Consider the following 182926-nt stretch of genomic DNA (forward strand, 5'->3'; position numbering starts at 1 on the left):
GAGTCGTCGGACTCGTCGGGCGTTCGTCGTGCGGTGCGGAGAGCCGGCCCGCCGTGCCCGGACCGGAGTCGGGGGTGAACCACGGCAGGGTCGATGACATCGCGTGCCTGGCCCGCTCGCGGGGCCGCAACCCCGGCAGGCGCAGGGCGAGTTCGGGCAGCCGCGGCCCGCCGCGGCGGACGCGCGGACGGGGCCGTATCCGGTCCACCACCGCCATGCCGACGCGGAACAGCGCGGCGGGGACGACCAGGCAGACCAGGATCCAGAACAGGGTCACGCCCCAGGGGCGGCCCACGCCCCAGGGCTGTTCGGCCATCACCTTGCCGCCGTACTTCAGCGAGACGGTGTAGTCGCCGTGCGCCCCGGCGGAGAGTTCCACGGGCAGTTCGACGCGCGCCCTGCCGCCGGGCCGGATGGTGCCGCGCCACTGGTGTTCCTGCCATTCGGGGGCGAACACCCCGTGGGAGGTGCCGACTTGGAACAACGGGTTCTTCACCGGCGAGGTGCCCACGTTGCCGACGGTGAAGACCAGGGTGCGGGCGGGCGGGGCGCCGAACCAGGTCAGCAGCCCGCCGGAGCCGTCCAGGCGGGTGTCGGTGAGGAGGGCGAGGCGTCCCCCGGCCGCGTCCGCGGGCAGCGGTTCCACGGCGTGCCCGGCGACCTGGAAGGCGGCGTCGGCCTCCGCCTTGGCGCCCTGGACGGTGGCCACGTGCACCACGCAGGGGCAGGGCACGGGCGGTTCGGCCACCGGCAGCTTCCGGCTGAACCGGCCCTCGGCGTCCGTCGTCACGGCCCTGCCGTCGGCGTTGGCACAGGAGTTGGTGCCGCCGGTGACGCCGGAGGAGGGCACCGACTGCCCGCAGACCAGGATCATCAGCAGCGCCCGCGCCCGCCACCCCTCACCGCTGACGGTGATCGAGCCTCCCGTCCCCGCCTGCGAGGCGGACAGCTTCACGGTGGGCCGGTCGGCGGCCGACGCGACCGGTGCCACCGACAGCACCAGGAGCAGCAGGGCGAGCAGCGCCGGGATCCGCACCTTGCCGTTCACTTCGACGCTCCCGTCAACTCGGCCTCCTCATCGAGTGGTTCGGCGGCCCTGCGGGTACGGCGCCCGCGGTGCCGTACGGCGAACAGGGCCGCGGTGGCCGTCACGCCCGCGATCGGTTCCCAGGGGACGAACCGGGCCGACGTGTGTGCCGTGTCGTGGGCTCCTCCCCCGGCGGTCGCCGTGAGGCGGATGTCGAGGGCGTCCAGGGTCGGGCGGTCGGGCCAGGGCTCGGTGAGTTCGAGGCGTTCGCCCGGGTCGAGTCCGGCGGGCAGGGGGCGTGCGGGGCGGTCCAGGACCGGGCCGAAGAGACCGTCGGCGCGGACCGCCAGGCGGGGCTGGAGGGCGGTGGTGCCGCGGTTGACGATCTCGTACGTGATGCCGTCGCCGTCGACCCGTACGTGCTCGACCGTCAGGGCGGACAGCCTCGGGACCTCGGCGCGCAGGTGCAGGGCGACCGTGCGGGAGGCGCCGTCCGGGGCGCGGGCGACGAGGCGGGCCGAGCGGTCGGTGTCCGGGACGGTCGCCGTGAAGGGGATGTCGGCGCGGGTGCGGGCCGGGACGCGGACCTCGGAGCGGGCGAAGGCGACCCGGGCGCCGGTGGCGGTCAGGCGGACGGTGAGCGGCTGCCCGCCCCGGTTGGTCACCGACACCGTGTCCTCGACGGACGTGCCGGGCGCGCCCTCGGCGTAGAAGGAGGGCCGCCCGCCGCCCGCGGGCGCCACGGACCAGGCCCCGTCGGCGGCCATGGCGGGCGTGGCGCACGGCAGGAGCAGCAGGGCGGGCAGGAGGACACGGGCGGTCAGCGACATGGGCGGCTCCAACGCTGGTCCGGGGTGGTCGAGCGCGCCGGGCGCGCCGCCCTCAGTGCCGTACGGTCCGGTTCCGGCGGGTCAGCCACAGGGTGCCCGCCGCGCCCGTGAGCAGGACGGTGCCGCCGAGCGTGGCGAGGGCGATCGCCGAGTCCTCGGGGCCGGTCTGCGGGAGTTCGCCGCCGGTGCCGGTGCCGGAGCCGGACTGGGGGGTGCCGCCGCCCGCGGCCCTGACGTCGAGGGTGAGGGCGGGACCGGGGCTGTTGGAGGGGGTGCAGGTGGTCGTCGTACCGAGCGCCTTGATGGTGAGCACACCGGGTGTGAAGGTGACCTTGCCGGACTTCTTGGGGGTGTAGGTGCCCGTCAAGTCGTTGATTTTGATGGGGGTGTTGGCCGGGATGGCCTCCTGGTTGGCGGGGCCCGACACCTGCAGCGTGCCGCTGTCCGCGCCGCCGAGTTCGATGGTGGCGCTCGGGTTCATCGCGCCCTTGCCCAGCTCGACCGGGCTGGAGGAGACGCCCTTCTGCCAGGACATCGTGACCCTGTAGCCGTCGCCGCTCGGCACACCCTTGATGTCGATGGGCGAGACGGCGCTCTTGTCGCCGATCGGGGTCTTGCACTGGTAGTTGACGTCCACGACCTCTGCGCGGGCGGCGGGGGCGGCCATCAGCACCGCCGACCCGGCCAGGGCCGCGACGGACGCGAGCGCGGCGGTTCGTTTCCGGTACGACACGGTTCCGCTCCCTCTCGTTCCTGACGGCACATCAGATCGGCCGTCAAGGTACGCCCGGGGCCCGGAGGAAGGAAGACACAGTGCGTGTCGGAACTGTGGGGATGCGCGACGCCGGGGGGCGGCTCGGACCGAGCGGCCGCGCGGATCCGTCAGGCCGAGCGCCCGGCTCCGCCCGGACTCCGCGCGGATCCGCCACGCCGGGACGGCTCAGGCCGGAGCACCCAGCTCCGCCCAGACCGTCTTGCCGGCGACGCCCGGGGTCCGTACGACACCCCAGTCCAGACAGAGCCGCTGCACGATGAACATGCCGTGCCCGCCGGGGCGGCCCGCGCGGTGCGGGGTGCGGGGCGCGGGCTGGCCGGTGCCGCGGTCGGAGACCTCCAGCCGGATCACCTTGTTGTCGCAGGTGATCCGGAGCCGGTCCGGGCCCTCGGCGTGCAGACAGGCGTTGGTGACGAGCTCGGAGACGACGAGCAGGACGTCCTCGGCCGCCGCGCGCCGGTCGGCGGTGGCGGCGGGCAGCCAGCCCCAGGCGTACAGCGCCTGCCGGGTGAAGTCGCGGGCGAGCGGGACGACACCGCTCTGCCCGTCCAGGCTCAGGGTGCGGACCTGCGGTCCGGTCACCGGCTGGGCCACCGGTTCCGACGGCGGGGCCGCGGCCGGGTCCGCGTCGGGCGTCCCGGAAGCGCCGCTGGGCTCGGGGCCGCGGTCGCCCGGCGAGCAGGGCCGGGTGGTGCTCATCAGCGCTTCACCTCACCGATTCACCAGTTCACGATGGAAGATGTCCGTACAGGTCCGGTCACGTTCCCGTCGCTGTGACAGCGACATGTCCAGGATGACTCCTGCCCGGGCCGTCCGGTGGAACACCCCCGTATTCGGCACGAATCATGTGCGTACGGGGGCGGTGTTCCGGGTGCGGCGGCACGGGCCGGTGCCCGGACCGCCGTCGGCCCGCTCAGCCGTCCTCGTCGGCGAGGGCGGACGCGAGGCTGTCGTGGACGGTGAAGACCGCCTCGGCCCCGGTGATCTCGAAGACCCGCGCCACCACGGGCTGCATCGCGACGAGGTGCACACCACCCCCGGCGGCCTCCGCCTTCAGGCGCGCGCCGAGCAGCACATTGAGTCCGGTGGAGTCGCAGAAGTCCAGACGCCCGCAGTCGACGACCAGTCTGCTGAAGCCCTTGGCGAGGCATTCCTCAAGTGGCTCACGCAACAGATCGGCGGTGTGGTGATCCAACTCACCCACCGCGCTCACCACGGCGCTGGAGCCCTCTTCCCGCACCTCCACCAGAAGCCGGCCGGACTGTGCGTTGCCGACTCTCCCGCGGTCCATGCCGTCTCTCACTCCCGAGGTCGTGGCTGACTGACGCCCTCGCACACTACGCCCTCCACTCACCCTTCGGCACCCGAACATCCACCCAGAAACGGACATTTCACCACAGAACACACTTGCGGTGATCTCGGGAAAGCGGGTAGGGCTAGTAGGGACACACACCCGACACGGCCGGCTTTGGAGGCGCCGCACACCGCAGTGCACCTGATGGCTTCGGCAGCCGTATGCCGAGAACGATGGAGGACATCATGTCACCCCGGCTCGACGCCCCGCATACCGATCAGGCGACGTCGACAACCCACCCGGAACATCTGGCTCCCATCGAGCAGGACATCGAGCAGGACGACGTCCTCGCCGGACTCCCGGAGATACCGCCTTTCGACGAGGTGGGCCCGGTCGACGCACGAGCCCTGTCCAAAACCCTCTTCGAGCGGCTGGAGTCGCTGGAGGAAGGGACCCACGAATACTCCTACGTCCGCAACACGCTCGTAGAACTCAACCTCGCGCTGGTCAAGTTCGCCGCCTCCCGCTTCCGCTCGCGCAGCGAGCCCATGGAGGACATCATCCAGGTCGGCACCATCGGCCTGATCAAGGCGATCGACCGGTTCGAGCTCAGCCGCGGAGTGGAGTTCCCCACCTTCGCGATGCCCACCATCGTGGGCGAGATCAAGCGTTTCTTCCGGGACACCTCCTGGTCCGTGCGCGTCCCGCGCCGCCTCCAGGAACTCCGGCTCGACCTCGCCAAGGCAGGCGACGAACTGGCCCAGAAGCTCGACCGCGCCCCGACGGTGGCCGAGCTCGCCGAACGCCTCGGACTGACCAACGACGAGGTCGTCGAGGGCATGGCCGCCTCCAACGCCTACACCGCCTCCTCGCTGGACGCCCAGCCGGAGGAGGACGACGCCGAGGGCGCGCTCGCCGACCGGATCGGCTACGAGGACCACGGACTCGAAGGCATCGAGTACGTCGAGTCGTTGAAGCCCCTGATCGCCCAACTCCCGCCCCGGGACCGCAAGATCCTCTCCCTGCGGTTCGTCGCGGGCATGACCCAGTCGGAGATCGGCGAGGAACTGGGCATCTCACAGATGCATGTCTCCCGGCTGCTCTCCCGCACGCTGGTGCGTCTGCGCAAGGGACTGACCCTGGAGGAGTAGCCCCTCGGCGCCTCGTGGACCACCCACGGACCTTCTTGAGGACCTCGCGGGTTACCCACGGAAACTCTTTCCTCACGGCCTCCCTTCCTTCACTATGAGCCGTCGTACCCGCCGGTAGCACCGGATCACCGGCGAGTACGGCGGCTCATGAGGAGGCGGGTTCATGATGTGGGCCGACCATGGCGCGACCGACGCACGGCTGACCGAACTGCTGCGCGCCGACTCCGCCACCGCCTACCGCGCGCTCCAGGAGCTGCGCGCCCGCCACCGCCCCGCCGTACTGGCCTACGCCCGGCTCTGCACCACCGGCGACTCCGTGGCCCGGCAGCTCGCGGGCCAGGTCTTCGCCCTCGCGGCCCGGGAGACGGCCCGCGGTGTCGACCCCGGCGGGCCCTGGCGGCACCGGCTCCTGCTGATCACCGGGCAGCTCGCCGCCTCCTGGGCGGCGGACGAGCGGGCGGCGGGGCTGGACTCCGGGCTGCTGCTCGTGCTCAGCGCGGCAGGGCCGGACGGTCCGGTGCCGCCCCTGCTGGGCGCGTTCCGGTCGCTGCCCGAGAGCGCGCGGGGCCTGCTCTGGTACGCGGTCGTGGAACGCGAACCGGACGAGCGCACCGCCGCCTTCCTGGGCCTGACCCGCGAGGACGTCGCCCACGGCACCGCGGCGGCCCTCCAGCAGCTCGCCCGCGCGGCGCTGCGTGCCCGGCTGGCGGCCTCCCCCGACCCCGACTGCCGCGACTTCCAGCGGCTGATCGAGGAATCGGTGCACCCGGACAACCCGCGCGTCAGCGCCGATCTGCACGCCCACATGGCCCGCTGCGCCACCTGTACGGCCGCCCGCGAGGAGCAGAGCGCCCTGCGCGAGGACCCGCGGCGCACCCTCGGCGAGGGCCTGCTGCCGTGGGCGGGCGCGGTGTACGTCCTGGACGAACCGGCGCCTCTCGCCCCCCGCCCGCGCACCCGGCCCGCCCCCTGGCCGCCGTCCCGGCGGTCCGTGCTGGTGTCGGCGGCGCTGGGCATGGCCCTGGTACCCCTGCTGGTCCTCCTGGTGGCGCGGTCGGGGTCCCCCGACGACTCCCGGGAACCGGTGAGTTCGGCCGCGACGGACGCGCTGGTGATTCCGCCCCCGGTGACCGTGACGGCGACGGTCCCGGTGACCCCGTCGGCCACCCGCTCCCCGTCGAAATCGCCGTCCCCCACCCGGAGTTCGGCGTCCCCCTCCCCCACGCCGACGCCGTCCTTCCAGCCGCCCGGCGGCTCCTACGCGCGCGTGGTGAACCTCTCCAGCGGGCAGTGCCTGGACGTGCGCGACGGCGAGTTCGAGAAGGGCACGGACGTCATCATGGCGCCGTGCTCGTCCCTGCCCACCCAGCGCTGGCGGGTCGACTCCGAACGGGGCGTGGTGCAGTCGTACGCCGACCCCGACTACTGCCTGGACAGCCGCGGTTCGGTGGAGCGCGGGGTCGGCATCTGGACCTGCGACTCGGTCCACGGGGACAACGGCCAGAACCTGCGGTTCGCCGTCGACTCCCGCGGTTTCATCCGGCCCGGTATCGCCCCCGGCCACGCGGTGACGCCGGTCGGGGACGGGGCGGTGGCGGTGGCGGTGGCGCTGGTGACGGAGCGCGGGAGCGACGGGCAGCGGTGGCGGAGCGGGTGACCCGACGGGCGGGAACGGTGACCGGGCAATCGAGGGCGACCCGACGGCCGGTCAGACCACGCGCTCGCCGCGCCGCCACACCCCGGTGACCAGCGGTACGCCCGGCCGGTAGGCCAGGTGCACATGGCTCGGCGCGTCCAGGAGCGTGAGGTCGGCGCGGGCGCCCGGGGTGATCCGGCCGACGTCCGTGCGGCGCAGGGCCGCGGCGCCGCCCGCGGTGGCCGACCAGACCGCCTCGTCGGGGGTCATGCCCATGTCCCGCACGGCGAGCGCGATGCAGAAGGGCACGGACGAGGTGAAGGACGAGCCCGGGTTGCAGTCGGTGGACAGTGCCACAGTGACCCCCGCGTCCAGCAGCCGCCGGGCGTCCGGCCACTCGGCGCGGGTGGAGAACTCGGCGCCGGGCAGCAGGGTGGCGACGGTGTTCCCGCCGGCCAGGGCGTCGACGTCGGCGTCGGTGAGGTGGGTGCAGTGGTCGGCGCTGGCGGCGTCGAGCTCGACGGCGAGCTGGACACCGGGGCCGTAGGAGAGCTGGTTGGCGTGGATGCGCGGGTGCAGGCCCTTCGCCTTGCCGGCGGTGAGGATCGCGCGGGCCTGGTCGCCGTCGAAGGCGCCCTTCTCGCAGAACACGTCGATCCAACGGGCGTACGGCGCGCAGGCGTCCAGCATCTCGCCGGTGACCAGGGCGACATAGGCGGCCGGGTCACCGGCGTAGTCCGGGGAGACGATGTGGGCGCCGAGGTAGGTGACCTCGTCGGTGTGGGCGGCGGCGATGCGCAGGGCGCGGGCCTCGTCCTGGACGGTCAGTCCGTAGCCGGACTTGGTCTCGAAGGTCGTGGTGCCCTGGCGCAGTGCCTCGTCGAGGTAGCGGGTGAGGTTGGCCTCCAGCTCGGCGTCGGTGGCCGCGCGGGTCGCCGCGACCGTGGTGCGGATGCCGCCCGCGGTGTAGGAGCGGCCGGACATCCGGGCGTTGAACTCCTGGGTGCGGTCGCCCGCGAAGACCAGGTGGGAGTGGGAGTCCACGAAGCCCGGCAGGACCGCCCGGCCGCCCGCGTCGACCCGATTGTCAGTGGCGGGTGCTTTGCTTGACTCACCGGTCCACACGACCCGGTCGCCCTCGATGACGACGGCCGCGTCCTGGACCAGTCCGAGGGGGGAGTTGTCACCGAGGGAGGGGTCGTTGGTGACCAGCGTGGCGATGTTGCTGATGACGGTGCTGCTCATCGTGTCCTCGTGGGTCGTGGTCAGGCGCGCAGGGCTTCGACCGCACGCGACAGGGCCTGCGGCACATCGGGTACGAGCTGGTGGGCGCCGTCGCGCACGATGTGACGTCCCGCCACGACCGTGTGCCGTACGTCCGCCGCACTCGCCGCGAATACGGCCGTCTCGGCGCCGAGCCGCGGCAGCGGCCCCGCCGTTCTGACCGAGTCGAGCGCGATCGTCGTGAAGTCGGCGCGGGCGCCCGCCTCCAGAGTGCCCGTGTCGTCCCAGCCGAGGGCCTCGTGACCGTCGGCGGAGGCCGCCCGCAGCAGGGCCGCCGCCGTCCAGTGCCCCCGGGTGCGGGTGCGCAGGCGCTCGTTGAGCTCCATGGCGCGCGCCTCCTCCAGCAGGTCGATGACGGCGTGGCTGTCGGAGCCGAGGGAGAGCGGGGAGCCCTCGTTCTGCAGGGCCACGGCGGGGCCGATGCCGTCGGCGAGGTCCCGTTCGGTGGTCGGGCACATACAGGTGCCGGTGCCGCTGCCGCCGATCAGGGAGATGTCCTCGGCCGTCAGGTGGGTGTTGTGCACGCCGGTGGTGCGCGGGCCGAGGACGCCGTGCACGGCGAGGAGCTGGGTCGGGGTGCAGCCGTGGACCTCGTGGCACGCCTCGTTCTCGGCGGTCTGCTCCGACAGATGCACATGGAGCGGGGCGCGCCGCTCCTCGGCCCACCCGGCGACGGTCGCCAACTGCTCGGCGGGCACGGCCCGTACGGAGTGGATCGCCGCCCCGATCCGCGCGTGATCCCGTTCCTTGAGAACTGAACAGCGTTCCGCCCAGGCGTCCGCGGTGCCGTCGGAGAAGCGCAGCTGGTGCCGGTTGGGCGGCCGGCCGAAGCCGGAGGAGAGGTAGGCGGTGTCGAGGAGGGTGATGCGGATACCGGCGTCGGCGGCCGCCGCGATCAGCGCCTCGCCCATGGCGTTGGGGTCGGCGTAGGGGGTGCCGCCGGGGGCGTGGTGGACGTAGTGGAACTCGCCCACGGCCGTGATCCCGGCGAGCGCCATCTCCGCGTACACCGCCCGCGCGAGGGCGTGGTAGCTGTCCGGGGTGAGCCGGTCGGCGGTGGCGTACATGACCTCGCGCCAGGTCCAGAAGGTCCCGCTGCCGACCTGGACGGTGCCGCGCAGGGCGCGGTGGAAGGCGTGGGAGTGGGCGTTGGCCAGTCCAGGCAGGGTGAGTCCGCGGAGGATCTCGGCGCCGGGCGGCGGGGTCTCGGTACCGGTGCGGACGGCCGTGATGCGGCCGTCCGTCACGTCCAGTGCCACGCCCGGTTCGACATAGGTGCCGAGCCAGGCGTGCTCCAGCCAGTACGTCCGTGTCACGCGCGGGCCAGCCCTTCCAGTACGTCGGCGAGTGCGAGGACACCGGCCACGCAGTCGTCCTCGGCCGCGAATTCGGCCGGGGAGTGCGAGACGCCGGTGGGGTTGCGTACGAACAGCATGGCGGTCGGGATGCTCCCGGACAGGATTCCGGCGTCGTGTCCGGCGCCGGTGCCGAGGACGGGCACCTTGAGGTCGGTGTCCTTGCCGAGGATGCGGGCCAGTTCGTCGCGCAGGGCGTGGTCGAACTCGACGACGGGGGTGAAGGACTCCCGTACGACGTCCAGGGCGATGCCGTGGGCGGCGGCGTACTCCCGTGCGGCGCGCTCGATGCCGGTGACGACGGTGTCGAGGCTCGCCTGGTCCTCGGCACGGGAGTCGAGCCAGCCGCGCACCAGGGAGGGGATGGCGTTGACGCCGTTCGGCTCGACGGAGATCTTGCCGAAGGTGGCGACGGCGCCCGCGAGTTCGGCCTCCCGGCGGGCGGCGAGCACGGTCTCGGCGTACGACAGCATCGGGTCGCGGCGGTCCACCAGGCGGGTGGTGCCGGCGTGGTTGGCCTCGCCGCGGAAGTCGAACCGCCAGCGTCCGTGCGGCCAGATGGCGCTGGCGATGCCGACGGCGTCCCCGGAGAGGTCCAGCGCCCGGCCCTGCTCGACGTGCAGTTCGACGAAGGCGCCGATCCGGGACAGCCGCTCGGGGTCGGGGCCGATGGCCTCGGGGTCGTAGCCGGCCGCCTCCATGGCGCGGGGCAGGCTGATCCCGTCGCCGTCGGTGAGCTTGTGCGCGCCTTCGACGGTGAGCTGTCCGGCGGTGAGCCGGGACCCGACGCAGGCGAGCCCGAACCGGGCGCCCTCCTCGTCCCCGAAGTTGACGATGGCGAGCGGCTTGCCGAACTCCACGCCCCGGCCGCGCAGTTCGTCCAGCGCGGCGAAGGACGACACGACACCCAGGGGGCCGTCGAAGGCGCCCCCGTCCGGCACGGAGTCCAGATGGGACCCGGTGACGACGGCGTCCCCGGCGGCGGGATCCCCGAGCCAGGCCCACTGGTTCCCGTTCCGGTCCACCTCGTAGACCAGCCCCCGCGCCTCGGCCTGCGCCTTGAACCAGGCCCGGCAATCGAGATCGGCCCCGGTCCAGGCGTAACGCCGGTAACCGCGCGACTCGGGGTGCCGCCCGACGGGGTACAGCTCCCGCCACATCTCGTGGAACGAGCTGCCGTGAGCCGGCTGTGGGCAGTCGTTCCGCAGGGCGATGGGGGTCTCCCCGCTCGAACGAAGTGGAGAGTGGGGGCGGGTGGGCACAGCCGGACCCGCGGCCGGCGACGACCCGCTGGCCCCCACCGAGGAGTTGCCGCTACCCGTCACGCGGAGTCACCCTCACGCATAGGCACCCGCACACCCTTGGCGTCCGCCACCGACTCCGCGATGTCGTACCCGGCGTCCACATGCCGGATGACACCCATCCCCGGGTCGTTCGTCAGCACCCGCCGGATCTTCTCGCCGCCCAGCTTCGTACCGTCCGCCACGGTCACCTGCCCCGCGTGGATGGACCGCCCCATGCCCACCCCGCCACCGTGGTGCAGGGAGACCCAGGACGCGCCGGACGCCACGTTGACCATGGCGTTCAGCAGCGGCCAGTCGGCGATCGCGTCGGAGCCGTCGAGCATGGCCTCGGTCTCGCGGTACGGGGAAGCCACCGAGCCGCAGTCGAGGTGGTCGCGCCCGATGGCGAGCGGCGCCGCCAGCTCACCGGAGGCCACCATGTCGTTGAACCGCTCACCGGCCTTGTCGCGCTCGCCGTAGCCGAGCCAGCAGATGCGCGCGGGCAGGCCCTGGAAGTGGACCCGCTCACCGGCCATCTTGATCCAGCGGGCGAGGGACTCGTTCTCCGGGAAGAGGTCGAGGATCGCCTTGTCGGTCTTGGCGATGTCGGAGGCCTCGCCGGACAGCGCCGCCCACCGGAAGGGGCCCTTGCCCTCGCAGAAGAGGGGGCGGATGTAGGCGGGCACGAAACCGGGGAAGGCGAACGCCCGGTCGTACCCGGCGAGCTGGGCCTCGCCGCGGATGGAGTTGCCGTAGTCGAAGACCTCGGCACCGGCGTCCATGAAGCCGACCATGGCCTCGACGTGCTGGGCCATGGACTCCCGGGCCCGCGTGGTGAACCCGGCCGGGTCCTTCGCCGCGTAGGAGGCCATGTCGTCGAAGTCGACGCCGACCGGCAGGTACGACAGCGGGTCGTGGGCCGAGGTCTGGTCGGTGACGATGTCGATGGGCGCGCCCTCGGCGAGCATCCGCGGCAGCAGCTCGGCCGCGTTGCCGAGCAGGCCGATGGAGAGCGGGCGGCGGGCGTCGCGGGCCTCGACGGCGAGCTGGAGGGCGTGCTCCAGGGAGTCGGCGCGCACATCCAGGTACCGGTGCTCGATGCGGCGCTCGATGGCGCGCGGGTCGCAGTCGATGCAGATGGCGACGCCGTCGTTCATGGTGACCGCGAGCGGCTGGGCGCCGCCCATACCGCCGAGGCCCGCGGTGAGGGTGATGGTGCCCGCGAGCGTGCCGTCGAACTTCTTCGCGGCGACGGCGGCGAAGGTCTCGTAGGTGCCCTGGAGGATGCCCTGGGTGCCGATGTAGATCCAGGAGCCGGCGGTCATCTGGCCGTACATGGTCAGGCCGAGCTGCTCCAGCCGGCGGAACTCCTCCCAGTTGGCCCAGTCGCCGACCAGGTTGGAGTTGGCGATCAGGACGCGCGGCGCCCACTCGTGGGTCTGCATGACGCCGACCGGGCGGCCGGACTGGACCAGCATGGTCTCGTCCTGCTTGAGGGTCCTCAGCGTGCGGACCATGGCGTCGAAGGAGCGCCAGTCGCGGGCGGCCTTGCCGGTGCCGCCGTAGACGACGAGCTTGTCGGGGTGCTCGGCGACCTCGGGGTCGAGGTTGTTCTGCAGCATCCGCAGGGCGGCTTCCTGCTGCCATCCCAGGGCGCTCAGTTCCGTACCGCGCGGGGCTCGTACGGGGCGGGGTCCTGACATGGTCTGCCTCCTCGGATGGTGCTGCCGGATTGTTGCTGTTGTTATTCACATCCTGGCGCTCTGAATAGAGCTAGTCAATACGTCGGTGCGCCAGCGCGGGCGCGCCGCGGATGTTTGTCTGGATACGTGGTCTCGGGAACGACACAGCGGGGGACGCGGTGGACATCGTGAGTGACGGACGGACGGACGAGGAGCGGGTGGCGCGCCGGGACGAGGCGGTGCGGGCCGCCGTGGAGCAGGGGCTGCTGGGGCCGGACTCCCCCATCGTGGGCCTGCTGGACGTCACCGGCATCCGGGAGTCGGCGGCGGCGCTCAGGGCCGCGTTCGACGCGGTGACCGCGCCCGGCACCCCGGTGCTGCACACCTTCGCGGTGAAGGCGACCCCGCTGGTGCCGGTGCTGCGGCTGCTGCACGACGCGGGGATCGGCGCGGAGGTGGCGAGCCCCGGGGAGCTGGCGCTGGCGCGGGCGGCGGGGCTGCCGCCGGAGCGCACGGTGCTGGACTCGCCCGCCAAGACACCCGCCGAGCTGCGCGAGGCGCTGGCGCTCGGGATCGCCGTCAACATCGACAACCCGCGGGAGCTGGCCCGCGTCGCCACCCTGATGCGGTCCGCCCCGAGCCGCTCCCCGCTCGGCCTGCGGATCAATCCGCAGGTGGGCGCGGGCGCCATCGAGGCGCTGTCCACGGCGACCGCGACCTCGAAGTTCGGTGTGCCGCTGCGCGACGAGGGCGCGCGGGAGTGGGTGCTCACCATGTGCCGGGAGATGCCCTGGCTGACCCGCCTGCACGTGCACACCGGCTCCCAGGGCGTCCCGCTGTCGCTGATGGCGCGGGGCGTGGCGGAGACCTTCGCGCTGGCCGAGGAGATCAACGCGTACGTCGGGCGGCGGCAGATCGACACGATCGACATCGGCGGCGGGCTGCCGGTGAACTTCTCCTCCGACGCCACCACGCCGACGTACGCGCAGTACGCGCGGCTGCTGAGCGAGGCGGTGCCGGGGCTGTTCGAGGGGCGGTACGGGCTGGTCACCGAGTTCGGGCGGTCACTGCTGGCCAAGCACGGGACGCTGCTGGCGCGGGTGGAGTACACCAAGCGTGTGGGCGGGCGGCCGGTGGCGGTGACGCACGCGGGCGTGCAGGTGGCGACGCGGACGGTGTACGCGCCGGCGTCCTGGCCGCTGCGGCTGGCCGCCTACGACGCCAAGGGGCGGCCGAAGTCCGGGCCCGAGGTGGTGCAGGACGTGGCCGGGCCCGCCTGCTTCGCCGGCGACCTGCTGGCCGAGGCCCGGCCGCTGCCGCAGCTGGAGCAGGGTGACCTGGTGGCGGCGCTGGACACGGGCGCGTACTACTTCGCCCACCACTACGCCTACAACTCCCTGGCGCGGCCCGGCATTCACGGTTTCGTGCCGGACGGCACCGGCGGCGTCGCCTTCGCGACCGTGCGGGAGGCACAGGACCTCGACGCGATCGTGGCCGAATCCGGAGGGGCGCACGCGTCCGCGCTCACCACCCTGCGCACCCCCGGGCGCCCTTGACGCACCCCTGCCGAGCTGCTGTTCAACTGCCTTGAACCCGGGGCAAGTTGACCCACCCTAGCGGCCCGGCGCATGTTCCGCCGGAAAATGCCAGAACCCTCACCCCTCGCCCACACGTTGCGTAGCTTCGTGGTCACTCAGCCGAACCCAGAGGCGGGAGGGGAGTCACCGTGCCCGGAATCGACGAGTGTCTGCTGGAGGCCATGCAGCTGCCCGGCGCGCGCGGCGCGGCGCTGGTCGACTGGACCAGCGGACTGACCCTGGGCACGGTCGGCGAGGCCCCGGGCGACGACGCGGAGGCGAGCGCGGCCGAGGCCGCCGAGCTGGCCCGGCTGGCCGCCGAGCACCGCGTGTTCGCACCGGCGCGGGAACCCGGCGACGAGACCGAACCGCCCCTGGAGGACCTGATCCTCAGCAACCGGGACAGCTATCACGTGCTGCGGTTCGTGTGGACCTCGTTCGACAGCAGCGTCTTCCTGCATGTGTGGCTCGGCCGCGAGGAGGGCAATCTCGCCCTCGCCCGGATCCGCCTCGGGGAGCTGGCCGGACGGCTGGTGCTGGGATGACCGCGCTGCACGCCACCCCGGCCGGCCTGCCGCCCCGGCTGCCGGTGCGGGACCGCAGCACCGCCGCCGAGCGGGTGCCGCGGGGCCTGTCGCCGATGCTGAACCGGCTCGCCGCCGAGCGGGCCACCGGGGTACTGCTGCGCGAGCGCGGCACGCTCTACCTCGCCGACGGCCAGATCGTGCACGCCGAGAGCCCCGCCGCCCCCGGACTCGACGTCCTGCTCACCGCGCACGGCACGCTCTCCGCCGACGCCTGGAAGGACGCCGTCACCCGCGCCGACGAACGGCACGGCGCCGCCCGCCTGCTCCTCGACAGCGGCCGGATAGCCCCGGGCACCCTGGAGCTCTGCCACCTGGGCGCCCTCTACGACGCCGCCTACTTCGCGCTCGCGCCCAGCAGCACCCCGGGCCGCTTCCGCTACGGCACCGGCCACTGGCTCGGCCCCGTCCGCCCGGTACCGGTGCCCTCCCTGGAGCGCGAGACCCTGCGCCGTCGCCTCCTGCTGGACCGCATCTGGCCGGACCCCGACACCGACAGCGCCCCGCTCGCCCGCGCCGACCCGCCCCGGCCCCCCGCCCTCACCGGCCGCCAGCAGGCCGTACTGGCCCTCCTGGACGGTGTCCGCACCGCACCGGACATCGCCCGCGCACTGGGCCGCCCCACGTTCCACACCCTGGTGGACATACGGCGGCTGGCGGCGGCCGGAGTCCTCAGGCCACGCCCGCAGGAACCGGCCCCGCCCCCGCTCCCCACCCGAGCCGCTCCACGGCCGCCCGGGGAGCGGCCCGCACCCAACGACCCCGACGTCGCCCTGCTGAAGAGAGTCCGGGATGCGCTGGAGGCCCTTTGACCGACAGAGGAGAAACCTGATGGCCGCCCAGGCGCCGATACTCGACGAGCTCCACCGGCTCCGCGCCCGCATCCCCCAGCTGACCGGCTCCCTCGCGGCCAGCGTCGACGGCCTCGTCGTCGCCGCGGACGCGCCGGACACCGAACCGGACGGCGTGGCCGCCCTCACCGCCGCCGCGCTCGGCGTCGCCGTCCGCCTCGCCGACGCCACCGGCCGCGGTGACCTGCGCGAACTGCTGGTGCGCGGCCACGGCGGCTATGTGGCGACCTACGCGGCGGGACAGGCTGCCGTACTGACCCTGCTCGCCAAGGACGACGTCAGCGTCGGACGGCTGCACCTGGAGGGCCGCCGCGCCGCCGCCCGGATCGGGGAGCTGGTCGACGGGGCCGCCGAGGAGACCAAGAGCCGAACGCCCGCGCGGGCCCCGGCCGCCCGGGCGAAAGCCCCGCGCGACCGGCGCACCGCGTCCACCCAACCGCGCACCAGCGCGGAGAGTTGAGAGGAAATTCATCATGGCGAACACCGAGACCTCGCTGAAAGAGGCGCTGACCTCCATCGAGGGTGCGACCGGCGTCGCGCTCGTGGACTACACGAGCGGCATGGCGCTGGGCACCATGGGCGGCAGCAAGACCTTCGACCTGGGCGTCGCCGCCGCCGGCAACACCGATGTCGTACGGGCCAAGATGCGCACCATGGAGCACCTCGGGCTCAAGGGCGAGATCGAGGACATCCTGATCTCCCTGAGCGACCAGTACCACCTGATCCGTCTGCTCAGCGGCCGCGGCGGCAACGGCCTCTTCCTCTACCTGGTGCTCGACGCCAAGCGCTCCAACCTGGCGATGGCCCGGCACCAGTTGAAGAAGATCGAGCAGGATCTGGAGGTCTGACGCCGCCTCAGACGAGTGCCGCGGTGCGGCGGCGGGCCCCGCCGGGGGCCGCGTCGCCCGCCGCGATACCGGTGCCGCGGTAGGCCCTGACCGCCTTGCCCACGGGGCGTCCGCCCGCGCGGAGCCAGTCCACGCGCACCCACCACAGCGTCTCCTCGGCCCGCTCGCGGCGGCCGATCCAGGCTGACTTCAGCCACAGCCCGACCCCCGCCCCGGCCATCAGCATGCCGCCCGCCGCGGGCACCGCGAACGCGCTGCCGAACGCGGCGGCGAAAGCCAGCAGGATCCACCAGCGGTGGCCGCGCCGCCACCCTCGCAGGGTCACCGCGCGGTCCTGGAGGACGTCGTGCCGCCCGGCGCGCGCGGCCCCGCGCATGAGGGCGCCGTAACGGCCGCGCCGCAGGTACGCCACGACGGCCGCGGTGATGAGGAACAGGGCCGCCCCGGCCATCACCCCGATCCGGCGCCCGGTGATGCCGGGCACCAGGACGCCGAGCCCGGCTGCCAGGCCCCCGAGCCAGAACAGCGGTGCCACCCCGGCCCGTACGACGACGGCCACTCTCGCCAGTCCATGACCTCCGCGTGTCACGTTCCGCCTCCTCGAAACGTCGAGTACCAGTGGCGGGGAGGTTAGCGGACCTGTGTGAGACCTGTCTGAGAACGTCCGGGAAGCCCCCAGGGGGCTTTGGGAAACGCCGTCTCACTCCACGAACAGCCCGCGGGCCGCCGCCTTCGCGTCGAACTCCTCCAGCCACGCCTGCGCGTCGGGCAGGTCGTCGCACATGGCCTCCAGCAGCACCCGGCCCAGCAGCATCGGCGCGCAGGCGGTGTCGAAGGCGAGCCCGGTGCCGACGGCGGCGGGCAGCAGCAGGTCGGAGGCCTTGGCGACCGGTGCGAAGGCCGAGTCGGCGACCGTGACCACGGTCAGCCCGGCCTCCCTGGCGTAGCCGAGGGTGTCCAGCACCTCGCGCGGGTGCCGGGGCAGTGCGAAGCACAGCAGCGCCGAGGCGCCCGCTCGCACGCAGGCGTCGATCCGGTCGTGGATCATCGTCCCGCCCTCGTGCAGCAGCCGGACGTCCGGGTGGACCTTGGCCGCGAAGTAGGCGAAGCCGTACGCCTGGGCGGCCGCCGCGCGCAGGCCCAGTACCGGCAGCGGGCGGGAGGCGGCCAGCAGCCGGCCCGCCTTGCGCACCGGGCGCGGGTCGGCGAGCAGTTCGGCCAGGTGCCGCAGGTTCTCGATCTCGGCCTCGACGGCCTGCTGGTACTCGTTGGAGGTGCGCTCGGTGTCGGCGGGTTCGACGGGCGCCACCTCGCGCAGGTGGCGGCGCAGGGCCGGGTAGCCGTCGAAGCCGAGGGCGACGGCGAAGCGGGTCACCGACGGCTGGCTGACCCCGGCCAGTTCGGCGAGTTCGACGCTGGAGAGGAAGGGCACGTCGGCGGCCCGGCGCACCATGCTGTGCGCGATGCGCCGCTGGGTCGGGGTGAGCCGGTGCCCCTCGAAGAGCGCCTGCAGCCGCGCCGCCGGGGTGTCCGCGGCCCTCGTGTTGCCCTCCGCGCTCATGCGCCGTTCCCCCTCCAGATCTCCGTGAACCGGTCGAGCAGCCGGGCCGCCGCCGTCACGTCGTCGGTGAGCGGCCGGTCGGCCTGGTCCTCGTCGAGCACCGCCTCGGCGAGCTCCAACGCGCGGCCCACCGGGAGTCCCGGCTCGGGCCTGAGTTCGCGCTGGCGCAGCGCCCGTACGGCGGCGACGAGTTCGCAGCCGACGACGAGACGGTACGCGCCGCACGCGCGCAGCGTCTGCCGGGCGGCGAGCGAGGCGAAGCTGGCCTGTTCCTCGACGCCCCGGGAGAGTACAGCGTGGCCGAGGGAGGCGGGGGCGGAGAACGCGCGCAGGTCGCCGAGGGCGGCCGCAGCGGAGTACTCCAGGATCATCACCCCGGACGCGGCGGGCTCGTGGTCGGCGAGGAAGGGGCGCAGGCGGGTGTAGGCGGGCTCGTTGAGGGTGTGCAGGCGGGAGGTCGACAGCCGCGCGACCTGGGTGAGGGCGAGCCGGAAGTGGTCCAGGGCGAGGGCGAGTCCGGCCTGGTAGAAGCCGCCGTGGTGGTAGGCGGCGAGGTCGTCGGCCGAGATCAGCGGGTTCTCGGCGGCGGCGTTGAGCTCGACGGCGAGCAGTGCCTCCAGCGCGTCGGCGGCGTCGTGCGCGGGGCCGTGGATCTGCGGCAGACAGCGGAACCCGTACGGGTCCTGGATGCGGCCGAGGGGCGGGGTGGGGCGGTCCGCGGCGCCGGTCAGCTCCCGCATGCGGCGGGCGACCTCGGCGGTGCCGGGGTGCGGGCGGGCCTTGTGGACGGGGGCGGCGAAGGGCTCGTGGGAGCCGTCGACGGCTAGCAGGGAGAGCGCGGCGACGACCTGGGTGGCGCCGAGCAGCCCGCGCAGTTCGTGCAGGGCGAGGGCAGCCTGGCCGAGGGTGAGGGCGTTGCTGCTTATCAGGGCGAGCGCGTCGTTGTTGTCCAGCGGCTGCGGCGCGGGGGCGCCGGTCCCCCGCCACGGGTGCTCCCCGGCGAGCGCCAGCCCCATCTGCGCGAGCGGGGCGAGGTCCCCGGTGCCTACGGAGCCGAACTCGTGGACGACCGGATGGGCGCCGCCGATCAGCGCCTCGCACAGGGCGGTCACCACGGACGGCCGCAGCCCGGCGCCGCCCGCGAGGATCTGGTTGGCCCGTACGGCGAGCATGGCCCGCACCTGCCGGGCGGGCAGTTCCTCCCCGATGGCCCCGGCGTGGCTGCGCAGCAGGCGCAGGCCGTGCCCGGCGGCGGCCTCGGTGGGCACGTCCTCGGTGCGGTTGGCGCCGACGCCGGTGGAACGCCCGTAGACCCGCCCGGTCGCCGCGATCTGCCGCGCCGCGTCCCAGGAGCGGGCGGCCCGCTTCATCGCCTCGTCGTCCGGTACCGGCCGCGCGGCCCCGTCGGCCAGGCGCACCACGTCCGCGACGGTGAGTCCACGGCCGTCGAGCACGACCTGCCCGGCGCCCACGACCTGGGACGACATCACGCCCGCACTCCCCTCGACCCGCACGGTCCGCCCTTGCCTCCGACCCTATTCAGCGGCCGGAAAATCTGCATGACGTTATACAGCCTGGGCCACAATGCGTGCATGACACACGACGAGGTACCCGCCGCCCGCCCCATAGCCCTCGGACTGTCGCTGGGGACGAGTCTCGGAACCGCGGTCGGCCTTCTGCTCGGGCTGTTCGTCTTCGACAACATCGGTCTCGGCCTGGCCCTGGGCCTCGGCTTCGGCGTCGCCGTCGGCACCGCGGTCGGCGTCGCCGTCTCCCGGGGCGTACCCCCGGCCGAACACGGGGGCTAACCCCAGTGCGACCCCGGCCGGGGCTTTCTACCGTGGGTTGTATGACCGGAATGGATGCGCGGGACACCGAGCTGAAGAAGGAACTCGACGCCACCCTGCACGCCCGCAGGGAACTGGGCGACGAGTACGAGTCCGCGCTGGTCGACTCGTTCCTGGAGAAGGTCGACCAGCGCATCGACACGGCGGTCGAGCGCCGGGTGCGGCGGCAGATGGCCGAGCAGCAGATGGTGGCGGCCCGGGATGCCCGGTCACCGAAGCCGACGGACTCCTTCGGCGAGCGCTTCGGCTTCGGCATCGTCTCGCTGGTGCTGGCGATCCCGCTGTCCGGTATCGGCGGCGGGGTGGCCCACCTGCCGGGCCTGCTGGTCGCCTGGGCGGGCATCGTGGGCGTGAACGTGGTGCAGGCCGCCCGTACCCGTCCGGATCTGTTCCGCGGCCGGCGCAGGCGCCACGAGGACGACTGAGCGGAAGGAAGAATGCGCGGGGACCGCCGCACCCCCGTTGCCGGGGGGCGGGACGACGGCGGTCCCCGCGAGGGACGTGGACCGGGTCAGGACCCGTCTCACGTCCGGCGTCCAGGAGGTCCGGGAGCCGCTCCGGAGGTCCGTGGACGTTCGGCGCCGGCCGGGGCGGGGAGCCGCTCCCGCCCTGCCGACACCCACTAATGTGCCGGACGCGTGTTAAGCGAGTGCTGCGCGGACGTGACACGCTCGTACCACTTCCGCGAAGCGAAGGCGCCGGTCACCGCAAGTTCGCCGCCGCCACGGTCCGTTCACCGCAGGTTCGCCGCTACTTCCCGCCCTTGGCGAGGAAGGCGAGCAGGTCCTGACGGCCGATCACCCCGGTGGGCTTGCCCTCGACCAGCACGATCGCCGCGTCCGCCTTGCCGAGCACGGACATCAGGTCGCCGACCGGCTCACCGGAGCCGACCTGCGGCAGCGGGGCCGACATGTGCTTCTCCAGCGGGTCGTCCAGCGAGGCCTTCTTGGTGAACAGGGCGTCCAGCAGTTCGCGTTCGACGACCGAGCCGATGACCTCGGCGGCCATCACGTCCGGGTGGCCCGCGCCCGGCTTGACGATCGGCATCTGCGAGACGCCGTACTCGCGCAGCACCTCGATGGCCTGGCCCACGGTCTCGTCGGGGTGCATGTGGACGAGGGACGGGATCGCGCCGTGCTCCTTGTCGGCCAGCACGTCGGCGACGCGGGCGCTGGTGCCCTCGTCGTCCAGGAAGCCGTAGTCGGCCATCCACTCGTCGTTGAAGATCTTGCTGAGGTAGCCGCGTCCGCTGTCCGGCAGCAGTACGACGACCACGTCGTCCTCGCCGAGGCGCTCGGCGACCCGCAGCGCGGCGACCACGGCCATGCCGCAGGAACCGCCGACCAGCAGGCCCTCCTCCTTGGCCAGGCGACGGGTCATCTGGAAGGAGTCCTTGTCGGAGACCGGCACGATCTCGTCGGCGACCGTGCGGTCGTAGGCGGTGGGCCAGAAGTCCTCACCGACGCCCTCGACGAGGTACGGCCGCCCGGACCCGCCGGAGTAGACCGAGCCCTCCGGGTCGGCGCCGACGACCTTGACCTTGCCGTCGCTGACGTCCTTCAGGTAGCGGCCGGTGCCGGAGATGGTGCCGCCGGTGCCGACGCCCGCCACGAAGTGGGTGATCTTCCCCTCCGTCTGCTCCCACAGCTCCGGACCGGTGGAGTGGTAGTGGGAGAGCGGGTTGTTGGGGTTGGAGTACTGGTCGGGCTTCCACGCGCCCGGCGTCTCGCGCACCAGCCGGTCGGAGACGTTGTAGTACGAGTCCGGGTGCTCGGGGTCCACGGCCGTCGGGCAGACCACGACCTCGGCGCCGTAGGCGCGCAGCACGTTGATCTTGTCGGTGCTCACCTTGTCGGGGCAGACGAAGATGCACTTGTAGCCCTTCTGCTGGGCCACGATGGCAAGGCCGACGCCGGTGTTGCCGCTGGTCGGCTCCACGATGGTGCCGCCGGGCTTGAGCGCGCCGGACTCCTCGGCGGCCTCGATCATGCGCAGGGCGATCCGGTCCTTCACCGACCCGCCGGGGTTGAAGTACTCGACCTTGGCCAGGACGGTCGCCTTGATCCCCTTGGTCACGCTGTTGAGCCTCACCAGCGGGGTGTTGCCGACGAGGCTGATCATCGAGTCGTGGAATTGCACCGTTGTCTCCGGATGCTGCAAAAGATGTCGTCAGTGGTGCTGCCAGCCTATGGGCTCCGGAGCCTCCGTGACGGTCGTTCACTCCCCGTGGGGATTGGGCCACGGTCCGTGCGGGGCAAGGAGTGGGTGTACGGGTTCGAGGAGGTGGCGGCGAGGCATGACGAGCATGTCGAGGGCGAGAGTGGCCCGGCGCATCGCGGCCGGCGCCGCGTACGGCGGCGGCGGGATCGGCCTGGCCGGGGCGGCCGTGGTGGGTGTGCTGCTGGCCGAGGTCCAGCTGGCCAAGCGCGCCGTGGGCAACGGCACCCCGCACCCGCCGAGCGCGGACGGCCTGTACGGCAACGGCTTCACGGTCACCGGTGAGCCTCCGCTGCGGCTGGTGATGCTGGGCGACTCCACGGCCGCGGGCCAGGGTGTGCGGCGGGCCGGGCAGACGCCGGGCGCGCTGCTGGCGTCGGGTCTCGCGGCGGTGGCGGAGCGGCCGGTGCGGCTGCGCAATGTGGCGGTGCCCGGGGCCACCTCCGACGATCTGGACCGGCAGGTGTCGCTGACGCTGGCGGACTCCGATCGGGTGCCCGACATCTGCGTGATCATGATCGGCGCCAACGACGTCACCCACCGCATGCCCCCGACCCGCTCGGTGCGCTGTCTGGCCACGGCGGTACGGCGGCTGCGCACCGCGGGCGCCGAGGTGGTCGTCGGCACCTGCCCGGACCTCGGCACCATCGAGCCGGTGCAGCAGCCGCTGCGCTGGCTGGCCCGCCGCACCTCCCGCCAGCTCGCCGCCGCCCAGACCATCGGCGTGGTCGAGCAGGGCGGCCGTACGGTCTCGCTGGGCGATCTGCTGGGCCCGGAGTTCGAGGCGAACCCGCGGGAGCTGTTCGGGCCGGACAGCTACCACCCCTCGGCGGAGGGCTACGCCACCGCGGCGATGGCCGTGCTGCCCACGGTGTGCGCGGCACTGGGCCTGTGGCCCGCGGAGGAGGAGCGCCCGGACGTCTCCCGCCGCGAGGGCTTCCTGCCGGTGGCCCGGGCCGCGGCGGAGGCGGCGTCGGAGGCGGGCACCGAGGTCACCGCGGCGATGCCCACGGGTCCGCGGGGTCCGTGGGCACTGCTCAAGCGGCGGCGCAGGCGCCGGGTCCGGGAGGCGGAGCCGTCGCAGGCCAGCCCGTCCGGGGCACCCACAACGCCCTAAGCAAGCGCTTGGAAAAGAGGTCCGCATCACACCCCTCTGCCGGTGACCGCGCTCTTACGTACCGGTAACTTGCCCCCTGAACCCTCCTCAAGTCGTCGTCTGGAGCCGTGATGCCCGAAGCCGTGATCGTCTCGACCGCCCGCTCCCCCATCGGCCGCGCTTTCAAGGGCTCCCTGAAGGACCTGCGCCCGGATGACCTGACCGCCACGATCATCCAGGCCGCCCTCGCCAAGGTCCCCGAGCTCGACCCGCGGGACATCGACGACCTGATGCTCGGCTGCGGTCTGCCCGGCGGCGAGCAGGGCAACAACCTCGGCCGGATCGTGGCCGTGCAGATGGGCATGGACCACCTGCCCGGCTGCACGATCACCCGTTACTGTTCCTCGTCGCTCCAGACGAGCCGCATGGCCCTGCACGCCATCAAGGCCGGCGAGGGCGACGTGTTCATCTCGGCCGGTGTCGAGATGGTCTCCCGCTTCACCAAGGGCAACTCCGACTCGCTGCCCGACACGCACAACCCGTTCTTCGCCGAGGCCGAGGCCCGTACCGCCGAGGTCGCCCAGCAGGAGGGCACCACCTGGCACGACCCGCGCGAGGACGGCCTGGTGCCGGACGCCTACATCGCGATGGGCCAGACCGCCGAGAACCTCGCCCGCTGGAAGGGCGTCAGCCGCCGGGAGATGGACGAGTTCGGCGTCCGCTCGCAGAACCTCGCCGAGGAAGCCATCAAGAACGGCTTCTGGGAGCGGGAGATCACCCCGGTGACCCTCCCCGACGGCACCGTGGTGAGCAAGGACGACGGCCCGCGCGCGGGCGTCACCCTGGAGGGCGTCGAGGGCCTCAAGCCCGTCTTCCGCCCCGACGGCCTGGTCACCGCGGCCAACTGCTGCCCGCTCAACGACGGCGCCGCCGCGCTCGTCATCATGAGCGACACCAAGGCCCGCGAGCTGGGCCTGACCCCGCTCGCCCGGATCGTCTCCACCGGCGTCTCCGGCCTGTCCCCCGAGATCATGGGCCTCGGCCCGGTCGAGGCGTCCCAGCAGGCGCTGCGCCGCGCCGGTCTGACGATCGACGACATCGACCTGGTCGAGATCAACGAGGCGTTCGCCGCCCAGGTGATCCCCTCCTACCAGGACCTGGGCATCCCACTGGAGAAGCTGAACGTCAACGGCGGCGCCATCGCCGTCGGCCACCCCTTCGGCATGACCGGTGCCCGGATCACCGGCACGCTCATCAACTCCCTCCAGTTCCACGACAAGCAGTTCGGCCTGGAGACGATGTGCGTCGGCGGCGGCCAGGGCATGGCGATGGTCATCGAGCGCCTGAGCTGACCGTGACCACCGCACGACCCTGAGTGAGACTTCGGCCCGGAACCCGGCAACCGCCCGGGTTCCGGGCCGCTTTGTGATCCAATCTCCCCCAGGATGTGACCTATCTCCCTCGGTTGAGGGATTTCCGCAGGTCAGGGGTGTTCCACCAGTACCGCCAGAGGCAAGTTCCTGTCCGATTCGTGACGTTACGCACTGACAGCTGGTTAGTCCACCCTTCAAGCTGATGTAGGAAGTCGGGGGTCGACTTTGAACCGGGAGTACGTCAGTGAGCGCCATGCCCATCGCCCTGCTGCTCACCACGGCCGCCACCGGCGCCGTGGGCGTCGCCGTCCTGCGCACCCTGTGGGTGCTGCGTCGACAGGTCGCGGCCCTGCACACCGAGCTGGCCGCGAGCAACGCGGCCGCGGCCCGGGGGCGGGTCCCGGCCGCGCGTGCGGCCGCCGAGGCCGATGAGATACGCGCCGCCGTCGCCGCCGCCCTCGCCGAGGAGCGGGAGCGGGAGCTGGCCGAGGCGCGCGCGTTCTGGGCGGCCCAGGAGGCCCGTGACGCCTCCGACGCCCCGACCCTGCTGGGTCTGGGCGACAGTGAGCTGTTCCTGCCCCGGCAGGCCGATTTCGTCGGTCTGGAGCCGCTGGAGCCGGTCGCCGAGCCGAGCGGGGACGCCGACGAGTTCGCCGGGGAGTCCCCGGAGCTGGCCGCGGCCCGCCGCCGGCACCCCTCGCACCCGGACTTCGTACCGGTGCAGTCGCCGGTCGTGAACGACCATGAGCGCACCGTCGCCGCGCTGGAGGAGCTGGCCTCCTCCGCGACCGAGCTGACCGACGTCCGCCCGGGTCCGCTCGGCACCCTCGACGTCTACGTCTTCGCCGACGGCACCACGCTGTGCATGACCCCGGGCCACCGGGAGACGGCGGAGCGGCTGGCCGAGGCGCTGCGCGCGGGCGAGACCCCGGTGCTGCTGGGCGGCTCGGGCATCTCCGGCGCGTACACGCTGACCTTCGCCTGCGGCGAGGAGAACGTCTACATCCTGGCCGACCGGGTCATAGCGAGCCTGTAGGGCTCAGACCCCGGCCCGCTTCTGGGCCTCGGCGACCAACTCCACAGCCTCGTTCACCTGGGCCTCGTCCGTCAGGACGAGGCCCAAGTCGTGTCCGGCGACGGTGATTTGGTCCGCGGCGGCGAACATCCCCGCGTCCGGCATCTCCCGGGGCTCCGCGGCGGGGTCCTCCAGCAGCTGGGCGCGCCGGGCCAACTCCCTGGCCAGCGCCAGCGCCTCCGCGGCCGCGCCCCGCTGCAGCCTGCTCTGCGGCGCCCCCCGCAGCCGGTCGGCGAAGTGATCCACAGCCTCGGTCAGACGCGTCGTATCCACCACGGCGCAACCGTACGCGCTGGAACGGGACTGTTGCCAACGGGCGAAGCCTCAGGCACCGTGACCTGAAGGACCGGCTTACATCCCCTTTGCGTCCGGAGGCGCCGATGTCCCACGTCCTCTCCGAGGAGACCCACCGCAACATGCTCGCCCGCATCCCCCACTGCACCGGTCGTGAAGTCTCCGACTGGCTGCGCACGATGGAAGAAGGACCCGCCCTCGTCCGCTTCGAGGAGAAGGTCAGCTGGCTCCGCCACGAATACGACCTCGCGTACGGCCACGCGAAGGCCATCGTCCACGAGTACGACCTGAGGAGGGCGGCGCGCAAATTCCTCTAGGCGCGCGAAGACGACGAAGGGCCCCGGGTACGGAACCCGGGGCCCTTCCTACGATCCGTTGGTGGATCAGTCGCTGCTGTTGAGGATCGAGATGAGTCGCAGGAACTCCATGTAGATCCACACCAGGGTCATCGTCAGACCGAAGGCCGCCAGCCACGACTCCTCACGCGGGGCGCCGTAGGCGATGCCGTCCTCGACCTGCTTGAAGTCCAGGGCCAGGAAGGCCGCGCCGAGCAGGATGCCGACGATACCCATCACGATACCGAGCGGGCCGCTGCGGAAGCCGAGGCCGTCACCGCCGCCGAAGACGGCGAACAGCAGGTTGACCGCCATCAGCATGATGAAGCCGAGCGCGGCCGCCATCACGAAGCCGGCGAAGCGGCGGTTGACGCGGATCCAGCCCGCCTTGTAGGCGATCAGCACGCTCGCGAAGACACCCATCGTGCCGAGCACGGCCTGCATGGCCGCGCCGTCCGCGATGCGGTTGTCGACGACGTTGGAGACCACGCCGAGGAAGACACCCTCGAACGCGGCGTAGGTCAGGATCAGCGCGGGGGACGCCTTGCGCTTGAAGGACTGCACCAGCGCCAGGACCATGCCGATCAGACCGGCGCCGATGGCGATGCCGTACGACCGGTTGATGTTGGCGTCGTCGACCGGCAGCAGCGCCCAGGCGAGCGCGGCGGTGACGATCAGGACACCGAGGGTCGTGCCGGTGCGCAGGATGACATCGTCCATCGTCATCCGGCCGGTGGTGACCGGCGCCTGCGGCGGCGCGCCCTGCAGGCCCTGCTGGGCGTAAGGGTTCTGCGCGTACGGGTTCTGGGCGTACGGGTTACCGCCCTGCGGCTGGGCGTAGGGGTTGCCCTGCGTGCCCACAGCGGCGCCCCCGGCCTGCGGCTGGGCGTTGAAGCCCGCGTAGCCGTTGTCGCGGCTGAACCCCCGTCGCGAGAAGACCGGGTTGCTGCTCCTCATTTCACTCCTCCATGGCCACCTTGCGCAGCCTTGGCTCAAGAGTAATAGAAAGGCAAAGGAAAGACCCTACTGCTTGGGGAGGATCTTTCCCCTGCTGTGCTGCGCAACACGCTACGCGGCTGCGTGATTCCCCACACCGGAGGCCCTCATTCATGACCAACCCGCTACCTGGCCGGAACCCATCGGTGATCAGTCGAGCGGGAACCCCGTGTAGCACTCGGCCAGATCGGTCATCGCGGCCCGCGAGGAGGTGAGCCGGGCCAGCCTGGCGAGCTGGAGCCGGTCCTCGAACGGGGTGGCGTCCCCGGCCCGGTGGAGCAGGGTCGTCAGGTCGTAGGAGAACCGCTCGGCCTGCCACACGCGGCGCAGGCAGGTCGCCGAGTAGCTGTCGAGCCGTTCGTCCGATCCGGTGTCGCGCCGGTGGATCAGGGCCCGCGCGAGGGTGACGACGTCGCCCACGGCGAGGTTCAGGCCCTTGGCGCCGGTCGGCGGGACGATGTGCGCCGCGTCACCGGCGAGGAGGAGCCGGCCGTGGCGCATCGGCTCGTGGACGAAGGAACGCATCGGGGTGACCGACTTCTGGGTGACGGGGCCGCGTTCCAGGCGCCGGCCGTCATTGGTCTCGAAGCGGCGCTCCAGCTCGGTCCATATCCCGTCGTCGGACCAGTCGTCGGGATCGGTGCCCTCCGGTACCTGGAGGTAGAGGCGGGAGACCGAGGGGGAGCGCATCGACAGGAGGGCGAAACCGCGGTCGTGGCGGGCGTAGACGAGTTCGTCGTGCGAGGGCGGTACGTCGGCCAGGATGCCGAGCCAGGCGTACGGGTAGGAGCGCTCGAAGGTGCGGCCGAGCCGCTCGGGTATCGCGCGGCGGGCGATACCCCAGTAGCCGTCGCAGCCGGCCACGTAGTCGCACTCCAGGACCGACTCGCGGCCCTCGTGCCGGTAGCGGACGCGGGGGCGGTCGGTGGTGGCCTCCTCCACCGCGAGGGCCTCCGCCCCGAAGAGCAGAGGGTGACCCTCCTTCAGCTGGAGGGCGATGAGGTCCTTGCAGACCTCGGTCTGGGCGTACACCATCACCGAGCGGCCACCCGTGAGCGCGGGGAAGTCGATGCGGTGGCGGGTGCGGTCGAAGCGCAGTTCGATTCCGTCGTGGCGCAGCCCCTCGCGGTCCATGCGCTCGCCCGCGCCGGCCGCGCGCAGGACGTCGACGGTGCCCTGCTCCAGGATCCCGGCGCGCTGGCGGTGCTCGACGTAGGCGCGGTCCCGGCTCTCCAGGACGACCGAGTCGATACCGGCCGTGTGCAGGAGCCGGGCGAGGAGGAGGCCCGCGGGGCCGGCTCCGATGATGCCGACGGTGGTGCGCATCGGTCGTTCCCTTCATGTACGAAAGGCTGCGGTCGCGCTTGTGTTCGTCGGGTGAAGTTTGTTTCACCGAGTTGATGACGTGAGTCTCCGATCGCAACCAGCCGCTGTCAACGGTTCGTGCGGTGAAGTGTTCGATGGAGGATGCACGGAAAGAGACCGCGAATCGGGCGGCCGTGCAGGGGTCGGAAGTGCCCGGAACCGGACTTGAACCGGTACGCCCGCGAGGGGCAGCGAGGTTTAAGCTCGCCGTGTCTGCATTCCACCATCCGGGCAGGCCATGGGCTCCGCGTTGAGGTTCCGAGCCTATCGGGATACATCCCCCGAACAGCCGAAGGACGGCCCGATGTTGTCTTATTTTATTGACGTCTGAGGGGGCATCAGCCGACGGTACGGGCCATCCGCACTTGCCAATAGCCTTGCGGGCGACGCCCGGCCACGCATGCGGAATGACGGAATTTCACCTGCCGAACAAGGACGCTCCACCTGTTCTTGACGCGAGGTCTCTCAGGGGCCGCCGTCATCCCCAGGTATGACACCCCGGCTCCCGGTGCGACCCGAGTCTGCCTTCGGAACCGGAACAGCGGCTGACTACACGGCCGCCCCCGCAGCGGACGATGGAACACATCCCCCGAACACGTCCACGTCTGCCGAGGAGCGCCTTCACGTGACCACCACACCTATCGCCGGCCGGGCCACCGCCGTGGCCGCGCGCGCCACGGATCTTTCGAAGGTCTACGGACAGGGCGAGACCCAGGTGGTCGCCCTGGACCGGGTCTCCGTCGAGTTCCGGCAGGCCGAGTTCACCGCGATCATGGGCCCGTCCGGCTCCGGCAAGTCCACGCTGATGCACTGCGTGGCGGGCCTGGACACCTTCTCCTCCGGCTCGGTGCGCATCGGCGACACCGAGCTCGGCTCGCTGAAGGACCGTCAGCTCACCAAGCTGCGCCGGGACAAGATCGGCTTCATCTTCCAGGCGTTCAACCTGCTGCCGACGCTGACCGCGCTGGAGAACATCACGCTCCCGATGGACATCGCGGGCCGCAAGCCGGACCGGCAGTGGCTGGACTCGGTCATCGACATGGTGGGCCTGCGCGACCGGCTCGGCCACCGCCCCTCCCAGCTCTCCGGCGGCCAGCAGCAGCGCGTCGCCGTCGCCCGTGCCCTCGCCTCCCGGCCGGACATCATCTTCGGCGACGAGCCCACCGGAAACCTCGACTCCCGCTCCGGCGCCGAGGTGCTGGGCTTCCTGCGCAACTCCGTACGGGAGTTGGGGCAGACCGTGGTGATGGTGACCCACGACCCGGTCGCCGCCGCCTACGCGGACCGCGTGGTCTTCCTCGCCGACGGCAGGATCGTGGACGAGATGTACCGGCCCACCGCCGACGCCGTGCTCGACTTCATGAAGCAGTTCGACGCGAAGGGCCGCACCTCCTGATGTTCCGCACCGCCCTGCGCAACGTCCTCGCGCACAAGGCCCGCCTGATGATGACCGTGCTCGCCGTCATGCTCGGCGTCGCGTTCGTCGTCGGCACCCTGGTCTTCACCAACACCCTCTCCAACGCCCTGCAGAACAGCTCCGCCAAGGGCTTCGACCATGTCGACGTCGCCGTCACCGCCGAGGCCCAGGAGTCCGAGGGCAACAAGCTCGCCCGGACGCCCGAGCTGACCGACGAACTGCTGGAGCGCAGCGCCGAGGTCCCCGGTGCCGCCTCCGCGATCGGCGTCGTCCAGGGCTTCACCGCCGTCGCCGACAAGGACGGCGACCTCGTCGGCGACGGCTTCCAGTCCCAGGGCGGCAACTACTGGGGCACCAAGGACGAGCGGTACCCGCTGGTCAGCGGGCACGCCCCGAAGGGCGAGAACCAGGTCCTGATCGACTCCGAGACCGCCAAGCGCACCGGGTACAAGGTCGGCGACACCGTGCGGCTCTCCGTCGACGGACCGGTGCTCAAGCCCACCGTGGTCGGCATCTTCACCACCGACGACGGCAATGTCGCGGCCGGCGGCAGCCTCGCCCTGTTCGACACGGCGACGGCGCAGAAGCTGTTCGGCAAGGTGGGCACGTACGACGAGATCGACGTCCGGGCCGCGGCCGGGACCAGCGAGGACCGGCTGAAGGCGGCGCTGGACAAGGCGCTGCCGAAGGACAGGGTCGAGACGGTCACCGGCGCCGAACTCGCCGACGACCAGGCCGAGATGATCTCCTCGTCCATGAGCGGGCTGAAGCAGGGGATGCTGGTCTTCGCCGGGATCTCGCTGTTCGTCGGCACCTTCATCATCGCCAACACCTTCACCATGCTGGTCGCCCAGCGCACCAAGGAGCTGGCGCTGCTGCGCGCGGTCGGTGCCTCGCGCCGGCAGGTGACGCGGTCGGTGCTGATCGAGGCGTTCGTGGTCGGCGCGGTCGCCGGGGCGGCCGGTCTGCTCGCGGGCATCGGCATCGGCGCGGGCCTGCGCTCCCTGATGGGCGCGCTCGACGCGACCGTCCCCGACGGCCCCCTGGTCATCTCCTCCGGCACGATCGGCACCGCCCTCGGGGTCGGCGTGGTGATCACCATGCTGGCGGCGTGGCTGCCGGGCCGCCGGGCCGCGAAGATCCCGCCGGTGGCGGCGATGAGCAGCCTGCACGCCCAGGCGACCACCAAGTCGCTGGTGCTGCGCAACACGCTCGGCGCGCTGTTCTCCGCCGCGGGCATCGCGGTCGTCCTCGCCGCTACCGGCATGGACGGCTCCAGCGGCCAGGCCCCGATGGGCATCGGCGCGGTCCTGCTGATCATCGGTGTCTTCATCCTGACGCCGCTGCTGTCCCGCCCGCTGATCGCGGCGGCCACGCCGGTCATGCGGATCTTCGGGGTGTCCGGCAAGCTCGCCCGGCAGAACTCGGTGCGCAACCCGCGCCGTACCGCCGCGACCGCCTCCGCGCTGATGATCGGGCTCACCCTGATCACCGGGATGACGGTGATGGCGGGCAGCCTCCAGCAGGGCATCGACAAGATGGCCAGTTCGTCGCTGCGCGCGGACTACGTGGTCTCCATGGCCAACGGCAACTCCCTGTCCACGGACGTCGACCGGACGCTGCGCGGGCTGGACGGGGTCACCGCCACCAGCCCGCTGCGCAACGCGCCCTCGCGGATCGGCGGCGAGACCGAGTACCTCACCGGCGTCGACGGCTCCTCCATCGCGAAGCTGACCGAGCTGCCCGTGGACAGCGGCGCCTTCGAGGTCGGCGGCGGCAAGGTGGTCGTCGACGACGAGACGGCGAAGTCCAAGGGCTGGCGGGCCGGTTCCGCGTTCACCGTGCACTACGAGGACGGGAAGTCGGACCGGCTGACGGTCGCCGGGGTCTACGAGGGCAACGAGATGATCCGCGGGATCATGATCGACAACCGCATCCTCACCCCGCACCTCGAAGAGCCCGCGGACATGCAGGTCATGGTGAAGACGGCGGACGGCACCTCCCAGGCGACGAAGGACCGGCTGGAGAAGGCCCTCGGCAACAACCCGGCCATCGCGGTCCAGGACAAGAAGGACATCTCCAACGAGATCGCGCAGATGTTCACGCTGATCCTGAACATGGTCTACGGCCTGCTCGCCATGGCGGTGATCGTGGCGGTCCTCGGCGTCATCAACACCCTCGCGATGTCGGTGTTCGAGCGCTCGCAGGAGATCGGCATGCTGCGCGCGGTCGGCCTGGACCGCAAGGGCATCAAGCGGATGGTCCGGCTGGAGTCCCTGGTGATCTCCCTGTTCGGCGGGGTGCTGGGCATCGGTCTGGGCGTGTTCTTCGGCTGGGCGGCCGGTGAACTGCTGGCCGCGAAGATGCCGACGTACGAACTGATCCTGCCCTGGACCCGGATGGGCGTGTTCCTGCTGCTGGCGGCCGTGGTGGGCGTGCTGGCGGCCCTGTGGCCGGCCCGGCGGGCGGCGCGGCTGAACATGCTCGCGGCGATCAAGTCGGAGTAGCCGCGGACGTCGGGCGGCGCCGATTGGCGGGTTCGGGCGCGTGACAGGGCACCGCGTCGGCGCTGCCCGGCGCGCCGGCGGCCCGAATCGGCCGCGCGCCGGTTCCCGGCTCGGTGAAGGGCCCCGTCTCCCCTCGGAGGCGGGGCCCTTCGGTGTTCAGTTCCAGGTGCGGGCGCGCAGGGGCATCCCGGAGGCGCCGGAGTCGGGGGTGCGGACCGCCAGGATCTGGTTGACGCCGATGCGGTTGCGCTCGAAGGCGAGCGCGGAGGCGGCCATGTACAGGCGCCACACCCGGGCCCGGCCGGGGCTGGTGAGCCGTACCGCGCGCGGCCAGTCGGCCTCCAGGCGGGCCACCCAGTGGCGCAGGGTGCGGGCGTAGTGCTCGCGGATCGCCTCCACGTCCCGCACCTCGAACCCGGCGCGCTCCAGCTGGGCGACGGTGACGCCGACGGGCTGGAGCTCGCCGTCGGGGAAGACGTAGGCGTCGATGAACTCGTCGACGTGGTACGTGGACTCGTCGCGCTGCGGGCGGCGGGAGATCTGGTGGTTGAGCAGCCGTCCGCCCACGTCCAGCAGCCCGTGCAGATGGGTGGCGTACTCCAGGTAGCGCTGGGCGCCGACGTGTTCGGCCATGCCGATGGAGGAGATCGCGTCGTAGGGGCCGTCCTTGAGGTCGCGGTAGTCCTGGACGCGGATCTCGACGCGGTCGGTGAGCCCCTCGTCGGCGGCGCGCTTGCGGGCGTAGGCGGCCTGTTCCTGGGACAGGGTGATGCCGACGACGCTCACGCCGTAGTGCTGGGCGGCGTGCAGGGCCATCGAGCCCCAGCCGCAGCCGACGTCCAGCAGCCGCATGCCGGGCTGGAGGGCGAGCTTGCGGCAGACCAGGTCGAGCTTGTCGTACTGGGCCGCTTCGAGGGTGTCGTCCGGGCCCTGCCAGTAGGCGCAGGAGTACACCATGGACGGGCCGAGGACGATCTCGTAGAAGTCGTTGCCGACGTCGTAGTGGTGGCTGATGGCGCGGCGGTCGGTGCGTCTGGTGTGGAGGTGGCCGCGGCGGCGGACCTCCTCCTCGGGGGGCGCGGGCGGCAGCGGGATCCCGGTCATGGCGACCAGCCCCCGGACCGCGGCGCGGACCTCGGGGTCGCGCAGTGCCTGACCGGTCGAGCGGGCGTCCTCGCCGCGCTCCCAGATCAGGCCGGAGAGCAGGTCGAGGCAGGTGTAGAGGTCGCCCTCGATGTCGAGGTCACCGGCCACCCAGGCGCGGGCGAGACCGAGTTCGCCGGGTTTCCACAGCAGCCGGCGCACGGCCCGGCGGTTGCGGACGACCAGCGCCGGTGCCCCCGGCGGACCCGCCTGCGAACCGTCCCAGGCGCGGATACGCACCGGGAGCGGTCCTCCCAGCAACTGTTCGACGAGGCCCACCAGCCGCGGCGCGGCGTCTGCCATGGCGCACACCTCCATGCCCCAGGAGAACGGGATACCTGATGTCCAAGTACCCACGTAAACACCAACAGGGCGGCTGCGCAGTCCCCCGTCGGCGTTTTGGAGCACATGTGGCCCACGGGCCCGGGAACGCCGAAGGACCTCCCGCACCACGGATGGCGGAAGGTCCTTCGGGGATTTCAGCGACCCAGGGAGGTCAGGAGGCCTTGGCCTTCTCCTCGGTCTTCGGCGCGACGGCGGCCGGGGCCGGCTTGGCGGCCTCGTAGAACTCCTCGCGCGGGGACTCCAGCGCACCGAGCGCCACGACCTCGCGCTTGAGGAACATGCCGAGCGTCCAGTCGGCGAAGACCCGGATCTTGCGGTTCCAGGTCGGCATCGCCAGGCCGTGGTAGCCGCGGTGCATGTACCACGCCAGCCGGCCCTTGAGCTTGATCTTGAACTTGCCGACGACGATCATCGCGACGCCCTTGTGCAGGCCCAGACCCGCGACGGCGCCCTTGTTGGCGTGGCTGTACTCCTTCTGCGGGAAGCCCCGCATGCCGGACACCACGTTGTCGCCGAGGACCTTGGCCTGCCGCAGCGCGTGCTGCGCGTTCGGCGGGCACCAGGCGTTCTCGTTGCCGGCCTTGCGGCCGACCAGGTCCGGGACCTGGGCGTTGTCGCCGGCGGCCCAGATGTAGTCGGTGCCGGTGACCTGGAGCGTCGGCCGGCAGTCGACGTGGCCGCGCGGGCCGAGCGGCAGGCCGAAGCGGGCGAGCGCCGGGTTCGGCTTCACACCGGCGGTCCACACGATGGTGTTGGAGTCGACCTCAAGGCCGTTCTTCAACACGACGTGGCCGTCGACGCAGGACTCCATGGAGGTGGACAGGTACACCTCGACCCCGCGGGCCTCCAGGTGCTCCTTGCCGTACTTGCCGAGCTTCGGGCCGACCTCGGGCAGGATCTTGTCGGCGGCGTCGACGAGGATGAAGCGCATGTCCTCGCGGGAGACGCTGCTGTAGTACTTGGCCGCGTCGCGGGCCATGTCCTCGACCTCGCCGATGGTCTCCGCGCCGGCGAAGCCGCCGCCGACGAAGACGAAGGTGAGCGCCTTGCGGCGGATCTCCTCATCGGTGGTGGAGTCGGCCTTGTCGAGCTGCTCCAGCACGTGGTTGCGCAGGCCGATGGCCTCCTCGATGCCCTTCATGCCGATGCCCTGCTCGGCGAGGCCGGGGATCGGGAAGGTGCGGGAGACCGCGCCCATCGCGATGACCAGGTAGTCGAACGGCAGCTCGTACGCCTCGCCCACCAGCGGGGCGATCGTGGCGACCTTGCGGTCCTGGTCGATGGTGGTGACCCGGCCGGTGAGGACCTCCGCCTTGGGCAGCACGCGCCGCAGCGGGACGACGACGTGGCGCGGGGAGATGTTGCCGGCGGCGGTTTCGGGAAGGAAGGGCTGGTAGGTCATGTACGACCGGGGGTCGACGACCGTGACGGTCGCCTCGCCGTAGCGCATCTTCTTCAGGATGCGCCGAGCTGCGTACAGTCCTACGTACCCACCGCCTACTACGAGGATCCTGGGACGCTCCGTGGTGCTCATGCCATCGAGTATCCACCCGCCCCTGGGGGGTAGCTCGTGCGCCCCTTCACAAGCTCGGCCGGGGGGTGTGTTATCCTCCCCGGCCCGCGTGATCCACATCATGCCGATGAGAGGGAACCGGCGTCCGGCGCCGACCGTTGTCAAGGGCGCGTGAGCTGCCTCTCCTTGCATTCGAAGGCGCTGTGAGGGGTCCGAAACACTCCCGGAGGGCCGCTTCCGACAGGGGCTCCATACACCTCTTCTGAACATGTTCAAGGGGGTGTTGGCCCCCCGGAAGGGCCAACCGGCCCCTTTACGGGGCATCGCCGGACCCAATTCCTTGTGAAGAACTTCACGAACTTTCTCGCGGGAGTGCGAAGGAGGGGTCCTCAAGGACCCCTCGAACCCGCTCAGACGCTACATGACCTGCTCAAGCGAACGCTACCGAGCAGTAACAAGTGGGGGCTACGCCACCGACCAGGCGATGCCGTCGAGGATGTCGTGCTCACTCACGACGACCTCCTCGGCACCGATCCGCTCCATGATCGCCAGCAGGACGAGCGACCCCGCGCCGATCACGTCCACCCGCCCCGGGTGCATGGAGGGCACGGCGGCCCGCTCGGCGTGCGTGGAGCGCAGCAGCCACTCGGTGATCTCCCGGACCCGCTCGCGCGAGACCCGGGAGTGGTGGATGCGGGCGGAGTCGTACTCGGGCAGCTCCTGGGCGATGGCGGAGACCGTGGTCACCGAGCCGGCCAGGCCCACCAGGGTGCGCGCCTCGCGCAGCGGCACGGTCCGCTCGGCGAGGTCGAGGGCGGCCTCGATGTCCGCGCGCATCGCCGCGATCTGCTCGGCGGTCGGCGGGTCGCTGACGGCGCCCTCGCGCACCAGGTGCCGCTCGGTCATCCGTACGCAGCCCACGTCCACGGAGCGGGCGGCGCGCACATGGTCCTCGCCGACGACGAACTCCGTGGACCCGCCGCCGATGTCGACGACGAGATACGGCTTCGGCAGGTGGTCGTGCCCGGTGAGTTCCTTGGTCGCGCCGGTGAAGGAGAACTCCGCCTCCTGGTCGCCGCTGATGACCTCGGGCTCCACGCCCAGGATCTCCATGACGCCGCGCACGAAGTCGTCCCGGTTCTCCGCGTCCCGGGAGGCGGAGGTGGCCACGAAGCGCACCCGCTCGGCGCCGTGCTCCTTGATGGCGGCCGCGTACTCCCGGCAGGCGGCGAAGGTCCGCTCCAGCGCCTCCGGGGCGAGCCTGCCGGTCCGGTCGACGCCCTGGCCGAGCCGCACGATGGTCATCCGGCGGTCCAGGTCGACCAGGTCACCCGTGGCGGGGTCGCAGTCGGCGACCAGCAGGCGGATGGAGTTCGTACCGCAGTCGATGGCGGCGACACGCGTCACTGGGCGTCCTCCTGAGTTCCCGTCACACAGGCGCCCTTGCGCCACCACTCCGGCAGCATCGCCAGCGCCTCGTCGCCCAGCGGGTTCACGCCGGGCCCGGCGGCCAGCGAGTGCGCCACCAGGACGTGCAGGCACTTCACCCGGTCCGGCATACCGCCCGCGCTGGGGAAGCCCTTCAGCTCCTCGATCTCGTCCCGGCGCCGGATGTAGTCCTCGTGCGCGGCGCGGTAGGCGGCGGCCAGCTCGGGATCGGTGGCGAGCCGCTCCGTCATCTCCTTCATCACGCCCTCCGCCTCCAGCGTGCCGATGGCGGAGTTCGCCTTGGGGCACGTCAGGTAGTACAGCGTCGGGAAGGGCGTGCCGTCCGGCAGCCGGGGCGCCGTCTCCACCACGTCCGGCTGCCCGCAGGGGCACCGGTGCGCGATGGCGCGCAGCCCGCGCGGCGGGCGGCCGAGCTGCTGCTGGAAGGCCGCGACGTCCGCGTCGGTCGGCTGGGTGCGCGGCGTGGTGGGCGGGGGCGTTTCCATAACAGTGTTTACAGTCTTTCGTCTCTGTCTATCGGTCGGCGGCGTCGGACTTGTCGACCCCGTCCCAGACATTGGCGTACCAGGCACGGTCGGCGGCGCCCTGGTCGGCGCGGGTGCGCTTGACGGCGTCCGGGTCGATCACCACGTACCCGGTCTCGCCCGGCAGCACGTAGTGCAGCCGCTCCCGGATCCGCTGCTCCGCGTACGCGTCGTCCTTCCAGCGTGCCTTGAGGTCGCGCAGGTCCTCCACCCGCTGCCGGGCCTGCTCCCGCTGCTGTTCCAGCTCGGCGATCTCGGCGCGCTGGGCGACGTACTGCCTTATCGGGTAGGCGAGCGCGACGACCAGGGAGCAGACGACGAGGGCGAGCAGCGCGGCGCGGCCGGTCAGCCGGGAGCGGCGGGCCTGCCGTTTGGTCTGGGAGCGGTAGACCCGGGCCGCTGTCTGCTCCCCGAGCAGCCTGATCCTGGTCGCGGTGGAGAACCGGTCCCGGTCCTTCACGGCCATCTGCCCCGCCTCCCGTTCCACACGCGTACGTCCCCGCACACGGTACGGGACCGAGTACGGGGACGTACGTACGACTGGCTACCCCTGGGCGGTGATCAGCCCTTGAAGCGGGGGAACGCCGAGCGGCCGGCGTACACCGCGGCGTCGTCGAGGATCTCCTCGATGCGCAGCAGCTGGTTGTACTTGGCCACGCGCTCGGAGCGGGCCGGGGCGCCGGTCTTGATCTGGCCGCAGTTGGTGGCGACGGCCAGGTCGGCGATGGTGACGTCCTCGGTCTCGCCGGAGCGGTGGGACATCATGCACTTGAAGCCGTTGCGCTGGGCCAGCTCCACGGCGTCCAGGGTCTCGGTGAGCGAACCGATCTGGTTCACCTTGACCAGGAGGGCGTTGGCGGTGCCCTCCTCGATGCCGCGGGCGAGGCGCTCGGGGTTGGTGACGAACAGGTCGTCGCCGACCAGCTGGACCTTGTCGCCGAGCTTGTCGGTGATGACCTTCCAACCCGCCCAGTCGTCCTCGAACAGCGGGTCCTCGATGGAGACGAGCGGGTAGGCCGCCACGAGCTCCTCGTAGTACTCCGTCATCTCGGCGGCGGAGCGCTCCTTGCCCTCGAAGAGGTACTTGCCGTCCTTGTAGAACTCGGAGGCGGCGACGTCGAGGGCGAGGGCGATCTGCTCGCCGGGGGTGTAACCGGCCTCCTTGATGGCCTCAAGGATGAGGTCGAGGGCCTCGCGGTTGGAGCCGAGGTTCGGGGCGAAGCCGCCCTCGTCGCCGAGGCCGGTGGACAGGCCGCGGCCCTTCAGCACCTTCTTGAGGGTGTGGTAGACCTCGGTGCCCCAGCGCAGCGCCTCGGAGAAGGACTCCGCGCCGATCGGGGCGATCATGAACTCCTGGATGTCCACGTTGGAGTCGGCGTGCGAGCCGCCGTTCAGGATGTTCATCATCGGGACGGGCAGCAGGTGGGCGTTGGGGCCGCCCAGGTAACGGAAGAGCGGGAGGTCGCTGGCCTCGGAGGCGGCGTGGGCCACGGCGAGCGAGACGCCGAGGATGGCGTTCGCGCCGAGGGAGCCCTTGTTGTCGGTGGCGTCCAGGTCGAACATGGCCTGGTCGATCAGGCGCTGCTCGGTGGCGTCGTAGCCGACCAGCTCCGGGCCGATCTGCTCGATGACGGCGAGGACGGCCTTCTCGACACCCTTGCCCTGGTAGCGGTTCGGGTCGCCGTCGCGAAGCTCGATGGCCTCGAAGGCTCCGGTGGAGGCACCGGAGGGAACGGCGGCACGACCCGTGCTGCCGTCGTCGAGGCCGACCTCGACCTCGACCGTGGGGTTGCCTCGGGAGTCCAGGATTTCCCGGGCTACGACGACGTCGATGGACGGCACGAGCATCTCCTTCATGGGATGTGACGCTTGAAGTGCGGGGCACGTGAGCCTTGCGACTAGAGCCTAACCGCCTGAGGGACTTCGGCCAGCCGACCGACCGTCCCGTGGACAAGGACAGACGGTACCCATTGTTTCTTCGCGGAACAAAGGATCGGTGGTGTGCGCAACGAAGCGGGCCCGGTAGCGGGAGGGCTTCGGCCTTCGGCCGTGGGACGGCTTCGGCAGCGGGACGGCTTCGGCAGCGGGGGGCTTTCGGCAAAAGCCCCGCCCCGGTGCGTACGGGGGAACACGCACCGGGGCGGGGAGCCCGTGGGGACGGGGGTGGCCCTCACGGGGCCTCCAGTATGGAGGAGGCCGGTATGAGGGACCTGTCGTCCGGCTATGGGATTACTTGAGGTGCAGCTGCTGACCGGGGTAGATCAGGTCGGCGTCCGCGACGATGTCCTTGTTCAGCTTGTACAGCTTCTGCCAGCCGCCCTTGACGTCGTGCTCCTCGGCGATGGTGCTGAGGGTGTCGCCCTTGACGACCTTGTACTCGCCGTCACCCTTCTTGACCTTCTTGCCGGTCGGGGTGGTCACGGTCGTCTGGGCCTTCTTCTCGGCCTTCTGGGTCTTCTGCGCCGGACGCTCGGCGGTGCGGGAGGCCGGCTGCTCCTCGGTGGCACGCGGCGCGGGGGTGGTGGCGGCGGCGCCGGTGTACGGCGTGCTCGACAGGTTCACACCGCAGTGCGGCCAGGCACCCTTGCCCTGACCGGCGAGCACCTTCTCGGCGATCGCGATCTGCTGGGCCTTGCTGGCCTGGTCGGCGGTGGCGGCGTACTGCGTGCCGCCGTACGCGGCCCAGGTGGAGGCGGAGAACTGCAGACCGCCGTAGTAGCCGTTGCCGGTGTTGATGGACCAGTTGCCGCCGGACTCGCACTGGGCGACGGCGTCCCACTCGGAGGCGGTGGCGGCGGAGGCGTTGCCGGCCGCCATCAGCGGGGCGGCGACGGCGGCGCCGGTGACACCGGCGATGGCGATGGCGCGAGTGGCCTTGGACGGACGACGGTGCTTGCCCTTGCCGGAAAACAGCATGGATCGATCCCCTCACCGACGCCTGCGAGGTGAGCTGTCGGGTTCGGGCCGGTTGAGTTGCCCGGCCGCGCACTCGTGCGGTGCGCGGCTTCACCCCTAGCCGGTGCCGGCGGTCGAGTTGCCTCAACTGCCGGTCCCGGCACTTACCTTGGGTCCCCCGCTCCTGCCTACGGCGCTTGACGCGACGACTGTTCCCGTACGGCCGCTGGCAGGATTCGGCGTTGCGGCAGCCGGGGCTCGTGTTGGCGAGCGGTCCTGACCGTAGACACGCGATCCGCGGAATTTCAAAGACGATCAGGGCTTCTGAGACTCATCCCACACTGTCGCCAAAACGGGCATTCAGCACCAAACGTGACGTCAACTACTGCTGGTTTTCGACCGTTTCGCCCTCAAGATCAAGGGTCTGACCGGGGATGATGTGGTCGGGGTCGGCGCCGATGGTCTCCTTGTTGGCGGCGTAGAGCCCGCGCCATCCGCCGTCCACCGCAAAGGAGTCGGCGATACCCACGAGGCTGTCGCCGTCACGGACGACGTACGAGTCGTCGGCGGCGCTCTCGTCGGCGGGCTCGCCACGGTGGCGGCCGGTACCGGCGCCCGTTTCGGTCTCAATGAGGGCGGAATCACCATCGGTTAGACCGGAGCTGTCCGAGTTGTCACGACCTGGGGTGCCCGTGAGGTCGCCCTCGGCCCCCTGGGAGGGGTTGTTCTCGGACGTGTTCGAGGGGTCGCCAGACTCCGCCGAGTCTGATGATTCCGCATCTTCGGTGGACTTGTCCGACTTGGTGGAGTTGTCTGCACCCTGGGAGTCGGACTCGTTCGCGGAACCGCCGTCGACGGAATCCAGCACATCGGACGAGCCGGACGAGTTGGATGAGTTGGACGAACCATCTGATCTGGATGAATCGGAGTTACCGGGCGAAGCGGACTCACTCTCGTCGACACCCGTGTCGACATCGGCCGCATCCGAGTCGGCCTCAAGACCGGACAGCGGGCCACAGGTCGGCCAGGCGGCGAGACCCTGGTCGGCGAGGATGCGCTCGGCGACGGCTATCTGCTGGGAGCGGCTGGCCTGGTCGGCGCTGGGCGCGTACGTCGTACCGCCGTACTGCTCCCAGTTCTCCTGGGTGACCTGGAGGCCGCCGTAGTAGCCGTTTCCGCTGTCCTCGCTCCAGTAGCCACCGCTCTCGCACTCCGCCACCCGGTCCCAGGTGGTGCCGTCGGCGGCGCTCGCGCCGGATGCGCCGAGCAGCGGGATGGCGATGGCGGAGCCGGTCACTCCGGCCGCGACGAAGAGGGCCGGAGCCTGGCGGGGGCGACGGTGACGACCGTTCCCGGAGAGCATGCGGGGACCTTTCGGAGACAGCAAGGGACCTGCGCGGCGTCCGTCAGTTCGAGGTGCCGCGCTGACGAGTGAACGTATAGGCAGACGATCACTTGTCACAAGTTAATGCCGCACAGATCACGTGAAGATCACAAACTTGAGTGCGTGTCATGTTTGCGTACCGCCCGTATCGGCCTTCGCTTGCGGCGCGGGCGAGTTGTGGTCGAGCGGTCAGCGGCCGGGGGTGAACTCGACCGGCAGAGTGCGCAGTCCACGCATGATGAGGCCGCCGCGCCAGCGCAGATCGGCCGGTTCGGCGGCGAGCCGCAGGTCGGGCAGCCGAGTGAGGAGCGTGGCCAGCGCGGTCTGCCCCTCCAGCCGGGCGAGCGGGGCGCCCAGGCAGTAGTGGATGCCGTGGCCGTATCCCAGGTGCTGGTTGTCGCGCCGGGCGAGGTCGAGCGAATCGGGGTCGGCGAACCGCGACGGGTCCCGGTCGGCGGCGGCCAGGACGACCAGCACGGGGTCGCCGGGTGCGATGTCCTGGCCGCCGATGGTCAGGGGACGGGTGGCGAACCGCCAGGTGGCCAGCTCCACGGGGCCGTCGTAGCGCAGGAGTTCCTCGACTCCGGTCTCCAGGAGGTCCGTCTCCTTCTGGGCAAGGGAGGCCTGGAGCCGCGCGCGCTGGTCGGGGTGGGTGAGCAGGGCGTAGGTGCCGTTGCCGATGAGGTTGACGGTCGTCTCGAACCCGGCGAACAGCAGGATGAACGCCATGGCCGCGGCCTCGTTCTCGGTGAGGTGCTCGCCGTGGTCGGAGGCGCGGATGAGGCCCGAGATCAGATCCTCGCCGGGGGCGGGCTCGGCGGGCAGCGCGGCACGCTTGCGGTGGATCAGGTCGGCGAGGTAGCCGCGCATCTTCTTCACGGACCGGGCGACCCCACCGCGCGGTCCGCCCTGATGCCGGATCATCATGCCCGCCCAGTCCCGGAAGTCGTCCTGGTCCTCGCGCGGGACGCCGAGCAGGTCACAGATGGCGTAGATGGGGAGCGGGAAGGCGAACTCGTGGATGAGGTCGGCGCTGCCCTTCTCCGCGAACCCGTCGATGAGGTGGTCGGTCAGCTCCTGCACGCGCGGCGCGAACTCCGCGACCCGGCGGGGCGTGAACGCCTTGCTGACCAGCCGACGCAGCCGGGTGTGGTCCGGCGGGTCGATGTTCAGCAGATGCGTCATCAGCTCGGCCTTGCGCTCACCGGGGATACCGGTCTTGCCCTTGGCGTGCGCGGGCTCGTCGTGGTGCTCGGGGTTCTTGCTGAGCCGCTGGTCGGCCAGGGCCTGCTTGGCATCGGCGTAACGCGTGACCAGCCACGCCTCCACACCGCTGGGCAACGTGGTCCGGTGCACGGGGGCGTGCTCCCGCAGCCAGGCGTAGGCGGGGTAGGGGTTGGCGGCGAAATCCCAGGTGAAGAGGGTGGGGGGTGGGGGCGTGCCGGGGGTGGGGCGGGCGGGGGTGGTGGGGTGGGGCTGGTCGGGGGTGGATGCTCGGCGCTGGTCGCGGTCGGGGGTGTGGTGCTGGTCGGGGTCGGGGGTGTGGTGCTGGTCGGGGTCGGGGGTGTGGTGCTGGTCGGGGTCGGGGGTGTGGTGCTGGTCGCGGTCAGGGGTGTCGTGCTGGTCGGGGTCGGGGGTGTCGTGCTGGTCGCGGTCAGGGGTGTCGTGCTGGTCGGGGGTGGGGTGGTTGGTCACTCCTTGACGGTATCCGGAGGGGTGGTGGGGGCTCGGCCCAGGAGGACGTCGAGGGCAACGCCGATGGCACGCTCGGCCGACAAGGCCGGGCCGGGGACGGCGGGCGCCTCCGGGTCGGGGGCACCGTGGTGGGCCAGGGCGGCCTGGAGCTTCTCGTCCTGCAGTGCCGTCCGGAGCGCGGGGAGGAGTTCCGCCGCGGAGGCGTTGCCCTGCTCGGCCGCGACGCCGAGCCAGTGCAGGGCGCGCACCAGGAGGAGGAAACCCAGTTCCTTCGCCGGGTCGGGGTTCCCGGCCTCGGCCGCCGTCTGTATATAGGGGAGGGCTTTGCTCAACTCGCCTTTCTCCAGGAGGAGATAGCGGCCGAGCATATAGGCTTGCTGCTCATCCTCCTCCCCCACCTTGCGTAACCAGCGCTCCGCCTCGGGACCGTCACCGGCCCACGTCGCCAGCGTGGCGAGGATCGAGGGGGCGGCGGGATCCTCACCGGCCTCGGCCCAGCGCCGCACGGCGCTACGGGCCTGCCGTGACACCGTCTCGCGCTCGGGCAGGTTGTACAGCCCGGCCATCCAGGCCATGTCCCCCCAGAGGGAAGAAGTGAGGACCGGCACCTCCGGGTGACGTGCCGCGTCCGCGACGAGCGCCCCGGCCGCGCGCCAGGCCCCCTTCTCGCGCCCGGGCACAAGCAGCCCGCTGACGCCGAGCCGCGGTCTGGTCGCCCAGTCCAGGTCCTCCTGCCGGATGGGCAGCTTCAGCCGCACCTCGCTTCCGTAGATCTTCTGTTCGTTGATCAGGAAGTCCCAGGTCTCCGCCGAGAGCCCACTGGTGACCCCGCAACGGGCCGCGTCGATGGCCGCCCGCACCAGCAGGTGGGCGGTGGCCCGTCCGCCGGACCTACTCGCCCGGCGCCACTCCTCCCACAACTCCGGTCCCACGGACAGGAACTGGGTGACCCCCAGCTCGCCTCGCCGCCACGCCGCGGCGCTCAGCCGTGGGTCGTTCGACTCCGCGAGCCACGCGAGCTCCGCCGTACTCCACTCGCAGGTCAGATCCACGGTACGGGCGCCCCGCAGGGCGCGTGCCGTCTGGTCGTCGCCGAAGCGGTGCGCCTCGTACGCCGCGTCCCGCATCGTCGCCAGCACCAGTACGCCCTGATGGGGGAGCTGCGCCAACGGCCCCGCAACCAGCCCCGGTTCGCCGAAATGGTCCTCCAGGTCGTCGAGCCACACCACGTACGTTCCCGTGCGGTCCCGTCCGCGCAGAGCCGTCGGCAGCTCCCGCAGATCCGTACCCGGGTGGGCCGTGAACACCCTGGTGTCCGGGCCTGCGTTGCGCTCCAGCGCGGCCCAGGCGGTGGCCGTCTTCCCGGCCAGCGGCTCCCCGGTGACGACGACCAGCCCGCCCTCCCTCAGCCCCTTCGCCACCAGCCGGTCGAGTTCGGCGTCCCGGTCGCGCGGGACGTACGGCGGCAACTCGGGCTCGTCGTCGAAGCAGCTGACAGGGTGGATGCCCACGGCGCCGCGCCGTAACTCGCTGAGCCGGGGCCAGAAGTCCGCGAGCGCGGGTGGCGAGGAGCGGTAGTGGTTGTGCTGAACGCCGATCACTGGGGCATTGAGATGGGCGTGCCGGTAGTCGATGTGATCCTGGGCGTACGGGGGTTGGGCGGGCTCGGACGAGGCGGGCGCGGGGCCGGAGTCGGGGCCGGGAGCGGGGTCGGGGTCGGGGTCGGGGCCGGGTGCGGGGTCGGGGCCGCCAGGGTCGGGGTCAGGAGGTAATGGGCGGCGGAAAAGGTCGGCGAACACGTCGCCGAGCGAATGCGCTTGCCGGTTCTCGTCCGGGATGACGAAGCGGGCGCTCACCGGTGTCGGACCGGCGCCGAGGACGTCGCCGCACTCCCCGCAGTAGATATCGCGGTGCTCAACCCGGCTCTCACAGGTCGGACAGGAGGTGATGTCGCTCTGCCGGAAGTCCTTGATGAACCGGTTGACGTCTGTGGCGATGACCTCCTTCGTGAACGCCTCACGGATCCTGCCCTGCCAGATGCGGGCCACGTCCTGCGGCAGCAGCATCCCGTCGCACACGCCGCCCCGGTGTTCCTCCAGGTCCGCGCTCACGTCCTGCTTCATGGCCCGCTTGTAGAGGTGGACGAACGCCTGCTTCGCCCCGCTCTCCCAGCCCTCGGAGCACATCGACGACACCAGAACCCCGGCCGCCGCAGCCGCCAAATCGTCCAACACGCCCGACATGTATGCCCCCGTGCCCCAGAGCCAGCTCTGTGCGTAACCGTACTAACCTTCCAGCCCCTCGGCAGCCCGCACGGCGTCCCGGTAGGCCCGTCCCGCCGCTCTCAGTGCCGCCTCCGGGTCGATGCCCTCGGCCTCGGCGCGCACGGCGAGGGCGAGGAGTTCGTAGCCGATGCCGTCGGTGCTCGGCAGGGGGACGTCCAGGCCCGCGGTTCTGACCCGGGAGGCCAGCTTCGCGGCGAGGGCGAGGCCGGGCTGGCCGAGGGGGATGCCGTCGGTGACCGACTCCCTCTGCTTCTCCTGCGCCTTGGTGCGCAGCCAGTGCTCCTTGACCTCCTCGGCGGTACTGGCGGTCTCGTCGCCGAAGACATGCGGGTGACGGTGGATCAGCTTGGTGACGATCGTGCCCGCGACGTCGTCGATGGAGAAGGGGGCGTCGGGGTCCTCCTCGGCGATCCGGGCGTGGAAGACCACTTGGAGGAGCACGTCGCCCAGTTCCTCGCGCAGTTCGTCGCGGTCGCCCTCCTCGATCGCCTCGACGAGTTCGTAGGCCTCCTCGATGCCGTACTTGGCCAGCCCCTTGTGGGTCTGCTGCGAGGACCAGGGGCACTCGGCGCGGATGCGGTCCATGACCTGGACGAGGTCGAGGAGGCGGGCGCCGGGCAGGTCGTAGGAGGCGGGCAGCAGTTCCAGCTCCGGCATGGACACCCGGCCGGAACCGGCGAGCCGGGCGAGGCCGTCGGTCAGCGCCGGTTCGCCCTCTCCGGTCGCGACGACCACGACGGTGTGTCCGCCGGCGCAGGCGTCGACCAGTTCCTCGGCGGTCGGGGACGCCTCGGCCACCCGTATCCCGGCCTCGCGCAGGTACGGCAGCTGGGGGTGCGCGCCGTCCGCGCACAGCACGCTGTCGGCGGAGCGCAGCGCCTGCCAGGCGGGCCAGGAGAGCAGGCCGGGGGCGACGCGGTGGCTGGTGGTGAGCAGGACGATCCGGCCGGTGGCGGCCGGGGCGGCTTCGGGGCTGGTGGTGTTCACGGTTCGAAGCTAACGCACGGGGTGGACGGGGTCGGGGCGGTTGTCCACAGGCAGGGAAATGCATGTGATCGTATGACCACAGGGTGTGACGACGCCCTTCACCGCCAGCGGTGTGACGTCGCCGTCACCGCACCACCGCACCCGCCGCCTACGCCGGCTGCTGCTGCGAACCCGCCGCCGTCACCTCGCGCACCCACGGCGTCTTGGCGTCGACGCGGCTGCTCTTCTCCACGTCCCAGGTGCCGTAGCGCGGGTTGAGGTCGACGTCGAGCTTCTTGGACGCCACGGACAGGGCCTTCCAGAACTCCGGACGGCTGGGGTCGGTGCCGAGCTTGGCGGCGAGCTTCTGCGCCTCCAGCTGAAGTCGGAGGTTGTCGTCCAGGTGCTTCGGGGCGACCCCGTACTCCTGGAGCCAGGCCGTCTCCAGTGCCTCGGCGCCGCCGGTCTGCTGTTCGAGACCGCTGCGCATCCGCTGGATCTCCTTGCGGCTGACGGTGACGCCCTCGTCCTGGGCGGCCTGGTGCAGCACTCTCTCCAGCACCATGCCGTGCAGGGTGTCGCGGGTGAGGCTGCCGGTCCGGGCCACGACCTGGGCGTACTGCGCCTCGTCCGCCACGGCCGCGCGCTGGGCGGCGCGCACCTCGTTCACCCTGTTCTCCAGCTGGGAGACGGTGATCCGCTGGTCGCCGACGACGGCCGCCGCGCCCGGATGCGCATCGTTTCCGCAGGCGGTCAGGACGGGCGCCGCCGCGATGGCGGCGGAGAGGAGGAGCGCGGTGCGACGGCGGCGATTGCGGCGGTGCAAGGAAACCTCCCGAGGAGCTTGTGCGACGGTGCACAAAGTCTTGCGATGATCGATGGTAGGCAGTGGCCAAGCTCTGGCCAACCCATTCGACCAACGATTCACCAGGACTTCGGGCACCGGCACATCAGCCGTCGGCGTCGGCCCGGGCGCCCGGAGGGAATTCGTTGCCGTCGCGGTCGGCAACCGTGGCGAACCAGGAGGTGGCCCAGACGGTCAGCCGGCCCGGCTCGTGGACCGTCTCGAACGGGTGGTCGTTCCACACCCCGTACGAGGTGACGAACACCGCCTCCCCCGGCCGGAGCCAGTAGTCCTGCCCGAACGGCTCCAGCCAGAGCTCCAGCCATTCCTCGCCGTCGTTCTGCACGAGCATCGGCACGGGGTTGCCGAGCCGCTGGATCGCCTCGAAGCCGAAGTCCCCGGCGTCGGGCATGTTCGCCTCCAGCGGGGCGATGATCCGCTCGATCGCCGCCCTGCGCTCCGGATCCGGGCTCCCGTCCTCGCTAGCCACGCATCTGCCCCAGCCACTGAAGCGTCCGGCGGATCTCCGCCGCCATGGGGTGGGCGGGGCCCTTGATGCGCTCCACGTCGTGGAGCAGACGTACGAGGGTCTCGTGGGCGGCGCCCCGGTCGCCGAGGGCGAGCAGGAGGTGGCCGATGCGGCGGCGGACGTCGTGCGCCAGCTCGGGGTCCCCGGACACGTACTGGTTCTCGTAGTACGGCAGCAGGGAACGGTACTCGCTGAGCGCCGCCGCCGGGTCGCCGAGCTGCTCCAGGCACTGGGCCGCGTCGTAGCGGAAGCGCAGGGACTGGGGGTCGGCGTGGCCGACCTCGGCGGCGCGTTCGGCGGCCAGGGAGCGCAGGACGGGCAGCGCGCGCCGGTACTGGCCGTCGTCCATGAGCGTGGCCGCGTACTGCTTGCGCAGGGTGCGCACGACGGGCGAGTGCTCGCCGTGCTGTTCGGCGGCGACCGGGAGGATCGCGCCCAGGATGTCGACGGCCTGGGTGATGCGGCCCTCGCCAAGGAGGCGCTTGACCTCGTCCACCGCGCGGGCGACGTCCGGCTTCTCGGCGGCGGGCGTGACCGGGGTGGCGGGGGCGGGCTGGGGCGCGGGGGTGCGCGCACGGTCCGGCCAGGGGGCGTGCGGGCGCAGGAAGGGGCGCGTGGGGTCGAGGGGCGCCCCGGTGGGCGTCCCGCGCGCGGGCAGGAGCGCCGCCAGGTCCTCGTACACCTCCTGCGCGGACGCCGGGCGGTGCTGCGGGTCCTTGGCGAGCAGGCGCAGGACGAGCGCTTCGAGCGCCTCGGGCACCTCGGGGCGCAGTCGGCGCACCGGGAGCGGGGGCTCGTACAGGTGCCGGTGCAGCACCCCGAGCGCGGTGGAGCCGGAGAACGGCACGTCGCCGCTGAGCAGTTCGTGCATGAGCACGCCGAGGGCGTACAGGTCGGTGTACGGGCCGACCGCGCCGCCCATCGCCTGCTCGGGCGCCATGTACGCGGGCGAGCCGATGGGCGTGCCGGTGTGGGTGAGGCGGGTGGTGTCGGCGTCCATCACGGAGGCGACGCCGAGGTCGAGGACGGTGACGGTGCCGTCCTGCTTCACCATCACGTTGCGCGGCTTGAGGTCGCGGTGGACGATCGGCACGGCGTGCACGGCGCTCAGCACGGCGCACAGTTGCGCGGCGACCGCGACCGCCCACGGCCAGGGGTACGGGTCGTGCTCGGCGAGGTGGTCGGAGAGGTCCGCGCCGTCGACGTACTGCATGACGAGGAACAGCTCCTCGCCCTCGCTGCCCGCGTCGTGCACGGTGACCAGCCCGGGGTGGTCGACCTGTGCGGTCACCCGGCACTCGCGCATGAACCGGCGGCGCAGCTCCTCCGCCTCCTGGCCCGCGACCTTGTCGGGGCGCAGCAGCTTCACCGCCACGCGCCGGTCGAGCCGCCGGTCGTAGGCCGTCCAGACCTGGCCCATGCCGCCCTGTCCGATGAGCGTGGACAGTTCGTACCGGCCGGCGACGGTCCGTCCTGTCGCCACGCTCACCTTCCGCCCTCGGTGTCGCCGTTGCCGCTGCCGTCGTGGTGGCGCAGGTAGTCACTGAGCTCGTCCAGCTCGGCGCGCACCTGGTCGATGCGCGCGGGCGCGGGGCGCTGCGGCGGCGGAGGTGCCGGGACCGGGCCCGGGGGCACGGGGTCCTGCACCGGCGGGCGGGGTACCGGGGTGTGCGGCATCGGCGGGGGCGGCTGGTGGGCCAGGGGCGGCTGCGTGGGCGCGGTCGTGTACGGCGAGGCCTGCTGCGGGAAGCCGTAGCCCGCGGGGCCGTTCGGGGCGTGCACCGTGGTGGCGTGCGGCGCGTAGCCGCCGTACTGGCGCTGCTGCGCGCTGTGGAAGCGGATGTCCATCACCAGGAAGTACACGGAGCTGAACGCGCCGAGCAGCAGGACGATGGCCACCGCGACGTCGGAGCGCCGGTCGGACTCGGGCACCGAGCCGACCACCGCGAAGCACGCGATGGACACGGGCAGGCTCGCCCAGGCGAGCACCCAGTCCCCCACCCGCCCGCGCAGGAAGGCGATCCGGAACAGCGGCACGCACGCCAGGATCCCGCACGACAGGAAGCCGAGGGCGGCGAACAGCACGCGCAGGGAAATGACCGTTGCCGCGCTGCGGGTGGGCGGCGCCGCGCCGTGGCCGTACATGACTGCTCCTGGACCGGTGAGCGATGGGGACGAACAACAGAGTTCGAGCGTATAGGCCGACAGCGGTAACCGGTCCCGGGTTGTACCGAACCGTTGTTGTACTGATCACTTTCCCCTGCCGGTCCCCCGGTCCGCGCCCCCGACTCGCGCCGGACCGCGCTCCTCAGTCCGGAGCGACCGTCCCGTCGGTCAGACCGTCGTACATCCCGCGCACGAGCTGCTCCCCGAGCCGGCTCGCACGCCTGAGCGCCCGCTCGAACTCGTCGAGGGCGCGGAAGCGCGCGCCGTAGCGCCGTTGTTCGTCGAGCGGGAGCCGGGGCAGCTGGAGCCGGCGCACGTCCAGCCGCGTGGCCGTGGAGGCGTAGCTGCTGGCCTGGCGGTTGTTGGCGGTGCCGCGCAGGAACCCGGCGAGGAACCACGGGTCGAGCGCCGTGGGATCGGGGCGCAGGAGCACGAGGTTGCGCCCCAGGGCGGCGCCCCCCGTCGTGTCGTCGATCACACGCGCCACCGAGCCGCCGCCGAGCACCGGCACGACGACATCGCCCGGCTCGGTCAGCACCGGCTCCTCATCGCTCTCGGGCAGCGTCCCCGAGGGCGCCGTTCCCGCGAGGACGTCGTGGTCGGTGAGCACGGGCACGCGCGCGTGACCGCCGTTTCCGCCGGTGCGCATCACCAGGGCGCCCCCGCGCGCGAGTTCGCCGATGGTGGTGAGCGGCCAGCGCACGGGGGGCGTGTGCGCGGCCGGTGGGGGCGTGAGTTGCCCCGCGAGCCCCAGGGTCTCCCCCAGGCGCTCCCGGACGTCCGCGAGCGCCTCCGCGCCGTCGGCGGCCGTGGGCGGAGGCAGATGACGGGCCGGGGCCAGGTCGACGTCGTCGTCGAGCAGGTCGATGACGGGCAACGCGCGGGCGAGGCCCGGCCGCTCATCGAGCGTGCCGGTGCGGTCGAAGACACGCCAGGCGTCGAGCACCGCGTCCCGCACGGCCCGCCAGTCCGGCCCGCCGCGCCCCTCCGTCGCGAACTGCCCGGCGTCCGCGAGCAGCACCTCGGGCTGCGCGGGCGTCTTGTCGGGCCGGCGCAGCACCCACAGGTGGAGCGGGATGTTGTACGGCGGCGCCGCGCCCACCGGCAGCGCGACGACCGCCCGCAGCGCGCCCCGCCGCAGCAGGTCGGCACGGATGCGGCGGCCGGAGCGTCGGGAGGCGGCGGCGGGCGGCATGAGGAGCACGGCGGTGCCGCCGTCCTTCAGCCGGGCAAGCGCGTGCTGCACCCAGGCCAGCTCGGACTCGGTGCGCGCCGGGAAGCCGTACTCCCAGCGCGGGTCGTAGGCGAGTTCGTCGTGCCCCCAGTTGCGCTCGTTGAACGGCGGGTGGCACAGGACGGTGTCGGCGCGCAGGTCGGGGTGGGCGTCGGCGCGCAGGGTGTCGCCGACGGCGGCGCGCACGGTGGCGCGGGAGCGCAGGGCGAGCCGGAGCGCGGTGACGGCGGCCAGGTCGGGGGCGCTGTCCTGGGCGTACAGCTCCTGGTCGGGGCGGGGGTCGACGGCGCGCAGGAGGGCGCCGGTGCCGCAGGCCGGGTCGAGGGCGGTAAGGGCCGGGCCGGCGAGGTCGGCCATGAGACCGGCGAGTTCGGCGGGGGTGAGCGTGTACTGGCGCGGGTTGGCGTCGAGGTGCCGGCCGAGCAGGAACTCGAACGCCTGGCGGGCGCCGCCCAGTTCGGCGGCCAGCTCGGCGGCGCCGCGGAGGAGGGGGGCAGAGGGGAGGATCTCGGGGCCGGTGGGGGCGTGAACGGCGGGGGTGTGGGGGGCGGGGGTGTGGGGGGCGGGGGCGCCCGGGGCGCCCGGGATGCTCGGGGCGCCCGGCGTGTGTACGTCGGGTGCGGTGTTCACACCCGCGGCGGTGGGCGAAGTGTTCACACCCGAACCGGCCGGTGCGGTGTTCACAGCGCGGCCCTTCGCGCCCGTGTTCACAGAGCCCGACTCGTTCACATCGGCACGACCCTGCGCCCCGCCACGCGAGTTCACACCGTCCGAGCTGTTCACAGCATGTGCGGAGTCCACAGTCGGCCGCGGGTTCACACCCGCCGCCCGTCGTGACGCCGCCCTCCCCGCCGCCTCCCCGAACCGCGCCACGAGCACCTGCTCCAGCACCTCCGGAAGCATCGCCGCGAGCCGCTCGTCGGAACCCGCGCTCACCTCCAGCCAGCGGGTGGGCCGGTCATGGATGAGCAGCAGGACGCACCCGGCGTGGGTGAGCGCGGTGACCGGGCCCGCGGGATGTCCGGCCAGGTGCTGCCAGACCCGTTCACGCAGCGGGACTTCGGCGAGTTTCCCCTGGTTGCGCAGCCAGGCCTCGACCTCGGCGAGCGCGAAGGAGGGGCTGCTCTCGGTGCCGCCCACGGGCTTGGGGAAGTCCGCGTGCCTGCGCCGCCAATTGCTCACGGCGGCCCGCCCCACACCCGCGAGCCGCGCGATTCCGGCCGCGGTCACCTCTGTCGCGTTGTCCTGCACGCCCGACTCCCCTTTCCGCCCCGACCTGACCTGCCCGCGGCTGTGGCGTCGAAGCATACCGACGCATCCAAGATCCCGGCATTCACGGCCGTGTACACATCCAATCCCGTGAACCGTGTTGACTCGGTTCACAGCTAATGGTCTTATTGACCCGTCGAACGGGCGACCAGCCGAAGGGGCGGTCGCCCCTCTGGGAGGGGACACAGTCATGGGCATGAAGAGCAAGATCGCGCTGGGCGCCGTCGTGGGCATCGTCGTCATCGGCGCCGTCTCGGCGAACTCCGGGGACGGCGGCTCCAGCGACTCCTCCGACAAGGGCTCCTCGGCGTCCGCGGACCGCGGCACGTCCGGGAAGAAGAAGTCGGACACGGGGGACAAGGCCGAGGAGAAGAAGGTCGCCTTCGGGGGCGACGGGGACTTCGAGGTCGGCTCCGACGTCAAGCCCGGCACCTACCGCACCACCGGCAACACCGACGGCATGTGCTACTGGGAGCGCGCCAAGGACGCCTCCGGGGAGATGGACTCGCTGCTGGCCAACGACAACGTGACCGGCACGAGCTACGTCACCATCAAGGGCACCGACAAGCTCTTCAGCTCCAGCGACTGCAACGACTGGGAGGCCGTCGACGAGAAGGCCAAGGGCTCCCCGGCCTCGGAGATGTCCGGCGACGCCGGAATGCTCCGGGTCGGCGTCGACATCGCCCCCGGCACCTACAAGTCCAGCGGCAACGCCGACGACGCCTGCTACTGGGAGCGCACCAAGGACGCCGACCACTCCATCGACTCGATCATCGCGAACAACAACGTGAGCGGCACGGCCGTCGTCACCATCGCCGCCTCGGACGCCTACTTCAAGACGTCCGGCTGCCAGGACTGGAAGAAGTCCGCCTGACCGGCGCGCGCCGCTCGACCGGGGTGATCGGCCTCACCGGCCCCTGATCAGCCCGGCCGGCCCGACCCGGCCGGCCGTCTCCCCGGCCCAGCCGCCGTCGCCGCGCCGCCCGCTCCGAGGGCGGCCCACCGCATCAACCCACCACCCCCAGCGCGCCACGCGCTTGTCTTCACCGAGGAACACCCATGCGTCGCACCGCACTAGCCGCTCTCTGCCTCACCGCCGTCGCCACCATGGCCGTCACCGGCTGCCAGGGGGACGACAAGGCCGACGGAAAGGGCAAGGCAGGCGCCGGACAGTCCGAGCAGGCCGGCAAGAAGGAACCTTTCGCCGGACTGTCCGGCGGGGAGATCGCCGAACGGGCCATCGACGCCACCGTCGAGGCCGACTCGTTCCGCATGCAGGGTGACATCCCGGACGAGGCGTCCGGCGGCACCATCACCCTGGACATGGCCATCGACCGCAAGGGCGACTGCGCCGGCAACCTGAGCATCGGCGGCGAGGGCCGCGCCGACCTCATCAAGAGCGGCGACACCATCTACATGAAGTACGACGAGGACTTCCTGCGCGCCCAGAGCGAGGGTGAGCCGAAGGGCGAGGCCGACGCGGTGGTGGACATGCTGGCCGGGAAGTGGACCAAGATGTCCGCGAAGGGCCCGGACGCCGAGGAGTTCACCGACTTCTGCGACATCAACACGGTCCTCGGCGACGCCGACGACACCCGGTCCGACGCCACCCGCGGCAAGACCACCGATGTCGACGGCACGCCCGCCATCACCCTGCACGAGAAGGACGGCAAGGAGAGCTACACCCTCTACGTCGCCACCGAGGGCGAGCCGTATGTGCTGAAGCTGGTCAGCGACACCCCCTCGGACGAGGGCTCGCTCATCTTCAGCGACTACGACAAGCCCGTCCCGGCGGACAAGCCCTCCGGCGAGATCCTCGACCTGGACGAGCTGGGCTGAGCGGACACCGCGCAGCACCGCACCCGCTGACGCCGACGCTCGTGGTCGGCGTCAGCCGCGCGCACCGCACCAGAGCCGCCTGCCGGTCTGCCGATGAGGACGACGGGGCGGGCCGGTCTCCAGCGGGCGCCCGGGACACGGACGGCCCGGTCGACTCCATCGTGGGCGGCGAAACCTACCTCGCGCCCCGACGGCCTTGAAGAACGCCCGTCGCATGCAGCCCATCGGCGTGCGACGGCCCGGTGGCGGATCAATGCCCGTCGTGCCCCGTCGCCTGCTCGCGCAGGGTGTGAATGAGCGTCGTGACATGGGGCCGGTCACGGCCTCTGAGCGTGGCGACGCCGATGTACCGGATCGGGCCCGGCGACTTGATCGGGACGGTGCTCACCCCCGGGATCCCGGGGGTGAGTGCGATGGAGGGGATCAGGGAGATTCCCATGCCTGCGGCGACGAGGGAGCGGGCGAAGAAGTAGTCGGTGGTGGTCCCGCGGATTTCCGGATCGAAGCCGACGTGCTCGGCGAAGCGGCGCAGGTACGCCTCGGTCTTCAGGCAGCCGAGCACCCAGGGTTCGGCCGCCAGATCGGCAAGGTCGAGCGCGTCATGGTCGGCAAGTCGGTGCCCCTGCGGCAGGACGACGTGCAGGGGGTCCTCCAGGAGCGGCGTCCACTCCAGACCGGGACCGGGTCCGACCGGGAGCGGGCCGTCGAAGTGGTAGGCGAGGGCGAGGTCCACGGCGCCTTGCCGGACAAGCGGAAGGGTGTCCTCGGGTTCGCCCTCCCTGACGTGGAGCACGGTGCGGGGATGGGCCGCCATGAGCTGGGTGAGAGCGGCGGGCAGCAGGAGCCTGCCGCCGCTGGTGAAAGTGGCGACGGTGAGCCGGGTGCGGCCAGTGCTGAGCGCGGCGACCTGCTGTTGGGCGTGTTCGAGCTCCGCGGCGACGGATTCGGCGGCGCCGACCATGATCCGGCCGGCCCGGGTGAGGGTGACGCCTCGGGTGCTGCGCACGACGACCGGGGTGCCAAGACCGCGTTCCAGGGCTGCCACCTGCTGGGAGACGGCCGAGGGGGTGATGCGGAGGGCCACGGCCGCCTGGTTGAAGCTGCCGTGCTCCGCCACCGCCCGCAGGACCCGGAGCCGCTGCACATCGATCAACAGTTTTCCTTAATACTCATCCAGCAAGTCATGACTTCTGCTGTTGACGATAGGTCTCCAGGATGGAGGCATGCAAAGGATCTGCGTCATCGGCGGAAGCCGGTATATCGGAAAGCTCCTGGTAGAGCGCTCGCGAGCCGCGGGCCACCGGGTCACTGTGATCAACCGCGGCTCCACCCCGCAGCCTGCCGGCATCGAGCACCTTGTCGTCGACCGCAACGACGAGGCCGCCCTGACGGCCGCGCTCGCCGGCCGCACCTTCGACGTCGTGGTGGACCAGGTCTGCTACACCCCGGTACAGGCCGCCATCGCCGCCCGGGCGTTCGCCGGCCGCACCCGGCGCTACGTCATGACCTCCACGATCGAGGTCTACGACCCCGCGACCGCCGCCCTGCCTGCCGTGCCCTCGGGGACGCCCGTGCCGGAGGAGAGCGTGGACCCGACCACCTGGCAGGTGGACATGGACCTGCCCTGGCACGACGACACCTACCTGGAGGCGCACTACGCCGAGGGCAAGCGGCAGGCCGAGGGCGTCTTCGCCAACGCCGGCGGATTCACCTTCGCCACGGTGCGCAGCGCCCATGTGCTCGGCGGTGGCGCGCTGGAATTCACCGGCCGGCTGGCGCACTATGCCGGGCGCGTCACCCGGGGCGAGGAGATCACCGTGCACGCGAAGGCGCTGCCCACGGTCTTCATCCACTACGAGGAGCTGGCGGAGCTGCTGTTATGGGCGGCCGCAGCCGACTTCACCGGCCCGGTCAACGCCTGCTCCGACGGCCCGCTCGATGTGTACGACCTCGCCGGGATCGTCGTCACGCAGGCCGACTCGGACGCCGTCTACCGGATCGTCCCCGAGGGCGAGGAGGCGTCGCCGTTCTCCTTCGACCGCCACTACGCCATGAGCAACGCCCGCGCGAAGGCGCTGGGCTTCCTCTTCTCCCGCACCACCGACTGGCTGCCCGGCGCCGTCGCCGAGGCCCTCGCCGTACCCGCCGCTCCCACTGCATGAGGAACAAGGCCACCATGCGGTACCGCCCCCTCGCCCACACCGCCGTCAGCGCCATCGGCCTGGGCGCCATGCCGCTGTCCATCGAGCACCGCCCGGACCCGACGCGGGCTGTCGCCACCGTGCACGCCGCCCTCGACGCCGGCGTCACCCTCATCGACACCGCGGACAGCTACCACTGGCACGCCGACGAGGTGGGCCACAACGAGCTGCTGATCGCCCGTGCCCTGGCCCGCTACGGCAGCGACACCTCCCATGTCCTGGTGGCCACCAAGGGCGGCCGCGGCCGCCCCGGCGACGGCAGCTGGACCGTCAACGGCGCCCCCGCCCATCTCAAGGAGGCCGCCGAAGCCTCCGCCAAGCGCCTTGGCGTCGAGGCGATCGGCCTGTACCAGCTGCACAAGCCGGACCCGGCCGTACCCTGGGAGGAATCCGTCGGCGCGCTGCGCGAACTGCTCGACACCGGCACGATCCGCGCCGCCGGCATCTCCAATGTCACCACCGCCCAGATCCGCCAGGCACATCAGATCCTCGGCGCCGGGCTAGTCTCCGTGCAGAACCAGTACTCACCCGCCGTCCGCGGCAGTGAGCCCGAGCTGCGGCTGAGCGAACAGCTGGGCCTTGCCTTCCTGCCCTGGAGCCCGCTCGGCGGCATCTCCCGCAGTTCCCTCGACAAACCCTCCGGCCCCACCTCCACCGGCACAGTCTTCCACCGCATCGCGGCCGAACGCGGCGTCAGTCCCCAGCAGATCGTCCTGGCCTGGCTGCTGGCTCGCTCCCCGGCAGTGATCCCGGTTCCGGGAGCCAGCCGCCCGGCCTCCATCCTCGACTCCGCCAGGGCCGTGGAGTTCACGCTGACCACGCGGGAGTTGCTGGAACTTGAGGACGTTCTGCCGGGCTGAGCCGGGTTACGCCCCGCACTGCTGAAGCATCATGGCCTTGTCCGCCGAGGTAACGGCCAGTTCGTACTTCTGCGCCACCTGCGCGAACCGCACCGCGTACGAGCAGCGGATCGCCTTGTTCGGCGGCAGCCACGACGCCGGGCCGGAGTCGCGCTTGGCGGAGTTCGCGGAGCCCGAGACCGGCAGAAGATTCAGCACGTCGTTGGCCAGCCGCCGCCTCTTCTCCTCGCTCCAGCGTGCGGCTCCCATCTGCCAGGCGTACGACAACGGCACAACGTGGTCGATCTGCACCTCGGTGGCCTTCGCCTTCTTCCAGGCGATGTCCTTGCCGGTGTACGGGTCATACAGGTCCATGGACACGACCACACAGTCGGAGCCGGCGCGGAACTCGACATTGTGCCCGTGGAGTTTCAGCACGTCGTTCCGCGTGTCGCAACCGTTCCTCGCCAGCGGCACACCGTCCGCCGTGTCCATCCACGCGTACCCGAACTCGTCCCGGGCGTAGCCCGTCTTGGGCCCCCGCCCCTTCGTCCGCACACCGTCGATCAGCTTGCGGGCCGCGGCCTCGTCGTCCTCGCTCGTCACGAGCGCGAGGCCCGGCAGGGTGCCGTCGGGGTTGTCCAGGGGACTGACGGCGCGTCCGGATCCGGGCCCCCCTTGGGCGGAGCCGGAGGACTCGTCGTCCAGGGGCAGGTCGCCCAGGTCCTCGCAGCCCGTCAGTACGAGCGCCATTCCGAGTGCCGCGGCACAGGCCGCCGCCCCGCCCCTCAGACGCATCACGATGCGCCCCTCCCCTGTGTGCCGGTTTGCTGCTCTCACGGTAGCGGCCGAGAGGTCCAGACCATATCCATGGAAAATGCGCATTCCTCGCATCAGCGGCGTATCGTCGGTTCTGAGTCACCTCCGGAAGGAGCTCTGGATGGGCATCTTCGACAAGTTCAAGAGCAACCGCGGGATGCAGGACAAGGCCAAGGACATGTCCGACACCGCGGAGAAGAAGGTCAACGAGAAGACGGGCAACAAGTACGAGAGCCAGGTCGACGACGCGCAGCGCAGGGGCGAGAGCGCGCTCGGCATGGACCGCGACCGGCCCGAGCAGCCATAGCCCGTTGACCCACGGAGGTCCCGATACCCTCCCGGCGGTTCGTCCCCACCGCGGGGCAGACCGCTGCAGGGTGTCCTGAGCCATCGTGAAACAGAGGCCGTCCGCGGAGCCCCACCACCCCGCGGACGGCTTCGCCTTGTCCGGGGCCGACGGCCGGGGCTGTGCCGCCGGGGCTCAGACCTTGCCTATCCCCAGGGTCGACTCGGAAGGCAGCAGGCCCGAGGAGATCGCCGCGACCCAGAACTCGCCCAGCAGATCGGCGAGTCGGTCGATGTCCTGGAGCCCGAGAGCACGCCAGGGGTCGGCGGCGAGGCGGTCCGTGTGCTCCTCGATGTCGTGGCGCAGGGCGCGGCCGGCCTCGGTAGCGGTGCCGTCGGCGTTCAACAGACCGCGCGCCACGAGGCGTTCACGGGCCGCCGCCCACTCCTCGGCACTCCAGCCCCGGCTCTCGAAGCGCTCGACGGACGCGGCGCCTATCGCGGCGAAGGAGACGAGCGACTCGGCCGGGTCCAGGCCGGCCACGAGCAGAGCGGCGAGGTGCCCGTCGCCCCGGTGCTCGCGCAGGATCGTGGCGGCCTGCCAGAGCTGGAGGTGGGGCGGTTCGGGCCAGTCCAGTTCGGCGTTGGCCGCGGCGAGCGGGCGCCCGGCCGTGTTCGCCGCCTCGGCCACACGCCGGGCCAGGGCCGCGGCCTCCGCCAGCTCCGGGCTGTCGACGCGGTCGCCGAACAGCGCGCGGTAGGTGCGGTCCATACCGCGCAGCCTGGCCGCCAGCACGTCGTCCGGGCTCGCGGTCTTCCACGCCGTGTCCATGTGCTCGGCAACCGCGCGGGGGCTGAAGCTGTAGAAGGCGGAGGACACCCGCTCGCTGCCGACCCGGCCCAACGGGGCGGCCCGGAAGGGGAAGTAGCTCGGCCAGCGCTCGCCGGTGTCGTACCCGAGTGCGGCGGCCTCCTCGAAGACCTGGGGCGCGTAGTACACCACCGCGTGCAGCGGCTCCAGCAGGTGCCAGAGCTGACGGACGCGGGCCGGTTCGACTCCGCCGCCCACTTCCTCGTACGTCGACATGCTGATTCCCCCTTGCATCCGGCGGCCCGTCCGACTCCTCGGCCGGCAGCCCATGGGTCGGTTCACGGGAGGCCGGTCCGCCGCCCGCTCAACTTGACACCGACAAGATTGCCCGAGCGACCCTCAACTTGTCAATGGCTAGATTCCGCGTACTCTGCTGGACATGACCCCCGACGCACCGGCCAAGAAGTCCGCCGAACGCCCTTATCACCACGGTGACCTGCGGCGCGCCGTCCTCACCGCCGCGCTCGACGTCATCGCCGCCGACGGGCCCTCCCGGCTGAGCCTGCGCGATCTGGCCCGCCGCGCCGGGGTCTCGCACGCGGCGCCCGCGCACCACTTCAAGGACCGCACGGGCCTGCTGACGGCGATCGCGGCGGAAGGGTTCGGGCTGCTCGCGGCCGAACTCGGCAAGGCGAAGGACCTGAAGGACGCGGGCGTCCACTACGTGCGCTTCGCCCGCGAGCACCCCGCACACTTCCAGGTGATGTTCACACCCGAACTGCTGCGCGCCGACGACCTCGAACTCACCACCGCCCGCGCCCTCGCCGGGGACGCCCTGCGCGGCGCGGTGGCCTCCGTGCGCCCCGACGAACTCGGCATCGACCCCCGTCTCGCCGGGGTCGCCGCCTGGTCCCTCGCGCACGGCTTCGCCACGCTGCTGCTCGGCCACAACCTGGACGGCCCGGCCGGCGGCCAGGACCCGGAGGAGGTCTTCCGGACCCTGGCCGCGATGCTGTTCCGGCGCGGCTCCTGAACCGCCGTCACGAAGCGCCGTAGGGAAACTATGACCCCAGGATCGACGCCAGGAACTCCCCGACCCAGCCCAGCAGTTCCCGTCCGACCAGGGGCTTGCCGCCCACCTTCGCGGTCTTCGGGCGCGGTACCAGCACCTGGTGCACGGCCGGCTTGACCACCGAGCCCGGGTACAGGCGCTTGAGCCGCAGTTCCTGGGACTCGCGCAACTCCACCGGCGCGAAGCGGATGTTGTTGCCCTGCAGGACGATCTCGCCGACGCCGCACGCGCGCGCCAGCATGCGCAGGCCCGCCACGAGCAGGAGGTTCTCCACCGGCTCGGGCAACTTGCCGTAGCGGTCGACGAGTTCCTCGCGTACGGCCTTGATGTCCTCCTCGGTGTTGGCGGAGGCGATGGAGCGGTAGGCCTGGAGGCGGAGCCGCTCGCCGGGCGCGTAGTCGTGCGGGACGTGCGCGTCGACCGGGAGCTCGATCTTGACCTCCAGCGGCGGCTCCTCCTCCACACCGCCCTCCAGGGAGGCGCGGTAGTCCGCCACCGCCTCGCCGACCATGCGCACGTACAGGTCGAAGCCGACGCCCGCGATGTGGCCGGACTGCTCGCCGCCCAGGAGGTTGCCCGCGCCGCGGATCTCCAGGTCCTTCATCGCCACGTACATGCCCGCGCCCATCTCGGTGTGCTGCGCGATGGTCGCCAGGCGTTCGTGCGCGGTCTCGGTGAGCGGCTTCTCCGGCGGGTACAGGAAGTAGGCGTAACCGCGCTCCCGGCCGCGCCCGACCCGGCCGCGCAGCTGGTGCAGCTGGGAGAGGCCGAAGTTGTCGCCGCGCTCCACGATGAGGGTGTTGGCGTTGGAGATGTCGATGCCGGACTCGACGATCGTCGTGGAGACCAGGACGTCGAACTTCTTCTCCCAGAAGTCGACGACGACCTGTTCCAGCGCGGACTCCGACATCTGGCCGTGCGCGGTCGCGATCCGCGCCTCGGGGACGATCTCGCGGAGCTTGGCGGCCGCGCGGTCGATGGACTCGACGCGGTTGTGGATGTAGAAGACCTGACCCTCGCGCAGCAGTTCGCGGCGGATCGCGGCGCCGATCTGCTTCTCCTCGTAGGGGCCGACGAAGGTGAGGACCGGGTGGCGCTCCTCCGGGGGCGTGGTGATGGTGGACATCTCGCGGATGCCGGTGACCGCCATCTCCAGGGTCCTGGGGATCGGTGTCGCGGACATCGTCAGTACGTCCACATTGGCGCGCAGCTTCTTCAGCTGCTCCTTGTGCTCGACGCCGAAACGCTGCTCCTCGTCGACGATGACCAGGCCGAGGTCCTTGAACTTGGTCTCCGAGGAGAACAGCCGGTGGGTGCCGATGACGACGTCCACCGAACCGTCCTTCAGGCCCTCCAGGACCGCCTTGGCCTCGGTGTCGGTCTGGAAGCGGCTGAGGGCGCGGACGTTGACCGGGAACTGCGAGTACCGCTCGGAGAACGTCCCGAAGTGCTGCTGCACCAGCAGGGTCGTCGGCACCAGCACCGCCACCTGCTTGCCGTCCTGGACGGCCTTGAACGCGGCGCGCACCGCGATCTCCGTCTTGCCGTAGCCGACGTCGCCGCAGATGAGCCGGTCCATCGGGACCGACTTCTCCATGTCCTCCTTGACCTCGGCGATGGTGGTGAGCTGGTCCGGGGTCTCCGCGTAGGGGAAGGCGTCCTCCAGCTCGCGCTGCCAGGGGGTGTCGGAGCCGAAGGCGTGGCCGGGGGCGGCCATGCGCGCGCTGTACAGCTTGATCAGGTCGGCCGCGATCTCCTTGACGGCCTTCTTCGCGCGGGCCTTGGTCTTCGTCCAGTCCGCGCCGCCCAGGCGGTGCAGGGTGGGGGCCTCGCCGCCGACGTACTTGGTGATCTGTTCCAGCTGGTCGGTGGGGATGTAGAGCCGGTCGCCGGGCTGGCCGCGCTTGGCGGGCGCGTACTCCACGACCAAGTACTCGCGGGTGGCGCCCTGTACGGTGCGCTGGACCATCTCGATGTAGCGGCCGACGCCGTGCTGCTCGTGGACGATGTAGTCGCCCGCTTCCAGGGTGAGCGGGTCGATGGTCTTGCGGCGCCGCGCGGGCATGCGGGCGCCGTCCTTGCCGGCCGCCTTCTGCCCGGACAGGTCGGTCTCGGTGAGGACGGCGAGCTTGAGCGCCGGGTCGACGAAGCCGTAGTCGATGGAGCCGCACGCCACGTGCACGACGGACGGGCTGAGTTCGGCGAGGTCGGCGTCCAGGCGGGCGGCGATGCCCTCGCCGCCGAGCACCTCGACCGTGCGGGCCGCGGGGCCGTGGCCCTCGGTGACGTAGACCGCGCGCCAGCCGTCGGCGAGCCAGCCCTTGGTGTCGGCGAGTGCCTTGGCGGTGTCGCCGCGGTAGGTCTCGGGGGCGTGCATGCCGAGCTTGAGGGTGTCGGCCTCGTCCAAGGCGCCGTCCGCGGCGAACGGCGACACCGACCACCACATCATGTCCAGCTCGCGCGCCCGGTCGCGGACGTCCGCGATGGACCACAGGGAGGCGGCGCCGACGTCGATGGGGGCCTCGCCGCCGCCCGCGGTGGCCGCCCAGGAGGCCTGGAGGAACTCCTGGCTGGTGGCGACGAGATCGGCGGCACGCGTGCGTACCCGCTCCGGGTCGCAGACCAGGGCCATGGCGCCCTTGGGCAGGACGTCGAGCAGCAGCTCCATGTCGTCGACGAGGACCGGGGCGAGGGACTCCATGCCCTCCACGGCGATGCCCTCGGCGATCTTGCCGAGCAGTTCGCCGAGTTCCGGGTGGTCCTCGGCGAGGGCACGCGCGCGTGCGCGTACGTCGTCGGTGAGCAGCAGTTCGCGGCAGGGCGGCGCCCACAGGCCGTGCTCGGCGACCTCCAGGGAGCGCTGGTCGGCGACCTTGAAGTAGCGGATCTCCTCGACGTCGTCGCCCCAGAACTCGATGCGCAGGGGGTGTTCCTCGGTGGGCGGGAAGACGTCGAGGATGCCTCCGCGTACGGCGAACTCGCCGCGCTTCTCGACCAGCTCCACGCGCGCGTACGCGGCGGCGGCCAGGGCCTCCACGACGTCGTTCAGGTCCGCGGTCTGGCCGGTGCGCAGGGCCACCGGTTCCAGGTCGCCGAGGCCCTTGACCTGCGGCTGGAGGACGGAGCGCACGGGTGCGACGACGACGGAGACCGGGCCGGTCTCGGGGTCGTCGGGGCGGGGGTGGGCCAGGCGCCGCAGGACGGCGAGGCGGCGGCCGACGGTGTCGCTGCGGGGGCTGAGCCGCTCGTGCGGGAGGGTCTCCCAGGAGGGGTACTCCACGACGCCCTCGGGGGGCAGCAGGCTGCGCAGGGCCGCCGCGAGGTCCTCGGCCTCCCGGCCGGTCGCCGTCACCGCGAGCACCGGGCGGCCGGTCTCTCGGGCCAGGGCGGCGACGGCGAAGGGGCGGGCCGCCGGGGGGCCGACGAGGTCGACGTGCATGCGGTTGCCGTCAGTGGCCGCGCTGATCGCTTCCGCGAGGGCGGGGTCCTTGACGACGGCGTCGAGCAGACCGTGCAGGCTCATTCGGGGCGGCTTTCGTCGGGGGGTGGGCAACACGAACCGCCCGACACGCGCTGCGGGCCGGGGGTGCCTTCCAGCGTACGACGCCCCACCGACAGCCGCCGGACCTGTGGACAACCACGGGCTTGTGGACAGTGGACGGCCACGCCCCTGGGGACAACGGTGCCGACGCCGCCGATGGCGGGCCGGAAAAAGCCCGGTGCCGGGAAGCCCCCCAAGGCTTCCCGGCACCGGTCCCCGTTTCCCCCGTTTCCCCCGTTCCCCCGTCTCCCCCGTTCCCCCGCAACCCCCGTATGCGGTGGCTTTCCGTGCGCCGCCTACTCGGTGGCGATCGCGTTCAGGACGTTCATCCGCCCCGCCCGGAACGCCGGGATCAGTGCCGCGAACAGGCCCACGAAGGCCGAGCCGATGAAGACGCCGCCGATGGTGCCCCAGGGGATCTCCAGGACCTTCAGGCCTTCCAGGGCGAGGAGCTGCTGGGCGGTGGCGCCCCAGCCCATGCCGAGGCCGAGACCGAGCAGGGCGCCGAAGAGGGCGATCACCACCGACTCCAGGCGGATCATCCGCCGCAGCTGGCGCCGCGAGAGGCCGATGGCCCGCATCAGGCCGATCTCCCGGGTCCGCTCGACCACCGACAGGGCGAGGGTGTTCACCACACCCAGGATCGCCACGATGATCGCGAGGGCGAGCAGGCCGTAGATCATGTTCAGCAGCTGGCCGATCTGGTCCTTCAGCGCTTCCTTGTAGTCGGTCTGGTCGCGCACCTCGTACTGCGGGTAGCCGTCCAGCGCGGATTTCAGGGCCGTGTACGCGGCCTCCTGCTGCCCGTCCTTCGCCGAGGCGAAGACCAGCTGGTCGAGCGGCATCCTGTCGGCGGGCACGTACTTGGCGAGTGTGTCGATCGACATGTACTTGGAGCCCGCGTCGATGACGACCTCGCTGCTGGTGATCGCGCGGACCGTCAGCTCGGCGGTCTCGCCGTCCTTGAAGGCGAGCTCGATCTTCGAGCCGAGGCTGATGCCGTGGTCCTTGGCGAAGTCCTCGGGCACGGACATCGAGTCCGGCTTGTAGGCGTCGTCGAGGTTGCCGGCGACGACCTCGGTCCGCAGGTCCCGCGCGTAGGTCGGGTCCGCCGCGGTGACGTCGGTGTCCTTGAGCGTCTTGCCGTCGGGGGTGGTGTAGTCCGCCTCCGCGATCTTGTACTCGGTGACGTGTTCCAGACCCGGCGTCTTCCTGACCGCCTCGACGGCCTGCGGGGTGATCAGCTGGCCGCTGTCGGACTGGATGATGAAGTCCGTACCGACGGTCTTGTCGAGCTGGTCGGTGGCCGAGGCCACCATCGAGGAGCCGACGACCGAGAGGCAGGCGACCAGCGCCAGGCCGATCATCAGGGCGGCGCCGGTGGCGCCCGTACGGCGCGGGTTGCGCAGCGCGTTGCGCTCCGCCATGCGGCCGACGGGACCGAAGATCCGCAGGATCATCGCGCCCAGGACCCGCACCACACCGCTGGCCAGCAGCGGGCCGATGACGACGAAGCCGATCAGGGAGAGCACCACGCCCAGGCCCAGCCAGAGCGAGCCCTCCTTGGCCTTGTCGGCCGAGGCGGCCAGGTAGAGGCCGTAGCCGCCGCCCGCGGTGAGGAGCGTGCCGAGCACGGCGCGCACCACGCCCGCCTTGGCGTCCGCCGGGGCGCCCGCGTCACGCAGGGCGGCCATCGGGGAGACCTTGCCCGCGCGGCGGGCCGGCAGATAGGCGGCGAGGACGGTGACGACCACACCGAGCACCAGGCCGACGACCGGGGTGGTCCAGGCGATGGTCAGGTCGGCGGTGGACAGTTCCATGCCCATGGAGCCCATGAGCTCCATCAGGCCGATCGCCAGGCCTACGCCCGCACCGACACCGAGGACGGAACCGACGACACCCAGCAGCAGCGCCTCCACCAGCACCGACCGGTTGACCTGCTTGCGGCTGGAGCCGATGGCCCGCATCAGGCCGATCTCCCGGGTGCGCTGGGCGACCAGCATGGAGAAGGTGTTGATGATCAGGAAGATGCCGACGAGGAAGGCGATCCCGGCGAAGCCGAGCATCGCGTACTTCATGACGTTCATGAAGCCCGCGACGTCCTTCTGGTTGGCGTCGGCGGTCTCCTTGGCCGTCTGCACCTTGTAGGCGCCGTCGGTCGCGGCGAGCACGTTCTTCTTCAGCTGCTCGTCGCTGACGCCGGCCGCGGCCGTGACGTTGACGTTGGTGTAGACGTCCGGCTCGCCGACGAGCGCCTGCTGGGCCGTCTTCGTGTCCAGGTAGAAGATGGCCGCGCCAGGGTTGGTGACCTCGAAGTCGGCGATGCCGGAGATCCGCGCGTTGTGCGTGCCGACCGCGCTGATGACGCCGATCTCGTCACCGAGCTTCAGGTCGTGCTTGTCGGCGGTGTCCGCGTCCACCATCACCTGGTCGGGGCCCTTGGGCGCCGCACCGGAGGTGATCTTCATGGTGCGGGCCTCGTTGCTGTTCCAGCTGCCGACGATGGTCGGGGCGCCGCTGGAGGGCGAGAGGCTGTCCTTGTCGCCGTCGACGACGGTGACCGAGGTGGAGAAGACGGCGCCCTCGGCCGACTTCACGCCCTGCGCGCCGCGCACCTCCTCAAGCACCGAGGCCGGCATCACCGGCGGCTTACCGGTGTCGTCGGTGGTCTCACCGGTGTCGGAGGCCTGCTTCGAACTGACCGTCACATCGGAGGACGTGGCCTCGAACAGCTTGTCGAAGGTGGTGTTCATGGTGTCCGTGAACACCAGGGTCCCGCACACGAAGGCCACCGACAGCAGCACGGCGACGGCCGACAGCGCCATGCGTCCCTTGTGCGCGAAGAAGTTGCGCATCGATGTCTTGAGCACGGTCATGACGTACGCCCCCGGGCGTCGAAGTCCTTCATGCGGTCCAGCACGGCCTCGGCGGTCGGCTTGTGCATCTCGTCGACGATCCGGCCGTCGGCGAGGTACAGCACACGGTCCGCGTAGGAGGCGGCGACCGGGTCGTGGGTGACCATCACGATGGTCTGGCCGAGTTCGTCGACCGAACGGCGCAGGAAGCCCAGAACCTCCGCCCCCGCGCGGGAGTCGAGGTTTCCGGTCGGCTCGTCACCGAAGATGATCTCCGGCCGCGCCGCCAGCGCCCGCGCCACGGCGACACGCTGCTGCTGACCGCCGGAGAGCTGGGTGGGCCGGTGCTTGAGCCGGCCGGCCAGACCGACGGTCTCCACGACCCGGTTCAGCCAGTCGCGGTCGGGCTTGCGGCCCGCGATGTCCATGGGCAGCGTGATGTTCTCGATCGCGTTCAGCGTCGGCAGCAGGTTGAACGCCTGGAAGATGAAGCCGATCCGGTCCCGGCGAAGCTGGGTCAGCTTCTTGTCCTTCAGGCCGGTGATCTCGGTCTCGTCCAGGTAGATCTGACCGCTGGTGACGGTGTCCAGACCGGCGAGGCAGTGCATGAGGGTGGACTTGCCGGACCCCGAGGGGCCCATGATCGCGGTGAACTGTCCCCGCGCGATGTCCACGTCCACATGGTCCAGGGCGACGACACGGGTCTCGCCGGACCCGTACGCCTTGACGACCTGCCGCGCCCGGGCGGCAACGGCCGTACGCCCTCCAGTGCCCCCGTGCCTGGGAATGGTCACGGCCGAAGTCATGATGAATCTCCTATGTCGGTCAACAGATGTCGTACGAAGCGGTGCGTCGCAGTCGTGCGAAGCGGTACGTCGTGGTGTTCGGCGAAGCGGTGAGTCGTGGTCGTGCGCTGCGTTACGTCGAAGAGTCTGGCGCCGGGAGGGGCCGGTGCGCGCTGGTGCCCGGTCCACTCTTTTCCGGGGGAAAACCCCACCCCCGTGAGGCCTGCCAGCCGCCCCTCAGCGGCGTAAAGCCAGGTTAAGGACGGTGGGTGTGCCGTCTCGTCCTCCGCCGGTACGAACCCTCCCCGAGCCCTGGTACGGAGGAACCCCTAGGGGCCGTGCACCCTTCGACGGATCTTTCTCGGGGTTGTCTCCTCCTCCGGTCCCGTACACCCTCGTGCCTCCCGTCGCGTGAGGCGCAAGTGGGAAGCTGGTCCGCGGCACATAGGTGCAGGGGGAAAGGAATCCGGTGGGCGGCGATACGAGACCCGCGGTACGCGACACGGCACCGCCCGCCGGGACCGGGCGGCGCGGCGCGGTGGTGGCGGCGCTGATGCTGGCGATGGCCCTCGCGGCCCTGGACGCCACCGTCGTCTCCACCGCGGTCCCCCAGATCGTCGGCGACCTCGGCGGCTTCTCGTACTTCTCCTGGCTGTTCTCCGGCTACCTGCTGGCCGTCACCGTCACGCTGCCCGTCTACGGCAAGCTCTCCGACACCTTCGGCCGCAAACCGGTGCTGGTGGCGGGCGCGGCGCTGTTCCTGCTCGGTTCGCTGCTGTGCGCCCTCGCCTGGAACATGGCCGCGCTGATCGCGTTCCGGATCGTGCAGGGCCTCGGCGGCGGCGCGCTCCAGGGGACCGTGCAGACACTCGCCGCGGATCTGTACCCGCTCAAGGAGCGGCCCCGCATCCAGTCCAAGCTGTCCACGGTGTGGGCGCTGTCCGCGGTGGCCGGTCCGGGCGTGGGCGGGCTGCTGGCCGCGTACGCCGACTGGCGGTGGATCTTCCTGGTCAATCTGCCCGTCGGGGCGGTGGCACTGTGGCTGATCGTGCGTCATCTGCACGAGCCGGAGCGGAAATCGTCGGCACGCGCGCGTGACGGCAGAACGTCCGTACGCACGCGTGTCGACTGGGCGGGTGCGCTGGCCGTGTTCGCCTGCGGCGGCGTGCTGCTGACGGCGCTGGTGCAGGGCGGGGTGGCCTGGCCGTGGCTGTCGGCGCCCTCGCTCGCCCTGCTCTCCGCCGGGCTGGTGCTCGCGGCGGTCGTGGTGGTCGTGGAGCGCCGGGCCGCGGAGCCGATCATCCCGGGGTGGGTGTGGCGCCGCCGTACGATCGCCGCGGTCAACCTGGCGCTCGGCGCGCTGGGGCTGCTGATGGTCGCGCCGACCGTGTTCCTGCCCACCTACGCCCAGTCGGTGCTCGGTCTGGGCCCGGTCGCCGCCGGATTCGTACTGTCGGTGTGGACGCTCAGCTGGCCGGTGTCGGCGGCGTTCAGCCAGCACGTGTACCGCAGGATCGGCTTCCGCGACACCGCGGTACTCGGGATGGGGCTGGCGGCGCTGATCCTGTTCGCCTTCCCGTTCCTGCCCTATCCGGGCCAAGCCTGGCAGCCGGCCCTGCTGATGCTGCTGCTCGGCGGCGCGCTCGGGCTGTTCCAGCTCCCGCTGATCGTGGGCGTGCAGTCGACCGTGGGCTGGTCGGAGCGGGGCACCACCACGGCGTCGGTGCTGTTCTGCCGGCAGACCGGGCAGACGCTGGGCGCGGCGGTGTTCGGCGCGGTCGCCAACAGGGTCCTCGCCGCGCGTCTGGGCGGGGCGGGCGACCTGGACTCGGTGACCCGCGCGCTGGACGCCGGTACGGCACCCGGAGCGACCCGGCACGCCATCGCGGAGGCGGTGCACGCGGTGTACTTCGGGGCGGCCTGCGCGGCCGCGCTCGCGGTGCTCGTCCTGCTGCTGCTCGCGCCCCGGAAATTCCCGGTGCTCGGCGACTGACCGCGCCTACCCTGGGCGCCATGGTGAGGCTGGAACGGCTGCGGCCGGAGCACGCGGAGCAGCTGCTGGCCTTCGAGCGGGAGAACCGCGCGTACTTCGCGCGTACGGTGCCCGACCGGGGCGACGCCTACTTCGCACCCGCCGGGTTCGCAGCCCGCCACCGAGCGGTGCTCGCCGAGCAGGACGCCGGGATCTGCCACTTCCACCTGGTCTTCGGCGGCCTCGGCGACTCCGGCGCCTTCGGCGATGTCGGCGAAATGGACCGGCTGGTCGGCCGGATCAACCTGATGGACGTCGAGGACGGCAGTGCCGAGCTCGGCTACCGCGTGGGGCGGCGCGCGGCGGGCAGGGGCGTGGCCACGGCCGCGGTCGCCGCGCTGTGCGAGCTGGCCCCGCGCGCGTACGGGCTCACCGCGCTGACCGCCGTCACGACGCTGGACAACCTCGCCTCCCGGACCGTCCTGGAGCGCAACGGCTTCCGCACCACCGGCCGGGCATCGCCTTCCGGCGCGCGTTGTAAGGCGAACGGTTTGCAGGGCGAATGGTTTGCAGGGCGAATGGTTTCAGCCACCCACTTGGGTCGAACAGCTTCGAAAAGTATGAGTTAACGGGGGTAACACCCGAGGTCAGGCCGGTACTGGTGAAAGTTCCGCGTGTACCGACCGATCAGTTTGCGTAAACCCTCGCACTTGTAGCTACCACCGAGTAGCGTGCGTCACCGCTCCACCGCCCCCCACGCATCCCTGCGGTCCGCACGTCGGACCCGAGCCGCACGCAAGGAGCACGGGATGTCCACCGACCCGTATCCGCCGTACCCCCAGCAACCGCACCAGCAGCAGTACACGTCCTACCCCTGGCAGCCGCCGGCCCCGGCCGAACCCCCGCAGTACCGGCCCCCACGCCATCCCCCACTCGGACACCACAGCGATCTGCGGGTCCTGCGCACCGCCTACCGCTGGCAGCGGCGCACCGCCACCATCACCGCGCTCGGGTACTTCGTCCTCTTCCTGATCCTTTCGGCGTCCGCGCCGTCCTTCATGACCAGCACCGTCACCGACGGCCTGCCCACCGGACTGCTCCTCGCGCTGATCCAGCTCCCGGTCACCTGGGTGGCCATAGCCCTCTACGAACACACCGCACGCCGCTACGTCGACCCCGTCGCGGAACGCATCCGCAAGCAGGCGGCCGTCGACGCCCGGCGCCAGGAGGCCGCACGATGACCTCGCAGTTCAGCGGCGACACCCAGACGATGTCCCTGGTCGCCTTCTCCGCCGTCGTGACCATCACGCTGCTGCTGTGCGTGATGACCGGCCCCGACCGGGACGACCTGGACGAGTTCTACACCGGCTACGGCTCGCTGTCCGCCATGCGCAACGGCCTCGCCATAGGCGGCGACTACATCTCCGCCGCCACCGTGCTCGGCACCACCGGCGTCATCGCCATGTACGGCTACGACGGCATCGTCCTCGCGCTCAGCACCGCGCTGTCGCTGATGCTGCTGATGTTCCTGCTGGCCGAACCGCTGCGCAACGCGGGCCGCTTCACCATGGGCGACGCGCTGACCCGCCGGATGCCCGGCCGCGCCGTCCGCATCGCCGCCTGCGCGGTGACCCTCCTGGCCCTGGTGCCGCTGATGGTCGTCCAACTCGCCGGCACCGGCCAGCTGCTCGCCTTCATCCTCGGCTTCTCCGGCGAGACCCTGAAGACGGGCTGCATCATCGGCCTGGGCGCCCTGATGATCAGCTACGCGGCGATCGGCGGCATGAAGGGCACCGCCCTCATCCAGATGCTGAAGATGGTGATGCTGCTCGGCTCCGGCGCCGTCGTCGCCGCGCTCGTGCTCAGCCGGTTCGACTGGGATCCGGGCGCCCTGTTCACCGCCGCCGCCGGCAACAGCGACGTGGGCTCCGCCTTCCTCAACTCGGGGCTGCAGTTCGCGGGCGGCCCCTACCCGGGCCTGGACATGTTCACCTCGCAACTCGCCGTCGTCCTCGGCGGCGGCGTCCTGCCGCACGTCACCATGCGCATGTACACCGCCTCCAGCGCCCGCCAGGTGCGCCGCTCAATGTCCTGGGCGGTCTCGACGGTGGTGCTGTTCGTCCTCGTCATCACCGTCATCGGCTTCGGCGCGACCGCGCTGATCGGGCGCGCGGTGATCGCCGGGGCGGACCCGCAGGGCAACAGCGCCTATCTGCTGGGCACGCAGGCCGCGTTCGGGACCGAGGTGTCCGCCGCGGAGACCTTCCTGTTCACCACGGTCACCACGGCCATCTTCCTCACCCTGCTGGCCTCGGTCGCCGGCATGATCCTGGCCTGCGCCAACTCCCTGGCCCACGACGTGTTCGCCGACCGGCTGCGGCAGTGGTCCGGACGGCGCGAGATGATGATCGCGCGGCTGAGCGCCCTCGCCGTGGGCGCCCCGGCGATCCTGCTGGCCACGATGATGCAGCACCGCAGCCTCCAGCCGCTGATCACGCTGGCGTTCTGCATCGGCGCCTCCGCCATCGCGCCCGCCCTCGTCTACAGCCTCTTCTGGCGCCGCTACACGCGCACCGGCCTGCTCAGCACACTCATCGGCGGCACGCTCGTGGTGCTGCTGCTGATGCCGGGCACCAACCTCGTCTCCGGGTCGCCGTTCTCGGCCTTCCCCGAGGCCGACTTCAACTGGTTCCCGTTCACCACCACCGGCATCGTCTCCATTCCCGCCGGGTTCCTCTTCGGCTGGCTCGGGACCGTGGCGTCGGGCCACGAGAAGGCGGAGGAGCAGCGCCGGCAGTACGAGGCGGTGGAGGGATGGATTCTGGCGGGGGCCGTACGCCGTCGGGGCTGAGCGGGCGCGCTCACTTATCCGACGCCACAACACGGCAACCTTTCGCTCGGTCGGTGACGACAGGGGGACGGACAGCGCAGCAGCGCTTCCGTCCCCCCTGAACTTTCCGGACTCGAAACTTTCCGGACTCGAACGAGAGCGACGACGTGAGCGAGAGAGCAACGGCCCGCAGGCACCGGCCGCGGCGCAGGAAGCAGAACGGCCGCAGGGTTCTTCTGATCGGCGGCCTGGTCACCGCGCTCGGGGCGGGCGCCGTCGGCGGCGGCATGCTGATGACGGCCTCCGCCTCGGGGCCGGGCGCGGGCACCTACCGGCTGGTGAACGCGGCCGACGACACCTGCCTGACCGCCCCCACCGCCGCCGGACAGCTGACCACGCGCGCGTGCGCAGACAGCGCGGGCACGCAGGTCTGGCAACTGTCCGACGCGGACGGCGGTTTCACCGTCAAGAGCGCGTCCGGGCTGTGCGCCGTCGTGCAGGGCGCCTCGACATCGGCCGGCAAGGCGGTACGCCAGGAGGCGTGCGACGGCAGCGCGGCACAGGTGTGGAAGCTCGCCTCGGTCGGCGAGGCGTACCACCTGGTCAACGCCAACAGCGCGAAGTGCCTGAACGTCAAGTCGGCGCTGGCGCAGCAGAACTCCTGCGACAAGTCGAGCGGCAAGAGCTGGCGGCTGGTGGCGCAGGGGGAGGCGGTGCCGTCGGCCTCCGTGACGGCGTCCGCATCGGCGTCCGCTTCCGTGTCCGCTTCCCCGTCCGCGTCTCCTTCGGCCACCAGCGGTACGACCCTCGGCGCGTGGCCCACGCCCGTCGGCAAGCAGGCCGTGAGCTCCACGATCGAGGTGTCCGGCACCTACGACGGCGCCCTCAAGCGCTTCTACGGCTCCGGTGACCTCGGCAGCGACAGCCAGTCCGAGAGCCAGGACCCGCTGTTCGAACTCGCCGACGGCGCCGTGCTGAAGAACGTCGTCCTCGGCTCGCCCGCCGCCGACGGCGTCCACTGCCTGGGCAGCTGCACGCTCCAGAACGTCTGGTGGGAGGACGTCGGCGAGGACGCCGCCTCCTTCAAGGGCAAGTCGTCCTCGGCGACCTACCTGGTGGACGGCGGCGGCGCCCGGAAGGCGGACGACAAGGTCCTGCAGTTCAACGGCGCCGGCACCCTCACCGTCCGCAACTTCCAGGTCGAGGACTTCGGCAAGCTGGTCCGCTCGTGCGGCAACTGCTCCAAGCAGTACCAGCGGCACATCGTCCTCAGCAATGTGCGGGCGACCGCGCCGGGCAAGGTCCTGGTGGGCATCAACAGCAACTACGGCGACACAGCCACGTTCTCCGGCGTCACGGTCGTGGGCAACAAGAACCTCACCATCTGCGAGCGGTTCAAGGGCAACAGCACCGGCGCCGAGCCGACGTCCCTGGGCAAGGGCGCGGACGGCACGTACTGCCGCTACAGCGCCTCGGACATCACGTATCAGTGACCTTGAGCGGGGGCGCATGAGCAGGGGCGCCCGGGCAGCCACGAGCCCGGGCGCCCCCTTTGTTCGTCCGCGCGCCCTTCCGCTCCTACTCCGCCACGGCCTGCCCGGTGAGGGTGGTAAGGCTGGCGCGTACGTGGTCCATCTGGGCGCGTACGTCGTCCCAGCGCTCCCCGTGCTCACGCAGGACGCGCTCGGTCTCGCGCGCGATCCGCTCCTCACGCACGCGCGCCCCGGCGATCAGCTCGGCCGCCCGCGCACGCGCCTCCTCCTGGCGCCGCCGTCCCACCACCTCGGCCTCGGCGAACGCCTGCCCGGCGTCGGAGAGCGCGGCCTCCGCGCGGGCGATCCGTTCGGCGTGCCGGGCGTCGGCGGCGGCCTCGCGCGCCGCCGTCTCGCGCTCGAACTCGGCCCAGCGCTCGGCGTGTTCCCTGGTCTGCTCGGCGAGCATGCCGGTGGTGCGGCGGCGCATCTCGCGCAGGACGCCGAGCGCCTCGCCGCGGCTCTCCTTGATCGCGCGCCGGGCGGCGATCCGGGTCTCGTCCGCCTCGGCGCGCGCGGCGAGAAGGCGCCGGCGGGAGTGCTCCTCCGCCTCGGCGCGCACGGTGTCGGCGTACGCCTGTGCCGCGCCGTGCACGCTGTCCGCGTGCGCCTGCGCCGCCTCCGCGAGGCGCTGCGCCTCCTGGTGCGCGCCTTCGCGCACGGTGGCGGCCTCCTCCAACGCGAGCTGGAAGATGCGCCGTGCGCGCTCCCCGAGCGTCTCGTACGTCTGCGGCGCGAGCTGCGCGACGGTCTCGCGCAGCCGTACCGCCTCGGCCTCCAGCTCCTTGGCGAGCACGGTCAACCGGGCGGCGCGCTCCCAAGCGGCGTCCCGGTCCTGGGAGAGCACCGCGGTGTACGCGTCGACCTGCTCGGGACGGTAGCCGCGCTCTCGCCCTCGTACGGCCCTGAAGCCGCGGGGCGGGACCGGTGAGCCGCTCATGCGGGAACCCCTCTCCATCGGACGGACGCGAAATGATGATTTCGCGGACATCTTGATGTATGGGGAGGAAAGGAACATAACGCGACACTCCGGTCGCAGGTCACGGGCACACGAAGAAGCCGGGCCCGGTCGTCATGACCGGGCCCGGCTTCCACGCGTGCGCGGCGCTCAGCGGCGCCGGCTCACAGGAGCCCGTCCCACATCTGCTCCAGCAGCACCGACCACCAGCTCTCCGGCGAACCGAGCGCCGCCGGGTCGAGGGAGGCCAACTGGGCCTGGAAGTCGACGGTCCAGCGGCCCGCCTGCTCCTGGTTCAGGCCGAACCGCAGCCGCCACATCCGGCCCAGCAGCGCCAGGCAGCGCTGGAACTCCGGCAGCCCGGTGTTGACGAACTGCGGCGGCACCGGGGCACCGCCCGGACCGGCCTCCACCGGAACGGCGACGATGTTGGCCGTGCCGTACTGCACACAGATGGCCCGCCCGAAGTCGCTGCCCATCACCAGGTACGAGCCCGCGTCCGCGGCGGGCTGCACCCCGCGCTCGGCCGCCAGCTCCGCCAGCGTCGGCACCGGCCGCCCCGGCTGGGCCTGCGCCCAGAAGAAGGGGCCCATGTCCATCGGCAGGCCCGCCACCACCAGGGTGTGCGCGACGACCGGCGGCACGCCCTGCCGGGACACGGCGGCCTGCTCGAACCGGAAGATCCCCGGCCCGAACGCGCCCGCCAGCTCCTGCGCGATCCCCTCCGGGGGAATCGGCGGAACCGGCTGCACCGGCGGCAGCGGCGCCCGCACCGGCGCGGGCCGCGCGGGGCCGTCCGCCACCTGGTGCAGCTCGCCCTGGTGCGCCAGCAGTTGCTGCATGCCCTGCTGCCGGCTCGCGTGGTCCGTGCCGTAGGGCGCGATGCTCGTGATCCGCGCCTGCGGCCACTGCTCGCGGATCATCCGCGCGCAGTAGGCACCCGGAAGCTCGCACGACTCCAGCTCGGTGTGCAGCTCCAGCACCTGGTCCGACGGCACGTTCATGGCGCGCAGCTCGTGGAAGATCTGCCACTCCGGGTGCGGCGTGCCCGGCGCCGAACGCCGGATCAGCTGCTGCTCGGAACCGTCCTGCGCGCGGTAGCGCAGCACGGCCTGGTAGCCGGGGCCCACGGTCGGCTGACCGGTGGGCTGCTGCGGGTAGCCGTACGCCGGGGGCTGCCCGGGAACGGGGTGACCGGGCGGCGGCATCGCACCGGGCGGCATCGGCGGCTGAGGGGCGCCCGGTGCCATCCCGGGGGCGCCCGGAGCAACGGGAGCGCCGGGGGCGGGCGGTGGCGGGGGTGCGCCGGGGCCGCCGACCGGGGGCGCGGCCAGCACGGTCTCCGCGTGGTGCACGGCACCGCGACCGGCGCCGGCGGGACCGGGGGCGCCAGGCCCGCCGGGGGCGCCCGGGGGCTGCGGTGCGCCGGGGGCGCCCGGGGGCTGCGGTGCGCCGGGGGCGGCGGGTGCGCCAGGAGCGCCCGGAACTCCGGGTGCGCCCGGCGCGTGCGGTGCGCCCGGGGCGCCCGGCGGCTGGGGAGCGCCCCCTGCGCCGCCGAGCTGGCTCGGGTCCGCGAGCATCGTGGCCGCGTGGTGCACCCCACCCGGAGGCGTACCGCCGGGGGCACCCGGCGCACCGGGCGGCTGGGGGGCGCCCGGAGGAGTCGGCGCGCCGGGGGGCTGGGGTGCGCCCGGACCGGCGGGAGCCTCGGGGCCGTCGGGGCCGAGCGAGGAGACGAGTTGCGTGGGGACGTAGGCGCCGCCCGCGGGCGTGCCCGGCGCTCCGGGCGCCGGGGGCGCGGGCGGAGGCGTAGCACCCGGACGCGCGCCCGGCGTACCCGGGGCGCTCGGAGGAGGCGGCGGGGTCGCGCCACCCCGCGCGCGGCTCGGCGGAGGCGCTGCCTTGCTTGTCGCGGCATCCGCGATGTCCCCGGCGTTCGGCGCAAGGGACCGCCCCGGCGCGGGGGCGCTCGACGGAGGCGGAGGCGTGGCACCGGGCGCGGGGGCGCCCGGAGGGGGTGTGCCGGGTCCGCCCGCACCACCCGGTCCGTGCGGGTGCCCGTAGGAGGGCGTACCCGGCGCGGGCGTACCACCGGGCACGCCAGGCGCACTCGGGACTCCGGGCGCCGGCGTGCCGCCGTGCGCGCCCGGCGTGTGCGCGTCGTCGAGCGCCGGTGCAACCGTCGTCCGCGGCAGCTGGCTGCCGCCCGAGATCAGCGCCGTCTTCGCGTCCGGCGCGGCCGGCGGCGGCGTGCTGTCGTCGACCTCGCTCAACGGCGGAGCGAACACGGTCGCGGGCAGCGGGACGGAACGGTCCTCCTCCGCGTCCGCGTTCGTGTCCGTACCGGCCCAGGGAGTCGCACCCGGCGCACTCGGAACACCGGGCGCCCCCACAGAAGCCCCCGCGCCCTCACCGGCACCACTCGCACCAGGGGCGTCCGGCCAGGCCGCGCTCCCCCCGGACGCAACTGGCGCCCCCGGCGCGGAAGACGGCGCACTCGCCGCAGCCGCACCACCAATTCCGGAATCAGTACCCGACCCCGGCACCCCGGCCTGCGTCCGCGCCAGCTCTTCCGAACCAGAACCAGAACCAGAACCGGCACCCACTCCGGCACCCGAAGCAGCCCCAGCCCCAGCAGGCCCAGCCTGCGTCCGCGCCAGCTCCTCAGAACCAGAACCGGAACCAGAACCGGAACCAAAAGAAGAACCGGAAGAAGACCCAGTAGAAGAACCGGCACCCGCCCCGGTCCCGGACCCCCCAGACCCCTCCGACCCCCGCCGCCCAGGAATCCCCATCTGATCCGCCGCCTCCTGCAACCACTCCGGCGGAGTCAACAGGAACGACGTCTGATTCAAATCCACCCGCGCAGGCGCCGCAGGCACAGGCTCCGGCTCGGCATCCGCAATCCGCCCGTACTCCTCCTCGTACCGCCGAATCACCTCACCCACCGGCAACGCGGGCCACAACGTGGCCTCCCCGCTGTCCCGGGCGATCACCAGCCGCTGCGCACCACCATCCGAACGCGGCCCGTCCGCACGGTCCTCCGCCCAGACGACAAAGCCCAGTTCGAACTCCCGCACCCGCACCTCACGATGCTGATACGCCGGCACATCACCGTTGATCCATTCCTCGGCGCGCTCCTGCGCCTGAGCGAACGTCACCATCGCGAAACTCACTCCCCCGACACGGAATCGGACACCGCACCGGACACCGGCACGCAGCGGGCGAACCCACCGTCGACCATCAGGTTCGCCACCGTCTCCAACTCCGGCGGAGAACCCGCCAGACGGGACAGGAAGGCATCGAAATCCTCACCGCACGGCAGCAACAACCGCTCCACACGTTCGGCCGGCGGCACCGAAGGATCGACATCCCGCGCATCGTCGTACGCGCAGAACCACACCGACCCGATCCGCTCGCCCTTCACCTTCACCGCCAGCAGACCACCCTGGACGAAGCCGACACCCAGATAGTCCTTGGTCAGATGGTCACGCAAACACTTGTTGACGTACACCAGGTCGTTGACCGCCGCCTCGTCCCGCACCGTGAAGAACGGCTGGTCGATCAACAGCCCCAGCTCCGCGTCCAGCGCACACCCCACCGGCGCACACCCACCCGCCGCCTTCAGGAACGAGCGGTACGCACCCGGCAACCGGTAACCGAGATCCTCCTCGACCCCCAGCACCTGCGACTCACTCACCGCCACCCCGGACTTCGGCAGCCCGAAATGTGCCGGACGCGTCTCCTGCAACGGCCGCGTACCCCGCTTGCTCTGGTCCACCGCCGCCGTCGCGATCCCGCCGTGATGCCGCAGCAACGCCTTGACCTCGACCGGAACCAGCTCCAGACGGCGCGTACCCACCACGTGATGCCACGTCCAGCCGTGCGGCGTAGCCACCGACGGCACCGTGTCCCACAACTCGTGCCCCGTCGCCGCGAGCGCCGCGTTCGCCGACACGTAATCCGTCAGCCGCAACTCATCGACACCGAAACCCTCCGGAGGCTCCGCGATCTCCGCGGCCGCCCGCGCATAAGGCGAGAAGTCCGGGTAGCCGTGCTCATCCACCCGCACCCCTCTGGGATGACGGGCAGCCCTCACCGGATCCGGGAAATGCACGACCTGCCCGGCATAGGCGGCGTTCGGCGGCGCGGCGTGTCCCCCGGCCTGACGGCCGGGAGGCGTCCCCAGCCCGAGCCGACCTGTCGTCATGGCGGTTGCCCCCTGCGGCATTCTGGTACGGCGCGCGATGACCCCCTTCGGCCACTACGCCCCGTATCGACTTCTCTCCACGCGTCAACCGCATGGATCGCGGTGGCGACAGCCTATGCGGTACGGCGACACCGGTCACCGGGCACCAGTCAGCACCCCTCCGCTTCCGTGACCAGCCGTCACCCCACCGTGACAGCCTGCCCAAACCCGGGCGTGTCGCACCGCCCCAGCTTCCGCACCAGCCACGGCATTTGGCACTCTGTGTCGTCCGGGGGGATGCTCGGGAGGGGATGACGATCATGAACGCGACGCAGACAGGACCACACGGCGGGCCGAAAACCGGCACCACCGACGGCCCCGCGTCCGGCGACCCCCGCATCGGCTGGAGCGCCACCGAAGCCCCCCACACGCCTACGCTGCGCCACCGCCGCGACGGCATACTCCCCACCATCGCCGCCGCCCTCTCCGTCCGCGGCGCCACCCTCACCGGCACCGCCGCCCGCGGCGACCAGCCACCCACACTCCACCCACTCGTCCAGGACTTCCTGGACACCCTCACCAGCGCCCAACGCGACCGCTTCACCGGCCGCTGCGCCGAAACCATCCTCATCTCCCGGCACATCTCCAACATCGACGCCGCCCGCAGCAAACGTGCCGCCCGCAAACCCATGACCAACGGCGAAGCACGCAAAGCCCTGAAACAGGCCAAACTCACCGCCCGCCACATCCGCGAGGACGGCGACCCCCTGCACGGCGGCTTCGCCCCACCCTGCCGCGCCTGCGCCGCCCTCAGCGCCCACTTCGGCGTACGCGTCATCGACCCCGCGGGCGACGACGGCTGACCGGCCGCGGCCCCCACCCACACACCCGCACGAACGAGGGCAGATGCACCCGGACCGCACGTCCACCACCCGATTCCCCGTACCCGTCGACGCCGCCCTGCGCGCCGCCGGCTGGCAACCCGGCCGCTGGGACATCAAACAAGCCGAAATCTGGGCCGACACCCTGCGCGAACACACCTCCCCCGCCGGACACCGCCACACCGTCTTCCCCGCCGCGGTAGAAGCCTGGGCCGAATTCGGCGGACTCCACATCAACCCCACCGGCCCCGGCCGCCAAGTCGCCCCCGTCCCCCTGCACCTCGACCCACTCCACGGCCTGCACATGGCCCGCACCCTCAACGACCTCGGCCGCGCCCTCGACACCGAGGTCTGCCCCCTCGGCGCCGAAACCGACAGCCAGGCACTCCTCGCCATCGACACCGAAGGCCGCGTCTACACCCTCGACCACACCGGCGACTGGTACCTCGGCCCCGACATCGACACCGCCCTGACCACCCTGGTCGCCGGCACCGAACCCGTACGGCTCACCGCACCCTGAAAGCCGCAAGGCCTCACGGAAAGCCGCAAGGCCTCACACCGCCGGAATCACCGCCGACACCCGGAACCCCCCGGCATCCGTCGGCCCCGACACAAACACCCCACCCAACGCGGAAACCCGCTCCTTCATCCCCACCAGGCCATTCCCGCCCGACGGCAACCGCGCGGAAGACGCCGCCTCCGGCGGAGGCTCGTTCTCCACCTGCATCGCGATCTCCGACACCCGATGCGCCAGACGCACATACGTCTTCGCACCCGCCGCATGCTTGTGCACGTTGGTCAACGCCTCCTGCACCACGCGGTACGCCGTCTGCTCCACCTCCGGCGGATAACTGCGCGCGTCCCCCTCCACCGAGAGGGCCACCACCATCCCCGTCGCCGCGGACTGCCCGATCAACTCGTCCAGCTCCGCCAGAGACGGCCCCTCGGACTCCTCCACCGACCGCGAAGCCTCCCGCGACGCGGCAGCCGCAGCGGCAGCCCCCACCGCCGCCAACGGCACCGCCGGACGCCGCTCGGCCCCCGCATCACCACCGGACCGCAGCACACCCAACATCTCGCGCAACTCGGTCAACGCCTGACGACCCATGTCACCCACCAGAGCGGCGTTCTTGACCGCCTTCTCCGGATCCTTACGGGCAACCGCCTGCAACGCGGCCGCATGCACCACCATCAGGCTCACCCGGTGCGCCACCACATCGTGCATCTCGCGCGCGATCCGCGTGCGCTCCTCACCACGCGCCCACTCCGCGCGCTCCTCCGCACGCTCGGCGAGCAGCTGCAGCTCCCGCTCCAGACTGTCCGCACGCTCACGCAGCGACTCCATCAGCCGACGCCGCGCACCCACATACAGACCGAGCAGCAAAGGCGGCGCCGTCATCCCCAGCGACGTCGTGATCGCGCCGAACGGCACGAACCAGCCACCGAACTCCAGATCGCCCTGATCCACACCCTGACGCAGCCAGACGAACGTCACGATCAGCATCCCGACCGTCGCCATCGCCGCAAGCGCCCCGATGATCCGCCGCGGCAGCTCGGAAGCGGCAAGCGTGTACAGACCGACCAGGATCATCAAAAAGCCCATCTGGGCAGGCATCACAGCGATCGACACCAGCACCACGGCGATGGGCCACCGCCGGCGCACCACCAGTACCGAACCGGCCAGCACCCCGAACAGCACACCCACGAAAGCGGGGATCCCCGCGTCCGCGGCAAAGCTGAACCCTTTCGCCCCGCACTCCAGCGCGGACACGGCCGCCAGCCCAATGTCCAGCGCGGCACTGCGCCACCTCGCCCACCACCACGGCCCGGTACGGGCCCCGGTGTCGTCTTCCCCCGTCGCGGTCATGCCTCCCAGCCTACGGGCGCCGGGCGCGGCTTTTCCGGCGAGTTTCCGGTACTGGCCTACACCACCCCGAGTGACCGTCCGAACGCAGAACGCCCCGAAATCCCTCGAACTGGTGAATCGCTTACTGTTCGACCCCGGAAGATCCGATTCCGGCCGGACGGTATGCCTATGGCACATGCGGAAGGCAAGTACGCCGACTTCGAGGGCCTGCGGGAACGGGCGGTGGCGCTACGGCGCGCGGGCTACAGCCTCCGGCAGATCCGGGACGAGCTGAAGGTCTACAACAACGACATCCTCAACCGGCTGGTAAAGGGCGAGCCTCCCCCGGAGTGGACCAAACGCCCTCGCGCCAAGGACGACCTGCGCGACAGGGCACGGGAACTGCGCAAGCAGGGGTGGACGTACGACCGGATCCAAGCGGAGCTGGGGTGCTCGAAGAGTTCGATCTCCCTGTGGGTGCGGGACCTCCCGTCACCCGAGCGTCAGCCCCCAGACACAAGTGCGGCACGGCTGGGCGTACAGCGGGCCGTCGAGAACCGTCGAGCGGCGAGGGAAGAAATGCGGAACAGGGCATACGCCCAAGTCGGTTCCCTCACCCCACGCGAGCTCTTTCTGATCGGCGTGGGTCTCTACTGGTCCGAGGGCGCGAAGGCCAAGCCCGGAGCTCACCGACGCGTGATCTTCGTGAACAGCGACCCGAACATGATCAGGGTCTTCCTCAGCTGGCTGGACCTGCTTGGTGTGGAACCTGAGCGCCGACGATTCTCAGTCAACATCCATGAGTCTGCAGACATCCCGGCGGCCGAGTCCTACTGGGCCGAGCAAGTCGGCATCCAAGTTGGCGACCTGCTGAAAACAAGCCTCAAAAAGCACAACCCCAGGACCAACCGAACCAACACAGGCGAGGGCTACCACGGCTGCCTGAGAGTCGCAGTACTCATGAGCGCTGACCTACACCGTCGCATCGAGGGCTGGTGGTACGGCATAGTAGAGGCTGTCCGTCCGGGCGATTCATCGAACCGGACATAGCGGCCATCCCGGGTCGTCTAAGGGCAAGACGGTGTCTTTTGGTGTCACTTATGGGGGTTCGAGTCCTCCCCCGGGAGCCGGCCCAGCGGGCCCTGACTTTCACGTCAGGGCCCGCTCTCATTTCCCCCGCGAAACGCCCCGGTATCCTGCGGATGTCACCCCACCCCATCCCAAAAGCCGAAGGGCAACTCCGTGAGCGCCATTCGCCCGGCAGCCGTCGTCGTTCTCGCAGCGGGTGAGGGCACCCGTATGAAGTCCGCCACACCCAAGGTGCTGCACGAGATCTGTGGTCGCAGCCTCGTGGGACATGTGCTCGCCGCCGCGCGTGAGTTGCGGCCCGAGAACCTGGTCGTGGTCGTCGGCCACGCCCGCGAGAAGGTCACCGCGCATCTCGCCGAGGTCGATCCGCACGTCCGTACCGCCGTGCAGGCGGAGCAGAACGGCACCGGGCACGCCGTCCGGATGGGGCTCGAAGAGCTCGGTGGCCGGGTCGAGGGCACCGTCATCGTCGTGTGCGGGGACACCCCGCTGCTGACCGGCGCCACGCTCCAGGCGCTCGCCGCCACGCACTCCGCCGACGGCAACGCCGTGACGGTGCTGACGGCCGAGGTGCCGGACGCGACCGGGTACGGCCGGATCGTGCGGGACGCGGCGACCGGTGCCGTCACCGCGATCGTGGAGCACAAGGACGCCAGCGAGGAGCAGCGGGCGATCCGGGAGATCAATTCCGGGGTGTTCGCGTTCGACGGGGCGCTGTTGACCGATGCGCTGAAGCAGGTGCGTACGGACAACAGTCAGGGTGAGGAGTATCTGACGGATGTGCTCGGGATTCTGCGTGAGGCGGGGCATCGGGTGGGTGCGTCGGTCGCGGGGGATCATCGGGAGATCGCCGGTATCAACAACCGGGTGCAGCTTGCCGAGGCGCGTCGGATTCTCAATGACCGGCTGCTGACCGAGGCGATGCTGGCCGGGGTGACGGTGGTGGATCCGGCGACGACCTGGGTGGATGTCACGGTGACGTTCGAGCAGGACGCGGTGGTGTATCCGGGTACGCAGCTGCTGGGGGCCACGCACCTCGGTGAGGGTGCCGAGGTGGGTCCGAACTGCCGGCTGGCCGATACGCGTGTGGGCGCGGGGGCGCGGGTGGACAACACGGTGGCGGATCGGGCCGAGGTGGGTGCGGAGGCGTCGGTGGGGCCGTTCGCGTATCTGCGGCCGGGGACGCGGCTGGGGGCGAAGGGCAAGATCGGGACGTACGTCGAGACGAAGAACGCGTCGATCGGTGAGGGGACGAAGGTTCCGCATCTGTCGTATGTCGGGGACGCGACGATCGGTGAGTACACGAACATCGGTGCCGCGAGTGTGTTTGTGAACTACGACGGGCAGGACAAGCATCACACGACGGTCGGGTCGCATTGCCGGACGGGTTCGGACAACATGTTTGTGGCGCCTGTCACGATCGGGGACGGTGCGTACACCGCTGCCGGGTCCGTGATCACGAAGGATGTTCCGCCCGGTTCGTTGGCCGTGGCCCGTGGTCAGCAGCGGAATATCGAGGGCTGGGTGGCCCGTAAGCGTCCGGGGAGTGCCGCGGCGAAGGCTGCCGAGGTGGCGTCCCGGGAGTCGGACGGCGGAAGCTGACCGGAAACAGGTGCGTCGGGGACGGCGTACCGTGATAAGTGCACATCCGCACCTAACCAGCTGAGACGGCCTCTCGCACCAGCCGGGACGGGCTGGTGCGTTCTCTCGACTTCCAGCTGAGACACCTCTGAGGAGACAGTGCTGTGACCGGGATCAAGACGACCGGCGAGAAGAAGATGATGTTCTTCTCCGGCCGCGCCCACCCCGAGCTTGCCGAGGAGGTCGCCCAGCAGTTGGGTGTCGGGGTTGTCCCGACGAAGGCCTTCGACTTCGCCAATGGCGAGATCTATGTGCGGTACCAGGAGTCGGCACGTGGTGCGGACTGTTTCCTGATCCAGAGCCACACGGCTCCGATCAACAAGTGGATCATGGAGCAGTTGATCATGATCGACGCGCTGAAGCGTGCGTCGGCCCGCTCCATCACCGTGATCGTGCCGTTCTACGGTTATGCGCGGCAGGACAAGAAGCACCGTGGTCGTGAGCCGATCTCGGCGCGGCTGGTCGCGGATCTGATGAAGACGGCGGGTGCGGACCGGATTCTCGCGGTCGACCTGCACACGGACCAGATCCAGGGTTTCTTCGACGGTCCGGTGGACCATCTGTTCGCGCTGCCGCTGCTGGCGGACTATGTGGGCCGCAAGGTGGACCGCGAGAAGCTGACGGTGGTGTCTCCGGACGCGGGCCGGGTGCGGGTCGCGGACCGTTGGTGCGACCGGCTGGGTGCGCCGCTGGCGATCGTGCACAAGCGGCGTGACAAGGACGTGGCGAATCAGGTGACCGTCCACGAGGTCGTGGGTGAGGTCAAGGGCCGGGTGTGTGTGCTGGTCGACGACATGATCGACACGGGTGGCACGATCTGTGCCGCGGCGGACGCGCTGTTCGCGCACGGCGCGGAGGACGTCATCGTGACGGCGACGCACGGTGTGCTGTCGGGTCCGGCGGCGGACCGGCTGAAGAACTCGCGGGTGAGCGAGTTCGTGTTCACGAACACGCTGCCGACGCCGGGCGAGCTGGCGGACGACCTGGACAAGATCACGGTGCTGTCGATCGCGCCGACGATCGCGCGTGCGGTGCGTGAGGTGTTCGAGGACGGTTCGGTGACGAGCCTGTTCGACGAGCAGTAGGAGCCGTCGGGCTCCGCTGAAAGATCGTTTTGGGTGTGGCCTCCCCTGCCGAGTAGACTGCTGCAGTTGCTCGGCGAGGGAGGCCGTACTCATGTGTACGGCGGTCCGTTATCGACGCGCTCTTCGTAGCAGGCCGTTCGTGGCCGGGTGACCCTGTCCGTTTCTCACCCTACGAGGAGTGATCGTTATGTCCGAGGTGAAGCTCGCCGCCGAGACCCGCACCGAGTTCGGCAAGGGTGCGGCCCGCCGCATCCGCCGTGACAGCAAGGTGCCCGGTGTTCTTTACGGCCACGGCTCCGACCCGCTGCACCTGACCCTTCCGGGCCACGACCTGCTGCTGGCGCTGCGTACGCCGAACGTTCTGATCTCCCTGGAGATCGACGGCAAGACCAACGAGCTGGCGATCCCGAAGGCCGTGCAGCGTGACCCGCTGAAGGGCTTCCTGGAGCACGTGGACCTGCTGCTGGTCAAGCGTGGCGAGAAGGTCACGGTCGAGATCCCGGTGCACGCCGAGGGCGAGCTGGCCGCGGGCGGCAACCTGCTGGAGCACGTGCTGAACGCGCTTCCGGTGGAGGCCGAGGCCACCCACATCCCCGAGGCCGTCACGGTCTCCGTCGAGGGCCTGGAGGCCGGTGCCTCGGTGCTCGCCAAGGACATCACGCTGCCCAGCGGTGTGACCCTGGCCGTCGAGGAGGACGCGGTCGTGCTGCAGGTCCTGGCCGCGCAGGCCGAGGAAGCCCCGGAGGGCGAGGCCGCCGAGGGCGAAGAGGCCGCCGAGGCCTGATCGGCGCCGAAGCCGTAGTTACTTGTTCGCCGGCCGCTGCTTCCTTCCGGGAAGCGGCGGCCGGCGCGTATCGAGGAGACGTACGTGACGACCGACGCCAATGCCCCGTGGCTGATCGTGGGCCTCGGCAATCCCGGGCCCGAGTACGCCATGAACCGGCACAACGTCGGGTTCATGGTGGTGGATCTCCTGGCCGAGCGGATCGGGGGGAGGTTCAAGCGGGCCGGGAAGGCGCAGGCACAGGTCGTGGAGGGGCGGATCGGGCCGCCGGGACCGCTGAACCGGCGGGTGATCCTGGCGAAGCCGATGTCGTTCATGAACCTGTCCGGCGGACCGGTGAACGCGCTGAAGGACTTCTACAAGGTGCCGGTGGCGAACATCGTCGCGATCCATGACGAGTTGGACATCGACTACGGCACGCTGCGGCTGAAGCTGGGTGGCGGTGACAACGGGCACAACGGTCTGAAGTCGATGACGAAGGCGATGGGTTCGGACTATCACCGGGTGCGGTTCGGGATCGGGCGCCCGCCGGGGCGGATGCCGGTGGCGGATTTCGTGCTGAGGGATTTCGCCTCCGCCGAGCGCAAGGAGCTGGACTACTTCGTGGACCGGGCGGCGGACGCGGTGGAGTGCCTGGTCATCGAGGGCTTGGAGCGGGCTCAGCAGACGTACAACTCGTAGGGGCGCTTGGAGCGGGCTCGGCAGACGTACGACTCGTAGGGGCGAAGGCTGCCATGAGGCGGTCGTGGTCGGCGGTGCCGGGGTTGGCCGCGGCCCAGGTGACGGCGTACGCGTGCAGGGTGTCGCGGTGGCGGGCGGCGGGGGTGTAGCCGGCGAGGCGGGAGATGACGCGCCAGGCGGGTTCGCTCGCGCCGTGTTCGGCGAGCCAGGTGAGGGCTTGGCCGACGGTGCCGTCGTCGGGTGCGGTGGACTGCTGCATGCGCAGCAGCAGGGGGGCGAGGACGTAGGCGGCGTCCTCGGTGTTCTCGTGTTTCCTCAGCCAGGCGCGGGCGTGGGCGAGTGCGGGCTGTTCTGCGTCGTCGGGCAGGTGCTCGAACTGGAGCAGGTGGCAGAGGACGAAGCCGGCCTCGGGGAGCCGGTGGTGCCGGTCGAGCCATTGCACGGCCCGCGTCACGATGCGGGGGTCGGGGTTCTCCGCGGTGCGCTGGCGGCGTACGGCGGCCTGGAGGAGGCGGGCGTCGGCGGGGTTGGTCATGCCGGGGGTGAGGACGCGCCGGACCTGGCGCAGTAGGCGCTGTTCGGTCTGCTCGGGCAGGGGTGGCAGCCTGTGCAGGTAGTGCAGGGCGTTGTCCGGGCCGATGTCTTCGCGGGGCCGGTCGCGGTAGAGGCGCAGGGCGATGTCGACGGCGCGTTGGGCCTGGGTGGTGGTGAGGCGGGCGCCGAAGCGGAACAGGACGCGGACGAGGACTTGCCGGCGGTAGGCGATGGGGTCGGCGGAGTTCTCGGAGCTGTCGGTGTCGGTGTCGTCGAGGGGGTGCTCCTCTGCCGGGTCCGCGGGCCGGGGGTGGTGGGCGTCGGGGTCCTCCAGCCAGTCGAGGACGTGGTCGATGATGGTGGTCATGACCTGCGTGGCGTCGAGGGTGTCGGTGGCGACGTCCCAGTAGAAGAGCAGTTTGCGCAGGACGGCGAAGGCCTGCGGGGTGCGGCCGTGGTCGTGGAGCCAGTCCAGGGCGAGGGCGGCGCCGGTGCGTCTGGTCGCGGCGGGGATCTCGTCGGGCTGGGCGAGGAGCAGGTAGGGGCCGAGGACGAGGGCGGCGTCGGCTCCGGTGCCGTGGGCGGTGAGCCAGGCGGTGGCGCGGGCGAGGGCGGCGTTCTTGGTGGGGGTGGGCAGGTTCCCGGCGGCGCGCAGGAGGCCGCCGATGATGTGCCGGTCGCTCTCTTCGGGGGTTGCCGGGAGCCGGTCCAGGGCGACGGCGGTGACGCGTTCGGTCTGCTGCTCGGTGAGGGCGTGGGTGCGGAAGAAGACGGCTTTGAGGAGCCGGTCGTCGTCGGCGGTGGCGCCGAAGGAGTCCAGCCAGTCGACGGCCGGTTCGAGGGTGCGGCGGACGATGTCGGCCTCGTCGTGGTTCCGGGTGGACAGGCCCTGCCATTCGAGGAGGTTGCGTATGACGAAGTCGGCGCCGGGGGCCTTGGGGTGGAGGTCGGTCCAGGTGAGCGCCCGGTCGACGGCGTCGGTGAGGTGGCCGGGGTCGGTGGCGGTGCCCTGGCGGCGCAGGACCTGGAGCAGGGGCTGGAGGACGAAGGACGCCTGTGCGGTGGTGCCGTTGCGGGCGAGCCAGGTCAGGGCGTGCTCGACGGCGCGCCGTTCCATGGTGGTGGTCTGGCCGCGGCGGCTGAGGATGTCGTGCAGGACGAAGCAGGCTTTGTCCTTGCGGCCGTGGGTGTCGAGCCAGTCGAGGGCGTAGCGGGCGATCTGTTCGGCGAGGCCGGGTTTCACGTCGGGGTCGCGGCGGCGCAGGGTGGCGGAGATCAGGAAGGTGGCGCGTTCCCGGGCGCGGTACTGGGTGAGCCAGTCGCGGGCGGCGGTGTGCAGCAGGTTGCTGTCGTCCTCGTCGGTGTGGGCGGTGCGCATCAGGGCGGTAATGAGGCGTTCGGTGTCGGGGCGGCCGCGCAGCTGGTGGGCGAGGGCGATGGTGGTGCGGGTGGCCCGGTCACGGACGGCGGGGCCGGGGGCGGGGCCGCTGTCGTGCGGTGCGGTGAGCAGGGCGAGGAGGGCGTAGCGGGCCTCGGGGGCGGTGCCGTGGGCGTCGAGCCAGGTGAGGGTGAGGGCGTCGAGGCGGGTGTGCTCGGCGTCGTCGGGGTCGTGGGCGCGGCGCAGGGCGCTGATGAGCTGGAGGGCGTCGAGGTCGTCGGCGGTGTGGGTGTCGAGCCAGGTGTGGGCGTGGTCGAGCAGGACGGGTGGGAGGGGCCGGGGGCTGTTGCGGACGGCGTCGGTGAGCAGGACGCGGACGAGGCCGGGTTGGGTGGTGGCGGCGATCCAGGGTCCGGTGAGGCTGTCCCAGGTGTCGATGACGGCTTGTTGCCAGGGGCTCGCGGAGCTCATCGAGACGAGGGCGCGCATGCCCTGGTCGGGGATGGACAGGAGCAGGGCGAGGACGTCGGGGGCTTGGCGGGTGAGCCATCTGGAGAGGGTGGCGGCGAGTTTCTTGCGGACGGAGTCGCTCTGGTCGTGGGCCCAGCGGCTGAGGTGTCCGACGGCCCGTCGGAAGGCGGTGAGGTCGGCGAGGAGGGCGTCGAGGAAGGCGCGCAGGACGGCCGTGTCCACGGTGACGGCCTGGGGCAGGCAGCTCTGTTCGAGGAGTTGGTCGGTGACGATGTCGTGGATGGTGTCGACGGTGTCGGGTCCGTCGGCGGTGGTGACGAGCCAGCCGAGTGCTTCCAGGTTGTCGACGACGGATTCGCCGGTGTGGTGGGTGTGGGCCGTGTGCTGCAGGAAGCGGTCGACGACGTCTTCGATGGCGGTCCGCCGCTGGACGCAGGCGAGGGTGGCGAGGGCGCTGGCCCGGACGAGGACGGGGTCGGGTTCGCCGCGCGGGGCGCCGTCGGCGGAGGCGATGTCGCGGCGGGTGCGGCGGTTGAGCCAGTCGACGAGTTCCGCGGGCGGGGGGACGGCGGGCGGGTCGCCGTCGCGTTGGTCGAGGGCGCCTTCGAAGGCGATGGCGAACAGCAGCGCGAGGATGGGCCGGGTGCCGCAGATCCGGGCCATGTCGTCGGCGCCCCAGGCGTCGTAGGCGTGGGGGGCGACCCGCTCGAAGATCCGGGCCGCGACGGTACGCAGATGGCTTTCGGCCTGTTCGAGTGCGACTTCCTCGAACAGGGTGCGCGATCCGCGTGCGCGTACTTCGGCGAGGGCGCCGGGGCGGACGGAGGCGAGGCAGGCGATGCGGGCGCCCTCGGCGCGTTCGGTGTGCAGCAGGTCGGCGAGGTCGCGCAGGTCGAGGCCGGACTGGTCGCGGATGTGCTGGTCGAGGTAGTCCAGGACGAGCAGTACGCGCTGGTCCTGGCGGTCCTTGAGCTCTTCCTGGATCTCCTCCAGCAGTACGCGTGCGGACAGGGCGCCCGCGTCGTGGATGTGCAGCACCAGCCAGCCGCTGCGTTCGGCGAGGGAGGCGATCTCCAGGCAGGTGCGGGTCTTGCCCGCGCCGGCGAGGCCGGTGAGGAGCAGTCCGCAGCCGGGGCCGCCGAATCTGCCGCGGGCGGGGTCGTCGAGGCGGGCGAGGAGGTTTTCGGGGCGGGCGGGGTGGTCGGGGTCTTCGGGGGCGACGTAGGGGAGGGTGTCGTTGGTGAGGTAGGTGCCGCGGTTGCCGAGGCGGCGCAGGACCTCGTCGGTGGTCAGGAGCCAGGTGGGGCGGGTGCGGGGGCGGTAGCCGGCGTAGTGCAGTGGCTCGGCGTCCCAGGTGCGGGCGTCGATGGCGGGGATCTGGGCGAGGCCGGTGTCGGCGGCCATCCGGCCGCGGACCTGTTCGATCAGGGGCCGCGGGTCGGGCGGCCAAGGGCTCTCGGCGGCGTCGAGTTCGGCGAGCAGGGCGCGGGTGAAGGCGCCGCCGCGCTGGTCGCCGTAGGAGATGTCGCCGTCCTGGGTGGCGTGCAGGAGGAGCAGGCGGCTGGTGGTGGGGACCGGGGGGCCGGCGCCGAGGCGGCTCTCGCCGAAGACGTCCAGGGTTTCGACGTGGTTGCGGCAGGCGTCGATGCTGATGATCTTGTGGCGGATGCGCTGGTAGCGCGGGTTGTACAGGAGGGCGCTCTGGATGTTGCCGGTGTCGAGGGCGGCGTCCTCGAAGGGTCGGGCGTCGGCGTGGATGAGCAGGTGGCGGGTGGTGCCGGAGGTGACGGCGGCGTGGCCGCTCCAGGCGAACCAGAGCAGATCGGCGTCCCATTCGGGGAGTTCGTCGCGGATGACGCGGTGGACGGTGGCGTGGTCGGCGTCGAGGAGGGGGATGCCGAGGTCGCGGGCGGTGGTCTCGGCCTGTTCGCGGCGGTGGGCGAGCGGGGAGAGGCAGAGCCGGATGTTCTCGGCGGGTACGCCGTGGGCGCGCAGCCAGCGGGCGTGGCCGAGGGCGTCCTGGGCGGAGCCGTCGAGGTCGTGGAAGGGGTCGCCGCCGTAGCTCTCCACGCCGACGAGGACGGCCCGGGTGCGTTGCGGGGTGATGCCCGACAGTTCTGTGCTCATGCGGCCGCCCGCGGGGTGGCGCGGAGCCGCCGCTGGGGGCCGGGGTGACCGAAGCAGGCGTCGCGGGCAGCCGACATGCCGTCGAAAGCGGACCGCGATGCCTGCGTGCCGTGGCCGAACAGCAGTGTGCTCATGGGTCTCCCCGTTTCACGGCGGTGCCCGTCACCATCCGTTCATCTTAAGAAAGTTGGAAGGGGTCCCGGAGTTCCCGACCGGCCTCGGATTGACTTTCAGCAAGGCAATGGCCAAGGATCGCGGCCATGCCAAGTGCCGTCATCTCCAGCCGGGGCGCCGTCTCCGCGCTGCGGTTCGGGCGCGCGGCGGCGATGGCCACGGTCGCGGCGCTGATCCTGATCGCGGGCGTGTGGGCGTCCTGGGGCACCGCGCAGCACGTGATGCTCACCAAGGGGCGCGAGAGCGGCACGGTGCGGGTGACGCGCTGCGCCGACAACGTCTGCACCGGCCCCTACACCCCCGTCTCGCGCGGCTCGCAGCCCCGTAGCAAGGTCGTCATCGCCCACACCGCGTCGGTGCGCGAGGGCCGGACGTACTCGGTCGTCGTCAAGCCCGGCTCCAGCGACGTCGTACGCTCCGGCCCGGCCGGCGTCCTCTACGCCTGGGTGCCCTTCGGCGGCGCCCTGCTGCTCGCCTCGGTCGTGGTGGCGGGCGGCCTGCGCCGGACCCGGCTCGCGTGGGCGATGGCGGGCACGGGAATCGTCCTGATCACGGGCGCGTACGCGACGATGTGAGGCACCGGCCGTAACCCTGTGAAGAAACCGGGTGTTGCCTGTTCGTGATTGCCCCGGAGTCGGCGGCGGCCGGAAGCTGAGCCGCCCCCTCCACATCTTCCCGTTCATGTCACGAAGATGGACTGCCCCATGCCTACCCTCACCCGCGCCTGCGCCGTGTCCGCCGCCGCGGCGGCGGCGCTGTTCCTCGCCCCCACCGCCCACGCCACCCCGCCCGGGGACAACGGCACCGTGAAGATCCACGATGCCGCCACCGACGAGGAGCCGCGCCACAACGAGCCCCACGCCTGCACGTTCTACCTCGACGCCTTCGGTTTCGACGGCGGACAACAGGTCGACTGGCACATCGAGTCCTGGGCCCCCACGGCCGGCGCCAAGGGCGGGACCGTGAAGTCCGGCGAGCTGGTCCTGGACGCCGAGGGCCACGGCCGCACCGAGGACATGACCTTGCCGGACGGCCACTACAAGCTGTTCTGGAGCTTCGACGGCGAGCACGGCCCGGCCAAGCACAAGGTGTTCTGGACGGACTGCGAGGACGACGACTCCGACGAGTCCGCCCCGCCGTCCGGCCCGGCCCCGAGCACCGAGCCCGGCACGCGGCCGAGCACCGAGCCGAGCACCGGCGCCTCCGGGGCCCCGACGCCTTCCTCCGCGCCCTCCCCCCAGGGCGACACCCCCGGCGGCGATCTCGCCGAGACCGGCAGCGGCGCCCCGGTGGGCCTGCTCGGCGCGGCCGCCGCCGTGCTGGTGGCCGCGGGCGGCTTCCTGGTGTACCGGCGCCGCAAGGCCTGACGTACGGCGAAGGGCGCCCCCGCCCGGGGACGCCCTTCGTGATGGCGGTCCGGGTCAGCCGGTGTTGCGCAGACCGGCCGCGACGCCGTTCACCGTCAGCAGCAGCGCCCGGGACAGCAGCGGGTCCGGCTCCTCGCCCGCGGCGGCCGCGTCGCGCTGGCGCTTGAGAAGGGCCACCTGGAGGTAGGAGATCGGGTCCAGGTAGGCGTCCCGGATGCTGAACGTCTGCTTCAGGACCGGGGTCGCGTCCAGGAGTTCCGCCTCGCCCGTCACCTTCAGCACCTCGCGCACGGTCAGCTCGTGCTCGGCCTTGATGGTGTCGAAGACGTGCTTGAGCTCGTCGGGGACGAGGGTGTCGACGTAGTGCTGGGCGATGCGCAGGTCCGTCTTCGCGAGCGTCATCTCCACGTTGGAGATGAAGTTGCGGAAGAAGTGCCACTGCTCGTGCATCTCCTCCAGGACCGTGTCCAGGCCCGCCTCGCGCAGCGCCTTCAGCCCGGAGCCCACGCCGAACCAGCCCGGCACGATCTGCCGCGACTGGGTCCAGCCGAACACCCACGGGATGGCCCGCAGACCGTCGAGGGAGACGCCCGAGCCGGGGCGGCGGGAGGGCCGCGAGCCGAGGTGCAGTTCGGCGAGCTGGTCCACCGGCGTCGAGGCGAGGAAGTACGTCGGCAGGTCCGGGTCCTCGACGAACCTGCGGTAGGCGGCGTGCGCGGCGTCGGAGACCACGTCCATCGCCGCGTCCCAGCGGGCCAGCGCCTCGCCCGACTGGCGCGGGGCGGTGTGCAGGGCGGACGCCTGGAGGGTGGCCGCGACGGTCAGCTCCAGGTTCTCCCGGGCCAGCGACGGCACCAAGTACTTGTCGGAGATGACCTCGCCCTGCTCGGTCACCTTGATCTCGCCCTCCAGGGTGCCCCAGGGCTGGGCGAGGATCGCGTCGTGCGAGGGGCCGCCGCCGCGGCCGACGGTGCCGCCGCGGCCGTGGAAGAGCCGCAGCCGTACGCCGTAGCGGTGCGCCACGTCGCGCAGTCGGCGCTGGGCGCGGTGGATCTCCCACTGCGAGGTGGTGATGCCGCCGAACTTGGAGGAGTCGGAGTAGCCGAGCATGACCTCCTGGACATCGCCGCGCAGGGCGACCAGCCGCCGGTAGGAGGGGTCGGCGAGCATGTCCTCCAGGATCGTGTCGGCGGCCTTCAGCTCGTCCGTGGTCTCCAGCAGCGGCACGATGCCGATCTTGGCCCAGCCCGCGTGCAGGTCGATCAGACCCGCCTCGCGCGCCAGCACGGCCGCGGCGAAGACGTCGTCGGCGCCCTGGCACATGGAGATGATGTACGACTCGATCACCTCGGGGCCGAACACCTCCAGCGCCCGCTTGATCGTCTGGAAGACGCCGAGGGTCTTCTCGCCCGCCTCGTCCACCGGCGCCGGCGTCGGGGCCAGCGGACGGCGCGAGCGCAGCTCCTTGGCGAGCAGCTTGGCCCGGTACTCGCGCGGCATGTCCACGTACCGCCAGGACTCCTCACCCAGCCGGTCGAACAGCTGGCCGAGGGCGTGGTGGTGGGCGTCGGCGTGCTCGCGGACGTCCATCGTGGCGAGCTGCAGGCCGAAGGCGGACAGGGTGCGGATGGTGCGGTTCATCCGGCCGTCGGCGAACAGGCCGCCGCGGTGCTCGCGCAGCGAGGTCTGGATCAGGGTCAGGTCGTGCAGCAGCTCGGAGGTGCCGAGGTAGTCGCGGCCCTCCTCGTGCGGGATGCCCTTGGCCAGGCGCGTCTTGGTGTTCTCCAGCTTCTGCCGGATGCAGGTGGCCTTGAGCCGGTAGGGCTCCTCGGCGTTCAGCCGCTTGTAACGGGGGCTGATCTCCGGCAGGCGCTCCAGGTCCGTCTTCAGGGAGTCCAGCAGCTCCTGGGTGGCGCCGGTGTAGCGGATGGAGTTCGACAGGAAGCCGCGCAGCTCGTCGATCATCTCCAGCGCGTCGTTGATGCCGTGCTCGTGCTGGAGGATCAGCACGTCCCAGGTGACCTGCGGGGTGACGTTGGGGTTGCCGTCGCGGTCGCCGCCGATCCAGGTGCCGAAGGTGAGCGGGCGGGTGTCGTCGGGGAGCTTGACGCCGACCCGCTCCAGTTCGGCCGTCAGGTCCTCCAGGACGTCACCGACGGCGCCCGCGTGCAGCTCGTCGAGGTAGTAGATCGCGTTGCGCGCCTCGTCCGCGGGCTCCGGACGGACCACGCGCAGTTCGTCGGTCTGCCAGACGAGGTCGATGTTCTCCGCCAGACGGGTGTCGTGGCGCCGCCGGTCGGCCTCGATGACCGGGGTCTCCAGCAGCGCGGCGATACGCCGGAGCTTGTTCAGTACCGACCGGCGCGCGGCCTCGGTGGGGTGCGCGGTGAAGACCGGGCGGACATTGAGGTGCTCGACCGTCTGGCGCAGGTGCTCGGGGTCGGCGTCCTTGAGCCGGTCGGCCGTACGGGCGAGCAGACCGCCCTCGGCGGCCCGCTTGGCGCGCAGCTCGCGACCGCGGTGCACCTGCTCGGTGACGTTGGCGAGGTGGAAGTAGGTGGAGAAGGCCCGCACCAGCTTGGCCGCCGTGTCGAGCTCGGTGCCGCGCAGCAGCTCGGCCGCGGCCTCGCCGTCCTCGCGGGTCAGTCGGCGGACCCTCTCGACGAGGTCGAGGAGTTCTGGACCCTCCTGCCGGACGAGGGTCTCGCCAAGGAGATCACCCAGGCGCCTGATGTCGGCGCGCAGCTCACTGCTGCTCGACGTGGTGCTGGTAGTCAGGTCGTCGGCACTGCTCACAGGTGCGGCTCCTTGCAGTGTTGAAGCTCGTCTGGGAGGGAACCCGAAGGCACGTCACGCGCGGCGGCTCGCCGCATACGGTCCGGACATCCGGGAAGAAATCAGAGCGGACCGCGCTGTCCGACCGACACAAGGATAGGTGCCGGGGCGGACGCGCTGTCTCACGGGCTCTTGCCGCAAGGCGACACGCTGCCATACTTACGACGCCGTAGGTTACGGAACCGTAGGGACCGTTGCACCCGAACCGGAAGGCGGTTCCCGCGGCCGTCCGGCATTTGTCTCACCACCCTCGACCCCACAGGGGACGCCCATGACCACGAGCTCCGATGTGATCGAAGACGCCCCGCAGGCGAACGACGACACCCCGACCGCCTCCGCCACGCTCGGCGGGGAGCAGAAGCGGTCGATCGAGCAGATCGCGCTGCTGCTGTTCATCACCGTCCCGTTCCTCGCGCTGCTGGCCGCGGTGCCGCTGGCCTGGGGCTGGGGAGTGAGCTGGCTCGACCTCGGCCTGCTGGTCTTCTTCTACTACCTGGGCTGCCACGGCATCACGATCGGCTTCCACCGGCACTTCACCCACGGCTCCTTCAAGGCCAAGCGGCCCCTGAAGATCGCCCTGGCGATCGCCGGGTCCATGGCGGTCGAGGGGCCCCTGGTCCGCTGGGTCGCCGACCACCGCAAGCACCACAAGTTCTCCGATGCCGAGGGCGACCCGCACTCCCCGTGGCGCTACGGCGAGAGCCTTCCGGCGCTGCTGAAGGGCCTGTGGTGGGCGCACATCGGATGGATGTTCGACGAGGAGCAGACCCCGCAGGACAAGTACGCGCCGGATCTGATCAAGGACCCGGCGTTGCGGGCGATCTCCCGCCAGTTCGTGCTGTGGACCGCGCTGTCGCTGGCGCTGCCCGCGCTGATCGGCGGTCTGGTGACCTGGTCCTGGTGGGGCGCCTTCACCGGCTTCTTCTGGGGTTCGCTGGTACGGGTGGCGCTGCTGCACCACGTGACCTGGTCGATCAACTCCATCTGCCACGCGGTCGGCAAGCGGCCCTTCAAGTCCCGTGACCGGTCGGGCAACGTGTGGTGGCTGGCGGTGCTGTCCTGCGGCGAGTCCTGGCACAACCTGCACCACGCCGACCCGACGTCGGCGCGGCACGGGGTGATGCGCGGGCAGCTCGACTCCAGCGCGCGTCTGATCCGCTGGTTCGAGCTGGCGGGCTGGGCGTACGACGTGCGCTGGCCGTCACGCTCGCGTATCGATTCCCGCCGCAACACCGAGGAAGAAGGCTCCCCGCGCCGGGCCAAGGCCGCAAAGGCGGCATGATTGACGCCGTGGCGACCGACTCCAGCAGTACCCAGGGCAACGACAAGCCGCGGCGTGCGCGACGCACCCGGATGACCGGTGCGGAGCGCCGCCAGCAGCTCCTGGAGATCGGTCGCACCCTCTTCGCCGCGAAGGGGTTCGAGGGCACGTCGGTGGAGGAGATCGCGGCGAAGGCCGGGGTCTCCAAGCCGGTGGTGTACGAACACTTCGGCGGCAAGGAGGGGCTGTACGCGGTGGTCGTGGACCGTGAGATGCGGCGGCTGCTGGACATGGTGACCAGTTCGCTGACGGCCGGCCATCCGCGTGAACTGTGCGAGCAGGCGGCGTTCGCTCTTCTGGACTACATCGAGGAGTACACGGACGGGTTCCGGATCCTGGTCCGGGACTCGCCGATTCCGCAGTCGACGGGGTCGTTCGCGTCGCTGATCTCCGATATCGCCACGCAGGTGGAGGACATTCTGGGGCGCGAGTTCAAGAGCCGGGGGTTCGATCCCAAGCTCGCGCCGCTGTACGCGCAGGCGCTGGTGGGGATGGTCGCGCTGACCGGGCAGTGGTGGCTGGACGTGCGTCGGCCGAAGAAGGCGGAGGTGGCGGCGCATCTGGTGAATCTGGCGTGGCACGGGCTGGACGGGCTGGAGGCGAAGCCGCACCTGATAGGGCGGCGTAAGGCGTAGGGCGGGGCGCGCCGACGGGGGCGGCGCCTTCGGTTTCTCGCCCCCGCCGCCCCTTCCCGTCCCGTCCCTGGGGGCTGCGCCCCCAGACCCCCCTTCGGCCCTGAACGGGCCTCGTCCTCAAACGCCGGACGGGCTGGGATGGCCGGGCTGCGCGGCCACCTGCGGGGTGGGTGGGGGATTGGGACGGCGCCGACCTCGCCCTCAAACGCCGAACAGGCCGGGACGGCCCGGCTGCCCGGCCACCTCCGGGCGGGTGGGGGATTGGGACGGCATCGATCTCGCCCTCAAACGCCGAACAGGCCGGGACGGCCCGGCTGCCCGGCCACCTCCGGGTGGGCGGGGGATTGGGACGGCGCCGACCTCGCCCTCAAACGCCGAACAGGCCGGGACGGCCCGGCTGCCCGGCCACCTCCGGGTGGGCGGGGGATTGGGACGGCGTCGGCCTCGGCCTCAAGCGCCGGACGGGCTGGAGAGGCGCTCCAGGAACTCGATTCTGTTCCCGACCGGGTCCTCCGAGTAGAAGCGGCGGTGGCCCGGGAGGTTGTCGTCCCAGGTGATCTTTGCGCCTCGCGCCTTCAGGCGGGCCGCGTACGCCTCGATGTCCGTCACTCGCAGGCCGGGGTGGGCCTTGCGGGCGGGGTGGAAGTTCTGGTCGATGCCCAGGTGGAGCTGGACGGTGCCCGACTCGAACCAGCAGCCGCCGCGGGCCGCCAGGACCGGGGGCTTCGGTAGCTCGGTCATGCCCAGGACGTCGACGTAGTACGCGCGCAGTGCGTCCTCGGAGCCGGGCGGGGCAGCCAGTTGGACGTGGTCGACCGAGTGCAGCATCAGGTCTCCTTTCGGCGGGCCACGGCGAAGACGCGGCGGAAGGGGAAGGGCGTGCCGTGCGGGCCTGCGGGGTAGGCCGCGCGCAGGGCCGTGCGGTACTCCGCCACGAAGGCGTCCCTCGCCTCCGGGTCGTCCGCCAGCGCCGTGAGGACGGGGCGCAGGCCCGTTCCCTTGACCCAGTCCAGGACCGGGTCCTCGCCGGGGAGCAGATGGATGTACGTCGTCTCCCACACGTCCGCCTCGCAGCCGAGGCCGGTCAGCTCGGCCAGGTACTCCTCCGGCGTGCGGATGGCGCCGTCGTGGCGCAGGGCGCCGGACAGGCGGTCCCGCCAGCGCGCGGAGCCGGCGATCTCGCGCATCAGGCGGTGGCTCGGGGAGTCGAAGTTCCCCGGCACCTGGAAGGCGAGGGTGCCGCCGGGCACCAGCCCCTCCACCCAGGCCCCGAACCACTCGACGTGCCCGGGCACCCACTGCAGGGTCGCGTTGCTGACGATCAGACCGTACGGCTGTTCGGGTACCCAGGTCCGTACGTCGGCGTGGGTGAAGTGGAGCCGTTCGCCGCCGTGGTCCGCGCGGGCCTTGGCGAGCATCTCCTCGGAGTTGTCGTAGCCGGTGATCTCCGCGGTGGGCCAGCGTTCGGCGAGCAGGGCGGTGACATTGCCCGGGCCGCAGCCGAGGTCGGCGATGCGGGGCCGGTCGCCGGGCAGTTCGCCGACGCGGGCCAGCAGGTCCGCGAAGGGGCGGGCCCGGTGATCCGCGTGACGGAGGTACTGGGCGGGGTCCCAGATGGGTGTCGTCATGACAGCCACCTCCCCTCAGATTTAGCTCGATATCAAGATGCTCGACATCAAGAGACTTCACGTCGACACAACCACTACACTGATCGTCATGGAGGACGAGGTCGATCGGCTGGTCGCGGCGTGGCGTCGGGAACGCCCCGACCTCGACGTGGAGCCGCTGGAGGTGCTGAGCCGTGTCAGCAGGCTGGCCCGGCACCTGGACCGCGCGCGCCGGCTGGCGTTCTCCGAGCATGCCCTGGAGCCCTGGGAGTTCGACGTGCTCACCGCGCTGCGCCGCGCGGGGGCCCCGTACCAGCTCTCCCCCGGGCAGTTGCTGACGCAGACCCTGGTCACCTCCGGCACGATGACCAACCGCATCGACCGGCTGACCAAGAAGGGCCTGGTGGAGCGGCTCCCCGACCCCAGTGACCGGCGCGGGGTGCTGGTGCGGCTCACCGACGAGGGCCGCGACCGCGCGGACCAGGCCCTGGCCGGACTGCTGGAGCAGGAGCGCGCGATCCTCTCCGAGCTGTCCCGCGCCCAGCGCGGCGAACTGGCCGGGCTGCTGCGGCAGCTGACCGCGCCGTTCGACAACATCCCCGGCTAGCAGGCCAGAAGACCGCAAAGCCGGAAGGCCGGAAGCGCTACGCCAGCTGTCCGCCGCGTTCCACCACGTCGTTCGTCAGGTCCACCGGGCCCACACCCGCCCGGCGGGCCAGTGCCACCGCGGCCAGTGTGGAGTGGACGCCGAGTTTGCCCAGCACGTTCTGCATGTGGGTGCGGACGGTGTGCGGGGAGAGGTAGAGGCGCTCGGCGACCGCCTTGCGCCCCAGGCCCGCCACCATGCACCGCAGCACCTCCCGCTCGCGCGGGGTCAGGGACTCCACGAGCCGTTCGCTCTCGGTGCGGTGCTTGCGCGCGGCCGTCAGTTCCCGCAGCACACCGGTGAGCAGGGCGGGCGGCAGGTGCGTCTCGTCGCGCAGCACGCCCCGGATGACGTTCAGCAGCCGCGACAGCGAGCAGTCCTTGGCCACCCAGCCGGAGGCCCCGGCCTGCAGCGCGAGCGCCGCCCGCCGCGGGTCGTCCTTCTCGGCGAGCACCACGATCCGCACCCCGGGCTGCGTCGAGCGCACCCCGGCGACGAGGGAGATGCCGTCGACCAGACCGTCCTCCCCCACCTCCTGGACCGGCACGGCGGGCCTGAGGCCGGGCATCGCGCCCAGGTCGGCGTCCACGAGCAGGACGTCGTAGCGGCGCCCCTCGGCGGCCGCGCGCTCCAGGCTGCGCAGGGCGGCCGGACCGCTGCCCGCGGCGGAGACGTCGACGTCGGGCTCGGCAGCCAGCGCGGCGGCGAGCGACTCGGCGAAGATGCGGTGGTCGTCGACGACCAGAACTCGGATGCGAACCACTGAAACCCCCACTGGTCCGGAGAACGACGACAGGCGCAGGCACGACGCCCACGGTTTGGCGCAGCCACACGGCCGCCGCCGTGCAGAAACTGGTACCCCCACCGCGGGCGTCGTACCCGACTGTCTCGCCCCCTGATCAGCACCGGCCCCCACCGGCGCTGTTCATCAGAGTACGGGCGGGGGCCGGGAGCGGAAGGCAATTTGCAGAACTGACCCGTTCGGGCGTTTATGGTGAGCCGCATGTTCCGAATGGAGACAGAAGTCGACAAAGAGCGGCGCGATCTTCTTCGTGCGCGGCTGCGGGAGACCAACACCGCGGCCTCGCCGGTGATCAGCGCGCTGCGCGGAACCCCCGCCGAACGCGAGGTTCCGCTGCACGTGTGGCTGCTGGACGACGCGGGCGAACTGGCCGGAGGTCTCGTCGGACACACCTGGGCGGGCTGGCTGCACGTGACCTATCTGTGGGTCGACGTACGCCACCGGGGCGCCGGGCTCGGTTCACGGCTGCTCGCCGAGGCGGAGCGGGTGGCCCGTGAGGAGCGGGGCTGTGCCGCCGTACGCCTGGAGACGTGGGACTTCCAGGCGCCGGAGTTCTACCAGCGACACGGGTACGAGGTGGTGTGCGTGATCCCCGACTATCCGCCGGGGATCACGGAGTACACCCTGACCAAGCGGTTCAGCTGAGGCGCCGGGCGCCCGCCGCGGGGACCGCCTCGAAGACCCGCGGGGCGGTGAGGCCGGCCGCGGCGAAGGCCTCCTGGACCGCCTTGGTGACGGTGTCCACGTCCGCCGCCTCGGCCAGCACGATCGCCGAGCCGCCGAAGCCGCCGCCGGTCATCCGGGCGCCGAGGGCGCCGGCCGCGACCGCGGTGTCGACCACCAGGTCCAGCTCGGGGCAGGAGACCTGGAAGTCGTCGCGCAGCGAGGCGTGGCCCGCCACCAGCACCGGGCCGATGGCCCGCGGGTCGCCCGCCCTCAGCAGGGCGACGGCCCTCTCCACCCGCTCGTCCTCGGTGACGACGTGCCGGACCAGGCGCACCGCCTCCTCGTCGTCCCCGAGCCGCGCGAGCGCCGCGTCCAGTTCGCCGTACGGCACGTCCCGCAGCGCGTCCACGCCCAGCAGGTCCGCGCCCCGCTCGCAGCCCGCGCGCCGCTTGCCGTACTCGCCCTCGCTGTGGGAGTGCTTGACGCGGGTGTCGACGACCAGCAGGCGCATGCCCTCGGCGGCGAGGTCGAAGGGGATCTGCTGCTGGGACAGGTCCCGGGTGTCGAGGAAGAGCGCGTGGCCCTCCTCGCAGCAGGCGGACGCGGTCTGGTCCATGATCCCGGTGGGGGCGCCGACGTAGACGTTCTCGGCGCGCTGGCACAGCCGGGCCAGCTTCCAGCGGGGCAGGCCCAGTTCGTACAGGTCGTTCAGGGCCAGGGCGACGACGACCTCCAGGGCGGCGGAGGAGGACAGGCCGGCGCCCGCCGGGACCGTGGAGGCGAGGTGGATGTCCGCGCCGGTCACCGGGTGCCCGGCCTCGCGCAGCGCCCAGACCACTCCGGCCGGGTACGCCGTCCAGGTGCGGTCGGTCCCCGGGGCGAGGTCGTCGAGCCGCAGCTCCACCACGCCGCCGTCGACGTCCGCCGAGTGCAGGCGCAGGACACCGTCGTCGCGCCGGGAGACGGCTGCGACGGCGGTGTGCGGCAGCGCGAAGGGCATCACGAAGCCGTCGTTGTAGTCGGTGTGCTCACCGATGAGGTTGACGCGGCCGGGCGCCGACCAGACTCCGTCGGGCGCGGATCCGTACAGCGCGGCGAAACCGTCGCGCACCTGCTCCCCCACTACTCCTCCTCCGCGATCTTCAGTGCGAACTCCCAGGCGTCCGCGACGATCCCCTTGAGGTCGGCGCGCGACGGGTTCCAGCCGAGCCGCTCGCGGGCGGTGGCGGCGGACGCCACCAGGACCGCGGGGTCGCCGCCCCGGCGGGGGGCCACGACCGCGGGGATCGGGTGCCCGGTGATCTGACGGGCCGTCTCGACGACCTCGCGCACGGAGAAGCCGCTGCCGTTGCCGAGGTTGCAGATCAGGTGCTCGCCGGGCGCGGCGGCCTTCAGGGCCAGCAGGTGGGCCTCGGCGAGGTCGGCGACGTGGATGTAGTCGCGGACGCAGGTGCCGTCCGGCGTCGGGTAGTCGTCGCCGAAGATCGAGACCGACTCGCGGCGGCCCTGCGCGACCTGGAGGACCAGCGGGATCAGGTGCGACTCGGGGTCGTGGCGCTCGCCGAACGCGCCGTAGGCACCGGCCACGTTGAAGTAGCGCAGCGAGACCGCGGCCAGGCCGTGGGCGGCGGCCTCGCTGGTGATCATGTGGTCGACGGCGAGCTTGGTGGCGCCGTAGGGGTTGGTGGGCTCGGTGCGGGCGCTCTCCACGATGGGGACCTGTTCGGGCTCGCCGTAGGTGGCGGCCGTGGAGGAGAACACCAGCGTGCGCACGCCCGCCTCGCGCATGGCGGCGATCAGGGCCATGGAGCCGCCGACGTTGTTCTCCCAGTACTTCTCGGGCTGCACGACCGACTCGCCGACCTGCGAGGAGGCGGCGAAGTGCAGCACGGCGTCGTAGGAGTCGTCCAGCCACTTGGCGGCGTCGCGGATGTCGCCCTCGACGAAGGCGGCGCCCGCGGGGACGCCCGCGCGGAAGCCGGTGGAGAGGTTGTCCAGCACGGTGACCTCGTGGCCCGCTTCCAGCAGATGCTGGGCGACCACACTGCCGACGTACCCCGCACCGCCCGTCACCAGGTACTTCATGAGCTCGCTACCTCCCGCAGTCGCGCGGCCGCCCGCTCCGGCGGCACGTCGTTGATGAACACGCTCATGCCGGATTCCGAACCCGCGAGGAACTTCAGCTTGCCGCTGGTCCGGCGGATGGTGAAGAGCTCAAGGTGCAGCGCGAAGTCCTCGCGGACCACGCCCTCGAACTCCTCCAGCGCCCCGAACGGCGCCTGGTGCCAGGCGGCGATGTACGGCGTCGGAGGCTCGCCCTCACCGAAGATCCGGTCGAAGCGCCTCAAGAGTTCCAGATAAACCTGGGGGAACTCTGAGCGCGCGGCCTCGTCCAGCGCCAGCAGATCCGGCACGCGGCGGCGCGGGTACAGGTGGACCTCGTACGGCCAGTGCGCGGTGTACGGCACGAAGGCGACCCAGTGTTCACTCGCGAGGACGACCCGCTCGTCGGCGAGTTCACGCTCCAGGACGGCGTCGAAGAGGTTCTCCCCGCCGGTCGCCTCCTTGTGCCGGGCCACCTGGCGCAGCATCAGGGCGGTGCGGGGGGTGGTGAAGGGGTACGCGTAGATCTGGCCGTGCGGATGGCCGAGGGTGACGCCGATCTCGGCGCCGCGGTTCTCGAAGCAGAACACCTGCTCGACAGCGGGCAGATGGGACAGCTCCGAGGTGCGGTCGGTCCAGGCGTCCAGGACCAGCCGGGCCTGCTCCTCGGTGAGGTCGGCGAAGGAGGCGTGGTGGTCGGAGGTGAAGCAGACCACCTCGCAGCGCCCGGAGTCGCCGGCCAGGGAGGGGAAGCGGTTCTCGAAGACCACCACGTCGTAGGAGGAGTCCGGGATCTCGCTCAGCCGCTCGCCCGCACTGGGGCACAGCGGGCACTCGTCGGCCGGGGGGTGGTAGGTGCGGCCCTGGCGGTGCGAGGCGATGGCGACCGAGTCGCCGAGCAGCGGGTCGCGGCGGATCTCGGAGGTGGTGACGGTCGGCTCCAGGGGCCGGCGGTCCACCGCGTCCCGTACGCCGTCGTCGCGCAGGTCGTAGTAGATCAGCTCGCGACCGTCGGCCAGCCGGGTCGAGGTCTTCTTCACCACCGGACTCCTTTTCCCCACCACGGATTCCCGTACCCGAACAGAAACAAACACAAGTAATCATAACTCGACAGTCGCGTCAACGCCGGAATCAAACAAAGTTGAACGACGGAGGGGTTCAATGTCGGGATGCAAAGCCCCACAAACGGTGCATTCCCCGCCACACTGGCCGCTGCCGAGCTACGGCTCCCCACAAACTGGCTCGACTACACGATCCTCGGCATCTACTTCGTCGTCGTGCTGGGCATCGGCTTCGCCGCCCGCGCCTCGGTGAAGACCAGCCTCGACTTCTTCCTCTCCGGGCGCTCGCTGCCGGCCTGGATCACCGGCCTCGCGTTCATCTCCGCCAACCTGGCCGCCACCGAGATCCTCGGCATGGCCGCCAACAGCGCCCAGTACGGCGTCTACACCGTGCACTGGTACTGGATCGGCGCCATCCCGGCGATGGTCTTCCTGGGCCTGGTGATGATGCCCTTCTACTACTCGTCCAAGGTGCGCTCGGTCCCCGAGATGCTGCTGCTGCGCTTCGACAAATGGGCGCATCTGCTCAGTTCGCTGCTGTTCGCCTTCGCGGCGATCCTGATCTCCGGGGTCAACCTGTACGCGCTCGCGATCGTCGTGGAGGCGCTGCTGGGCTGGCCGCAGTGGGTGGCGATCGTGGTGGCCGGCGCCTTCGTGCTGGCGTACATCACGCTGGGCGGTCTGTCCTCGGCGATCTACAACGAGGTGCTGCAGTTCTTCGTGATCCTCGCGGCCCTGATCCCGCTGGTCGCGCTGAGCATGAAGAAGGTCGGCGGCTGGGACGGCCTGTCGGACACGCTCACCGAGACGCACGGCGCCGACTTCACCACCGCCTGGGGCGGCACCGGCATCGGCAGCGACAACCCGCTCGGCGCCAACTGGCTGACCATCGTGCTGGGCCTCGGCTTCGTGCTGAGCTTCGGGTACTGGACGACGAACTTCGCGGAGGTGCAGCGCGCGCTGTCGGCGAAGAACCTCAGCGCCGCGCAGCGCACCCCGCTGATCGCCGCGTACCCGAAGATCTTCATCGTCTTCCTGGTGATGCTGCCCGGACTGGCCGCGGCGGCGCTGGTCCCGGGCTTCGGCACCGAGGAGTCGGGCTACCAGTACAACGACGCCATCCCGTACCTGATGGAGCAGCTGCTGCCCAACGGCGTGCTCGGCATCGCGGTGACGGGCCTGCTGGCGGCGTTCATGGCGGGCATGGCGGCGAACGTGTCGTCCTTCAACACCGTGTTCACCAACGACGTCTGGGCCCGGTACGTGGTCAAGGGGCGGCAGGACGCGTACTACGTCCGCTTCGGCCGGCTGATCACGGTGATCGGGGTGTGCGCGTCGGTGGGCACGGCGTTCCTGGCCTCGTCCTTCTCCAACATCATGAGCTACCTCCAGACGCTGTTCTCCTTCTTCAACGTGCCGATGTTCGTCGTCTTCATCGTCGGCATGTTCTGGAAGCGGGCGTCCGTGGTGTCCGGGTTCTGGGGACTGCTCGCGGGCACCGTCGCGGCGATGGTCAACTACTTCTGGATCTACAAGCAGGAGATCATCGACATCCCCACCGACCAGGGCGCCAACTTCGTCTCCGCGATCGTCGGCTTCGTCGCGGGCGCGGTGGTGATGGTCGTGGTCTCCCTGTTCACCAAGCCCAAGCCGATGGAGGAGCTCCAGGGCCTGGTCTACGGCACCCGCTCGCCCGGCATGAGCGAACCCCCGGCCGAGGGCGACGACGCCTGGTACCGCAGGCCCGCGCTGCTCGGCTGGGGCGCGATCATCCTCGCCGCCGCCTGCTACATCCCGTTCTCGTTCTGACCCCCGCGCGGGAGAATTGGAGGCACCATGTCCGAGCACCACGGATACTCCGAGCAGGATGTCCAGCGCGAGGTCACCGAGCTGGAGGCCAAGTCCGCCACCGCGGCCCGCATCTTCGACCTGCGCCGCCTCATCGGCGGCCTCTTCGTCCTCTACGGCGTCATCGTCACGATCGCCGGCATCAACCCCTCCGACGCCACCCTGGACAAGGCCGAGGGCGTCAACATCAACCTCTGGACCGGCCTGGGCATGCTGCTGCTCGGCGTCTTCTTCCTGGTCTGGCTGAAACTGCGCCCGACCCCTCCCCCGCCTCCCCCGGCGACGGAAGCGGAGGAGGAGCGGGGCGAGTGACACGCGTGCGGGGCCGGCCGCCGGCCCCGCACTCCTACGACGGCTCCTGGTCCCGCACCCCTACGACGGCTCCTGGTCCCGGTTCCCCAGCGGCCCCGCCCGGTCGAGCAGGCCCGTACGGGCGGCCAGGGCCGCGGCCTCCAGGCGGGAGCCGACGCCCAGCTTCATCAGGACGCGCTGGACGTGGGTGCGGGCCGTGGAGGGGGCGATGCCCATGCCCGCGGCGATCAGGCGGGTGTCCTCGCCGTCGGCGACCCGGACCAGCACCTCGACCTCGCGCGGTGTGAGCATCTGGAGCAGGCGCTGGCCCTCGTCGTCCGGCTGGGCCGCCGGGTTGAGCAGCTCGCTGAAGGCGCCCTGGAGCAGTTGCGGGGCGACCGCCGCCTCACCCGCCCGCGCCTTCATGATCGCGCGCTCCACGCCCTCGATGCGCTCGTCGTGCCGCACATAGCCGGACGCCCCCGCCGCGAACGCCGCCGCGATCCCCCTCGGACTCGGCACCGGGCCCAGGACCAGCACCGCCACCTGCGGCCGCTCCCGCTTGATCTTCACCACCGGGTCGAACATCCCCGGCTCCGCCGGTGTCGCCGTCCCCAGCAGGCACACCTCCGGCGCCCTGCTGATCACCAGGTCCGCCGCCCCCGCGGCCGGTGCCGCCGCGGCCAGCACCCTGTGCCCCCTCAGTTTCAGGGCCGAGGCCAGTGCCTCGGCGAGCAATCGGTGGTCGTCGACCACCATGAGCCGCACTCCCATCGAGCAACCCCCCAGTCCCCCCAATGGATCCCCACACATCCACAGACACTCCCCCGTGGATGCCCCCGGAAGCTACACGCTTGTTCGACGTTGCGCTCCCCCTACTGGAGAGAACTGCCCCGGATCGCCGAAAATCCTCTCATTCGAGGGTGATGAGCGGTACGTGAACGGCCCCGCCCCTGAACAGGGACGGGGCCGTGAACACACGCGTTCGAGCGGCTACTTCGCGCCGAACGCGATCACCAGGTACTCCTCCTCGCCGCTGGAGCCGAGCTCGCTGGCGAAGACGTCGGACATGAACAGCCGGCCGTCGGTGTACAGGAGCTCGGCGTAGTCGGGGAGCATGCTGCGCTCCACGTCCATCACCGACTCCGTGGCCGGGTTCTCCAGCAGCTTCGTCTCCTTGAAGGAGCCGCCGTCGATGGACACGACCTGCCCGCCCTTGTCGTACGGGCCGCGCTTGTACGCGATCAGGTTCGGGCCGTCCATGCGCAGCGGGCACAGCTCGTAGCCGTCGCCCGCGTCGGCGCGCTGCCCGGTCTGCTTGCCGGTCGCCAGGTCGAAGGCGATGACCTCGTTGGTGTCGCTGTACTCGGCCTTGCCGTCGTGCTTCTCGGTCGGCAGGTAGAGCCGGTCGTTGCCGACAGCCAGCAGACGGCACTCCTCGACCTTGGTGATCCCGTCGCAGGAGGCGTTGAACTGCTCGCCCGGCGCGGAGATACGCGCGCGCAGCTTGCCGGTCTTGTTGTCGATGGAGAAGAAGTCCGAGATCCCGCTGCCGTCCCCGGCCGAGTCACCGACGTCGGCGGCCACGACCAGCGGCTCGGTGGAGACCACGCTGGCGTACTCGATGCCCTTGGTCATCTTGTACTCCGAGATCACCTTCCCGGACTTCGAGTCGAGGGTCTGGATGGACAGCTGGCGCTCGCCGTACGAGCCGCACTTGCGCACCGCCACCAGCTTGGGACCGCCGCCGTACCCGGCGTCGTAGCAGGTGTCCGTGGCCTTCGGCGCCCACACCCGGTCACCGGTGGCGATGTCGAAGCCGGCGCCGCCGCTGGTGCTGCCGACCGCGACCGTGCTCCCGCTGACCGTGACGTTGTCGAAGCTGATCGGCTGGGTGCCGCTCTCGACCGTCTTGGTCCACAGCTTCTTGCCGGTGTCGAGGTCGATGCCCGCGACCTGGGTGCAGCCGTGCGAGGGCTGGGACTTGGTGGGCATCTTCGGCTGGAAGGTGATCGCCGTACGGCTGTCCTCGGTGGCGTGGTTGCTGCCCTGGCAGACCGGGCCGGGGAGCTTGATCGTCCACAGCTTGGTGCCCTTGTCGAGGTCGTAGCCGACGACCTCGGCGACGCCGCTCTTGGCGTACACCTTGTCCGTCACCCACGAGCCGACGGTCGGGATGGTCCGGTCGTCCTTGACCTCGGGCGCCGGGACCTGGAAGAGGACCTTGGAGTTGGGGTCGGAGGGGACCTTCTCGGTCGCCCCGGAGGACTGGCCGCCGGTGTCGCCGCCCTTGTCGCCGCCCTTGTCCCCTCCCTTGTCGCCGCCGGTGCCGCCGCTGGAGTTCGCGGTGTCGTCCTTGCCGCCCTCACCGGAGGAGGACGCGTACCAGATGCCGCCGCCGACGATCAGGGCGATGACCACCACGGCCGCCACGATGATCAGCATCGACGCGTTCAGCTTCCGGCCGCCGGAGGCGCCGGGCTGCGGCTGCATCGGCATGGTCGGCGGCTGCGGGTAGCCGTAGGGCTGCTGGCCGTAGGCCGGGGTGGGCGGCTGGCCGGGCTGGCCCGGGTAGCCGTAGCCCTGCGGGGGCGTCTGCGGGTAGCCGTAGCCCTGCGGCGGGGTCGGCGGCTGCGGGTATCCGTACCCCTGCGGCGGCGTGGGCGGCTGGACCGCGGGCTGCTGCGGGGGCGTGGGGGCGCCGAAGCCGCCCTGCGGCGCGGCGGGCGGGGGTGCCTGCGGGGCCTGGGGCGCGCCGAAACCTCCCTGCTGGGCGGGCGGCTGGGGCGCGCCGAAGCCGGGCTGCTGCGCGGGCGGCTGGGCCGGGGGCTGCGCGGGCGGCTGCTGCGGCTCGTCCTGCGGCGGGCCGAAACCGCCCCCCTGCGGGGGCTGGTTGGGCGGCGGCGGAGGGGGCGTGGTCATGGTGTGAGTACCTCGGGAAGGGGACGACGGCTCGAAGCGGACGGGAGCGGTAAGCGGCTCACTTGCCGAACGCGAGCATCAGCTTCTCCTTCGACTCGTCGTTGCCGGACAGCCGCGTGGTGGAGAGGTAGAAGCGGCCGTCGACCCAGTCGTAGGTGCCGGAGTAGAAGCCGTCCTCGATGTCCGCGGTGCCCTCCGGGTGCTGCAGGAGCTTGGTGGGCTGGTGGCTGCTGCCCGCGGTCGGGATCGACACGACCTGGCCGCCGGCCTCCCAGGACGGCTTGACGTAGGCGATGAGCTTGTCGCCGTCCATGCGCAGCGGCAGCATCGATTCCTCGGCCGGGGACTTCACCCGCCACTTCTCCTTGCCGGTGGCGAGGCTGATCGCGACGATCTCGTTGGCGCCCGTGGTGGCCTCGGTGGGCAGGTAGAGGTTCTTGCCGTCGGCGGCCACGCCCTGGCAGCCCTGCAGGTCGCGCTGGAGGATGGCCCAGCCGCACTCGGGGGCGAACTTCTCGTCCACGTCGACCTGCGAGGCGATGGTGCCGCCGGAGCCGAGCGTGGAGATGTTCCACGCGTTCTTGTCCTCGTTGGTGCTGTAGACCACGACCGGGTTCATGGAGTAGACCCGGCCGACCCGCCAGCCCTTGTCGGGCTTCCAGGTCCACTTGACCTTGCCGGTCTTCGGGTCCAGTTCCTGGACCTCGTCGTGCTCGTTGCTGCCGCCCGCGCCGCAGGAGGAGACCGCGAGCAGCTTCTCGCCGCCCGCGAAGGCGGCCGGGAAGCAGGCGTCGCCGTACTTCTTCTTGTCCCACAGCTTCTTGCCGCTGGTGACGTCGTACGCCGTGCCGGACTGCGAGCGGCCCACCATCAGCGTCTTGCCGGTGATGGACATCTCGATCTGGATCGTGGAGTCGAACAGCTCGCCGTCGGCGACCTCGCCGGTCCAGCCCTTCTCGCCGGTGTTCAGGTCCAGTTCCTGGAGCTGGTTGCACTCGGCGCGGTCGCTGGAGCCGCTCATGTAGGCGATGACGACCTTGTTGTCGGCCGTCTTCTGCGGGGTGACCGCGCAGATCTTCTGCGGGAAGGTGATCGGGTCCCAGGTCGGGGTGCCGTCGGCGACGTCGTAGGCGAAGACCTGCTTGTACGCGGCCTTCACCGCCGTCTTGTCGGTGATCCACACGGGGTAGGCGTCCGCGCCGGAACCGGGCGCGTCGGGCGCCGACTTGTACCAGAGCACCTTCGCCTCGCCGGCCTTGCGGCCCGCGTTGAGGTCCTCGGGGTCCTCGTCGCCGCCGCCGCTGCCGTCGCCCGGGTTGACCGGGTCCTCGGAGGGCTTGGCGTCGTCGGTCTTCTGCGCGACCGGCTTCTTCTTCTTTCCGCCGTCGTCGTCACCGCGGGTCACCGCGAACACGGTGCCGCCGACGACCAGCAGCGCCGCCACGGCGGCACCGATGACGACGGCGGGCTTGCCCTTGAACGGGTTGCGGGAGCCACCGGGCGGCGGGGTGGGGGCGCCGGGGTACTGCGGCTGCTGCGGGTAGCCGTAACCGGGCTGCGGGGCGTACGGGCCGGGCTGCTGCGGCTGCCCGTACGGGCCGGGGGCCGGAGTGCCGTACGGGCCGGGCTGGTTGTACGGGCCCGGCTGCTGCGGGGCGCCGTAGGGGCCGGGCGCCGGGGTGGGCGGCTGCTGCGGGTAGCCGTAGCCCGGCTGCGGGGCGGTCGGCGGGGTCGGGGGCGCCTGCGGCGGCTGCGCCGGGGGCTGCGGAGCCTGGCCCGGCTGCTGCGGTGGCTGCGGTGCGCCGAACCCTCCCTGCGGCGGCGGGTCCTGCGGCGCGCCGAAGCCTCCGTTCGGCGGCTGGCTGGGCGGCTGGCTCATCAGCGGTTTCCCCCTTGTGACCGATGTGGCGCCGCGCTCGGTGGCGCTGCGTTTCCGCCACACCCGATTGTTCTCAGACGGTTCTCAGACGGCTCTTTCTATCACTCGGCACCGACAACACAGCGGGCCGGTCAACCCCTGTTCCCAAGGGACGACCGGCCCGTGATACCGCCGTTACGCGCCTTCACCCACCCTTCACGCCCGCACACGGCACCTTCGCGTGCGGCGCGTGCCGGGGCTTACGCGTCCTCCGCCAGTTCCAGCCAGCGCAGTTCCAGTTCCTCCCGCTGGGCCGCCAACTCGCGCAGTTCGGTGTCGAGTTCCGCCACCTTCGCGAAGTCGGTGGCGTTTTCGGCGATTTGGGCGTGGAGCTTGGTCTCCCGCTCGGAGACCTTGTCGAGCTGCCGTTCGATCCGCTGGAGTTCCTTCTTGGCGGCGCGCTGGTCGGCGGCGCTCTTCTCGGGCGCGGCCTTCTCCACCACGGGAGCCGCGGCGGCGGCCGCCTCCTCCATGCGGTGGCGGCGCTCCAGGTACTCGTCGATCCCGCGCGGGAGCATCCGCAAAGTGGCGTCGCCCAGAAGGGCGAAGACACGGTCTGTGGTCCGCTCGACGAAGAACCGGTCGTGGGAGATCACGATCATCGAGCCGGGCCAGCCGTCGAGGACGTCCTCCAGCTGGGTGAGGGTCTCGATGTCGAGGTCGTTGGTGGGCTCGTCGAGGAAGAGCACGTTGGGTTCGTCCATCAGCAGCCGCAGCAGCTGCAGCCGGCGGCGCTCACCACCGGAGAGGTCGCCGACCGGCGTCCACTGCTTCTCCTTGTTGAAGCCGAACGTCTCGCACAGCTGACCCGCCGTCATCTCGCGGCCCTTGCCGAGGTCGACGCGCTCACGCACCTGCTGCACGGCCTCCAGGACCCGCCAGGTGGGGTCGAGTTCGGCGACCTCCTGGGAGAGGTAGGCGAGCTTCACGGTCTTGCCCACGGCGATCCGCCCGCCCGCCGGCTGCTTCTCGCCCTCACTGCGGGCGGCCTCCGCCATGGCACGCAGGAGCGAGGTCTTGCCAGCGCCGTTGACCCCGACCAGGCCGATGCGGTCACCGGGGCCGAGCTGCCAGGTGACGTGCTTGAGCAGCACCTTGGGGCCCGCCTGGACGGTCACGTCCTCCAGGTCGAACACGGTCTTGCCGAGCCGCGAGGAGGCGAACTTCATCAGCTCGCTGCTGTCCCGCGGCGGCGGCACGTCCTTGATCAGCTCGTTGGCGGCCTCCACCCGGAACCGCGGCTTGCTCGTCCGCGCGGGGGCGCCCCGGCGCAGCCAGGCCAGCTCCTTGCGGACCAGGTTCTGCCGCTTGGCCTCCTCGGTGGCGGCGATCCGCTCCCGCTCGGCCCGCGCGAAGACGTAGTCGGAGTAACCGCCCTCGTACTCGTAGACGGCGCCGCGCTGCACGTCCCACATGCGCGTGCAGACCTGGTCGAGGAACCAGCGGTCGTGGGTCACGCACACCAGCGCCGAGCGCCGCTCGCGCAGGTGCTGGGCGAGCCAGGCGATGCCCTCGACGTCGAGGTGGTTGGTGGGCTCGTCCAGGACGATCAGGTCCTGTTCCTCGATGAGCAGCTTGGCGAGCGCGATACGGCGCCGCTCACCGCCGGACAGCGGCCCGATGACGGTGTCCAGGCCCTGCGGGAAGCCGGGCAGGTCCAGTCCGCCGAAGAGCCCGGTCAGCACGTCCCGGATCTTGGCGTTGCCCGCCCACTCGTGGTCGGCCATGTCCCGGATGACCTCGTGCCGCACGGTGGCGGCGGAGTCGAGTGAGTCGTGCTGGGTGAGCACGCCGATGCGCAGCCCGCCGGAGTGCGTGACCCGGCCGCTGTCGGCCTCCTCCTGCTTGGCCAGCATCCGGATCAGGGTGGTCTTGCCGTCGCCGTTGCGCCCGACGACCCCGATCCGGTCCCCCTCGGAGACGCCGAGCGACACGCCGTCGAGCAGGGCACGGGTGCCGTACACCTTGCTGACGTTCTCGACATTGACCAGATTGACGGCCATTTCTCTCCTGCGTACGGGGGACGGTCAGCCTTCTAGCGTAGGGCCTGCGGGGGTGGGGGCGGGGAGCGAGGGGGTGGTCACTCTTTGTGAGGACTTGTGCGGGAACGGACGGCTACCGTGGAGTGCAGGCAGCAGGATCCCGCCCATGGGAGGAGCCATGACCGCCGAGTCCGTAGAGCACCGCGTCCAGTGGCCGGTGCCCCCGCAGGACGGCTACACCGTGGACGACCTGTTCACGCTGCCTGATCTCCCGCCGCACACCGAGTTGATCGACGGGAGCCTGGTTTTCGTGAGTCCGCAGCGGGATTTCCACAGCGTCGTGATCGACCTGCTGGTGCAAGGCTTGCGCACCACGGCCCCGACGGATCTGAGGGTTCGGCGGGAGATGACCGTCGTCCTCGATCGACGCAACGGTCCCGAACCCAACGTGAGCGTACTCCGGGCCGAGGCCACAAGTCGGACGAGGACCAGCTATCCGGCCGGCGACGTGGCCCTGGTCGTGGAAGTCGTCTCGCCCGAGTCCGAATCCCGTGACCGCACGACCAAACCGCACAAGTACGCCGCCGCCGGAATCCCCAACTTTTGGCGGGTCGAGGCGGAAACGAACGACCAGCCGATCGTCCACGTGTACGAACTCGACCCGCTCACCAAGGCGTTTGTCCACATGGGCACCCATCGCGACCGCATCAAGGTCGACAAGCCCTACCCCATCGACATCGACCTGACCGCCGTCGACAGGCTCTGACGGCCCTGGGTGGCTTTGCGCGGCACCCCGCCCTCAGAGCACCGTCGCCCCCGCCACCGGCCCCGAGGCCGTCCGTACCGACCTGCACGTCCCGGATGTACACAGTGCCTCGGAGACCTTCCGCGCCGACTCGGCATCCCGGACGAGGAAGGCCGTGGTCGGGCCCGAGCCCGAGACCAGCGTCGCGAGGGCGCCCGCGTCACGGCCCGCCGCGAGGGTGTCGGCGAGTTCGGGGAAGAGGGAGAGCGCGGCGGGCTGGAGGTCGTTGGAGACGGCCGCGGCGAGCGCGTCCGGGTCGCCCTTGGCCAGGGCGGTCAGCAGATCCGGGGAGGCCACCGGCTCCGGGATCTCCTGGCCCTCGGCGAGCCGGTCGAACTCACGGAACACCGCCGGCGTCGACAGCCCGCGCGAGGCCATCGCGAACACCCAGTGGAAGGTCCCGCCGGTCTCCAGCGTGCGCAGCTTCTCGCCCCGCCCGGTGCCGAGCGCGGCCCCGCCCACCAGGCTGAAGGGCACGTCGCTTCCCAGCTCCGCGCAGATGTCGAGCAGTTCGTCGCGGGAGGCGCGCGTGCCCCACAGCGCGTCGCAGGCGAGCAGGGCGCCCGCGCCGTCCGCGCTGCCGCCCGCCATACCGCCCGCGACGGGGATGTCCTTGGCGATGTGGACGTGCACGTCGGGGCGGATGCCGCGGCGCGCGGCGAGCGCCTCGGCCGCGCGGACGGCGAGGTTGGTGCCGTCCAGCGGGACCTGGGCGGCGTCGGGGCCCTCGCAGGTCACGCGGGGCCCGCTGCCGGGCTGCCGCGCGGTGACGGTCACCTCGTCGTACAGGCCGACCGCGAGGAAGACATTGGCCAGGTCGTGGAAGCCGTCCGCGCGCGCGGCGCCGACCGCGAGCTGGACGTTGACCTTGGCGGGGACGCGTACGGTGACGCTCACTGGTGACCGGACTCCTTGTGCTCGGCGATGCGCGCGAACTCCTCGACCGTCAGCGACTCCCCGCGCGCCTGCGGCGAGACACCGGCCGCGACCAGCGCCGCCTCGGCCGCGGGCGCGGAACCGGCCCATCCGGCGAGCGCGGCCCTGAGCGTCTTGCGCCGCTGCGCGAACGCGGCGTCCACGACGGCGAACACCTCCTTCTTGGAGGCGGTGGTCTTCAGCGGCTCGGACCTGCGGACCAGGGAGACCAGCCCGCTGTCGACGTTCGGGGCCGGCCAGAAGACATTGCGGCCGATGGCTCCGGCCCGCTTGACCTCGGCGTACCAGTTCGCCTTCACCGACGGCACCCCGTACACCTTCGAGCCGGGCGCCGCGGCCAGCCGGTCGGCGACCTCGGCCTGCACCATGACGAGGGTGCGCTCGATGCTCGGAAAGGTGTCGAGCATGTGCAGCAGCACGGGGACGGCGACGTTGTACGGCAGGTTCGCCACCAGCGCGGTCGGGGCGGGGCCGGGCAGCTCCGTGACCTGCATGGCGTCGGAGTGGACCAGCGCGAACCGGTCGGCGCGCTCCGGCATCCGGGCGGCGACGGTGGCGGGCAGCGCGCCCGCGAGGACGTCGTCGATCTCGACGGCGGTGACCCGGTCGGCCACCTCCAGCAGCGCCAGCGTGAGCGAGCCGAGCCCGGGGCCGACCTCCACGACCACGTCGTCGGGCCGCACATCCGCGGTACGGACGATACGGCGCACGGTGTTCGCGTCGATCACGAAGTTCTGGCCGCGCTGCTTGGTGGGCCGTACGCCGAGGACTTCCGCGAGCTCACGGATGTCGGCGGGGCCCAGGAGGGCGTCGGGGGCGGGGCTGCTGCTCACGGGACAAGGGTACGGGCCGGGGGGAGGGCGTCCGTCCTGCGCGGGGGTGGTGGGGTGCGGCGGGCGGGCGGGCGCGGGGTGGCGTGCGCCGCGCGGTGCGTGCCGTGTGCCGCGTACCGCGTACCGCACGGCGCGTACCGCGTGCCGCGCGCTGCGGGAGGGGAGCAGCGTTCGCGTAGAGCGGCGTGCGCCCCGCACGGCGGGAGGAGGCGCGAGGACCGTCCCGCGCGCCCGGCGCTCACAACCACACCGCACGCCTCGCGCGCGCTGCCCCATCACGCGCCCCGCGCGCACCTCACACGCCCCGCGCTCACCCCTGCAAACGCGCCCCGCAGTGCGGCCAGGGGCTCGCGCCGCGCTGCACGTACAGCTTCTTCGCGCGGAGCGTCTGCTCGGACGCCGGCGCGTCCTGGGGGCGCCCGTTGCCGCCGAGGCCGCGCCAGGTGCGGGTGTCGAACTGGTACAGGCCGCCGTACGTCCCCGAGGGATCCACCGCGTCAGCCCGCCCGCCCGACTCGCAGGCCGCGAGCGCCTGCCAGTTCAGGTGGTCCGCGCCGCGTACGGAGGTCGGCATGGGCTTGGTGCCGACCCGCACGACCTGGGTCCGCGGTTCGCGCACCAGCTCGGTTCTGATCCGGCGCGGCTTCTGCCGCACGCCGTTGACCGTGCGCAGGGAGTAGGTGATCCGGCGCAGGCCCGGATGTCCGGCACGTTCGACGACCTCGGTCCCGCGGAACAGTGAGGGGTCCTCGGTGCGCCGGACGTCGAAGGGGATCTCCTCCTCGCGGACCTCCTGGGTGCCGGTGATCCGCAGCACGGTCACCGTCTGTCCGTCGCGCGGGAAGCTGTCGAGCGGGACGGCGGTGGTGTCCTCGCCACGCAGGGTGATCCCGGCCTCCTCGACGGCCTCGCGTACGGTCGCGGCGTTGGTGCGCACGGTGCGGGCGCGCCCGTCGGCCATGACGGTCACGGAGCGCTCGGTGCGTACGTTCAGCGCGATCCCGGCGCGCCCGATCCTCAGGGAGCGCGCGACGGAGACGTACGCCCCCTCCGCGCGCACGCCCCACTGGCGCAGCGCCTCCTCCACGGTGCGGGCCGTCGTCCACACCTCGTGGCGCTCGCCGTCGAGCGTGAGCCGCACCGGGCGCCCGTACCGCACCTCGATCTCGTCCCCGCTGCTCAGCTCGGCGCCGGGGGCGGGCGCGACCACGTCGTGCGCCCCCACCCGCACGCCCTCCTCGGCGAGCAGCTCACCGACGTCGTCGGCGAAGGTGTGCAGGGTGCGCGGCTTGCCGTCGATGCTGAGCTCGATCGCCTTGTCCTTGGCGACGAAGGCGGTGGTGCCTCCCGCGAGGAAGGCGACGACCAGCGCCTGCGGCAGCAGACGGCGCACGGAGCCGTCCGCACTCCCGGCGTACCGCGACTTCCTGCGGCGCGCACCCCTACGCCCCGCTCCGGCGCGCGCAACAGGTGCGAGCGCCCCCTCCTCCGGCGCGCTCCAGCCGCCCGGGTCGTGCGCCCCCTCCTCGTACGCCGGGCGGTACGTGTCCACGTACACCTGCCCGTACGCCAGCGTCTCCGCGCTGTGCAGATCCGCGGGGGGCGCGTCGTAGCCGCCGTACGCCGGTGGCGCTGTGTACGTGCCGTACTGCGAGTTGCTGCTCACGTGGCCACGCTCCAGAGGGCCAGAGGGTCCCGATCGGGCCCCCAGAACCTAGCGGAGCGAGCGTCACTCTCCAAAGCGACGCGACTACACAACGTCGCGAGCGGCGCGCGTTCGACAGGACACGCTCAGTACCCGAACGCGCGCGCCGTGTTCGCGCCCAGCGCCGTCGCCAGCGTGTCCTCGTCGATCCCGCGCACGGCGGCCATCGCGCGCACCGTGACCGGGATCAGGTACGGCGCGTTGGGCCGTCCGCGGTACGGCGCGGGCGTCAGGAAGGGCGCGTCGGTCTCCACCAGGAGCAGTTCCAGCGGGGCGACGGCGACCGCGTCCCGCAGGTCCTGGGCGTTCTTGAAGGTGACGTTGCCGGCGAAGGACATGAAGTACCCCGCGCGGGCGCAGATCTCGGCCATCTCGGCGTCGCCGGAGTAGCAGTGGAAGACGGTGCGTTCCGGGGCGCCCTCCTCCTTCAGCACCCGCAGGACGTCCGCGTGCGCGTCCCGGTCGTGGATGACCAGCGCCTTGCCGTGCCGCTTGGCGATCTCGATGTGGGCGCGGAAGGAGCGTTCCTGCGCCTCCTTGCCGCCCTCGCCGGTGCGGAAGTAGTCCAGGCCGGTCTCGCCGACGGCCTTCACGTGCGGCAGCGCGGCCAGCCGGTCGATCTCGGCGAGCGCCGCGTCGAGCCCCGCGTCCCCGAGCGGTTCGCGCGCCCCCTGCCGGGACCAGCCGTCGGGGTCGCCGTGCACGATCCGCGGGGCCTCGTTGGGGTGCAGGGCGACGGCGGCGTGGACGCTGTCGTGCGCCGCCGCCGTGTCCGCGGCCCACTGCGAGCCGCGCACGTCGCAGCCGACCTGCACGACCGTCGTCACGCCGACCGACGCGGCCTTGGCGAGGGACTCCTCCACCGTGCCGGACTGCATGTCGAGGTGGGTGTGGGAGTCGGCGACGGGCACCCGCAGGGGCTCCGGGAGCGGCGGTGCCGCGTTCTTGTCGGTGGCGGAAGACATGCCGTCGATCCTACGGAAACGGCACGCCGGGCCCGTACCCGAATAACGGCCCCCCGCGCGCGGAGCCCGCCCATCGCGCCCCGCGCGCGGGTCCCTCTCAGCGCGCCCCGCGCTGGAAGGGATGCAGCAGGTCGGACAGGTGCCAGTGGTGCCGCCCCTCGGCCGCCCCGGGCGCGTGCCCCTGCGCGGCGTCCCGCACCGACGACACCTGCCCCGCGCGCATGATCCGTACGAGATGCGCGTCGCAGTTCTGGCAGGTGGGCCGGCGCAGCGGGGACGGTACGACGCGGCCGTCGGCCACGTACAGCACGAACTCCCGCCCCTCGGCGTCCGTGTGGTGCTCTATCTCGTAGGACTGCTCCCAGCCGTGCCCGCAGCGCATGCAGGCGAAGGAGTACGACTCGTGGACGACGGGCGTGGTCGCGGTGCGCAGACGGGTCTGCCCTGCGGTGTCGCTCATACCGGCTCCAGATGATCCGCTGGTGGGGCGGGTTGCGCCCCTGTGGCCAGTGGACTCCTCGGCGGAGCCGAAAGCACGCGAACTGTGCACTGTTGGCAGCGGCTTGGGCGTTCCTTGCCGAAGCGCCCGGCGCCGTTTACCCCGGCATGAGGACCGGGCCCGGAAACGTCACCGACTCTTTGCCGCCACCACCGCGTCGAACACGACCCGCTTGGGCAGCCCCGCCTCCACCGCGACGGCCGCGATCGCCTCCTTGCGGCGCTCCCCCGCCTCCTCGCGGACCCGCACCCGCCGCACCAGTTCCTCCGGGCCGATCTCCTCGGGCCCCTTCTCCGGGGCGCCCTCGACGACGACCGTGATCTCCCCGCGCACGCCCTCGGCCGCCCAGGCGGCCAGCTCGCCGAGCGTGCCGCGCCTGACCTCCTCGTAGGTCTTGGTCAGCTCCCGGCACACCGCGGCCCGCCGCTCCTCGCCGAAGACGGAGGCCATCGCGGCGAGGGTGTCGTCGAGGCGGTGCGGGGCCTCGAAGTAGACCATCGTGCGCCGCTCCTCGGCGACCTCGCGCAGCCGGGTGAGCCGTTCGCCCGCCTTGCGCGGCAGGAACCCCTCGAAGCAGAACCGGTCCACGGGCAGCCCGGACAGCGCGAGCGCGGTGAGCACGGCGGACGGGCCGGGAACGGCCGTGATCGGCACGTCCCGCTCGACAGCGGCGGCGACGAGGCGGTAGCCGGGGTCGGAGACCGAGGGCATACCGGCGTCGGTGACGAGCAGCACGCGCGCGCCGCCGAGCAGTTCCTCGACGAGTTCCGGGGTGCGGGCGGACTCGTTGCCCTCGAAGTACGACACCACGCGCCCCTTGGGGGCGACGCCCAGCGCCTGGGTCAGCCGGCGCAGCCGACGGGTGTCCTCGGCTGCGACGACATCGGCGCCGGCGAGCTCCTCGGCGAGCCGGGGCGGGGCGTCGGCGATCTCCCCGATGGGGGTGCCGGCGAGGACCAGGGTTCCGGGCGTTACTGTCACGTTTCCATCCTCGCAGGCGCCATGCGCGGGATTCCCACAGACGGGTTCCCTACGATGGCGCGGTGACCAGTACAGCGTCGTCCATGGACACCACGGACACCCGGCAGGGCCAGACGCCGCAGGACCAGCGGCCCTCGTGGCAGCAGCGGCTGCGGCGATTCGGATACACGGCGGGGCCGAAGAGCGATGTCCGCGACCGCCTGGTGCCGCCCTACGCGCAGCCCGGACCGAGACTGTGGAAGGTGCTCGACCTGCCGCCGACCCTCACCGACCGGCTGGTGCGCTGGTCCGGCTGGGGCGGTCCGCTGCTGGTCACGCTGTTCGCGGGCGTCCTGCGGTTCTGGAACCTGGGCAGCCCGAAGGCGGTGATATTCGACGAGACGTACTACGCCAAGGACGCCTGGGCGCTCGTCCACCGCGGCTTCGAGGTCAACTGGGACAAGAACGCCAACAACGCGGTGCTGGAGCTGGGCGACAAGGTCGGCATCCCGACGGACGCCGCGTACGTCGTCCATCCGCCGGTCGGCAAGTACGTCATCGGGCTGGGCGAGCTGATCTTCGGGTTCGACCCGTTCGGCTGGCGGTTCATGACCGCGCTGCTCGGCACGCTGTCGGTGCTGATGCTGTGCCGGATCGGCCGCCGGATCTTCCGCTCCACCTTCCTCGGGTGCCTCGCGGGCGCGCTGATGGCGGTGGACGGGCTGCACTTCGTGATGAGCCGCACCGCGCTGCTCGACGGGGTGCTGATGTTCTTCGTGCTGGCCGCGTTCGGCTGTCTGGTCGTCGACCGCGACAAGGCGCGCGAACGGCTCGCCGCGGCCCTCCCGAAGGACGCCGCCGGCCGGGTCCTGCCGCACGCGCCCACCGCCGACACCCTGAGCCTGGGCCTGCGCCCCTGGCGCTGGGCGGCCGGTCTGATGCTGGGCCTGGCCATCGGCACCAAGTGGAACGGCCTGTACTTCCTGGTCGCGTTCGGCCTGCTCACGGTCCTGTGGGACGTCGGCACCCGCAAGGTGGCCGGCGCGGGCCGCCCCTACGCGGCGGTCGTCCGGCACGACCTGGGCCTGGCCTTCCTCGCCACGGTGCCCGTCGCGATCGTCACCTACCTGGCGTCCTGGACCGGCTGGATCATGTCCGCCACGGACGGCTCCGGCGGCTACTACCGCAACTGGGCCGCGAACGACGGCAAGAACAGCGACTGGTCCTGGCTGTTCCCGGACTGGTGGCGCAGCCTGTGGCACTACGAGACGCAGGTCTACGAGTTCCACGTCGGCCTGTCCTCGCCGCACACCTACGAGTCCAACCCGTGGAGCTGGATCATCACCGGCCGACCGGTGTCCTACTTCTACGAGTCCCCGGCCCCCGGCACGGACGGCTGCCCCGTCGACGCCGGCGAGAAGTGCGCCCGCGAGGTCCTGGCCATCGGCACCCCCCTGCTGTGGTGGGTCGCCGCCTTCGCGGTGCTGTACGTCCTGTGGCGCTGGTTCTTCCGCCGCGACTGGCGCGCGGGCGCCATCGCCTGCGGCATCGTGGCCGGCTACCTGCCGTGGTTCCTCTACCAGGAACGCACGATCTTCTTCTTCTACGCCGTCGTCTTCCTGCCCTTCCTCTGCCTCGCCGTGGCCATGCTCCTCGGCGCGATCATCGGCCCCCCGAACTCCACGGAATCCCGCCGCGTGGCGGGCGCCACCGGCGCGGGCGTCCTGGTCCTGCTGATCGCCTGGAACTTCATCTACTTCTGGCCGATCTACACGGGCACGGCGATCCCGATCGACGACTGGCGGGCGCGGATGTGGCTGGACACGTGGGTGTAGTGACGGACGGTCGCCTGTAGCAGGCAACAATCGGGAAACTCCCGGCCCGTGTGTCACACCCTCCCCGTACAGTGCGAGGACAACGGGGAAACGGGGAGGGCTGCCCGATGGGCAAGGGGGTCAAGGCCGTAGTCATCGGCGGGGTGTTCGCCGTGATGGTGGGCGGTGCCGGGTACGGCGCGTACAACATCGTGTCCGCGGTCAGCGGTGACGGGACGCCGGAGGTGCGGACCGGGCCGCCGACCGAGGACGAGGTCGAGGAGGCGTCGGAGAAGTTCTTCACGGCCTGGGAGAAGGGGCAGGCGGCGCAGGCGGCGTCGTACACCGACTTCGCGCAGGAGGCCGAGCCGCTGCTCACCGCGTACGGCGAGGCCGCGCACATCAAGGACGTACGGATCACGCCCCGCCCCGCGAACGGCGGTGTCGTGCGCTTCTCCGTCAAGGCGAAGGTGTCCTACGACGGGACCACCAAGCCGCTCGCCTACGACAGCGAACTGAAGGTCGTACGCGGCAAGACCTCCGGGCGGGCGCTGGTCGACTGGGACCCGTCCGTCGTCCATCCGCAGCTGAAGAAGAACGACACCCTGGTCACCGAGGAGTCCGCGAACCCGCCCATCGAGGCCGTGGACCGCGACGGGCAGGTGCTGACGAAGAAGGAGTACCCCTCCCTCGGCCTGGTCATCGACACCCTGCGCCAGCGCTACGGCAGCAAGGCGGGCGGCACTCCCGGTGTCGAGCTGGTGATCAGGCACGCCGCCGAGGGCGTCGCCGACACCCCGCTGCTCACGATCGCCGAGGGCAAGCCCGGCAAGCTGCCCACCACGCTGAGCGCGCGCGTGCAGGCGGCGGCCGAGAAGGCCGTGAAGAACTACCCGGAGTCGTCCGTCGTCGCCCTCAAGCCGAGCACCGGCGAGGTGCTGGCGCTGGCCAACCACCGCAAGGACGCCTTCAACGCCGCCTTCGAGGGCAAAGTGGCCCCCGGCTCCACGATGAAGATCGTCACGACGGCCATGCTCATCGACAACGGCGTGGCCTCCATGAACAGCCCGGCGCCCTGCCCCGACACCGCCACCTGGCAGAGCCAGACCTTCAAGAACCTGCCCGGTCTGCAGCCCAACGAGAACGCCACCCTCGCCAACACCTTCATGCGCTCCTGCAACACCGGTTTCATCAAGCTCATCGACGAGGAGCCGCTGACCGACGCCTCGCTGACGGCGGAGGCCGAGGAGCGGTTCGGGCTCGGGCGGGACAACTGGCAGACCGGTATCTCCTCCTTCGACGGCAGCGTGCCCGCCTCCGGCGGACCGGACCGCGCGGCCAACGCCATCGGGCAGGGCCAGGTCCAGATGAGCCCGCTGAACATGGCCTCCGTCACGGCGACCGCGATCACCGGGGCGTTCAGGCAGCCGTATCTCGTCTCCCCCGACCTGGACGACCGCCAACTGGCCACCGCCAAGGGCCTGCCGGCCGGAACCTCGGCCCAGCTCAAGCAGATGATGCGGCTCACCGCGACCCAGGGCACCGCCAGTGGGGTGATGCGCGGGCTCGGCGGGGACATAGGCGCCAAGACCGGTTCCGCCGAGGTGGACGGCCAGACCGCCAACAGCTGGTTCACCGGCTTCCGCGACGATGTCGCCGCGGCGGCCATGAGCGTGTCCGGCGGGCGCGGTGGCGAGGCGGCCGGGCCGATCGTCCGGGACGTGCTGGCGGCGGGAGGCTGAGCGGAGGCCCGTAGTCCACCTGGGGGGTGCTGAAGCTCACCCGCCGAGGACGGGACTCTAGGGTGGTGCCGTCGTTGGGCCGGTCGGCAACCCCGGGGAAAACGCGGAGGATCGAAGGACAGTGGGCAAGAGAAGGCGCGTCGCCGAGCGACGGAGGACGAGACCCGCCGTGCTGGCCGGCGGGGCGATCGCCGTGGTCGCCGTGGGCGTCGGCGGGTACGCGCTGTTCGGCGGCGGTGCCGCGGCCGATGACCGCACCCGGGCTGCCGCCGAGGAGAAACCGAAGGTCAAGACCGGCCCGCTGTCCCCGAAGGAGGTCGCCACCGCCTCCCGTACCTTCCTCACCGCCTGGCAGAAGGGCAAGGTCACCGAGGCCGCCGCGGCCACCGACGACACCGAGGCCGCCCGGAAGCTGCTCACCGGCTACACCAAGGACGCCCGCATCAAGGACGTCACCCTCACCCCGGGCAGCCCGAAGGGCGCCGAGATCCCCTTCTCCGTCAAGGGCACGGTGACCCACGGAAAGATCAGCAAGCCGCTGGCGTACGACAGCGCGCTGACGGTCGTACGGCGGAAGTCCGACGGCGAGCCGGTCGTCGCGTGGAAGCCGTCCGTGCTGCACCCCGACCTCAAGGACGGCGACACCCTGGTCACCGGCGAGGCCGGGACCCCGCCCATCAAGGCCCTCGACCGGGACGGCGGCGAGCTGACGACCGACAAGTACGCCTCGCTCGGCTCGATCCTGGACAGCCTGCGCGAGAAGTACGGCAAGACGGCCGGCGGCAAGGCGGGCATCGAACTGCGCGTGGACCGCGCCAAGGGCTCGAAGTCCGCGGACAAGACGCTGCTGGAGCTCAGCAAGGGCACACCCGGCACCGTGAAGACCACGCTCGACCCCGGCCTCCAGGCCGCCGCCGAGGCACAGGTCGCAAAGAAGCCGCGCTCGTCCGTGGTGGTGCTGCGCGCCTCCACCGGCGAGATCCTCGCCGCGGCGAACGCCTCCAAGGGCTTCAACACCGCTTTCCAGGGCTCCCTCGCGCCGGGCTCCACCATGAAGGTCGTCACCTCCTCGCTGCTCATCGAGAAGGGGCTGGCCTCGGCGAACAAGCCGCATCCGTGCCCGAAGTACTTCACGCACGGCGGCTGGAAGTTCCAGAACGACGACAAGTTCCAGATCAAGGGCGGCACTTTCAAGGCGAGCTTCGCCCGCTCCTGCAACACCGCCTTCATCAGCCAGGCCCCGGAGCTGGACGACAACAGCCTCACCAAGCAGGCCCAGGAGGTCTTCGGGCTCGGCCTGAACAACTGGTCCGTGGGCGTGTCCACCTTCGACGGCTCCGTGCCCGTGCAGTCGAAGGCGCAGATGGCGGCCGAGCTGATCGGCCAGGGCGGGGTGCGGATGAACCCGCTGAACATGGCGTCGGTCTCGGCGACGGTGAAGTCGGGCGTCTTCCACCAGCCCTACCTGGTCTCTCCCGAGGTGGACGGCAGGCAGCTGGCGAAGGCCGCGCGCACGATGTCCGCGGACACGCTGTCCCAGCTGCGCGAGCTGATGAGCTACACGGCCGCCTACGGCACGGCCGCCGAGGCGATGGCCGGGGTCAGCGGCGACGTCGGCGCCAAGACGGGCTCGGCGGAGGTGGACAACCAGAAGAAGCCGAACGGCTGGTTCACCGCGTACCGGGGCGACCTGGCCGCGGCGGGCGTGGTCCAGGCGGGCGGACACGGCGGCGAGACGGCGGGGCCGATCGTCGCGGCCCTGCTGAAGCTGGGCGGCTGAGCCGCAGCGGGGCCCTCAGTGGTGCACGGGCTCAGCGGGAGGCCGGGCTCAGTGGTGCACGGGCTCAGCGGCCGCGATGTACGTACGGCGCAGGAACCGCAGCAGCGCTTTGCTCTCGAACTGCACGACCGAGACGCCCTGCGAGGAGTGGAACTCCACCACGGCCTGGACGCGGCCGCACGGCCACACCCGTATCTCGCCGCTGCCGGCCGGGGCGCGCAGCCCCTGCTCCAGCAGGGACCGGTCGCAGGTCCACTCGTGCGCCCCGGGCAGCCCGAACCGCACCGCGCGCGGGTCGAGATCGGGGTCGTAGCGCAGGACCACGGGGACGGCGTCGCTCTCTTCCTGTAGTCGGACGTCGGTGTCGGTGACGATGTGGGCGCGTGCGTACTGCTCGACTACGGACATCGGACGGCCCCTTCACACTGAGCGACCTATGCGAAAGCTAAGAATCCGCTTTCTCTCCAATGTCGCACATTTTCCGCGGTGCGCCCCCGGAGCCGGAGAGCGTGCGCCGGTTGTTTTGTGGCACACGCTCTTGCAAACCGTTCGCAACAAGCCACTATCATCGAACGGTGCATGTGCCTGACGGATTCATAGACGCCCCGACCTCGGTCGCGACCGGAGCGGTCGCCGCCGCCGCGGTCGCCGTGAGCCTGCGCGGCGCCCGCCGTGAGCTCGACGAACGCACTGCCCCGCTGGCCGGCCTGGTCGCCGCCTTCATCTTCGCGGTGCAGATGCTCAACTTCCCCGTCGCCGCCGGCACCAGCGGCCATCTGCTCGGCGGTGCCCTCGCCGCGATCCTCGTCGGCCCCTACACGGGTGTGCTGTGCGTGTCCGTGGTCCTGCTCATGCAGGGCATCCTCTTCGCGGACGGCGGCCTGACCGCGCTCGGTGTGAACATCACCAACATGGCGGTCGTGACGACCGTCGTCGCCTACGCCCTGTTCCGGCCGCTGGTGAAGCTGCTGCCGCGCACGCGGCGCTCGGTGACCATCGCCTCCTTCGTCGCCGCGCTGATCTCGGTCCCGGCGTCCGCGCTGGCCTTCACGCTGATGTACGCCGTCGGCGGCACCACCGACGTCTCGATCGGCAAGGTCGCGGGCGCGATGATCGGCGTGCACGTGCTCATCGGGATCGGTGAGGCGGCGATCACGGCGCTCACGGTGGGCGCGGTCATCGCCGTGCGCCCGGATCTCGTGTACGGCGCGCGCGGCCTGCGCCAGCGCCTGCAACTGCGCGTGAACGGCGCGCTGGTCGACGCCCCGGCGCCCGAAGAGGCGCGCGACGGTGCGCCCACGGCGCCCGTCGCGGCGCGCACGTCCCGCCGCGCGCTGTGGATCTCCGGCCTGGCCACCTCGCTCGTCCTCGCGGGCTTCGTCAGCTTCTACGCCTCGGCGAACCCCGACGGCCTGGAGAAGGTCGCCGCCGACCACGGCATCGACGAGAAGGCCGAGGACCACGCCTACGCCGACTCCCCGTTGGCGGACTACGGGGTGAAGGACGTGGATGACGCCCGCCTGTCCGGGGGGCTGGCGGGCGTCATCGGCGTCGGTGTCACGGTCGTCGCGGGCAGCGGCGTCTTCTGGGCGGTGCGCAGGCGCCGTGCGGCGGACGACATCTCCCCGGTGAGCACGAGCGTCTGACATGGGCGCCGGGCACGCGCACAGGCTCTACCGGCACGGGCACTCCCCCGTGCACGGCCTGCCCCCGCACACCAAACTGGCCGCCACCTTCGCGTTCGTGGTGGTCGTGGTCTCCACCCCGCGCGAGGCGATGTGGGCGTTCGGTCTGTACGCCGCCCTGCTCGCGGGAGTGGCGTACCACGCACGCGTGCCCGCCGGTTTCCTGCTCAAACGGCTGCTGATCGAGGTGCCGTTCGTCGCCTTCGCGGTGCTGATGCCGTTCGTGGCGGAGGGCGAGCGCGTCGATGTCCTCGGCATGTCGCTGAGCGTCAGCGGCCTGTGGGGCGCCTGGAACGTCCTCGCCAAGGGCACGCTCGGCGTCGCCGCCTCGGTGCTGCTGGCCGCCACGACCGAACTGCGCGAACTCCTGCTGGGCCTGGAGCGCCTGAAGCTCCCGCCGCTGCTCGTCCAGATCGCCTCCTTCATGATCCGGTACGGCGATGTCATCACCGACGAGATGCGGCGCATGCGCATCGCCCGGGAGTCGCGCGGTTTCGAGGCGCGGGGCGTACGGCACTGGGGGGTGCTCGCGAAGTCGGCGGGCGCCCTGTTCATCCGCTCCTACGAACGCGGCGAGCGCGTCCACCTGGCCATGGTCAGCCGCGGGTACGCCGGTTCGATGCCGGTGATCGACGAGGTGACCGCGTCCCGCGCGCAGTGGGCGTACGCCTTCACCCTCCCCTTGGCCGCCCTCGTCGTATGTCTGCTGGGATGGACGCTGTGACTGCTTCTCTGGAGGTCTCCGGCCTCGCCTTCGCCTACCCCGACGGCCACCAGGCCCTGTTCGGCGTCGACTTCAGCATCGAGCGCGGCGAACGGGTCGCGCTGCTCGGCCCGAACGGCGCCGGCAAGACCACCCTCGTGCTGCACCTCAACGGCATCCTGAGCGGCGGCACCGGCACGGTGAAGGTCGCGGGGCTGCCGGTGGGGCGCGCGCACATGGCCGAGATCCGGCGCAAGGTCGGCATCGTCTTCCAGGACCCCGACGACCAGCTCTTCATGCCGACGGTCCGCGAGGACGTCGCCTTCGGGCCCGCGGCGGCCGGGCTGAAGGGGGCCGCGCTGGAGGAGCGGGTGGACCGGGCGCTGGAGCAGGTCGGCATGGCCGGCTTCAAGGAACGGCCGCCGCACCACCTGTCGTTCGGGCAGCGCCGCCGGGTGGCGGTGGCGACGGTGCTGGCGATGGAGCCGGAGATCCTCGTCCTGGACGAGCCCTCCTCCAACCTCGACCCCGCCTCCCGCCGCGAACTGGCCGACATCCTGCGCTCCCTGGACGTCACCGTCCTGATGGTCACCCATGACCTGCCCTACGCCCTGGAACTGTGCCCGCGCTCGCTGATCCTGAGCGAGGGAGTGATCGCAGCGGACGGCAAGACCGGAGAACTCCTCGCCGACGAGAAGCTGATGCGCACGCACCGGCTGGAGCTGCCCTTCGGTTTCGATCCGCGTTCCGTCCCGGCGCCCGGCGCCCGTCCGTGACAATGGGCGGGTGACGAGCCACCAAGACAGCGCCGCCGGGTCCCTGCTGCTGGACGAGCAGCTGTGCTTCGCGCTGTACGCGGCCCAGCGCGCGGTGACGGCCGCGTACCGGCCGCTGCTCGACGACCTCGGGCTCACGTATCCGCAGTACCTGGTGCTGCTGGTGCTGTGGGAGCGGGGCGAGACGACGGTGAAGGAACTGGCGGGGGCGCTGCGGCTGGACTACGGCACGGTGTCGCCGCTGCTCAAGCGGCTGGAGGGCGCGGGTCTTGTGCGCCGGGAGCGCTCGGCGGGCGACGAGCGCTCGGTGCTCGTGGCGTGCACGGGGCGCGCGGAGGAGCTGCGGGAGCGCGCGGCGCGCCTGCCGGGCGCGCTGCTCGCGGCGACGGAGCTCGACGGGCCGGAGGTCGCGCGGTTGCGTGAGCAGTTGTGGCGTCTGACGGAGAAGGCGCAGTCGGCGGCGGACCGCGCGCGGTGAGCGGCACGCGCTGAGGCGTGCGCGCGGAGGCGCGTACCGGGTCGCGCGCGCCGTTTTGCGCGCGCGAGAGCGTGCACACTGACCGTCGCCTGCCGGGGCCGCGCACGCGGCCTTTCCGTGCCAGGGCTCACACGCCGGGGCGCCAGGCAGGCATCACGCGCCTGCGCTCACCCCCTCACCCCGGCGTTACCCCCGGTTGCCACCCCCTGCCCTCACCACCACCACCTACCGGCCAGTACCTTGTGCACGATGTAATCACGCACACTCTTTCCGGGAGGCGACGACCTTGACCGAGGGCACCGCTGTCGACACCCGTCCCACCAAGATCATGTATGTCGCCGAGGCCACCGCGCACGGCGGCAGGGACGGCTACGTGACCAGTCAGGACGGCCACCTGGAACTGCGCGTGGCGATGCCGCCGCAGCTCGGCGGCGACGGCAACGGCACCAACCCCGAGCAGCTGTTCGCCGCCGGCTTCAGCGCCTGCTTCCACAACGCGCTGGTCCTGGTCGGACGCCGCGCCGGTTACGACCTGTCCGGCTCCACCGTCGCCGCGAAGGTCGGCATCGGCCCCAACAAGCAGCGCGGTTACGGGCTCGCGGTCGCCCTCAACGTCTCCCTGCCGGTGCTGGACCCGGAGGTCGCAACGAAGCTGGTGGACGCCGCCCACGAGGTCTGCCCCTACTCGAACGCGACCCGCGGGAACATCGACGTCTCCATCCTGCTTGGGTGAGAGGGAGACAGCTTCACCTGAGCAGGGCACGAAGGAGTACGGACGTGGACGTGAACGGCACAGTGGCCGAGGGCTTCGAGCCGGTCGGAGAGGCGTTCGCGCGGAACTTCGCCACCCTCGGGGAGCGGGGCGCGGCAGTCGCCGTCTACCGGGACGGGCGGAGGGTCGTCGACCTGTGGGCGGGTGCCAAGGACGTCGACGGCACCGACCCCTGGCAGCGGGGAACGGCGCAGGTCGTGCGCTCGGCGACCAAGGGCGTGGCCGCCGCCGTACTCCTGCTTCTGCACCAGCGCGGGCTGCTGGACCTGGACGCGCCGGTGGGTGAGTACTGGCCGGAGTTCAAGGCGCGGGGCAAGGAGCGGGTGACGGTCCGGCAGGTGCTCAACCACCAAGCCGGGCTGCCGGTGCTCGACCGCCCGCTCACTCCCGAGGAGGCGCTCGATCCGGCGCGCGGGCCCGAGGCCGTGGCCGCGCAGGCGCCCGTGTGGGAGCCGGGGAGCGCGCACGGCTATCACGCGCTGACCTACGGCTGGATGCTCGACGAGATCGTGCGCCGGATCACCGGGCAGAGCGCGGGCGAGTGGATCGCGGCCGAGATCGCCGGACCGCTCGGCGCCGACTTCTGGCTCGGGCTCCCGGCCGCCGAGGAGAGCGCGGGGCGTGCGGGGCGCGTAGGAAACATCGAGGGGCCCGAGCCGCCGGCCGGGGCCGTCCTGCGCGCCCGCCCCAAGCGCTCGGTGACCGCCGCCTACACCGACCCGGACTCCCTCACGCGCCGCGCCTTCGCCGCGATCACACCCTTCCCGGAGCAGAACGAACCGGCGTACCGGGCGTCCGCGCTGCCCGCCACCAACGGCATAGCCACCGCCGACGGACTCGCCCGTATATACGCGGCGCTCATCGGCGAGGTGGACGGGGTGCGCCTGTTCGACGAGGCCACGGCGGAGCTCGCCCGCGCGGAGGAGTCCGCGGGGCCGGACCGCGTCCTGGTGGTGAACACCCGCTTCGGCCTCGGGTTCATGCTGCACGGCAGCGCGTCCCCGTTCCTGTCCCCCGACTCCTTCGGTCACCCCGGCCGCGGCGGCTCCCTCGGTTTCGCCGACCCGGCGTCCGGGATCGCGTTCGGCTATGTCACGAACGGCTTCCGCAAGACGGTGACCGCCGACCCGCGCGCCCAGGCGCTGGTCCGTGCGGTGCGCGAGTCGCTCACCAGGGGCGCGTAGAAAAGCACGTCGCGGGGCGCGCACACCTTCGCGCACGCCCCGCGTACCCGGAACACGCCCGGCGCTCGACAGCCATCGAGCGCCCCGCGCCCCTCAGTGCACTCCCTCACTCCTCACGCATGAATCGGATGCGACGTCCGCCCGGAAACCGCGTCGATCTCCCCGTGCGCCTTCGTCAGAAGCTGCATGGCGAGTTCGTTCAGCGCCCGCGCACCCGCGATCTCCTCACCGACCCGTGGCTGATTCTGGTCGGTGTGGTGGCGGCTGGCATGCCCCTGGGCCCGTACTTCCGTGCCGTCGGGCAGGCGCACCATCGCCGCCGCGCGCGTGTGCCGCTCGTCCTCGCTGAACTCCATGTCGACGTGCCAGCCGACTGTGGTGTGCATCATGACGATCACCTCCGGAACACCTGATTCCAGGGTGCTCCTCCAGCCACCTTCCGCACCACCGCAGCCGCACGGAATGCGCCCCCGGGCCCGGGGCGTTGAGTGGATCATGACGTCCGACGAGCGCACGATCACCAACCCGTCCACGCTCCACGACCCGACCCCCTTCGGGTACAGCCACGCCGTCTCCGCACCCGGCGAGACCGTCCACATCGCCGGCCAGTACGCTTCCGACGCCTCCGGCGCGCCGGTCCCCGGTGACTTCGCCACCCAGGTGGAGCTCGCCTTCGACCGTCTGCGCTCGGCGCTGGAGGCCGTGGGCCTCGGCTTCGAGCACGTGGTGCGGCTCGGCACCTTCATCGTCGACCACGACCCCTCGAAGCTGGAGGTGCTCGGCAAGGCGCTCGCCGCCCGCTTCGGCGACCGCCTCCCCGCCCAGACCCTGAGCGGAGTCGCCGCCCTCGCCCTCCCCGGGATGCTCTTCGAGCTCGACGCGGTCGCCGTACGCCCGACACCCCGGGCCTGACGAGAGGCGCGCCCGACCAGCGGACAAGGCCCCACAAGGCCCGCCCCCGTCCGACCGGCGCGCAAGGCCCGGCCGCCGGCGCCTACCCGGCCCGCAGCATCAACCCGATCCCCGCCACCACCAGCGCCGCGGCCACGATCCGCGGCGCTCCGAACCTCTCCTTGAAGAACACCGCGCCGATGGCCGCTCCCACGATGATCGAGGATTCCCGGAGCGCGGCGATCGGCGCCAGTGCGGCCCGGGTCTGGGCCCACAGGACCAGGGCGTAGGCGGCCACCGACAGGGCGGCGCCGAGCAGGCCGAGCGCGGCGTGGGGCCGTAGCACCGCGACCGCGTCGGAGCGCCAGCGCCAGGCCGCGTACGCGGGGATGACCACGCCCTGCACGGCCATGAGCCAGGCGATGTAGCCGAGGGAGGTGCCCGAGGCGCGTACGCCGAGGCCGTCGACGACCGTGTAGGCGGCGATGGTCAGGCCGGTCGCGACCGCGGCGCCGAGCGCTGCCCAGTTGGGCCGCCGCCCGCGCAGCCCCCACAGCGCGACCCCGGTCAGTCCCGCGCAGGAGACGGCGACGCCGGTGGCCGCCCAGCCGTCGGGGACCTCGTGCGCGAACACAGCCGCCAGCACGGTGACGACCAGGGGTGCCGTACCGCGCGCGATGGGGTAGGCCTGGCCGAAGTCGCCGAGCCGGAAGGACCTCATCAGCAGGGCGTAGTACGCCATGTGGATCGCCGCGGAGCAGAACAGGTACGGCCACGCCCCGGCCGCCGGGAGCGGCGTGAACGGCATTGCCGCCAGCCCGATCAGCATCCCGCCCCCGGAGATCAGGGTGAAGCCGACGAGCTTGTCGGGGATGTGGTGGGCGAGGGCGTTCCAGCCCGCGTGCGTGACCGCGGCGAGCAGCACGGCCGTGGCGACCAGGGGTGTCACGCGGTGCGCTCGCGCACGTCCACCAAAGTGCCGCCGGCGTGGGCGATCAGGGACTTGGGCTCCATGGGGAAGACGGTGTACGGCGTGCCCGCGGCGGCCCAGACCACGTCGTGGTCGAGCAGCGAGCGGTCGGCGAGGACCCTGGTGCGGGTGCGGTGCCCGAAGGGCGGGACGCCGCCGATGGCGTAACCGGTGGTCTCCCGTACGACGTCCGCCTTGGCCCGGGTGACCTTCTCGGCGCCGAGTTCGCGGCGCACCAGCTCCACGTCGACGTGGGAGGCGCCGTCCATGAGGACGAGGACGGGCTCGCCGTCGGCGGCGAAGATCAGGGACTTGCAGATCTGGCTCAGTGCGCAGCCGATCGCGGCGGCGGCCTCCTCGGCGGTCCGGGTGGCCTCCGGGAAGCGCCGGACCTGCGCGAGGACTGATCCGAGCCCCAGCGCGTCCAGAGCGGCGGCGAACCTGGGGTGGGCCTCGGTGGAAGCATCGGCAGACGTCATGCGGGCACGCTAGCGGTACGTGTACCGGGCACGCGACCGTATTGCGGCCCCTGCCGAACGGCCGTACAGCCGCGCAGCCGCGCAGCCGGACAGGCCGTACGGATCAAACGGCCGTACGAAACAAGCAGCCGGTGAGGGCGCCACCGTCCCCACGCTGGCCCTCACCGGCTGGTCCTTGTCAGGAGCCGTACGTCACGCGCGTACGAGTTCCTTGTCGTCGTCCTCCGCGCGGGAGTCGCGGGAGTCCTCCTCGGCGGCCCTCAGGCCCTCGCCCTCGACGTCGACGTTGGGCAGGGCGCGGTCCAGCCACTTGGGCAGCCACCAGGCCCGCTTGCCGAGCAGGGCAAGAACCGCCGGGACGATCGCCATACGGACCACGAAGGCGTCGAAGAAGACGGCGATGGCGAGGCCGAAGCCGATCATCTTGACCATCGACTCGGAGGAGCCGATGAAGCCCGCGAAGACCGCCATCATGATCACCGCGGCGGCGGTGACGACCCGCGCCCCGTGCCGGAAGCCGGTGACCACGGCCTGGCCGGGGGTCTCGCCGTGGACGTACGCCTCACGCATCCGGGTCACGAGGAAGACCTCGTAGTCCATCGCGAGGCCGAAGACCACGCCGACCATGAAGATCGGCATCATCGACATGATCGGTCCGGTCTCCTCCACGCCCATCAGGCCGGACAGCCAGCCCCACTGGAAGACCGCGACGACGGCGCCGAGTGCGGCGAGCACGCTCAGCAGGAAGCCGAGCGCCGCCTTCAGCGGGACGAGGATCGACCGGAACACCGCGATCAGCAGCAGGAAGGCCAGGCCCACGACGAGCGCGAGGTACGGGATCAGCGCGTCGTTCATCTTCTGCGAGAAGTCGATGTTCATCGCCGTGCTACCGCTGACCAGCACCTCGGTGTCGGTGTCGGCCTTGATGCCGGCGCCGGTGTCGCGGATGGCGTGGACCAGGTCCTCGGTCTCGGTGGAGGAGGGCTTGGAGTCGGGGATCACGGTGATGGTGAAGGTGTCCCCGGGCTTGTTGAAGGTCGCCGGGGTGACCGTGACGACGCCGTCCAGGTCCTTGATCTCGTCGGCCACCTCGGTGGCGGCGGCCTTGGGGTCGGCGCTGCCCTTGGCGTCACCGACGACCATCAGGGGGCCGTTGAAGCCGGGGCCGAAGCCCTCGGAGAGCAGGTCGTAGGCGCGGCGCTGGGTGGTGGAGGTGGGCTGGGAGCCGTCGTCGGGCAGGCCCAGTTCCAGGGAGGCGACCGGTACGGCGGCGGCGCCGAGGCCGATGACACCGAACAGCAGTACGACGACGGGGCGGCGCACGACGAAGCTCGCCCAGCGGGTGCCCATGTTGGGCTTGGCCGGCCCGTCCGAGGTCTTCTTCCTGCGGCCGAGCAGCTTGCTCTTCTCCCCCGCGGGCTGCACCTTGCGGCCCGCGTACCCGAGCAGCGCCGGGATCATGGTCAGGGCGATCAGGACCGCGATGACGACGGTTCCGGCGGCCGCGATGCCCATCTTGGTCAGCATCGGGATGTTGACGACCGACAGGCCGACCAGTGCGATCACGACGGTGAGGCCGGCGAAGACGACCGCGGAGCCCGCGGTGCCGGTGGCGCGGCCGACGGCCTCCTCGCGGCTGCGGCCCTCGGCGAGTTCGGCGCGGTAGCGGGAGACGATGAACAGGGCGTAGTCGATACCGACGGCAAGGCCGATCATCGTGGCCAGGGTGCCGGTGGTGGAGCCGAGTTCGAGCGCGTTGGCGAGGGCGGTGATGGCGGAGACGCCGATCCCGACGCCGATCAGGGCGGTCAGCAGCGGCAGTCCGGCCGCGACCAGCGAGCCCAGGGTGATGACGAGGACGACGGCGGCGACCGCGATGCCGATGATCTCGGTGGAGCCGGTCTCGGGCGTGGCCTGGAGCGCGTCACCGCCGATCTCCACGGTCAGGCCGCTCTCGCGGGCCTCGTCGGCGGCGTGTTCCAGGGCTTCCTTGGAGGAGTCCTCCAGTTCCATGCCGGAGACCTCGTAGCGGACCTGGGCGTAGCCGACGCGGCCGTCCTTGGAGACGGACTTCGTCTCGAAGGGGTCGGTGACGGAGACGACCTCGGAGCCGTTGCCGAGCTCCTTGACGGCCTGCTGGACGGCGGACTTGTGCCCGGCGTCGGCGAGCTTGTCGCCCTTGGGTGCCTGGAAGACGACCCGGGCGGTCGCTCCGTCGGCGCTGGAGCCGGGGAAGCGCTCCTCCAGCAGGTCGAAGGCCTTCTGGGCCTCGGTGCCGGGGATGGAGAAGGACGAGGTGCCCGCGGCGGGCGCGGAGGCCGCGCCGACGCCGGCGAGCGTCAGCAGGGCCACCCATATGAGGGCGACGAAGTGCCGGCGCCGGAAGGCGAGACGGCCCAGTCGGTAGAGGAACGTGGCCACGGAGGCGTACTCCCGGTCATGTCGTGGGGGTGTGCAGGGCAGGGTGGATCAGCCCGTGAACGAGGTGGGTTCAGGGCAGGGTGGGTCAGCCCGGCGACGTGAGCGGTGACGTCAGGTGGAGGGCTTGCTGGGGAGGCGCCGGCCGGGAGGGCCGGTCAGTCGTGGGAGGCGCCGAGGGCGGGGAGGACCACGGCGTCGATGTAGGACAGCAGGAATTCCTGCGTGGGTGGCAGCTCGTCGATGAGCGTCCGGGCGGCGAACCCGCCGAGCATCATGTGCATCATGTAGTCGATCGCGGGGTTGTCCGCACGGACCTCGCCCCGGTCGATCGCTCTCTGCACCACTCGACGGAACTCCGCCATCTCGGGTTCGATCAGGTGCTCCCGGAACGTCGCCAGCAGATCCGGGTTGCTGTGCACGGCCATCGCGAGCCCCCGCATCAGCGCGGAGTTCTGCTCCATCTCGCAGTCGTCCGAGCGCAGGGTGAGGGCGTGCAGGTCGCCCTTGAGGGACCCGGTGTCGATGTCGCCGAGCCCGATGCCGCCCGGCTTGCTGTGCCGTACGGCCTTGGCCACCAGTTCGGCCTTGCCGCCCCACTGGCGGTAGAGCGTGGCCTTGCTGGACTTGGTGCGCGTGGCGACCGCGTCCATGGTGAGGGCGTCGTAACCGACCTCGCGGAGCAGGTCGAGCACGGCCCCGTACAGCTCGGCCTCGCGCTCGGGCGTGATCCGGCTGCGGCGCGCGGTTGCAACCTCGGCCATGGTGCACTCTCCTCTCCGCCGTCCGGCTGTCCGATCCACCGCGCCGTCGGCCGGGAGCCGGGGAGGCCCCCGCGAACGACACGGTTTCGTACACAAGGAATGTACCCCAGACCCCTAGCGAAACGAAACGGTTTCGTACGTGTGCTGGCTCACGCGGTCCGGTTCCTCCCGGGCGGTCCCGGGTTCCCCGTCACAAGTTGCCCGCGCCCATCCCCCGGAAAAGCATGAGGAGGTGAGCTACCTGCGTATGCCCCACATCAACGGCGACCTGCTGTGCTTCGTGAGCGAGGACGACCTCTGGCTGACCCGACTGGACGAACCCGGCCGCGCCTGGCGGCTCACCGTCGACCGCACCAAGGCGGGCCACCCCCGCTTCTCCCCCGACGGCACGCACATCGCGTACACCAGCTGGCGCACCCTGGACCCCGAGATCCACCTGGTCCCGGCCGACGGCGGCCCCGCGCGGCAGCTCAGCCACTGGGGCACCGCCGACACCCAGGTCACCGGCTGGACCCCGGACGGCGACATCCTCGCCGTCGCCTCCCACGGCGAGCCCTTCTCGTACTACACCTGGGCCTACAAGGTCACCCCCGACGGCTCCCCCGGCCGGAAACTGCCCTGGGGTCCCGTCAGCGACATCCAGGTCGCCGACCTCGACGGGGAACGCAAGACCCTGCTGCTCACCGGCACCCCGCCGCACGAACCCGCCTCCTGGAAACGCTACCGGGGCGGCGCCATGGGCCGTCTGTGGTTCCACGGCGAACGGCTGCTTGCCGACCTCGAAGGCCACCTCGCCTGCCCCATGTTCGTCGGCGGCCGGATCGCCTTCCTCTCCGACCACGAGGGCGTCGGCAACCTCTACTCCTGCGCCTACGACGGCTCCGGCCTGCGCCGCCACACCGACCACGACGCCTTCTACGCGCGGCACGCCGCCAGTGACGGCACGCGCGTGGTCTACCAGTGCGCGGGCGAGCTGTGGATCCTCGACAGCCTCGACGACCCCGCAGCCGAACCGCGCAGGCTGGACGTACGACTCAGCGGCCCCCGCGCGGGGCGGCGCCGCTACCAGGTGCCCGCCGCCCAGCACGTCGACGGGATCTCCGTCGACGAGACCGGCCGTGCCAGCGCCGTCGTCGTGCGCGGGAGCCTGTACTGGCTCACCCACCGCGACGGCCCCGCGCGCACCATCGCCGACACGCCGGGCGTACGGGTCCGGCTCCCGGAGATGCTCGGCCCGGCCGGCCAGGTCGCCTACATCACCGACGCCGAGGGCGAGGACGCCGTCGAGATCGCCTACCTGCCCCGCGCGACCGGCGACCGCGAACCGCGCCGGCTGGCCTCCGGCGAACTCGGCCGGGTCCTCGAACTGGTCTCCGACCCGCAGGGCGAACGCCTGGCCATGGCCGCGCACGACGGACGGCTCCTTCTCCTGGACGCCACCGAGGACTCCAACGGCGAGGTCACCGAGCTGATCCGGTCCATCAACGGCCCCGTCCGCGACCTCGCCTTCTCCCCCGACGGCGGCTGGCTGACCTGGTCCCACCCGGGCATCGGACGCTCCCTGCGGCAGATCAAGATGGCCCGCATCAAGGACCGGTTGATCGTCGACGTCACCAACGGCCGCTTCGAGGACGAGAACCCGGTCTTCACCAGCGACGGCCGCTATCTCGCCTTCCTGTCCTGGCGCGGCTTCGATCCGGTCTACGACGTCCACACCGGCGACCTGTCCTTCCCGCTCGGCTGCCGCCCCTACCTGGTGCCGCTGTCGTCGGCGACACCGAGCCCGTTCGCACTCAGCCCCGAGGGCCGCCCGGCGGCCGGGGGACTGGACCCGGTGGAGGACGAGGGCGGCGAGGGCGGCACGGTGACCGTGGAGATCGAAGGGCTGGAGAGCCGGGTGACGCCGTTCCCGGTCGCCGCCTCCAAGTACTCCGCGCTCTGCCCGGTGGCCGGCGGCGGCCTGGTCTGGCTGCGCTGGCCGATCTCCGGGGCGCTCGGCGAGACCTTCGCCAACCCCGACGACACCAGCGGCCGGCCCACCCTGGAGCACTTCTCCATCAGCAAGGCCAAGAAGTCCGAACTCGTCGACCACCTGGACTGGTTCGCGGTCAGCGGCGACGGCAGCCGCCTGGTCGTCGTCGACGAGGGCGACCTGCGCGCGGTCCCCGCAACCGAGCCGGGCGACAGCGACTCCACGGTCTGGATCGACGCCCGCCGCATCGTCCACCACGCCGACCCGGCCGCCGAGTGGCGCCAGTCCTACGAGGAGGCGGGCCGCCTGATCCGCGCCTACTTCTGGGACCCCGGCATGTGCGGCATCGACTGGGACGCGGTGCTCGCCCAGTACCGGCCGCTCGTCGACCGCGTCGCCTCCCCCGACGAGTTCGCCGACCTGCTCCGCGAGGTCCTCGGCGAGCTCGGCACCTCCCACGCCTACGTCGCCGCGGCCCGCCGCAACGAGGGTCCGCCCCACTACCAGCGCCGCCAGGGCCTGCTCGGCGCCAACTTCGTACGGCGCGAAGGCGGCTGGACGGTGCGCCGGATCCTGCCCGGCGACTCCTCCGACTCCAAGGCCCGCTCCCCGCTGGCGGGCACCGGCATCCGCGAGGGCGCCGTCCTCACCCACGTCGACGGACGCCCGGTGGACCCGGTGGCGGGCCCGTATCCCCTGCTCGCGGGAACGGGCGGTACGACCGTGGAGCTGACCTTCACTCCCATGGAGGGCGAGGGCCGCTCCCGCCGGGTCGCCGTGGTCCCGCTGATCGACGAACGGCCCCTGCGCTACCAGGACTGGGTCGCCAAACGCCGCGAGGTCGTCCGGGAGTTGAGCGGCGGGAAATGCGGCTATCTGCACATCCCGGACATGGGCGGCTCCGGCTGGGCCCAGTTCAACCGCGATCTGCGCATGGAGGTCTCCCGGCCCGCCCTCATCGTCGACGTACGCGGCAACGCGGGCGGCCACATCAGCGAACTCGTCGTGGAGAAACTCACCCGCACGATCCTCGGCTGGGATCTCACCCGCAACGCCCAGCCCGTCTCCTACGCCTCCAACGCCCCGCGCGGCCCCATCGTCGCCCTCGCCGACGAGGCGACCTCCTCCGACGGCGACATGATCACGGCCGCCTTCAAACTGCTCAAGCTGGGCCCGGTCGTCGGGCAGCGCACCTGGGGCGGGGTCGTCGGCATGACCGGCCGCCACCAGCTGGGCGACGGCACGGTGATCACGGTGCCGATGAACGCCGCCTGGTTCGACGCGTACGGCTGGTCCATCGAGAACAAGGGCGTCATCCCCGACCTGGAGATCCTGCGCACCCCGCTGGACTGGGCGGAGGGCCGCCACGCCCAGCTCGACGACGCGGTGCAGCTCGCCCTGGAGCTGCTGGAGACGAACCCGCCGGCGAGTCCGCCCGACTACGCGCACGTGCCGGACCGGACACGGCCGAAGCTGCCGCCGCGGACGGCATGACAAAGGGTGCCCCTCCGCAGGGAGGGGCACCCTTTACGACCGGTGCGCGGCGTCAGGCGTCGTAGTCCTGATCGAGGCGGTCCTGCTCCTCGCGGCGCGAACGCTCCATGTCCTCGTCGTGGTCGCGCTGCTGGCCACGCTGCTGCTGGCCGCGCTCGCGGGCCTGCTGCATCTTGTCCTTGGCCTGCTGCTGCCACTGCTCGGACTTGTCCTGGAACTGGTCCTTCATGCCCATGCGGTTTCACTCCCAAGATGGGTGAGGGGATCGGGCACGACCAGACTCACACGTGCCGTAACGCTCCGCATGTCGATCAGTCACGCTGTGTAGCGCGCTCCTTCTCGTCGGCGGCACCGCCCGCTCCGACCAGCCCGATCCGCATGCCGTCGAGCCGGCCCGCGAACCTGCGCATCTCCCGCTGCCCGACGGTCCCGATGAGCCCCGGCAGATATCCGCGCACGCCCTGCATCCCGCGCAGCCACCACTGCCCGTACACATGCGCCGAGCGCCGCTCGATCCCGGCGACGATCCGGTCGACCGCGGGCCCGAGCGGGTACGTCTTGTTCGACGGCCACGGCAGCCGCTGCCGCAACTCCCGCATCACGTCGTCCTGATCGGCCCCGCGCACCATGTCCGTGTCGGTCCAGGACAGGTACCCGACGCCGACGCGCACGCCCTTGTAGCCGACCTCGGCGCGCAGACTGTGCGCGTACGCCTCCACACCCGACTTGGACGCGCAGTACGCGGTCATCATCGGCGCCGGAGTGATCGCGGCGAGCGAGGCGATCTGGAGCAGATAGCCGCGGCTCTCCATGAGCAGCGGGAGGAACGCCCGCGCGGTGACGGCCGATCCGATCAGGTTCACCTCGATGACCCGCCGCCACGCCTCCGGATCGGAGTCCACGAAGGGGCCCCCGGAGGCGACCCCGGCGTTGGCCACGACGATGTCGACCTTCCCGAACCGCTCCTTGACCTCCCTCGCCACCCTCGTCATCGCCTCGTGGTCGGTGACATCGGCGTACCAGTGGTCACTGTCGCTGTGCAGCCGCTCGGAGACCTGCTTGAGCGCGTCCGCCTCCAGCCCGACCAGCGCCACTTTCGCGCCCCGCGCGGAGAGCTTGCGGGCGAGCAGCTCCCCCACGCCCCGCGCCGCTCCGGTGACGACGGCGACCTGTCCTTCGAGGCTCACCCTGCTCATGCGCCCTCCTTGATCTGTGCGTAGGCGACGACGAGTTCACGGATCTTCGTGCTCACCAGCTCCGGCGCCTCCACCGGCGTCATGTGCCCGACCCCGGGCAGCTCGGTGAGCCCGGTGCACACCGGCAGCGCGGCGGCCAGCGACCGCGCGTGCACGGGCGGCGTGAGCCGGTCCGCGGTGCCGACGACGACCGCGGTCGGCACCGTCAACTGCGGTACGCCGTGGTCGAGATCGAGCGCGTCCAGCACCTGCGACCAGGCGTGGCGTACCTTCCGCGGACAGGCGTGCACGATCCGCGCGCACGCCTCGACCATGTGCGGCGCCGAACCCGGCCCCATGGTCCCGTACTTGAGGATCCGCCGGGCGAGCGGCGTGACCGGCCCGAGCGGCGCCCGCGACCCCAGGATCTTCCTGGTCAGCCAGGTCCGCGGCCGCCCCGGCCGCAGCGGTACGACGGTGGACTCGGCGACCAGCCGCGACGCACCGGTACTGCACAGCAGCACGGCGGCCGCGTGCTCCTTGAAGGCGGGCCGCGCGGAGGCCGCGAGCACGGTCATCGCGCCCATGGAGTGCCCGGCGATCACCGCCTTCTCCTTGGGCGCCAGCGTCGCCTTCAGTACGGCCACCAGGTCGTCGGCGAGCGCGTCGGTGCTGCAGGCCGGGCTCGCCGGGCTGCGTCCGTGGCCGCGCTGGTCGTAGGCGATGACGCGGTGGTCGGCGGCCAGCTCCCGGATCTGCGCGGCCCAGAAGGCAGTGGAGCAGGTCCAGCCGTGCGCGAGGACGACGGGGGGCGCGTTGTCGGGGCCGTGCACCTCCACGTGCAGGCGCGCGCCGTCCGCGGAGGTCGCGGTGAGTTCGCGGGCGGGGGCGGGTGGGGCGTAGGGGCCGGAGCTGACGTGGGTGAGGCGGCTCATGCGTCTACCTCCGGGCGGGTGGTGGGGGTGGTGGGGGTGGTGGGGGTGGCGGGGGCGTGCTCGGCGGGGTGGGCGCTGTTGTTCGCGCCTTCGCGCTGTTCGGTGGGGCTTGTGTCGGCGTGGGCGCGGCTGTTCGCGCCCTCGCGCCCCTTGGTGGGGGAGGCGCTGCTTTTCGCGCTGTGGCGCTCTTTGGGTTGGCCAGCGCTGTTCTTCGCGCTGGTGCGCCCTTCGGACGCGCTGGCGCCTTCTCGCGCGCCCTCGCGCCCCTCGGCGCCGCCGTCCGCGCTCACGGCGCGCACCACCGCGTACTCCGTGACATCCACGCGGCGCACCGCGCGCCGGAACTCGCTCGTCGTGCCGGGCCAGATGGTGGTGTTGCGGCCGCTCGCGTCCAGGTACCAGCTTGTGCAGCCGCCCGTGTTCCACACGGTGCGCTTCATGCGCTCCTGCACACGCCGGTTCCAGGCGTGCACGGCGCTCGGCCGGGCGTCCAGAGCGACGCGTCCGCCGAGGACGTTCAACTGCCGCAGGTAGTCCGCCATGTAATTGAGCTGGCTCTCGATCATGAGGATCATCGAGGAGTTCCCGAGTCCGGTGTTGGGCCCGATGATCGTCATCCAGTTCGGGAACCCGGCGGCGGACGCGCCCCGCAGTGCCTGCATGCCGCCCTTCCACGCCTCGGCGAGCGTGCGCCCGTCCGCGCCGACGACCCGTTCGGCGATGGGCATGTCGGTGACGTGGAAGCCGGTGCCGAAGACGATCGCGTCGACCTCCGCCTCGGTGCCGTCGGCGGCGACGAGCGTGGAACCGCGCACCTCGGCGAGCCCGCTGGCGACCACATCCACATTGGGCTGCGCGATCGCCGGGTAGTACTCGCTGCTGAGCAGGATCCGCTTGCAGCCGATGCGGTAGTCCGGGGTGAGCTTGGCGCGCAGCTCGGGATCCTTGATCGCGCGGGCCATGTTCTGCCGGGCGAGCCGCTCGACCAGGCCGAGTTCGTTCGGGTGCTTGGTGAACGCCTGGACCTGGAGCTCCCGGATCCCCCACAGCAGCCCGCGCCGGGCCTGGGTGGTGAAGGGGAGCCGCCGGTGCAGCCAGCGCTCCGCGCCGCTGATCGCGCGGTCCATGCGCGGCATCACCCACGGCGGGGTGCGCTGGAAGAGGGTGAGCCGCTCGGTGAGGGGCTGGATGGCCGGCACGATCTGGATCGCGGAGGCGCCGGTCCCGACCATGGCGACGCGCTTGCCGCGCAGGTCGTAGTCGTGGTCCCAGCGCGCGGAGTGGAAGACCTTGCCGGGGAAGGAGTCGAGACCGGGGATCTCCGGGATCTTGGGGTCGGACAGCGGCCCGGTCGCCGACACGACCACGTCGGCGGAGAGGTTCCCGCTGGTGGTCTCGATGTCCCAGCACAGCCGCTCGGCGTTCCAGGCCATCCGCTTCACCTCGGAGTCGAAGCGGATGTGCGGGCGCAGCCCGAAGGTATCCGTGACGTGTTCCAAGTAGGCGCGGATGTGCTCCTGGCCGGAGAAGGTGCGCGGCCAGTCCGGGTTGGGCGCGAAGGAGAAGGAGTACAGGTGCGACGGCACGTCGCAGGCGCATCCGGGATAGCTGTTGTCGCGCCAGGTGCCACCTACCCTGGAGGCCCGCTCCAGGACGACGAAGTCGGTGACGCCCTCGCGCCGCAGCCGCACCGCGGCCCCGAGCCCGCCGAAGCCGGATCCGATCACCGCCACCCGTACATGCTCGTGTCCGGTCATCCCGAAGCCCCTCCACAGCCATGCGACTCTGCCAGTGAATACTGGCGCAATGGGAGGGTAGAGCAGCTCCGTACTCATGGGTAGGGGGCGGGCCGAGGAAAGTTACCCCCGGTACGCCATAGGCTTCCGGCGTGGCACAAGACGCTGGACAACCCGAGGGCCGACGCGAGTACCGCATGGAGGAGCTGGCCCGACTGGCCGGCATCACCGTGCGCACCCTGCGCTTCTACCGCGAACGCGGACTCATCCCGCCGCCCCGCCGCGAGGGCCGTATCGCCTGGTACGACGACCGCCACCTGGCCCGGCTGCGCACCATCTCGGCACTCCTGGAGCGCGGCCACACGCTCAGCGGCATCGCCGAACTGGCCGAGGCCTTCGACCACGGCCGCGACGTCGCCGACCTGCTCGGCATGGACTCCCCCACCGAGGAGACCCCGGTCCGTCTCACCCCCGAGGAACTCGCCGACCACTTCGCGGGTGAGGTCACCCCGGAGAACCTCGCCGCCGCCATGGAACTCGGGTACCTCGCCACCGACGGCGAGGAGATCGTCCACATCAGCCGGCGCCTGCTGGACGTCTCCTCGGCCCTGGTCCGCGAGGGCATCCCGCTCGCCGAGGTGCTGGCGGCGGGCAAGGAACTGCGCGCCCACGCCGACGTCCTCGCCGACCTCTTCGCCAACCTCATCCTCCGCCACGGCACCGAGGAGGACCTCCCCCGTCTGCGCCCCCTGGCCCGGAGCGTGGTGGAGGCGGAGATGTCCCTGGCCCTGGACCGTCGCCTGCGGAAGCGGTCGTAGCGGGGGCGCGCGAGCAGGCGTCGGGGCGCGCGAGCGGGTGCCTGGGCGCACACGGGGAGGCGGGGCGCGTCCAGAGGAAGGCAAGGGCGCACTCAGCACTCGAAGCGCCCCCGGCGCACGCGGGTGGCGCGCGCAGCCCGAGGGAAGCCGACGGGAAAGTCGGGCGCCACCCCAGGGCGCGCACGCCCGCGCCACCACGCGCAAGCGCACGCCCGGCGCACACTCGCCCCACCGTGCGCCTACACGCGCTCCTCGTAGACGACCGTCACCGGCGCATGATCCGACCAACGCTCCGCATGCGTCGCCGCGCGCTCCACGAAGCCCTTGACCGCCCGCCTCGCGAGCCCGGGAGTCGCGATCTGGTAGTCGATGCGCCAGCCCGTGTCGTTGTCGAAGGCACGCCCCCGGTACGACCACCAGCTGTACGGCCCCTCGGCGTCCGGGTGCAGGGAGCGCACGACGTCGACGTAACCGCCCTGCGCCGGATCGAGCACCTGGCCGAGCCACTCGCGCTCCTCGGGAAGGAAGCCGGAGTTCTTGGTGTTGCCGCGCCAGTTCTTCAGGTCGGCTTTCTCGTGGGCGATGTTCCAGTCGCCGCAGACGACGACTTCGCGCCCGTCGGCGGCGGCACGCTCGCGCAGTTCCTTGAGGTAACCGAGGAACTCACCCATGAAGCGGATCTTCTCGTCCTGGCGCTCGGTCCCGACCTCGCCGGAGGGAAGATACAGGGAGGCGACGGTCACACCGGGAAGGTCGGCCTCGACGTACCGCCCGCTCCCGTCGAACTCGCTCGATCCGAAGCCGACCTGGACGCGCTCGGGCTCGCGACGAGTGTAGAGGGAGACGCCCGCGCGCCCCTTCGCGGCGGCCGGGGCGTGCACGACATGCCAGCCCTCGGGCGCCCGCACGGCCTCCGGCAGCTGCTGCGGCTCCGCGCGCACCTCCTGCAGGCACAACACATCGGCGGAGGTCTCGGCCAGCCACTCCACGAAGCCCTTCTTCGCGGCAGCACGCAGCCCGTTCACATTCACGGAGGTCACAGTCAGCACCCGGGCACCATACCCGCGAACTGGACCGAGTCCAGATTCCGACTGCTTACGACTGTACGGTTACCTGCATGTACATACGTCGTGTCTCCTTCGACCACCCCGCCGCCGTCAAGCTCAACGACGCCGTGCAGGCGGAGTACGCCGTCCGCTACGGGGACGACGGCGACGCCACGGTCATGGCCGCGGAGGACTTCGAGCCGCCGAACGGCGTGTACCTCATCGCCTACGACGAGGACGGCACCCCGGTCGCCTCCGGCGGCTGGCGCGCCCGCGACGCGAACGGCGAGGGCAACCTGGACGGCGACGCCGAACTGAAGCGAATGTATGTGATCGACGCCATGCGCGGCCGCGGCCTCGCGCGACGGATCCTGGCCGCGCTGGAGAAGGACGCCCGCACCGCCGGCCGCGTCCGCATGGTCCTGGAGACCGGCGCCAAGCAGCCGGAGGCCGTCGCCCTGTACGAGTCCAGCGGCTACGAACCGTGCGCGAAGTTCGGCTACTACCGCTTCCACGAACTGAGCCTCTGCTACGCCAAGCCGCTCAACCCCTGAGCGACGGGCCTCACCCGCCCCCGCCCCGGCGGCTGTTCAGTCAGCGCGGAGCCCGGCGCGCATGCCACGCCGGGCACGGACCTCCCGCAGCGCCAGCACGACGGCGGCCAGGTTGAAGGGGAAGGAGACGGCCTCGGCGATCTGCGGAATGCCGAAGGCCCGCAACAGGCTCGCGGCGCCCGCGATCAGAAGGAGCGCCAGCGGGAGATACCTGCGCCACGCGGGCAGATCCCGCGTCCGGGCGACGATGACCGTCAGCCGCAGGGCGAGACAGAAGATCGTGATCCCCAGGGCGGCGACTGCGACGGGCATAAAGAGGCGCCTCTCCACGGGTGGAGAAAAGAACGGGAGTTGAGGCAACATGCCGAAGCCCCGGTCGGGATATTCCCTACCGGGGCTTCGAGCTGCGTGGACCTGAGGGGATTTGAACCCCTGGCCCCCTCGATGCGAACGAGGTGCGCTACCGGACTGCGCCACAGGCCCTTGCAACGAGTGAAACTCTAGCATCCCGATCCGCCCGCTTGGAAATCCGTTCCTCGCCGGGGCCGCGACCCGTTGCAGGTGGGGCGCCTGTGAGGTCCGCCGCGCGGACGGGGCGGACCGCTCCTACTCGTTGGCCGCCCGCGGGCGGCCGCCGTCCTCGTACTGGTCGAACAACGGCGTACGCCCGCGCTCCCGCGCCCGCCGCGCGGAGGCTGCCCGGCGGGCGTCGCTGCGCCCGCCGCCGTCGGTCGTGTCCGCGCTGTCGTCCGCGTCCGCCGGCTCGGCGCCGCCCGTGCGCGCCTCGACGGAGTCCTGCTCCGGCGCGACGGCGCTGGAGCGCGCCGAACTCCACGCGTCGGGCGCCTCCAGGTCCACGTCGGCGGTTGCCCGCGGCGCGACCGGCGCGGTCACGTACGTCGGCAGCGGCACCGGCACCGGGTCCCAGCTCTCGCCCTGCCCCGGCCGCCGCTGACGCTCACGCTGCTGGTCGACCCACTCGGCGTGGTCGGTCTGCTCGACCAACGCGCGCCGGTCCGCAGCGAGCGCCTCCAGGCCCGGGTCGCTCTGCGGTTCGGGGCCTTGGTCGGGCTCCTCGGCGTCCGCGGCGGCGTCGACCGGCCCGCGCCTGCGCGGCTGGCGCGCACGCTCCCTGAGCTGTTGCGCCGCCACTTCGGCGCGCCGGCGGTCCATCTGGTAGGCGAAGCGGCGGCGCTCCTGGGAGCGCAGGTAGGCGATGTACGCGCTGAGCAGCACGGCGGGCACTCCGGGCGCCCACAGGAACGCGAGCCCTCCGACGGCGGCGACGATCGCACCCAGCGTGAAGGCGAGGAAGAGCACCACGGTCGTGCGCCGACGGCGCGCGAGCACCTTCGTGCGCCGGGCCCGCGCTGCGGCCGCCTCCGCGGCGGCAGCGGGACGCGCGCGCCGGGCGGCGGGTACTGCCTTCCGCGCCGCCTGCGGGTTCCGTGACTTCTGCGCGGGTGCGGGCGCGGAGTCGGACCCCGGCGCGTGCACGCGTGGGCGCGCCGCTTCGGAGCGTTCCTCTTCCTCCACCCGCGCGGACACCGTCTGTGGACGGGTCGGAGGCACGGCGAAGGCCCGGACGTCCACCGATTCGGTGACGCCGTCCGGGTCGTCGGCGCCGGGCTCCCCCTCGTCGGCGGAGCGGGCGCGCAGGTCCTTGGCGTACCGGCGCTCCATCCCCGCCCGTCCGGACAGCAACCGGATGGCTGTGCTGAAGCGTTCCGTCGGACGAGCCTCGTTGAGTTCGTCCTGCCTACGGAGCCACATCGGCACCAAGTAGGCGGCCCAGGCCCCGACAATGGCTGCGTAGATGAGGCCGCTGCTGCTCACGCCTCACACGGTAGAGGGGTTTGCGTGAGGCCATCTGCCAATTGCGCCGGTGTGTCGCACGATCTGGCTGATATTTCGAAAATTTCTTGTGACCGATGCGATCAACCGGTCACGAAGGGTGGGAATTCAGGCTCCTGAGCCGGTCACGGGGCGATCAATTTCGAACATTTATTCAATTCTCCCGGCCCCACCGGACTATGCGGAATTCCCCGGCGTGTTCTGCGCGTTCCTCGGCCCCTCGGCGGACCTCCCCCGGGAGTGTGCCCGGTGCCAGCGGTTCAGCAACCCGTCCGGGACCTCTTCCGCTGTGAGCGCGAACACAAGATGGTCGCGCCAGGCCCCGTCGATGTGGAGATAACGGGGCCGCAGCCCCTCCTCACGGAATCCGAGTTTCTCCACCACCCGGCGGCTCGGCCCGTTCTCCGGACGAATGCACACCTCGATGCGGTGCAGTCCGACGGTCCGGAAACAGTGGTCCACGACGAGTGCCACGGCCGTCGGCATCACGCCACGGCCTGCCACCGCCTCGTCCACCCAGTACCCGACGTGCCCCGAGCACATCGAGCCCCAGGTGATCCCGGCGACCGTCAACTGCCCGACCAGCCTCCCCTGGTACTCGATGACGAACGGCAGCATGCGCCCCGCGTTCGCCTCGGAACGCAAGTGCCGGACCATCTGCCGGTAGGTCGGCCGGTGCGCGATCGGCCCGCTCGGCGTGGGCGGCGGAATCGTCGCCTCCCAAGGGCGCAGCCAGTCCCGGTTGCGCCGGTTGACCTCGCGCCAGGCCCGCTGGTCGCGCAGCTTTATCGGCCGGAGGACGACGTCGCCGTCCGCCAGCACGACGGGCCAGGATGGGCTGTTCAGCTCGCACCCCCACTGCCGGCGCCGGGTCTCGGGTGATCCCCGCCGCGGATCTGGTCGACGGCATGCGCCAGCAGGGGCTCCAGGACGGCGAGCCCGTCCTTCACCCCGCCGGTGGAGCCCGGCAGGTTGACGATCAGCGTGCCTCCCGCCACCCCGGCCAGGCCCCGGGAGAGCGCGGCCGTGGGTACCTTCTCGCGCCCGTACGCCCTGATGGCCTCCGCGATGCCGGGGACCTCGTAGTCGATCACCTTGCGGGTCGCCTCGGGCGTGCGGTCGGTGGGTGAGACGCCGGTGCCGCCGGTGGTGACGACGACGTCGTACCCGGCCTCGACAGCCGCCTTCAGCGCGGCCTCCACGGGATCACCGTCGGGCACGACCTGCGGTCCCTCGACAGCGAAACCGAGGCCCGTCAGCCCGTCGGCGACGAGTGGCCCGCCCTTGTCCTCGTAGACCCCCGAGGAGGCGCGGTTGGAGGCAGTGACGACCAGCGCGCGACGGATCCCGGCGCTCATGCCCGGCTCCAGTCGCCCGACTTGCCGCCCGTCTTCTCCTCCACGCGTACGTCCGTGATGACCGCTCCCTTGTCGACCGCCTTGACCATGTCGATCACGGTGAGCGCGGCGACGGAGACCGCGGTGAGGGCCTCCATCTCGACGCCCGTACGGTCCGTGGTCTTCACCGTGGCCAGGATCTCCACGGCGTCGTCCGCGACCGACAGGTCCAGTTTCACACCCGACACCGACAACGGGTGGCACAGCGGGATCAGATCCGGGGTGCGCTTGGCGCCCATGATGCCCGCGATCCGCGCAGTGGCCAGGGCGTCACCCTTGGGGACGCCCTCCCCGCGCAGCAGTTCGATCACCCGGGGCGAGACCAGGACGCGTCCGCTGGCGCGCGCGGTCCGCGCGGTCACGTCCTTCTCCGATACGTCGACCATGCGCGCGGCGCCCGCCTCGTCGATGTGCGTCAGTCGGTCCTGCGTACTCATACTGTGTGGCGCTCCCGGTCCGGGCCCTCGGCGGTGCGGCGCTGGGCCTGCTGTGCGCGACACGGTACCGCCAAGTCGGCGCGCGCACCCGAGCAGGACCTCCCCGCGGAGCGGCACGCGCGCGTGCGCTCAGCCGAGCAGGACGACCTCGACCTCGGTGCCGGGCTCGACGGACTCGGTGTCCTCGGGGACGACGATCAGCGCGTCTGCCTGTGCGAGGGCGGCGACCAGGTGCGATCCCGCACCACCGACCGGGGTCACGGCGCCGTCGGCGTAGCTTCCGCGCAGGAACTGCCTGCGCCCCTTCGGCGAGGTCAGCGCCTTGTCCGCCCTGAGGGTGGCGGTCGTGCGCGGCCGGTGGACGTCCTCCAGACCCATCAGAGTGCGGATCGCGGGACGTACGAACAGCTCGAAAGAGACGTACGACGACACCGGGTTGCCCGGGAGGGCCAGCAGCGGGGTGTGGTCGGGGCCGATGGAGCCGAAGCCCTGGGGCTTGCCTGGCTGCATGGCGAGCTTGCGGAACTCGATGCCACTGCCCGCTTCGTCCTCGTCGCCGACGGACTGCAGGGCCTCCTTGACGACGTCGTAGGCGCCGACGCTCACACCGCCGGTGGTGACCATGAGGTCGGCGCGCACCAGCTGGTCCTCGATCGTGGAGCGCAGGATGTCGGCGTCGTCGGCAACGGCGCCCACGCGGTAGGCGATCGCGCCCGCGTCCCGGGCCGCCGCGGTGAGCGCGAAGCTGTTGGAGTCGTAGATCTGGCCGCTGCGCAACTCCTCGTCGGGCTGAACGAGTTCGCTGCCGGTGGACATCACGACCACGCGCGGGCGCGGGCGCACGCGTACGGTGCCGCGGCCGATCGCTGCGAGCAGCGCGATCTGCGGCGGGCCCAGGACGGTGCCGGCCTCCAGGGCACGGTCACCGGCCTTCACGTCGCTGCCCTTCGCGCGCACGTGCGCGCGTGCCTCTGCCGGCCGGTACACGTGCACCTGTCCGGAGGCGCCCTCGGGGGCCAGGCTGCGCGCGCGCATCCCGGCCACCGGTCCCTCGCCGAGTCCGCCGTCGGTCCACTCCACGGGGACGACCGTCTCGGCGCCCGGCGGCAGGGGCGCGCCGGTCATGATGCGCGCGGCCTGGCCGGGCCCCACCTGGAGCAGCTCCGCCTGGCCCGCGGCGACGTCCCCGATGACCTCCAGGACCGCCGGGAACTCCTCGCTGGCGCCCGCGACATCGGCGACCCGTACCGCGTAGCCGTCCATGGAGCTGTTGTCGAACGGTGGCAGGGAGACCGGAACCGTGATGTCGTCGACCAGGACGCAGCCCTGGGCGTCGAGCAGGTGCAGCTCGATGGGTTCGAGGGGGCGGACGGTCGCGAGGATGTCCTCCAGGTGTTCGTCCACCGACCAGAGGTGGTCCTGGCCGGCGGTGCGGGCGGCGCTGCTCAATGTGGCTACATCTCCTCGGCTACGTAACTGCGAAGCCAGGTCCGGAAGTCCGGGCCCAGGTCTTCACGTTCGCATGCGAGTCTGACAATGGCACGCAGGTAGTCGCCGCGGTCACCGGTGTCATAGCGGCGGCCCTTGAAGACGACGCCGTGCACCGGGCCGCCGACCTTCTCGTCCGCCGCGAGCTGCTGGAGGGCGTCGGTGAGCTGGATCTCGCCGCCGCGGCCGGGCTCGGTCTTGCGCAGTATGTCGAAGATGTGCGGGTCGAGGACGTAGCGGCCGATGATCGCGTAGTTGGACGGGGCGTCCGCGGCGTCGGGCTTCTCGACCAGGCCGGTCACCTTGACGACGTCGCCGTCCTCGGTGGTCTCCACGGCGGCGCAGCCGTAGAGGTGGATCTGCTCGGGGGCGACCTCCATGAGCGCGATGACGCTGCCGCCGCGCTGCTCCTGGACCTCCACCATGCGCTTGAGGAGAGGGTCGCGCGGGTCGATGAGGTCGTCGCCGAGGAGGACGGCGAAGGGCTCGTGGCCGACGTGCGGGGCGGCGCAGAGCACCGCGTGACCGAGACCCTTGGGGTCGCCCTGGCGTACGTAGTGCATGGTGGCCAGGTCGCTCGACTCCTGCACCTTGGCGAGCCGTTCGGCGTCGCCCTTCTTTTCGAGCGCGGATTCCAGCTCGTAGTTGCGGTCGAAGTGGTCCTCAAGGGGGCGCTTGTTGCGGCCCGTGATCATGAGGACGTCGTCGAGGCCCGCGGACACGGCCTCCTCGACCACGTACTGGATCGCCGGCTTGTCGACGACCGGCAGCATCTCTTTGGGAGTGGCTTTGGTGGCCGGCAGGAACCGGGTGCCGAGGCCTGCTGCGGGGATGACAGCCTTGCTGATCCGAAGGTGCGACTGAGTCATGCGGGCAACCTTATCCGGTGCCTTTGTATGGAATCTGTGGCTCCGGTTAGTTGGCTCTCATATGAGCGGATTGAAAGGGAACGGGTGCGACCAATGCCTCACATCGGACGTGCCGCCGAGCCTGACAAGCGAACGTTGCGGCGAGAGATCCTCGCGGTAAGAAGCAGGTTGACGGCCGATGACGTGCGCAGGTCGGCGCGCGCGCTGGCCGAGCACGCGCTCCTCCTGCCCGAACTGGCGCAGGCGCGCACGGTGGCGGCGTACGTCTCCGTGGGGAGCGAGCCGGGCACGCTCGCGCTCCTTGACGCGCTGCGCGCGCGGGGCGTGCGCGTCCTGCTCCCCGCGCTCCTGCCCGACAACGACCTCGACTGGGGCGCGTACACCGGCGAGGGCTCCCTCGCGCGGGTCCAACACGGCGGCAAGATGGCTCTCTTCGAGCCGGCCGGCGAGCGTCTCGGCCCGGACGCCGTGACGACCGCCGACGTGGTGCTGCTGCCCGGGCTCGCGGTGGACGCGCGCGGCATGCGGCTGGGGCGCGGCGGCGGCTCGTACGACCGCGTGCTCGCGCGCCTGGAGCGTGCGGGCGCCCACCCCGCGCTGGTGGTGCTGCTGTACGACACGGAGGTCGTCGAGCGTGTTCCGGCCGAGGCGCACGACCGGCCGGTGCACGCGGTGGTGACGCCGTCGGGTGTGCACCGCTTCCACGCGGCCTGAGTCGCACAGCGCGCCTTCACCACCTCTTCCGCGCCCCGCCGCTCCCGTCACCGCGAAAGGGCCCTCCACGCGCGCGTGGAGGGCCCTTCGCCGTTCGTGCCGTCAGCGGCTCACGGCTGGAGCACCAGCGTGTCGCTCGTGTTCTTGTCCACCGCGTTCTTGGTGAACGACCAGTCGAGCAGTTCGCCGTCGGCCCACTTGTCGGTCTGGTCGGTGTAGTGGGCGCTGTAGGCGTGTCCGGATGCGCCCGTCAGGTTGATCCACTTCGACTTGTCGAGGTCGCCGAGGTTGACCACCATGCGCATCGACGGCACCCAGACCACGCCGTAGCCGCCGGCGGCGTTCCAGCCCGTGGCGTTGACCGTGGCCTCGCCGCCGCTGAGCTTCCAGGGGCCGCGGTTGAGGACGTACTGGAGGAAACCGGGGCCCTCGGTACCGAGGGTCTGGTTCTTCAGGAACAGGCGGTGCAGTCGGCCCCAGTTCCAGGTCTCGATGTCCTTGCCGAGCTTGGCGGTCAGCTCCCAGCGGGCGTCGATCATGGCGCGCTCGAACAACTGGTCACGGTTGTCGGCCTTGGGGCGCGTGCCCGACCTGGGCGTCTTCCACCAGTCGCTGTCCTCATCGTCCATGAGGGTGCGCACGACCTCGAACCAGCGGTCGCCGCCGTCCGGCTGCGCCTGCTCGGCGTCACGCTGGCCGCATTCGCGGACCTTCTCCGCCTCGTCCGCGGGACCGGTGGTGTTGATCGGGTCGACCCACAGGCACTGCCCCTTGACCCGGACTTCCTTGGGCAGCTTGTGGCCGAAGGCGAGCTTGAGGATGTTGCGCCAGACCGAGTTGAAGTACGCGGCGGCCGCCGAGTCGGCGTCCTGGGTGTAGTCCCAGCCCTCCAGCAGCTTCTGCGCCTCGCGGACGTCCGGGTCGGCGATGTCGATCTTCAACAGCTGGGGCACCAGCAGCTTGGCGATCTCGCTGCTGTTGTCGAGCTGCATCTGGCGCATGTCGTCGGTGGAGATCTTGCCGCCGCCGTCGATCTTCGACTTGATCAGCGAGGTGATGCGCTGGCTGCGCGTGCCGTAGCCCCAGTCCGTGGTGAGCGTGTAGGGGTACTTGTCCTTGTCGATCACGGCCTGGTTGGCGGTGACGATGTACCCCCGCGCGGGGTCGAGTTCGAAGGGCAGCTTGTTCTGCGGGATGTAACCGGTCCAGCGGTACTTGGAGTTCCAGCCGGGCTGCGGGATCGAGCCGTCGACGCCCTCCGCGCGGGTGGGGATCTTCCCGGGCAGGGTGTAGCCGATGTGACCCTCGGTGTCGGCGTAGATCAGGTTCTGCGAGGGCACCTCGAACAGGGCTGCGGCGGCACGGAAGTCGTTCCAGTCCGTGGCCTTGTCCATGGCGAAGACGGCGTCCATGGAGGTGCCCGGGTCCAGGGCGGTCCAGCGCAGCGAGATGCCGTAGCCGTCGCCGCGGTCGGGGGCGGAGGTGTCGACCTCGGCCTTCTTGCCGACCCTCACCAGTTCGTCGCTGCGGTCGGAGAGCAGGGGGCCGTTGTTCGTCTCGCGGACGACGATCGTCTTGGACTCACCGCCGGCGACCTTGATGGTCTCCTCGCGCGTGGTGAACGGCTTGACCTTGTTGTCGTACAGGTAGCCGCTGCCGGTGAGCTTCTCCAGGTAGAGGTCGGTGACATCCACGCCGGAGTTGGTCATGCCCCAGGAGATGTTCTTGTTGTGGCCGATGATCACACCGGGCATACCGGCAAAGGTGTAGCCCGTGACGTCGTACTGGCACTTGTCGGAGACACTGCGGCAGTGCAGGCCCATCTGGTACCAGACGGACGGCAACGAGGCCGACAGGTGCGGGTCATTGGCCAGCAGGGGCTTGCCACTGATGGTGTGGTCGCCGGAGACGACCCAGGAGTTGGAGCCGATGCCGTTGCCGTTCACGCCGACGGCCGTCGGAAGGTCCTCAAGGACGCTGTAGAGGCCCGAGAGCTGGCTCTGGAGGCCTGAAGTGCCGTCGGTGGACGTTCCGGCCGTGCCGGTGCCTTCGACGGTCGTTCCGCCCGCCGTGGTGCCGTCCGTGGACGCGCTCCCGCCGGCCGTCTGGCCGCCCTGCCCGAACGTGCCGGTGAGCTCGTCGAGCTGGCCCTCCTGGACGATCGCCTTGTTGCGGTCGTACGGGTACTGCGGGTAGAGGTCCTTGATCTGCTTCGGGCCCAGGCGGCTGGTCAGCAGGGCGCGGTCGATCTCGTCCTCCATGTTGCCGCGCAGGTCCCAGGCCATCGCCTTCAGCCACGCCACGGAGTCGACCGGGGTCCACTCGGCGGGCTTGTAGTCGTTGGCGAAACCCAGGGCGGCGTACTCCAGCGAGAGCTCCTTGCCCTCCTTGCCCTCAAGGTAGGCGTTGACGCCCTTGCTGTACGCCTGGAGGTACTTCTTGGTCTCGTCCGACAGCTTGCTGTCGTACTCCTCCTTGGCGATGCGGTGCCAGCCCAGGGTGCGCAGGAACTCGTCGTTGTCGATCTGGCTCTCGCCGAACATCTCCGACAGGCGCCCGGAGGTCATGTGACGGCGCACGTCCATCTCGTAGAACCGGTCCTGCGCCTGGACGAAGCCCTGCGCCATGAACAGGTCCTCGTCGGTGGAGGCGTAGATCTGCGGGATGCCGTAGCCGTCGCGCTTGACCTCGACCTCGCCCGACAGGTCTTCGATCGTGATCGATCCCGTGGTCTGCGGGAAGGAGGCGCGCACGGTGCTGATGGACCAGTACGCCCCGTACGCGACGCCTCCGATGATGGCCAGCACGAGGACGAAGACGATCAAACGGGCTTTGCGCCCCTTCTTCCTGCCGGACTTGCCGGGCTGCTGACCCGTGGAGGCGGTGGTGTTGGGGGGCATCGCTGTCCTTGCTGTCCTAACGCGAGCGGCAGGCGGTCCTGGAGTGCTGGAGCAACCATAGGCGCAGGGCCTGGTGCCACTTGACGCGGAGTAGGGAACCCGCGCGCACGAGCGTTCGATCATGCCCCGGCGAGCGTCAAGAAAACGTCAAGAGTTAGGTAAGGTAACGAAGTAGTTGGGTGCGGAGTTCTGCTACTTCGTGTCCTATGTGTACGCGAGCCCCACGCGCGCGTGCCGAGAGCCAGGGAAGGGAACGGCCGCTGACAGTCCACCATCTCAATGAGCTCCTGCTCGTCTGCTCGCTCGTACTGCTCATCGCCGTCGCAGCGGTCCGCATCTCCTCGCGCAGCGGGCTCCCCAGCCTGCTCGTGTATCTGGGCATCGGCGTCCTGATGGGCCAGGACGGCATCGCCAACATCAAGTTCGACAATGCCGAGCTGACGCAGGTCATCGGGTACGCGGCTCTGGTCGTGATCCTGGCCGAGGGTGGTCTGAGCACGAAGTGGAAAGAGATCGAACCGTCGCTGCCCTCTGCCAGCGCGCTGGCGCTCGCGGGTGTCGCGGCGAGCGTCGGGGTCACGGCCGCCGCGGCGCACTATCTGACCGGTCTTGAGTGGCGTCAGGCGCTGATCGTCGGCGCGGTCGTGTCCTCCACGGACGCCGCCGCGGTCTTCTCCGTGCTGCGCAAGATCCCCCTGCCCCAACGCGTGAAGGGGACGCTGGAGGCCGAGTCCGGCTTCAACGACGCGCCCGTGGTCATCCTGGTCGTCGCCTTCTCGCAGAGCGGTCCCGTCGAGCACTGGTACGTGCTGGTCGGCGAGATACTGCTGGAGCTGGCCATCGGCTGCGCGATCGGCCTCGCGGTGGGCTGGCTGGGCGCCCTGGGCCTGCGGCACGTGGCCCTGCCCGCCTCCGGCCTCTACCCCATTGCCGTCATGGCCATCGCCGTCGTCGCGTACGCGGCGGGCGCGCTGGCGCACGGCAGCGGCTTCCTCGCGGTGTACCTCGCCTCCATGGTGCTGGGCAACGCCAAACTGCCCCACTGGCCCGCCACGCGCGGGTTCGCCGAAGGGCTCGGCTGGATCGCTCAGATCGGCATGTTCGTCCTGCTCGGCCTCCTGGTCACCCCGCACGAACTGGGCGACGACTTCCTCCCCGCCCTCGTCATCGGCCTGGCCCTGACCATGGTCGCCCGCCCGCTGAGCGTGGTGCTCTGCCTGACGCCGTTCCGTGTGTCGTGGCGGGAACAGGCCCTCATGTCGTGGGCGGGCCTGCGCGGAGCCGTCCCCATCGTCCTGGCGACCATCCCCATGGTCGCCGGCGTCGACAACAGTCAGCGGATCTTCAACATCGTCTTCATCCTGGTCGTCGTCTACACCCTCGTCCAAGGGCCGACCCTGCCCTGGCTCGCCCGCAAGTTGCGGCTCGGCGAGGACGCCGAGACCGCATCCGACCTGGGCATCGAGTCGGCGCCGCTGGAACGGCTTCGGGGGCATCTGCTGTCGCTCGTGATCCCCGAGGGGTCCAAGATGCACGGCGTCGAGGTCAGCGAGCTGCGGCTGCCCTCCGGGTCCGCCGTCACCCTGGTCGTGCGGGACGGTAAATCGTTCGTGCCGCTGCCGGCCACGATGCTGCGGCGCGGGGACGAGCTGCTCGTCGTCGCCACGGATCCGGTGCGGGACGCCGCGGAGCGGCGGCTGCGGGCCGTGGCGCGCGGGGGCAAGCTGGCCGGGTGGCTGGGCACCAACGGGAATGGCAGGGGCTCGGGTGCGGGGTCCGGGGGGCGGACGCGCCACTGAGGGGCGGATGCGGCGCGTAGACGATGCGCGGCGGGCTCGCGCGGGCGACTCGCGCCGGGGCGCGGGGCGCGGGCGCCGGGCGCTCACGGTGAACCACCGCGGGCCGCGTCAGGTGGGCGCGGGCGCATCGGATCGTTAAGGGCATGTTTCGTATCATTCACACCCCATTCATTCACAGGCGACCTGCGCTGTGGTGCTCGTTTTCACAGGCACTTGCATCCTTGATCCCTGTACGATGAAGGCGCACCCTGATCGAACCAACTCTGCCTGACGCAGAGCTGGCGCGACCGTATGGCGGCCGGAACGCCCTCCTCAGCAGGCGCCGGTATCTACCGCAGTTCCGCGCAAGAGGACAGCTCTCGGCGCCCCCCGCACAGGGCGCGCTACCAGGCGGCAGAAAGGCACGGGCCGTGGAGTCCACGGTCACCACGGAGCCGTCGAAGACCTCGTCGGCCTCCTCCCGCCCCGGATACGGGCAGCTGCTGCGCACACGCGGCGCCTGGACATTCCTGCTCCCCGGCTTCGCGGCGCGTCAGCCGTTCGCGATGCTGACCATCTCCATCGTGCTGCTCGTCCAGCACACCACCGGCTCGTACGGCGCGGCGGGCGCCGCCGCGGCCGTCACCGGCGTGTCGATGGCGCTCTTCGCGCCCTACAGCGGACGCCTCGCCGACCGGTACGGGCAGCGTGCCGTCCTGATCCCCGGTGTGCTGGTGCACGCGCTGGCGGGTCTGACCCTGACGGCGCTCGCGCTGGCGGACGCGCCCCTGTGGGCGCTGTTCGCGGCGGCCGTGCCCACCGGTGCGTCCGTCCCGCAGGTCGGCCCGATGGTCCGCGCCCGCTGGGGCGTGAAGCTCCAGGACTCGCCCTTGATGACCACCGCGGCGGCCTTCGAGTCCGTCACCGACGAACTGACCTTCGTCGTGGGCCCGCTCCTGGCCACCGCGCTGTGCACGGCTGTGGATCCGGCCGCCGGCCTGGTGACGGAGGCCGGCCTCACGCTGGTCGGTGGTCTGCTGTTCGCCGCGCAGAGGAGCACACAGCCCTCGGTGACCCCGCAGGGGCACGCGCGCGTGAGGCACGCTTCCGCCCTGCGCGTGCCCGGCGTGCGCGTGCTGATCGTGGCCTTCCTGGGCATCGGTTCCGTCTTCGGCGGCATGCAGGTGTCGCTGGCGGCCTTCACCGAGTCCATCGGTGAGCCCGGCATGAACGGCGTCCTGTACGGCATCTTCGCCGCGGGCAACATGCTCTCCGGCATCGCGTGCGGCGCCATCGCCTGGAAGATCGCCCCGCAGCAGCGCCTCGTCCTCGGCTACGCGGCCCTCGCGCTCGCGGCGTCCGGGCTGTGGGCCGCGCACTCGGTACTCGTCCTGGCCGGACTGGGTCTCCTGGTCGGCATGAGCATCGCTCCCGCGCTGATCACCGGCTACACACTGGTGGAGAAGCTGGTGCCGGCGGGCGCCCGCACCGAGGCGTTCACCTGGCTGACCGGCGCGGTCGCGCTCGGCCAGGCTGCCGCCGTCACGGTCGCCGGACAGCTGGAGGACCGCTTCTGGGACGGAGCCGGATTCCTCGTACCGATGGGCGGCACGCTGCTCGCCCTGGCCACGCTCCTGGCGCTGCGCTCGCGGCTCACCGCGCACCCCCGCAGCCGTACCGTCGCACGTGGCGTCGGTCACCGCGTGCCGGTCACGGTGGACTGATCCCAAGGAATACGTCACTATGGACGCTCGTTAGCACTCATTGAGTGAGAGTGCCAGGAGGAAGACAGTGCCGACCTACCAGTACCAGTGCACCGAGTGCGGCGAGGGCCTCGAGGCGGTGCAGAAGTTCACCGACGACGCCCTGACCGAGTGCCCCAGCTGCAACGGCCGCCTGAAGAAGGTGTTCTCCGCGGTCGGGATTGTCTTCAAGGGCTCCGGCTTCTACCGCAACGACAGCCGCGGCTCCTCGTCGAGCAGCTCGCCGGCGTCGTCGTCAAAGTCGTCGACGTCCTCCTCGTCGTCCTCGGACTCGAAGTCGTCGAGTTCCAGCACCTCGACCAGCACCTCCGCCGCGTAGCGCGTCTTCCCGAGCACCCCGCCGTCGTACGACGGCGGGGTGCTCGGTGTTTCCCGGAGCCCCTCTCGGCCGCAGGCGGCGGCCGGATACTGTGACCGCATGGCGAACGCAGAGATCGGCGTAATCGGCGGCTCCGGCTTCTACTCGTTCCTTGAGGACGTGACCGAGATCCAGGTGGACACCCCCTACGGGCCGCCCAGCGACTCCCTCTTCCTCGGTGAGATCGCCGGCCGTCGGGTCGCGTTCCTGCCCCGGCACGGCCGCGGCCACCATCTCCCGCCGCACCGGATCAACTACCGGGCCAACCTGTGGGCGCTGCGCTCGGTGGGCGTGCGCCAGGTCCTCGGCCCGTGCGCGGTGGGCGGTCTGCGTCCCGAGGACGGTCCGGGCACGCTGCTCGTGCCGGATCAGCTGGTCGACCGTACGAAGTCCCGGGCGGGGTCGTATTTCGACGGGCTGCCGCTGCCCGACGGCACCGTGCCGAACGTGGTGCACGTGTCGCTGGCCGACCCCTACTGCCCGACCGGACGGGCCGCCGCGCTAAAGGCGGCGCGCGGGCGGGACTGGGAGCCGGTGGACGGCGGCACGTTGGTCGTGATCGAGGGGCCGCGCTTCTCCACCCGCGCCGAATCGTTGTGGCACCAGGCCCAGGGCTGGGCCGTGGTGGGCATGACCGGTCATCCCGAGGCGGCGCTCGCCCGTGAACTCGAACTCTGCTACACGTCGATGACGCTGGTCACCGACCTCGACGCGGGCGCCGAGACCGGCGAGGGCGTCTCGCACGACGAGGTGCTGCGGGTATTCGCCGCGAACGTGGACCGGCTGCGGGGCGTGCTGTTCGACGCGGTGGCCGCGCTGCCCTCGAACGAGGAGCGGGACTGCCTGTGCACGTCGGCGCTCGGCGGGATGGACCCCGGGTTCGAGCTGCCGTAGAGCGGGTGGGCCGGACTCCTGTGGATACGGGGCAGGCTCGCCCCGAGGTGGAACTGCCCGTTCGGGTGAGGGAGTTTTCCACAGCCCCGCGGTTGTCCACCTGCCTCAGCGGGCAGCGGCGCGAAGCCCCATCGTGGGCCTCGCAAGCCGTTGTCTCATGGCAGGTGGTGGTTCCTCATGTCCTTCGGTCCGACACCGACTCCGTCCCCTTTCTCCCCCCCGTCCGCGTCGATTCCCTCTCCGCGCCCGCTCGGCACGGACGCGCCTCCGACCTGCGAGGTGCCGCATTTCGCGCCGATCCGGGTACGGGGCGGACGGTTCGCCGGATGTCTCGCACGGCACCGGCGGCGAGCGGTCGCCGCGGGGCTGGCGGTCACAGCGGCGGCGCTGGTTGCGGCGGGCCCTCAGGACACCGACCGGGCACGCGGGCACCCGGAGGGTGAGCCGCCACGCGAGCGGCGCGCCGTCGAGATGGTGACGGCTCCGGTACGGATCGCCGACGCGGCGACGGTGCGGCTGTTGCGGCCCGGCGACCGGGTGGACGTCATCGCGGCCGAGGACTCGGCGTCGGGCGGGGACGCGCGCGTGGTCGCGCGCGGGGTACGGGTGACGAAGGTGCCCGAGGCTGTGGACGAGTCCGTCGACAGTGGCGCGTTGATCGTGCTCACGGTGCCGAGGTCCATGGCGGCGCGGCTGGTGGGCGCGAGCGCGATGGCTCGGCTGGCGGTGACGCTGTGCTGAGCCGCGTATTCCGCCTGGTGCGCGACCTCCTGTCAAGTCGCTCGTTCGCGGGACCGGATTGGACAGGACGGCCCAACTCTGCCGTAGGTTTCGGACCGTCCCATTCCACAACCGGCGCGTGCGAGGAGAGTCCCCGAGGTGAGCGAGAAGAAGAAGGAACCGGGCGTCCTGGACGGCTTCAAGGCCTTCCTGATGCGCGGGAACGTCGTCGACCTGGCAGTAGCGGTGGTCATCGGCGCCGCCTTCACGAACATCGTGAACTCGGTGGTGAGGGGAGTCATCAACCCGCTGGTCGGGGCCATCGGGACGAAGAACCTCGACAGCTACGCCTCGTGTCTGAAGGGCCCCTGCGAGAAGGCCGCGGACGGCACGGTCTCCACGGGCGTCATGATCCTCTGGGGCTCCGTGCTGGGAGCGACGCTCAGCTTCGTGATCACCGCGGCGGTGGTGTACTTCCTGATGGTCCTGCCGATGTCGAAGTACCTGGCGCACCAGGAGGCCCGGCGGAAGGCGAAGGAAGGCACCCACGAGGTCATCGAGGTGACCGAGCTGGAGGTGCTGAAGGAGATCCGCGACGAGCTGGTCGCGCAGCGCGGCGCCGGGCGCGACGGGTCGTAGCGGCGCTCGACGGGGCTCTGCGGGCGGGTGCCCGCTGGGCCCGCCGGGCTCAGAGGTGGTGGGGCGGCTTCTCGTCGAGGAAGCGCCTGAGGTCGGCAGCGCTGTCGCTGGTGGCGCTCGGCCGCTCGCCCCACCCGCGGTCCGTGTCGTCAAAGGACTGCTGGTCCAGCGGGTCGTCGAAGATCAGCGCGGCCTTCGGCTCGCGCGGCTCGAGGTCCGGAGCGGTGTCCATGCCTCAAGGGTACGGCTCCGGTGGCGACGGCCGTCGTGGGCCGGGCTCGGACTCAGACCGCGTACAGGCCGTGCTCCGCGAAGATGTCCCTGGCCAGGGCGGTCTGCTCGGGGGTGGGGCAGGGTGTGTCGTGCAGGGCGAAGGGGCGGCCGAGGGCCTGCCACTTGGCCTCGCCCAGCTTGTGGAAGGGCAGGACGTCGACGCGGGTGACGTTGCCGAGCGAGGCGGCGAACGCGGCGACACCCTCGATGTTGGCGGGGTCGTCGGTGAGGCCGGGCACGAGCACGAACCGGACGTGGACCTCCTTGCCGAGGTCGGCCAGACGCCGGGCGAAGTCCAGGGTGGGCTTGAGAGGGCGGCCGGTGACCTTGCGGTAGGTGGCACGGTCCCAGGACTTGATGTCGAGCAGAACCAGGTCGGTGTCGCGCAGCAGCGCGGCGGTGGCCCGGACGCCGAGGAAGCCGGAGGTGTCCAGGGCGGTGTGCAGTCCGAGTTCGTGCTTGAAGCGGTGCAGCAGCTCGCCGGTGAACACCGGCTGGAGCAGCGGCTCTCCCCCACTGATGGTGGTGCCCCCGCCGGCGGCCGCGATGAACCGCGTGTACTTGGCCGCCTCGGCGACGATCTCGTCGGCGGTGGTGCGCTTGCCGTCGCGCATGCGCCAGGTGTCGGGGTTCTGGCAGTACAGGCAGGTCAGGGGGCAGCCGGACAGAAAGGTGACGAAGCGGGTGCCGGGCCCGTCGACACCGGTCGACAGGTCCCACGAGTGGACCGACCCCACGACGGGGCGGCGGGTGGCCGCCGCGGCCGGGGTCCGCGGGCCCACCGCCAGGGCGGCGGGCCCGGGAAGCGTCGGCGTGGTCGGCGCGGACGTAAGAGGCGTGGTCATCGCCCGGCTCCTTTACAACGAGCCGTGGAAGGTGCGGTTGATGACGTCGAGCTGCTGCTCACGGGTGAGGCGGATGAAGTTGACCGCGTACCCGGAGACGCGGATGGTCAGCTGCGGGTACTTCTCGGGGTGCTCCATCGCGTCCTCCAGGGTCGCCCGGTCGAGGACGTTGACGTTCATGTGGAAGCCGCCGCTGGCCATGTAGCCGTCCAGGACGCCCGCGAGGTTGCTGACGCGTTCCTCGGCGGTGCGGCCCAGGGCGTCGGGGGTAATGGTGTTGGTGAGCGAGATGCCGTCCTCCGCGTCGTCGTACGGGAGCTTGGCGACGGAGAGCGCCGAGGCGATGTACCCGTGCTCGTCGCGGCCGTTCATCGGGTTGGCGCCCGGTGCGAAGGGGGCGCCGGCGCGGCGGCCGTCGGGGGTGTTGCCGGTCTTCTTGCCGTAGACGACGTTCGAGGTGATCGTCAGGACGGACTGGGTGTGCACCGCGTCGCGGTACGTCGGGTGCCTGCGGACCTTCTCCATGAAGTCGTGGACGATGCCGCGCGCGATGTCGTCGGCCCGGTCGTCGTTGTTGCCGTAAGCCGGGTAGTCGCCCTCGACGACGTAGTCGACAGCGAGGCCGGTCTCGTCGCGGATCACCTTCACGCGTGCGTACTTGATCGCGGACAGGGAGTCGGCGGCCACCGACAGGCCGGCGATGCCGCACGCCATGGTGCGCAGGATGTGCCGGTCGTGCAGGGCCATCTCCAGGCGCTCGTAGGCGTACTTGTCGTGCATGTAGTGGATGACGTTCAGGGCGTGCACGTAGGTCTTGGCCAGCCAGTCGAGCATGGCGTCGTAACGCGCGCGGACGGTGTCGTAGTCGAGGTACTCGTCGGTGATCGGCTCGAAGCCCTCGACGATCGTCGTGCCGGAGACCTCGTCGCGACCGCCGTTGATGGCGTACAGCAGGGCCTTGGCGACATTGACGCGGGCGCCGAAGAACTGCATCTGCCGGCCCATCGCCATCGCGGAGACACAGCAGGCGACGGCGGTGTCGTCACCGTACTTGGGGCGCATCAGCTCGTCGGACTCGAACTGCAGGGCGCTGGTGTCGATGGCGACCTTCGCGGCGTACCGCTTGAACGCCTCGGGCAGGCGCGGCGACCAGAAGACGGTGAGGTTGGGCTCGGGGGCGGGGCCGAGGTTGTAGAGGGTGTTCAGGGCGCGGAAGGTGGTGCGGGTGACCAGCGGGCGCCCGTCCACGCCGAGTCCGGCCATGGACCAGGTGACCCAGGTGGGGTCGCCGGAGTAGAGCTCGTTGTACTCGGGGGTGCGCAGGAAGCGGACGATGCGCAGCTTGATGACGAAGTCGTCGATGAGTTCCTGGGCTTCGGACTCGGTGAGCAGCCCGCGCTCGATGTCCCGCTGGAGGTAGATGTCGAGGAAGGCGTCGATGCGGCCGATCGACATGGCGGCGCCGTTCTGCTCCTTGACGGCGGCCAGGTAGGCGAAGTAGAGCCACTGGATGGCCTCGCGGGCGGTGCGGGCGGGGCCGGAGATGTCGTAGCCGTAGGAGCGGGCCATGGCCTTGAGCTCGTCGAGGGCCCGGATCTGCTCGGCGATTTCCTCGCGTTCCTGGATCACCTGCGCACTCGGCCACTCGACTTCGAGTGCGCTTTTGTCCGCTCGCTTAGCGACGATGAGCCGGTCGACACCGTAGAGGGCGACGCGGCGGTAGTCGCCGATGATGCGGCCGCGGCCGTAGGCGTCGGGCAGTCCGGTGATGATGCCGGAGGAGCGGCAGGCGCGGATCTCGGGTGTGTAGGCGTCGAAGACCCCGTCGTTGTGGGTCTTGCGGAGCTTGGTGTAGATCTCCCGGACGGCGGGGTCGGCCTCGTACCCGTAGGCGTTGAGGGCGTTCTCGACCATGCGCCAGCCGCCGTTGGGCATGATGGCGCGCTTGAGGGGGGCGTCGGTCTGGAGACCGACGATCAGGTCGAGGTCGCGGTCGATGTAGCCGGGGGCGAAGGCGTCGATGCGCGAGGGGATGCTGACGTCGACGTCGTGGATGCCCCGCTCGATCTCGGTGGGGAACATCGCGAGGAGCTTGTTCCAGACCTTGGTGGTGCGCTCGGTGGGTCCGGTGAGGAAGGAGCCGTCGCCCTCGTACGGGGTGTAGTTGCTCTGGACGAAGTCGCGCACGTCGATCGCGTCGCGCCACAGGCCGCCTCGGAACCCGGACCAGGCGTCCGCCGCCGTCTCAGGGACCGTCTGTGCGGCAGGGGTGGTGGTCGCAGTCTCCACAGGGTGGGCAGTCATGGCGGGCACCTCTCACTCGGCATCGCCGGTACATCTCCATTGCACGCCCGCGCGGAGCGGGCCGGGCCCGGCGTTGGTCCTCGATTGCGGACCGAAGGTCCCGGACGGGCGCGGTCCGGTCGGCGCGGGCGCGGGGCGGCCTGGCTCTGGGGAAGGGCCACCGGGAGTTCGTGCACTCGTGAATCCGTGCGCAAGAAATTCGGCGCCCTATCTGCTGTGCTTGGAGTCATGACGTCCAGTTCGACTCCCGCGTCGCCCTCCGCCGACGCGCCAGGAAGCAGACGGCCGCTGCGCAGGCTCACGGCGCGTGGCCGCGGCGAGGCGCACCGCGCCGCGACACCGCTGGAGCTCTTCTTCGACCTGTGCTTCGTCGTCGCCATCGCCCAGGCGGGCGTGCAGCTGGTGCACTCCGTGGCGGAGGGGCACCCCGGTGAGGGCATCCTCAACTACGCGATGGTCTTTTTTGCCATTTGGTGGGCCTGGATGAACTTCACCTGGTTCGCCTCCGCCTACGACAACGACGACGTCCTCTACCGGATCGTCACGCTGGTGCAGATCGCCGGCGTGCTCGTGCTCGCGGCCGGTATTTCCAAGGCGTTCGACGAGCACGACTTCCTCGCCGTCTGGCTGGGCTATTTGATCATGCGGCTCGCGCTGACGGCGCAGTGGCTCCGCGTGGCACGCTCCTGCCGGGGGCCGGAGAGAACAACGGCCCTGAGATACGCCGCCGGGGTGCTCCTGTGCCAGGTCGGCTGGCTCGGGCTGCTGGTCCTCCCCGAGGACGCCCTGCCGTGGGTGTTCCTGGTGATGGCGATCCTGGAGATGTGCGTACCGGCGTACGCGGAGAAGGACCACGAGACGTCCTGGCACCCGCACCACATCGCCGAGCGGTACGGCCTGCTCACGATCATCGTGCTCGGTGAGACGATCGCCGCCGCCACGGTCGCTGTGAAAACCGCGCTCGACGAGAACGACGCGCTCGGCGAGCTGTTGCCGATCGCGACAGGCGGGCTCCTGATCATCTTCTCCGCCTGGTGGATCTACTTCGTGGTGCCCATCCACGGTCATCTGCGCTCCAACCGGCAGTCCTTTCTCTGGGGCTACGGCCACTACGTGATCTTCGCGTCGGCCGCCGCGATCGGGGCGGGGCTGGAGGTGGCCGTCGAGCAGGCGGTCGGCGAGGCGCACATTTCCACGCTGTCGGCGTCGTCGGCGGTGACCCTGCCGACGGCGCTCTACCTGCTCACGGTGTGGGCGCTGCATGCACGGCACTTCAAGGCGGGCACCGCCCAGCAGTTGGTGCTGCCGACGACCGCGCTGCTGATCATCGCGTGTACCTTCCTCGGTGACTGGGCGGTGCTCGCGGCCGGGGTTGTCTCGGCGCTCGCGGTGGCGGTCGGTACGACGCTCACGGCGCGCACGACGGCGCGGGAGAGCGGGACGGCGGCGCCCACCGCTGCAACGCCGACCGGCTGAATCCCGACACTGTGTCCGGGGCCTGGACAACACTGGCCCCATGACAGTCGACGCATTGACGGACGTCGCCGGGGTGCGGGTGGGTCACGCCACGCGCATCGGCGACGGTTGGCTCACCGGCACCACTGTTGTGCTCGCGCCCGAGGGCGGGGCCGTTGCCGCGGTGGACGTGCGGGGCGGCGGGCCCGGTACCAAGGAGACCGACGCCCTCGACCCGCGCAACGTCGTGCAGAAGGTCGAGGCGATCGTTCTGACCGGGGGCAGCGCGTACGGGCTCGACGCGGCCTCCGGCGTGATGGCCTGGCTGGAGGAGCGGGGGCGCGGCGTGCGCGTCGGGTCGGATCCGGCGCACGTGGTGCCCGTGGTGCCCGCGGCGTGCGTCTTCGACCTGGGGCGGGGCGGCGACTTCCGGGCACGTCCTGACGCCGCGACGGGGCGGACGGCGGTGGAGGCGGCCGCGGCCAGCGCGCTCGGCGCCCGGGTCGAGGAAGGGTGCGTGGGGGCGGGGACGGGAGCGGTGGTCGGGGCGGTGAAGGGTGGGGTCGGCACCGCGAGTGTCGTCCTCGACTCGGGGATCACCGTAGGGGCTCTGGTGGTGGCGAACGCCGCCGGGAATGCGCTCGATGCGGAAGTCGGTGTGCTGTACGGGGAGTTGTTCCAGGGGCGTGTGGAGTATCCGGAGGAGCGCGTCCGGGAGGCCGCGTGCCGGCGGCTCGCGGAGAGCTCGGAGAGAAACGCGCTTCCTCCGTTGAACACGACGCTCGCCGTCGTCGCGACCGACGCGGAACTGTCCAAGGCGCAGGCGCAGAAGCTGGCCGGCACGGCGCACGACGGGATCGCGCGCGCCGTGCGTCCGGTGCATCTGCTCAATGACGGTGACACCGTGTTCGCGCTGGCGACGGGAGCGCACGCGCTCGACGCCGCGAACCCGCTCGCGCTGAACGACATCCTGGCCGCGGGCGCGGATGCGGTGACGCGCGCGATCGTGCGCGCCGTGCGCGCCGCCCGGGCTGTCGACGGGCCGGGCGGCGCGTGGCCTGCGTATGGGGAGTTGTACGGGGGCGGTGGGCGTTCCTGAGCCAGGGGGTGCGCGAAGGGGCGTAGAGGCGTGAGCGCTTGTGGTGCGTGGGGTCGGTGGGTGAGCGGCGCCTGCGGGCGGTGGTGTGCGCCCCGGCGGGTGGTGTGGACCGTGCGCTGCGCCTGAAAGCGCACCGGGGCCCACCCCACACCGCTGCGGAGGGCACGGCGTGGTCGCCAACCGGTGCGCGGCGCGCACAGGTTGTGCGTCCCGCCGAGTGCGCCGCGCGCTCGGCTCCTGTGTCACGCCTGTCCCATCCCGCTCCCGAATGTCCCGGTTCTGTCACGCGCCGACGTCCATGGCGAACGGAGGGAACCCGACCCGGCGCGGATTCCCTCTCTCTGCACGCACCGGATCGGACCACGCACATCACGCGAACATGGAGCAGCCTGTGAAAACGCCGGACAAAGCAGCGCGGCGCGTGCTGGGGACCTGTGCCGTCCTGATGGCCGGCGCGCTCACTCTGACCGCCTGTGGCGGCAACGCCAACGCCAATAACGACGACAAGGGCGGCGACGCCGGGGCCTCGGGCGCGAAGATCGTGATCTCGGCGAGGAACGGTTCGTCGGGAGCATCGATCAACTCGACCGGCGTGAAGGTCAGCGGCGGCGAGCTGACCGACGTGAAGATGACCGAGGCGGAGAGCGGGAAGGCCGTGCCGGGGGCAATATCGGCGGACGGCGGCAGCTGGAAGCCGAAGGAGCAACTGGAGCGTGGGACCGAGTACGAGATAGCGGCGAAGGCGAAGGGTGCGGACGGGAAGAGCACGAGCGCCCGGTCCAGCTTCACCACCGTGTCGCCGGAGAACAGTTTCATCGGGACGTACACGCCGGACGACGGGTCGACCGTGGGTGTCGGGATGCCGGTGTCGTTCAACTTCGACAAGGCGATCAGCGACAAGAAGGCCGTGCAGTCGGGGATCACCGTCACGTCGAGCAGCGGGCAGATGGTCGTCGGGCACTGGTTCGGGGCGCAGCGGCTCGACTTCCGGCCCGAGGAGTACTGGAAGGCCGGTTCCAAGGTCACGATGAAGATCGACCTGGACGGGGTCGAGGGCGCGAACGGTGTCTTCGGAGTCCAGAAGAAGACCGTGACCTTCACCATCGGGCGCTCGCAGGTCTCCACGGTGGACGTGAACACGCAGACGATGACCGTCACGCGGGACGGCAAGACGCTCAAGACGGTGCCAATCTCGGCGGGCAGCGCGGAGTTCCCGACGTACAACGGGCAGATGGTGATCTCCGAGAAGCTCGTGGAAACGCGGATGAACAGCCAGACGGTGAATCTGGCCGACGCCTACGACATCCCGGACGTGCCGCACGCGATGCGGCTGACGACCTCGGGGACCTTCCTGCACGGCAACTACTGGTACAACAAGGCCAACCCGCCCTTCGGGGTCGCCGGGACGAGCCACGGCTGTGTCGGGCTGCAGGACGTGCAGGGCGCGCAGGGCGACACGACGGCGAAGTGGTTCTACGACAACTCGCTGATCGGCGACGTGGTGATCGTCAAGAACTCCCCCGACAAGTCGGTGGCGCCGGACAACGGGCTCAACGGGTGGAACCTGCCGTGGAGCGAGTGGACTGCGGGAAGTGCCGCCTGAGCAGCGCATTCTGACAGTTCGTGGAGCCGCGCGGGAACGATACGCGCGGCTTCAACGTTTTAAGTGCGTACGTTTTCTCGGTTCCCGGACATGATGTCCGACCGAGGGGCTACGGTATGCACCCACAAGGTGACATGCAGCAACGCTGGGAGAAGCCTTGAGCGTTCCGTACGAGACGGCAGCGTACGAATCCCATGAGTCGCCGGAGTCTCCGGAGGAGCACCTCGCGCGACTGCTCGGCCGTGCCCTGAACTCCTTCGAACTGCCCGACGAGGTGATACGGCGGCTGGACTGCGCGCTGGCGCACGACAGTTCCCTGCACTCCGCGCACCACAGTGCGGGCCGGCACCGTGAGACGTACCGGCACACCTGGCTGCTCGCCGACGGCTCGGCACTCACCCTGTGGGAGCTCGTCCACAACACCGCGCCGGGCAGCGCGCCGCAGCACGAGGTGTACGTGGACGAGGAGGAGCTGCGCGCCGCGACCGCGCGCCTGCCGTTACCGCCGGACGCGCCGGACTTCGAGCTGCCGGTGACGGTGCAGCTGTCGCCGGTGCACGCGCCGCGCCACACGTACGTGCCGGACGACTCCGCCGATCACGCGCGCCGGCTCCTGCGCCGTGCGGAGAACACCGACCGGCCGGACGCGGACACCGCCGCGCTGCTGAGCACGGCGTTCGCGCACCAGATCACGCAGGCCTTCGGGCGCCCGTGCCGGGCGGGGCGCGCCGCACTGTGCTTCTCGCTCTACGAGCACGCCTTCCTGCTGCGCGACGGCAGGGAGGTCTCCCTGTGGGAGGTCGAGCACACGGCGACGCCGGACGGGCGGCACATGTGCGAGGTGTACGTCACCGAGGACGCGGCGCGGGACGCGATGGAGCGGCGGGCGGCGCAGGTGCCGTGACGTGCGCCGGCGCGCGCGGCTCAGCGTCCGTCGTTGAGCTGCCGCACCAGACCGGCGAAGGCGTCCTGTTCGGCCGGAGTGAGCTGCACCGACTCCAGGTGCGGGCCCGCCTGCCGCGGATGCGGGAGCGCGGACAGCGTGGAGTCGGTGGACCGGGTGGCGTCGGGGCGGACGGCGCGCAGGACGCGGGCCAGGCCGATCGCCCAGACGACGGTCAGAAGGGCGAGCAGGCACACGCCCAGCAGCTGGAAGATCGAGACGTCCTCAGGCATGCGCCCCAGTACACACCACGGTCCGGGACTTTGACCCCGGACCGTGATGTATCTCGCAGGTGCCGTGAACCACTCACAGCTTCTTAATAGGGGCACCTCGGCCTGTTGTTCAGGCCGCCACCGGCTGCTTGGCGTCCGTGGACGCCGACTCGGTGCCGGTGCCGGGCCCGTTCGGTGTGGCGCCCGCGGCAGGCTTGCGCATGCCCTTCAGCACGATCACCAAGGTGGTGGTGACGCCCACGCCCGCCGCGATGGCGACCAGGTACGGCAGTGGGTTGCCGATCAGCGGTACCACGAAGATGCCGCCGTGCGGGGCGCGCAGGGTGGCGCCGAAGACCATCGAGAGCGCGCCGGTGACAGCGCCGCCCGCCATCGAGGCCGGGATCACGCGCAGGGGGTCCGCCGCGGCGAACGGGATGGCGCCCTCGGAGATGAAGGAGGCACCGAGGACCCAGGCGGCCTTGCCGTTCTCGCGCTCGGTCTGCGTGAAGAGCTTGCTGCGGACCACCGTGGCCAGGGCCATCGCCAGCGGCGGGACCATGCCGGCGGCCATCACCGCGGCCATGACCTTCATCGCGGAGTCGCTCGGGTCGGCGACGGCGATGCCGGCCGTGGCGAAGGCGTACGCGACCTTGTTGACCGGGCCGCCGAGGTCGAAGCACATCATCAGGCCGAGCAGGATGCCGAGAAGGACGGCGTTGGTGCCGGAGAGGCCGTCGAGCCAGTCCGTCATGGCCTCCTGGGCCTCGGCGATCGGCTTGCCGATGACGACGAACATCAGGAATCCGACGATCGCCGAGGAGACCAACGGGATCACCACCACCGGCATGATGCCGCGCAGAGCCGTGGGGATCTTCAGGCGCTGGATCGCCATCACCACGCCACCGGCGATCAGACCGGCGGCCAGGCCGCCGAGGAAGCCCGCGTTGATGGTCAAGGAGATCGCGCCGCCGACGAAGCCGGGCACGAGACCCGGCCGGTCCGCCATGCCGTAGGCGATGTAGCCGGCCAGGACCGGGACGAGGAAGCCGAAGGCCACGCCGCCGATCTGGAACAGCAGGGCGCCCCAGCTGTCGACCTGGGTCCAGTCGAAGTGGTCCATGACCGACGGGGCCTTGTTGATCTCCCAGCCGCCGATGGCGAAGCCCAGGGCGATCAGCAGGCCGCCCGCGGCGACGAACGGGACCATGTAGCTGACGCCGGACATCAGCCACTTGCGGAGCTTGGTGCCGTAGCCCTCGCCGGGCTCACCGGCGCGGTCGACCGGCGTGCCCGCGCCAGCGGGCGCCCCCGCGCTCACCTCCCCGCGCGCCGCCTTCTCGCGCACCTCGGCGATGAGTTCGGCGGGACGGTTGATGCCCGCCTTCACACCGACGTCGACCGTCGGCTTCCCGGCGAAGCGGTCCTTGTCGCGTACGGGGACGTCGTGCGCGAAGATCACGCCGTCCGCCGCGGCGATGACCGCCGGGTCGAGCCGCGTGAAGCCGGCCGAGCCCTGGGGCTCGACGACGACTTCGACGCCCGCGTCGCGTCCGGCGTTCTCCAGGGACTCGGCCGCCATGTAGGTGTGGGCGATGCCGGTCGGGCAGGAGGTGACGGCGACGATACGGAAGGGGCGCTCGACGGGGGCGCCCGGCGCAGGGGCGGTTGCGTTCTCGATGTCCGCGCCCGGCGCCGGGGCCGTGCTGCCCGCTGCGGCGTCGACGGAGGCCGCCCCCGACGCCGCAGCGGAGTTCGTGGTGCTGCTCTGCGCGCCGTGCGCGCCCCCAACTGCGCCGCGCGCGCCCTCGGAAGCGCCGTCCGACGCGCCGCGCGCGCCCCCAGCCGCGCCCGCAGCGCCTTCAGCGCCCTCAGCGCCGCCCGCGCCCTCACCGGCACCCTCAGCAGCGCCACCCGGCGCCGCATCCCCCCGAATGAGCGCCGCCGCCGACCCCGCGTCACCCACGGCCCGCAGCGCGTCCGTGAACTCCGTGTTCATCAGTTGCCGTGCCAGAGAGGACAGGATCGTGAGGTGGGCGTCGTCCGCGCCCGCCGGTGCCGCGATCAGGAAGATCAGGTCCGCGGGGCCGTCCGCCGCGCCGAAGTCGATGCCGGCCGCGCTGCGCCCGAAGGCGAGCGTGGGCTCGGTGACGTGTGCGCTGCGGCAGTGCGGGATGCCGATGCCGCCGTCGAGGCCGGTCGGCATCTGGGCCTCGCGCGCCGCCACGTCGGCCAGGAAGCCGTCCAGGTCGGTCACCCGGCCCTGGGCGACCATGCGCTCGGCGAGGGCGCGGGCCGCCGCTTCCTTGGTGTCGGCGGACAGGTCGAGGTCGACCAGGTCCGCGGTGATCATCTCGCTCATCGCGGGCTCCTTCGCACGCGTATCGCCCGGGGAGTGGGGCGGGCGGGGGTGGGGACGGGGGTGCAGTGGGGGGAGGGAGGGGAGGCGGGGCCGGGGAAACCCCGCCACCCCGGGTCGGCAGGACGGCTCAGGGAGTCCTGCCGACGGCCGAGAACCGACGCACGGCCGCGGGTCGCGGCGAGTAACGGGGAGCCTCGCCGCTCCGGACGCGGTGTGAGCGGGGCCGGTGCCGGACGGAGAGCGGGGTTCGTCATGGCACCGGCTCCTTCAGTGCGCGGTCCATCGGTACCTCCGCCGTGACGGTGACGGCGGAGAGGTCAAGGTCGCCCGGCGACGGCATCACACTGCCGGGCAGCTGCACGGCGGCGGCGCCGTGCGCGACGGCGGACGCGAGCGCCTCCGGCCCGCTGCCGCCCGCGATCAGGAATCCGGCGAGCGAGGAGTCGCCCGCGCCGACGTTGGAGCGCACGGCGTCCACGCGCGCGCTGCCGAACCAGGCGTCCGCGCCGTCCACGAGCAACTGTCCGTCCGCCCCCAGGCTCGCGAGCACGGCGCGTGCGCCCATCGTGCGCAACTCCTCGGCCGCCTTCAGCGCGTCGCCCACCGTCGACAGGGGGCGCCCGACGGCCTCCGCGAGCTCCTCGGCGTTCGGCTTCACCACATCGGGCCGCTCGCGCAACGCCTCCAGCAGCGCGCGCCCCGAGGTGTCCAGAGCGATGCGCGCGCCCCCGGCGTGCGCCCGCGCGACCACGCGGGCGTACCACTCCGGCGCGAGCCCGCGCGGCAGGCTCCCGCAGCACGCGATCCAGTCCGCGTCGCGCGAGTGCGCCCGTACCGTCTCCAGCAGCAGTTCCTGCTCTTCCGCCGACAGTTCGGGACCCGGCGCGTTGATCTTCGTGAGCACCCCGTCCGACTCCGCGAGCGCGATGTTGGAGCGGGTGGCTCCGGCGACCGGTACCGGCGCGACCTCAATGCCCTGCGCGTCGAGCAGATCCGCCACGAGCGCCCCCGGCGCACCACCCAGAGGCAGTACCGCGACCGTGCGCCGCCCCGCGGCCGCGACGGCGCGCGAGACGTTCACTCCCTTGCCGCCCGGGTCCATCCGCTCCCCCGTGGCGCGGATGACCTCGCCTCGGTCGAGAGAGGGGACCTCGTAGGTGCGGTCCAGGGAGGGGTTGGGGGTGACAGTGAGGATCATGCGCGTACTACTTCCGTGCCGCCGCGTTCGATGGTGGCGGCGTCTTCGGGGCTCAGCCCGCTGTCGGTGATCAGCAGGTCCACGTCGCTCAGGTCGCCGAAGCGGGCGAAGTGCTCCTGGCCGTGCTTGGTGGAGTCGGCGAGCAGCACGACCCTGCGTGCCGCGGCCACCGCCGCGCGTTTCACGGCGGCCTCGGCGAGGTCGGGGGTGGTCAGGCCGTGGTCGGCGGAGAAGCCGTTGGCGGCCACGAACAGCACGTCGGCCCGGATCTCGCCGTACGCCCTCAGCGCCCAGGCGTCCACGGCGGCGCGGGTGCGGTGGCGTACGCGGCCGCCGACGAGGTGGAGCTGGATGCCGGGGTGGTCGGCGAGGCGGGCGGCGATGGGGAGGCTGTGGGTGACGACGGTGAGCGAGGCCTCCAGCGGTATGGCGCCCGCGAGGCGTGCGACCGTCGTACCGGCGTCGAGGATCAGCGTGCCCTCGGCCGGGAGTTCGGCGAGGGCCGCCTTGGCGATGTGGTCCTTCTCGTCGGCGGCGGTGGACTCGCGTTCGGCGAGGTCGGGTTCGAAGTCGAGACGGCCCACGGGGATGGCACCGCCGTGCACGCGGCGTACGAGGCCGGCGCGGTCCAGGGCCTTCAGGTCCCGGCGGATCGTTTCCGCGGTCACCTGGAACTGCTCGGCCAGCGACAGCACGTCCACCCGGCCGCCGTCACGCGCGAGCCGCAGGATCTCCTGCTGCCGCTCCGGTGCGTACATGTCCGTTCGCCTCCGACCAATGCCCGAACTTGTGGATTGCCTCGGAGGTTACGCTCGGCCGGACGGAAAGTAAACAGGTTCGGGCATCATTCGGGCAGGAACAGAAATGAGCCCACACTCGGCCGGGCAGAACCGGAAATCCACCGCTCGCCCGCCCCGCGCACACGGAAGGGCCCCGCGCCACCGCGCAGGGCCCTTGCTCCTGGTCCGAGTACGGACGGGACAACCTCAGCCGACGGCCACCGGCTCCCGGGCCTCGCCCTCGCCCGCCGAGGCCCCCGCCGCCGCGGCATCCGCGGCATCCGCGTCCTCCGCCGATCCGTCCGCCCCCTCCAGATGCAGCGCCGGCTTCCGAGGCAGCGCGAACATCAGCAGGAAGATCGCGCCCATGACCACGGCCACCCAGACCAGGGCGTTCTGGAAGGCGTCCGCGAAGGCCGACCCGACGAAGGCCCGAGCCGCTTCCTCGGACGCACCCCCGGCGTCCCCCGAGCCCAGTCCCCCGAGCCGGTCGTCCAGCACCCCGAAGAACACCACCGACACCAGCCCAAGGCCGAGTGCGTTGCCCATCTGCATCACGGTGTTGATCAGCCCGGACGCCGACCCGGCGTGCTCCCGCGGCACCTCGGAGAGGATCGCGTCGGTCAGCGGGGCCACGATCAGCCCCATCCCCGCGCCCATGACGACCAGCGGAAGCGCCATCTGCCAGGGCTCGATGCCCAGGCCGTACCGCTCCGACTCCCAGATGTAGAGCAGGACGCCCAGCCCCATCAGCAGCGCGCCCGCCTGGAGCACACCGCGCCCGAACCGCGGCACCAGCTTCTGCACCGAAAGACCCGCGGCCGTCGAGACGGCGATGGAGAACGGCACCCCGGTCAGACCCGCCTTGAGCGCGCTCCAGCCCAGGCCGATCTGCATGTACAGCGTCCACACCAGGAAGAAGATGCCGAGCGCGACACCGAACACGGTCTGTACGGCGATCCCCGCGGCGAAGCTCTTCACCCGGAACAGGGACAGCTCGATCAGCGGTGACCCGTCCCGCGCGCTCTTGCGCCGCTCGTGCGCCACCAGCACCGCGAGCACGACCAGCGAGCCGGCCATCGCCACGTACCCCCACAGCGGCCAGTCCAGCTCGCGGCCGCGGGTGAGCGGGTACAGCAGCATGAGCAGGCCGAGCGTCACCAGGCCCACGCCCACCAGGTCCAGCTTCGGGGCCCGGGCCGCCTTGGACTCGGTGATGAAGCGGCTGCCGAGGATGAGACCCGCGATGCCGACGGGCAGGTTGATCAGGAAGATCGGGCGCCATTCCAGGCCGAAGAGGTTCCCCTCGGTGAGCAGCGCGCCGAGCAGCGGTCCGCTGACCGCGCCGAGGCCGACGATGGCGCCGAACATCCCGAACACCTTGCCGCGTTCGTGCGCGGGGAAGGTCGCGTGCACGATCGACAGCACCTGAGGCACCATCAGCGAGGCCATCGCGCCCTGGAGGATGCGGGAGGCGACCAGCATCTCCGGGTTCGCGGCGAAGCCGCACAGCGCGGAGGCGATGGTGAAGCCGCCGATGCCGATGAGGAAGAGCTTCTTGCGGCCGTGTATGTCGCCGAGACGGCCACCGGTGATCAGGCCCGCGGCGAAGGCGAGGGCGTAACCGGCGGTGATCCACTGGATCTGGCTCTCGGTGGCGCCCGCGTTCTCCTGGATGGACGGGATGGCGATGTTGACGATCGTGACGTCCACGAGGTCCATGAACGCCGCGGTCATGACGATGGCCAGCGCGTACCAGCGCCGCTTGTCCGCCGCAGAGGCCGGTGCGGCTGTCTTCCCGTCTCCGACGGGTGTCGTCTCTTGGGTCATGTGAAGCACAGTAGGACCCCATTAGGTCAGATCATGTCCTAGTCGTCAGGCATCCTCGGATCCATGACGACAGACACCCCGGCACGGCTCCTCCAGCTCCTCTCCCTCCTCCAGACGCCCCGCGAATGGCCCGGTGGCGAGCTCTCCGACCGGCTGGGGGTGTCCCGGCGCACGGTGCGGCGGGACATCGACCGGCTGCGCGAACTGGGCTATCCGGTGCAGGCGACCAAGGGTTCCGAGGGCGGCTACCGCCTGGTCGCGGGCAAGGCGATGCCGCCGCTGGTCCTGGACGACGAGGAGGCGGTCGCCATCGCGGTCGGGCTGCGCGCGGGCGCCGGGCACGCGTTGGAGGGCGTCGACGAGGCGTCCGTACGCGCGCTCGCGAAGCTGGAGCAGGTCCTGCCCAGCCGCCTGCGCCACCGCGTCGCCACGCTCCAGGCCGCCACCACCCCGCTGACCAGCGGCGACGGGGCGAGCATCGCCCCCGAGACACTGACCGTGATGGCCTCCACGGTGGCCGGCCAGGAACGGCTGCGGTTCGCCTACCGCGCGGGCGACGGCACGGAGTCGCGGCGGCTGACCGAGCCGTACCGGCTGGTCTCCACCGGCCGCCGCTGGTACCTGGTCGCTTACGACCTCGACCGCGAGGACTGGCGGACCTTCCGCGTCGACCGCGTCAGCGAGCCCTTCGCGACCGGCGCCCGCTTCACGCCCCGCGAACTGCCGACAGGGGACGCGGCCGAGTATCTGCGGCAGTCGATGTACCGGCGGCAGGAGACCTACGAGTTCGTGGTCACCTTCGCCGCCCCGGCCGACTACATCGCGGCCCGGCTGCCCAAGTGGCTGGGGGCGCCGGAGCCGGTCGACGACCGCACCTGCCGCCTGCGCGCGACGACGGGCGACGCGGTGGAGTGGATGGCGGTACGGCTGGCCATGGCCGACTGCGAGTTCACCGTCCACGAGCCCGCGGAACTGGTGCGGTGTGTACGGGACTTGGGGGGCCGCCTGACCAGGGCGGCTACGGCAAAGGCGAACTGAGCGAGCGTCACCCGCCCCCACCTGGAGCTCCAAGCACCCCGCGTGCCCGGAACTCCTAGTCCCCGCGCGCCACTTCCCCCCAGGGAAAGTCCCGCAGCACCGCCAGATTCCGCAGGGCCAGTTCGGCCGGCCCCTCCGGTCCCTGCGGCCGCGCCCGGCCCGCCGCCCAGGACTCCACGGCCACCCGTACGGCCGCCCCGGCCACGGCGGCCGCGAACCTCAGCTCGGGCCTCCCGGCAACGTTGTCCGACCCGTGCGCCACGCCCTCGACTGCCGCGCCCTCGGCTGCCACGCTCTCGACTGCCGCGCCCTCGGCTGCCACGCCCTGGACCGCCGCGCCCTCGACCGCCGCGCTCTCAGCCCCCGCCCCCTCGGCCCCGCCCCCTACCAGCCGCTCCGCCAGCACCCGCGCCAGCGTGTCCTCCGTCGCATGGCAGACCTCCGCCCACACCTTCCCCAGCGCGGGACTGGACCCGGCGAGCCGGATCAGGGTGCGTACCCATTCCCAGGAGGAGGCCGAGGCGGCGGTGCCGGGCGTCAGGGTGTGGCGTACCGCGTGCTCCAGCACCTCGGGGACGGACAGGTGCGCGGGGGCGAGTTGCACCGCCTGGACCCAGCGTTCGGCGCCGGCCGCGTAGAGGGGGGCGACGGCCTCCTCCTTGGTGGCGAAATACCGGTAGAAGGTGCGCGGGGCGATACCGGCGGCGTGGGCGATGTCCTCGGCGCGGGTGGCGCGCAGGCCCTGCCGGACGAAGAGGGCGGCCGCCGAGCGGGCGATCTGCATACGCGTCTCCGCCTTGCGCCGCTCCGTCAGGGAGGGTGTGATGGCGGAGTTTGGTGCGGGGGTGGGGCTACTCACACTCGGCAGGCTATGCCCATGTGACACAATCTGCCATCCGGCGGGCCACCCCGGGGTTCAGGTACGGGGTGGCCCGCCTTTCCAGCCTGCCCAGCACGAACCTGGCCGACCTGCCCAGCCCGAACCCTTCCCCCGCACCCGCAAGACGTCGGCAAGACGTCCGCACGAAGCCCGCACGAAAAGGAGCCGGACCCCGGCGCCCAGGGGGGTGAGGGCGCCGAGACCCGGCTCGGGAGAGTCCCGGCGCCGGGGGGGATCGCGACGGGACGTGGTTCAGGATCGGCCCGCGAGGGGGGATCGCGGGGGTCGAACTCCTGGACCCTGAAAGGTTGTTCCCAGGGCCCTGGCAATTGAAGCGGCGTTAGACCGCCATGTTTGCGCGGTCTTTCGCCACCCGGCGTACGCGGTCGGGCCCCCGTACGCCCCTACAGTCACGCCGCGGCGTCGAACCCGGTGTCCCGGGCGAGCTTCTTCAGCTCCAGCAGCGCGTGCTTCTCGATCTGGCGGATGCGCTCGCGCGTCAGGCCGTGCTCCTTGCCGACCTCGGTCAGCGTGCGCTCGCGGCCGTCGTCGATGCCGTACCGCATCTTGATGATGGACGCGGTGCGCTGGTCGAGGCGGCCGATCAGGTCGTCCAGTTCCTCGCTGCGCAGCAGCGTCAGTACGGACTGCTCCGGGGAGACCGCGGAGGTGTCCTCCAGCAGGTCACCGAACTGGGTCTCGCCCTCGTCGTCCACCGACATGTTCAGCGACACCGGGTCGCGGGCCCAGTCGAGGACGTCCGTGACCCGCTCCGGCGTGGAGCCCAGCTCGGCCGCGATCTCGGCGGGCTCGGGGTCCCGGCCGTGCTCACGGTTGAACTCGCGCTGCACGCGCCGGATCCGGCCGAGCTCCTCCACCAGGTGGACGGGGAGCCGGATGGTGCGGGACTGGTCGGCTATCGAGCGCGTGATGGCCTGGCGGATCCACCAGGTGGCGTACGTCGAGAACTTGAAGCCCTTGCGGTAGTCGAACTTCTCGACGGCGCGCACAAGGCCGGCGTTGCCCTCCTGGATCAGGTCCAGCAGGGGCAGGCCGCTGCGCGGGTAGCGACGGGCCACCGCGACGACCAGGCGCAGGTTGGAGCGGATGAAGATGTCCTTGGCCCGCTCTCCCTCGGCGACCAGCGCCTCCAGTTCCTCGCGGGAGGCGTCCGCCTGGGACTCCTCGTATCCGTCGAGGACCTGCCGCGCGAAGACACCCGCCTCGATGATCTGGCTGAGCTCGACCTCCTTGGCGGCGTCGAGCAGCGGTGTACGCGCGATCTCGTCGAGGTACATGCCGACCAGGTCGCGATCGGCGATCTCGCCGCCATGGGCGCGAACACTGCTTGCCGCGTCGGCCGTCTCGCCGGTGGCGGACTTACGACGGGCGACGGCACGGGTTGCCATGCGTGCTCCCTTGCGATGGTGGGCTGGCGGGTGGTCCTTGGTTGCCCGGCACTCTCCTCGGGTGCCCTGCATCCGATGGAAACAACGACTGTAATCAGGACAGAATTCCCAACCCGCCCCTCTATTTTTCTGATCATGCAGTACCCTGTCCGGCCACACGCACCGGAGTGATGCCGCGGGTACCCAGAGAGACGCAGGTCAGACCGGGAGCCGAGGGAGGTTTCACCGTCCCCGCACGCCCCCGTCACCGCTCCTCATGAGACGCCCGTCACATTGGATTCCGCACTTTCAGGCTTGCGGAGCCTGGGAATGCCCGGCAGAGCGACTTCCTCGGCCGCTCTCCCACCCTTGAAGACGGACGGGATCCCTTGAAAGTTGCCGGACATGGCCGGTTCACAGGGAACTCTCATCCACTGGACACACCGGGGGCACAGCACCCCCGCCCGAGGGCACCGTGTCCCCTCAGCCTCAGCCGAACTGCACCGACCGCTTCGCCAGCCCCATCCAGAACCCGTCGATCACGGACTTCTGCGCGTCCAGCGCGCCGCCCGCCTCGGCCGCACCCATGGTCACGAACAGCGGCGCGAAATGTTCGGTGCGGGGATGGGCGTACCGTCCGGCCGGCGACTTGTGGAGGAAGTCCAGCAGCGCGTCCCAGTCGCGGTTCTCCAGGGCCCGGCGGCCCCAGTCGTCGAACTCGGCCGACCAGGTGGGGATGCCGCCCTGGCGCAGCGCGGCCAGGTTGTGGGTGAAGAAGCCGGAGCCGACGATCAGTACACCCTCGTCGCGCAGCGGCGCGAGCCTGCGGCCGATCTCCATCAGCCGGACCGGGTCGAGCGTCGGCATGGAGATCTGCAGCACGGGGATGTCGGCGTCCGGGAACATCTCCACGAGCGGGACGTACGCGCCGTGGTCGAGGCCGCGGTCGGGGATGTCCTGCACGGGGGTGCCGGGGGCGCGCAGCAGTTTCCGTACGGAGGCGGCCAGCTCGGGGGCGCCGGGGGCCTCGTAGCGCACCTGGTAGTAGTGCTCGGGGAAGCCCCAGAAGTCGTAGACGAGCGGGACGGTCTCGACGGCACCGAGGGCGAGCGGGGCCTCCTCCCAGTGGGCGGAGACGACCAGGATCGCCTTCGGGCGGGGCAGGGAGGCGGACCAGGCGGCGAGTTCGCCGGGCCAGACGGGGTCGTCGGCGAGGGGCGGAGCGCCGTGGCTGAGGTAGAGCGCGGGCATGCGTTCCTGGGCTGCGGCGGTCATGGCGGCGGCTCCTCCGGCGAAGGTACTTGAATACTAAACCTATACGCCAGAGTAGGGCCGGTCGCTTCAAATTTCAAGCATCTAGTTGAATGTTCAGACATCTGCGCCATGACCCACACCACGCCCCCACGCCCCACGCCGCGGCCACGCCGTAACCCAAGCCATCGCCCAAGCCATGGCCAAGCCGCAACCCCCGCCGACTCCCGAACATCTCGTTTAAGTTTCAATGAGCCGTACAGTGGAGCCATGAACACGGCACCGGTACCCGCATCAGCCGAGGAGCCCCGCTGGCTCACCGATGAGGAACAGCGCGTGTGGCGCTCCTACGTACAGGCGACGACCCTCCTTGAGGACCACCTGGACCGTCAGCTCCAGCGGGACGCCGGTATGCCGCACATCTACTACGGGCTGCTGGTCAAGCTCGCCGAGTCCCCGCAGCGGCGCCTGCGGATGACCGAGCTGGCGATGTACGCGAAGATCACCCGGTCCCGGCTCTCCCACGCTGTCGCCCGGCTGGAGAAGAACGGCTGGGTACGCCGCGAGGACTGCCCCTCCGACAAGCGCGGCCAGTTCGCGGTGCTGACCGACGAGGGTCTGGAGGTGCTGCGGCGGACCGCGCCGGGCCATGTCGCCGCCGTACGCGCCGCCGTGTTCGACCGGCTCACCCCGCAGCAGCAGACGTCACTCGGCGAGATCATGCGGATCGTCGCGGAGGGACTGGAGCCGGACGAGGCGGGGGCGGATCTGCCCTGGCTGCGGTAGCCCTTCCCTGATTCCCACAGGACCCCGGACATGGACCTGCCCCGGCCCCGCTGAGCCGCTCACTCAGCGAATGCCGGGGCAGATCCCGGGGTCGTACGTACAGGGCGTCCCCTTCCCCGTACGTACGGGTCCGTCCCGAAGAGGGGGCCGGTGCGTCAGTGGGCTCTACGTTCTTGATCGGGTTGATCGAGCCATTCGTAGGGTTGGGTCGCCCAGGGGTGCTGGGTGTGGCTATCAGTGGGCTGCCATCTCGTGG

At 71.4% G+C, this 182926-nt stretch carries 159 protein-coding genes, 3 tRNA genes, 1 pseudogene and 1 riboswitch (1 of these 164 cut by a window edge); of the genes and pseudogenes, 70 read left to right on the plus strand and 93 right to left on the minus strand.

Annotation, left to right across the window (positions count from 1 at the left end; translation table 11 throughout):
* From ACZ7L7_RS22425 to ACZ7L7_RS22445, 5 genes are all read right to left on the minus strand, one after another.
* On the minus strand, positions 1-1048 hold the 5' portion of the coding sequence (locus ACZ7L7_RS22425; protein ID WP_285516661.1) for a hypothetical protein. Its footprint begins 23 nt before the window's first position; only the first 1048 of its 1071 coding nucleotides appear in the window; it begins with the start codon at positions 1046-1048; the stop codon falls past the left edge of the window.
* Complete coding sequence (locus tag ACZ7L7_RS22430) at positions 1045-1857, minus strand: hypothetical protein (RefSeq protein ID WP_472076909.1); 813 nt, start codon at positions 1855-1857, stop codon at positions 1045-1047. The genes ACZ7L7_RS22425 and ACZ7L7_RS22430 overlap by 4 nt, the downstream gene beginning before the upstream one ends.
* Before the next feature lie 52 nt (positions 1858-1909).
* The gene (locus ACZ7L7_RS22435; RefSeq protein ID WP_472076911.1) at positions 1910-2590 is read right to left on the minus strand and encodes an LPXTG cell wall anchor domain-containing protein; all 681 of its coding nucleotides are present in this window, start codon (positions 2588-2590) and stop codon (positions 1910-1912) included.
* 207 nt (positions 2591-2797) lie between these two features.
* Complete coding sequence (locus tag ACZ7L7_RS22440) at positions 2798-3331, minus strand: ATP-binding protein (protein ID WP_285516658.1); 534 nt, start codon at positions 3329-3331, stop codon at positions 2798-2800.
* A gap of 214 nt (positions 3332-3545) precedes the next feature.
* Complete coding sequence (locus ACZ7L7_RS22445) at positions 3546-3923, minus strand: STAS domain-containing protein (protein WP_285516657.1); 378 nt, start codon at positions 3921-3923, stop codon at positions 3546-3548.
* A gap of 236 nt (positions 3924-4159) precedes the next feature.
* On the opposite strand from ACZ7L7_RS22445, the gene ACZ7L7_RS22450 reads away from it, so the two are divergent.
* Both ACZ7L7_RS22450 and ACZ7L7_RS22455 read left to right on the plus strand, forming a co-directional pair.
* Entirely contained in the window at positions 4160-5077 is a 918-nt protein-coding gene (locus ACZ7L7_RS22450; RefSeq protein WP_285516656.1) for an RNA polymerase sigma factor SigF, read from the plus strand.
* Positions 5078-5240: 163 nt separating this feature from the next.
* Positions 5241-6734 (plus strand): ricin-type beta-trefoil lectin domain protein, encoded by a 1494-nt coding sequence (locus ACZ7L7_RS22455; protein WP_472076914.1) that lies wholly within the window; start codon positions 5241-5243, stop codon positions 6732-6734.
* Positions 6735-6785: 51 nt separating this feature from the next.
* Here the strand turns inward: ACZ7L7_RS22455 and hutI are convergent, their stop codons facing one another.
* From hutI to hutU, 4 genes are all read right to left on the minus strand, one after another.
* Entirely contained in the window at positions 6786-7958 is a 1173-nt protein-coding gene (gene hutI, locus ACZ7L7_RS22460) for an imidazolonepropionase (RefSeq protein ID WP_471592395.1), read from the minus strand.
* Positions 7959-7978: 20 nt separating this feature from the next.
* Positions 7979-9313: a formimidoylglutamate deiminase gene (locus tag ACZ7L7_RS22465; protein WP_285516653.1), complete on the minus strand. Its 1335-nt coding sequence runs from the start codon at positions 9311-9313 to the stop codon at positions 7979-7981.
* Positions 9310-10512 carry an allantoate amidohydrolase gene (locus ACZ7L7_RS22470; RefSeq protein WP_472076917.1) on the minus strand — a complete coding sequence of 401 codons (1203 nt, stop codon included), beginning with the start codon at positions 10510-10512 and terminating at the stop codon, positions 9310-9312. The genes ACZ7L7_RS22465 and ACZ7L7_RS22470 overlap by 4 nt, the downstream gene beginning before the upstream one ends.
* A gap of 161 nt (positions 10513-10673) precedes the next feature.
* The gene (gene hutU, locus ACZ7L7_RS22475; RefSeq protein ID WP_285516651.1) at positions 10674-12338 is read right to left on the minus strand and encodes a urocanate hydratase; all 1665 of its coding nucleotides are present in this window, start codon (positions 12336-12338) and stop codon (positions 10674-10676) included.
* 110 nt (positions 12339-12448) lie between these two features.
* Between hutU and ACZ7L7_RS22480 the strand changes: the two genes are divergently transcribed.
* The 5 genes from ACZ7L7_RS22480 to ACZ7L7_RS22500 all read left to right on the plus strand — a co-directional run bounded on the left by ACZ7L7_RS22480 (position 12449) and on the right by ACZ7L7_RS22500 (position 16177).
* Positions 12449-13873, plus strand: a complete 1425-nt coding sequence (locus ACZ7L7_RS22480) for a type III PLP-dependent enzyme domain-containing protein (RefSeq protein ID WP_453603451.1) — start codon at positions 12449-12451, stop codon at positions 13871-13873.
* 170 nt (positions 13874-14043) lie between these two features.
* Positions 14044-14439, plus strand: a complete 396-nt coding sequence (locus ACZ7L7_RS22485; RefSeq protein WP_285516649.1) for a hypothetical protein — start codon at positions 14044-14046, stop codon at positions 14437-14439.
* Positions 14436-15290 carry a transcriptional regulator gene (locus tag ACZ7L7_RS22490; RefSeq protein WP_471592393.1) on the plus strand — a complete coding sequence of 285 codons (855 nt, stop codon included), beginning with the start codon at positions 14436-14438 and terminating at the stop codon, positions 15288-15290. Before ACZ7L7_RS22485 ends, ACZ7L7_RS22490 begins: the two co-directional genes overlap by 4 nt.
* A 19-nt stretch (positions 15291-15309) precedes the next feature.
* A complete protein-coding gene (locus tag ACZ7L7_RS22495) occupies positions 15310-15789 on the plus strand; it encodes a roadblock/LC7 domain-containing protein (protein ID WP_285516647.1) in 480 nt (159 codons plus the stop codon).
* Between the two features lie 13 nt (positions 15790-15802).
* Entirely contained in the window at positions 15803-16177 is a 375-nt protein-coding gene (locus tag ACZ7L7_RS22500; protein WP_285516646.1) for a roadblock/LC7 domain-containing protein, read from the plus strand.
* Between the two features lie 7 nt (positions 16178-16184).
* On the opposite strand, the gene ACZ7L7_RS22505 is transcribed toward ACZ7L7_RS22500, so the two are convergent.
* The 3 genes from ACZ7L7_RS22505 to ACZ7L7_RS22515 all read right to left on the minus strand — a co-directional run bounded on the left by ACZ7L7_RS22505 (position 16185) and on the right by ACZ7L7_RS22515 (position 19225).
* Complete coding sequence (locus ACZ7L7_RS22505) at positions 16185-16766, minus strand: hypothetical protein (RefSeq protein ID WP_472076920.1); 582 nt, start codon at positions 16764-16766, stop codon at positions 16185-16187.
* A gap of 111 nt (positions 16767-16877) precedes the next feature.
* The gene (locus tag ACZ7L7_RS22510; RefSeq protein ID WP_285516644.1) at positions 16878-17738 is read right to left on the minus strand and encodes a MurR/RpiR family transcriptional regulator; all 861 of its coding nucleotides are present in this window, start codon (positions 17736-17738) and stop codon (positions 16878-16880) included.
* Positions 17735-19225, minus strand: coding sequence for an aromatic amino acid ammonia-lyase (locus ACZ7L7_RS22515; protein WP_472076922.1), 1491 nt, complete (start codon positions 19223-19225; stop codon positions 17735-17737). The genes ACZ7L7_RS22510 and ACZ7L7_RS22515 overlap by 4 nt, the downstream gene beginning before the upstream one ends.
* A 105-nt stretch (positions 19226-19330) precedes the next feature.
* Here ACZ7L7_RS22515 and ACZ7L7_RS22520 point away from each other — a divergent pair, with 105 nt between their 5' ends.
* Positions 19331-19546, plus strand: a complete 216-nt coding sequence (locus tag ACZ7L7_RS22520; RefSeq protein WP_453603460.1) for a glycine zipper domain-containing protein — start codon at positions 19331-19333, stop codon at positions 19544-19546.
* A gap of 41 nt (positions 19547-19587) precedes the next feature.
* Positions 19588-20010 carry a hypothetical protein gene (locus ACZ7L7_RS22525; protein WP_285516641.1) on the plus strand — a complete coding sequence of 141 codons (423 nt, stop codon included), beginning with the start codon at positions 19588-19590 and terminating at the stop codon, positions 20008-20010.
* A 325-nt stretch (positions 20011-20335) separates the two neighbouring features.
* Here ACZ7L7_RS22525 and ACZ7L7_RS22530 read toward each other — a convergent pair whose 3' ends face one another.
* Positions 20336-21724 (minus strand): cystathionine beta-synthase, encoded by a 1389-nt coding sequence (locus ACZ7L7_RS22530; RefSeq protein WP_453603462.1) that lies wholly within the window; start codon positions 21722-21724, stop codon positions 20336-20338.
* Positions 21725-21881: 157 nt separating this feature from the next.
* Here ACZ7L7_RS22530 and ACZ7L7_RS22535 point away from each other — a divergent pair, with 157 nt between their 5' ends.
* From ACZ7L7_RS22535 to ACZ7L7_RS22545, 3 genes are all read left to right on the plus strand, one after another.
* Positions 21882-22919, plus strand: a complete 1038-nt coding sequence (locus ACZ7L7_RS22535; RefSeq protein WP_471592391.1) for an SGNH/GDSL hydrolase family protein — start codon at positions 21882-21884, stop codon at positions 22917-22919.
* Positions 22920-23029: 110 nt separating this feature from the next.
* A complete protein-coding gene (locus ACZ7L7_RS22540) occupies positions 23030-24250 on the plus strand; it encodes an acetyl-CoA C-acetyltransferase (protein ID WP_285516638.1) in 1221 nt (406 codons plus the stop codon).
* A gap of 274 nt (positions 24251-24524) precedes the next feature.
* Positions 24525-25307: a hypothetical protein gene (locus ACZ7L7_RS22545; RefSeq protein WP_285516681.1), complete on the plus strand. Its 783-nt coding sequence runs from the start codon at positions 24525-24527 to the stop codon at positions 25305-25307.
* Between the two features lie 3 nt (positions 25308-25310).
* On the opposite strand, the gene ACZ7L7_RS22550 is transcribed toward ACZ7L7_RS22545, so the two are convergent.
* Positions 25311-25622, minus strand: a complete 312-nt coding sequence (locus ACZ7L7_RS22550) for a hypothetical protein (protein ID WP_285516637.1) — start codon at positions 25620-25622, stop codon at positions 25311-25313.
* Between the two features lie 104 nt (positions 25623-25726).
* On the opposite strand from ACZ7L7_RS22550, the gene ACZ7L7_RS22555 reads away from it, so the two are divergent.
* Positions 25727-25957, plus strand: coding sequence for a DUF4287 domain-containing protein (locus ACZ7L7_RS22555; protein WP_285516636.1), 231 nt, complete (start codon positions 25727-25729; stop codon positions 25955-25957).
* Positions 25958-26023: 66 nt separating this feature from the next.
* On the opposite strand, the gene ACZ7L7_RS22560 is transcribed toward ACZ7L7_RS22555, so the two are convergent.
* From ACZ7L7_RS22560 to ACZ7L7_RS22570, 3 genes are all read right to left on the minus strand, one after another.
* Positions 26024-26932: a Bax inhibitor-1/YccA family protein gene (locus ACZ7L7_RS22560; RefSeq protein ID WP_285516635.1), complete on the minus strand. Its 909-nt coding sequence runs from the start codon at positions 26930-26932 to the stop codon at positions 26024-26026.
* A gap of 189 nt (positions 26933-27121) precedes the next feature.
* Entirely contained in the window at positions 27122-28297 is a 1176-nt protein-coding gene (locus ACZ7L7_RS22565) for a 4-hydroxybenzoate 3-monooxygenase (RefSeq protein ID WP_453607768.1), read from the minus strand.
* A gap of 189 nt (positions 28298-28486) precedes the next feature.
* A tRNA-Leu gene (locus ACZ7L7_RS22570) sits at positions 28487-28569 on the minus strand.
* Positions 28570-28961: 392 nt separating this feature from the next.
* On the opposite strand from ACZ7L7_RS22570, the gene ACZ7L7_RS22575 reads away from it, so the two are divergent.
* The gene (locus ACZ7L7_RS22575; RefSeq protein WP_093720992.1) at positions 28962-29732 is read left to right on the plus strand and encodes an ABC transporter ATP-binding protein; all 771 of its coding nucleotides are present in this window, start codon (positions 28962-28964) and stop codon (positions 29730-29732) included.
* Complete coding sequence (locus ACZ7L7_RS22580) at positions 29732-32260, plus strand: ABC transporter permease (RefSeq protein ID WP_472076926.1); 2529 nt, start codon at positions 29732-29734, stop codon at positions 32258-32260. Before ACZ7L7_RS22575 ends, ACZ7L7_RS22580 begins: the two co-directional genes overlap by 1 nt.
* 156 nt (positions 32261-32416) lie before the next feature.
* Here the strand turns inward: ACZ7L7_RS22580 and ACZ7L7_RS22585 are convergent, their stop codons facing one another.
* The 16 genes from ACZ7L7_RS22585 to ACZ7L7_RS22660 all read right to left on the minus strand — a co-directional run bounded on the left by ACZ7L7_RS22585 (position 32417) and on the right by ACZ7L7_RS22660 (position 52483).
* Positions 32417-33706, minus strand: coding sequence for an SAM-dependent methyltransferase (locus ACZ7L7_RS22585; RefSeq protein ID WP_285516632.1), 1290 nt, complete (start codon positions 33704-33706; stop codon positions 32417-32419).
* Positions 33707-33899: 193 nt separating this feature from the next.
* Positions 33900-35282 (minus strand): NAD(P)/FAD-dependent oxidoreductase, encoded by a 1383-nt coding sequence (locus tag ACZ7L7_RS22590; RefSeq protein WP_285516631.1) that lies wholly within the window; start codon positions 35280-35282, stop codon positions 33900-33902.
* Between the two features lie 444 nt (positions 35283-35726).
* On the minus strand, positions 35727-36668 hold the full coding sequence (locus tag ACZ7L7_RS22595) for a Ppx/GppA phosphatase family protein (RefSeq protein WP_471592388.1): 942 nt from the start codon (positions 36666-36668) through the stop codon (positions 35727-35729).
* The gene (locus ACZ7L7_RS22600; protein WP_285516629.1) at positions 36665-37195 is read right to left on the minus strand and encodes a DUF501 domain-containing protein; all 531 of its coding nucleotides are present in this window, start codon (positions 37193-37195) and stop codon (positions 36665-36667) included. The genes ACZ7L7_RS22595 and ACZ7L7_RS22600 overlap by 4 nt, the downstream gene beginning before the upstream one ends.
* Before the next feature lie 28 nt (positions 37196-37223).
* Complete coding sequence (locus ACZ7L7_RS22605) at positions 37224-37700, minus strand: FtsB family cell division protein (protein WP_285516628.1); 477 nt, start codon at positions 37698-37700, stop codon at positions 37224-37226.
* Positions 37701-37795: 95 nt separating this feature from the next.
* Positions 37796-39076 carry a phosphopyruvate hydratase gene (gene eno, locus ACZ7L7_RS22610; RefSeq protein WP_453607799.1) on the minus strand — a complete coding sequence of 427 codons (1281 nt, stop codon included), beginning with the start codon at positions 39074-39076 and terminating at the stop codon, positions 37796-37798.
* A gap of 387 nt (positions 39077-39463) precedes the next feature.
* A complete protein-coding gene (locus tag ACZ7L7_RS22615; protein WP_472076929.1) occupies positions 39464-40150 on the minus strand; it encodes a transglycosylase family protein in 687 nt (228 codons plus the stop codon).
* 4 nt (positions 40151-40154) lie between these two features.
* Positions 40155-40335, minus strand: a riboswitch (cyclic di-AMP (ydaO/yuaA leader).
* Between the two features lie 176 nt (positions 40336-40511).
* Entirely contained in the window at positions 40512-41492 is a 981-nt protein-coding gene (locus ACZ7L7_RS22620) for a transglycosylase family protein (RefSeq protein ID WP_472076931.1), read from the minus strand.
* Between the two features lie 210 nt (positions 41493-41702).
* Positions 41703-43208 carry a cytochrome P450 family protein gene (locus ACZ7L7_RS22625; RefSeq protein WP_472076933.1) on the minus strand — a complete coding sequence of 502 codons (1506 nt, stop codon included), beginning with the start codon at positions 43206-43208 and terminating at the stop codon, positions 41703-41705.
* Positions 43205-45442: an SEL1-like repeat protein gene (locus ACZ7L7_RS22630; RefSeq protein ID WP_472076935.1), complete on the minus strand. Its 2238-nt coding sequence runs from the start codon at positions 45440-45442 to the stop codon at positions 43205-43207. The genes ACZ7L7_RS22625 and ACZ7L7_RS22630 overlap by 4 nt, the downstream gene beginning before the upstream one ends.
* A gap of 51 nt (positions 45443-45493) precedes the next feature.
* Positions 45494-46480, minus strand: coding sequence for a nucleoside triphosphate pyrophosphohydrolase (locus ACZ7L7_RS22635; RefSeq protein WP_472076937.1), 987 nt, complete (start codon positions 46478-46480; stop codon positions 45494-45496).
* 148 nt (positions 46481-46628) lie between these two features.
* Positions 46629-47285, minus strand: coding sequence for a SurA N-terminal domain-containing protein (locus tag ACZ7L7_RS22640; RefSeq protein ID WP_471430644.1), 657 nt, complete (start codon positions 47283-47285; stop codon positions 46629-46631).
* A gap of 124 nt (positions 47286-47409) precedes the next feature.
* On the minus strand, positions 47410-47793 hold the full coding sequence (locus ACZ7L7_RS22645; RefSeq protein ID WP_471430646.1) for a hypothetical protein: 384 nt from the start codon (positions 47791-47793) through the stop codon (positions 47410-47412).
* A complete protein-coding gene (locus tag ACZ7L7_RS22650; protein WP_472076996.1) occupies positions 47786-49279 on the minus strand; it encodes a protein kinase domain-containing protein in 1494 nt (497 codons plus the stop codon). The genes ACZ7L7_RS22645 and ACZ7L7_RS22650 overlap by 8 nt, the downstream gene beginning before the upstream one ends.
* 38 nt (positions 49280-49317) lie before the next feature.
* Positions 49318-49977: a hypothetical protein gene (locus ACZ7L7_RS22655; RefSeq protein ID WP_285515309.1), complete on the minus strand. Its 660-nt coding sequence runs from the start codon at positions 49975-49977 to the stop codon at positions 49318-49320.
* 163 nt (positions 49978-50140) lie between these two features.
* Complete coding sequence (locus tag ACZ7L7_RS22660; RefSeq protein ID WP_472076939.1) at positions 50141-52483, minus strand: N-6 DNA methylase; 2343 nt, start codon at positions 52481-52483, stop codon at positions 50141-50143.
* A 208-nt stretch (positions 52484-52691) separates the two neighbouring features.
* On the opposite strand from ACZ7L7_RS22660, the gene ACZ7L7_RS22665 reads away from it, so the two are divergent.
* Positions 52692-53375, plus strand: a complete 684-nt coding sequence (locus tag ACZ7L7_RS22665) for a hypothetical protein (RefSeq protein ID WP_285515307.1) — start codon at positions 52692-52694, stop codon at positions 53373-53375.
* 185 nt (positions 53376-53560) lie between these two features.
* Positions 53561-54340 (plus strand): hypothetical protein, encoded by a 780-nt coding sequence (locus tag ACZ7L7_RS22670; RefSeq protein WP_453608354.1) that lies wholly within the window; start codon positions 53561-53563, stop codon positions 54338-54340.
* Positions 54341-54590: 250 nt separating this feature from the next.
* Here the strand turns inward: ACZ7L7_RS22670 and ACZ7L7_RS22675 are convergent, their stop codons facing one another.
* Positions 54591-55493 carry a LysR family transcriptional regulator gene (locus ACZ7L7_RS22675; RefSeq protein WP_285515305.1) on the minus strand — a complete coding sequence of 301 codons (903 nt, stop codon included), beginning with the start codon at positions 55491-55493 and terminating at the stop codon, positions 54591-54593.
* Between the two features lie 70 nt (positions 55494-55563).
* Here ACZ7L7_RS22675 and ACZ7L7_RS22680 point away from each other — a divergent pair, with 70 nt between their 5' ends.
* Together ACZ7L7_RS22680 and ACZ7L7_RS22685 are read left to right on the plus strand one after the other, a co-directional pair.
* Positions 55564-56502, plus strand: a complete 939-nt coding sequence (locus ACZ7L7_RS22680) for an NAD-dependent epimerase/dehydratase family protein (protein ID WP_471430650.1) — start codon at positions 55564-55566, stop codon at positions 56500-56502.
* Between the two features lie 14 nt (positions 56503-56516).
* Complete coding sequence (locus ACZ7L7_RS22685) at positions 56517-57401, plus strand: aldo/keto reductase (RefSeq protein ID WP_285515303.1); 885 nt, start codon at positions 56517-56519, stop codon at positions 57399-57401.
* Positions 57402-57407: 6 nt separating this feature from the next.
* Here ACZ7L7_RS22685 and ACZ7L7_RS22690 read toward each other — a convergent pair whose 3' ends face one another.
* On the minus strand, positions 57408-58178 hold the full coding sequence (locus tag ACZ7L7_RS22690) for an HNH endonuclease family protein (RefSeq protein WP_285515317.1): 771 nt from the start codon (positions 58176-58178) through the stop codon (positions 57408-57410).
* A 142-nt stretch (positions 58179-58320) separates the two neighbouring features.
* Between ACZ7L7_RS22690 and ACZ7L7_RS22695 the strand changes: the two genes are divergently transcribed.
* Positions 58321-58506 (plus strand): Rv0909 family putative TA system antitoxin, encoded by a 186-nt coding sequence (locus ACZ7L7_RS22695; RefSeq protein ID WP_285515302.1) that lies wholly within the window; start codon positions 58321-58323, stop codon positions 58504-58506.
* 174 nt (positions 58507-58680) lie between these two features.
* On the opposite strand, the gene ACZ7L7_RS22700 is transcribed toward ACZ7L7_RS22695, so the two are convergent.
* Positions 58681-59571 (minus strand): SCO6745 family protein, encoded by an 891-nt coding sequence (locus tag ACZ7L7_RS22700; protein WP_285515301.1) that lies wholly within the window; start codon positions 59569-59571, stop codon positions 58681-58683.
* A 163-nt stretch (positions 59572-59734) separates the two neighbouring features.
* On the opposite strand from ACZ7L7_RS22700, the gene ACZ7L7_RS22705 reads away from it, so the two are divergent.
* The gene (locus ACZ7L7_RS22705) at positions 59735-60328 is read left to right on the plus strand and encodes a TetR/AcrR family transcriptional regulator (protein ID WP_285515300.1); all 594 of its coding nucleotides are present in this window, start codon (positions 59735-59737) and stop codon (positions 60326-60328) included.
* Positions 60329-60356: 28 nt separating this feature from the next.
* Here ACZ7L7_RS22705 and mfd read toward each other — a convergent pair whose 3' ends face one another.
* The 3 genes from mfd to ACZ7L7_RS22720 form a co-directional block, all read right to left on the minus strand.
* Positions 60357-63890: a transcription-repair coupling factor gene (mfd, locus tag ACZ7L7_RS22710; protein WP_285515299.1), complete on the minus strand. Its 3534-nt coding sequence runs from the start codon at positions 63888-63890 to the stop codon at positions 60357-60359.
* Positions 63891-64204: 314 nt separating this feature from the next.
* Positions 64205-66784, minus strand: a complete 2580-nt coding sequence (locus ACZ7L7_RS22715) for an ABC transporter permease (protein ID WP_472076943.1) — start codon at positions 66782-66784, stop codon at positions 64205-64207.
* Positions 66781-67569, minus strand: a complete 789-nt coding sequence (locus ACZ7L7_RS22720) for an ABC transporter ATP-binding protein (protein ID WP_285515297.1) — start codon at positions 67567-67569, stop codon at positions 66781-66783. The genes ACZ7L7_RS22715 and ACZ7L7_RS22720 overlap by 4 nt, the downstream gene beginning before the upstream one ends.
* 448 nt (positions 67570-68017) lie before the next feature.
* On the opposite strand from ACZ7L7_RS22720, the gene ACZ7L7_RS22725 reads away from it, so the two are divergent.
* The 6 genes and pseudogenes from ACZ7L7_RS22725 (at position 68018) to ACZ7L7_RS22750 (ending at position 73843) form a co-directional block, all read left to right on the plus strand.
* Entirely contained in the window at positions 68018-69541 is a 1524-nt protein-coding gene (locus ACZ7L7_RS22725; RefSeq protein WP_472076945.1) for an MFS transporter, read from the plus strand.
* Positions 69542-69561: 20 nt separating this feature from the next.
* Positions 69562-70149, plus strand: a complete 588-nt coding sequence (locus ACZ7L7_RS22730; RefSeq protein WP_472076947.1) for a GNAT family N-acetyltransferase — start codon at positions 69562-69564, stop codon at positions 70147-70149.
* A gap of 180 nt (positions 70150-70329) precedes the next feature.
* Positions 70330-70761, plus strand: coding sequence for a DUF485 domain-containing protein (locus tag ACZ7L7_RS22735; protein WP_453608342.1), 432 nt, complete (start codon positions 70330-70332; stop codon positions 70759-70761).
* Entirely contained in the window at positions 70758-72371 is a 1614-nt protein-coding gene (locus ACZ7L7_RS22740) for a sodium/solute symporter (RefSeq protein WP_285515293.1), read from the plus strand. Before ACZ7L7_RS22735 ends, ACZ7L7_RS22740 begins: the two co-directional genes overlap by 4 nt.
* A gap of 272 nt (positions 72372-72643) precedes the next feature.
* Positions 72644-73009: pseudogene (locus tag ACZ7L7_RS22745) on the plus strand (RICIN domain-containing protein); the annotation flags it as partial.
* Between the two features lie 33 nt (positions 73010-73042).
* Positions 73043-73843 carry a pectate lyase gene (locus ACZ7L7_RS22750; RefSeq protein WP_453608360.1) on the plus strand — a complete coding sequence of 267 codons (801 nt, stop codon included), beginning with the start codon at positions 73043-73045 and terminating at the stop codon, positions 73841-73843.
* Positions 73844-73928: 85 nt separating this feature from the next.
* Here ACZ7L7_RS22750 and ACZ7L7_RS22755 read toward each other — a convergent pair whose 3' ends face one another.
* The 3 genes from ACZ7L7_RS22755 to ACZ7L7_RS22765 all read right to left on the minus strand — a co-directional run bounded on the left by ACZ7L7_RS22755 (position 73929) and on the right by ACZ7L7_RS22765 (position 79050).
* Entirely contained in the window at positions 73929-74822 is an 894-nt protein-coding gene (locus ACZ7L7_RS22755; protein WP_472076949.1) for a cellulose-binding protein, read from the minus strand.
* Positions 74823-75004: 182 nt separating this feature from the next.
* Positions 75005-78004: an SUKH-4 family immunity protein gene (locus tag ACZ7L7_RS22760; RefSeq protein ID WP_472076951.1), complete on the minus strand. Its 3000-nt coding sequence runs from the start codon at positions 78002-78004 to the stop codon at positions 75005-75007.
* An 8-nt stretch (positions 78005-78012) separates the two neighbouring features.
* Entirely contained in the window at positions 78013-79050 is a 1038-nt protein-coding gene (locus tag ACZ7L7_RS22765) for an SMI1/KNR4 family protein (RefSeq protein ID WP_285515290.1), read from the minus strand.
* Positions 79051-79340: 290 nt separating this feature from the next.
* Here ACZ7L7_RS22765 and ACZ7L7_RS22770 point away from each other — a divergent pair, with 290 nt between their 5' ends.
* Both ACZ7L7_RS22770 and ACZ7L7_RS22775 read left to right on the plus strand, forming a co-directional pair.
* Positions 79341-79892, plus strand: coding sequence for a YwqJ-related putative deaminase (locus tag ACZ7L7_RS22770; RefSeq protein ID WP_472076953.1), 552 nt, complete (start codon positions 79341-79343; stop codon positions 79890-79892).
* Positions 79893-79935: 43 nt separating this feature from the next.
* The gene (locus tag ACZ7L7_RS22775; RefSeq protein ID WP_093721682.1) at positions 79936-80430 is read left to right on the plus strand and encodes an SUKH-3 domain-containing protein; all 495 of its coding nucleotides are present in this window, start codon (positions 79936-79938) and stop codon (positions 80428-80430) included.
* Between the two features lie 33 nt (positions 80431-80463).
* Here the strand turns inward: ACZ7L7_RS22775 and ACZ7L7_RS22780 are convergent, their stop codons facing one another.
* Positions 80464-81777 carry a sensor histidine kinase gene (locus ACZ7L7_RS22780; RefSeq protein ID WP_285515287.1) on the minus strand — a complete coding sequence of 438 codons (1314 nt, stop codon included), beginning with the start codon at positions 81775-81777 and terminating at the stop codon, positions 80464-80466.
* A 168-nt stretch (positions 81778-81945) separates the two neighbouring features.
* Here ACZ7L7_RS22780 and ACZ7L7_RS22785 point away from each other — a divergent pair, with 168 nt between their 5' ends.
* The 6 genes from ACZ7L7_RS22785 to pth all read left to right on the plus strand — a co-directional run bounded on the left by ACZ7L7_RS22785 (position 81946) and on the right by pth (position 87036).
* Positions 81946-82806, plus strand: coding sequence for a hypothetical protein (locus tag ACZ7L7_RS22785; protein ID WP_471430664.1), 861 nt, complete (start codon positions 81946-81948; stop codon positions 82804-82806).
* Between the two features lie 6 nt (positions 82807-82812).
* Positions 82813-82883 (plus strand) — tRNA-Gln (locus ACZ7L7_RS22790).
* A gap of 115 nt (positions 82884-82998) precedes the next feature.
* Positions 82999-84447: a bifunctional UDP-N-acetylglucosamine diphosphorylase/glucosamine-1-phosphate N-acetyltransferase GlmU gene (gene glmU, locus ACZ7L7_RS22795; protein ID WP_285515285.1), complete on the plus strand. Its 1449-nt coding sequence runs from the start codon at positions 82999-83001 to the stop codon at positions 84445-84447.
* Between the two features lie 143 nt (positions 84448-84590).
* Positions 84591-85571, plus strand: a complete 981-nt coding sequence (locus tag ACZ7L7_RS22800) for a ribose-phosphate diphosphokinase (protein ID WP_285515284.1) — start codon at positions 84591-84593, stop codon at positions 85569-85571.
* 187 nt (positions 85572-85758) lie between these two features.
* On the plus strand, positions 85759-86355 hold the full coding sequence (locus ACZ7L7_RS22805; RefSeq protein ID WP_285515283.1) for a 50S ribosomal protein L25/general stress protein Ctc: 597 nt from the start codon (positions 85759-85761) through the stop codon (positions 86353-86355).
* Positions 86356-86439: 84 nt separating this feature from the next.
* The gene (gene pth / locus ACZ7L7_RS22810) at positions 86440-87036 is read left to right on the plus strand and encodes an aminoacyl-tRNA hydrolase (RefSeq protein ID WP_285515282.1); all 597 of its coding nucleotides are present in this window, start codon (positions 86440-86442) and stop codon (positions 87034-87036) included.
* On the opposite strand, the gene ACZ7L7_RS22815 is transcribed toward pth, so the two are convergent.
* Both ACZ7L7_RS22815 and ACZ7L7_RS22820 read right to left on the minus strand, forming a co-directional pair.
* Entirely contained in the window at positions 86993-91546 is a 4554-nt protein-coding gene (locus ACZ7L7_RS22815) for a caspase family protein (RefSeq protein ID WP_472076955.1), read from the minus strand. The genes pth and ACZ7L7_RS22815 overlap by 44 nt on opposite strands.
* Positions 91543-91680 (minus strand): hypothetical protein, encoded by a 138-nt coding sequence (locus ACZ7L7_RS22820; RefSeq protein WP_285515280.1) that lies wholly within the window; start codon positions 91678-91680, stop codon positions 91543-91545. The genes ACZ7L7_RS22815 and ACZ7L7_RS22820 overlap by 4 nt, the downstream gene beginning before the upstream one ends.
* 126 nt (positions 91681-91806) lie before the next feature.
* Between ACZ7L7_RS22820 and ACZ7L7_RS22825 the strand changes: the two genes are divergently transcribed.
* Together ACZ7L7_RS22825 and ACZ7L7_RS22830 are read left to right on the plus strand one after the other, a co-directional pair.
* Entirely contained in the window at positions 91807-92295 is a 489-nt protein-coding gene (locus ACZ7L7_RS22825; protein ID WP_285515279.1) for a hypothetical protein, read from the plus strand.
* 129 nt (positions 92296-92424) lie between these two features.
* Positions 92425-93087: an LPXTG cell wall anchor domain-containing protein gene (locus ACZ7L7_RS22830; RefSeq protein WP_285515278.1), complete on the plus strand. Its 663-nt coding sequence runs from the start codon at positions 92425-92427 to the stop codon at positions 93085-93087.
* 54 nt (positions 93088-93141) lie between these two features.
* Here ACZ7L7_RS22830 and ppc read toward each other — a convergent pair whose 3' ends face one another.
* On the minus strand, positions 93142-95883 hold the full coding sequence (gene ppc, locus ACZ7L7_RS22835; RefSeq protein ID WP_285515277.1) for a phosphoenolpyruvate carboxylase: 2742 nt from the start codon (positions 95881-95883) through the stop codon (positions 93142-93144).
* A gap of 310 nt (positions 95884-96193) precedes the next feature.
* Between ppc and ACZ7L7_RS22840 the strand changes: the two genes are divergently transcribed.
* A complete protein-coding gene (locus ACZ7L7_RS22840) occupies positions 96194-97204 on the plus strand; it encodes an acyl-CoA desaturase (protein WP_285515276.1) in 1011 nt (336 codons plus the stop codon).
* The gene (locus tag ACZ7L7_RS22845) at positions 97201-97878 is read left to right on the plus strand and encodes a TetR/AcrR family transcriptional regulator (RefSeq protein WP_285515275.1); all 678 of its coding nucleotides are present in this window, start codon (positions 97201-97203) and stop codon (positions 97876-97878) included. Before ACZ7L7_RS22840 ends, ACZ7L7_RS22845 begins: the two co-directional genes overlap by 4 nt.
* A 450-nt stretch (positions 97879-98328) precedes the next feature.
* On the opposite strand, the gene ACZ7L7_RS22850 is transcribed toward ACZ7L7_RS22845, so the two are convergent.
* Positions 98329-98706: a VOC family protein gene (locus ACZ7L7_RS22850; RefSeq protein WP_285515274.1), complete on the minus strand. Its 378-nt coding sequence runs from the start codon at positions 98704-98706 to the stop codon at positions 98329-98331.
* Positions 98706-99506, minus strand: a complete 801-nt coding sequence (locus tag ACZ7L7_RS22855) for a trans-aconitate 2-methyltransferase (protein ID WP_453603314.1) — start codon at positions 99504-99506, stop codon at positions 98706-98708. The genes ACZ7L7_RS22850 and ACZ7L7_RS22855 overlap by 1 nt, the downstream gene beginning before the upstream one ends.
* A gap of 88 nt (positions 99507-99594) precedes the next feature.
* Between ACZ7L7_RS22855 and tamR the strand changes: the two genes are divergently transcribed.
* Positions 99595-100092 carry a MarR family transcriptional regulator TamR gene (gene tamR, locus ACZ7L7_RS22860; protein WP_093721736.1) on the plus strand — a complete coding sequence of 166 codons (498 nt, stop codon included), beginning with the start codon at positions 99595-99597 and terminating at the stop codon, positions 100090-100092.
* Between the two features lie 37 nt (positions 100093-100129).
* Here the strand turns inward: tamR and ACZ7L7_RS22865 are convergent, their stop codons facing one another.
* A complete protein-coding gene (locus ACZ7L7_RS22865) occupies positions 100130-100894 on the minus strand; it encodes a LuxR C-terminal-related transcriptional regulator (RefSeq protein WP_285515272.1) in 765 nt (254 codons plus the stop codon).
* A gap of 228 nt (positions 100895-101122) precedes the next feature.
* On the opposite strand from ACZ7L7_RS22865, the gene ACZ7L7_RS22870 reads away from it, so the two are divergent.
* A complete protein-coding gene (locus ACZ7L7_RS22870) occupies positions 101123-101578 on the plus strand; it encodes a GNAT family N-acetyltransferase (RefSeq protein WP_285515271.1) in 456 nt (151 codons plus the stop codon).
* On the opposite strand, the gene galK is transcribed toward ACZ7L7_RS22870, so the two are convergent.
* From galK to galT, 3 genes are read right to left on the minus strand one after another with little or no spacing between them, the layout of a single operon-like run.
* Positions 101571-102722, minus strand: coding sequence for a galactokinase (gene galK, locus ACZ7L7_RS22875; RefSeq protein WP_472076958.1), 1152 nt, complete (start codon positions 102720-102722; stop codon positions 101571-101573). The genes ACZ7L7_RS22870 and galK overlap by 8 nt on opposite strands.
* The gene (galE, locus tag ACZ7L7_RS22880; RefSeq protein WP_453603319.1) at positions 102722-103684 is read right to left on the minus strand and encodes a UDP-glucose 4-epimerase GalE; all 963 of its coding nucleotides are present in this window, start codon (positions 103682-103684) and stop codon (positions 102722-102724) included. The genes galK and galE overlap by 1 nt, the downstream gene beginning before the upstream one ends.
* Entirely contained in the window at positions 103681-104742 is a 1062-nt protein-coding gene (gene galT / locus ACZ7L7_RS22885) for a galactose-1-phosphate uridylyltransferase (protein WP_472076960.1), read from the minus strand. Before galT ends, galE begins: the two co-directional genes overlap by 4 nt.
* Before the next feature lie 129 nt (positions 104743-104871).
* On the opposite strand from galT, the gene ACZ7L7_RS22890 reads away from it, so the two are divergent.
* Together ACZ7L7_RS22890 and ACZ7L7_RS22895 are read left to right on the plus strand one after the other, a co-directional pair.
* Complete coding sequence (locus ACZ7L7_RS22890) at positions 104872-106572, plus strand: sodium:solute symporter family protein (RefSeq protein WP_285515267.1); 1701 nt, start codon at positions 104872-104874, stop codon at positions 106570-106572.
* 27 nt (positions 106573-106599) lie between these two features.
* The gene (locus tag ACZ7L7_RS22895; protein WP_285515266.1) at positions 106600-106923 is read left to right on the plus strand and encodes a hypothetical protein; all 324 of its coding nucleotides are present in this window, start codon (positions 106600-106602) and stop codon (positions 106921-106923) included.
* 60 nt (positions 106924-106983) lie between these two features.
* Here the strand turns inward: ACZ7L7_RS22895 and ACZ7L7_RS22900 are convergent, their stop codons facing one another.
* The 4 genes from ACZ7L7_RS22900 to ACZ7L7_RS22915 all read right to left on the minus strand — a co-directional run bounded on the left by ACZ7L7_RS22900 (position 106984) and on the right by ACZ7L7_RS22915 (position 113745).
* The gene (locus ACZ7L7_RS22900; protein ID WP_285515265.1) at positions 106984-107676 is read right to left on the minus strand and encodes a helix-turn-helix transcriptional regulator; all 693 of its coding nucleotides are present in this window, start codon (positions 107674-107676) and stop codon (positions 106984-106986) included.
* 219 nt (positions 107677-107895) lie between these two features.
* Positions 107896-109824 carry an outer membrane protein assembly factor BamB family protein gene (locus ACZ7L7_RS22905; protein ID WP_285515264.1) on the minus strand — a complete coding sequence of 643 codons (1929 nt, stop codon included), beginning with the start codon at positions 109822-109824 and terminating at the stop codon, positions 107896-107898.
* A gap of 58 nt (positions 109825-109882) precedes the next feature.
* Positions 109883-111703, minus strand: coding sequence for an outer membrane protein assembly factor BamB family protein (locus ACZ7L7_RS22910; protein ID WP_285515263.1), 1821 nt, complete (start codon positions 111701-111703; stop codon positions 109883-109885).
* Positions 111704-111942: 239 nt separating this feature from the next.
* Positions 111943-113745, minus strand: coding sequence for an ABC-F family ATP-binding cassette domain-containing protein (locus ACZ7L7_RS22915; RefSeq protein ID WP_285515262.1), 1803 nt, complete (start codon positions 113743-113745; stop codon positions 111943-111945).
* 157 nt (positions 113746-113902) lie between these two features.
* Between ACZ7L7_RS22915 and ACZ7L7_RS22920 the strand changes: the two genes are divergently transcribed.
* Positions 113903-114490, plus strand: coding sequence for a Uma2 family endonuclease (locus ACZ7L7_RS22920; RefSeq protein WP_472076963.1), 588 nt, complete (start codon positions 113903-113905; stop codon positions 114488-114490).
* Between the two features lie 33 nt (positions 114491-114523).
* Here the strand turns inward: ACZ7L7_RS22920 and ACZ7L7_RS22925 are convergent, their stop codons facing one another.
* The 6 genes from ACZ7L7_RS22925 to rsmI form a co-directional block, all read right to left on the minus strand.
* The gene (locus tag ACZ7L7_RS22925) at positions 114524-115426 is read right to left on the minus strand and encodes a 4-(cytidine 5'-diphospho)-2-C-methyl-D-erythritol kinase (RefSeq protein ID WP_285515260.1); all 903 of its coding nucleotides are present in this window, start codon (positions 115424-115426) and stop codon (positions 114524-114526) included.
* Positions 115423-116298: a 16S rRNA (adenine(1518)-N(6)/adenine(1519)-N(6))-dimethyltransferase RsmA gene (gene rsmA, locus ACZ7L7_RS22930; RefSeq protein WP_285515259.1), complete on the minus strand. Its 876-nt coding sequence runs from the start codon at positions 116296-116298 to the stop codon at positions 115423-115425. Before rsmA ends, ACZ7L7_RS22925 begins: the two co-directional genes overlap by 4 nt.
* 310 nt (positions 116299-116608) lie before the next feature.
* Positions 116609-117964: a ubiquitin-like domain-containing protein gene (locus ACZ7L7_RS22935; protein WP_471592370.1), complete on the minus strand. Its 1356-nt coding sequence runs from the start codon at positions 117962-117964 to the stop codon at positions 116609-116611.
* A gap of 125 nt (positions 117965-118089) precedes the next feature.
* Positions 118090-118968, minus strand: a complete 879-nt coding sequence (locus tag ACZ7L7_RS22940) for a TatD family hydrolase (protein WP_472076965.1) — start codon at positions 118966-118968, stop codon at positions 118090-118092.
* A 97-nt stretch (positions 118969-119065) separates the two neighbouring features.
* Positions 119066-119428, minus strand: a complete 363-nt coding sequence (locus ACZ7L7_RS22945; protein WP_472076967.1) for a hypothetical protein — start codon at positions 119426-119428, stop codon at positions 119066-119068.
* Between the two features lie 168 nt (positions 119429-119596).
* On the minus strand, positions 119597-120448 hold the full coding sequence (gene rsmI, locus ACZ7L7_RS22950; RefSeq protein ID WP_471430682.1) for a 16S rRNA (cytidine(1402)-2'-O)-methyltransferase: 852 nt from the start codon (positions 120446-120448) through the stop codon (positions 119597-119599).
* Positions 120449-120510: 62 nt separating this feature from the next.
* Here rsmI and ACZ7L7_RS22955 point away from each other — a divergent pair, with 62 nt between their 5' ends.
* The 3 genes from ACZ7L7_RS22955 (at position 120511) to ACZ7L7_RS22965 (ending at position 125763) form a co-directional block, all read left to right on the plus strand.
* Positions 120511-122262, plus strand: coding sequence for a dolichyl-phosphate-mannose--protein mannosyltransferase (locus ACZ7L7_RS22955; RefSeq protein ID WP_472076969.1), 1752 nt, complete (start codon positions 120511-120513; stop codon positions 122260-122262).
* 107 nt (positions 122263-122369) lie between these two features.
* Complete coding sequence (locus tag ACZ7L7_RS22960) at positions 122370-123983, plus strand: penicillin-binding transpeptidase domain-containing protein (RefSeq protein WP_285515253.1); 1614 nt, start codon at positions 122370-122372, stop codon at positions 123981-123983.
* Between the two features lie 121 nt (positions 123984-124104).
* Complete coding sequence (locus tag ACZ7L7_RS22965; protein ID WP_472076971.1) at positions 124105-125763, plus strand: penicillin-binding transpeptidase domain-containing protein; 1659 nt, start codon at positions 124105-124107, stop codon at positions 125761-125763.
* 48 nt (positions 125764-125811) lie between these two features.
* Here ACZ7L7_RS22965 and ACZ7L7_RS22970 read toward each other — a convergent pair whose 3' ends face one another.
* Positions 125812-126171: an SsgA family sporulation/cell division regulator gene (locus ACZ7L7_RS22970; RefSeq protein WP_285515251.1), complete on the minus strand. Its 360-nt coding sequence runs from the start codon at positions 126169-126171 to the stop codon at positions 125812-125814.
* A 167-nt stretch (positions 126172-126338) separates the two neighbouring features.
* On the opposite strand from ACZ7L7_RS22970, the gene ACZ7L7_RS22975 reads away from it, so the two are divergent.
* From ACZ7L7_RS22975 to ACZ7L7_RS23000, 6 genes are all read left to right on the plus strand, one after another.
* Positions 126339-127409, plus strand: a complete 1071-nt coding sequence (locus ACZ7L7_RS22975; protein ID WP_285515250.1) for an energy-coupling factor ABC transporter permease — start codon at positions 126339-126341, stop codon at positions 127407-127409.
* A 1-nt stretch (position 127410) separates the two neighbouring features.
* On the plus strand, positions 127411-128172 hold the full coding sequence (cbiQ, locus tag ACZ7L7_RS22980) for a cobalt ECF transporter T component CbiQ (protein ID WP_285515249.1): 762 nt from the start codon (positions 127411-127413) through the stop codon (positions 128170-128172).
* The gene (locus ACZ7L7_RS22985; protein WP_453603338.1) at positions 128160-128927 is read left to right on the plus strand and encodes an energy-coupling factor ABC transporter ATP-binding protein; all 768 of its coding nucleotides are present in this window, start codon (positions 128160-128162) and stop codon (positions 128925-128927) included. Before cbiQ ends, ACZ7L7_RS22985 begins: the two co-directional genes overlap by 13 nt.
* Before the next feature lie 10 nt (positions 128928-128937).
* Entirely contained in the window at positions 128938-129405 is a 468-nt protein-coding gene (locus tag ACZ7L7_RS22990) for a MarR family winged helix-turn-helix transcriptional regulator (RefSeq protein WP_471592366.1), read from the plus strand.
* Between the two features lie 286 nt (positions 129406-129691).
* Entirely contained in the window at positions 129692-130138 is a 447-nt protein-coding gene (locus ACZ7L7_RS22995; RefSeq protein WP_285515246.1) for an organic hydroperoxide resistance protein, read from the plus strand.
* A 44-nt stretch (positions 130139-130182) separates the two neighbouring features.
* Positions 130183-131361, plus strand: coding sequence for a serine hydrolase domain-containing protein (locus tag ACZ7L7_RS23000; RefSeq protein WP_472076974.1), 1179 nt, complete (start codon positions 130183-130185; stop codon positions 131359-131361).
* Positions 131362-131474: 113 nt separating this feature from the next.
* On the opposite strand, the gene ACZ7L7_RS23005 is transcribed toward ACZ7L7_RS23000, so the two are convergent.
* Complete coding sequence (locus ACZ7L7_RS23005; protein ID WP_285515244.1) at positions 131475-131750, minus strand: DUF1876 domain-containing protein; 276 nt, start codon at positions 131748-131750, stop codon at positions 131475-131477.
* A 106-nt stretch (positions 131751-131856) separates the two neighbouring features.
* On the opposite strand from ACZ7L7_RS23005, the gene ACZ7L7_RS23010 reads away from it, so the two are divergent.
* Positions 131857-132273, plus strand: coding sequence for a RidA family protein (locus ACZ7L7_RS23010; protein ID WP_471430689.1), 417 nt, complete (start codon positions 131857-131859; stop codon positions 132271-132273).
* Positions 132274-132355: 82 nt separating this feature from the next.
* On the opposite strand, the gene ACZ7L7_RS23015 is transcribed toward ACZ7L7_RS23010, so the two are convergent.
* The 4 genes from ACZ7L7_RS23015 to ACZ7L7_RS23030 all read right to left on the minus strand — a co-directional run bounded on the left by ACZ7L7_RS23015 (position 132356) and on the right by ACZ7L7_RS23030 (position 136883).
* Positions 132356-133201 (minus strand): EamA family transporter, encoded by an 846-nt coding sequence (locus ACZ7L7_RS23015; protein WP_471430690.1) that lies wholly within the window; start codon positions 133199-133201, stop codon positions 132356-132358.
* Positions 133198-133701, minus strand: coding sequence for a YbaK/EbsC family protein (locus ACZ7L7_RS23020; protein ID WP_472076976.1), 504 nt, complete (start codon positions 133699-133701; stop codon positions 133198-133200). The genes ACZ7L7_RS23015 and ACZ7L7_RS23020 overlap by 4 nt, the downstream gene beginning before the upstream one ends.
* Positions 133702-133893: 192 nt before the next feature.
* Entirely contained in the window at positions 133894-136122 is a 2229-nt protein-coding gene (locus ACZ7L7_RS23025) for an MMPL family transporter (RefSeq protein WP_285515240.1), read from the minus strand.
* A 155-nt stretch (positions 136123-136277) separates the two neighbouring features.
* Positions 136278-136883 carry a TetR/AcrR family transcriptional regulator gene (locus ACZ7L7_RS23030; protein ID WP_472076978.1) on the minus strand — a complete coding sequence of 202 codons (606 nt, stop codon included), beginning with the start codon at positions 136881-136883 and terminating at the stop codon, positions 136278-136280.
* A 232-nt stretch (positions 136884-137115) separates the two neighbouring features.
* On the opposite strand from ACZ7L7_RS23030, the gene ACZ7L7_RS23035 reads away from it, so the two are divergent.
* Positions 137116-140349, plus strand: a complete 3234-nt coding sequence (locus ACZ7L7_RS23035; protein ID WP_285515238.1) for a S41 family peptidase — start codon at positions 137116-137118, stop codon at positions 140347-140349.
* Between the two features lie 52 nt (positions 140350-140401).
* Here the strand turns inward: ACZ7L7_RS23035 and ACZ7L7_RS23040 are convergent, their stop codons facing one another.
* From ACZ7L7_RS23040 to ACZ7L7_RS23055, 4 genes are all read right to left on the minus strand, one after another.
* Positions 140402-140584 carry a hypothetical protein gene (locus ACZ7L7_RS23040; RefSeq protein WP_285515237.1) on the minus strand — a complete coding sequence of 61 codons (183 nt, stop codon included), beginning with the start codon at positions 140582-140584 and terminating at the stop codon, positions 140402-140404.
* A gap of 76 nt (positions 140585-140660) precedes the next feature.
* Entirely contained in the window at positions 140661-141545 is an 885-nt protein-coding gene (locus ACZ7L7_RS23045; RefSeq protein ID WP_285515236.1) for an SDR family oxidoreductase, read from the minus strand.
* Positions 141542-142459 (minus strand): alpha/beta fold hydrolase, encoded by a 918-nt coding sequence (locus ACZ7L7_RS23050; RefSeq protein WP_285515235.1) that lies wholly within the window; start codon positions 142457-142459, stop codon positions 141542-141544. Before ACZ7L7_RS23050 ends, ACZ7L7_RS23045 begins: the two co-directional genes overlap by 4 nt.
* Positions 142456-144216, minus strand: coding sequence for a flavin-containing monooxygenase (locus ACZ7L7_RS23055; protein ID WP_285515234.1), 1761 nt, complete (start codon positions 144214-144216; stop codon positions 142456-142458). Before ACZ7L7_RS23055 ends, ACZ7L7_RS23050 begins: the two co-directional genes overlap by 4 nt.
* A gap of 176 nt (positions 144217-144392) precedes the next feature.
* Here ACZ7L7_RS23055 and ACZ7L7_RS23060 point away from each other — a divergent pair, with 176 nt between their 5' ends.
* Positions 144393-145013, plus strand: a complete 621-nt coding sequence (locus ACZ7L7_RS23060; protein ID WP_093721731.1) for a MerR family transcriptional regulator — start codon at positions 144393-144395, stop codon at positions 145011-145013.
* Positions 145014-145252: 239 nt separating this feature from the next.
* Here the strand turns inward: ACZ7L7_RS23060 and ACZ7L7_RS23065 are convergent, their stop codons facing one another.
* Positions 145253-146062, minus strand: coding sequence for an exodeoxyribonuclease III (locus ACZ7L7_RS23065; RefSeq protein ID WP_285515233.1), 810 nt, complete (start codon positions 146060-146062; stop codon positions 145253-145255).
* A 68-nt stretch (positions 146063-146130) separates the two neighbouring features.
* Between ACZ7L7_RS23065 and ACZ7L7_RS23070 the strand changes: the two genes are divergently transcribed.
* The gene (locus ACZ7L7_RS23070) at positions 146131-146613 is read left to right on the plus strand and encodes a GNAT family N-acetyltransferase (RefSeq protein ID WP_472076981.1); all 483 of its coding nucleotides are present in this window, start codon (positions 146131-146133) and stop codon (positions 146611-146613) included.
* 36 nt (positions 146614-146649) lie between these two features.
* Here the strand turns inward: ACZ7L7_RS23070 and ACZ7L7_RS23075 are convergent, their stop codons facing one another.
* From ACZ7L7_RS23075 to galU, 8 genes are all read right to left on the minus strand, one after another.
* Positions 146650-146925: a hypothetical protein gene (locus ACZ7L7_RS23075; protein WP_285515231.1), complete on the minus strand. Its 276-nt coding sequence runs from the start codon at positions 146923-146925 to the stop codon at positions 146650-146652.
* Positions 146926-147022: 97 nt separating this feature from the next.
* A tRNA-Ala gene (locus tag ACZ7L7_RS23080) sits at positions 147023-147096 on the minus strand.
* A 123-nt stretch (positions 147097-147219) separates the two neighbouring features.
* The gene (gene sepX, locus ACZ7L7_RS23085; RefSeq protein ID WP_471592361.1) at positions 147220-148449 is read right to left on the minus strand and encodes a divisome protein SepX/GlpR; all 1230 of its coding nucleotides are present in this window, start codon (positions 148447-148449) and stop codon (positions 147220-147222) included.
* Between the two features lie 195 nt (positions 148450-148644).
* Complete coding sequence (locus tag ACZ7L7_RS23090) at positions 148645-149289, minus strand: GNAT family N-acetyltransferase (protein WP_472076983.1); 645 nt, start codon at positions 149287-149289, stop codon at positions 148645-148647.
* Between the two features lie 20 nt (positions 149290-149309).
* Positions 149310-149825 carry a MogA/MoaB family molybdenum cofactor biosynthesis protein gene (locus tag ACZ7L7_RS23095; protein WP_453603352.1) on the minus strand — a complete coding sequence of 172 codons (516 nt, stop codon included), beginning with the start codon at positions 149823-149825 and terminating at the stop codon, positions 149310-149312.
* The gene (gene moaC / locus ACZ7L7_RS23100; RefSeq protein ID WP_055615846.1) at positions 149822-150301 is read right to left on the minus strand and encodes a cyclic pyranopterin monophosphate synthase MoaC; all 480 of its coding nucleotides are present in this window, start codon (positions 150299-150301) and stop codon (positions 149822-149824) included. Before moaC ends, ACZ7L7_RS23095 begins: the two co-directional genes overlap by 4 nt.
* A 129-nt stretch (positions 150302-150430) precedes the next feature.
* Positions 150431-151750: a molybdotransferase-like divisome protein Glp gene (glp, locus tag ACZ7L7_RS23105; protein ID WP_285515227.1), complete on the minus strand. Its 1320-nt coding sequence runs from the start codon at positions 151748-151750 to the stop codon at positions 150431-150433.
* Between the two features lie 5 nt (positions 151751-151755).
* The gene (gene galU / locus ACZ7L7_RS23110) at positions 151756-152658 is read right to left on the minus strand and encodes a UTP--glucose-1-phosphate uridylyltransferase GalU (RefSeq protein ID WP_285515226.1); all 903 of its coding nucleotides are present in this window, start codon (positions 152656-152658) and stop codon (positions 151756-151758) included.
* 93 nt (positions 152659-152751) lie between these two features.
* Here galU and ACZ7L7_RS23115 point away from each other — a divergent pair, with 93 nt between their 5' ends.
* Positions 152752-153372, plus strand: coding sequence for a 5-formyltetrahydrofolate cyclo-ligase (locus tag ACZ7L7_RS23115; RefSeq protein ID WP_285515225.1), 621 nt, complete (start codon positions 152752-152754; stop codon positions 153370-153372).
* A gap of 110 nt (positions 153373-153482) precedes the next feature.
* Here ACZ7L7_RS23115 and ACZ7L7_RS23120 read toward each other — a convergent pair whose 3' ends face one another.
* Complete coding sequence (locus ACZ7L7_RS23120) at positions 153483-156272, minus strand: penicillin acylase family protein (protein WP_472076986.1); 2790 nt, start codon at positions 156270-156272, stop codon at positions 153483-153485.
* Positions 156273-156478: 206 nt separating this feature from the next.
* On the opposite strand from ACZ7L7_RS23120, the gene ACZ7L7_RS23125 reads away from it, so the two are divergent.
* From ACZ7L7_RS23125 to mscL, 6 genes are all read left to right on the plus strand, one after another.
* Entirely contained in the window at positions 156479-158071 is a 1593-nt protein-coding gene (locus tag ACZ7L7_RS23125) for a potassium/proton antiporter (protein ID WP_472076988.1), read from the plus strand.
* A gap of 410 nt (positions 158072-158481) precedes the next feature.
* A complete protein-coding gene (locus tag ACZ7L7_RS23130) occupies positions 158482-159774 on the plus strand; it encodes an MFS transporter (RefSeq protein ID WP_285515222.1) in 1293 nt (430 codons plus the stop codon).
* 67 nt (positions 159775-159841) lie between these two features.
* Positions 159842-160132 (plus strand): FmdB family zinc ribbon protein, encoded by a 291-nt coding sequence (locus ACZ7L7_RS23135; protein ID WP_453603356.1) that lies wholly within the window; start codon positions 159842-159844, stop codon positions 160130-160132.
* 99 nt (positions 160133-160231) lie between these two features.
* Positions 160232-161065 carry an S-methyl-5'-thioadenosine phosphorylase gene (locus ACZ7L7_RS23140; protein ID WP_453603358.1) on the plus strand — a complete coding sequence of 278 codons (834 nt, stop codon included), beginning with the start codon at positions 160232-160234 and terminating at the stop codon, positions 161063-161065.
* Positions 161066-161242: 177 nt separating this feature from the next.
* The gene (locus ACZ7L7_RS23145) at positions 161243-161806 is read left to right on the plus strand and encodes a CpaB family protein (protein ID WP_285515219.1); all 564 of its coding nucleotides are present in this window, start codon (positions 161243-161245) and stop codon (positions 161804-161806) included.
* Between the two features lie 138 nt (positions 161807-161944).
* Entirely contained in the window at positions 161945-162424 is a 480-nt protein-coding gene (gene mscL / locus ACZ7L7_RS23150; RefSeq protein ID WP_453603360.1) for a large conductance mechanosensitive channel protein MscL, read from the plus strand.
* Between the two features lie 49 nt (positions 162425-162473).
* On the opposite strand, the gene ACZ7L7_RS23155 is transcribed toward mscL, so the two are convergent.
* Genes ACZ7L7_RS23155 through pflB form a run of 3 tightly spaced genes read right to left on the minus strand, consistent with a single transcriptional unit; the run spans position 162474 to position 165846 of the window.
* Positions 162474-162656, minus strand: coding sequence for a hypothetical protein (locus ACZ7L7_RS23155; RefSeq protein WP_285515217.1), 183 nt, complete (start codon positions 162654-162656; stop codon positions 162474-162476).
* Between the two features lie 52 nt (positions 162657-162708).
* A complete protein-coding gene (gene pflA, locus ACZ7L7_RS23160) occupies positions 162709-163542 on the minus strand; it encodes a pyruvate formate-lyase-activating protein (protein ID WP_285515216.1) in 834 nt (277 codons plus the stop codon).
* 12 nt (positions 163543-163554) lie between these two features.
* On the minus strand, positions 163555-165846 hold the full coding sequence (gene pflB, locus ACZ7L7_RS23165) for a formate C-acetyltransferase (protein ID WP_472076991.1): 2292 nt from the start codon (positions 165844-165846) through the stop codon (positions 163555-163557).
* 228 nt (positions 165847-166074) lie between these two features.
* On the opposite strand from pflB, the gene ACZ7L7_RS23170 reads away from it, so the two are divergent.
* From ACZ7L7_RS23170 to ACZ7L7_RS23185, 4 genes are all read left to right on the plus strand, one after another.
* A complete protein-coding gene (locus tag ACZ7L7_RS23170) occupies positions 166075-167322 on the plus strand; it encodes a low temperature requirement protein A (protein WP_285515214.1) in 1248 nt (415 codons plus the stop codon).
* Positions 167323-167362: 40 nt separating this feature from the next.
* Positions 167363-168400, plus strand: coding sequence for a P1 family peptidase (locus ACZ7L7_RS23175; protein WP_285515213.1), 1038 nt, complete (start codon positions 167363-167365; stop codon positions 168398-168400).
* 391 nt (positions 168401-168791) lie between these two features.
* Positions 168792-170003 (plus strand): L,D-transpeptidase, encoded by a 1212-nt coding sequence (locus ACZ7L7_RS23180; protein ID WP_453603365.1) that lies wholly within the window; start codon positions 168792-168794, stop codon positions 170001-170003.
* Positions 170004-170160: 157 nt separating this feature from the next.
* Positions 170161-170907 (plus strand): DUF6227 family protein, encoded by a 747-nt coding sequence (locus tag ACZ7L7_RS23185; protein ID WP_285515211.1) that lies wholly within the window; start codon positions 170161-170163, stop codon positions 170905-170907.
* Positions 170908-170927: 20 nt separating this feature from the next.
* Here ACZ7L7_RS23185 and ACZ7L7_RS23190 read toward each other — a convergent pair whose 3' ends face one another.
* The 5 genes from ACZ7L7_RS23190 to ACZ7L7_RS23210 all read right to left on the minus strand — a co-directional run bounded on the left by ACZ7L7_RS23190 (position 170928) and on the right by ACZ7L7_RS23210 (position 177327).
* Positions 170928-171179: a hypothetical protein gene (locus ACZ7L7_RS23190; protein ID WP_285515210.1), complete on the minus strand. Its 252-nt coding sequence runs from the start codon at positions 171177-171179 to the stop codon at positions 170928-170930.
* A gap of 109 nt (positions 171180-171288) precedes the next feature.
* Entirely contained in the window at positions 171289-173520 is a 2232-nt protein-coding gene (locus ACZ7L7_RS23195) for a PTS fructose transporter subunit IIABC (RefSeq protein ID WP_453603367.1), read from the minus strand.
* A gap of 250 nt (positions 173521-173770) precedes the next feature.
* Entirely contained in the window at positions 173771-174718 is a 948-nt protein-coding gene (pfkB, locus tag ACZ7L7_RS23200; RefSeq protein ID WP_453603369.1) for a 1-phosphofructokinase, read from the minus strand.
* Positions 174715-175476 (minus strand): DeoR/GlpR family DNA-binding transcription regulator, encoded by a 762-nt coding sequence (locus tag ACZ7L7_RS23205; protein WP_285515207.1) that lies wholly within the window; start codon positions 175474-175476, stop codon positions 174715-174717. Before ACZ7L7_RS23205 ends, pfkB begins: the two co-directional genes overlap by 4 nt.
* A gap of 228 nt (positions 175477-175704) precedes the next feature.
* The gene (locus ACZ7L7_RS23210; protein ID WP_453603371.1) at positions 175705-177327 is read right to left on the minus strand and encodes an MFS transporter; all 1623 of its coding nucleotides are present in this window, start codon (positions 177325-177327) and stop codon (positions 175705-175707) included.
* 63 nt (positions 177328-177390) lie between these two features.
* Between ACZ7L7_RS23210 and ACZ7L7_RS23215 the strand changes: the two genes are divergently transcribed.
* Entirely contained in the window at positions 177391-178365 is a 975-nt protein-coding gene (locus ACZ7L7_RS23215) for a helix-turn-helix transcriptional regulator (RefSeq protein ID WP_471430708.1), read from the plus strand.
* A 55-nt stretch (positions 178366-178420) separates the two neighbouring features.
* Here the strand turns inward: ACZ7L7_RS23215 and ACZ7L7_RS23220 are convergent, their stop codons facing one another.
* The 3 genes from ACZ7L7_RS23220 to ACZ7L7_RS23230 all read right to left on the minus strand — a co-directional run bounded on the left by ACZ7L7_RS23220 (position 178421) and on the right by ACZ7L7_RS23230 (position 181908).
* The gene (locus tag ACZ7L7_RS23220) at positions 178421-179149 is read right to left on the minus strand and encodes a TetR/AcrR family transcriptional regulator (protein WP_471592406.1); all 729 of its coding nucleotides are present in this window, start codon (positions 179147-179149) and stop codon (positions 178421-178423) included.
* Between the two features lie 506 nt (positions 179150-179655).
* Positions 179656-180654 carry a sigma-70 family RNA polymerase sigma factor gene (locus tag ACZ7L7_RS23225; RefSeq protein ID WP_093725482.1) on the minus strand — a complete coding sequence of 333 codons (999 nt, stop codon included), beginning with the start codon at positions 180652-180654 and terminating at the stop codon, positions 179656-179658.
* A gap of 468 nt (positions 180655-181122) precedes the next feature.
* Positions 181123-181908 carry a dioxygenase family protein gene (locus ACZ7L7_RS23230; RefSeq protein ID WP_285515204.1) on the minus strand — a complete coding sequence of 262 codons (786 nt, stop codon included), beginning with the start codon at positions 181906-181908 and terminating at the stop codon, positions 181123-181125.
* A 246-nt stretch (positions 181909-182154) separates the two neighbouring features.
* Between ACZ7L7_RS23230 and ACZ7L7_RS23235 the strand changes: the two genes are divergently transcribed.
* Entirely contained in the window at positions 182155-182670 is a 516-nt protein-coding gene (locus ACZ7L7_RS23235) for a MarR family winged helix-turn-helix transcriptional regulator (RefSeq protein WP_285515203.1), read from the plus strand.
* Positions 182671-182926 lie beyond the last annotated feature (256 nt).

Source organism: Streptomyces sp. NPDC110618 (genome assembly GCF_055657065.1).

What these genes read in the sequence shown, in the direction of transcription:
- ACZ7L7_RS22430 (WP_472076909.1), bottom strand. Translation starts at nt 1,857, where the DNA reads ATGTCGCTGACCGCCCGTGTCCTCCTGCCCGCCCTGCTGCTCCTGCCG.
- ACZ7L7_RS22440 (WP_285516658.1), bottom strand. Translation starts at nt 3,331, where the DNA reads ATGAGCACCACCCGGCCCTGCTCGCCGGGCGACCGCGGCCCCGAGCCC.
- ACZ7L7_RS22445 (WP_285516657.1), bottom strand. Translation starts at nt 3,923, where the DNA reads ATGGACCGCGGGAGAGTCGGCAACGCACAGTCCGGCCGGCTTCTGGTG.
- ACZ7L7_RS22450 (WP_285516656.1), top strand. Translation starts at nt 4,160, where the DNA reads ATGGAGGACATCATGTCACCCCGGCTCGACGCCCCGCATACCGATCAG.
- ACZ7L7_RS22455 (WP_472076914.1), top strand. Translation starts at nt 5,241, where the DNA reads ATGATGTGGGCCGACCATGGCGCGACCGACGCACGGCTGACCGAACTG.
- hutI (WP_471592395.1), bottom strand. Translation starts at nt 7,958, where the DNA reads ATGAGCAGCACCGTCATCAGCAACATCGCCACGCTGGTCACCAACGAC.
- ACZ7L7_RS22470 (WP_472076917.1), bottom strand. Translation starts at nt 10,512, where the DNA reads ATGTGGCGGGAGCTGTACCCCGTCGGGCGGCACCCCGAGTCGCGCGGT.
- hutU (WP_285516651.1), bottom strand. Translation starts at nt 12,338, where the DNA reads ATGTCAGGACCCCGCCCCGTACGAGCCCCGCGCGGTACGGAACTGAGC.
- ACZ7L7_RS22480 (WP_453603451.1), top strand. Translation starts at nt 12,449, where the DNA reads ATGTTTGTCTGGATACGTGGTCTCGGGAACGACACAGCGGGGGACGCG.
- ACZ7L7_RS22490 (WP_471592393.1), top strand. Translation starts at nt 14,436, where the DNA reads ATGACCGCGCTGCACGCCACCCCGGCCGGCCTGCCGCCCCGGCTGCCG.
- ACZ7L7_RS22495 (WP_285516647.1), top strand. Translation starts at nt 15,310, where the DNA reads ATGGCCGCCCAGGCGCCGATACTCGACGAGCTCCACCGGCTCCGCGCC.
- ACZ7L7_RS22500 (WP_285516646.1), top strand. Translation starts at nt 15,803, where the DNA reads ATGGCGAACACCGAGACCTCGCTGAAAGAGGCGCTGACCTCCATCGAG.
- ACZ7L7_RS22510 (WP_285516644.1), bottom strand. Translation starts at nt 17,738, where the DNA reads ATGAGCGCGGAGGGCAACACGAGGGCCGCGGACACCCCGGCGGCGCGG.
- ACZ7L7_RS22515 (WP_472076922.1), bottom strand. Translation starts at nt 19,225, where the DNA reads ATGTCGTCCCAGGTCGTGGGCGCCGGGCAGGTCGTGCTCGACGGCCGT.
- ACZ7L7_RS22520 (WP_453603460.1), top strand. Translation starts at nt 19,331, where the DNA reads ATGACACACGACGAGGTACCCGCCGCCCGCCCCATAGCCCTCGGACTG.
- ACZ7L7_RS22525 (WP_285516641.1), top strand. Translation starts at nt 19,588, where the DNA reads ATGACCGGAATGGATGCGCGGGACACCGAGCTGAAGAAGGAACTCGAC.
- ACZ7L7_RS22535 (WP_471592391.1), top strand. Translation starts at nt 21,882, where the DNA reads ATGACGAGCATGTCGAGGGCGAGAGTGGCCCGGCGCATCGCGGCCGGC.
- ACZ7L7_RS22540 (WP_285516638.1), top strand. Translation starts at nt 23,030, where the DNA reads ATGCCCGAAGCCGTGATCGTCTCGACCGCCCGCTCCCCCATCGGCCGC.
- ACZ7L7_RS22545 (WP_285516681.1), top strand. Translation starts at nt 24,525, where the DNA reads ATGCCCATCGCCCTGCTGCTCACCACGGCCGCCACCGGCGCCGTGGGC.
- ACZ7L7_RS22555 (WP_285516636.1), top strand. Translation starts at nt 25,727, where the DNA reads ATGTCCCACGTCCTCTCCGAGGAGACCCACCGCAACATGCTCGCCCGC.
- ACZ7L7_RS22560 (WP_285516635.1), bottom strand. Translation starts at nt 26,932, where the DNA reads ATGAGGAGCAGCAACCCGGTCTTCTCGCGACGGGGGTTCAGCCGCGAC.
- ACZ7L7_RS22565 (WP_453607768.1), bottom strand. Translation starts at nt 28,297, where the DNA reads ATGCGCACCACCGTCGGCATCATCGGAGCCGGCCCCGCGGGCCTCCTC.
- ACZ7L7_RS22580 (WP_472076926.1), top strand. Translation starts at nt 29,732, where the DNA reads ATGTTCCGCACCGCCCTGCGCAACGTCCTCGCGCACAAGGCCCGCCTG.
- ACZ7L7_RS22585 (WP_285516632.1), bottom strand. Translation starts at nt 33,706, where the DNA reads ATGGCAGACGCCGCGCCGCGGCTGGTGGGCCTCGTCGAACAGTTGCTG.
- ACZ7L7_RS22590 (WP_285516631.1), bottom strand. Translation starts at nt 35,282, where the DNA reads ATGAGCACCACGGAGCGTCCCAGGATCCTCGTAGTAGGCGGTGGGTAC.
- ACZ7L7_RS22600 (WP_285516629.1), bottom strand. Translation starts at nt 37,195, where the DNA reads ATGGAAACGCCCCCGCCCACCACGCCGCGCACCCAGCCGACCGACGCG.
- ACZ7L7_RS22605 (WP_285516628.1), bottom strand. Translation starts at nt 37,700, where the DNA reads ATGGCCGTGAAGGACCGGGACCGGTTCTCCACCGCGACCAGGATCAGG.
- ACZ7L7_RS22615 (WP_472076929.1), bottom strand. Translation starts at nt 40,150, where the DNA reads ATGCTGTTTTCCGGCAAGGGCAAGCACCGTCGTCCGTCCAAGGCCACT.
- ACZ7L7_RS22620 (WP_472076931.1), bottom strand. Translation starts at nt 41,492, where the DNA reads ATGCTCTCCGGGAACGGTCGTCACCGTCGCCCCCGCCAGGCTCCGGCC.
- ACZ7L7_RS22655 (WP_285515309.1), bottom strand. Translation starts at nt 49,977, where the DNA reads ATGTACGGCCACGGCGCGGCGCCGCCCACCCGCAGCGCGGCAACGGTC.
- ACZ7L7_RS22665 (WP_285515307.1), top strand. Translation starts at nt 52,692, where the DNA reads ATGGGCATGAAGAGCAAGATCGCGCTGGGCGCCGTCGTGGGCATCGTC.
- ACZ7L7_RS22670 (WP_453608354.1), top strand. Translation starts at nt 53,561, where the DNA reads ATGCGTCGCACCGCACTAGCCGCTCTCTGCCTCACCGCCGTCGCCACC.
- ACZ7L7_RS22680 (WP_471430650.1), top strand. Translation starts at nt 55,564, where the DNA reads ATGCAAAGGATCTGCGTCATCGGCGGAAGCCGGTATATCGGAAAGCTC.
- ACZ7L7_RS22685 (WP_285515303.1), top strand. Translation starts at nt 56,517, where the DNA reads ATGCGGTACCGCCCCCTCGCCCACACCGCCGTCAGCGCCATCGGCCTG.
- ACZ7L7_RS22690 (WP_285515317.1), bottom strand. Translation starts at nt 58,178, where the DNA reads ATGCGTCTGAGGGGCGGGGCGGCGGCCTGTGCCGCGGCACTCGGAATG.
- ACZ7L7_RS22695 (WP_285515302.1), top strand. Translation starts at nt 58,321, where the DNA reads ATGGGCATCTTCGACAAGTTCAAGAGCAACCGCGGGATGCAGGACAAG.
- ACZ7L7_RS22700 (WP_285515301.1), bottom strand. Translation starts at nt 59,571, where the DNA reads ATGTCGACGTACGAGGAAGTGGGCGGCGGAGTCGAACCGGCCCGCGTC.
- ACZ7L7_RS22705 (WP_285515300.1), top strand. Translation starts at nt 59,735, where the DNA reads ATGACCCCCGACGCACCGGCCAAGAAGTCCGCCGAACGCCCTTATCAC.
- mfd (WP_285515299.1), bottom strand. Translation starts at nt 63,890, where the DNA reads ATGAGCCTGCACGGTCTGCTCGACGCCGTCGTCAAGGACCCCGCCCTC.
- ACZ7L7_RS22715 (WP_472076943.1), bottom strand. Translation starts at nt 66,784, where the DNA reads ATGACCGTGCTCAAGACATCGATGCGCAACTTCTTCGCGCACAAGGGA.
- ACZ7L7_RS22720 (WP_285515297.1), bottom strand. Translation starts at nt 67,569, where the DNA reads ATGACTTCGGCCGTGACCATTCCCAGGCACGGGGGCACTGGAGGGCGT.
- ACZ7L7_RS22730 (WP_472076947.1), top strand. Translation starts at nt 69,562, where the DNA reads ATGGTGAGGCTGGAACGGCTGCGGCCGGAGCACGCGGAGCAGCTGCTG.
- ACZ7L7_RS22735 (WP_453608342.1), top strand. Translation starts at nt 70,330, where the DNA reads ATGTCCACCGACCCGTATCCGCCGTACCCCCAGCAACCGCACCAGCAG.
- ACZ7L7_RS22740 (WP_285515293.1), top strand. Translation starts at nt 70,758, where the DNA reads ATGACCTCGCAGTTCAGCGGCGACACCCAGACGATGTCCCTGGTCGCC.
- ACZ7L7_RS22755 (WP_472076949.1), bottom strand. Translation starts at nt 74,822, where the DNA reads ATGAGCGGCTCACCGGTCCCGCCCCGCGGCTTCAGGGCCGTACGAGGG.
- ACZ7L7_RS22760 (WP_472076951.1), bottom strand. Translation starts at nt 78,004, where the DNA reads ATGGTGACGTTCGCTCAGGCGCAGGAGCGCGCCGAGGAATGGATCAAC.
- ACZ7L7_RS22765 (WP_285515290.1), bottom strand. Translation starts at nt 79,050, where the DNA reads ATGACGACAGGTCGGCTCGGGCTGGGGACGCCTCCCGGCCGTCAGGCC.
- ACZ7L7_RS22770 (WP_472076953.1), top strand. Translation starts at nt 79,341, where the DNA reads ATGACGATCATGAACGCGACGCAGACAGGACCACACGGCGGGCCGAAA.
- ACZ7L7_RS22775 (WP_093721682.1), top strand. Translation starts at nt 79,936, where the DNA reads ATGCACCCGGACCGCACGTCCACCACCCGATTCCCCGTACCCGTCGAC.
- ACZ7L7_RS22780 (WP_285515287.1), bottom strand. Translation starts at nt 81,777, where the DNA reads ATGACCGCGACGGGGGAAGACGACACCGGGGCCCGTACCGGGCCGTGG.
- ACZ7L7_RS22785 (WP_471430664.1), top strand. Translation starts at nt 81,946, where the DNA reads ATGGCACATGCGGAAGGCAAGTACGCCGACTTCGAGGGCCTGCGGGAA.
- ACZ7L7_RS22805 (WP_285515283.1), top strand. Translation starts at nt 85,759, where the DNA reads ATGTCCGAGGTGAAGCTCGCCGCCGAGACCCGCACCGAGTTCGGCAAG.
- ACZ7L7_RS22815 (WP_472076955.1), bottom strand. Translation starts at nt 91,546, where the DNA reads ATGAGCACAGAACTGTCGGGCATCACCCCGCAACGCACCCGGGCCGTC.
- ACZ7L7_RS22820 (WP_285515280.1), bottom strand. Translation starts at nt 91,680, where the DNA reads ATGAGCACACTGCTGTTCGGCCACGGCACGCAGGCATCGCGGTCCGCT.
- ACZ7L7_RS22825 (WP_285515279.1), top strand. Translation starts at nt 91,807, where the DNA reads ATGCCAAGTGCCGTCATCTCCAGCCGGGGCGCCGTCTCCGCGCTGCGG.
- ACZ7L7_RS22830 (WP_285515278.1), top strand. Translation starts at nt 92,425, where the DNA reads ATGCCTACCCTCACCCGCGCCTGCGCCGTGTCCGCCGCCGCGGCGGCG.
- ACZ7L7_RS22840 (WP_285515276.1), top strand. Translation starts at nt 96,194, where the DNA reads ATGACCACGAGCTCCGATGTGATCGAAGACGCCCCGCAGGCGAACGAC.
- ACZ7L7_RS22845 (WP_285515275.1), top strand. Translation starts at nt 97,201, where the DNA reads ATGATTGACGCCGTGGCGACCGACTCCAGCAGTACCCAGGGCAACGAC.
- ACZ7L7_RS22850 (WP_285515274.1), bottom strand. Translation starts at nt 98,706, where the DNA reads ATGCTGCACTCGGTCGACCACGTCCAACTGGCTGCCCCGCCCGGCTCC.
- ACZ7L7_RS22855 (WP_453603314.1), bottom strand. Translation starts at nt 99,506, where the DNA reads ATGACGACACCCATCTGGGACCCCGCCCAGTACCTCCGTCACGCGGAT.
- tamR (WP_093721736.1), top strand. Translation starts at nt 99,595, where the DNA reads ATGGAGGACGAGGTCGATCGGCTGGTCGCGGCGTGGCGTCGGGAACGC.
- ACZ7L7_RS22870 (WP_285515271.1), top strand. Translation starts at nt 101,123, where the DNA reads ATGGTGAGCCGCATGTTCCGAATGGAGACAGAAGTCGACAAAGAGCGG.
- galE (WP_453603319.1), bottom strand. Translation starts at nt 103,684, where the DNA reads ATGAAGTACCTGGTGACGGGCGGTGCGGGGTACGTCGGCAGTGTGGTC.
- ACZ7L7_RS22890 (WP_285515267.1), top strand. Translation starts at nt 104,872, where the DNA reads ATGCAAAGCCCCACAAACGGTGCATTCCCCGCCACACTGGCCGCTGCC.
- ACZ7L7_RS22895 (WP_285515266.1), top strand. Translation starts at nt 106,600, where the DNA reads ATGTCCGAGCACCACGGATACTCCGAGCAGGATGTCCAGCGCGAGGTC.
- ACZ7L7_RS22900 (WP_285515265.1), bottom strand. Translation starts at nt 107,676, where the DNA reads ATGGGAGTGCGGCTCATGGTGGTCGACGACCACCGATTGCTCGCCGAG.
- ACZ7L7_RS22905 (WP_285515264.1), bottom strand. Translation starts at nt 109,824, where the DNA reads ATGACCACGCCCCCTCCGCCGCCGCCCAACCAGCCCCCGCAGGGGGGC.
- ACZ7L7_RS22910 (WP_285515263.1), bottom strand. Translation starts at nt 111,703, where the DNA reads ATGAGCCAGCCGCCCAGCCAGCCGCCGAACGGAGGCTTCGGCGCGCCG.
- ACZ7L7_RS22915 (WP_285515262.1), bottom strand. Translation starts at nt 113,745, where the DNA reads ATGGCCGTCAATCTGGTCAATGTCGAGAACGTCAGCAAGGTGTACGGC.
- ACZ7L7_RS22920 (WP_472076963.1), top strand. Translation starts at nt 113,903, where the DNA reads ATGACCGCCGAGTCCGTAGAGCACCGCGTCCAGTGGCCGGTGCCCCCG.
- ACZ7L7_RS22940 (WP_472076965.1), bottom strand. Translation starts at nt 118,968, where the DNA reads ATGTCTTCCGCCACCGACAAGAACGCGGCACCGCCGCTCCCGGAGCCC.
- ACZ7L7_RS22945 (WP_472076967.1), bottom strand. Translation starts at nt 119,428, where the DNA reads ATGAGCGACACCGCAGGGCAGACCCGTCTGCGCACCGCGACCACGCCC.
- ACZ7L7_RS22960 (WP_285515253.1), top strand. Translation starts at nt 122,370, where the DNA reads ATGGGCAAGGGGGTCAAGGCCGTAGTCATCGGCGGGGTGTTCGCCGTG.
- ACZ7L7_RS22970 (WP_285515251.1), bottom strand. Translation starts at nt 126,171, where the DNA reads ATGTCCGTAGTCGAGCAGTACGCACGCGCCCACATCGTCACCGACACC.
- cbiQ (WP_285515249.1), top strand. Translation starts at nt 127,411, where the DNA reads ATGGGCGCCGGGCACGCGCACAGGCTCTACCGGCACGGGCACTCCCCC.
- ACZ7L7_RS22985 (WP_453603338.1), top strand. Translation starts at nt 128,160, where the DNA reads ATGGACGCTGTGACTGCTTCTCTGGAGGTCTCCGGCCTCGCCTTCGCC.
- ACZ7L7_RS23005 (WP_285515244.1), bottom strand. Translation starts at nt 131,750, where the DNA reads ATGATGCACACCACAGTCGGCTGGCACGTCGACATGGAGTTCAGCGAG.
- ACZ7L7_RS23010 (WP_471430689.1), top strand. Translation starts at nt 131,857, where the DNA reads ATGACGTCCGACGAGCGCACGATCACCAACCCGTCCACGCTCCACGAC.
- ACZ7L7_RS23020 (WP_472076976.1), bottom strand. Translation starts at nt 133,701, where the DNA reads ATGACGTCTGCCGATGCTTCCACCGAGGCCCACCCCAGGTTCGCCGCC.
- ACZ7L7_RS23030 (WP_472076978.1), bottom strand. Translation starts at nt 136,883, where the DNA reads ATGGCCGAGGTTGCAACCGCGCGCCGCAGCCGGATCACGCCCGAGCGC.
- ACZ7L7_RS23040 (WP_285515237.1), bottom strand. Translation starts at nt 140,584, where the DNA reads ATGGGCATGAAGGACCAGTTCCAGGACAAGTCCGAGCAGTGGCAGCAG.
- ACZ7L7_RS23045 (WP_285515236.1), bottom strand. Translation starts at nt 141,545, where the DNA reads ATGAGCAGGGTGAGCCTCGAAGGACAGGTCGCCGTCGTCACCGGAGCG.
- ACZ7L7_RS23050 (WP_285515235.1), bottom strand. Translation starts at nt 142,459, where the DNA reads ATGAGCCGCCTCACCCACGTCAGCTCCGGCCCCTACGCCCCACCCGCC.
- ACZ7L7_RS23055 (WP_285515234.1), bottom strand. Translation starts at nt 144,216, where the DNA reads ATGACCGGACACGAGCATGTACGGGTGGCGGTGATCGGATCCGGCTTC.
- ACZ7L7_RS23060 (WP_093721731.1), top strand. Translation starts at nt 144,393, where the DNA reads ATGGAGGAGCTGGCCCGACTGGCCGGCATCACCGTGCGCACCCTGCGC.
- ACZ7L7_RS23070 (WP_472076981.1), top strand. Translation starts at nt 146,131, where the DNA reads ATGTACATACGTCGTGTCTCCTTCGACCACCCCGCCGCCGTCAAGCTC.
- ACZ7L7_RS23075 (WP_285515231.1), bottom strand. Translation starts at nt 146,925, where the DNA reads ATGCCCGTCGCAGTCGCCGCCCTGGGGATCACGATCTTCTGTCTCGCC.
- ACZ7L7_RS23095 (WP_453603352.1), bottom strand. Translation starts at nt 149,825, where the DNA reads ATGAGCGCCGGGATCCGTCGCGCGCTGGTCGTCACTGCCTCCAACCGC.
- moaC (WP_055615846.1), bottom strand. Translation starts at nt 150,301, where the DNA reads ATGAGTACGCAGGACCGACTGACGCACATCGACGAGGCGGGCGCCGCG.
- galU (WP_285515226.1), bottom strand. Translation starts at nt 152,658, where the DNA reads ATGACTCAGTCGCACCTTCGGATCAGCAAGGCTGTCATCCCCGCAGCA.
- ACZ7L7_RS23115 (WP_285515225.1), top strand. Translation starts at nt 152,752, where the DNA reads ATGCCTCACATCGGACGTGCCGCCGAGCCTGACAAGCGAACGTTGCGG.
- ACZ7L7_RS23120 (WP_472076986.1), bottom strand. Translation starts at nt 156,272, where the DNA reads ATGCCCCCCAACACCACCGCCTCCACGGGTCAGCAGCCCGGCAAGTCC.
- ACZ7L7_RS23125 (WP_472076988.1), top strand. Translation starts at nt 156,479, where the DNA reads ATGTGTACGCGAGCCCCACGCGCGCGTGCCGAGAGCCAGGGAAGGGAA.
- ACZ7L7_RS23140 (WP_453603358.1), top strand. Translation starts at nt 160,232, where the DNA reads ATGGCGAACGCAGAGATCGGCGTAATCGGCGGCTCCGGCTTCTACTCG.
- ACZ7L7_RS23145 (WP_285515219.1), top strand. Translation starts at nt 161,243, where the DNA reads ATGTCCTTCGGTCCGACACCGACTCCGTCCCCTTTCTCCCCCCCGTCC.
- ACZ7L7_RS23155 (WP_285515217.1), bottom strand. Translation starts at nt 162,656, where the DNA reads ATGGACACCGCTCCGGACCTCGAGCCGCGCGAGCCGAAGGCCGCGCTG.
- pflA (WP_285515216.1), bottom strand. Translation starts at nt 163,542, where the DNA reads ATGACCACGCCTCTTACGTCCGCGCCGACCACGCCGACGCTTCCCGGG.
- pflB (WP_472076991.1), bottom strand. Translation starts at nt 165,846, where the DNA reads ATGACTGCCCACCCTGTGGAGACTGCGACCACCACCCCTGCCGCACAG.
- ACZ7L7_RS23170 (WP_285515214.1), top strand. Translation starts at nt 166,075, where the DNA reads ATGACGTCCAGTTCGACTCCCGCGTCGCCCTCCGCCGACGCGCCAGGA.
- ACZ7L7_RS23175 (WP_285515213.1), top strand. Translation starts at nt 167,363, where the DNA reads ATGACAGTCGACGCATTGACGGACGTCGCCGGGGTGCGGGTGGGTCAC.
- ACZ7L7_RS23190 (WP_285515210.1), bottom strand. Translation starts at nt 171,179, where the DNA reads ATGCCTGAGGACGTCTCGATCTTCCAGCTGCTGGGCGTGTGCCTGCTC.
- ACZ7L7_RS23195 (WP_453603367.1), bottom strand. Translation starts at nt 173,520, where the DNA reads ATGAGCGAGATGATCACCGCGGACCTGGTCGACCTCGACCTGTCCGCC.
- pfkB (WP_453603369.1), bottom strand. Translation starts at nt 174,718, where the DNA reads ATGATCCTCACTGTCACCCCCAACCCCTCCCTGGACCGCACCTACGAG.
- ACZ7L7_RS23205 (WP_285515207.1), bottom strand. Translation starts at nt 175,476, where the DNA reads ATGTACGCACCGGAGCGGCAGCAGGAGATCCTGCGGCTCGCGCGTGAC.
- ACZ7L7_RS23210 (WP_453603371.1), bottom strand. Translation starts at nt 177,327, where the DNA reads ATGACCCAAGAGACGACACCCGTCGGAGACGGGAAGACAGCCGCACCG.
- ACZ7L7_RS23215 (WP_471430708.1), top strand. Translation starts at nt 177,391, where the DNA reads ATGACGACAGACACCCCGGCACGGCTCCTCCAGCTCCTCTCCCTCCTC.
- ACZ7L7_RS23220 (WP_471592406.1), bottom strand. Translation starts at nt 179,149, where the DNA reads ATGCAGATCGCCCGCTCGGCGGCCGCCCTCTTCGTCCGGCAGGGCCTG.
- ACZ7L7_RS23225 (WP_093725482.1), bottom strand. Translation starts at nt 180,654, where the DNA reads ATGGCAACCCGTGCCGTCGCCCGTCGTAAGTCCGCCACCGGCGAGACG.
- ACZ7L7_RS23230 (WP_285515204.1), bottom strand. Translation starts at nt 181,908, where the DNA reads ATGACCGCCGCAGCCCAGGAACGCATGCCCGCGCTCTACCTCAGCCAC.
- ACZ7L7_RS23235 (WP_285515203.1), top strand. Translation starts at nt 182,155, where the DNA reads ATGAACACGGCACCGGTACCCGCATCAGCCGAGGAGCCCCGCTGGCTC.